The sequence below is a fragment of the Bradyrhizobium sp. cf659 genome, from assembly GCF_900113725.1.
GTDB lineage: Bacteria > Pseudomonadota > Alphaproteobacteria > Rhizobiales > Xanthobacteraceae > Bradyrhizobium.
Genome location: NZ_FOQJ01000003.1, coordinates 115,202 through 342,043, shown reverse-complemented (window position 1 = coordinate 342,043; position 226,842 = coordinate 115,202). Strand labels below are relative to the sequence as shown.

Below are 226,842 nucleotides of genomic sequence, written 5' to 3'. Positions count from 1 at the left end.
ATCCGGCCTCGTCGATCCTGGCCGAGGTCAGGACGCTCGCCACCGCCTGCCGCAGAGCATCGCGGAACAGGGGATGATCATCGGCAATGACGAGATGGGTCGAGGGAGCGTTCATCGTTCTCTTGCTGTCGTTCGCGCCGGGCCGGCGAGTCGATGCCGCGGCTGGTCAATTCTTCCCTGCCCGGCCGTGGCATGCAAGTGCGCATTATCCCTTTGCTGCAAAGGGGTTAATCCCAGAGCCGTCGCGGCTGCGCACCGGCGCCCGATACCGCACCGTCAGGCGCGCGTCAGTGTGCAAGGCCGAAAGTCGTATTGGGGCGGGTTTCACGCCGATGTTACCTTGGATCCAAGACCTGGGTTGGTCCGGCATGACCGGGCATCCGGGGCGTGAGGAAACGCATTTTTTCGGGGAGCGACTCAACATGTCGACAATGGCCGTGTCTCAATCTGGTGCGGGAGGTATGACGAAGGACGAACGGTTCGTCATTCTCGCCTCCTCGCTGGGTACCGTGTTCGAGTGGTACGATTTTTACCTTTACGGCTCGCTGGCCAGCATCATCGGCGCGCAGTTCTTCTCGGCCTACCCGCCGGCAACCCGCGATATCTTCGCGCTGCTGGCGTTCGCCGCGGGCTTCCTGGTGCGCCCGTTCGGCGCAATCGTGTTCGGCCGCATCGGCGACATCGTCGGCCGGAAGTACACCTTCCTCGTCACCATCCTGATCATGGGTCTGTCGACCTTCATCGTCGGCCTGCTGCCGAATGCGGCAACGATCGGCATCGCGGCCCCGATCATCCTGATCGCGCTGCGCCTCGCCCAGGGCCTCGCGCTCGGCGGTGAGTATGGCGGTGCAGCGACCTATGTCGCGGAGCATGCCCCCAACGGCAGGCGCGGCTACTACACCTCCTTCATCCAGACCACGGCTACGCTCGGCCTGTTCCTGTCGCTGCTGGTGATCCTGTTCACCCGCACCGCGACCGGCGAAGCCGATTTCGCGGCCTGGGGCTGGCGCATCCCGTTCCTGGTCTCGGTGCTGCTGCTCGGCGTCTCGGTCTGGATCCGGCTTCGCCTCAACGAATCGCCGATCTTCCAGAAGATGAAGGACGAGGGCAAGAGCTCGAAGGCGCCGCTGACGGAGGCCTTCGCCAACTGGCAGAATGGCAAGCTCGTGCTGCTCGCGCTGCTCGGCGGCACGATGGGCCAGGGCGTGGTCTGGTACACGGGCCAATTCTACGCGCTGTTCTTCCTGCAATCGATCCTCAAGGTCGACGGCTATACCGCCAACCTCTTGATCGCCTGGTCGCTGCTGCTCGGCACCGGCTTCTTCATCGTGTTCGGCGTGCTCTCCGACAAGATTGGCCGCAAGCCGATCATCCTCGGCGGCTGCCTGATCGCGGCACTGACCTTCTTCCCGATCTTCAAGATGATCACCAGCAACGCCAACCCGGCGCTGGAGAAGGCGATCGAGCAGGCCAAGGTCGAGGTGGTGGCCGATCCCGCGGGCTGCGGCGACCTGTTCAACCCGGTCGGCACCCGCGTCTTCACGGCGCCGTGCGACACCGCCCGCGCCTTCCTGTCACAGTCGTCGGTCAAGTACTCGACGACCAGCGGCCCCGCCGGCTCCGGCGTCAAGGTCGTCGTCAACGGCAAGGACGTAGCCTACGCCAACGCCAAGGACAGCAACGCGGCGGTGCTCGCTGCGGTGCAGGCGGCCGGCTATCCGAAGGCGGGTGACGCCGGCATCGTGAAGATGTCGAATCCGTTCGACATCTTCCGCCCGCAGGTCGCGGCAATCATTGGCCTCCTGTTCATCCTGGTGATCTTCGTCACCATGGTCTACGGGCCGATCGCGGCGATGCTGGTCGAACTGTTCCCGACCAAGATCCGCTACACCTCGATGTCGCTGCCCTACCACATCGGCAACGGCTGGTTCGGCGGACTGTTGCCGGCGACCGCATTCGCGATCGTGGCCTCGACGGGCGATATCTATGCGGGTCTCTGGTATCCGATCGGGTTCGCGGTGATCACCGCCGTGGTCGGTTTCCTGTTCCTGCCCGAGACCAAGGACGTCGACATCAAGTCGAACTGATCGCAAGAAACGATCAACCAACACCAACCGGCCGCGGTCTCCGCGGCCGGTTTTGTTTTGGGGCGAGAGCTTCAGTTCTGATTGGAAACAGAACCGAAGCTCTCGATTCTTGTTTTGACGCGTCTTCTTTTGCGCGAACCGGTATCCACTTCGCTCGAAAACGCTCTATTGATTGCTGCCGATGAATTGCAGCACCACCTCGCGCCGGTGCGGGCGGGCGCGATGCTCGATCAGATAGATCGCCTGCCAGGTGCCAAGCGCGAGCCTGCCGTTCAGGACCGGGACCTGAAGCGAGGTCTGCGTCAGCATCGTCTTGATATGCCCGGGCATGTCGTCGGGCCCCTCGGTGTCGTGGGTCCAGCCGGCATTCTCCGGCGCGAGCCTGGATAGCGCGGTGGTGAGATCGACAAGCACGGAGGGATCGGCGTTTTCCTGGATCGTCAGGGAAGCCGAAGTGTGACGGATGAACAGCGTCAGCGCGCCGTCGCGCGCGCGGGCCTCGGCGATGAACGCCGCTGCTTCGCGGGTAAGGTCCGTGAAGCCGCGCCCCTGCGTCTGCACGGTCAGCAGCGACGATACGACGACGGTGGCCTGCACGGTCGATGGTGCTGAGCGCGTCAGCGATCTGGCGGATGTCATCAAAGCTCTCGATGTGTCGTCCTGGCGAAAGCCAGGACCCATTACCCCAAATGCTCATGATGGCGAAAGGTGGCGACGCGCATCGAGAAAAACAGAGAGGCCTCGGCGTATGGGTCCTGGCCTTCGCCAGGACGACACCAAGAGGTCCCCTCTCAAATCTTCCCCGACACGTCCTTCTGCACGCGGTTGGCCATGTCGATCAGCCGACGCCAGGCCTTTTCCAGAAACGACATCACACGATCCAGGTCCTGGTCGCTCGGCAGCGGGATCTCGATCTTGCGCTCGCCCTCGGCGACCTTCGGATCCGCTTTCTTGAGCGGGTCGGATTTCGGCAGCGCCTCGTCGATCTTGCCCGACACGGTCGGTCCCGCCGCGATCTGTCCCTTCAGCTTCTCGACTTCGGCCTGGAGCCTGCCGATCTCGACGTCGAGCGCGGTACGTTCGTCGGGCACCGCGTAGCAGGCCCAGCCGGCGCCGTTCTTGGTGCAGGTCGACACCGTGCCGGTGCGGGTGTCGAGCCGCAGCACACCCTCGGGGATCGGCGTCATGCTGTAGCGGCCGTTTTCGCTGTCGGGCGCCGATTGCGCGGCAACGAGACCGCCGCTGGTGGCCATCACCGCGGCCAGCGCCGCTGCAGCAAACCATGATGTTGTGGACGACGTCGCTGGTCTCATCGCACTCTCCGCCACGACGCGCGGGTGGCACATCCGCAATTCTACACCCCGGCGAGGCCATCCGCCGCCAAAAACACGCGCCCTGAATCAACGATCCCGGCGGCCCGTTTGATCCCGGCGGCACGGCGAAATGGCGGCCGCATCCACCGATCATGAGGAGAGCTGCTGCGGTGCGGCGTCACGCTGTGTGCAGCGCTGCCGTGCGGGCCGATATCATCAAATAAATCAGATACATAACGGAAAGCGACGCAATCGTGACTTGGCTTGACTTGATTATGGGCCATCAGTATGGTCCGCGCGGCTTTTGAGGGTGGCGGGCGTAATTTCCATTCAGCCGCGGTGTTTCGGGTCTTCGTTGCATGACACAGGGCACGGGACACGGGGAGAATGGAGATCGCGATAGATCGCCCGAGGAAGCTGCGCTTTCCGAACGGCTCGGAAATCTTGATCAGCGGTTGTCCGAGTTTCGCGACCGCCACGTCAAGACCGAGCAACCCGCAGGTGACGGCGAAGACAGAGCGGCCAGAGCTTCGGCGATGGCGCTTGGTTTCCGGCTATCCTCCGAGTTGGTCGCCGGTGTCGTTGTCGGAGCGGGGATTGGCTGGGGGTTCGACCGCTTGCTGTCGACGTCGCCTTTCGGATTTATCGTGTTCCTGCTGCTCGGCTTCGTGGCCGGCGTGGTGAATGTGGTGAGAACGGCAGGCGCGGGTCAGAACAGGCGCGGTGGTTCTTAAGCGATCCGCACAGGAGAGGAATGATCGTACCGGCCTCGCCGGTACGGGCCGGCCCGGCCGGCAGACCGAGACCCGCCGGCATTGCCCGGCAGACCAAGAGATGCCGCGCTGATGAAAATCGATCCGATCCACCAGTTCAACATCGAGCCTCTCTTCACGATCGGCCATATCGGCAATCACACGATCGCCTTCACCAATTCGTCGCTCTACATGCTGGTGGCAGTGGCGATCATCTCGCTCCTGATGCTTGCCAGCGGCACGCAGCTGGTTCCCGGGCGCCTCCAGTCGGTCGCCGAAATCTCCTACGAGTTCGTCGCCTCGACCATCCGTTCGACGGCCGGCTCGGAAGGCATGAAGTTCTTCCCGCTGATCTTCTCGCTGTTCATGTTCATCTGCGTCTCGAACCTGATCGGCATCATTCCCTACACCTTCACGGTGTCGAGCCATCTGATCGTGACGGCAGCCCTGGCGCTCCTGGTCTTCTTCACCGTCCTGATCTACGGCGTTGCCAAGAACGGCCTGAAATTCTTCTCGATCTTCGTGCCCCACGGTGTCCCCGGCTACATCCTGCCGCTGGTGATGTTCATCGAGATCCTGTCGTTCTTCCTGCGGCCGGTCTCCCACAGCGTCCGTCTGTTCGCAAACATGCTGGCCGGCCACATCGCGCTGAAGGTGTTCGCGGGCTTCGTCGCCATGCTCGGCTTCTCGCTCGGCGCCCTCGGCTGGGTCGGCGGCGTGCTGCCGCTGGCGCTCACGGTTGCGCTGTACGCTCTCGAGATTCTGGTCGCGTTCCTCCAGGCCTACGTGTTCGCGATCCTGACCTGCATCTACCTCAACGACGCCATTCATCCGGGACACTGAACGGTCCGGGGAATTTCCACCCAAAACCCAATCTTTCTTCCAAGGAGTCTAAAATGGATCCGGCAGCAGCAAAACTTATCGGCGCGGGCATCGCGTGCATCGGCATGGGCGGTGCGGGCGTCGGCGTCGGCGTGATCTTCGGCAACTACCTCGCCGCGGCCGTTCGCAACCCGTCGGCCGCTCAGGGCCAGTTCGGCAACCTGATCTTCGGCTTTGCCGTGACCGAAGCGCTCGGCATTTTCTCGCTGCTGATCGCACTGCTGCTGCTGTTCGTTCCGCTCTGAGGACGACGTTTCGCGCCGCTTCAACCGAAGCGGCGCGCATGACAGCAACAGGAGAACTCCATGGCTGAGAGTCATGGCGGGGCGAAAAGTCCGGCGGCGGGCGCCCACACCGGGGCCGAAGGTGGTCACGGTGGCGGCTTTCCGCCGTTCGAGAGCAGCACTTATGCTTCGCAGCTGGTGTCGCTCGCGATCTTCTTCGTCGTGCTTTACGTGATCGTGTCCAAGCTCGCTTTGCCGCGCGTCGGCGGTGCGATCGAGGCCCGTCAGAACAAGATCGAAGGCGATCTCGCCGAAGCGCAGAAGCTGAAGGACCAGTCCGACGCGGCGCTGAAGGCCTATGAAAGCGAGCTCGCTTCGGCGCGCACGCGAGCGCAGGCGATCGGCAACGAATCCCGCGACAAGGCAAATGCGCAGGCGGACGCCGAGCGCAAGGCGCTGGAAGAGCAACTGGCGGCCAAGCTCGCCGAGGCGGAAAAGACCATCGCCTCGACGCGTGCGAGCGCCATGAGCAACGTCCGCGGCATCGCGGCCGACGCGGCAGGCCAGATCGTACAGCAGCTCACCGGCGTGGTTCCGGATGCGGCGTCGGTCAACGCTGCCGTTGATGCGTCCTTGAAGGGTTAGTCGATATGTTCTTCGATCCTGAAACCTGGGTCGCCATCGCCTTCGTGATCCTGATGGTCGTGTTCGGCTATCTCGGGGTCTTCAAGAAGGCGATGGTTGCGCTCGATCATCGCGCCGACCGCATCAAGGCCGAGCTCGACGACGCGACGCGTCTCAAGCAGGAAGCCGCCAAGGTGCTGGCCGACTACAAGGCGCGCACCGCCTCGGCCGAGCGCGAGGCCGCCGACATCATCGCCAACGCCAAGGTCGAAGCCGAGCGCATCGCGACCGAGGCCAAGGCAAAGGTGGAAGACTTCGTCGCCCGCAGGACCAAGACCGCGGAGAGCAAGATCGCGCTCGCCGAGGCCCAGGCGCTGGCCGATGTCCGCGCCGCAGCCGCGGAAGCCGCCGTCCAGGCCGCCTCCACGATCCTGTCGCAGTCGGTCAAGGGCCAGGTCGCCGACGACCTGCTCGCCAAGAGCATCAGCGAGGTTCGGCAGAAGCTGAACTGAGGGCTTTGCTCTCATCAATCAAAAAGCCGGCGCGATGAGCGCCGGCTTTTTTGTTTGTCGGGCGCTGTACCCGCAAATTGGATGTCATCACCCGCGAAGGCGGGTGATCCAGTATTCCAGAGACAGCAATGGGGTACGGAGAAGCCGCGCCGTACTGGATGCCCCGCCGGAGCCTGTCATCGGGCTCGCCGAAGGCGAGACCCGTTGGCGGGGCATGACAGCTAAGTTGGCGGCCACCTACTTCTTCTTCCCGCGCGCCTTCGGCTCGGGCGAGAGCGCCTGCGGGTCGAAGCCGACATAGAAGATGTAGGAATCGGCGGTCGCCGTTGACGGGACCGGATAGGACAGATCCTCGGCGACGAAGGTGAAGGGCACGCTGCCGCCTTCCGACATCCCGACCGTGGTCCGGTAGGCCTTCGAGGCGATCACCTTCTCGCCGACGCCGCCCTGCACCACGGCGATGCGCAAGGGCACATCGACCGAGGCAGGCGCACCGGCGGGACCGGCGATGACGCGGCCCTGGATGCCGATCCGGGCCGTGATGTCGCCGCCGTTGCGGACGCATTCACGCGCCATCTTGGTGATGGTGGCCTGGAAGCGGACCTCATTGCCGACGGCCGGCTTGCCGGTGGCACCGACCGCATAGGTCGAGGCTCCGGCACGCACCGTGACCTGCGGGCAATCGAGATCGTCGTCGGCCGCAGGCTGGCCTGGCGCAGGCGCCGGCTTGGGCTGGGCCGGATCCTCGTCGGACTTGCCGCCGAACAGGCTCTTGAAGCGGTCGCTGAACGACTGGGCCGCCACCGGCGAGGCGGACGCGAACGCAACCGACAACGCCAGCGCGATCGCTGTCCCCCGCCGCAACGCATTTCGCGCTGACCGAAGCTCGTGCACCATCAACGCCCATACTCCATGACAACAACCCGGCCGATCGCCAGCCTTCCCCGCCGCGTTATATCGCCAAAATCGGCGAACCCAAGGCAAGCAAATAAGGCAGGACACCGGAGACTTTGGCTGTACGAACCGACTGGCTCAGCCGCGGAAATCCTCGTGCAGCAGGCCGAACAGCAAATGGTCCTGCCAGACCCCGTTGATGCAGAGATAGCGGCGCGCCAAACCCTCCCGGGAGAAGCCGCACTTCTCCAGCACCCGGATCGACGGTGCATTGGTGGGGATGCAGGCGGCCTCGACCCGGTGCAGGTTGAGCTCGCCGAACAGCGTCGGCAGCAGCACCCGCAGCGCAGCCGTCATGTAGCCGCGATGGGCATGGGGCTGGCCGACCCAATAGCCGATGGTGCCGGCCTGGACGATGCCGCGCCGGACATTGGCGAGCGTGATGCCGCCGACCATGGCGCCGTCGAGTTCACGGAAGATCAAAAAGGGGTAGGAGCGGTCCGCGGCGATATCCTCGGAATAGCGACGCAGGCGGCGGCGAAAGCCGGAGCGCGTCAGGTCGTCCGACGGCCAGATCGGCTCCCAGGGCGTGAGATAGTCGCGGCTGGACTCGCGCAAGTGAGCCCACTGCAGGAAATCCGACATCTGCGGTGAGCGCAGCAAAAGCCCGTTGCCGCGCGGCGCGAGGGCGGCGGGTCCACTGGATGGCAGGCGAAAGAGGGCCATGGTGATGCTTCCCGGGGCGGGTCAGCCCGTGCGCGGCTCCTAATGCAGCCGCGCCTTGGCACGTGCCCGGGTCAATCCTTCCGCAAAAGATACCGCCGTGTCCAGACCCCTGCCACTGCCTAATGCGACAACCGCAGGCCGGCTGCGCGAAAGCAGTGCACGCGCCGCATCCCGGGTCGATTCGACGCTGACGGCGTCGATCCGGGCCACCAGCTCCTGCACCGTCTGCGGCCGGCCATAGGCCAGCACGTGGCGGGCGAGCTGCTCGGCACGGGACGAGCAGCTCTCCAGCGCCATCAGGAGGCCCGCCTTCATCTGCGCCTTGGCCCGCGCAATCTCGGCCTCGGTCAGGGTCTCCACCGAATCATTCATGATGTCGACCACGACCTCCATCATCTCCGGCGCGTCGGCCGGATCGGTACCGGTGTACAGGCCGAAGAAGCCGGTATCAGTATAGGGCGCGTGGAAACTGTAGATCGAGTAGCAGAGGCCGCGCTTCTCGCGCACCTCCTGGAACAGCCGCGACGACATTCCGCCGCCGAGGATGTTGGTGAAGACCTGGAGCGAGAACAGCGACAGATCGTTCTGCGGCACGCCCTCCAGCGCCAGCGTCAGATGCGCCTGCTCGAGCTCGCGATGCACGACCTTGGCGCCGCCCTTGCCGAACTGGGCGGTCTGCGGCTTCGGACCCGGCGTGCCCTCGAAACTCGCAAAGCGTTTCTCGGCCTCGGCGACCACCTGCTTGTGATCGACCGCGCCGGCGGCGGCCACCACCATGTCGGGCCCGCGATAATGGGTCGACAGATAGCCGCGCAGCATGTCGCGGTTGAAGGCGCGCAGCGTCTTGGCGGTGCCGAGCAGCGAGCGGCCCATCGGCTGATCGGGATAGCAGAGCTCGTTGAGATGCTCGAACACGACGTCGTCGGGCGTGTCCTGCGCGGCACCGATCTCCTGCACGATGACGTTCTTCTCGCGCTCCAGCTCGTCGGGCTCGAAGGCGGGATTGGCCAGGATGTCGGCGAGCACGTCGAGCGCCAGCGGCACGTCGGCCTTCAGCACCCGCGCATAATACGACGTGGTCTCGGTCGAGGTGCCGGCATTGAGGTCGCCGCCGACCGCCTCGATCTCCTCGACGATCTCGCGCGAGGAGCGCTTCGTCGTGCCCTTGAACGCCATGTGCTCCAGCAGATGCGAGATGCCGTGCTCGTTGGGCTTCTCGTCGCGTCCGCCGACGCCGGCCCAGACCCCGAGCGCCGCAGTCTCGAGATGGGGCATCTTGTCGGTGACGACGGTGAGGCCGGACGCAAGCTTGGAAATCTCGACGCTCATCCGGCAACTCCCTGTTTTGCGGCGCGGCTGACCGACAGCACGAACCGCTCGACCTCGCCCTGATCGTTCTTCATCACCTTCATGTGTTCGGATTTGGTCATGAGGCCGTCGAGCCAGGCCGGCAATTGCGGCCGCTGGCCGCAGGCCGCCTCGACCGCGTCGGGGAATTTGGCCGGATGCGCGGTGGAGAGCACGATGCTGGGCACCGTGGTGTCGGTGGTATCGCGGTCGGCGACTGCGAGCGCGACCGCAGTATGGGGATCGACCAGCTCGCCCGCCTCGCGCCAGGCGGCGCGGATCGCGGCCGCGGTTTCGGTCTCGTCGGCGCGCCCGGCGTCGAACTCCTCGCGGATCGCGGCCAGCGTCGCATCGGGCAGCACGAAGCGCCCCGACTGCTTCAGCGACTCCATGAAACGGCGCACACCGGCCGCATCGCGCCGGCCGGCTTCGAACAGCAGCCGCTCGAAATTCGAGGAGATCTGGATGTCCATCGACGGCGACGCCGTGGCGTGCACCTCGCGCACCTCGTAGATGCCGGTCTTCAGCGTACGGGCGAGGATGTCGTTGACGTTGGCGGCGATGCGCAGGGTGCGCACCGGCAGGCCCATGCGCTTGGCGACGTAGCCGGCAAAGATGTCGCCGAAATTGCCGGTCGGCACGACGAAGTCCACCGCGCGCGCCGGCGCGCCGACGGCGACGGCGGAGGTGAAGTAATAGACCACCTGCGCGATGATACGCGCCCAGTTGATGGAGTTGACGCCGGACAGCGAGGTCGCATCGCGGAAGCGATGGTTGTTGAACATCGCCTTCACGAGCGCCTGACAGTCGTCGAAATTGCCTTCGATGGCGAGCGCATGCACGTTGGCCGCGCCCGTCGTCGTCATCATCCGCCGCTGTACCTCGGAGATGCGGCCGTGCGGGAACAGCACGATGAGATCGACGTTCTCGAGCCCCGCGAAGGCTTCGACCGCAGCGCCGCCGGTGTCGCCGGAGGTCGCAACCACGATGGTGGTGCGCTGGCCGCGCTTGGCGAGCACATGGTCCATCAGCCGCGAGATCAGCTGCATCGCCACGTCCTTGAAGGCGAGCGTCGGACCGTGGAACAGCTCCAGCACGAACTGGTGCGGCGACATCTGGCGCAGCGGCACCACCGCGGGATGGCGGAAGGTGGCGTAGGCCTCGTTGGCCATGCGACCGAGCTCGGCGTCCGTGATCTCGCCGCCGGCGAAGGGACGGATCACGTCGACCGCGACCTCCCAATAGGGACGGCCGAAGAAGCCGGCGATCGTGTCAGCCGAGAGCTGCGGCCAGATGGCCGGCACGTACAGGCCGCCGTCGCGGGCAAGCCCGGTCAGCATCACGTCACAGAAGCCGAGTTCGGGGGCCTCGCCCCGGGTCGAGATATAACGAGTCAAACTGCCCTCCAAAGGCCGGCCGAGCCGGAGCTCGATCCGTAAGCCTTTGATTTCACGATGTTCCTGGTTAACAGCCAGAGGCTTTGGGCCACCATAAAGTGTTTTGCGGCATCGGGAAACCGCTTCCCGCCCGCACCCCTTCCAACGAAAAGGGCTGCGGCGATGCCGCAGCCCTCTCTTGGAAGGTCTGTCGTTGATATGTGCAGACCGATCTGGCTCGTCCGGGACGCCTGCCCGCTGAAACTGGTCGCGCAAGCTTTCGTTGCCTGTCACGGCATCGTCAAGGGCGAAAACGACGAACCCGGGAAGGATGTTCCTATTTTTCCCGACGCGTATGAGCGCTGCATGCTGTCCGCAAGCTGGCGTCGGGATCGGCTGTTGCCGTTTTTTTCCTGATCTCTTGATTGCGACAGGAACGAAGGCAGGCGCAGTCCATTGTGTCGGCGGACAGCGTCTGCCGTCGGCCACGCATTGCCCGGCCGGCGGTGGCGCCGATCCGTTGACCGAACCGCTGCATCCTGGAGCAGCCGGTTCGGTCGCTGGCGGGACGTCAGTTCATGCCGATTTCCACCGCGATCCGGATCAGGTCGGAATGGTTCTTGGCCCCCAATTTCTGCTTGAGCAGGGAGGTGGTGTTGGCGACCGTCTTGTAAGAGATCCCAAGCGCCTCGGCGACCTCGACGATCTTGTCGCCGCGCCCGAGCAGGCGGAGAATCTCGAGCTCCCGCGGCGTCATCTGCGAGGCCGGATTGGCCTTGATCGCGGCGCCGGAAAACGTCACGGCCTCCGCGAGCTGCGGCGAGATGAAATTGTCGCCCGCGACCACCTTGCGCACGGCTTTCAGCAGGATCCTGGGATCATCGCCCTTGGAGACATAGCCCTGCGCCCCCAGTTCGACCGCCCGTACCACGAAGGCCGGATCGTCGTTCATGCTGAACATGATGATCTTGGCGTCGGGATCGTCCTTGCGGATCCGCCGCATCAACTCGAAGCCGGAGACATCGGGCAGGCTGATGTCGATCACGGTGACGTCGGGCCGCTTGCTGATATAGGCGCGATGGCCGGATTTGGCGTCCGTCGCCTCGTCAATGCGGATCGAATGGTCGGATGCGAAAAGGGTGCGGCAACCCGACAGCACCACAGGATGGTCGTCGACGATCAGAACCCTGGTCGCCGGCTTGGCATTATCTTGCATAACGCGCTCTCTTGTTTTTCGACTCATAGACCCGCGGGAACAAATGGAAAGAGAGAAATCCGCCGGGACACGTTAGAATTGACCTAATGTGGCAACGGCTCTCCTTCAGAACGCAACTGTTTCTTCCGCTCGGCGTGAGCTTGCTCACTGCGCTGATCATGGGCGGCGTGCTGCTCCAGACCTTCGCGGCGGGCCAACTGGCCGATGAGAACGAGCCGGGGCGGCGCTCGATCCGGGCGATTGCCGTCGCGCTCAACAACACCCTGCGCGCCTCGGACAATCCGCGGCAGACGCTCGACGCCTTTGTCCATTCTTTGGACACCTCCTCCGATATCCAATTCCGTGCGGTACAAGCGGGTCCCGCATCCTCCCCGATGGACGGCCTGCGCAAGCCGCATGGCGTGCCGCAATGGTTCGTCGATCTGCTCGCCGTCCCGGACATGGACACGACATCTCCGGTGACGATCGACGGCAAGCATGTCGGCGATCTCGTCTTCCTGCCGGACCTGTCGGCCGATCTGTTCGAGAAATGGATCGGCTTCCTCGCGTTGACCAGCCTGGTCGTCGTGCTGATGGCGATCACCGGCACCATCGCCTATGTCTTCGCGGGATCGGCCCTGCGCCCGCTGCAATATCTCGGCGAAGGGCTCACGCGGATGCGGCGCGGCGACTACACCGTGCCGATCCCGGTCGGCGGACCGCCGGAAATCCGGCAAAGCTGCGAGGAGGCCAATGCGCTGGCTGCAACGCTCGCGCAATTGAGCCAGGACAATCGCGACCTGTTGCACCGCCTGGTCTCGCTACAGGACGACGAGCGGCGCGATCTCGCCCGCGAACTGCATGACGAGCTCGGCCCGCTGCTGTTCAGCATCCGCGCCGGCACGATCGCACTGATCGAGGCTTCGCCGCCGGTGGGACATCTTGGCAATTCGGCGCAGGAGGTGCTGCAATCGGTCGAGGCGCTTCAGCAGACCAACCGCCGCATCCTCGACCGGCTGCGGCCGCTCTATATCGAGGAATTGGGGCTGGAGGCCAGCGTGCAGACGCTGCTCCGGAACTTTCGCAAGCAGGCCCCGCATATCGGCCTGACCGACACGGTCGATCCTGATCTCAACGGGATCGACGGGCCGCTGGCCCAGACCGTCTATCGCGTAATCCAGGAGGCGCTGACCAACGTGCTGCGCCATGCCGCAGCACGCAATGCCCATGTGCAGGCGATCCTCGCCGGTGAGACGCTCGCCATCGAGATCTCCGACGACGGCGGGGGATTTCCCGAAGGCAACGTCTTCGGCCGGGGCTTGACCGGCATGCATGAGCGCGTGCGCGCGCTCAGCGGATCGCTGTCATTGCTGCGCGCGGATGAAAGAACCTATGTGCGTTGCCGTCTGCCCGTGAAGACGACGCGAGACGAGCCGGCACAAAGCTAGCGCGTTTTCGAGCGACGTGGATACCGGTTCGCGTCGGGAAGACGCGTCAAACGAGAATCCACAGCCCCGTTCCGATTCAGCCGGAACGGAAATGGCTCTAGCACGCGCAGCCGTGATGCGCGTTCTGTCGCGCCGGCGCGCACAGCGTGCTGTAGATCTTGCCTTGCGCACTGAAGCGAAACGAGGCGTGAATGCGCAGCGAGCCTGCGATGGAATATTCGAGATCGACGCCATCAGGCACGGGATGGATCTCCTCGAGACCGAAGCCGGCCGACGAGAATGCGCTGAGCCGCGGCCCCCAGTAGGTTTCGAGCTCGCCTCGGCCGCGATAACGCTGCGTGCCGTTGCACGTGCATTCGACCTGGGCGTCGTCGGCATAGAGGTCGAGCAGCGTCGCGAGGTCGCCCTTCCGGCAGGCATCCACCCAATCGACGACAATTCCCATCTGATCGAAATCGCTCACGCCGCAATCCTGTCTGCCGCGAAAATTTGCATGCGGCTTAGGACCACACTCGTGAATGTGCGCTGAATGGTAAACCCCGGGTGATACCGGGTTCCTTCGGGGAACCTACGGAAAATTCAGCCCGGCCGGCGTCCCCTCACCCAGACGCCGAATGCGATCAGCACCGCGCCCGCGAGCGCGAACCAGGTGATGGCGTATTGCAGGTGATCGTCCTTCAGATGCACGTCGAGCGGACCCGGACGCGGGATGCCATTCTCGGGCGCTGGCTGTTCCAGATCGATGTAGAACGGCGCAACCGCGCCCCAGCCGAGCGCGCGCGCGATCGCCGCATGATCGCGCACGAACCAGAGCCGCTTGTCGCGGTTCTCCGCCGGCGTCAGCCAGCCCGGCGGTTCGGGAAAGCGCAGATAGCCGGTGAGCGCGACCGGCTGCCCGGTCACGAGCTTCTTCACCGCGCGATCCTCGACGCTGCGATCCTGCATCGTGTTCTCGACGAAGCCGGCATCGATCACGACCATTTCGCCAGTCGGAAGCCGCGCCGGCAGGAAGGCCCAGGTGCCGGGACCGGAGGCGTCCTTGCGCACGGCCGAGCCGGACGAATAGACCATCGCATCGGGCGAGGCGGCGTAGGCTGCGGTGAAGCTGACACGGCGGAATTCGTCGCGCGCGGGATTCAGCGCAGCCCATTGCGCGGGCGGCGGCAGCGCAACGGGTGCCGCCGCCAGACGCTCGGTGAGTGCTGCGATCAGCTCGTGCTTGGCGGTCCGGCGCTGCAATTGCCAGACGCCGAGAGCGACGAAGGCGGCCGTCAGGAGAAGCGTGAACAGCGCAAAGCCGGCCACGCGGGGCTTGCGCGCAGTCTCGTTCATTTCGCGCGGTCGACCAGCCGGCCCGGAGCTGCCTTGTGGTGGAATTGCAGCGCGATCAGCAGCGACTTCATCGCGCGCAGCGGCAGCAGCGTGGTGGCGAGGATCAGCGGCAGCCACAGCACCGCATGCAGCCAGTATGGCGGCTGGTATTTGACCTCGACGATCAGCGCGCACGCGACGACGATCCCTCCGGCCAGCATGATGATGAAGATCGCCGGACCATCGCCGGCGTCGATGAAAGCGTAGTCGAGGCCGCAGCGGTCGCAGCTAGGTGCGAGCGTCAGGAAGCCCGCATAGAGCTTGCCCTTGCCGCAGCGCGGACATTTGCAGGCCAAGCCGCGCATCGCGCTTTGCAGGACGGTGGTTGCGGGCTCGGATGGACCGGTGGTGTCGTTCATGATGGCGGACCCTATCACAGTTTCCGCCGAAACCTCCGGCGGCCCAAAAGCGAAAGGGCGGCCGTACGGCCGCCCTTTCTGATCGATCCAAAGCTGCTCAGTGCGCGCCGTGGGCCATGGTCTCGGCGCCGTGTCCCCAGACATAGATGCAGAGGAACAGGAACAGCCAGACCACGTCGACGAAATGCCAGTACCAGGCGGCGAACTCGAAGCCGAGATGCTGCTTCGGCGTGAAGTGGCCGGCATAGGCGCGGATCAGGCAGACCAGCAGGAAGATGGTGCCGACCAGCACGTGGAAGCCGTGGAAACCGGTCGCCATGAAGAAGGTCGCGCCATAGACGTTGCCGGCGAAGGAGAACGCCGCGTGGCTGTACTCATAGGCCTGCACGCAGGTGAAGAGCGCGCCGAGCACGACGGTGAGGATCAGGCCGTATTTCAGGCCCTGGCGATCGTTCTCGAGCAGCGCATGGTGCGCCCAGGTCACCGTGGTGCCCGACGTGAGCAGGATCAGCGTGTTCAGGAGCGGCAGGTGCCAGGGATCGAAGGTCTCGATGCCGTGGGGCGGCCAGGTGCCGGGGACTGCGCAGGCGCCGGCCTGGGTGCCGAGGCCGCAGCCGAACACCGCATCGCGGGTGGCGTGGACAGCGTCGGCCGGGAACAGCGCCGCGTTGAAATAGGCCCAGAACCAGGCAACGAAGAACATCACCTCGGAGGCGATGAACAGGATCATGCCGTAGCGGTGATGGAGCTGCACGACGCGGGTGTGGTCGCCCTTGTACTGGGCTTCCTTGATCACGTCGCCCCACCAGCTCGCCATGGTGTAGAGCACGCCGACGGTGCCGACGCCGAACACGATCGGCGCGGCGGAGAACATGTGATGCATCCAGGCGATCGCGCCGACCGCCATGATGAAGGCCGAGAGCGAACCGACGGCCGGCCAGGGAGAGGGATCGACCAAGTGATAGTCGTGATGCTTGGTGTGCGCCGTTGCCATTTGCGGTCTCTCTCCTCAATCCCGTGCCTGTCCGGCACTTATCCCCTTGTTTCCAACCTCCCGAGCCCGAAGCCCGGCGGTCAGAGATTTCCCTTGCGTTTGTCGCTCTCGCCGGATGCGAGCGGCTTCACCACCGGATCCTTCACCGGGTAGAACGTGTAGGACAGCGTGATCGTGTTCAGCCCGTCGTTCTCGTGGTCGTCGGCGATCGACGGATCGACGTAGAACACGACCGGCATCTCGCGCTTCTCGCCGGGCGCCATGGTCTGCTCGGTGAAGCAGAAGCAGTTGATCTTCTGGAAGTAGGACCCGACCGTCAGCGGCGCGACGTTGTAGGCGGCCTGGCCGGCGGTGGTGCGCGCGGCCTGGTTGGTCACGGTGTAGAAGACGGTCGTGACCTGGCCGATATTGACCTCGATCTCACTCTGCTCCGGCTCGAACTTCCAGGGCAGGCCGGGCGCGACGTTGGAATCGAAGCGCACCGCGATCTTCCGCGCGATCGGGCCCGTGGCCGGCGCGGAGGTCGCGACCTGGGTCGTGCCGTTGAAGCCGGTGGCGCGGCAGAACCAGTTGTAGAACGGCACCGCCGCGTAGGAGGCGCCGACCATCAGCGCCACCACGCCGCCGCAGATCGAGGCGACCAGCACGTCACGACCGAGGCCTTTCCTGGCCGCCCGGCTCTGCTCCCGCGATATGGTCGGCTCGTGATCCATATTCCCTACATCGGCCGGACTAGAACTGCCGGTCCCTTGACCATGGTGACGGCGAAGAACAGCACCACGAGCACGCCGAGCGCGAGCGCGATCGCGATCGAGCGCTGACGACGGCTCTTCTTCTGCGCCGCGGTGAGGACGATTCCATCTGGCTCAGGTTTGTCCGCCATTCCCGCGATCATGCGCCCCCTGCCATCGGAGCAAGCGCCCGGAACACGACCTCTGCCAGCAGGGTCGCGAACAGCGCGAACAGATAAAGGATGGAGAAGGCAAACAGTTTTCGCGTGGCACGCAGCGACTGGCTGCGCTCGCGGCGCATATAGACGTTGATCGCGAGCACCAGCATGCCGGCGCCGAGGATCAGCGAGACGACGCCGTAGACGGCGTCGAAATAGCCGAGCGCCCAGGGCGCGGCGGCCACCGCGATCAGCACGACGGTGTAGAGCAGGATCTGGAGGCGCGTCGCATCGGGACCGGCGACGTTGGGCAGCATCGGAATGCCGGCGCGGGCGTAATCGTCCGAGCGGAACAGCGCCAGCGCCCAGAAATGCGGCGGGGTCCAGAAGAAGATGATGGCGAAGAGAAGCAGCGGCTCGACGTCGACCGTGCCTGTGACCGCGGCCCAGGCCACCACCGGTGGCAACGCGCCGGCGGCGCCGCCGATCACGATGTTCTGCGCGGTCCAGCGCTTCAGCCACATCGTGTAGATCACGACGTAGAAGAAGATGGTGAAGGCGAGCAGCGCACCCGCGATCCAGTTGACGAGGATGCCGAGCGTCATCACCGAGAAGAAGGCGAGCGTCATGCCGAATGTCATCGCCTCGGGACGGGTGATGCGGCCACGTGGAATCGGCCGGTTCGCCGTGCGCGACATCTTGGCGTCGATGTCGCCTTCGAGCGCCATGTTGAGCGCCCCGGAGGCGCCGGCGCCGACGGCGATGCAGAGCAGCGAGGTGATCGCCAGCACCGGGTGGAAATGCCCGGGCGCCATCGCCATTCCGACCAGCGCGGTGAAGATCACCAGCGACATCACCCGCGGCTTGAGCAGCGCAATGTAGTCGCCCACCTCCGCTTCGGAGATGCGGGGATTGAGGTCGACGGCGTTGTGGTCGAGGACGGACACTAAATCAACTCGCTTCGTTATGGAGCCGCGGCGCCCGACACGGGCGCCGCGGGCGATCGCTTACTGCACGCGGGGCAGCACTTCGAACTGATGGAAGGGCGGCGGCGAAGGCAGCGTCCACTCCAGCGTGGTCGCACCCGCACCCCACGGATTGTCGCCAGCCGGCACCTTTTTCGCGAAGGCGTCGATCACGCAGTAGAGGAAGATCAGCACGCCGAAGCCGGAGATGTAGGAGCCGACCGACGAGACCAGATTCCAGCCCGCGAACGCATCTGGATAGTCGACGTAGCGGCGCGGCATGCCCGACAGGCCGAGGAAGTGCTGCGGGAAGAACACCAGGTTGACGCCGATGAAGGTGACCCAGAAGTGCGCCTTGGCCAGCGTCTCGTTGTACATGTAGCCCGTCATCTTCGGGAACCAGTAGTACCAGCCAGCAAAGATCCCGAACACCGCACCGAGCGACAGCACGTAGTGGAAGTGGGCGACGACGTAGTAGGTCTCCTGGAGCACGCGATCGACGCCGGCATTCGCCAGCACGACGCCGGTGACGCCACCGACCGTGAACAGGAAGATGAAGCCGACCGCCCAGATCATCGGGGCGCGGAATTCGATCGAGCCGCCCCACATCGTGGCGATCCACGAGAAGATCTTCACGCCGGTGGGAACCGCGATCACCATCGTCGCCGCGACGAAATAGGCCTGCGTCGCCGAGGACATGCCGACCGTGTACATGTGATGCGCCCACACCACGAAGCCGATGCCGCCGATCGCGACCATGGCGTAGGCCATGCCGAGATAGCCGAACACGGGCTTGCGCGAGAAGGTGGAGACGATCTGGCTGATCATGCCGAAGGCGGGCAGGATCAGGATATACACTTCCGGGTGACCGAAGAACCAGAACAGATGCTGGAACAGCACGGGGTCGCCGCCGCCGTCGGGCGCGAAGAAAGTCGTGCCGAAATTGCGGTCGGTGAGCAGCATGGTGATTGCACCGGCGAGCACCGGGAGCGACAGCAGCAGCAGGAACACCGTCACCAGGATCGACCACACGAACAGCGGCATCTTGTGCAGGGTCATGCCCGGCGCGCGCATGTTGAAGATCGTGGTGATGAAGTTGATGGCGCCGAGGATCGACGAGGCGCCCGCCAGATGGAGCGACAGGATCGCGAAGTCGACGGCCGGGCCCGGATGGCCGGAGCTCGACAGCGGCACATACATGGTCCAGCCGGCGCCGACACCGTTGGCGCCCGGCTCGCCCTCGACGAAGGTCGACATCAGCAGCAGCCCGAAGGAGGCCGGCAGCAGCCAGAACGAGATGTTGTTCATGCGTGGGAACGCCATGTCGGGCGCGCCGATCATCAGCGGCACGAACCAGTTGCCGAAGCCGCCGATCATCGCCGGCATGACCATGAAGAAGATCATGATCAGGCCATGGGAGGTCACGAAGACGTTGTAGGTGTGCGTCTCGTGGAAGATCTGCACGCCCGGATACATCAGCTCGGCACGGATCGCGATCGACATCGCGGCACCGATCACGCCGGCGACGACCGCGAAGATCAGGTACATCGTGCCGATGTCCTTGTGGTTGGTCGAATAGACGTAGCGCCGCCATCCGGTCGGATGGGCGTGCTCGTCATGTCCGTGGTCTTGCGCGTGATCGCCGTGTGCCGCTGCGCTCGTTGCCATTTTCAAATCCTGCCTTGCGTCCCATGCGGACCTTATGCGGTCCCGCCCTTTATGTCGCTTTCAGTCCCCTCGAGCCTTCACCCGGCGCTTACTGCGTCGGGCCGGCCGCGGAGGCGTAGGTGCTCGTGCCGCCGCTCGCATACTTCTTCTTCGCCGCGTCGACCCAGGAGGCGAACTCCTTGTCTTCCACGACGCGAATCGCGATCGGCATGAAGGCGTGATCCTTGCCGCAGAGCTCCGAGCACTGGCCATAGAACATGCCGGTCTTGGTGGCCTTGAACCAGGTCTCGTTCAGCCGCCCCGGAATGGCGTCGATCTTGACGCCGAAAGCCGGCAGCGCGAAGGCGTGGATGACGTCTGCGCCGGTCACCTGGACACGAATCACCTTGTTGACGGGCACCACCATCTCGTTGTCGACGCCGAGCAGGCGGGGCTGCTTGTCCTGGGCCATCAGCGAGTCGAACTCGAACTTGCCGTTGTCAGGATAGGCGTAGGACCAGTACCACTGCTTGCCGGTCGCCTTGATGGTCAGGTCCGCCTTCGGCACGTCGAGCTCCAGGAACAGCAGGCGGAACGACGGCACCGAGATGCCGACCAGGATCAGCACCGGAATCAGCGTCCAGGCCACCTCGATCAGCGTGTTGTGGGTGGTCCGCGACGGCACCGGATTGGCCTTCGCGTTGAACTTGATGACCACGACCACCAGCAGCGCCAGAACGAACAGCGTAATCAGCGTGATGAGCACGAACAGGAAGTTGTGGAACCAGACGATATTGTCCATCACCGGCGAGCCGGACTGCTGGAGCGTCCACTCCCACGGTGCCGGCTGCCCAAGCTCGGCAAATGCCGCGCCGCCCGTCGCCAATGTCAGACCAGCTACGGCCAATCCCAGCAAATGCCGGCCTACTCGGCCCATCGACATCCTCATGCCGTTCGCGCTCCCCTTACGAAATCACCCCAAGTGCGTTCCCCTATTTTCGGGAAACGCTTATTCGATCCGTCCGTCTGACAAACCGCCACTCAAGAATACCTCTAAGAGGAATTGGGGCCAGATCGCTAGAACGCCGAAATCAAGCTTCTCAAACCATAATTCTTGATCTATCGCAATGCAGTCTTGAGCCCCATCTGTCAGCGATCACCCGCAAGATATTTCCTAGTAACATCAGACAAAAATACCGTTTCCCGGGATGCTGTGGCTTGACAGCGGAATTGCCCGTTGTAGGCACTGGCGAACGGCCGCACAGGAACCTGATTCGTGCCGGCGACGGCGGCCTCGGCGGCGCGGAATTTGCTTGGGAATTGCCTTCAAGACGCCGTCATTTCCGTATCAGTCCACCCGCGCAAGCGACCCAAGCGAGCAGAGGGACCGACCCCGATGGGGCTTTCGAGATGCATAGCAAGGCCGGATAACAGCCTCAACGCGCTGATCGGCCTTCTGGCCGCCGCCCTTCTGCTTGCTTTACCCAGCCTCGCCCATGCGCAGGGCGCGGTGCGCTCCGTCCATGGCGACTGGCAGATCCGCTGCGACACCCCGCCGGGCGCCCAGACCGAGCAATGCGCCCTGATCCAGAGCGTGGTGGCCGAAGACCGCTCCAATGCCGGCCTGACCGTGATCGTGCTCAAGACCGCCGACCAGAAGAGCCGCCTGATGCGCGTGGTCGCCCCCCTGGGCGTGCTGCTGCCCTCCGGCCTCGGGCTGAAGCTCGACAACCAGGACGTTGGCCGCGCCGGCTTCGTCCGCTGCCTGCCCAATGGCTGCGTCGCCGAGGTCGTCATGGACGACAAGCTGCTCGGCCAGCTCCGCACCGCCAAGACCGCCACCTTCATCATCTTCGAGACGCCGGAAGAAGGCATCGGCTTCCCGCTCAGCCTGAACGGGCTCGGCGACGGCTATGACAAGCTGCCGTAGGGCTTTCTCGAACAACCTGTCGTCATTCCCGTCATCCTAAGGCGCGAGTTTGGCAGCGCGACCGCGCTGCCGTGCGAGCCTCGAGGGATGAACGGCCGAGCGCCAGCCGGGCCGTCGCCCTTCGAGGGGCGCTGAAGAAGCGGCCACCTCAGGGTGACGGTGATGGATCGAGCTCATGGCTAGCACACCGCACTCCGCAGCCGCCCTGATCGCCCTAGAACAGCAGCGCCATCTGGATCACGTTCTCATACACGTCGTCGATCTTGACGGCGTTGCGCGACAATCCCTCGACGGCAAAGCCCACCCTTTTGTAGAGCGCAATCGCATTCAGATTGTTTTCGCGAACGGAGAGCTCGACACGCGTCATGCCTGCAGCCCGCGCGGCATCGAGCGTCGTCCGGATCAACCGCGTTCCGAGGCCCTGGCCGCGAAACGGCCGCAACAGCCCCATCCCGAGGATGCCTGCATGAGCGTAGATCGGGCGCGGATGCCGCCTGACGTCGCACCAGCCGGCGACTTCCCCGCCGGAAAGCGCAACGAATTGCGGATTCCCCTGGGCGATCATGTCGAGGACGAAGCTGCGCGTCGCCTCCAGCGGAGGCGCCTCGAGGAAGGCCAGATAGCGCCGTTCCCGCGCAACCGTATCAACCGCGCGATGGAAGCTTTCGATATGCGTTTCGGATATGGCAATGATTTCAATCATGTCGTTTCAGTAATGTGACGCCCCGCCCTCTCGCCGAACGGCCGCGAAGCCATTATCTTGCCTGACATCTTTCCGACAATGGGTGATCGATGACCAATCCCGCCACAACCTCCCTGCTCGACCGCGCCAATCTCGACCGCGACCAGGTTCGCCACGAGGTCGCGCGCGGGCTTGCCGGCGCCGACGACGGCGAGCTGTTCCTGGAGTACAGCCAGACCGAAGCGCTGATGTTCGACAATGGGCGGCTGAAGCAGGCGACCTACGACACCTCGCAGGGTTTTGGCCTGCGCGCGGTCAAGGACGACGCCGTCGGCTACGCCCACTCCTCCGACGTCTCGCTGCCGGCGCTGATTCGCGCCGCCGACGCGGTTGCCGCCGTGCGTGGCGGCTATTCGGGCAGCTTCGCCGCCCCGCCGGCGCATACCAACGTGCGGCTTTATAGTGACGACAACCCGCTCGATGCCCCGGGCTTCGAGACCAAGGTCAAGCTGCTCGCCGAGATCGACGCCTATCTGCGCGACAAGGATCCGCGGGTGCGGCAGGTCAGCGTCAGCCTGGGTGCGACCTGGCAGGTCGTCGAAATCCTGCGGCCCGACGGCGAGAGCTATCGCGACATCCGCCCGCTGGTGCGCGTCAACATCTCCGTCGTCGCCGGCCAGGGCGACCGCCAGGAGAGCGGCAGCAAGGGCTATGGCGGCCGCGCCGGTTACGCCGAATTCATCGAGAGCAAGAACTGGCGCGACGCCGCCGACGGCGCGCTGCGCGAGGCGCTGGTCAACCTGGAGTCCGTTCCCGCCCCTGCCGGCGAGATGGACGTCGTGCTCGGCGCAGGCTGGCCCGGCGTGATGCTGCATGAAGCGGTCGGCCACGGCCTCGAAGGCGACTTCAATCGCAAGAAGACCTCGGCGTTCGCCGGGCTGATGGGCCAGCAGGTCGCGGCCAAGGGCGTCACCGTGGTCGACGACGGCACCATTGCCTCGCGCCGCGGCTCGCTGTCGATCGACGACGAGGGCACGCCGACCAACCGCACCGTGCTGATCGAGGACGGCATCCTGGTCGGCTACATGCAGGACCGTCAGAACGCGCGGCTGATGAACATGAAGCCGACCGGCAACGGTCGCCGCCAGGGCTATGCCCATGTGCCGATGCCGCGCATGACCAACACCTACATGCTCGCGGGCGACCGCGATCCGGCCGAGATCCTGGCATCGGTGAAGAACGGCGTCTTCGCCGCGAATTTCGGCGGCGGCCAGGTCGACATCACCTCGGGCAAATACGTGTTCCAGTGCACCGAGGCCTACAAGATCGAGAATGGCAAGATCGGCGCCCCGCTGAAGGGCGCCATGCTGATCGGCAACGGGCCGACCGACCTGCATCGCATCCGCATGATCGGCAACGATCTCGCGCTCGATACCGGCATCGGCACCTGCGGCAAGAACGGCCAGGGCGTGCCGGTTGGCGTCGGCCAGCCGTCGCTTTTGATGGAACGCATTACGGTGGGTGGAACGGGCGCATGAGTGTTGAGAAGGTGACTGCGACGACCACCAAGCGGAAGAGCAGCGGCTGGGGCGGGCAGCTGGTGCAACTCGCCGGCATCGTCGTCGCCGTGTTCATCGCCAAGGGCGCGCTCGCCGAGCCGTTCTACGTGCCGTCGGGCTCGATGGAGCCGACGCTGTTGATCGGCGACGCCCTGCTCGCCTCGAAATTCCCCTATGGCTACGGCACCTCGTCGCTGCCGATCCAGATCAACCTGCCCGAAAGCGGCCGCGTGTTCGCGGAGACGCCGAAGCAGGGCGACGTCGTGGTGTTCCGCTGGCCCGGCGATCGCTCGCAGGCCTGGGTCAAGCGCGTCGTGGGTCTGCCCGGTGACCGCATCCAGATGCGGCAGGGCCAGCTCTTCATCAACGACCGGCCCGCCGAGCTCAAGCCCGACGGCGTCGGCGCCGCGGAGGACGACAATGGCGGCAGCGAGCCCGCCTACCGCTATGTCGAGACGCTGCCGAACGGCGTCTCGCACCTGATCTTCAAGATGCGCGACAACGGCCCGCTCGACAACACGCCTGAGGTGACGGTGCCGCGTGGGCATCTCTTCGTGCTCGGCGATAACCGCGACAACTCCGCCGACAGCCGCGTGCCGCTGCGCTCCGGCGGCGTCGGCATGCTGCCGATCGACAATCTGGTCGGACGTGCGGATGCCGTGCTCGGCTCCTGGGATCTCGGCATGCGCGGCCAGCCGGTGTGGACCTGGCTGTCCGGTTTCCGCCTGGCGCGGTTCTTCACCGCGGTGCATTGAGCGGAGGTCTCCTCACCTCACGATGAACCGTGATGAATTCCTTGCGCTCGCGCTGAGAAATCCGGTCAACGTTACGATCATCGACGCACTCGCCAGGCTTGCGTTGCCCGACGCATGGCTGGTGTCGGGATGCTTGGTGCAGACGGCATGGAACGCGCTCACCGGCCGCCCGCTCGATCACGGCATTTCCGATTACGACGTGTTCTATTTCGATGCCGATACCTCATGGGAGGCGGAGGATGCGATGATCCGGGACGTGCATGCGCGGCTCGGTCATCTCGGCGTCAAGGTCGAGACGCGCAACCAGGCGCGCGTGCATCTGTGGTATCCGGGCAAGCACGGCCTGCCCTACCCGCCCCTGACGTGCTCGACGGATGGCATCGACCGCTTCCTCACGCAGAACACGCAAGTCGGCGTCAGGCGCGCGGGCAACGGCTACGAGGTCTACGCACCACATGGCTTCGACGATGTCGCAGGGTTGATTGCGCGGCCCAATCCGGGCCCGAATTTTTCCGCGGCAAGTTACGCGGTGAAGGCCGCGCGATGGAAGGCGCTGTGGCCGGAGCTCACGGTGATCGCGGCGGAGTGAGATGTCTCTCCACGTCATGGCCGGGCTTGACCCGGCCGTCCACGCGCAGCCGCAATTGAGGAGCGACGTGGATGCCCGGGACAAGCCCGGGCATGACGACCATGTGTGCAACGATAGCTAAATCCTACCGCACCACGCCCGACGTGAACCCCGCCTTGCGGCGCGGCGGCTTGATTTCCTTTTTCAGGAAGCAGCGCGCCTCGCGGCCGGTGTAACCGGGGCGGGCATAGGTGAAGGCGCGGCACTTGTTGTCGGCGGTGCAAGCAGCCTTGCAGGCCTCCTCGCCTTCGCCGTCCTTGAGCTCGAAATTGCGCAAATCGCCACCGGGGCGGTCGATCGAGGTCTCCACGCCTTCGACGCGCGGCTCGATCACGCCGGCGCCGCGGACGCCGGAGATGCAGCAACTGCCCGGCACGCGCGCCGGCACCGTATTCTTGAGCCAGCACACCGCTGCGGCGCCATCGACGTCGGGATAGGAGAAGCTCCAGGAGCGGCAACGGCGGTCACGCTCGCACAGCAGCGCGCAATCCTCGGGGTCGCCCGATGTGACCGGCGTGCTGAAATAGTCGCCGCCGGGCCGGTCGAAGGCCGTCTGGGCGCGCGCAGGCCAGCTCGCAAACACGAGCGAAAGCAGCGCGGCGCATGCCACGACGCTTGCCGAGACCCTTGCCATGACGGACAGGCGGCCCTTCCCCATCGGAACAGCTTTCGAGTTATTGACGACGCTCAGGTTTTTTCAGCCGGTCATTTGATCGCCGCAAACCTGTATGGGCGATGAACGGCTCAAGTCCTGGTCGTCGGCCTGTTGGTCTAGAACGCGTACTCCGCGCAGCTAGAACGCGTATTCCGCGTAGGCCGGTTCCACGGAGCCCTTCCAGGGGCCGTTGAACTTCTCCAGCATTTCCTCGGCCGGCGTGCGGCCGGAATCGATAATGCGGTCGAGCGGCTCCAAATGCCGCGTCTCGTCGCGGCCGAGCTGGTCGATCCGGCCGCGCCGGCGCAGGCCGGCATGTGCCAGAACGAGGCATTCCTTGGCGATCTCGAACAGATAGCGGTCCTTGATCCGCGCCTTGAAGCCGAAGCGCGGCACGTCGTCGCGCAGGGCCTGGCGCTCATGCGCGGTCCAGTGCTTCACCATGTCCCAGGCGGCGTCGAGCGACACATCGTCATAGAGCAGCCCGACCCAGAATGCCGGCAGCGCCGGCAGACGGCCCCACGGTCCGCCGTCGGAGCCGCGCATCTCGAGATAGCGCTTCAGCCGCACTTCCGGGAAGATCGTCGAGAGATGGTTGGCCCAGTCCGACAATGTCGGCCGCTCGCCGGGAAGATTGTTGTTGCGGCCGTCGAAGAAGGCGCGGAACGAGGAGCCCGAAACGTCGATGTAATCTTCGCCGCGCTTGACGAAATACATGGGCACGTCGAGCGCGTAGTCGACATAGCGCTCGAAGCCCATGCCGTCCTCGAACGCCCAGGGCATCATGCCCGAGCGCGCATTGTCCGTGTCGCGCCAGATCTCGGAGCGGAAGGAAAGGAAGCCGTTCGGCTTGCCTTCGGTGAACGGCGAGTTCGCGAACAAGGCGGTCGCGACCGGCTGGAGCGCGAGCGACACGCGCAGCTTCTTGACCATGTCGGCTTCGGAGGAGAAGTCGAGATTGGTCTGCACCGTGCAGGTCCGGTACATCATGTCGAGGCCGTACTGGCCGACCTTCGGCATGTAGTTGGTCATGATCTTGTAGCGGCCCTTGGGCATCACCGGGATGTCGGCGCGCGACCAGGACGGCGTCATGCCGAGCCCGAGGAAGCCGATGCCGAGCGGCGTTGCGATCTCGCGCACCTGCGCCAGATGCGCCATCAGCTCGCTCTGGGTCTGGTGCACGTTCTCGACCGGCGCACCGGAAAGCTCGAACTGTCCGCCCGGTTCGAGCGAGATCGCGCCGCCGCCGGTGACGTCGTAGAGGCCGATGATGTTGCCCTTCTCCATGATCGGCTCCCAGCCGAGCAGGAGCTTCATGCCCTCGAGCAGCGCGCCGATGCCGCGTGCGCCTTCGTAAGGCACCGGGCGGTGCCCTTCGAGCGTGAACGGCGTCTTCTCGTGCTCGGTGCCCATGCGGAATTCGGACGGGTCCTTGCAGCCTTCCTCGAACCACGCAACGAGCTCGTCGCGCGACTGCAACGGCGTCATATCGATCTGGTCTCGCGCCATATCAAACTCTAATCAAAAGCGCTTCGACGGAATGCGCGGGGTGACGGGATGGTCCGCGAACCCCACCGGGCGCGCAGACGTGCTGGTTTGCCGCGCGATCATCGCGGCGGCGTGCTTTCGTTGACGTTGGCGGCGGGCGGCAGCTTCATCTCGCCGCACGAGCAGCCCAGCCGGTCAAGCAGGCCGCTGAGCTTGACGGCATCGGCATCGGACAGTTTCGAGCCGACATACTTCTCGATCGCAGCGGAATAGGCACTCCACATCCGCTTCTGCAACTCGCGGCCGGCTTCCGTGATCTCGACGAACTGTCCGCGCTTGTCGATCTTGCATTCGCGCCGCGAGGCGAGCCCCTCATCGACCAGACGGTCGATCAGGCGCGAGGTGGAGTATTGCGGGATCAGCATCTGTCGTTCGAGCTCGACCGGCCGCAACTCGCCGGAGGGCGCGCGGGACAGTTCGAGCAGCGCGTCATACCAGGCCAGCGGCGGGAACCCCGCCTTCTTCAGATCCTGCTCGACGCAGTCGAGCACGCGGCTCTGCACCCGCATCAGGCGGATCCAGGCGGCGGTTGCCTCGGTCGATGGTTTGCGTTTCATGGTCCCGCTCAAACTCGTCGCCCGTCTCTTACCCCACTCGATGCACCTGCATCAATCTTGACTATTGCATGCACCTGCATGTAGGCGTTCATTCGCCCAAGCCAAGCAACAAGAGGAGGAAATTCCATGAAACTCTATTACTCGCCCGGCGCCTGCTCCCTGTCCCCCCACATCGCACTCCTCGAAGCCGGCCTGCCCTACGAGCTGGTCAAGGTCGATATCCGGGCCAAAAAGCTCGAAAACGGTGAGGATTATCTGAAGCTGAACCCCAAGGGGCAGGTCCCTGCGCTGGGGCTCGACAGCGGTGAGATCGTGACCGAAGGGCCGGTGATTGTCCAGATGATCGCCGATCAGGCTTCTGCCAAGGCGCTGGCGCCGGCCCACGGCAGTGCCGAGCGCTACAAGCTGCTCGAATGGCTGAACTTCCTCACCTCGGAGGTGCACAAGAGCTTCGGTCCGATGTTCGCGCCGGCGCTGAACGACGAGGCCAAGGCCTTCTTCAAGGACCGCGTCATGGGCAAGCTGAAATACATCGACAGCCAGCTCGCCGGCCGCGACTACCTGATGGGCAAGCAGTTCACGGTTGCCGACGGCTATCTCTTCACGATGCTGACCTGGGCCGACCGGATGAAGTTCGACCTTTCCGCGATGCCCAACCTCACCGCCTACAAGACCCGCGTCGCGGCGCGGCCGCAGGTGCAGGAGGCGCTGAGGAAGGAAGGGCTTGCGCAGACGAAGTAAGCGCTCGCAAGACGCAAAAGCGAAAGGCCGGACCGACGATCCGGCCTTTCTTTATTTGCTGCCCGGCGGGCGCGGGAGCGAACCCATTTCGCCGGATCATCATACCTTAGTTAGACTTATGAACTACTGTTCGCCAAATGTAAGTAGTGCTGTCTTGTCAGCACTCGCAAAGCGGGCGAGCTTGGCGGAATTGTTGAAGATTATTTGGACTCTCATCGGAGTTGAACTTGACGATTGTCTTCGTCCTGATCGTCGCAAGTGCGCTGGTGGGAATAGCGACAGGTTACGTGTTCAAGATCTGGGCGCTGGTCGTGATCTCGCCGCTCATCGCAGTTTTCTCGGCGATAATTCTGCGCGCTTACGAATTCGGGATGATGGCGGGCGTGATCGTCATTGCCATCTGTCTTGCCGTCTGCCAGCTCGCCTATCTTGCGGCAGCCTATGTGCTGCACGCGCGCAACGTCTCATCGCATGACGAAATCGACGGCGAGCCAGGCGAGACACCCGAGCAGAAGATCCGCCGCCAGCACAAGTAACGCCAGAGCTGCCCAAAGCACCGGGCCCTTGCGGCGCAGGCGCGCCGGCTTCTGTTGCGGCCAGAGACGGCCATTCGGGGACGCAACAGCGTATTTCGCGGTGAGATCGCGGCCAAGCGCGGTCTTCCGCAGCACCAAAGAGTTCATCAAGGACACTTTCTTATTTCGTCTTCAACTTGCCGATGGATCGGCAAGCGTCCCAACCGGGTTCATGACCCTGACCCGGAGCAAGACTAGTGCCAGGGCCGAGCAAAAGAACGGCGCCGCTTTGACGCGCCTATGACAATTGCGCGACACCGCGGCAGCGGGACTCTGGCACGGTTCCTACGCGAATTCTGTGACCGGTTCCACAGATCGGGAACCTCCTGACGCAACCGTGATGACGTCGCCCCAAACAAAAAGGCCGGATCGATGATCCGGCCTTTTCTTCTCAAATGACCTTGGGTGATCAGGCCGCCGCCTTCTTCGGCGCGAAGCGGCCGTAGAAGGTCTCGCCCTTCGCCGCCATCTCCTCGAGCAGCTTCGGCGGCGTGAAGCGCGAGCCGTATTTCGCTTCCAGCTTGTGGCAGAGCTCGACGAACTTCTTCGTGCCCATGAAGTCGATGTAGGACAGCGTGCCGCCGGTGAACGGCGCGAAGCCGAAGCCGAGGATCGAGCCGACATCCGCCTCGCGCGGATCGGTGATGACGTGATCCTCCACCGTGCGCGCGGCTTCGACCGCCTGCACCACCAGGAAGCGCTGCTTCAGCTCCTCGACGTCGAGCGTGTCGGGGTCGAGCTGCTTCGGCTGCAAGGCCGAGAGGCCCGGCCACAGGCTCTTCTGACCCTTGCCCTTCTCGGGATAGTCGTAGAAGCCCTTGCTGTTCTTGCGGCCGAGACGGCCCTGCTTCTCGACCATCTCCACCATCAGCTTCTTCTGATCGGGGTTGATGGCGTTCGGGCCGAGATCGGCTTCCGTCGCCTTCATGATTTTGAGGCCGAGGTCGAGCGCGACTTCGTCCGACAGCGAGAGCGGGCCGACCGGCATGCCGGCCATCTTGGCGCAGTTCTCGATCATCGCCGGCGGCACGCCTTCCAGGAACATCTCGTTGCCTTCGGCGACGTAGCGGCCGACGCAGCGGTTGGCGAAGAAGCCGCGGCTGTCGTTGACCACGATCGGCGTCTTGCCGATCTGCCGGACGTAGTCGAGCGCGGTCGCGAGCGCGACGTCGCCGGTGTTCTTGCCCTTGATGATCTCGACCAGCATCATCTTCTCGACCGGCGAGAAGAAGTGGATGCCGACGAACTTGCCCTGGTCCTTGAAGCCCTCGGCCAGCGAGGTGATCGGCAGCGTCGAGGTGTTCGAGGCGAAGATCACGTCCGGCTTCAGATATTCCTGCGCCTTGGCGAAGGTCTCCGCCTTGACCTTGCGGTCCTCGAACACGGCCTCGATGACGAGGTCGACGTCCTTCAGCGCCGCATAGTCTGCGGTCGGCGTGATGCGCGCGAGCAGCGCTTCGGCATCCGTGGGCTTGGCGCGGCCCTTCTTGATCTGCTCCTCGATCACCTTCTGCGCATGCGCCTTGCCCTTGTCGGCGCTCTCCTGGTCGCGGTCGATCAGGATCACGTCGAGGCCGGCGCGGGCCGAGACGTAGCCGACGCTCGCGCCCATGAAGCCGGCGCCGATCACGGCGATCTTCTTCACCTTGGTTGCGGGCACGTCCTTCGGACGGCGCGCGCCCTTGTTGAGCTCCTGCATCGACAGGAACAGGCTGCGGATCATCGCCGCCGCTTCCTTCGAGCGAAGCACCGAGGTGAAGTAACGCGACTCCACGCGCAGCGCGGCGTCGATCGGCAACTGGAGGCCTTCATAGACGCAGCTCATGATCGCGCGCGCGGCCGGGTAATTGTCGTAGGTCTCGCGGCGGTAGATCGCGTTGCCGGCTGGGAACATCATCATGCCGGCCTTGGAGAACACCGGACCGCCGGGCAGCTTGAAGCCCTTCTCGTCCCAGGGCGCGACGGCCTTGCCGCCGCCCTTGATCCAGTCTTTCGCGGCCTTGATGAGATCGGCGGCCGGAACGATGGCGTGGATCAGATTCAGCGCCTTGGCCTTCTCGATCGTGACCGGATCGCCCTTGAGCAGAATGGTCATCGCGTCCTGCGGCGGGACCAGGCGCGGCACGCGCTGCGTGCCGCCGGCGCCGGGGAACAGGCCGACCTTGACCTCGGGCAGGCCGAGGCGCGTCTTGGGATTCTCGGCCGCCACGCGATAGTGACAGCACAGCGTGATCTCGAAGCCGCCACCGAGCGCGAGGCCGTTGATCGCGGCCGCCCACGGCTTGCCGGAGGTTTCGATCGAGCGCAGCACCAGCGAGAAGCGCCGGCTCTGGTCGAACAGCATCTGGTTCGCGGCGGTCTCGCCCTGTTCCTTGAAGACCTTGGCATAGGCCTGGTTCATGCCTTCCAGCATCGACAGATCGGCGCCGGCGCAGAACGCCTCCTTGGCCGAGGTGATGACGACGCCCTTCACCGCGGCGTCAGCCGTGGTCGCCTTGACGATCGCGTCGAGCTCATTGGTCGAGGTCTCGTCGAGCACGTTCATCGAACGGCCCGGGATGTCCCAGGTGACGAGCGCGATGCCGTCGGCGTCGGTTTCAACCTTGAAATTCTTGTAAGCCATGTTGGTGCTCCTCGATGCCGCAGCCAGTCTTTCGGCGCAGCGGTTGAAGTGTGATCTCGTAGGGTGGGCATAGGCGCTCTTGCGCCGTGCGCACCATCATTTGCTGAGACGTCAGTGGTGGGCACGCTTCGCTTTGCCCACCCTACGCAGCTACGTCGTTACACCCGCTCAATAATCGTCGCGGTGCCCATGCCGCCGCCGATGCACAGCGTCACCAGCGCGGTGGACTTGTTGGTGCGCTCGAGTTCGTCGAGCACGGTGCCGAGGATCATCGCGCCGGTCGCCCCGAGCGGATGGCCGAGCGCAATGGCGCCGCCGTTGACGTTGATCTTGGCATTGTCGATGTCGAACGCCTGAATGTAGCGCAGCACGACGGAGGCGAAGGCCTCGTTGAGCTCGAACAGGTCGATGTCCGACTTCTTCATGCCGGAGCGCGCGAACAGCTTTTCGGTGACGTCGACCGGACCGGTCAGCATCATCGCGGGCTCGGAGCCGATGTTCGCGAATGCGCGGATTTTTGCGCGCGGCTTCAGGCCGTATTTGCTGCTCGCCTCCTTGCTGCCGAGCAGCACGGCGCCGGCGCCGTCGACGATGCCCGACGAGTTGCCGGCGTGGTGCACGTAATTGACGCGCTCGATCTCCGGATGCGACTGCAGCGCGACGCCGTCGAAGCCGCCCATCTGCGCCATCATCGTGAACGACGGCTGGAGCTGCGCCAGCGACTGCATCGTCGTCGAGGGACGCATGTGCTCGTCCTTGGCGAGGATGGTGAGGCCGTTGATGTCCTTCACCGGCACGACCGACTTGTTGAAGCGGCCCTCGTCCCAGGCCTTGCCGGCACGCTGCTGGCTCTGCACGGCGTAAGCGTCGACGTCGTCGCGCGAGAAGCCGTACTTCGTCGCGATCAGATCGGCCGAGACGCCCTGCGGCATGAAATAGGCGGGCACCGCCATCGACGGATCCATCGGCCAGGCGCCGCCGGAGGCGCCGATGCCGACGCGGCTCATCGATTCGGCACCGCCGCCGATGACGAGCTCATGCTGGCCGCTCATCACCTGGGCAGCGGCAAAGTTCACGGCATCGAGGCCGGAGGCGCAGAAGCGGCTGATCTGCACGCCAGGGACGGCTTCGCCGAGTCCCGCCTTCAGCGCGGCGAAACGCGCGATGTCGGAGCCGGCCTCGCCGACGGGATCGACCACGCCGAGCACGACGTCGTCGACGCAATCTTCCGGCAGGTTGTTGCGGTCCTTCAGCGCCTTCAACGGCACCGAGGCGAGCGCGAGCGCGGTGACTTCGTGCAGCGCGCCGTCCGCCTTGCCGCGACCGCGCGGGGTTCGGACGTGGTCGTAGATATAGGCATCTGCCATGGGAGCCTCCTGATTGCAGCTATTGGTTACGACCGCGACGCGGCCGGGATTATGGGTGAAGCGAAAACGCTCAGAACGCTTCTGCCGGCAGTTCCATGATGGTGGCGCAGCCCGACTGGATGCGCGCGAGATTGGCCGCGGTCTCCGGCAACATCCGCTCCATGAAGAAGCGGCCGGTGACGAGCTTGGTCGAGAGATAGGGCGTCGCCCCGCTCTCGGCAATCTTGGCATTCGTCACCTTGGCCATCTTCGCCCACATGTAGCCGAGCGCGACGAAGCCGAAGAGATGCAGGTAATCGGTTGCGGCAGCACCCGCATTGTCCGGCTTCATCATCGCGTTCTGCATCAGCCAGGTGGTGGCCTGCTGGAGATGGCCGAGCGAAGCCGAGAGCGGGGTGATGAAGGGCTTTAGCGCCTCGTCGCCGCCGTTCTCCTTGGCGAAGGCCATGACCTCGCCGAAGAAGGCCATGATGGCGCGGCCGCCGTCGCGCGGCAGCTTGCGACCGACGAGGTCGAGCGCCTGGATGCCGTTGGCGCCCTCATAGATCATGGCGATGCGGGCATCGCGCACGAACTGCTCCATGCCCTGCTCGGCGATGTAGCCGTGACCGCCATACATCTGCTGCGCCTGCACCGCGTTGGCGAAGCCGTAATCGGTGAGGAAGCCCTTCAGCACCGGCGTCATCAGGCCCATGTGGTCGTCGGCGGCCTGGCGGTCCTTGGCATCCTCCGAGCGGTGGGCGACGTCGCTCTTCAGCGCGGTCCACATCACGAAGGCGCGCGCGGCCTCGTTGAAGGCGCGGATCGAGAGCAGCGTGCGGCGCACGTCGGGATGCACGATGATCGGATCGGCCGGCTTGTCCGGCGCCTTGGTGCCGGTCAGGGAACGGCCCTGGATGCGCTCGCGGGCATAGGCGACCGCGTTCTGATAGGCGACCTCGGACTGCGCGAGACCCTGCACGGCGACGCCGAGGCGGGCCTCGTTCATCATCACGAACATGCCCTGCATGCCCTTGTTCTCTTCGCCGATCAGCCAGCCGGTGGCGCTGTCGTAGTTCATCACGCAGGTGGAATTGCCGTGGATGCCCATCTTGTGCTCGATCGAGCCGCAGACCACGCCGTTGCGTGCCCCAACCGAACCGTCGGCGTTCACCAGGAATTTCGGCACCACGAACAGCGAAACGCCCTTGATGCCGGCCGGAGCGCCCTCGATGCGGGCGAGGACGAGGTGGATGATGTTGTCGGCGAGATCGTGCTCACCAGCGGAGATGAAGATCTTCGTGCCCGTGATCTTGAAGCTGCCGTCGGCCTGCCGCACCGCCTTGGTGCGGAGCATGCCGAGATCGGTGCCGCAATGCGGCTCGGTCAGGTTCATGGTGCCGGTCCATTCGCCCGCCACCATCTTCGGCACATAGGTCTTCTTCTGCTCGGGGCTGCCGTGCACGATCAGGGCTGCGGTCGCTCCCATGGTGAGGCCGCCATACATCGAGAACGCCATGTTGGCGGAGATCTGGAATTCGTTGACGGCCTGGGAGAGCGTCACCGGCAGGCCCTGCCCGCCGAACTCGGTCGGCGCCGACAGACCAAGCCAGCCACCCTCGGCGACCTGCTTGAACGCGTCCTTGAAACCCTTCGGCGTGGTGACGCTGCCGTCATCGGCGCGCTTGCAGCCTTCGAGATCACCGACGCGGTTGAGCGGCTGGAGCACCTCTTCGGCGAGCTTGGCGGCTTCGCCCAGGATCGCCTCGCGCACGTCGCTGGACGCATCGGAGAAGCCGGGCAGATTGTCGTAACGATCGATCTGGAAGACGTCGTTGAGCAGGAAATTCACGTCTTCGACGGGGGCTTTATAGATCGGCATGGTGGTCTCCCGGCATGGGCGTTGAAGTGGTGGAATTCGCTATGATTGGGCGGCAAGCTGCTCCGCCATCAGGCGGTGCAGCATGTTGATCGCCTTGAGCGGACGCACCATCACCTTGAAATGGGTGATGCGTCCCTCGGGATCGAAGCTGATGATGTCGACGCCGTTGATCTCGATGCCGTCGATGACATTCCTGAATTCGAGCACGGCGCCGCTCTCGCTTCGCCACTCGCCGACATAAGTGAAGCCGGGACCGCCGAGCACCTTTTCGGCGCTCGACAGATATTTGAAGGTGATGTCGCGGCCGCGCTGGGGCGAATGCACCACAGGGCTTTCGAAGACCGCATCGGGATGGAGCAGGTCCCAGAGCGCTTTGCGGTCATGGGACTTCATGTAGCCGTACCAGGAGTCGAGGCCGGTCATTCTCAGTTGCCTCCCTATAGGCCTGGGCAAAAAAACGCGAAAACAACCCCATGCACAGTAGCGAAGAGGTTGATTTTGCTGGATCTTCGGGGGCGGGTCTTGTGGCCCGCTCCGAAGCCGTCCCATATGCACATTGACGCATATGCGTAGGTGCGCATAAAGTCAAGCTGGTTGGTCAAGATCGAAGACGAAGGAGGCCAGTCATGGCACTGGGCGACGCAATCCTCGCATGCCTGACGGAACGTCCGATGACGGGTTACGAGCTCGCCAAGACGTTCGATTCCTCGATTGGCTTCTTCTGGAAGGCCGACCACCAGCAGATCTATCGCGAGCTCTCCAAGCTGCGCGACCGCGGCTACATCCAGGGCCGCGAAGTCGTGCAATCCGGCAAACCCAACAAGCTGGTTTATACGCTCACGCCCGAGGGTAGAACAGCGCTGCGGCACTGGGCCGCGCGCCCAAGCACGCCAGCCTCGACCAAGGACGATCTGCTGGTCCGGCTGCATGCGCTCGACAGCATCGACATCGAGCCGCTGCGGACCGATCTGATGGCCCGGCTGGAGCACCACCGCGACCGCCACGCCAACTATGAGCGGATTCTGAAGAAGCGTTTTCCGGACGGCACGGCGGAGGGCCGGCTCGATCTCGGCAACCTGCTCCTGCTTCGCCTCGGCGCCCGCCACGAGCAGATGGTGGCCGATTTCTGCGAAGAGGCACTCGCGGCGCTGTCGACGATGAGCGGCAAGAGCACGGTGGTGCCGCTGGAAGACGGCAAGCGCGAGGGGAAGGGCTGAGGACTGGCCCGACTCGAACTTTCGCCGTCTCCTCCGGCGTCATCGCCCGCGGAGGCGGGCGATCCAGTACGCCGCGGCGTCTCTCTTCCAGCCGCGCTGCCTCGGAATACTGGATGCCCCGCCTTCGCGGGGCATGACACCGGTTATTTGGCGACCGGATGAGCGCCACAACGACTCCCCCCGGTTCCCCCCGCCCAACTTTAAGACATCGGCAACGCATTCCTTAACCCGTTATTTACCGTAACAGGAAAAAGTCGGTTTTCGAGGCAGACGACCCGCGCCGAATTCGATTGTCTTGCAACCGGGACGCGTGGGGAGACTGGAGGCGCCGGGTGGGGCGCCGGAGTCGGAACCGGACAGAGTCATGAATTCGCGCGTATCGTGGAGTGTTGACGGCATCGATCCCTCCGTCCGGGAGCGGGCCGAAGCTGCTGCGCGCAGAGCCGGCATGTCACTCAACGATTGGCTGAACTCCACGCTCGGCGAAACTGCCCCGCCAAACTTTCGCGGACCTTACGAGCAGCGTCCGCAACACATGCCGAACCACGTGCCGAGTCCGGAGAGCCGCGAAGTCGCCGACATCCACCAGCGGCTCGACGCGATCACCCAGCAGATCGAACGGATTTCAAAGCCGACCCCGCGCCAGGACTCTTCACGACAAGAGGTCTCGCGCGAGCAGGGCGTCGCACGCCAGCTCAACGATGCGATCTCGCGGCTCGATGCGCGCCTGTCGCAAATCTCGAAGCCGCAGCAGCTTCAACCGCAAGCGCCTCAGGCGCCGCGGCCCGCACCCGCCGAGACGCGCCAGCGCCAGGCCGATGCGGTCGAGCGCGCGGCCGCACAGGTCTATCGCAGCTCGCCGCCTCTGAGCCCCGCCTCGTTCGACGTGGCTGTCGCCGAGATCACGGCGCGGCAGAGCGAGCTCGACGGCTTTACGCCCAGGCAGATGCCGCCGCGCGCCGCGCCGTCGATTGCACCAGCAGCCGCCCCTTACGCGCCTCCCATCGCGCCGATGGCGCCGCCCGCGCCTGCCTACGCTCCGCCGCCACCGCAGCCGGGGCCGGATTTCTCGTCGCTCGAGCGCCATCTGCTCAAGATCACCAGCCAGATCGAATCGCTCCAGCGCCCTGACAATACCGAGCAGGCGATCAACGCCTTCCGCAGCGAGCTTGCGGAGATCCGCCACGCCATCACCGAGGCGATGCCGCGCCGCGCGATCGAGTCGATCGAAAACGAAATCCGCTCGCTGCACCGTCGCATCGACGAGACCCGCTCGTCCGGCACCGACGGCCAGGTCCTGTCAGGCATCGAGCACGCGCTGTCCGACATCAAGCAGGTGCTGCGCACGCTGACGCCGGCCGAGCAGCTCACCGGCTATGACGAGGCGATCCGCAATCTCGGCGCCAAGCTCGATCTGATCCTGCGCGCCAATGACGATCCGTCCACGGTGCGCCAGCTCGAAGGCGCGATCTCGGCGCTGCGCGGCATCGTCTCCAACGTCGCCTCCAACGAAGCGCTGGCACGGCTTTCCGAGGACGTGCAGCTGCTGTCGTCCAAGGTCGACCAGATCACCCGCTCGTCCGGCCCCGGCGACAGCTTCGCCGTGCTCGAGCAGCGCATCGCGGCACTCACCGCCGCGCTGGAGACGCGCGAGCGGCCTCAGCCTGCCGAGAGCACCGAACATTTGGAAGCCGCGATCCGCGCGCTGTCGGATCGTTTCGACCGCATGCAGGTCGGCAACGATTCGGCCTCGACCTTTGCGCATCTCGAACAGCGCGTCTCCTATCTGCTGGAGCGGATCGAAGCCGCCTCCGATCCGCGCAACGGCAACTTGAGCCGCGTCGAGGACGGGCTGCACGACATCCTGCGCCACCTGGAGCGCCAGCAGGCGACCTATTCCGCGCTCGCCGAGAGCCGCAACTCCGCGCCGCCTGCCGATTCCGGTGTGGTCGATCTCGTCAAGCGCGAGCTCTCCGACATCCGCTTCAGCCAGGCCGAAACCAACCGCAGCACCCAGGACTCGCTCGAAGCCGTCCACAGCGCGCTCGGCCACGTCGTCGATCGCCTCTCGATGATCGAGGGCGATCTGCGCGCGGTGCGCACTGCGCCGCCGGCCCCTGCACCGCAGCCGATGCCGATGGCTGCGCCCATGGAGCCCGCGCCGATGGCGCGCGAATCTCGGCCGCAGCAACAGCAGCCGAAATACGATCCGAAGCCTGAGCTGCCGAATCCGGCCGCCATGCAACAACCGGCGCATTCTGCCTTCGTGGCCGCGCCGCGCGAATTCCACGCCGCCGCGGCACCTGCCGCTCCGCCGCCGGTCCCGATGGCGCCGACGGCACCGCCCGTTCCGCCGCGCGCGATCAGCGAAATCCTGGAGCCGCATACCGCGCCCGCGCGCGGTGCGCTCGCGCCGGAATTGCCGCCGGATCATCCGCTCGAGCCGGGCACACGGCCGGGTGGGCGCGTCGCCACACCGTCGGAGCGCATTGCCGCTTCCGAAAGCGCGATCAGCGGAATTCCCACTGCTCCGAAGGAGCCAGTGTCGTCGTCGAGCTTCATCGCGGCCGCGCGCCGCGCCGCCCAGGCCGCCGCCGCGCAACCGCCCGAGAAGCCGGCCCGTGGCGCCAAGGCCGCAATCGCCCGCGCCAAGGACAAGGGTCAGGAAGGCGCCTCGACCATCACCTCGAAGATCCGCTCGCTGCTGGTCGGCGCGAGCGTGGTCGTGATCGTGCTCGGCACCTTCAAGATGGCGATGAACCTGCTCGATGGCGGCAGCGCGCCGCCGGCGCCGCAGGCGATGGAGAATTCGGTGAGCGAGCCCGCGCCGCGAGCCCCGCCGCCCGTTGAGAACAAGCCGGCTGCGCCGGAACAGGTCACGCCGTCGATGACCTCGCCGACGCCGATCGGAAAGCAGTCGCAGAACAATGCCGCGCCGGTGTCGGTGACAAGCCCGAGCGGCACCGCCTCGGTCGAAATCCCCCAAACCCCGGCCGCTGCGCCAACCCCGCCTGTGGCGTCGAGCGACGTCACCGGCGCGCTGTCGGGCGCCAGCCGCGCGCGGCTCGGCCTCGTCCAGGTGCCGCCGAGCGAAAAGCTTCCTGATGGTATCGGCGGCCCGGCCTTGCGCACCGCCGCGATGAAGGGCGATGCGACCGCCGCCTACGAGATCGGCGTGCGCTTTGCCGAAGGCAAGGGCGTCGCTTCAAACTACGACGAAGCTGCGAAATGGTACGACCGCGCGGCGCAGGCCGGCGTGGTGCCCGCAACCTTCCGCCTCGGCACGCTCTACGAAAAGGGCCTCGGGGTGAAGAAGGACGCCGATATCGCCCGCCGCTACTACACGCAGGCCGCCGAGCGCGGCAACGCCAAGGCGATGCACAATCTCGCGGTGCTCGACGCCGACGGCGGCGGACGCGGTGCCAATTACAAGAGCGCGGCGCAGTGGTTCCGGAAAGCGGCCGACCGCGGCGTCGCCGACAGCCAGTTCAATCTCGGCATCCTCTATGCCCGCGGCATCGGCGTCGAGCAGAACCTCGCCGAATCCTACAAATGGTTCAGCCTGGCGGCCGCCCAGGGCGATGCAGACGCGACGGGCAAGCGCGACGACGTCGCCAAGCGCCTCGACCCGCAATCGCTCGCCGCCGCCAAGCTCGCGATCCAGACCTTCAGCGCCGAACCGCAGCCTGACGACGCCGCCAATGTCCCAGCCCCGAACGGCGGCTGGGACAGCGCACCGCAGGCGAACGCCAAGCCCGCGCCGAAGCCGGTCGCGACCAAGCGCTCGGCGTCCGCCGCGCACTGAGAGCGGTCACTCAGTCGTCTCTGACGACAAATCTCCCCATGTCGTCCTGGCGAAAGCCAGGACCCATTATCCCGACTGATTGTCATCGCGGCACGCTGTGGCCACAGCGTCCTTCGACAACGACTGCTTGTGGTCATGGGTCCTGGCTTTCGCCAGGACGACTTGGAGAGCCACGGCGCCTCGATCACCCTCCTCATGCCCATTCGCCGCGCCCAAGATTCCTGATCCCTCCGCCGGCGAATTCGGCTATTGAGGGACGCGGCAATCGTTCCGATCTTTCCGCGAGCATTCCGCGCTAGTCGATCCGTCTCGCCGGTGCGTGGTTCAATGCAGCTCTACCTTCCGATCGCCGATCTTCCGGTCAACGTCTTCCTGGTGCTGGCGATGGGCGCTGCGGTCGGCTTCGTCTCCGGCATGTTCGGGATCGGCGGCGGCTTCCTGATGACGCCGCTCCTGATCTTCATCGGCATCACGCCGGCGGTCGCGGTCGCCTCGGTCGCGAGCCACATCGCCGCCTCCTCCTTTTCCGGCGCGATCTCTTACTGGCGGCGGCGCGCGATCGATCCGGCGCTGGCGAGCGTGTTGCTCTGCGGCGGCGTAACCGGCACCGCGCTGGGGGTATGGACCTTCACGCAGCTTCGCGCGCTCGGCCAGCTCGACCTGATGATCGCGCTGTCCTACGTCGTGCTGCTCACCACCGTCGGCAGCCTGATGTTCTCGGAAGGCCTGCGCGCCCTGATGCGGACCCGGCGCGGCGCGGTGCCGCCGCGGCGCACGCACAACTGGATCCATGGCCTGCCGCTGAAGATGCGGTTCAAGCGCTCGAAGATCTATCTCTCGGTGATCCCCGTGGTGATCGTCGGCATCATGATCGGCTTCATCGGCGCCATCATGGGCATCGGCGGCGGCTTCATCCTGGTGCCGATCATGATCTACCTGCTGCGGGTGCCGACCTCGACGGTGATCGGGACCTCGATGGTCCTGACCGTGGTCACCATGCTGCTCGCGACCATGCTGCATGCGGTGACCAATCACCTCGTCGATGCCGTGCTGGCGCTGATCCTGATGGTCGGCGGCGTCACCGGCGCGCAGTTCGGCGCGCGTGCCGGCCAGAAGATCCGCGGCGAGCAGCTGCGGCTGCTGCTGGGCCTGTTGATCCTCTCGGTCGGCGTGCGCTTTGCGATCGAGCTGGTGATCCGGCCGGAGGATCTCTTCACCATCCGTGAGCTGGGGGTGAGCGGATGATGCGCGCGCTTCTCGCAGTCGTTCTCGTCCTGTCGCTCGGCAGCGCCGCGCGGGCCGAGCGGCTGATCGTGTCGGTCTCCAACCACCGCGTCACGGTGACGCCGAATTATTCCGGCGAGGAGCTGGTGCTGTTCGGCTCGGTCGAGAAGGACGCCACGACGCCCGCGGACCGCACGGCTTACGATCTCGTGGTCACCGTGATGGGCCCGCGCGCCGACATGGTGACACGGCGCAAGGAGCGCACTTTCGGCATCTGGATCAACACCGACTACCGGCAGTTCCTGCAGGTGCCGAGCTATCTGGCGCTGTTCGCCAACCGCCCGTTCGACGTCATCACCTCGCCCGACATCGCACGGCGGCAGCAGATCGGGCTGAACAACGTGCTGCTGACCCAACGAGTCAGCGGCGACTATGCCGACGTGGTGCCGAACGACGCATTCCGCTCCGCCTTCATCCGCCTGCGCACCCAGCGCGGCCTCTATCGCGAGGATGCGAGCGCCGTGACATTCCTGACACCGACGCTGTTCCGCACCGGCATTCCGCTGCCGGCGGAGGTGCCGATCGGCACCTACGAGGTCGAGATCAAGCTGTTTGCGAACGGCGCATTCATCGGCAAGACCGAGACCGCCTTCGAGATCGTCAAGGTCGGCTTCGAACAGTTCGTCGCGACGACCGCGCGACAGAACGGCCTGATCTACGGCCTCGCCACCGCGGCCATGGCGCTGATGACGGGATGGATGGCGTCGATCGTTTTCAGAAAGGATTGAGGCGGAGCCCTTCTCTCCGAGTCGTCCTGGCGAAAGCCAGGACCCATAACCACAGGGCGTTGTTGTTGGAGAACGCTCTGGCCACAGCCTGTCGCAACAATGACCAATCGGGGTAATGGGTCCTGGCTTTCGCCAGGACGACGTTGAGGTATTTTCGCACGCTACGACGCCGCCTTCGCCGGCCGCGTCACCAGATAGATGCCGAGTGCGACCGGGATGATGCCGAGCAGGTCGCGGGCCTCGACATGCTCGCCGAGCACGAGGAAGGCGAACAGCATGCCGAGCGGCGGCATCAGGAAATGATAGGCGCTGGCAGCAGTCGCACCGCACACTTTCAGGAGATGAAACCAGAGCCAGTAGGCGAGGATGGAGCCGCCGAGCACGAGGAAGGCGAAGGCGCCGATCAGGCTTGGGGTGAAATCGATCGCGTGAATATCGGCGAAGGTAAGCGCAACCGGCGTCAGCACGATGCCGGCGGCGAGGTTCTGCACGCCGTTGCCGATCCACAGGCTTCCCTTCGGCGCGAGCAGCTTGAAGAGGATCGTGCCGGCGACGATGGAGGCGAGCGAGGCCAGCGTGAAGACGATGCCGTGCAGCGAATCGGTGCCGACCGACAGGCGGTGCCAGACGATCGCCATCACGCCGATAACGCCGAGCAAGAGACCGCTCGCCTTGCGCCAGGTCATGCCTTCGCCAAGGAGCAATGCGGCGAGCGCCGCGGTGAACACCGGATTGGCCGACACGATCAGGCCGCCGAGCCCGGCGGAGACCGATTGCAGGCCGGTGTAGCCGAGCCCGAGATAGAGTGCGTTGTTGGCGATGCCGAGCACGGCGAAGATGGCCGCATCACGCCAGGACAATGACCAGTCGTCGCCGCGGATCAGTGTCGCACCGAGGATCAAGATGCCGGCGAGCGAGAAGCGCGCGGCGAGCAGGATCAGCGGCGGGCAATGGGTGACGCCGATCTTGCCGGCGACGAAGGCATAGCTCCAGAGCAGGCAGAACAGTCCGATAGCGAGCGGCAGCGTGTTGAAGCGGCTGCGGGGGACGGGAATCGAGGGGGCGAGCGACATGAGGGCATTCTCCTGAGCCCTCGATCTAGGGAGACCGCTTGTCATTTGGAAATTAAATGATTAACTATGGATCAGTGGATTTATGAATGGAGGCGCCCATGCTCGATCTCGAGCTTCTGCGCAGCTTCGTCTCGGTCGTCGAGGCCGGCGGCTTCACCCGCGCCGGCGAGCGCGTCCATCGCACGCAGTCGACCGTCAGCCAGCAGATCAAGCGGCTGGAGGAGGACGTCGGCCAGGTGCTCCTGCACCGCGACGGCAAGGACGTGCGCCCGACCGAGGCCGGCGAGCGGCTGCTGTCCTATGCGCGGCGGCTGCTCTCGCTTGCGGAGGAGGCGCGCGACGTGCTGAGCCAGCCCGACAGCGAAGGCGCGATCCGGCTCGGCATTCCCGAGGATTTTGCGGCCTATCGCCTGGCGAAATTGCTGGCGACGTTCTCGCGCTCACATCCCGGCCTGCGGCTCGACGTCCGCGCCGACCAGAGCAAGAACCTCGCCCGCGATCTCGAACGCGGCGAGCTTGATCTGGCGCTTTACAAGCGCGAGGCCGGCGAGAAGGGCGCGATCGCAGTGTGGCCGGAGCGGGTGCACTGGGTCACCAGCAAGAGCCATCCGATCGATGCGGGCGCGCCGTCGGTGCCGCTGATCGGCTTTCCGCTGGGCTGTCTCTATCGCGCCGGCGCCATCCACGCGCTGGAGAGCGCCGGCCGCACCTGGCACATGGCCTACACGTCATCGAGCCTCGCCGGCATCCAGGCCGCGGTCGCGGCCGGCATGGGGCTGAGCATCTTGTCCGAAATGTCGATCCAGGCCGATCATCGCGTGCTGACCGCAAAGGACGGCTTTGCGCCGATCAACAAGACCGAGGTGGCGCTGATGGCGTCGCCGGATGCGAGCCCGGCGACGCTGCGGCTCGCCGATCGGCTCGCGGAGTTCTGCGATAACGTGCAGGCGAAGGCGGCCTAGGTATCGCAACGGTGAAGGTGCGTAGGGTGGGTTAGCGCAGCGTAACCCACCATTGTCTATCTCCGCTGAAACAGAAGAGGTGGGTTACGCCAAGCGGTTTGCGCTTCGCACAATCCGCGAGGCTAACCCACCCTACGAACCGTGTCCTCAATAACACCGCGACGCGGCGATGGCGTGGACGCGGCGGTCGCCGAGGAGATGGGCGACAAAGCCGTTCTCCGGGAAGATCTTTGCAAACGCCGCATCGCGGATGCTGAGGCCGCCGGCATAGGCGCCGAAGGCGGGCATCACGGCGCGCATCCCGTCGCTGGCAAAGCAGCGACGCTCCATCGAACGGCCGCGCGCGGAGACGCGGGCCTTGGGATGGAGATGGCCGGCGATCTCGCCATGCGCGCCGGTCGGCTCGTGGCGGAAGGTGATCGGGCCGATCGCGACCTCGTCGGCGATGGTGCCGCCGAGATCGCGCGGCAGCATCGGATCGTGATTGCCGGAGATCCAGATCCAGTCGCGGCCAGATTGGAGTGCGGCGACGGCATCACGATCCTCCGCGGAGAGGCGCTCATGCGCGGTGCGATCGTGAAAACTGTCGCCGAGCGCGATGACGGTGTGCGGATCATGGCGGGAGATGACAGCAGCAAGCCGGCCGAGCGTCGCGATGGTATCGTAAGGCGGCAGCAGCACGCCGCGGGTCGCGAAGCTGGAGCCCTTTTCGAGATGCAGGTCGGAGACGACGAGCAGGCGCTGCTCTTTCCAGAACAGGGCGCCGGAGAGATCGGCGTGGAGCGCGATGCCGGCGACATCCAGCGTGCGCGTTGACGAAATCGATAGCGCCACTTGCTCCGTCATGGCCGAGCGTCGCCGTTCGAAGAACGGCGTCGCTTCCGCTCGCCTATGCCCGGCCATCCATGTTCCGATTTTTCCGTCATTCCGGGGCGCGCGCAAGCGCGAACCCGGAATCTCGAGATCCCGGGTTCGATGCTTCGCATCGCCCCGGGATGACGGCGCTGGTGACGTCCAAAGATCATTATTGCAGCAGTCTACGACATCGCCTCTTTGACGAGCTCGTCGGCCGCTTCCGCCAACAACTCGTCTGCAGCTTCGCCATAAACTGACTCGCGGCCGATTTCCAGCATCACGGGGACGGCGAGCGGGGAGACGTGATCGAGTTCCCGGTAGGTGATGCGGCCTTGGATGCGGGCCAGCATGCCGCCGAGACGGCGCAGGTCGAGCAGGCCGGTGGCGGCATCGGCGCGGGCGGCGCGCAGCAGGACGTGGTCGGCCTGGTGTTTTCGCAAGACGTCGTAGACGAGATCGGTCGAGAACAGCACCTGGCGGCGGCTCTTGTCCTCGCTGGTGAAGCGGCGCTCGATCAGGCCGGAGATCAGCGCGCAGTTGCGGAAGGTGCGCTTCATCAGCGCGGATTCGGCCAGCCACGCTTCGAGATCGTCCCCCAGCATGTCGGGGTTGAACAGCGCGTCGAGATCGAGCTCACCGTTGCGGATCATGAAGGAGGCATCGCCCAGCCCCCAGATCGCCACCGCATATTCATTGGCGACGAAGCCGAGCGGCCGGGCGCGGCCGCGTTCCAGCCGCCGCGTCAGCAGCATGCCGAGCGTCTGATGCGCCAGCCGCCCCTCGAAGGGATAGCAGATGAGGTAGTGCTTGTTGCCGCGCGGAAAGGTCTCGACCAGGAGTTCGCGGACACCCGGCACGCGCGAGACCTCCTTCTGGAGCGACAGCCAGTCGCGCACCTGCTCCGGAAGACCGTTCCACGCGCGCCTGTCGTCGAGCAGGCGGCGCACACGTTCGGCAAGATAGGTCGAAAGCGGAAACTTGCCGCCCATATAGGACGGCACCTTCGGATCCTTGTCGTTGGCGCGAGAGACGTAGACCTGATCTTCGGCCAGCGCCTCGTAGCGCACGACCTCGCCGCCGAACACGAAGGTGTCGCCGGCGGTCAGCCCCTCGATGAAATATTCCTCGATCTCGCCGAGCACGCGGCCGCCGCGCGCGATCGCGCCGGTCGAACCGCTGCCGGTGGAGCGGGAGCGCACCAGCCGCACCTTGAGCATCGGCTCCTCGACGATGGTGCCGACATTGAGACGATAGCTCTGCCGCACCTTTGGATTGGCGACACGCCAGCGCCCCTGCTTGTCCTGCTTGATGCGGGCGAAGCGCTCATAGGTCTTCAGCGCATAGCCGCCGGTCGCGACGAAATCGACGACGTCGTCGAAATCGCCGCGCGCGAGGCCCGCATAGGGCGCGGCGGTGCGTACCTCGTCATAGAGGTCATCGTTGAAGAATGGCTCGCCGCAGGCACGGCCGAGCACGTGCTGGGCCAGCACGTCGAGCGCTCCGGTGCGCAACGGCGGAGTGTCCTGCGCGTTCTCGGCGATGGCGTCGATGGCGGCGCGGCACTCCAGCACCTCGAAGCGGTTGGCCGGCACCAGCACCGCGCGCGAGGCTTCGTCGAGGCGATGGTTGGCGCGGCCGATGCGCTGCATCAGGCGCGAGGAGCCCTTGGGCGCGCCGATATTGACCACGAGATCGACATCGCCCCAGTCGACGCCGAGGTCGAGCGAGGAGGTGCAGACCACGCCGCGCAAGCGTCCCGCCGACATGGCGTCCTCGACCTTGCGGCGCTGGGCGACGTCGAGCGAGCCGTGATGCAGCGCGATCGCGAGCCCGTCATCGTTCATGCGCCAGAGATCCTGGAACAACATCTCGGCCTGGCTGCGGGTGTTGACGAAGACCAGCGTGGTCTTGTTCTGCTTGATCAGCTCGTAGACCTCGGCGAGTGCGTGACGCGCGCCGTGGCCGGCCCAGGGCAGCCGCTCTCTCGTATCGAGCATCTCGACCAGCGGCGGCGCGGCGCCGCCGGCGATGACGATGTCGGCGGCCACTTCCTTGCCATCCGGCTGCGGCACCAGGAAGCGCGCGAGCTGATCAGGCTCGGCCACGGTCGCCGATAATCCGATCGCGCGCATCTGCGGCGCGAGCCGCCACAGCCGCGCCAGCCCGAGTGACAGCAGATCGCCGCGCTTGGATGTCACCAGCGCGTGCAGCTCGTCCAGCACGATGCGCTTCAGGGAGGAGAACAGGAACGGCGCGTCGTCGGAGGAGAGCAATAACGCAAGCTGCTCGGGCGTCGTCAGCAAGATATCCGGCGGATAGCGCCGCTGCCGCTGACGCCGCGACACCGGCGTGTCGCCGGTGCGGGTCTCGACCTTGATCGGCAGACCCATCTCGGCGAGGGGACGTTCGAGATTGCGCGCGATGTCGACGGCAAGCGCCTTGAGCGGCGAGATGTAGAGGGTGTGGAGGCCGCCGGGACGCTGCACGGTGCGGCCGGTGGAGACGAGGCTTTGCCTGGCGGTGGCGTCTCGTTCAACCGCCTGCGTCGAAAGCTCCACCAGCGTCGGCAGAAATCCCGCCAGCGTCTTGCCCGCGCCGGTCGGCGCGATCAGCAGCGCGCTAGCGTCCTCGCGCGCCTTCTCCAGCAGCGCCAATTGATGCGCGCGCGGCGACCAGCCGCGCCCCGCGAACCATGCCTGGAAGCGGTCGGGCAGCAGCGCGGCCGGCTCGGCCGGGATTTTGAGGATGCGGGGCGGCACGGCATCACAGGTAAGCCGTGGGGGCGGGTTCGTCGAGGGGGTGGGAGACCTTCAAGAGTGGGGCACCGCCTTCCCCTCTCCCCTTGTGGGAGAGGGTGGATCGCCGCGCAGCGGCGAGACGGGTGAGGGGTCTCCATCCTCGCGAACAGTCTTGCGCGTGGATAGAACCCCTCATCCGGCGCTTCGCGCCACCTTCTCCCACAAGGGGAGAAGGGAAGAAAATCACTCCGACATCGGCTTGTCGGAGATGTCCCAATCCTTGCCGGTGAAGGTCGAGATGAAGAGCGTCTTCATCGGCGTGTAGTCCTCGGGCGTGTAGCTGTAGGTGACGCCGTCGAGGAAATAGGGCGAGTGGAAGCCCGCGAGCGTGGACGCCTGCTTCAGCACGTTGGCGCGGGTGAGCTCGTCACCGCAGCGGCGCAGGATCTCGCCCATGGTGACGGCCTGGCCGTAGCCGGCGAAGGCGATGGTGTTGTCGGGGTCGATGGCCGGCACGTACTTCTTGCGCAGCTCCTCGAACGCCATCACGTCGGGGTCCTTCTCCCATTTCGGCAGGCCGACTTCCTTGTTGTAGCGGATCGCGACGATGCCGGCGGCGTTCTCGAGGCCCGCGGCATTGAGGATCGAGCGGCCGGTCGAGCCGGCTGAGAGCAAGTGCAGCGGCTTCCAGCCGAGCTCGGCCACTTTCCGGATCGACTGCGACGACGCCTTGCCCGTGGAGATGTTGTAGAAGACGTCGGCGCCCGACTTGGAGAGGTTGATGAGCTGGGAATCGACGGTCGGCTCGGTGAGATCGTAGGTCTGCTCCATGATCACCTGCGCGGTGCCGCCGGCATCGGCCAGCACCTTCTTGAACGGACCGAGGAAGTCGCGGCCGAAATCGTCGTTCTGGTAGAGGATGCCGATCCTGGCGTTCGGCTTCACGCTGACGACATGCCGCGCCAGGATGCGCGCCTCGGTCGGATAGAGCGGCAGGCCCGCCATCGTCCATTTGAACTCTTTCGGATTGTTCCACTTCGACGCGCCGGTGTTGAGCAGCAGCTGCGGCACGCCCTTGGAGTTCAGGTATTTGTGCACGGCGGTCTGCGGCGCGGTGCCGAGCGAACCGTAGAGCGCCAGCACCTCTTCCTGCTCGACCAGGCGCCGCGTCGCCTCGACGCATTTCGGCGCGCTGTAGGCGTCGTCCATGGTGAGGAACTTGATCTTGCGTCCGTTGATGCCGCCCTTCTCGTTCAGCATCTGGAAATAGGCTTCGCCGACGCGTCCGAGCACGCCGTAGAGCGAGCCGGGGCCGGAATGCGGCACGGTCTGCCCGATCTTGATTTCGGTATCGCTGGCGCCCGCATCGTATTTCTTCTCCGCGGCCCAGACATACGGCGCGGGCAAGGTGGATGCGGCGATGGTGGCGAGCGCGGCGGCGCTGAAATCGCGCCGCGATGGATTCTTCGTCATTATTTGTTTCTCCCTGATGCGCGCATTGTGCTGGCTTCGGCCAGCGGCTCGCAAGTGGGAAGTCGCAGCTTTGCGACGCAATGACGCTCAAATCGCAGGGCGCTAGCGCCTAGACTCAAGTTTTCTCGGCGACGACGACGAGGCCGCGCACCGGCTCGTTGTTCTCGTTGCGCGGAGAGGCCGGCTCCAGTGTGAGGAGCTTCAGTCCGGCTTGCGCAAGGACGCCGCGCACATATTCCGCCGAATGGGCATAGCGCAGGCCTTCGCCGAGAACGATGCCGCTGCCGTCATGCGTCTCCAGCGTGAAGGCGAGCACGCCGCCCGATGCAAGCACGCGCCAGGCTTCGGTCAGCACCGGCGCGAGATCGGAGAGGTAGACGAACGCATCCGCGGCCACGACGAGGTTCGCGCTGGCATCACCCTTGCCGCGCAGGCCCTCGATCATGTCGGCGACCTCGAGCTCGGCGTAGAGACCAGTCGCGCGCGCCTCCTTGATCATGCCGGGCGACAGGTCGATGCCGATGAAATGATCGACCTGCTTGGCGAGGGCGGCGGCCGCAAGCCCGGTGCCGCAACCGAGATCGATGGTGCACTTGAAGAAAGCCGGCTTCTTCGCGGTGACGCGCGCGGCCAGCACCGCCTTGAAGATCAGCGCCGGGGCGCGATAGCCGAGATCGTTGATCAGCACGTGCTCGAACCGCGGCGCGTACTGGTCGAACAGGGCCTGCACATAGGCCTTGGGCATCTCCGTCATCTTCGCATCGCCGAGCCGTATCAGGTGCAGGCCGGCACCATGCTGATCCTCCGGATCGAACTCCCGCGATTTACGAAAGGCCGCGATGGCCTTGTCGCGCTCGCCGAGTTGCTGACGGATCTCGCCGAGCGTGAACCAGGCCGAGGCGAAATTCGGTGCGAGCTCGATCGCCTGCTCCAGGAGGTCGGCGGCCGCAGGCAGATCGCCCTTGAGCTGGAGATCGCGCGCGAACTCGAAACGGCGGTCGGCCATGAGATCGCCGGAAGAGTGGTAGAGGCGCAGGGGCATTGGACTCGGCTCGTCATTGCCGGGCTTGACTCGGCAATCCATCAAAATGGAACTCTTTAGGGAGATGGATGCGCGGGTCAAGCCCGCGCATGACCGGTGAATTCGGAGCTTCTGCCGCCTATATGCCCACCATGCGCCCGCAAGACATCCTGTTGCCAGCTGCTGCCGGCCTGTGCTGCAAGCCCGGCGGCTTCCACATCGATCCCGTGCGCCCGGTCGAGCGGGCCGTGATCACCCACGGCCATTCCGACCATGCCCGCGCCGGCCATGGCGCGGTGCTGGCGACGCAGGAAACGCTCGACATGATGCGGCTGCGCTATGGCGAGAATTTTGCCGGCTCGACGCAAGCGATCCGCTATGGCGAGGAGATCCGGCTCGGCGATGTCCGCGTCAAATTCCACCCGGCCGGCCACGTGCTGGGCTCGGCGCAGATCGCGGTGACATGCAAAGACACCTGCATCGTCGCCTCCGGCGACTACAAGGACGCGCGCGATCCGACCTGCACGCCGTTCGAGCTGGTCCCCTGCGACGTCTTCATCACCGAGGCGACGTTCGGCCTGCCGGTGTTTCGCCATGGCGATGCGGCCGATGAGGTGAAGAAGCTGCTCGCCTCGGTCGCGTTGTTTCCCGAGCGCGCGCATCTCGTCGGCGCCTATTCGCTCGGCAAGGCGCAGCGCGTGATCGCGCTGCTGCGGCAGGCCGGCTATGACGCACCGATCTATCTGCATGGCGCCATGGAGAAGATCACGCATTACTACCAGAGCCGCGGGATCGCGCTCGGCGAGCTCAGGCCGGTGATGGGCGTGAAGAAGGCGGCGCTTGCCGGCACCATCACGCTGGCGCCGCCGTCGGCGACATCCGATCTCTGGACGCGCCGTTTTCCCGATCCCGTCACCGCCTTTGCGTCAGGATGGATGCGCGTGCGCGCTCGCGCGCGGCAGCGCGGCGTCGAATTGCCGCTGGTGATTTCCGATCACGCCGACTGGGACGGCCTCACCGCCACGATCGCGGCGACCGGCGCCGGCGAGATCTGGGTCACACACGGCCAGGAAGACGCGCTGGTGCATTGGTGCAAGTCGCGGGGCCTGCGGGCGCAGCCGCTCGACCTGGTCGGCTATGGCGACGAGGAGGAGAGCGAGACGCCGCTTGCCGACGAGGCCGAAGCATGAACCGCTTCGCCGAACTTCTGGACCGTCTCGCCTACGAGCCCGGCCGCAACAACAAGCTGCGGCTGATCACCGGCTATTTCCGCGAGGTCGGCGATCCCGATCGCGGCTATGCGCTGGCCGCGCTCACCGGCGCGCTCAGCTTCAAGCACGCCAAGCCGGCGCTGATCCGCGACCTTATCGCGTCGCGCACCGATCCGGTGCTGTTTGGACTGTCGTACGACTATGTCGGCGATCTCTCCGAGACGGTGGCGTTGATGTGGCCGAAAGCGGCAATGGCCGCGCACAACAACCCGCCGCCGCCGACCCTCACCGAAGTCGTCACCACGCTGCGCACGCTCGGCAAGACCGAGCTGCCGAAGCAGCTCGAACGCTGGCTCGACGAGCTCGACGAGACCGGCCGCTGGGCGCTGCTCAAGCTCGTCACTGGCGCGCTTCGTATCGGCATTTCCGCGCGGCTGGCGAAGACCGCCGCGGCGGCGCTCGGCGACAAGGACCCGCATGAGGTCGAGCTGATCTGGCCGGGGCTCGCGCCACCCTATCTCGACCTGTTCGCCTGGCTGGAAGGCCGCAGCGAGAAGCCGGTCAATCGCGATCCCGCGCCGTTCCGCCCGGTGATGCTCGCGCATGCGATCGAGGACAGCGATTTCGCCGCACTCGACCCCGCCGACTACATCGCCGAATGGAAATGGGACGGCATCCGCGTGCAGGCGGTGGCAGGCCGCGACGACCGCGGCCACATCATGGCGCGACTCTATTCGCGCACCGGCGAGGACATCACGGGAAGCTTTCCGGATCTCGTGCCGTCGTTGCGCCTGCCGGGCGCAATCGACGGCGAGCTTCTGATCCTGCGCGAGGGCCGCGTACAGAGCTTCAACGTTCTCCAGCAGAGGCTCAACCGGAAGGTCGTCTCGCCAAAGCTGATCAAGGAATTTCCGATCCATCTGCGCGCCTACGATTTGCTCGGCGACGATGAGAACGACTTGCGTGAACTGCCGTTCGCGGAGCGGCGCGAGCGACTTGAGACCTTCATCAGGAAACTTGGCGATCCCCACATCGATCTGTCGCCCACCGTGCCCTTCGCAAGCTGGGAGGCGCTGACCGCCGCGCGCGCCGCCCCCGCAAGTGCCGGCGCCGGCGAGGATGCCGACGCCGTCGAGGGCGTGATGCTGAAGCGGCGCGATGCGCCTTATTTGCCGGGACGGCCGAAGGGACAATGGTGGAAGTGGAAGCGCGACCCGCACATCATCGATGCCGTGCTGATGTATGCGCAGCGCGGCCACGGCAAGCGCTCGTCCTATTATTCCGACTACACGTTTGGCGTCTGGACCGAAGGGGAGACCGGCGACGAGCTGGTGCCGGTCGGCAAGGCCTATTTCGGCTTCACCGACGAGGAGCTCTTGCAGATCGACCGCTTCGTCCGCCGCAACACCACCGAAAAGTTCGGCCCCGTGCGCCATGTCGTGCACGAGGGTGACAAGGGGCTGGTGCTGGAGGTCGCGTTCGAGGGCCTGCAGCGCTCGCCGCGACACAAATCCGGCGTCGCCATGCGCTTTCCCCGCATCAGCCGCCTACGCTGGGACAAGCCGCCGCGGGAGGCCGACCGGCTGGAAACGCTGGAAAAGATGTTGAAGGCGGAAGCAGCCGAAGTGGAGGCCTGAACCCGGCCAGCCCGCAGCTTGGGCTTGTCCGAATTAAAATCCCGTAAGCCGATTGACGCCCCGTTGCGGGTTCCCCATGTGCCTCGCGGTGCCGTATAATGGGGGTCGAATCCCCGAGGAGTTTCCAGATGGTCCAAGACGTCAGAGATTTGCCGGCCGGCCGCAGCGACGGGCTGAACCGCTTTCTCGGCGGCTCGCCGCTGGCGGTCGCGTTTCGTCTCGTCCTGCTCTCGATCCTGGTAGGCGTCGTGCTGGCGGCGATCGGCTTCGATCCCTGGAACATCATCCACAGCATTCGCCTCCTGTTCCAGCGGCTGTGGGATCTCGGCTTCGACACCATCAACTGGCTGTGGCGCTACTTCCTGCTCGGCGCGGTCATCGTGATCCCGATCTGGCTGCTGTCGCGCGTCTTCGGCGCGCCGCGCCGCTAGGTCCGGGTCAAGCTCAGGGGGCCCGCAGCCGATGCAACTCCGCTTTGTCGGCTGCGGCGACGCCTTCGGCTCGGGCGGCAGGCTCAACACCTGCTTCCACGTGGCGGGGCGCGAAGCCAACTTCCTGATCGATTGCGGCGCGTCGGCTCTGCCGGCGCTGAAGCGACTCGAGATCGACCGGAACGACATCGATCTGATCCTGATCACGCATTTCCACGGCGACCATTTTGCAGGCCTGCCGTTCTTCCTGCTCGACGCCCAGTTCTCGCGGCGGACGCGACCGCTGACGATCGCGGGCCCGCAAGGTATCGAGACGCGACTGCGTGAGGTGATGGAGGTTTTGTTCGAGCATTCCTCGAAGACCAGGCAGCGCTTCGAGCTCGCCGTCATCGAACTCGCGCCCGAGCAAGGGCGCAAGTTCGGCGCGGTGACGGTGACGCCCTACCCTGTCGTGCACGGCGAATCCGGTGGCCCGTTCCTGGCCTACCGCGTCGAGGCCGAGGGCCGCACGCTCGCCTACAGCGCCGACACCGAATGGACGGAGACGCTCATTCCGCTGGCGCATGGCGCGGACCTTTTCATCGCGGAAGCCTATATGTACGAGAAGGTGGTCAAGAACCATCTCAGCCTGAAGACCTTGGAACAGCATTTGCCGGCAATTGGCGCAAAACGCCTCGTCCTCACCCACATGAGCGACGACATGCTGTCGCGCCTCGTCGATATCGAGCATCTCGCCGCCGAAGACGGCATGGTGCTCGTGTTCTGACATGCACGCGCCCGTTCCCCTCAAGATCGGATCCCGCCAGGTCTTCGCCATCGCGGGGCCGGCGATGGTCGCGAACCTCACCACGCCGCTGATCGGCGTGGTCTCGACCACGGCGATCGGGCGGCTGGACGACGCCACGCTGCTCGGCGGCGTGGCGATGGCCTCCGTCATCTTCGACTGCCTGTTCTGGCTGTTCGGCTTCCTGCGCATGAGCACGCTCGCCTTCACCGCGCAGGCGCTGGGCGCCGGCGAGACGCGCGAGCTGACCGCTATCCTGATGCGCGGCTTCATCGTCGCGGGGCTGATCGGGGCGGCGCTGATCGTGCTGCAACTGCCGCTGGCGGCCGGGCTGTTCGACCTGATGGGCGGCAGCGAGGGCGTCACGCGCGCCGCCAAGACCTATTTCATGATCAGGATCTGGTCGTCGCCGCTGGCCTTCGCCAACTACGTCATCCTCGGCTGGCTGGTGGGACAGGCCCGCGCCAACCCGGCGCTGCTGCTTCAGATCGTCATCAACCTCATCAACATGGTGGCGACGATCCTGCTCGTGCTGGTCTACGACACCGGCATTGCCGGCGCTGCGATCGCCGCGCTGCTCTCGGAGACGGTCGGATTCGTGCTCGGCGTCATCGTCTGCCGCCGCCATGCGGACGGCGGCTTTGCCATTCCCCGCGCCACCTTGTTCGACCGGGCCAAGCTGATGCGGATGCTGGCGGTGAACTCCGACATCATGATCCGCACCGCGGCGCTGATCGCCGTGTTCCTGTTCTTCACCGCCAAGGGTGCGCGCGCCGGCGACGTCACGCTGGCCGCGAACTCCGTGCTCAACAATTTCCTGCTGGTCAGCGCCTTCTTCCTCGACGGCCTTGCCAACGCGGCCCAGCAGCTCTGCGGCCGCGCCTTTGGCGCGCGCGATGCAAGAGGTTTTTCGGATTCGACCCGGCTGGTGCTCGCGTGGGGGCTCGGCTTCGCGCTGGTGGTCGCGGTGCTGTTCGCATTGTTCGGAACGTCGTTGATCAATGTCATGACCGCGAGCGAAGACGTCCGGCGGGCCGCGCGCGACTTCCTGCCGTTCATCGTGCTGGCGCCGGTGCCCGGGGTGTTCGCGTTCGGCTTCGACGGCATCTATGTCGGCGCGACCTGGGCGCGCGAGATGCGCAATCTCATGCTGGCCTCGCTGGCGATCTTCCTCATCACCTGGTGGGCGCTGCAATCCCTCGGCAATACCGGGCTATGGTGCGCGCTGATCGCGTTCTATGTCGCCCGCGGCGGATTGCAGGGCGCACGTTATCCGGCGCTGTATGGGGCGACTTTCTCTTCTCCTTCTCCCCCGCTTGCGGGGTCGAGACGAGCAGAGCTCGCTCTGAGAAGGTCGGGATGAGGGGGAGTCTCGGCAGGGACGGTGAGAATTGGACTCGCGGAGAGTCCCCCTCACCCGGAATCCGCGCTTTCAGCGCGCATTCCGGCCTCTCCCCGCAAGCGGGGAGAGGCGAAGGGCAGTCCCTTTACATCCCCGGCCAGTCTTCCGCCGTCAGCGTCGCGGCATCCGCGCCGACGATGTCGGAGAGCGAATCCCGGCCCGTGCGCAGCAAGGTCGAGGTGAGGTCGCGCTTGATCTCCTCGACAAGGCCGAGGCCCTTGTAGACCAGCGACGAATAGAGCTGGATCAGGCTCGCGCCGGCGCGGATCTTCGTCAGCGCGGCGCCGCCCGAATCGACGCCGCCGACGCCGACCAGCGGGAACGCGCCCTCGACGCGCACATAGGTCTCCGCGACCATGCGCGTCGACAGGCGGAACAGCGGCCGGCCCGACAGGCCGCCCTGCTCCTTCGCCCGCATCTGCTCGCGCAGCGTGCTCGGCCGCGCGATCGTCGTGTTCGACACGATCATGCCGTCGACCCGGCGCGAGCGCGCCACCTGCACGACGTCATCGAGCTGGGCAAGGCTCAAATCCGGCGCGATCTTCAGCAGCACCGGCGTATCACCGGCCTTCTGGCGCACCCGCTCGCGCGCCTCGATCACCCTTGCGAGGAGGTCGTCGAGCAGCGCCCCTTCCTGCAGATTGCGCAGGCCCGGCGTGTTCGGCGAGGAGACGTTGATCGTGAAATAGCTCGCGACCGGCGCAAAGGCCTCGATCAGCTTGACGTAATCCGCAACGCGGTCCGGCGAATCCTTGTTGGCACCGACATTGACGCCGACGATGCCGCCGTGCTGCGCGCGCGCGGCGAGCCGGCGCAGCGCGACATCCGCGCCGTCATTGTTGAAGCCCATGCGGTTGATGACGGCCTCGTCGCGCTCGAGCCGGAACAGCCGCGGCCGCGGATTGCCGCTTTGCGGCTTCGGCGTCACCGAGCCGATCTCGACGAAGCCGAAGCCGAGGCGCAGCAGCGCATCCGGCACCTCCGCGCTCTTGTCGAAGCCCGCGGCCATGCCAATCGGATTGGGAAAGTTGAGCCCGAAGGCGCGCACCGCGAGCTTGGGATCGTCAGCGCGCGGCTTGCCCGGCGGCAGGAAGCGCAGGCCCTGGATCGCCAGGCGATGCGCATCCTCCGGATCGAGCCAGCGCAGCACCGGCAGCGAAAGAGCATCGAAGGCGCGGATCACGGGGCAAGCTCCGGCACGTCGTGGCCGCCGTCCGAGCGCATGTTGAGGCTCGCCACCGAGATGACCGCGCCGAAATCGAGCTCGCCATAGAGATGCGGAAACAGATCGTCATTGCGCGAGCGCTCCCAGCGCAATTCGCTGCCGAGCGCATCGCCGTCGACCTCGACCAGGAACAGCGCGCGCTGCCCGAAATAATGCTTGCGCAAGGTCTCGGGAACCTGGGCGGCCGTCGAAAAATGGATGAAACCGTCGCGCGCGTCGTCCGCGCTGCCGCGGTACACGCCCTGCCGTTCCGCCTCGCGCCAGGCCGAGGCCGGACAGATTTTGTAGATCTTGACCACCTGATGTGGAGCCCTGTTTGCCCTTTGAGTCAGCTCTTTGAGTCTCTTGGGGTTTTTCGTCTCTTGCGGGTCTCAAAACCCGGCGCGACCGTAAAGGCGGCCCCTTCCGAACTCAAGACTTAGAGCCTATTCCGTTGCGATGAAATCGGAACGGGGTCTAAATTCTTGTTTTGACGCGCTTTCTTGACGCGAAGGGGCATCCACCTTCGCTTGAAAACGCTTCCCCCGCCGCCTCTTGCGCGAAAATCGGAAAACCGGTTGATTTGAGGACAGTTTTCCTGAGTTGCGACGGGCTGGACCTTCCATGGTCAGGCAGGCCAAAGCGCAGAGGATACTGACTCACGACCAGATCTGGGTCGCGCTGGATCGGCTGGCGGCGCGCGCCGGGCTGTCTCCGTCCGGCCTCGCCAAGCGGGCCGGGCTCGACCCCACCACTTTCAACAGGTCCAAGCGCATCACCTCGGACGGCCGCGAGCGCTGGCCCTCGACCGAATCGATCGCGAAAGCGCTGACAGCGACCGGCGCCTCGATCGATATCTTTGCGAGGCTGATCGACGACGACGCAGGCGACAGCCGCTCGGTGCCGCTGCTCGGCTTCGCACAGGCCGGCGCGAGCGGCGCTTTCGACGAGGCCGGTCTTCCGTCCGGCAAGGGATGGACCGAGGTCGCGCTTCCCACCGCCGAGGACAGGCAGACATTTGCGCTGGAGATTGCCGGCGATGCGCTCGCCCCGACCTATCGCGACGGCGACATCATCCTGGTCTCGCCGGGCGCGCCGATCCGCAAGGGCGATCGCGTGGTGGTGAAGACCAAGGCGGGCGAGATGACGGTCGCAACCTTGAAGCGCCGCACGGCAAAGGCGCTGGAATTGCTGCCGCTCGATGCCTCGCAGGCCGAGCGCACGATGGCGGCGGGTGAGGTCGCGTGGGTCGCAAGGATCGTGTGGGCGAGCCAATGAATTCAACGCGCGACGGCCATTGCGACTCACCGCGCCTCTCGCCTAGGTTGCGCGCGCATCGCCGATCAAATTCATCTTGGGGGAAATATGATGAATCGCCGTCACGCATTGAAGGCCCTGGCGGGTCTTGCGCTTTGTCCGGTCTGCAAGCCGGCCTTCGCCGCCGAAGGCGTGCATTGGAGCTATGAAGGCGCGGGTGCTCCTGCCAAATGGGGCGATCTCGACGCGGCCAACAAGGCCTGCGCGGTCGGCCTGCAACAATCGCCGATCGACATCGAGGCGACGATCAAGTCGCAATTGCCGATGTTGAAGCTGAACTGGGGCAAGAGCGCCGACACCATCGTCAACAACGGGCACACGATCCAGCTCAACTTCGCCGAAGGCAGCACCTTGATGCTCGGCGACGTCAAATACAAGCTGCTCCAGGTGCACTTCCACCGGCCGAGCGAGCACATGATCGGCGGCAAGAATTTTCCGATGGAGGCGCATTTCGTCCATCGCAACGATGCCGGCGGGCTCGCCGTGGTCGGCGTGCTGATGGCCGAGGGCAAGCCGAACGCGGCCTTCGGCAAGATCGTCAAGACCATGCCGGCGGCGGAAGGCCCCGCGGTGAAGGCGGATGCGAGCATCGATCCCCACGCCATGCTGCCGCTGAAGCTCAGCTACTTCCGCTATCCCGGCTCGCTGACGACGCCGCCCTGCTCGGAAGTGGTCGAATGGCTGCTGCTGACCACCCCGATCCAGGTCGCGGCCGCCGACGTCGCCGCCTTCGCAAAGCTCTATCCGATGAACGCGCGCCCGGTGCAGAAGGACAACCGGCGCTACGTGCTGCGCTCGATCTGAGGCGCTGCGCTTCCGATGTCCGGCCTGGCCTCCACGACGACCTCGTAGTTGGCGGCCGTGGCATCGAAGCTCGTCAGCATGGCCTGCGCGTCGGGATCGACGATGGCTTTGCCCGGATCTGGCCCCGTGAAGGCGCGGATGCTGTCGAGATCCTGCCACAGCGTCAGCGCCAGCACTTCGGCGCCGCCCTCGACGTCGCGGCGAAGCAGCGAGGCGCCGGCGAAGCCGTCGATGGCCTGGAGGTGCGGCACCACCCGGGTTGCAAAGTGATGCTGATAAAGGGCGGCCTTGTCACGCGTGGCCGCCGCACGCCAGATGCGAGCGATCATCTTTCTCTCCGAAACTTGCAAGGTCGAGTCTCGGGGAACACCCCCGGCGTCGTATTGGCCGAAATTGCGGCAACGCTCCCATCCCGATTTTGCCTCTCGTCCAGGACCGCCCGTCGCGTCATGATGTGCGAGAGACGGAGCACACGGACCGACGATGGCGCGCCGGCACACTGGCAACCACACGAGCTATTGGCACAGCCGGCGGATTCCCGGCATGAGCCTGCTGCGCGCCGATTTCCGTCACCACGACTACGGTTCGCACACCCATGATGCCTATGTGATCGCGGTGACGGAGTCCGGCGGCGCCGAAATCCGCAACCGCAATGTCGTGCGAAAAGTCGGCGCCGCCACGCTGTTCGTCTCCAATCCGGACGAGCGGCAGTCGGCACGGATGGGCGATAGCGGACGATGGCGTTATCGCGCCTTCTATCTCGCGCGACCTGCAATCGGCGACCTCGCGCGGCGCTTCGGCACGGACACCCTGCCCCATCTCCAGGAGAGCATGCTCGACGACGGCGATCTGATCGGGCGCTTCGAGCGGTTGCACCGGGTGCTGGAAACCGAACAGGACGACCTTTTGGCCGATGAGCTCGTCGCCGATGCCTTCGGCCGTCTGTTCGAGCGCTACGGCGACGGACGCCGCGCCAAGATCCCTGCCGGCCGCGACGCCGTCGTGACGCGGTTGATCGCCCTGATGCGGGAGCACCATGCCGAACATCTGAGCCTGGACCAGCTTGCGGGCCTCGCAGGCCTCACCAGTTTCCAGCTGATCGGGCTGTTCAAGCGCACGGTTGGCCTCACCCCGCACGCCTATCTGGTTCACATCCGGCTCAACGCGGCCTGCCGTTTCCTGAGGCGTGGCCATTCGCTGGCCGACAGCGCGCTAGCGGCGGGATTCTGCGACCAGGCCGCCCTCAACAAGCATTTCAGGCGCTGCTACGGCATCACGCCCTTGCAGTTTGCGCAGGCCGCGCGGGCGGGCTGACGCCGCAATTTCAGCCAATACTGCCGGGGAACATGCGCCTTACTGCGATACTCCAGAGGTTCTGCGCGGCGGGCGCCGTGCCGATTCCTGGCCTGACCGAGACAACGAAATGACCACACCGGCGAAACCAAGACTCCCCGCTTTCGATCCGGAGGACGTCGGCGAGAGCAATTTCACCAGCTATCCGCAGCTGCACCGGGCCGCCAACCAGATGCGCTACAACCGCCGGCTCGGCGAGCATGCGGGGCTGAAGAATTTCGGCGTCAACCTGACCCGGATCATTCCGGGCGGGCAATCCTCGTACCGTCACGCGCATTCGCGCCAGGACGAGTTCGTCTTCGTGATCGAGGGCGAAGTGGTGCTCGAGACCAATTCCGGCGCGCAGGTGCTGACGACCGGAATGTGCGCCGGCTTCCCCGCGGGCAGCGGCGATGCGCACCGCTTCGTCAATCGCACCACGCGCGACGTCAGGCTGCTCGTGATCGGCGACCGCACGCCGGACGACGTGATCAGCTATCCCGACGTCGACATGCACGCCGTGCTCGGGCCGGATGGCGTCTACAAATTCACGACCAAGGCGGGCGAGCCGCTTTAGGGCTGCGCCGCTACACCTGCCTCACGCGCTCCGCGCCAGCGCGCCGTCGATCATGTTGACTGCGTTCTGCACGCCATACACCGCGACGAAGGAGCCGAAGCGCGGGCCCTTCTCCTGGCCGAGCAGCACCTGGTAGAGCATGTTGAACCAGTCGAGCGTCACGCCCGGACGGCCGTCCTTGCCCTTCTTGACCTGGTCGAGGAACGGATCGCGGCGGCCGATCTCGTAGACGACGTTCTGGATGTCCTCGGCCGACGCATCCTGCGGCAACTGCGACAGCGCATCGCGCAGATCCTGGAGTGCGGCGCGCTCGCCGTCGGTGGGGTCGCGGAACTGCTTCGTCGGGGCCACGAAGTCGCGGTAATAGTTGATGGCGTAGCCGACCATCGCATCGAGCTTGGGATGCGTCTGCGGGCTCACGCCGGGGCGATAGCGGCCGATGAAGCCCCACAGCGTCTCGGCATTCTCCGCGTTCGACGACGACACCAGCGTCAAGAGGAGCTGGAAGGTGACGGGCATGTCGCCCTTCGGCGGATTGCCGTTGTGGATGTGCCAGACCGGATTGCCGAGCTGCTGCTTGTCATCCTGCTTGGCGAAGCCGTCGATGAACTGCTGATAGTCGTCGACATTGCGCGGGATGACGTCGAAATACAGCCGCTTGGCCGCCTTCGGCTCGCGATACATGAACAGCGACAGCGATTCCGGCGAGGCGTAGCGCAGCCATTCGTCGATGGTGAGGCCGTTGCCCTTCGACTTCGAGATCTTCTGGCCCTTCTCGTCGAGGAAGAGCTCGTAGTTGAAGCCCTCGGGCGGCGTGGCGCCGAGCGCCCTGGCGATCGCGCCGGACAGCTTCACGGAATCGATCAGGTCCTTGCCCGCCATCTCATAGTCGACGCCGAGCGCGACCCAGCGCATCGCCCAGTCGGCCTTCCACTGGCACTTGACGTTGCCGCCGGTGACGGGCGTCTCGACCTCTTCGCCGCTGTCGGGATCGACATAGGTCACGGTGCCGGCCGCGACGTCGCGGCGGATCATCGGCACCTGGAGCACGATTCCGGAGGTCTTGCTGATGGGCAGGAACGGCGAATAGGTCGCGCGGCGGTCCGGCCCCAGCGTCGGCAGGATGATCGCCATCACCTTGTCGTAGGCGGCAAGCATCTTCAGCAGCGTCGCGTCGAAACGGCCGGACGTATAATAGTCGGTCGAGCTCGCGAACTCGTAGTCGAAGCTGAAATGATCGAGAAAGGCGCGCAGGCGCGCGTTGTTGTGGTGCCCGAACGACGGGTACTCGTTGGAGAACGGATCCGGCACGCGCGTCAGCGGCTTGCCGAGATGCGCAGCCAGCATCTCCTTGTTGGGGACGTTGTCGGGCACTTTCCGAAACCCGTCCATGTCGTCGGAGAAGGCGAGCAGGCGCGTCTTGATCTTGTCCTCGGTGAGCACGCGGAAGGCATGGCGCACCATCGAGGTGCGCGCGACCTCGCCGAACGTGCCGATATGCGGCAGGCCCGAGGGGCCATAGCCGGTCTCGAACAGCACCTCGTCCTTCGGGCTTTTCTTCAGCCGCGCGACAATGGCCTTCGCCTGCTCGAACGGCCAGGCGTTGGATTGTTCGGCGAGCGCACGCAGGTCGCTCGGGTTCGCGGCAAGATCGATAACGGACATCAGGGGCCTCCGGGCCGCGGAAAATAGCGATTTCCCGGCAGAATGCAATTTTGTGGGCGGTATTGCCTCTGGCACCGTCATTGCGAGCGAAGCGAAGCAATCCAGACTGTCACTGCGGAAACAGTCTGGATTGCTTCGTCGCAAGGGCTCCTCGCAATGACGGCGGAGGGAGCAGCGACGCAGCTAAAACGGGCTCACCGAAAAATACCGCAGCCACAGATCGGTGTAGCGGCCTTTTTCCCAGACGCGGAACAGGGCCCAGTTCAGGGCCTGGCGCAGCACGTCGTTGCCCTTGCGCACGGCGATGCCGATGCCCTCGCCGAAGAAGCGGCTCTCGACGAAGGGGCCGCCGGAGAAGGCGCAGCACTCGCCGGAATCCGTGCCGTTGATCCAGAAGGCGAGCGAGATGGCGTCGCCGAAGATGAAGTCGACCTCGCCCTTGCGAAGTGCGGCGCGCAGCGCGTCGTCGTTGGGATAGGGGTGCAGCTCGGCGTCGGTGAACATCGCCTTGAGATAGGCTTCATGCGCGGAGCCGCCGACCACGCCGACCTTCTTGCCCTCGAGATATTCCGGGCGGATCTCCGGCATCACCGCATCCTTGCGCGAGGCGAAGCGCGCCGGCACGCGGTAATAGGGATCGGAGAAGTCAACGCGGGCACGGAGCTGCGGGCTCACCGCCATCGAGGCGATGATGGCATCGCCCCGGTTCGAGGTGAGCGCGTCGACCAGCGTCTCGAAACGGCGCATCTGCACCGTGCAGGTGACCTTGATTTCCTCGCAGAGCGCGCGGGCGAGATCGACGTTGAAGCCGGCCGGGTTGCCATCGGCGCCGGTGTAGTTGAACGGCGGATAGTCGGTCTCGGTCAGGAAGCGGATCACGGTCAGGCGCGACAGGTCCGGCCGCTCCGGCCGCCGCCGCGGGTCCCAGAAGCCGGGCACGGCCTGGGGGGCCGCCTGGGGCGCGACCTGCGGGGTGGCCTGAGGCGCCGCCGGAGGCTGCTTGGCCGGGGCCTGCGCCTTCGCGCCGGGCAGGGCTGCAAACAGACAGGCGCCGACGGCCAGCCCTGTCAGCAAGCCACGGGCAGATTTGGACGATTTCGCCTGTTGCGATGGAGCCATCGGCCGGAAATGAACGAATTTCGTTGGGATCGGAGGGCCTTATAGACCATCCGCCCGGGAACGCGAGCGCCGATTGCAGTCGCGGTGAAGGTCAGGCGGTCGTCATGCCCGGACTTGCCGTCTTCGCTGAAGCTTCGCCGGCCCAACACCGGTAGCCCGGCGAAGCCTTGGCGGAGCCCGGGTCCCGGGCATCCACGCACTTTCGCGCCTGCCCTGAGAACTTGGATGGCCGGGTCGAGCCCCGCCATGACGATGTGGAAACAGCTGCGCCCCGAAAACGGCCTTCAGAGATACCGCTTCAGCTCGACCGCGGCCTCTTCCGGCGTCCGTTTCAGGTTGAACGGCGAGACGAAGCGGCCGTCGCGGTCCATCAGATAGATCAGCGCGGTGTGGTCCATCGTGTAGTCGCCGTCCTTGGTCGGGACCTTCTTGGCGTAGACCCGGTAGGAGGTGATCACCTTGGCGGTCTCGGCGGGATCGCCGCCGAGGCCCTGGAGATGCGGATCAAAGCTCGACAGATAGTCCTTCATCGCCGCCGGCGTGTCCCGCTCAGGGTCGACCGAGATGAAGATGGCGTTGACCTTGTCGGCGTCCTTGCCCATCGCGCGCAGCACTTCCGAGATCTCGAACAGCGAGGTCGGGCAGACGTCGGGGCAATGGGTGTAGCCGAAGAAGATCAGGGTCGGCTTGCCCTTCAGGCTCTTATCGGTGACGGCCTTGCCGTTCTGGTCGGTGAGCTGGAACGGGCCGCCGATCGCAGCCGGCTGCGCCACCTTGCCGACCCCGCCCATGGCCCAGAACATGATCAGCAGCCCGACGACAAGGCTTGCGGCGAAGGCGGTCGCGATCACCAGCGGGCGGGCGGCGGAGCTCATGGCGGAAGACTTCCTGTCGGAGGTCAGAAGCAGGCAATGAAGCCGGTCCTGATCATTTCGAAGAACACCTGGGTGCCGTAGTGGAACCACAGCGCCAGCGCACCGATCACGACCAGACCGCCGACACCGGTGCCAGCCAACAGCAGCACAGACGGCGTCTGGCCGGCAGTGGGCGAATTGTCCTGTAACGGATGGGCCGGGTGCACTGGTTGAGCCATGACAATGATCGGGGCGAAGGCCCCGGTTCCCGGGCTTCAGATAAGCTTTAGCCCGCCTGCGGGCAAGGCGCCGCAGGCGGGCTAAAGCAAACCCGTCGTGCCGAGGATGTCAGTGCAGGAGCTGGCCCCGAGCGGACTCGATCTGCTCCGATTGCGGGAGAGACCGGCGCGTCGGCTTGATCGCCGAGGCCTGTGCGTCCATGTAGCAGGGCTTATACATGGCCTGAAGCTGCTTGCCCCTCAGGAAAAGCATGTGCGGGGTCAGGCCGCCGCGCTGGTTGATCCAGCGCCTCACCTGCGAGGGGTACATCGCATAGAGCATCTGGGTTGCTTCGGAATTGGTGACGGCGCGGCCATTGGCGCCGAAATCCCAGGCGGCGTGGAAGCCCAGCGTCGCGCTCGAGGTCACGCAGATGCGGTCGTGCGGGATGGCGCCAAGGACGATGGTGCAGGCGGAGGCGCAAAGGCCGTCGATGATGACGGTTTCGCCGGATTGCCGCAGGTCCTGGTATTTGTCGACGTAGGTTCCGATCCGGCCGCCGCGGTCATCCGCGATCCGAACCACCGCGTGAGAAGCCCCCATGCAAGCGATCAGCACAACTGCCGCCAGCAACCCCGTCAGAAACTTCATTGTCCCCCGCCCCGGTCGAATTCGAATCTGCGTGTCAGGTGGTGATGCACGGCTAGCGTCCGTCGTAACCAAGGTTTTGTCTAGGCAGGCCGGCTCGCTCAAAACAAATTCAAATCCAGTGTTGCGTCCGCGCTGCACTTGGCCGGGCTCTATCCCAAAGCGGAACAAGTTAATGATGTCTTACGCGCCACACCCTTGATCTCAGTTACAACCGCTGGCTTCAATCCGGGCAACTACAGGGGGGAACTTATGGCTGAACAGACAGACGTCATCGTTGTCGGCGCCGGACTATCGGGCCTCGTGGCCGCAACCGAGATCGCCGATGCCGGCAAACGCGTGATCGTGGTCGACCAGGAAGGCGAACAATCGCTCGGTGGCCAGGCGTTCTGGTCGTTCGGCGGGCTGTTCCTGGTCGATTCGCCGGAGCAGCGCCGGCTCGGCATCAAAGATTCCTTCGAGCTTGCGATGCAGGACTGGCTCGGAACCGCCGGTTTCGACCGCGACGAGGATCACTGGCCGCGCAGATGGGCCGAGGCCTATGTGGCGTTCGCGGCCGGCGAGAAGCGCGACTGGCTGCGCGCGATGGGGCATCGCATCTTCCCCGTGGTCGGCTGGGCCGAGCGCGGCGGCTATGACGCGATGGGCCACGGCAATTCGGTGCCGCGCTTCCACGTCACCTGGGGAACCGGGCCCGGCATCGTCGAGCCGTTCGAGCGCCGCGCGCGCGAGGCGATGAAGAGCGGCCGCTTGACCTTCAAATTCCGCCACCGCGTCGACGCACTGTCCATCACCAATGGCACGGTGGATGGCGTCAGCGGCGCCGTTCTCGCGCCTGACGATGTCGAGCGCGGCAAGAGTTCCTCGCGCAATGTCATCGGGGAGTTTGCACTGAAGGCGCAGGCCGTGATCGTCGCCTCCGGCGGCATCGGCGGCAACCACGAGCTGGTGCGGCAGAACTGGCCCGAGCGGCTCGGCGGGCCGCCAAAATTCATGATCTCCGGCGTGCCCGAACATGTCGACGGCCGCATGATCGGCATCACGGAGAAATCAGGCGCGCGGCTGATCAACCGCGACCGCATGTGGCATTATGTCGAGGGCATCCAGAACTGGTCACCGATCTGGCCGCGCCACGGCATCCGCATCCTGCCGGGGCCCTCGTCCATGTGGTTCGACGCCACCGGCACGCGGCTGCCGGCGCCGCTGTTCCCCGGCTCCGATACGCTCGGCCAGCTCAAATACATCATGTCGACGGGCTACGATTATTCCTGGTTCATCCTGACCCAGAGCATCATCAAGAAGGAGTTCGCGCTGTCGGGCTCGGAGCAGAACCCTGACCTCACCGGCAAGAGCTGGCGCATGACGCTGCGCCGCGCCACCAACAAGGGTGCGCCGGCGCCGGTGGAAGCATTCAAAAGCCATGGTGTCGACTTCATCGTGCGCGACAAGATCGACGATCTCGTCGCGGCCATGAACAAGCTCGCCGGCAGCGACCTCCTCAGGCTCGAGCACATCAAGATGCAGATCGAGGCGCGCGACCGCGAGATCGCCAATCCCTACGTCAAGGATGCGCAGGTGATGAACATCCACAATGCGCGTCGCTATATCGGCGACAAGCTGATCCGCACCGCCTCCCCGCACCGCATCCTCGATCCCGCACACGGACCACTGATCGCGGTCAAGCTCAACATCCTCACCCGCAAGACGCTCGGCGGCTTCGAGACCGATCTCGACTCGCGCGTGTTCGGTAGCGAGAGCAGCGTCATTCCCGGCCTCTATGCGGTCGGCGAAGCCGCGGGCTTCGGCGGCGGCGGCGTGCACGGCTATCGCTCCCTCGAAGGCACTTTCCTCGGCGGCTGCCTGTTCTCGGGCCGCAATGCGGGCCGCGCGGCGGCGAAGGCGGTGGGCTAGATCGTGCGGAGGTGGATGCATATCGGAGCGTTTCTCGCGGGCCTCGCCGCCGTCCAGGCGGCGTCCGCCGACACCATCGACGTCAACGGCGTGATGCGGTCCTACACCATGCAACTGCCGGCCAAGCGACTCGTACCGCTGGTGGTCGTGCTGCATGGCAAGACCCAGCGCGGCGCCGACATGGTCGCGCGGACGGCGTGGCCCCAGGTCGCAAAGCGCGAAGGTTTTGCGGTGGTCTTTCCCGACGGGCTCAACCATGCCTGGGCCGATGCGAGGACGAAGGCGGGGCCCGCGCTCCGTGGCCCGCCCGAGGGCACCGACGACGTCGCCTTCATCGCGAAGCTCGTCGAGAAACTGGTGGCGAACGGCACGGCCGACCCCGGCCGCGTCTATGTCGCCGGCATCTCCAATGGCGGCGCCATGGCGATGACGCTTGCTTGCGCCCGCGCCGATCTGTTTACGGCAGGTGCGAGCGTGATCATGAACCTCACCGACGAGGCCGCGGTCACGTGCCATCCGTCGCGACCGCTGCCGATGCTGATCATGAACGGCACGGCCGACCCGCTGGTGCCCTACGAGGGCGGACGCGGATCGAGCTATTTTGCCGCAGACGGATTCTGGTCGACCGACGAGACGCTCGAATTCTGGCGCAAGCTCAACGGCTGTGAGACCGGTGACGCCAACGTAACTGAAATGCCCGACAGGGCCCCCGCAGACCAGTCCACGGTCACGCGGATCTCCTCGCGCTGCCCCAGGGGGCACGACGTCGTGCTCTATCGCGTCAACCATGGCGGCCATCGCATGCCCGGCTTCGCTCCGGATGCCCGCTTCCCCAAGGTCGCAACCAGCCTGCTCGGGCCACAGAACGGCGACATCGACGGCGCCGAGACGATCTGGGCGTTCTTCAGTCAGTTTCCCTAGGGAATGCGTGCAACGCCGGCGACGCATGCGTGCCTGGCAACGCATGCATACCCGGCAACGCATGCGTGCCGGGGGTGGCTGAGCGCGGGGTGCTGCGCTAGACAGGGCCGCCATTCCACCAGGAGATCCCAAATGAGCATTCAGCGTTTTGAAACCGGCCCGCGCATGAGCCAGGTCGTCGTGCACGGCAACACCGTCTATCTCGCCGGTGTCGTCGCCAACAAGGCCGCCGGCGAAAGCGTGACGAAGCAGACCCAGGACATCCTGGCGACGATCGACGGCCATCTCGCCAAGGCCGGCACCGACAAGTCGAAGCTGCTCTCGGCCACGATCTACATCACCGACATGAAGACGTTTGGCGAGATGAATGCGGTGTGGGACGCCTGGGTCTCCCCCGGCAACACCCCGGCACGCGCCACCGTCGAAGCCAAGCTGGCGGCGCCGCAATACACCGTCGAGATCATGGTCACGGCCGCGAAGTAGTCTTCGCGAACCAGTCGCATGCGGCTGAAGCGCGATGAGACCATCATCGCGCTTCATTCTTTTTTGCGCACGCCGATGACCTCGGAGGTAATCGATCAGCGCGCGCAAACCTTCGATAGTGACGAGCAGCCGAATACGGCGTCACCGAAGGAGCACCCCATGACCGACCACGTCACCATTGCCCGCCGCTACATCGAGCTCTGGAACGAGCGCACGACAAGCCGCCGGCGCGAACTGCTCAGCGAGAACTGGGCGGCGGATGCGAGCTATGTCGATTCGCTGATGAAGGGCGACGGCCAGGACGCCATCGACGCGCTGATCGCGGGCGTGCAACAGCGCTTCCCCGATTTCAAGTTCAAGCTAATCGGCGAGCCCACCGGCTACGGCGATCATCTACGCTTCAGCTGGGGCCTTGGCCCTGAAGGCGTCGACAGCCCGATCAAAGGCACCGATTTCGCCGTGCTGAAGGATGGCCGCATCAGGAGCATCACGGGATTCTTGGACCAGGTGCCCGCGGGGGCGTGAGGTGCGTTGCTCGTGGCTGTGCCCTCTCCCCTTGTGGGAGAGGGCATCTCCGCTCGTAGACACGGGCTCACTGAGGTGAGGGGTCTCTCTCCGCGCGTGAATCTTGCGAGTTGAGTTCGCGTAGAGAACCCCTCATCCGGCGCTTCGCGCCACCTTCTCCCACAAGGGGAGAAGGTGCAGCGAGTTCGCGACTTACGCAATCGCCAACCGGTACGCAGCCTTCGCATTCACCCCGAACGCCTTCTCGCGCACCTGCGCACCCAGCTTCGCCAGGCACGCCTCCAGCGCGCCCTTGACCTCGCCATAGCTGCCCGCAAGCAGGCACACCGGCCAGTCGGAGCCGAAGATCAGGCGATCCTCACCGAAGCAATTTGCGGCGTGCTGGACGAACGGAAGCAGCCGCTCCGCATCCCAATCATTCCACTTCGCTTCCGTCGCGAGCCCGGAGATCTTGCACCAGACATTGCCGCAGGCGGCGAGCGCTTTGATGCGATCAGCCCATTCGGCGCTTCCGCCAGAAGCGATCGGCGGCTTGGCGGCATGGTCGAGCACGAAGCGCGCGTTGGGAAAGGCCTGCGCGGTTGCGATCGCCGCCGGCAATTCGCGGGTGCGGACGAGGAAATCGTAAGTGAGATCGCGGGCGAACAATGCGGTGAGCCCGCGCTGGACGTCCTCGCGGAGCAGCCAATCGGGATCGGCCTCGTCGTGGACTTGGTGGCGGATTCCGACCAGCTTGTCGCCGCCCGGCGCGGCGCGCAGCCGGTCAAGCGTGTCACCAGGCGCGCCATCGGTCAGATCGACCCAGCCGACCACGCCGACGACAGACGGCGTTGCATGCGCGATGCGCAGAAATTCCTCGGTCTCCTCCAGCGCGGAGCGGCACTGCACCACGATGCTCGCGTCGATGCCATTCGCTTTCAACAGCGGCGCGAGATCGGCGGGGCCGAAGGCGCGGCGGATCGGCGCGAGTTCTGGCGCGTCCATCCAGGGATAGTCGGCACGCGCCGGATCCCAGAAATGCTGGTGGGCGTCGATGATCATGACTCACGCTCCACCCGGCAGCGGCGACCGCGCGTCGACGAGTTTCCGCGCACGCAGCTCCTGCCAGAAGGCCGGCGGCACCGGCGCCTGCGACATCGCGATGTTGTCGGCGACCTCGCCGGCATTGCGCGCGCCCAGCACGGCGACGGTCACGGCCGGATGGGCCATGCAGAACTGGAGCGCGGCAGCCTTCAGCTCGGTGCCGTGCTTGCGGCAAAGCTCGTCGAGCTCGAGCGCCCGCGCGACCAGCGCCGCGTCGGCATCCTCATAGTTGAACTTCGCGCCGGTGCCGGGGTTGGCCAGAATGCCGCTGTTGTAGATGCCGCCGAGCAGGATGCCGATGTTCCTGGCCTGACAGACAGGAAACAGCGCATCCAGCGCGCCCTGGTCGAGCAGCGTGTAGCGGCCGGCGAGCAGGAAGCAGTCCACCGGCACGGTTTCGGCAAAACGGACCAGCATCTCCGACTGGTTCATGCCGGCGCCGATCGCCTTGACCGTGCCCTCCGCGCGCAGGCGCTGGAGCGCGCGGAAGGCGCCGGCGATGGCGTCGTCATAGTGATCGTCGGGATCATGCACGAGCAGGACATCGACGCGGTCGAGCCCGAGGCGCAGCAGGCTCTCCTCGACCGAGCGCATCACCCCGTCATGAGAGAAGTCGAACACCGGCCGCTCGCGCTGACCGCTCTTGTAATGATCGTCCTCGGCGGCGGCGCCATCGGGTGCGCGCAGCAGGCGGCCGACCTTGGTCGAGATGACGTAGGAGTCGCGCGGCTGTTGCCGCAGGAATGCGCCGAGCCGCCGTTCGGCGAGGCCAAAGCCGTAGAGCGGCGCGGTGTCGTAGAAGCGGATGCCGGCCGACCAACCCCGTTCGAGCGTCGCTTGCGCATCGGTATCGCTGACGGGGGTGAACAATCCGCCGAGCGGGGCGGAGCCGAGGCCGATTGAGGTGACATCAAGGGGGCCGAGCCGCGACCGTTTCATTCCAGATTTCCTTCCGGCAGTCCAAATCATCTCTCCCGCTTGCGAAAACCGCAAGCGGGAGAGGCACGCAGGAGCGCGGGGCTGGTGGCGCTCCTACTTCAGCAGCTGCGCAACGTTGTCCTTGGTGACGAGATCGAGGCCGGTATAGATGATCTCCGGCACCTTCTCGCCCTTCTTGATCGCGAGCAGGGTGTCCATCGACTTCTCGCCCATTTCGAACGGGCGCTGGCCGGTGAGCGCGTTGGAGTAGCCGTCGCGCAGCAGCTCAAGCTGCATCTTCAGCGTATCGGCGACGACGAGCGTGAACTTGCCGGCGTCGATGTCCTTCCTGTTCTTGTTGACGAAGGCCTTGTAACCTTCGGGTGCAAACATCGGCCAGCCGCCGATCGGCACGATGGCGCCGAGATCCGGCGTCGCCGTGCGCAAATCGGCCATCTGCTGGATCGCGAGCGCGGGATCGTCGTTACAGAAGGTCGGAGAGCCCTGGACCTCGACCCACTTCGTTCCCTTGAGCGACTCACGGACGCCGTCGACACGCTCGGCAAGGTTCTTCGCGCCGGGACCGCCGGATATGATCGCATACTTGCCGCCTTCGGGCTTGAGCTGGGCCAATTGCTTGCCGAGCGCCAGACCGAAGTCCTTGTTGTTGGTGCCGATATAGGCGATGCGCTTGGAGCCCGGCGCGTCCGCATCGAAGGTGATGACGGGAATGCCGGCCGCCGTTGCTGCCTCGATCGACTTGGTCATGGCCGCGACGTCGGCAACCGAGATCGCGAGCCCATCCACCTTCTGCGTGACGAAGTCCTGGATGATCTGCGCCTGCGTCGCCGGCTCGTGTTCGACCGGTCCCTTGTAGATGCACTCAACGTTGCCGAGTTCCTTGGCTCGCTTCAGGCAGCCGTCGCGCGCCACGTCGAAGAACGGATTGTTCATCGCCTTGGGCACGATGGCGAACTTGTAGGTCTGGGCAAATGCCGGGGTCGCCATCATCGCGATGGTCACGCCGGCCAACAGAAGCTTCTTCATTACTTTCCCTCCACACTTTGGTGCCTATCCATTTGTGATGTGATGGTCCGGCAGGCGGATAGACGATCTTTCATTGTCCTTCCGGATTAACTCGTTAAGTCATGCGCGAGCGGATACGGTCGACCAGCACGGCAAGGATGATGATCACGCCCACCAGCGTCTGCTGCCAATAGGAGCTGACCTGCGCGAGCACGAGGCCGTTACGGATCACCTCGAGCAACACACAGCCGACGATGGCACCGAGCGGACCGCCGATGCCGCCGGCCAGATTGGCGCCGCCGATGACGGCGGCCGCGATCACGTTGAGCTCGTAGGAGGTGGCCATGTTGGCCGGCGCCGATCCGAGCCAGCCGGAGATGATGATGCCCTGGAGGCCTGCGGCGAGCGCGCAGATCACATAGACCTCGATCTTGACCCGCACGACAGGGATGCCGGTGAGTTCCGCCGCCTTCTCGTTGCCGCCGAGCGCGAAGACATGACGGCCGAAGGCGCTGTGGTGCAGGACCACGGCCATGACGAGAGCGAGGATCACGAGATAGATGAAGGGCGCAGGCACGCCAAGCACGTCACCCGAGGTGAGCGCATAGAAGTAATCGGCGTCCGGCCCGCCCGGAAAGCTGCCGCGGCCGTTGGAGACGACATAACCGAGGCCGCGCACAATCGAGAGCATGCCGAGCGTGGTGACGAAGGGCGACAGCCCGAGCACCGCGATGCAGAAGCCGTTGACGAGCCCGACGAGAAACGCCACCGCGAGGCCCGCGACGATCGAGACGACCAGGATCAGGCCCGGCAGGTTCGCTACCACGGTCTTGCCGTCGGCCGCGAGGTGCACGAACAGCGACGCGCCGGGCATGCCTGGCGTCGAAAGGCCCGACATGACCATCGATGTGATCATGGCGGAGAAGCACATCAGCGAGCCGACCGAGAGATCGATACCGCCGGTAATGATGACGAAGGTGACGCCCAGGGTGGCAATGGCGATAAAGGAAAAGTTCTTCGCCACGTTCTGCATATTGCCCTGGGTGAAGAAATAGGGGCTGGCAAAATGCATCACGACCATCAGCACCAGGAGCGCTAGCAGGACGTATCCGGTCTGGGAGGCGAAGATGCCACGCCGCCACCATTTGATCTTGCCGACATTCGAGAAGCTGACCGGGGATTCCAGGGGCATGGCCATCACGCCGCCTCCTTCGCGCCGGTGATGAGGGCAGTGACTTCCTCGGGGGACGTCGCCTGAATCGCCTTGTCGGCCCGCTTCTCGCCGCGACGCATGACGATCACGCGGTCGCACACCGCGAACACGTCGGGCATGCGGTGCGAGATCAGCATGACCGCGACGCCCTGCTCCTTCAGCCGGTGAATCAGGCTCAGCACCTGCTCGACCTGGCGCACCGAGATCGCGGCGGTCGGCTCGTCCATCATCACCAGCCGCGCATTGGAGAGCCGCGTCCGCGCGATCGCGACCGCCTGGCGCTGGCCGCCCGACATCTGCTTGACGAGGTCGTCGGGGCGCGTCTCCGAGCGCAATTCGCCGAACAATTCCAGCGCGCGCGCCGCCATCGCCTTGTGGTCGAGCAAGGCGAGCGGGCCAAACTTGCGCTTCAGCTCGCGGCCGAGAAACACGTTGGCGGCCGCGGTCAGATTGTCGGCCAGTGCAAGGTCCTGATAGACCACCTCGATGCCGACCGTGCGGGCATCGATCGGCCGATTGAAATGGACCGCGCTGCCGGCAAAGCGGATCTCACCATGGGTGGGGCGGAAATTGCCGGCGATGATCTTGACCAGCGTCGACTTGCCCGCACCGTTGTCGCCCATCAGGCCGACCACCTCGCCAGGGAAGACCTGCATGTCGACGTCATGAAGCGCGCGAATCGCGCCGAACTCCTTGCCGATGCCGGAGAGTTGGAGCACCGGCGTTGCTTCAGCACTTGTCATCAGCGGGCCTTCCTCAGACATAGCGGTTGACCAGGGATTCCAGATATTCCTGCCGTCCCGAGCGCGGCTGCGGGTCGAAGCCGGGACCGAGCGCACGATCGGCGAGATCGGCGAGCGAGCGCTGGCCGCCGAGAATGGCGCGGCCCTCGGGGCCCGCCCATCCTTCGTAGCGCTTTTCGAGCGGCGCGCTGAGGACGCCGGCATCGAGCATGTCGGCGGCGGCGAGGAAGGCGCGCGCGCAGGCATCCATCGAGCCGACATGGGCGTGGATCAGATCGTCGGGGTCGATCGACTGACGCCGGATCTTGGCGTCGAAATTGAGCCCGCCGAAGGTGAAGCCGCCGCGGTTCAGGATCTCGTGGAACACCAGCGCCAGTTCGCCCACGTTCATCGCGAACTGGTCGGTGTCCCAGCCGAGCAGATCGTCGCCGCGGTTGACGTCGAGCGAGCCGAACACACCGAGCGCCTCGGCGAGCGCGACCTCGTGATGGAAGGAATGGCCGGCGAGGATGGCGTGGTTCTGCTCGATGTTGAGCTTGACGTCCTTGAGGAGATCGTAGCGCGCGAGGAAGCCGTAACAGGTGGCGACGTCGAAATCATATTGATGCTTGGTCGGCTCCTTCGGCTTCGGCTCGATCAGGATCGGGCCCTTGAAGCCGATCTTGTGCTTGTGCTCGACGACGAGCGAGACGAAGCGGCCGAGCTGGTCGAGCTCGCGCTTGAGATCGGTGTTGAGCAGCGTCTCGTAGCCCTCGCGCCCGCCCCACAGCACATAGTTCTGGCCGCCGAGCCGGTGCGTCACCTCCAGCGCGGCGCGGACCTGGCCGGCGGCATAGGTGAAGATGTCAGGGTCCGGATTGGTCGCGGCGCCCGCCATGTAGCGGCGATGCGTGAACAGATTGGCGGTGCCCCAGAGCAGCCGGACTTTTGCCGAGGCCATCTTCGCTTCGAACAGATCGGCGATCGCGTTGAGGTTGGCGACGGACTCCGCGAGCGAGGCACCTTCCGGCGCCGCATCGACGTCGTGGAAGGTGAAGAAGGGCACGTCGAGCAGGCGGAACAGCTCGAAGGCGACATCGGCCTTGGCCCGTGCCTGCGCCATCGCGTCGGTGCCGCGATGCCAGGGCCGCAGGAACGTCTCGCCGCCGAAGGGATCGCCGCCCGGCCAGCAGAAGGAGTGCCAGTAGCAGACCGCAAAGCGCAGGTGATCCTCGAGCCGGCGGCCATGGACGAGGCGGTCCTTGTCGTACCAGCGGAAGGCGGGCGCTTGTCCAGCATCTTGGCCGGCGAAGGCGACAGGCGTGCTTGCCTCGAAGAATTTGGCTGACGCGTTCACTTAGGCAGACTCCTTCAACGCGGGATAAAGCGCGCGCCAGCGGCGATAGGCATCGTCATAGGCGGCGGTCACGGATGCGCGGGGCGCGAAACTCGCTAGTCGGCGCGGGCGCGTGCAAACTTCGGCGGGATCTTCACCGGTGGCGGCAAGGCGCCCGAGCCGCGCGGCACCGAGCGCGGCCCCCACCTCGCCTTCCTCGACGCGATGGACGGAAATGCCGAGCACGTCGGCGCAGATCTGGGCCCAGAGCGGCGAGCGCGAGCCGCCGCCGACGAGATCGACTTCCACGATCGGCCCGCTCGCCGCGCTCAGTGCCGCCAGATTGTCGCGCGCGGCGAAGGCGACGCCTTCGAGCACGGCCTGCACGATCTGGCCGCGCCCGGTCGCGCCGCGCAAACCGACGAGGGCGCCGCTGGCGGCGGCATCGTTGTGGGGCGTGCGCTCGCCGTCGAGATAGGGCAGGAATTTGATCGGGCTCGGCCCATCGACACGCTCGCCGAGCGGCGCCAGCAGCGCGGCGGCCGGCGTCTCCATCACGCCCGAGAGCCAGGCGAGCGAGGCCGCCGCCGACAGCATCACGCCCATCTGGTGCCAGAGCCCGGGCAGCGCGTGACAGAAGGCATGCACGGCTGAAGCCGGCGCCGGCGCAAAGCGATCGGTGACGCGGAACACCACACCTGAGGTTCCCAGCGACAGAAACGCATCTCCCGGTGCGATGGCGCCGAGCCCGATCGCGCTCGCCGCGCAGTCGCCGGCGCCGCCGGCGACCACGACGCCTTTCGCCATGCCCCAGCGCTGCGCCAGGTCCGGCGCGAGCACAGCACTGACTTCGCTGCCTTCGACGAGGCGCGGCATGTGGCGCAGATCGAGCCCGGTGGCCTGCAGCAGAGCCTCCGACCAGCGGCGCTGGCCGACGTCGAGCCACAGCGTGCCGGCGGCATCCGACATGTCCTCGACCATCTCGCCGGTGAGGCGATAGCGCACATAGGCCTTCGGCAGCAGCACTTTTGCAAGGCGCTCGAAGATGTCCGGTTCATGCCGCGCGACCCAGAGCAGCTTTGGCGCGGTGAAGCCGGGCATCGCGAGATTGCCGGCGATGGCGTGCAGTGACGGACAGCGCCGCTCCAGCTCGCCGCATTCGGCCTGCGAGCGGCCGTCATTCCAGAGGATCGCCGGGCGCAAGGGGCGGCCGTTCTCGCCCAGCAGCGTCGCACCGTGCATCTGGCCGGATAGTCCGATACCGGCTACCCGCGCGACCTCACGCGGATGGCGGGATGCGAGATCATCGACCGCGCCGGTCGCCGCATCGACCCAGGCGTCGGGATCCTGCTCGGACCACAGCGGCGCGGGATGCGACAGCGCAAGCTCGCGCGCCGCCGTCGCGAAAATCGCGCCGGCTTCGCTCACGAGCACCGCCTTCACACCGGACGTACCGATGTCCATTCCGAGATACACGCCATCCCTCCCATTCACCTGTCGCGGTGTGCGATCTTGCGTCGCCTTCCCCGCAAAGGGCCGTTTCGAAAATCGCCTGCCGCTAGGGCAGATTGTCCCGCATCACGATGTCGATCCTGATCTTCTCCTGTTCGCGCAAGATCGGCTCGCCGCGGGCGAGCGCGAGCAGCACGCGCACGGCGGCGCGCGCCTCATGTCCGGGGTTCTGCGAGATCGCGGCATCCATCACGCCCTGCAACAGCAGCCGGCGCGTCAACGCCGTGACGTCGTGCCCGACGAACGCCACCTGCTTGTCGCGGCCGGCGTCGCTCAACGCTTTGGCGACGCCTTGTGTGCCGGCGCCGACGTTATAAAGGCCGACAATGTCAGCATGCCTGCCTAACAGCCGGGCCAGCAGCTGCTCCGAACGCTCGTCCTCGTCGCGCCCTTCCAGCACCGGCAGCACGGTGAGACCAGGGAATTCCGACGCCATCACCTGGTTGAAGCCGAAAATGCGCTCGGCATGATCGCGCAGGCCTTGCGAGCCGGCGACGATGGCGACCTTGCCGGACCGCTGACCGACCAGCCGACCGACCAGCGCACCGGCGGTGCGCCCCGCGGCGATGTTGTCGATGCCGACATAATGGTGGCGCCGCGACGACGGCACGTCCGACACCAGCGTGACCACCTTGGTGCCGGCATCGACGAGATCGTTGATGGCGGCGCGGACGCCGGGATGATCCAGCGCCACCACGGCGACGCCGTCGTAATCGCCCGAGAGCGTCTCCAGCGAAGCCGCGAGCACGGAAGGATCGAACACGTCGGTTGCGACCATCTCGACAGCCAGGCGACGCGCCGAAAGCCAGGCCGACATCTCGCCGAGATAGGCCTCGATCTGCTGCATGAACGGGTTCGGCCCGGACGGCATCACGAAGGCAAAGCGGCGGGCGCGGCCGCGGGCGAGCTCTGCGGCGGCCACATGCGGCTGGAAGGAGTTGCGCTCGATGGCCTCTTTGACGCGCCGGACCGTGTCCGGCCGCACACCCGGGCGATTGTGCAGGACCCGGTCCACGGTCGCCAGGCTCACGCCCGCCTCGCGCGCGATGTCCTTCAGGGTCAGCGCGGTGGCGGTGAGCGTGTCTGAGTAGCTCTCTTGGGCCATGGCTGAAGGCTAGCAGATGTGTTTTGAGGTACGCAACTCATTTTGAGGGACGTGTCGGGATTTTCGAGCCCCGGTTGCACTGGGGCCCACCTGGCCGGCGGGCCTCAGCGGCCGCTCAGGTCCAGCGTCAGGAACAGGCTGTTGGGATCCTCGACATAGCCCTCGAACGGGCCGCAGAGGACGAAGCCGTGCGCCCGGTACAGCGCGTGGGCCGGCTTGAAATAGTCCCACGAGCCGGTCTCGAGGCTCAGCCGCGTCACGCCGCGCGCGCGGGCTTCAGTGATGATGTGGCGGAGCATCTGGCCGCCAAAGCCGCGCCGCCGCGTGGTCTGAAGCGTGTGCATCGACTTCACTTCGCCATGGGAGGCCGAAAGCGCCTTCAGCGCGCCGGTGGCGACCAGCGTCTCGCCGTCCCATCCGGTCCAGAACGCGACGTCGCTCGCGCGAAGGCCCGCCAGATCGAGCGCATGGGCGCTGCCCGGCGCGGTCTGCGCCCGCGCAGCCGTGACATGATGATCGAGCAGCGCAATCACGCGGGGATCGAAAGTGTCGCCGGTCCGAATCTGCATCGTCACGGCCTCACTCCGCTTGAAAGCCGCATCTGCATGAGGACCATATCGAGCCAGCGGCCGAACTTGCAGCCGACCTCCGGCATGCGGCCAACCTCGGCAAAGCCGAACGACGCGTGCAGCGCGATCGAGGCGGAATTCGAGGCCTCGATCGCGGCGACCATCGTGTGCTTGTTCAGCACTGTCGCACGCTCGATCAGCGCCACCATCAGGCCGCGGCCGATGCCCGCGCGATGATGCCGCTCGTCGACATAGACGGAATTCTCGACCGTGTGGCGATAGCCGGGCCAGGGGCGGAAATCGCCGAACGACGCGAAGCCGACCACGTCCCTGCCCTTCATGGCGACCAGAACGGGATAGCCGGCTTCCTGTCGCGCGCGGATCCACTCCCGCCGCGAATCGAGATCAACCGGGCCGTCGGTCCAGACCGCCGTGGTGTTGATTGCGGCATGGTTGTAGATGGCGAGGATATCCGCGGCATCCTCCAGCGTTGCGTCCCGCACGATCAGCGGCATCACATTTTCCCGTAAGAGGTGCCGCGCCGCGTGATGATGACGTAGCGCGCGTCCTGTCTGGCTTCGTTCTCGAAGGTCACCGCACGCATCACGTCGAAATCGAGACAATCACCCTCGCGCAGGCGCACCGTCTTGGCGTCGATGTGCACGGCGATCGTGCCCTCCAGCATCAGGAGCTGCTGGGTGAAGGCGTTGCGGCCCCAGGGGCTGTACGGCACCCGCGCGCCGGCCGGCAGGTCGACGACGATGATCTCGATGCCGCTCGCCGCGTCCGTCGGCGAGGCGTGCCGCCTTCGATAGCCGCTCTCGGGATCGCGCCAGTGCGGCTGGTCGGCAAGGCGCACCAGGCGCTCCGGCGGCTTTTCGGCCAGCGCGACCACGTCGCTGAGCGACACGTCGAGCGCGGCGCAGAGCTTGCCGAGCAGCGAAGCCGTCGCACTGCTCTGCGCCCGCTCCACCCGCCCGATCATGGCCCGGCTGACGCCGGAGCGCGCCGCCAGTTCGTTCAACGTCATGCCCGCCTGCGTCCTCAGGGTCTTCAAGCGACGACCGATCGCGCGATCGAGTTTCTGCTGGTCCATGGTCTTCATCCGAACATTGCCCGACACGAGGACCGCACCCATCAGGGCGAGAGGGAGCTTAGCGCGGACGGAGGCGAACGCCGCGAGCGGCAGTCTAATATATTAGAATCTTTGCAGAGCTCGCAGGGCCGATTAGGATGCGCCCCAACCACAAATGATCGGGAGGCGGCGAGATGGGCGAGCCGACGCAGCGGACGATCAAGGCCAACGGTATCAGCCTCAACATCGCCGAGCAGGGCAAGGGGCCAATGGTGCTGCTTTGCCACGGCTTTCCGGAAGGCTGGTACTCCTGGCGCCACCAGCTCGAGGCGTTGGCGGCGGCCGGCTACCACGCGGTGGCGCCCGACATGCGTGGCTACGGCAAGAGCGACCGGCCCGACGCGATCGACCAGTACACGATCCTCCACATGGTCGGCGATCTCGTCGGCGTGCTCGACGCCTTCGAGGCGAAGGACGCCGTCATCGTCGGGCATGACTGGGGCGCGACGATCGCCTGGCACACGGCGCGCCTGCGGCCCGATCGCTTCCGCGCCGCCGCCATCCTCAGCGTGCCCTATCGGCCGCGCGCTCCGGTGCGGCCGACGAGCGTCATGCCGCAGACCGCGGATGCGCAGTTCTATCAGCTGTACTTCCAGGAGCCGGGGGTCGCCGAAGCGGAGTTCGAACGGGATCCGCGCGCAACGCTCGGCGCCATGCTCTATGGCGGCTCCGGCGAAGGGGCGGCGGCGATCCGCGCCAATGCCGAGCGCGCCGGCAGGACCGTCGGCGTCGGCATGGTCTCGCGCAAGGACGGCATGTTGCCGAAAGTGCAGGTGCCGCTGCCATCATGGCTGAGCTCTGCCGACCTCGACTATTACGGCGCCGAGTTTGCCCGCAGCGGATTTCGCGGACCGCTCAACTACTACCGCAACATCGATCGCAACTGGGAGCTGATGGCGGCCTTCGAGGGTGTGAAGGTGACGGTGCCTTCACTCTTCATTGCCGGCGACCACGACATGGTCCTCGCCTTCCCCGGCACCGCCGAGCTCCTCGCCAACATGAAGCAGTTTGTGCCGCAACTGCGCGAGATCAGGATGCTGCCGGGCTGTGGACACTGGACGCAGCAGGAGCGGCCGGCGGAGGTGAACGCGGCGATCGTCGAGTTTCTACGAAGCCTGCCGAACTGAAGCCTGGAGCGGGCGAAGGGAATCGAACCCTCGTATGCAGCTTGGGAAACATTTATGGCTCCCTGTCAAGTCAATGCGTTACCGGGGTTTTGGCTCTTTTTTGGCTCCGCCTTTTTGCGGTTTTGCACGGGGAGCCATGAGGCACTATGGTGCGGTCCATTCATGGGGGCGTGAATGGATTGGCTTCAGTTTATTTCATCGATTGTGCAATCGATCGTTTCTTTGGCGTGGCCGGTGGCGTTTGTTGCTGCGGTTTGGTTGTTTCGCGAGAAGCTGACGGAATTGCTTCCGCAGCTACGCGCCAAGTACAAGGATGTCGAAATATCATTTAAGCTAGACCAGGCTGAGAAAGAGGCTGCTCAACTGCCGCCACCTCCCCCAGGGGCAGAGCCAAAGAAAGCATCCGCGGAAGAGTTGAATAAATTTGAGCAGCTTGTGGCTATTTCACCGCGCGCTGCAATTTTAGACCTGCGTAGTTCCATTGAAGAATCAATCCGCGCACTCGCGGATGCGCGATGGCCGGGAAAGCCATACCGCGGCATGTGGACTATGATCCGCGAACTTAAGAACGCCGATGCAATTGATTCCAATACGTTTGCATTAGTCGATGACTTGCGTGTGATCGGTAACGCCGCTGCGCACCCGAGCACAACTACATCGTTTACTGATGAAGATGCCTACCGGTTTCGTGGTCTGGCGGAGCAGATCATTCCACGATTACACCTCGCTCTTATGACCTCCTAGTCGACGTTTTTGTTGCGAGTCTCATACACCTAGCTTCCTATTCAATTCTGCAATCCGCTGTTCCGCGGTAGATCTTTCGCGGATAAGGCGATCTTTCTCGCGAACCGATGTAAGATATTTATTTATCGCCCACTTGACCGATTTTTCGCCAAATGCGGCGACTGCCTTATCGATCGCGATCATCTTGATAACTGACTGAAACAATTTCTTCTGCTCCAGCGCACGGGCCTCCAATTTCGTCTTACCAATTTCTGTCTTCTTCATAAGTTTGCGCTCGAACGTGGCCCCGCTAGTCAGTAGGGCCACACGCGAACGGACTAGCTAATATGCATTCATTCTCTCACGTGATTTGATGTGCGCAACGTCTCGATGGGGACAGAATTTTTGGCTCGTTTTGGCTCCAGAATCGGCCTCGCTTGACCGAGAAACCACAGTCAAATCAATGATCGCGGTATCCACATAAGCCTAGAAGTGCAGCGCAATTCAGTGACTTGCGAGTGCGAGAAACCCCTTGTTTCAAAGGGCTTTGGAGCGGGCGAAGGGAATCGAACCCTCGTATGCAGCTTGGGAAGCTGCCGTTCTACCATTGAACTACGCCCGCGGATGCGCTCCGCGCCCGTCCTGATTAGCCGAGACGGCGCGTCTCGCCAAGCGGTTTGGCGCACCTAGCCGGACGGTTGTTAACGTCCTGGCAAGATTCCAGGTGCGCCGGATTGTGGCGGTGTTATGATCTCGTGTCTGGGGAGAAGCGTGCACTGAGTGGGGCGTGTGCATGGTGGGGCGTGGCTACGCGATATTCGACACGGCAATCGGGCGCTGCGGCATCATCTGGAGCAGCACCGGCGTCGTGGCCGTGCAATTGCCGGAGGCGCGGGAGATCGACACCCGCCGCCGGATCTTCGCGGTCCATCCCGAGGCGCGCGAGCAGCAGCCTCCATTGAATGCCGAGCTTGCGATCGAGGGCATCGTGAGCCTGCTGCAGGGCAACGATCCCGACTTTTCCGATGTCAGCCTGGATGCCGGCGGCGTGCCCGGCTTCAACCGGCGGGTCTACGAGTACACCTGCACGATCCCGCGCGGGGAGACGCGCACTTATCACGAGATCGCCAAGGCGCTGGGGGCCTCCGGCGCGGCGCATTCGGTGGCGCAGGCGGTCGCGAAAAATCCCTACATGCTGATCGTGCCCTGCCACCGTGTGCTGGAGGCCGGCAATTACACCGACCGGCTCTCGCCCTATGGCGGGGTGATCTCCAAGCGGCGATTGCTGGCGCTCGAGGGCGCCCATCCGGTCGCCAGCAAGACGCTGTTCGAGGTGCTGCTGCCCGTTGCCCCACCGAGGCCCTCCACCTAGATAGGTGGCATGGATGCAACCACGCTTTTGACGACGCGCTCGATGACGGTCTCCGAGTTCCGCTGCGATGCAGGACCGGACGACAAGCCGTTCCCGGAGTGCCGCACCGGCCATTCCATCGCCTATGTGCGCTCCGGCAGTTTCGGCTGCCATTGCCGCGCCGGCTTCTTCGAGCTGGTGGCAGGCTCGATGCTGGTCGGCGCGCCCGGCGAGGAATACACGTGCACGCATGAGCATGTCAGCGGCGACGTCTGCCTGGGCTTCTTCCTGAGCGAGGACCTGGTCGATGCCCTCGGGGGACGGCGCGAGATCTGGAAGGTCGGCGCGACACCGCCGCTGCCAGAGCTGATGGTGCTGGGCGAGCTCGCCCAGACGGCGGCAGATGGCAACAGCGATTTGGGCCTCGACGAGATCGGCCAGATCCTCGCCGGCCGCTTCATTGACGTCGTCTCGGGCAAGGCGCGCAAGCTGGCCACGCCCACCGCACGCGACCGCCGCCGCGCAGTCGAAGCCGCGCTGTGGATCGACGCCAACTCGCATGCCGAGGTCGACCTCGAACAGGCCGCGCGGCAGGCGGGACTCAGCCCGTTCCATTTCCTGCGGCTGTTCTCGGCCGTGCTCGGCGTCACCCCGCATCAATATCTGGTGCGCTCGCGGCTGCGACACGCCGCGCGCCTGCTCACTGACGACGACATCGCAGTCACCGACGTCGCCTATGACGTCGGCTTCGGCGATCTCTCCAATTTCGTCCGCACCTTCCATCGCGCCGCCGGCGTGTCGCCGACGAAGTTCCGGCAGGCGTCGAAGGGCGAGCGCAGGATCTTCGGGGAACGCCTCGTCCTCAACTGAGACACGTCGGCCGCATCGCAGGTAACAGTCTGTTGACCAGACAGGCGCGACGCGCTGGCGCTTGCGGCACATCGCGCGGTATTACAACCAAAGGGCGATTCGGCGCCCCTTCAACGCGGCGAACCGGCAGATGAACAGTGCCTCGAGTGACGTGATTGCGGCCACGCTGATCGCGCTTGCCGTCGGCCTCGCCTTCATCGCGGGTTGTGCCGTCTATTACGGCCGCCAGATCAGCTTGCGCAGGATTCCGATGCAGTGGGACAGCGACGGTCGGCCGGCCTGGTTTGCACCACGCCTCATTGGGCTCTGGTTCAGCTTCGGCGTCACGGCGGCCCTTTCCGCGTTCCTGCTCGTCCTCGCCCTTCATGCCCCGCAAAAGCTCACAGCCCTGATCGTCGCAACGATCAGCGTGATTGGAGCGAACATGTGGGTTCAGGTCTATCATCTGAGACGGGTGATCCGGTGGCAGGAAGAGGCACCGGCGAACTAGCCGGGGCGGATGCGCAAGATTCTCCAAGAGCGGCCTGCCCTCAATTGACTAGGTTCGTCTCCGGCGTGCGCCACTCGCGGCGCGCTTTGCAATGGAGACGAACATGTACGACCACATCGGACTTCGCGTAGCCGATCTCGATGCCGCCACGCGCTTCTACACGGCGGTGCTGGCGCCGCTCGGTTACGTCCTGTGCTCGAGCGGCGACGGCTATGCCGGCTTCGGGCCGAAGGGCGAGCCGGCGCTGTGGCTGCACCTGAACAAGGGGCGGAAGGCCGACGGCGCGCATATCGCGTTTCGCGCCGGAAATCATGACGCGGTCAAGGCGTTCCACAGCGAGGGCCTGAAGAGCGGCGGCCGCGACAATGGCGGCGCCGGCCCGCGCAAGGATTACAGCCCGACCTATTACGCGGCGTTTCTGATCGATCCGGACGGCAACAATGTCGAGGCGGTTTGTACGTGAGCTTTAACCACTCGCTCCGTCATTGCGAGGAGCTCTTGCGACGAAGCAATCCAGACTGCTTCCGCGGAAAGATTTCTGGATTGCTTCGCTGCGCTCGCAATGACGGTGCTTATGGCAACGACCTATCGAAACCAAGGACACCTTCATGGCCTCCATCCACAACGACGTCCCCCTCAATGCCCCCGCCCGCGACGTCTGGGACGCGGTGCGCGATTTCGGCGCGCTGCACCGGCGGCTGGTGCCGGGCTTCGTCACGGCCTGCACGCTCGATGGCGATGCGCGTATCGTCACCTTCGCCAACGGCTCCGTTGCGCGCGAGGTGCTGGTCGATTGCAATGATGCGCGACAGCGTCTCGTCTATGCGATCGCCAACGAGCGGCTGAAGCACTACAGCGCCTCGGTGCAGGTGATCGCCGACGGCGACGGCAAGAGCCGTTTGCTCTGGACCATCGACATGCTGCCGAACGAGCTTGCGGCTTACGTCCAGGAGCAAACCAGGGAGGCCGTGATCGCCTTGCACAAGGCGTTTCCGCCCGCTGCAGCTTAACGGCGGCCCAGGCCCCGCAGCTCTGTGATTTTTCTCACAGAGCCCTCCTCTCCTCGACCGTAACCATGGCCGCGTGCGTCCGGTCGGCTCCACTCTCCCGGTGAAGCCACGCACGCGAGGAGCATGCCATGAGAGGTGCGGACAAGGTGATCTGTCAGGCAGCCGCCGTGCTGCTGCTGTTTTCGGTCGCGAGCTCGCCGGCGAAGGCGCAGCTCGCGGGCTTCGGTGGCGGCGGAGGTGCCGGCGGCGAGGACATGATGACCCAGATGGCGCCGATGCTGGAGATGATGAAGGCGAAGATGGGCAAGCGCCGCTTCGCCATGCTGATGCAGACCATGGGTCCGATGATGAGCCGCATGATGGAGAACGGCGGCGGCGGCTTCGGTGGCCTCGGCGGCGGCAATCTCGGCGGCGGCTTTGGTGCGCCCAATTATGGCGGCTACACGCCGATGGGCGGTGGCGGCTATATGCCGACGGGGCTCGGCGGCATGGGCGGCGGCGACATCATGGGCATGCTCGGCGGTTCCGGCGGCGGCGAGATGATGGCGATGATCCCGCAATTGATGCGGCTCGCCAATGCCGGCGGCGGTGGCGGCCATCGCCGCCACCGGCATCGCTAGATCGCGCAGCGTCGTTGCTGGCAATAGCAGCAACGAAGCAACCACCCTTCGGGGGGCTCGAAGGACGGTTGCGCCGAGGCAAGCCCTATGATGCGTCGCCGATATCAGATCCGATCGTCGATGAGGACGCCGGAAATCGACGGGTCGCTTGCATTCGTCTGATCCCTCGATTGCGCCGCGCTGTAGGTCGGATCCGTGAGCGAGTTCTTCAGTGACTGAAGAAATTGTTCAAGCAGGTCCGTCGCCGACTTGCCGCTCGACGAACTGTCCGTGGCGGTGGTCGAGGAAGATTCGCTCGCATCCGTCGTGCCGCTCGATCCCGTCGTGCTGGACGAGGTCGAATCCGTGAGCAGGCTCTTCAGAGAATCCAGGAATTGCTGAAGCATGTCCACAACCGAGTTGCCGCTTGACGAACTGTCCGTGGCGTTGGCGGGAGGAGGCCCGCCGGGCGCCGGTCCGCCTGGTCCTTCCGGTCCACCTGCCCCGCCCGGTCCCTGGGAGAACGCCGCCTTGAAAATACCCTGCAGCTCGGTGGCCTGCTGGTCGGTCAGCTTGCCGTCCGAAACTTCCTTCTGGATGAGATCGTCGATCTTGGACTTGATAGCGTCAGGCGACGATCCGCTGCCGCTGGACTGATCGCTCGCACTACCCGATTGCAAGGCGGAATCGATGTCGCTGAGCGCGGACGACAGCGCCGACTGATCGGACGAACTGATCGCGCCGGAACTGACTTCCGCTTGCAGTTCATCCTGCAGCCGCTGCAACGGCGATGGCCGGTGATGGTGGGAGGAGAGCGCCGAAATCGAGGTCATGGTGGCTTTCCGTGCTGATGGACTCGCGGCGAAGTTGTCGCCAGGAGCTGGCGCGGAGCCTTCGGCATGGCGCAGCTTCGGTTACCCGGCATTGCCAGGTAACCGATGGAAACATTCAGAAACAAAAATCCGGCGCGCGCCTTAATCGGCCGCGGCCGAAAGAGCCGGCTTGATTGCGGACTTGCTCACGCGCGGGCCCCAGCGGGTCACCACCACGCTGGAGCACGACAGCAGGCCCAGCACGACCATCGAGCTCGCGGCCAGCCAGAAGAAGCTCTGCGCGGTGGCCTCATGCGTCGACAGCCACCAGCCGGTCGCCGAGATGTAGGTCAGCCGCGCGGTCTGCGCCAGCACCGGGCCGATCACCTTGGCCGCGCCTTGCGAGGAGAAATACATCGTCGAGGCGAGCCCGATGAAGGCGTAGAACGGCGCCACCGTCGACAGATATTGGTGGCTGGTCGCGCGCACGGTCGCGCTGTCGGTGAAGATGTTCACCCAGAGATCGGGGAACAGCGCGACGAGACATGCCGGCGCACCGACGGCGACGAACGCGCTCGCACCCGCGATCCAGGCAATGCGCCGGGCACGCGCGATGCGGCCGGCGCCGACCGCCATGCCGACCATCGGCACCGAGGCGATGCCGAACGAGAAAGCGATCGAGGTCAGCAGGAATTCGAGCCGCGCACCGATGCCGTAGCCGGCGAGGATCGCGGTGCCGAACTTCGCCAGCATGTGGGTGAAGATCGAGATCGTCAGCACCGATTGCAGCGGCGAGAAGCAGGCGATGGCGCCGACCTTCAGGATGTCGAAAAACATCGCCCACTGGATGCGCAAGCCGCGCAGCTTCGGTGCGATCCGCGCGCGTCCTGAGAACAGGTACCAGCCCATGATGCAGATGTTGAAGGAATAGGCGATCAACGCGCCGGCCGCGACGCCGCGCATGCCGAACTGCGGCACCGGCCCGAGCCCGAGGCCGAGCGTGCCGCCGAGCAGGATCTGCCAGGCCGCGGAGTTGAGGATCAGGAACGAGGGCAGCTTCATGTTGCCGGTGCCGCGCAAGACGCCAGCCATGGTGTTGAGCAGCCAGGGCAGCACGGCGCCGCCGAAAAACACCTGCGTGTAGGCGATCGCATGCGTGAGCACATCGCCGCGGCCGCCGAGCATTTCGAGCACCCTGGGTCCGAAGATCAGCATGCCCAGCATGAAAACGAGACCGAAGCTGATGCCGATCAGCAGCGCATGCGCTGCGAGCGTGCCGGCGCGCTCGCGATCGCCGGCGCCAAGCGCCCGAGCAATGGCGGAGGCCACCGCGCCGCCCATGGCGCCGCCCGACATCGTCATGGTCAGGATCACTGTCGGAAACACCAGCGCCATCGCGGCCAGCGCCTCGACGCCGAGCCGGCCGATATAGGAGGTCTCAGCGATCACCGTACAGGTGCCGGCCGACAGCGCGATCACGTTCGGCCAGGCGAGGGAGAGCAGCGTGCGCAGGATCGGCCCGTCCACCAGCGCGCTCTTCACGGGACGCGGGGGCGGCGGCAGCGGGCGTTCTTGTTCATCGACCGGGATTTCGGCGATGTCGGACATGTCCTCTCCCGGGCACGAGCGCCATTTGCGGCGCGGCAATGACTAGGTGTGCCAATAAATTTCTTCGCGCATAAGGCGCGGCGAGAGGCTTGTTAGCACGGCGCGTAGCGATTCCTCCTGCGCCTGATGCAGGCGTGCCCTGCGGCAGCGCATTTCAGTGGGTGGAATTGCGGCTCTTCTCCCTCTCCCCGCACGCGGGGAGAGGCGAAGCGTGCGGCGACACCGTCGACTATTCGATTGTCCAGACCAGCGGCGGCCGCCCGCCTGCCGCCGGCCGTATATGCACGCCGATGTGCCGCCCGCACCCCGCAGCCAGCCCTTCGAACAATCCCTCCAGCACCTTGGCGCAGGCGCCGTGATAATCAGCGACGTCGTCCATCAGCTTCCAGCTCTGCTGTCGGATTTCGAAGGTGCCTTCCGACTGCGCCGTCTCGGCGGCATCATCCTGCGCGGCGAACAACGCGTCCAGGAACGATGCGAATTCCCTCGCGCCGCCGCGGCTCATCGCGAGCGCCGCCGCGACTTCGTCGAAATACTGCATCCCGATCAGCCTGCCGGTGAGATGCAGCAGATAGCCGGCGTCCTCCGGGCCGAACAGCTGCACCATCACGGGCGCGGCGGTGCGGACATATTCCATCGCGTAGTTGCGGTAGGCTTTTTCCAGCCGCGGTTTCGGCCAGCTCGCGACCGGCAGCGCCGGCGCGGTCTTCGCGTCGAACAGCGGCGCTTCGAGGTGCCGCGCGAACACCAGTCGCTGGTCGAGCTCGAGCGGATGGTCGTATTGATGGTAATAGCCTTCGAGCCCATCCTGGCCGTCGACGCTCTGCTTGGTGCAGACGAAGCCGAGGCGCAGATCCCCGAGCGCGACGCCATTGTTGGCGTGCCAGCCGCGCAGCATCGCGCGAGAGACCTCGCCCGGCACGCCGCAGATCGCGGTGCCCTTCCAGATCCAGCGCGGCGGCGGATAGCGGATCCAGGCCTTAACGTCGCTCTCATACATGTATTCGACATGTACGCCGCCGATCCAGTTGGAGAGATAGTGATATTGAGCAGCCGCGACCGCCGGCGGCAGATGGCTGAGGCCGAGCTTCTCAAGCCCCGGCAGGAAGCGCTCCTGCTGCTGGCGACGGAACACGCGGAAGACGAACTCCGCGGCATCCGCCGTGCCGCGCCGCGTGACCACGGTCAGGATGAGGCCGGTGAAGTAGGCGTGATACAGATCGGCGACCGCGCGCCAGCGCTTCCATTGGGCTTCCTGCGCGGAGTCGGCTGCGGCGGTCATGTTCACTCCCGGCTTGTTGTTTTGCGGGAGTGTGTCATCGCGGATGGGGCGGCGCAACACGCCACAAGCTCGGCGTCATCGCCCGCGAAGGCAGGCGATCCAGTATTGACGGCGGGGGATGTGGCTACACCCGAAAATGTTTCGAGAGCTTCAAGCCCTGCGCCTGGTAATTCGAGCCGATGCGCTGGCCGTACATCGCGTCGGGGCGGGCCAGCATCTTCTCGTAGACGAGACGGCCGACGATCTGGCCGTGCTCGAGGATGAACGGCACCTCGCGCGAGCGCACCTCTAACACGGCGCGCGATCCCAGCCCGCCGGCGCCGGCATAGCCGAAGCCGGGATCGAAGAAGCCGGCATAGTGCACGCGGAATTCGCCGACCAGGGGATCGAACGGCACCATCTCAGCGGCAAAGTCGGGCGGCACCTGCACGGCCTCTTTCGAGGCGAGGATGTAGAACTCGCCGGGATCGAGGATCAGGCTGCCGTCGGGACGGGCCGAGATCGGCTCCCAGAAGTCTTCGACCGCGTAACCGGAGCGGCGATCGACATCGACCACGCCGGTGTGGCGCTTGGCGCGGTAGCCGACGAAGCCGCTTCCCTTCTCGCCGGAGAGATCGACGGAGACGGCAACGCCGCCGGACAGATCGGCATCGTCGATATCGACGAGGCGCTCGGACGCATGCAGCGCATCGAGCTCGTCGGCATTGAGGATGGCGTCACCGGTGCGGAAGCGCACCTGCGACAGGCGCGAGCCCTCGCGCACCAGCACCGGAAACGTCTTCGGGCTGATCTCGGCATAGAGCGGACCGTGATAGCCGGCGCCGATCATGTCGAAGCGGCGGGTGCCGTCGGCGATCACGCGGGTGAAGACGTCGAGCCGGCCCGTCGAGCTCTTCGGGTTCGCGGCCGCGACGATCTCCGGCGGCAGCGCGAGACTTTCCAGCAGCGGCACGATGTAGACGCAGTTGGTCTCCAGCACCGCGCCGTCGGCGAGGCTGAACTCGTGCAGCTTCAACTCGTCGATACGCTCGGCCACCGTGGCGCCGGGACCGGGCAGGAAGCTGGCACGGACGCGATAGGCGATGTCGCCGAGGCGCAAATCGAGGCTCGCCGGCTGGATCTGGCTTTCGACGAAATCGTAGGCGGGCAGGATGAGGCCGCCCTCCGCCATCGCCGCGATCATGCGGTCGGGCAGGATGCCATTGGCGTCGGCGGCAATCGTGAAACTCAACCGGGGGTCCTCGTCAGGGGTCAAACGCAGCCGGACATGTGGGAAATACTAGCCTTTTACGGCTATCCGATGGACGCCTTGACGGAAAGGCCATTGCGGAATATGAGCATCACTTATCCCGTGGTGATTTGAGCCGGCCGGCTTGCAGCCACGTTAAATAAGTCGCTAAACAGGCCGGGGACCTCTGTGATCCCGGCCCGTGGATATATCCAGGCCGGTTTTTTTGTGACCGTTTTCGACGAGACGGTCATGTCGGAGGTACCTATGTCGAAGTCGCCTGCTGCTTACCGTCCCGAAACCCGCCTGGTCCATTCCGGCACCCTGCGCTCGCAATTTGGCGAGACGTCGGAGGCGCTGTTTCTGACCCAGGGCTACGTCTACAACAGCGCCGAGGAGTGCGAGGCGCGGTTCAAGGGCGAGGATCCCGGCTTCATCTATTCGCGTTATTCGAACCCGACCATCGCGATGTTCGAGCGCCGCATGATCGAGCTCGAGGGCGCCGAGGCGGCGCGTTCGGCCGCGACCGGCATGGCCGCGGTGACGACCGCGATCCTGGCGCCGCTGAAGGCCGGCGACCACGTGGTTGCCTCCCGCGCGCTGTTCGGCTCGTGCCTCTACGTCATCCAGGACCTGTTGCCGCGCTACGGCATCGAGACCACGCTGGTCGACGGCCTCGATCTCGACCAGTGGCAGCGGGCGTTGCGACCGAACACCAAGACGTTCTTCCTGGAGAGCCCGACCAATCCGACGCTCGACGTGCTCGACATCCCCGGGATCGCCGAGATCGCGCACAAGGGCGGGGCGCGGCTCGTCGTCGACAACGTGTTCGCGACCCCGATCTGGCAGAGCCCGCTCGCGTTAGGGGCCGACGTCGTGGTCTATTCCGCGACCAAGCACATCGACGGCCAGGGCCGCTGCCTCGGCGGCATCATCCTGTCCTCGGAAGCCTTCATCGCCGAGCACCTCCACAATTTCATGCGCCAGACCGGGCCGTCGATCTCGCCGTTCAACGCCTGGGTTCTGCTCAAGGGCCTGGAGACGCTGGCCGTGCGCGTGCGCGCGCAGACCGACACCGCGGCCCGCATCGCCGAGGTGCTGGCGAGCCATCCCAAGATCTCGCGGCTGATCTATCCCGGCCGCGCCGATCATCCGCAGGCAGCGCTGGTGAAGAAGCAGATGCGCGGCGGCTCGACGCTGGTCGGCTTCGAGGTCAAGGGCGGCAAGGCGGCCGCGTTCCGCGTGCTCAACGAGCTCAAGCTTGCGAAGATCTCGAACAATCTCGGCGACGCCAAGAGCCTGGTCACGCATCCGGCCACCACGACGCATCAGCGCCTGAAGCCGGAAGACCGCGCCGCGCTCGGCATCAGCGAGGGCTTCATCCGCTTCTCCGCGGGGCTCGAGCATGCGGACGATCTGATCGAGGATCTGACGGCGGCGCTGGAGAAGGCGTGAGAGGAGCCATGCACTCGCACTCGTAGGGTGGGTTAGCCCTGCAGATGCGCGAAGCGCATCTGCTCGGCGTAACCCACCAACTTCGTTCCGCAATCGTTGATGCATGGTGGGTTACGGCTTCGCCTAACCCACCCTACGGCACCGAGCCTACATCGGCCGGTACGCCCGCACATCCCCGGGCACGTTGACTCCGAGCCTGATCTGGCCGACGGAGCGGATGATGTCGTCGCCGAGGAGCTGGGCGAAGCAGGCGTAGCCCCAATCGTTCATGTGCAGGCCGTCGGCGATGACGAAGCTCTCGACCGGGATCGATTGGTTCTCGTGCCAGTCGCGCATCACCTCGAAGCGCGGGAAGATGCCGACGTGACGGAGCTCGGCGACCTTGCCGAGCAGCTTCACCATCTTGCCGGCGCTCTCCTTGCGCTGGTTGACGGCCGGCGAATATTGCGGATCGACCAGCACGATATCGGCGCCGCCGGCGGCCTGGATGCGGGAGATGCCGTCCTCGACCATCTTGGCGGTGTCGCCGGGATCGAGATTGCGCAGCACGGCGTTGGTGCCGACCTGCCAGATCACCATATCCGGATGCACGTCGATCACCTCCTTCTGGAGGCGCTTCATCATCTCGGGCGCGTCCTCGCCGCCGACGCCGGCATTGATGACGGTGATGTCGGCGGTCGGATATTGCCGGCGCAGCTGCGCGGCGAGACGGTTCGGATAGTTGAAATCGGGCGAGCTCGCGCCATAGCCGGCGGTCGACGACGAGCCGAATGCGACGATCACGACAGGCTTGCCGGCGACGAGCTTGTTCGCGACATGTGGCAGCGAACCCATCGCCTTCGAGCCGCCCTTCGGCGGCAGGCAGGGGACGCGGTTGAAGACGTCGCCGGCAGATTTGGCGACCTGCTTCACCTTGTCGATGGCGCGCGCGGTGAGGCCGCGCTGTTCGGGGGACGTCGCGGCGACGGTGGTCTGGGAGGGCGAAGCGGAAGCAGGATTATTCGACTGCGCGGGCGTCGCCTGCGCGGCCTGCGCCTGCGCGCGCGACTGCGAAACGGGCGTCAGCACCAGAAGCGCCGCCGCGGGCGCAGCCAGCCATGCTGTCAGGCGAAAAGGGCGGAGAGAACTCATTAACGCTAGACCTCAATTTTGCTGCTGGGTCGGCCCCAGATGAGCAGCTTCGATCACGAACTGTGCCAACGCCCGGCCAAGGCAATCATGGACCTGTTTCGCCAGCTCAGGCCCGCGGGACGGACTGAACAGGTCGAACTGACCCTGATCGTTCCACTGCCGCATGATCGCGAAACGGTCGAACAGCGGGATGTCGTGCTCCTGTGCCACCACTCGCATGTTGTCGAGATAGGGCGGCACCGAGATCATGGTTTCGGTACGCGGGCTGTATTGCAAGTTCATCAACACGACGTCAGCCCCTGCATTTTGCAATGCGGAAACCCCTTCGGTCACCGCGCCGCGAAAATCGTCGGGATCGATTGCTCGGATAGCATCCACGGTCCCGGTCTGCCAGATGACCAAAGTAGGCCTTTTTGCTTCCATCAGCTTAACGAAGCTGGCGGCCGCCTCCTCTGCCGTCTTCTTGCTCTGTATTTCTACGGAGACGTGCACAGGTTCCGACGGCGGCAGCTTGTCCTTCAAAATGGCCTGCATGCGCGCCGGATAGGAAGCGTCCTCGGAGGCCGGAATCGTGGTCGAGCGGCTGCCGATGACCAGTATTTCGAGCGGTTTGCCGGCCTTGATGGCATCGGCGACCTTGGGAAGCTGGCTTTCGCTGGTGAGCAGATAGGACGGCAATTCGCAGGCTGCGGGTGCGGCCGGAGCGGCCGACGTAGCATCGTCCGCGCGCGCCGAAGGCGCGGCGAGGCCACCACATAGCAGGATCAGGCTCAGGAGAACCTTCGCCTTCATCAGCCCCCTCCCGCCATATCGGCGTTGCCGACGGCGTTTTTGGTTTTCGCACCGCTCTTGTCAGCTACGCGCTTGTACCACGAAATCACCCAGGCGACGCCCCACATGATCAGGATTCCGGAGAGACTAATCACCGCATGCATGACGGCGCCGCCGGAGACCTCGGCCAGGATGAAATGACCGGCGAAGGCCAGGAAGACGCCGAGGCAGAAGATCTCCAGGGAATGCTGGCCGCACAGGATCAGCGGCCGCAGCCAGGGCGATTTCAGCCCCGGCCAGTCCCGCGGCAGGAAGCGCACGGTGAGCGCGGCCAGCGCCAGGAAATGCGTGAAGCGCAACACGTCGAGATCGGTCTTGTCGATCGGATACATCCACTGCTCGAGCCGCTTCGGCATCAGATGCGAGAGCTGCGGCAGGTACCAGGTCAGCGTCACGTAGAACGCCGCCGCGAGATAGGCGATCGCGATCCACATCGTCACCGGTGAAGCCAGAATACGCGACATGCGCCGCGCACCTCCGAGCGCACACCATGCACCGAAGACGAAAAGCAATTGCCAGGCCAGCGGATTGAACGCCCAGAAGCCGTTCGGATAGGCGGAGAAGTAGAGGTCGTATTCCCAGGTGACCGCGTAGAGCACGACCGAGAGGCCGAGCGTGACATCGGGCTTCCACTTCATCGACCACAGGATCAAGGGCAGCGCCAGCATCAGCACGATGTAGAGCGGCAGCACGTCCATGTTGACGGGACGGAAGCGCAGCAGCAGCGCCTGCACGATGGTGACGTCGGGCTGCTTGAGAAAGTCCATGATGCCCATCTCTTCGGTGTAGAGCGGGTTCTCGAAGCTGGTCGCGACGTAGGAGATCTCGGCGAGGAAGATCGTGAACAGGAAGACGTGGGCGACATAGATCTGCCAGACCCGGCGCAGGATGCGCGCGGTGGCGATGACGACGCCGCTCTCCAGCATCGCGCGGCCGTAGACGAAGGCGGCGGTGTAGCCGGAGATGAAGATGAAGATCTCGGTGGCGTCGCTGAAGCCGTAATTGCGGATCGTGAACCAGGTCAGCAGGCTCGTCGGCAGATGGTCGATGAAGATCAGCCACAGCGCGAGGCCGCGGAACAGGTCGAGCCGGAGCTCGCGCTCGCCGATGGCGGGCAGCGAGATGGCCGGCGCGGCCGCACGCGGCTTTGCGTCCACAGGCTTTGCTCCCGCGATCGTCGATCCCGTCACTTGGTCGGCAATGGTCATCGGGGCCAAAAAACCCTCGCGCAAATCGCGACGTTAAAAAAGGAGTGTACCGGTCCGGCCGTCGTCTCGCAAAGCGGCCAGATCACATAAGGGTGTCTTCCCTGGGGGTGTACTTCTCCGCGAATTCTGGCGGTTCGATGTCGCGAAAGCCGCCTGCGGCGTTTGGTTCCCGGCCGGGTTTTCGCTATGATGGCAGCCATGTACCGCGCCGTGACCCGCCAGATCGAAGTGACCGTCGAGCCGAACTTTGTTCCGGAACAGTCGTCGGCCGACCGCTCCCGCTATTTCTGGTCCTACACCATCGTCATCACCAATTCCGGCGAGGAGACCGTGCAGCTCAAGACGCGGCACTGGATCATCACCGACGCCACCGGCCGGCAGCAGGAGGTGAAGGGCGAGGGCGTGGTCGGGGAGCAGCCGACCCTGGCCCCCGGCGAGCGCTTCGAATACACCTCCGGCGTGCCGCTCTCGACCGCCTCTGGCTTCATGACCGGCCGCTACCTCATGGTCAGCGAGAGCGGCGAACGCTTCGAGATCGACGTGCCGACGTTTTCGCTGGATAGCCCGGACAACAAGCGGGTGTTGAATTAGGGGCGGTGCCGTAGGGTGGGTTAGCCGCAGGCGTAACCCACCACTTCTCTCTGCACACGGAAACCAAAGAGGTGGGTTACGCCGGGCAGATGCGCTTCGCGCATCTGCAGGGCTAACCCACCCTACGATGTCCGAGTTCCTGGCGCGCAGCTTCCCCCAATCCCGTCATTGCGAGCGCAGCGAAGCAATCCAGAATCTTTCCGCGGTGGCAGTCTGGATTGCTTCGCTACGCTCGCAATGACGGAGTATGAGGTGTGGGCTGGTTCTCCAGATGGCACTGTCATTCCCCGCGAAGGCGGGGAATCCAGTACGCCGCAGCCTCTCGGCTCCATCACAACCGCCTCTGGAATACTGGATCGCCCGCCTTCGCGGGCGATGACAGCGAGTGTGTAGTCGCAGACACGCCTTCGCAGCCTCGCGGCGGATTTCGCCCGAGTTTTGCTTCGTCGCTCCACCCTCTGAAGCCAAGAGGGCGCAGGGAAGGCCGGGTGCCGGCTGGCACCCGCGGTCTGCTGCGCGAGGTGGTGCGCAGAAGAAACCGCACACCCTGCGCAGTGGTTGGACGGCTTATGCCGTGCTCTCCCGGGAGCCGAGTTCCTTCTGGCCTCCCTCGCCTTCGCGGAATTCACCGGCACCGCGCCGGTTGACGCGACTGCCGCCTCCGCAAGAGCTTGACCGTAGCAACGACGGCCAGGACCACACGGTTTTGCCGTACGCACGGCTCGCCATTTCGCTGCGGTTTTTCTAGCCCTGTCGACGGAGCCGGAAACCTGCTGGCGAGACGAACCTGACAGCGCCGCTCGTCTGGCACGAGGTCTTGGGCTCACGGAGAGCAATCCGCCCTGCCCGCAACTCTCGCGTCCGACGCTGCCGCGTCCACCGCAAGCCCGGCTCGCGACAGTGACGACACAAGATCGCCCCTCAAGGATGAGCCGGGATCGGCGATACATACGACAAATCCGAATTTCGGTAAAGCGGAATATTTTCGCGCAGGCCGATTGACAGCGGACGACACAGGCACGCCCTCGCCAGTTCCGTCATCCCCGCGCAACGGCGAAGCCGTTGTCGCTGGAGGTGCGAGACAGGGACGCAACGCGTCCCATGGGGAGCCTCGGAGGATGAACGGCCCCGATGCAGCCGGGCCGTCGCCCTTCGAGGCTCGCCGAAGAGGCGAGCGCCTCAGGGTGACGGTGACGGAGCGGTGCGCGTTGCTTCCACATCGTCATTGCGAGCGCAGCGAAGCAATCCAGAGTCTTTCTGCGGATACAGTTCTGGATTGCTTCGCTGCGCTCGCAATGAGAGAGGATAGGTAGGAGTCTACGCGTCCTCCACGCCCGCCTCATCCGGCGTGAAATCGTACACCGACGAGCAGAACTCGCAGGTGACGACGACCTTGTCGTCCTTGACCATCGCGGCGCGATCGTCCGGCGAAAAGCTCTTCAGCATCGAGGCGACCGCGTCGCGCGAGCAGGAGCATTGCGCCTTCAGGACCAGCGGATTGAACACGCGCACGCCACGTTCGTGGAAGAGGCGGTAGAGCAGCCGCTCGCCGGACAGCTCCGGATCGATCAGCTCGACGTCCTCGACGGTCTCGATCAGCGAGCGTGCCTCGACCCAGGCGTCGTCTTCAGCGACGCTGTGCATTTCGGCGCCTTCGGGCGCATCGCCGGGATGCAGGTCCGCCTGCCGCGCGCGCTCCGGCGCCTTCGGCAGGAACTGCATCAGCATGCCGCCGGCACGCCAGCGATGCTTGCCGCCGTCGTTCGAGCGCCACTCCTCGCCGACCGCAAGACGCACGCGCGTCGGGATCTGCTCGGAGCGCAGGAAATATTCGTGGGCGGCGTCTTCGAGGCTGCCGCCGTCGAGCGCGACCAGCCCCTGGTAGCGGCTCATGTCGGGGCCCTGGTCGATGGTCATGGCGAGATGGCCGCGGCCGAGCAGCGTGCCGGAATCCCTGATCTCACCGAGGCGCGCGGCGTCGAAGCGGGCATAGGCGCGCAGGCGATCCGGCGCCATGTAGTCGACGACCAGGAACGACACCGGACCATCGGTCTGGGCCTGGAGGATGAAGCGGCCCTCGAATTTCAGCGCCGTTCCGAGCAGCGTGGTCAGCACGATGGCCTCGCCGAGCAGCTTGCCCACGGCAGCGGGATAATCGTGCTTGGTCAGGACATCGTCGAGCGCCGGACCGAGCCGCACCAGCCGGCCGCGCACGTCGAGCGCGTCGACCTCGTACGGCAGCACGGCGTCGTCGATCGGAACTGCCGATGGTGCGCGAACCGGGCCTTCAGGCCCGGTTTTCATGTCAGGGGATTGGGAAACCATGGCCGTCTATCTGGGGTCCGTGGGTGGGAAATGGAAGGGGGGCTGCGGCTGCATCCGGCATGCAGAATGGACGTATGCAGGCACGGCAAACTCAGTGTCGTCCTGGCGAAAGCCAGGACCCATAACCCCAAGCAGGAATTGTCGCGCGAGATGACAATTGCCGATCTTCGCCAAACAAAAGCCGGTGGTAATGGGTCCTGGCTTTCGCCAGGACGACAGTTGCATGTGAGGCGCCCGCCGGGCAGCGCCGCCTCACTTCACCGCGTCGAAGCACCAGGCCAGAATGCCCTTCTGCGCGTGCAGGCGGTTTTCGGCCTCGTCGAACACGACCGATTGCGGGCCGTCGATCACCTCGTCGGTGACTTCCTCGCCGCGATGGGCGGGCAGGCAGTGCATGAACAGCGCGTCGGGCTTGGCCAGCGACATCAGCTTGGCATTGACCTGGTACGGCTTGAGCACGTTGTGGCGGTGCTCGCCTTCCTTGTCGCCCATCGACACCCAGGTGTCGGTGACGACGCAATCGGCGCCGCGCACGGCGGCTTCCGGATCGGTGCCGAGCATGATCGGCGCGCCTGACGTCTTGATCCAGTCGCGCATCGCCTTCTTCGGCGCCAGCTCCGGAGGCGTTGCGACGTTGAGCTGAAACTTGAAGCGCTCGGCGGCATGCGCCCAGGACGCCAGCACGTTGTTGTCGTCGCCGGTCCAGGCCACCGTCCGGCCCTCGATCGGGCCACGGTGCTCCTGGTAGGTCAGGAGGTCGGCCATCACCTGGCAGGGATGCGAGCGCCGGGTCAGACCGTTGATGACGGGCACGGTCGCGTTGGCCGCAAGCTCCAGCAGCGCGTCGTGGTTGAGGATGCGGATCATGATGGCGTCGACATAGCGCGACAGCACCCGCGCGGTGTCGGCGATGGTCTCGCCGCGGCCGAGCTGCATCTCGGCGCCGGTGAGCATGATGGGCTCGCCGCCGAGCTGGCGCATGGCGACGTCGAACGAGACGCGCGTACGCGTGGAGGGACGTTCGAAGATCATCGCCAGTGTTTTGCCTTCGAGCGGCCTCACCGGCTGATGCGCCTTCTGCTTCGCCTTCATGGCGGAGGAGGCGTCGAGCATGCTCTTGAGCTCCGACAGCGGGAGCTCGTTGATGTCGAGGAAGTGCTTCGGCGACTTGCTCATCAGCTTGCCGCCCGCTTGGTCTGACTGGACGAGATCGCGGCGCAGGCGCGTTCGAGCCGCCCGACGCTGTCCTCGATCTCGGCTTCGGTGACGATCAGGGGCGGCAGGAAACGCACGACATTGTCGCCGGCGCCGACCGTGAGCAGCTTCTGGTCGCGCAGCGCCGCGACGAGATCGCCTGATGGCACCACGGCCTTGATGCCGATCAGGAGTCCCTCGCCGCGCACCTCGCTGACGATGTCGGGATGACGGTCGATCACGGAAGCAAGCTTCTGCTTGAGCAGCAGCGACATCTTCTGCACGTGGTCGAAGAAGCCGGGCTTGAGCATGACGTCGAGCACGGCGTTCGCAGCCGAGATCGCCAGCGGATTGCCGCCGAAGGTCGAGCCGTGCGAGCCGGGCCCCATGCCGGCCGCCGCCTCCGCGGTCGCCAGCACCGCGCCGATCGGAAAGCCGCCGCCGAGCGCCTTGGCCAGCGACATCACGTCAGGCGTGACGCCGGTGCGCCTGTGCGCGAAGAGATCGCCGCTGCGGCCCATGCCGGTCTGCACCTCGTCGAAGGCGAGCAGCAAGCCCTTCTCATCGCAGAGCTGGCGCAGCGCCTTGAGAAAACCTGACGTCGCCGATCGCACACCGCCCTCGCCCTGGATCGGCTCGATCAGGATGCCGGCGGTCTGCGGACCGATTGCCTTCTTGACGGCCTCGATGTCGCCATGCGGCACCTGATCGAAGCCATCCATCGGCGGACCAAAACCTTCGAGATATTTTGCAGATCCCGTTGCGGCCAGCGTCGCCAGCGTGCGGCCGTGGAAGGCGCCTTCGAAGGTGATGATGCGGTAGCGTTCCGGATGCCCCTTGGAGAAGTGGTGATGGCGGACCAGCTTGATCACCCCCTCCAGCGCTTCGGCGCCGGAATTGCAGAAGAACACGAAGTCCGCGAAGCTCTCATTGCACAGGCGCACGGCGAGCTTCTCGCCGTCCGGGCTCTGGAACAGGTTCGACATGTGCCAGAGTTTTGTCGCCTGCTCCTGCAACGCCTTGACCAGCGCGGGATGGGCGTGGCCGAGCGCGTTCACCGCGACGCCGGAAGTAAAATCGAGATAGCGATCGCCATTGGTCGCGATCAGCCAGCAGCCCTCTCCGCGCTCGAAACCGAGGTCGGCCCTGGCGAAAACGGGGAGCAAATGCGGTGCTGCGCTGTTAGTCATGACGGTCACTTGATGTTGCGGACGGTGTGAGCGTGCATTGCGCAACGCACCATTGACCGGCCCGGAAAACGAAACGTGCCGCCTTTTAAGGGCGGCACGCGCCACTATCTTAGGCCTGGTGAACCGGGTGTCAATGCCGCCCGAAAGCCTCGCGAAACGCTGAATCCGTAGTCTTGCGGTGCCGAATTTGCGGGATTTTGGCCACGGAACATGTGGAAGCGAGTCGGCGGACTCTTGCGCGTGAGTCACGCCATATTGTAGCGTTTGGCTTGTCAGATACGACATCTCGTGCAGCAGTTCTGATCCTCTAAGTCCTCATGTACCGGCGTAAACGTTCGGGCGCATCTGGTGCGCCCGGCGAGCCTTAAGGGATTCTGACGGCACGGGTTTTTTCGAGGCTTAGGCATTCGCCGCGAGGCGCCAGGATGGCAGCCGCACGGCGAGGGAAAGGGTGCAATGACGGTTTTGACCTGGTCCGACGATCGCGTCGAGCAGTTGAAAAAGCTCTGGGAGGCCGGATTGTCGGCCAGCCAGATCGCAGCCGAGCTCGGGAACGTGACCCGCAATGCCGTGATCGGCAAGGTGCACAGGCTCGGCCTGTCCGGCCGCGCCAAGAGCCCCTCATCGGCGGCTCCGCGGCCGCGCAAGGCGCGCCCCGCGCAGCACATGATGCGGGTCAGCCGCCCCATTGCGCGCGGCAACACCGCGCTGGCGCAGGCCTTCGAGGTCGAGGTGGAGGCCGAGCCGGTCACCTACGACAACGTGGTGCCGATGAGCCAGCGGCTGTCGCTGCTGGAGCTGAACGAGGCGACCTGCCACTGGCCGGTCGGCGATCCCTCGAGCCCGGATTTCTTCTTCTGCGGCGGCAGGGCGCTGTCGGGCCTGCCCTACTGCGCCCAGCACTCGCGCGTGGCGTATCAGCCGGCCGCGGATCGCCGGCGCGCTCCGGCCAAGCCCTCGCGGTGAGTTCGCGGATCTAGCTGATTGCAAAGACGGCGCCGTCACGCGATGACGGCTCGACATACTCCGATGTCGTCCCGGCCGAGTGCGCAATTGCGCACGGGGGGCCGGGACCCATAACCACCAGCAGGTGTGGTTACAGGGGCTCGGAGTTACCCTTCTCGCACAAACAATTGCGCCTTGGGGTTATGGGTCCCGACCTTCGCCGGGACGACACCGATATCGTGGCGACAGCTCGCCAGACCAACTCGCCCTGACTTACGTCTGCTCCGCCTTCGCAAAACGATCATCCAGCGCGTAGCCGGCGCCGCGGACGGTGCGGATGGGATCCTGCTCGCGGCCGAGATTGAGCAGCTTGCGCAGGCGGCCGATATGGACGTCGACGGTGCGCTCGTCGATGTAGATGTCGCGGCCCCAGACGCTGTCGAGCAGCTGCTCCCGCGAGAACACGCGGCCGGGATGCTCCAGGAAGAACTCCAGCAGGCGATATTCGGTCGGGCCGAGGTCGATCGGCCGGCCCGAGCGCGCCACGCGGCGCTTGTCGCGATCGAGCTCGATGTCGCCATAGGCGAGCACGGTGGCGAGCCGCTCGGGGCTGGCGCGCCGCAAGAGGCCCTTCACGCGCGCCAGCAGCTCCGGCACCGAGAACGGCTTGACGATGTAGTCGTCCGCGCCGGTCGCAAGGCCCCGCACCCGCTCGCTCTCCTCGCCGCGCGCGGTGAGCATGATGATCGGCAGCTGCTTGGTCTCGGGCCGGGTCCGCAGCCGCCGGCACAGCTCGATGCCCGACAGTCCCGGCAGCATCCAGTCGAGCACGATCAGATCGGGGATGTGTTCCTTGAGGCGGGTGTCGGCGTCGTCGCCGCGCATCACCGTCTCGACGTCATAGCCGTCGCCTTCGAGGTTGTAGCGGAGAAGCTCGGTGAGAGCTTCCTCGTCCTCAACCACCATAATGCGTGCGCCCATGGTGTCGTCGCTCCTTGCGTCTTCAGGTATTCGGGACCGTCGTGGCGAAGGTCGTCATGTCGCCCTTCGGCCGCTTGTCGGTGATCGCCTGGCCCTCGATCATGTAGAACACGGTCTCGGCGATGTTGGTGGCGTGGTCGCCGATCCGCTCGATGTTCTTGGCGCAGAACATCAGGTGGATGCAGAACGAGATGTTGCGCGGATCCTCCATCATGTAGGTGAGGAGCTCGCGGAACAGCGAGGTGCAGATGGCGTCGACTTCCTCGTCGCCCTTCCACACCGCCATCGCCGCCGGCAGATCGTGCGCGGCATAGGCGTCCAGCACCGACTTGACCTGCTGCTGCACGAGGTCGGTCATGTGCTCGAGGCCGCGGAACAGCTTGAGCGGATGGAAATCCGTCTCCAGCGCGGCGACACGCTTGCCCATGTTCTTGGCGAGGTCGCCGATGCGCTCGAGATCGGTCGCAACGCGCATGGCGCCGACGATCTCGCGCAGATCGACCGCCATCGGCTGGCGGCGGGCGATGGTGAGCACGGCGCGCTCCTCGATGCGCTTCTGGAGCGCGTCGAGCTCGGTGTCGGTGGCGACCACGCGCTGGCCGAGCGCGACGTCGCGGCGGATCAGCGCATCGACGGAATCGACGATCATGCGCTCGGCGATCCCGCCCATCTCGGCGACGAGCCGGGTGAGCTCCTGGAGGTCGGTGTCGAAGGCCTTTGCGGTATGTTCAGAACCCATGTTCCGTCTCCTCAGCCGAACCGGCCGGTGATGTAATCCTGCGTGCGCCGGTCGCTCGGCGACGTGAAGATCTTGCTGGTGTCGTCGAACTCGATCAGCTCGCCGAGATACATAAAGGCGGTCTTGTCGGAGACGCGCGCCGCCTGCTGCATGTTGTGGGTGACGATCGCGATCGTGTAGTTCTCGGACAGTTCCTGGATCAGCTCCTCGACCTTGGCGGTCGAGATCGGGTCGAGCGCCGAGCAGGGCTCGTCGAACAGGATCACCTCGGGCCGCACCGCGACGGTGCGGGCGATGCAGAGGCGCTGCTGCTGGCCGCCGGAGAGCGACAGGCCGGAGGCGTTGAGCTTGTCCTTGACCTCGTTCCACAGCGCGCCGCCGCGCAGCGCCTTCTCGACGCGGCCGTCCATCTCGGACTTCGAGATCTTCTCGTAGAGGCGGATGCCGAAGGCGATGTTCTCGTAGATCGTCATCGGGAACGGCGTCGGCTTCTGGAACACCATGCCGACGCGGGCGCGCAGCAGATTGAGGTCGAGCCTGGGGTCGAGGATGTTGGTCTGGTCGAGCATGAGCTGGCCGGTGGCGCGCTGGCCCGGATAGAGGTCGTACATCCGGTTGAAGATGCGCAGCAGGGTCGACTTGCCGCAGCCGGACGGGCCGATGAACGCGGTGACGCGGTTGGTGCCGAGCGTCAGGTTGATGTTCTTCAGCGCGTGGTGCTCGCCGTAATAGAAGTTGAGGTTGCGCACCGTCACCTTGGCCGGCGCTTCCGGCAGCAGCGGCGCCTGGGGCAGTCCGCCGGATGCGCTCATCGATACGGAAAGATCACTCATTTTGCGGTCCTCTCGGCGCCAAGGATGCGCGCGCCAATATTCAGGGCAAGAACGGTCAGGGTGATGAGCAGCGCTCCGCTCCAGGCCAGCTGCTTCCAGTAGGCGTAGGGGCTCTGCACGAAGTTGTTGATGGTCACCGGCAGGTTGGCCATCGTCTTGTTCAGGCTCAGGCTGAAGAACTGGTTCGACAGCGCGGTGAAGAGCAGCGGCGCAGTCTCGCCGGCGACGCGGGCGGTTGCGAGCAGCACGCCGGTGATGAGGCCGGAGCGGGCGGCGCGATAGGCGATCCGCTTGATCACCAGCGAGCGCGGCAGGCCGAGGGCGGACGCCGCCTCACGCAGCGCGTTCGGCACCAGCAGCAGCATGTCCTCGGTCGTGCGCAGCACCACCGGGATGACGATGACGGCGAGCGCGAGGCTGCCTGCGATCGCCGAGAAGCCGCGCATCGGCACCACCACCGCGCCGTAGATGAACAGGCCGATGATGATCGAGGGCGCCGAGAGCAGGATGTCGTTGATGAAGCGGATCACCGACGTCAGCTTGTCGTTGCGGCCGTATTCGGCGAGATAGGTGCCGGCGAACAGGCCGAGCGGCGCACCGATGCCGACGCCGATCACGGTCATGATCAGCGAGCCGACGATGGCGTTGAGCAGGCCGCCCTCGGTCGAGCCGGGCGGCGGCGTGTTCTCGGTGAAGAGCTGGAGATTGAGCCCGGCCACGCCGTTGTAGAGCAGCGTGATCAGGATCAGCGCGAGCCAGGTGACGCCGAAGGCGGCGGCGGCGATGCAGAGGCCGCGGATGACGAAGTCCTTGCGGCGGCGGCGTGAATAGATCGGGTTCATGGCCTTAGTTCCCCGCCTTCTTTTCCAGCCGCATCAGCATCATCCGGGCGGCGGCGAGCACGAAGAACGTCAGCACGAACAGCAGGAGGCCGAGCAGGATCAGGCCGGACTGATGCAGGCCGTCGCTCTCGGCGAACTCGGAGGCGATCGCCGCCGAGATCGTGGTGCCCGGGGCGAAGATCGAGGAGGAGATGCGGAACGAGTTGCCGATGATGAACGTCACCGCCATGGTTTCGCCGAGCGCGCGGCCCAGCGCCAGCATGACGCCGCCGATGATGCCGACACGGGTATAGGGGATCACCACGCTGCGCACGACTTCCCAGGTGGTGCAGCCGACGCCGTAGGCGGCCTCCTTCAGCACCGGCGGCACCGTCTTGAACACGTCGACCGAGATCGAGGTGATGAAGGGCAGCACCATGATGGCGAGGATCAGCGCGGCGTTGAACAGGCTGAGATAGGACGGGGGACCGGCGAAGATCGCGCCCAGCACGGGAACGCCGTCGAAGATCTTGATCATGAACGGCTGGAAGGTGTTGGCCAGGAACGGGCCCAGCACGAAGAAGCCCCACATGCCGTAGATGATCGAGGGAATGCCGGCGAGTAGCTCGACCGCCATGCCGATCGGACGGCGCAGCCATTGCGGACAGAGCTCGGTGAGGAAGATCGCAATGCCGAGCCCGACGGGAATGGCGATCAGCATCGCGATGAAGGAGGTGACGAGCGTGCCGTACATCGGCCCGAGCGCGCCGAGCACGGGCGGATCCGCCGACGGCGCCCAGCGCTGCGTCCACAGGAAGGAGACGCCGTACTCCTTCATCGCCGGGAAAGCGCCGACGATGAGCGAAACGATGATGCCGCCGAGGATCAGCAGCACCGAGATCGCGGAGAGCCGCGTGATCCAGTAGAAGGTGACGTCGCCGAGCTTGAACGCGCTCAAGGCCTTGGCGCGATCATACGGTCCGGCGTCGTCGATTACATCGCTCTGAACGGCCATCTCTGCCACGCCGATCCCCTGTGCCCGTTATATAACGCTTGCTGTCGGTCTTGTTGTTGGTCTTGCGCTCCGGATGCGGCGCAGTGCCGATCCGGAGCGGAGGTCTTTTGAGATCCCGGCGCGCTGTCCGGGACAGCAGCGCTTAGCTCTTGATCTCGGCAGCCCAGGTCTTCTCGATCAGGGTCACGACACCCTCGGGCATCGGGATGTAGTCGAGCTCTTCAGCCGCCTTGCCGCCGCTCTTGAAGGCCCAGCGGAAGAACTTGATGGCTTCCTGCGAGGCCGCCTTGTCGGTGGCATCCTTGTGCATGAGGATGAAGGTCGCCGCCGTGATCGGCCAGGACTTGTCGCCGGGCTGGTCGGTCAGGATGACGTAGTAGCCGGGCGCCTTGGCCCAGTCGGCGTTGGAGGCGGCCGCCTGGAAGGCTTCGACGGTCGGCTGCACCGGCTTGCCGGCCTTGTTGACGAGACCGGCGTAGGTCAGCTTGTTCTGCTTGGCATAGGCGTATTCGACGTAGCCGATCGAGTTCTTGGTCTGGCCGATGTTGCCGGACACACCCTCGTTGCCCTTGGCGCCGACGCCGACCGGCCACTCGACGGCGGTGCCCTCGCCGACCTTGCTCTTCCAGTCCGCGCTGGCCTTGGAGAGGTAGTTGGTGAAGTTGAAGGTGGTGCCCGAACCGTCCGAGCGGCGGACCACGGTGATCGCCTCCGACGGCAGCTTCAGGTTCGGATTGAGCTTCTTGATCGCGGCATCGTCCCACTTGGTGATCTTGCCGAGATAGATGCTGGCGAGAGTCTCGCCGTCGAACACCATCTCGCCCGGCTTCACGCCCTCGATGTTGACGACCGGAACGATGGCACCCATCACCATCGGCCACTGGACGAGGCCGTCCTTCTCGAGCTGCTCGGCCTTGAGCGGCGCGTCGCTGGCGCCGAAGGTCACAGTCTTGGCCTGGATCTGCTTGATGCCGCCGCCGGAACCGATCGACTGGTAGTTCAGGCCATTGCCGGTCTCCTTCTTGTAGGCGTCAGCCCACTTGGAATAGATCGGGAACGGGAACGTCGCGCCTGCGCCGGTGATGTCGGCAGCAAAGGCTGCCGTCGTCGATGCGGCGACCAAGCCGGCAGCGACGATCGTTTTGAGGAAATTCATGCTGGTCTCCATACAGGGGAGCGAAGCGCCATCCGCGCCCGATCGCGCTCCCCGTGCCGCCCCTTTAGGAGCGGTCGGCTGTGCTTTTACGAAGGTTTCGTGACAGTCGGATGACAACCTCAAGCAATTGAAATCGCTTGAGTTTCAGGTTGCCGCCGGGGGCCTGGCCTGGGGAAAACAGGCGGTGAAAGTGGCGCCCTGTTTGGGCACGCTTTCGATCAAAAGCCGGCCGCGATGCCGGTTAAGAATATGTTTCACCAGCGATAATCCGAGCCCGGTCCCGCCCTGCAAGCGGCTGTCGCCGACGTCGACCCGGTAGAACCGCTCGGTCAGCCGCGGCAGGTGCTCGGGCGCGATGCCGGGGCCGAAATCCCGGACCATGACCCGGATTTCCTGAGTTCCATCAGTGGCGGCGCCCGAGGTCAGCGACACGATGACGCGTCCGCCCGAGGCGCCGTATTTGAGCGCGTTCTCGATCAGGTTCTCGAACAGGCGGAGCAGCTCCTCGCGGTCGCCCGCGATCATCACCGGCGGCTCCGGCAGATGGATCTCGACCTCGACCTGGCGCTCGTGCGCCAGCGGCTCGAGCCCGTCGGCGACCTGGCGGATGATCGGCAGCAGGTCGACCAGGGTGTCGGGCCGCACATGGGCCGACAGCTCGACCCGCGACAGCGAGAGCAGATCGTCGATCAGGCGCGCCATGCGGGTGGCCTGGTTGTGCATGATGCCGAGGAAGCGCTCGCGCGCCTTGGGGTCGTCCTTGGCCTGGCCCTGGAGCGTGTCGATGAAGCCGGACAGCGCGGCGAGCGGCGTGCGCAGCTCGTGGCTGGCATTGGCGACGAAGTCGGCGCGCATCTCCTCGACCCGGCGCAGCGGCGTCTGGTCGTGGAAGGTCATCAGCATGCATTTGTCGGCGCCGCCGAAGCTGGTCGGCACCGGCACCGGCGTGATGATCAGCTCCATCCAGCGATCGACCGGGACATGGTCGAGATAGGTCGCGCGCCGCGGCTCGGTGGTCGCGATCGACTCGCGCAGCGCCGTGATGATCTCCGGCGAGCGCAGCGCGAACTGGGCGAGCTCGTTCCTGCGCAGCGCCGGCGCGAGCTGGGCCGCGGCCGCGTTGAGATGGATGACGCGGCCGGCACGGTCGAGCAGCACCGCCGGGTCCGGCATGCCGGCGACGACCGCGGCCACCGCAGCGCTCTCGACCGGGTTGGTGCGCCTGACATCGTCGCGCGAGGCGGCGGTGTCGTGCAATCGCCAGGGGATCAGCGCCGCCGCGGCGATGCAGAGGAACACGGCAATGGCGTGCAACGCCGACATTTCGCCGAGCGAGACCACGACCGACAACGCCAGCGCCGCGGCGATCAGGATGATCGTCGAGTGCCGCAGCCGGTCGGACCAGGGCTGCGCGGTGGGAGAAGAGGGGGCGTCGATCGCCATCGGGCGGGCTTCTCCTAAGGGCTTGTCCTGACGGCCTTGTCCTGACGGCTTGGCCGATCAGGCGCCGCTGTCGCTGCGCTCTCTCACATAGGCGGCTTCACGTGCCGGGCCGGGGTCGAGCTTGAGCGCCGCCTGCTGCAAACGCTTCGATCGGGCGCCGATTATAACTTCGCGAAACGTCAGCAAGATTACAGATATGACGAAGGGGGACAGATAATAGAGGACGCGGAACAGCAGCATGCCGCCGAGGAGTTCCTCCCGGTCCATCTGCCAAAGGCCGACCAGCATGGCGGCGTCGAACACCCCGAGGCCCCCGGGCGAGTGGCTGGCAAAACCGAGCAGGGTCGCCGAGACGAAGATCACCGCGACCACGACGAAGCCGAGATTGGGCTCGTCCGGGACCAGCACGTACATCGCGAGCGCGCAGAAGCCGAGATCGATGATGCCGATCGCGATCTGGAGCAGCGTCAGCGGTCCGCCCGGCAGCACCACGGTCCAGGGCCCGCGACCGACCACACGCGGCTGGGTCCAGACCCAGACCACATAGCCGACCAGTCCCACGATGATCATCAGCGCCAGCGTCCGGTTCAGCCAGGGCGGAAGCTGGTCGATCGAGGCCGCCGCCTCCGGATGGTAGGAGATGCCGAGGCCCAGCACGGCGGCGTTGCCGAGCCAGAAGGTCAGGCCGGCGAGGAAGCAGATCTTTGCGACGTCGATCGCGTTCAGCCCATAGGCCGAATAGATGCGGTAGCGCACCGCGCCGCCGGTGAAGACGCTGGCGCCGACATTGTGGCCGATCGAATAGCTGGTGAAGGCGGCGAGCGCATTGATGCGGTAAGGCACATGGGTGTGGCCGATCGCGCGCACGGCGAACAGGTCGTAGAAGGTCAGGGTGAAATAGCCCGCGGCGACGAACAGCGCCGCCATCGCAATCTGGCTCGGCTCGGTGCTCTTGATCGCCTCGATCACCTCGTTGAAGTCGATGCCGCGCAGCATGTGGTAGAGCACATAGCAAGCGATGCCGATGACCGCGACGCTGATCACAACTCCAAGCTTATGCAGGATTTGCTTCTGGCGCAGCAACGTCATCGCCCTGCGTATGGCTTCCAGCATCTAGACCTCGAACAACACTTCAGCGGCCAGGACGGCCGGCGAACAGGCGGACGACGCACAGGCACTCAACGAACCCTCGCCGCCGGCTCCGGCATCGCGCATGCCCCCTGCCCCTCCACTAGCGCGTTTTGGGGCGGAGTGGAATTCAGCAATTCGAACAAAAACTCGTGCCTTCAATGTTTTAGGCAGGTTGCGGGCTCCTGATGCACGGTTTGGCGCTTTCGGCGGCAAGGCTGACGCGAATCTCCATGGCAATCCTGCGCAGGCGCCATGAAGTTTTGATGATTTCGGCCGCACAATGTTCCGTCACGCCTTAAGCCGACGTCAATCTATGGGCCGCGCCCGCCTGTTGAAAGAGGGCGAGGGGGTCGTTCTGGACGGATTTTCCGATGCACCGAACGGGTGCAGCGCAGCGGCAGCTTAAGGGGCGGTCAGATAGCCGCGCTGATAGGCGCTGGCCTGGTCGTCGAAAATCGCCATGGCCGTCGTCATCCGGCGGAAGCCGAGACGCTCATAAAAGCCCTCTTTGCCAGGCACCGCGTAGAGGATGATTTTGCGATGTCCGCGGCATCGCGCCAGCAGCCGCGCGATGATCTCGCGGCCGAGGCCTTGCCCCTGACAGTCCGGGTGCACCGCGACATCACAGAGATAGGCGCAGTCGCGGCCGTCCGCCAGCGCTCGGCCGGCGCCAACCAGCCGGCCTTGGTCATAAGCGAAGGCACAGAACATGCTGTTGCCGAACACCAGCGCGAGATCGGCTGGTGTCTTGTTGCCGAGCGGAGCGATGCGGTAGAGCGCGGAAAGCTCGTTCCAGTCGATTGCCGCCAGACCTTCGTTCCAGACAACCGACATCGGCGTGCCTCCCCGGATCAATGCCGCGCCGCGGTAACGGCCGCGACGATCTCGTCGGTGCCGGGAAAATGGCCCTTGCTGCGGCTGGCGACAACCTTGTCGCTGAGCTTGACCTGAAAGATGCCGCCCTTGCCGGCCACGAGATCCGCCTCCAGCGCCAGTTGCCGGCGCAGCGCCGCAGCAACTTCCTTCGCACGCTTCTCGTAGCCGCAGGGACGGCAATAGATGATCGTCACATCCGACATCTCATCCCTCCTCACGCGGCGAGCTGCGGACGCACCGCTTCGATGCCGGCGATCCAGCCGGCCACCGATCGGCCGATTGCGTCAGCGTGGTCCTCCTGCAGATAATGCAATCCCGCGCCAAGCCGGATCAACGCGCAACGCGTCAGCGAGGCCGCAAACCGCTCGGCAAATTCCGGCGAGACGAGCGCGCCCGGTTCGCCGGTGAACAGGAGTTTCGGATAGGAAGATGCGGCCAGCGCCGCATGGGCGGATTGGAGCGCCTCATAAACATCGGCAGGCTCGCCCGCGATCGGCAGCTCGCGGGGAAACGCAAGAACGGGGCGACGGCTCTCAGGCGTCGGGAACGGCGTACGATAGGGCGCCATCTCTTCGTCGCTGAGCTTGCGGACGATTCCGCCGGGCAGAATGCGCTCGACGAACGCATTCGCCTCGAGGATCATGGCCTCACCCTCGCCCGGCGTCCTGAACTTGCGAAAGACCGCTCTCGCCGCCTCGGCATGGTCTTGCTCCTCCGCGACCTCGGTATGGTGGAAATCCTGCCAGGTCGGCATCGGGCGGATGAATTCCATGAAGGCTAATCCGCGTACGAAATCCGGCCGGCGCGCGGCGAGATGAAATGCGAGCGCGGTGCCCCAGTCCTGCGCGACGAGATAGGCCGATGTGATGCCGCGCTGTTCGATGAACGCATCGAGATAGCGGACATGGTCGAAGAAGCGGTAGGCGATGTCGGGCTTACCGGATTGGCCGAGGCCTATGAGATCGGGCGCAATGCAATTCGCGACCGGTGACACCAACGGCAGGATGTTGCGCCAGATGTGCGACGAGGTTGGGTTGCCGTGCAGAAACAGCGCGACCGGCGCATCCTGCGCACCCGTCTCGCGATAGGCCATGCTGCTTCCCAGCACGGGCGCGTTGCGAATCTCGATCTCGATTGGCTTGCTCATGTCAGCTCCCTGAACACGGTTTGAAATGCGATGGTCTTGAAACGTTCGAGCGCTTTCGGATTGCGATCGACCTTCATCCGCAGGATCGCACCCTGCCAGGACGCGAGCAGGAAATCGGCAAGCTCCTCGGGCTCGAAATCGGATGCGATCTCGCCGCGCGCCTGAGCGTCGGCGATGCAGGCCGCGAACGGCACGCGCCATTCGGCAAAAATCTCGGTCAGGCGCGTGCGCAGCATTTCGCTGCTGCCGGTCGCCTCCAGGCTGAGATCGCCGATCAGACAGCCACGACCGTAACCGTCGGCCTCGAGCCGGCCGGTGATGATGTCGAGATAACGCTTGAGGCGCGCGCGCGGTGTCAGCGAGGTGTCCTCAAGCGCTTCTGCGACCAGCCCCCTGGTGACGTCGAAGTAGCGGTCGAGCACCTCCGAAGCGAACGCTTCCTTGGAGCGGAAATGGTTGGTGAAGGACCCCTGCGGCGCGCCCGCCGCAGCGGTGACGTCGCGCACGCTGGTGCCATGATAGCCGGTCCGGAACATGACCTTGAGGCCGGCGTCGAGGATCGCGTCTTTGAGTGAGGGCTTTGGCATGGCCGAATAATACGTACGTACGTATTAAAATCAAGCATGCTTTCTGCATTGGGTAATTTGCTTGCCGATCAAGCTGTTATCGCAATGTCAGATGAGGGCGGACCCCGAGACTCAAGCCGCCGGCTGGCTCCGCGAGACCACCCGGTCGCGCAGCCAGGCGCCGATGGTGCAGCCGACCAGGTAGCAGGCGAACATGATGAGGCCGAGGTCGAGCCAGTAGCCGAAGCGGCCGGGGACTACATGCGCAAGCGAGGCCGCGACCAGCGCGACGGCGAGCGCGGCGAGCCAGCGCGCGGTGACCTTCGAGGTGCCGTTGCCGCGCTGGACCACCGAGATCCAGCCCATGCAGAAACCCAGCACCAGCGATCCGATCAGCCAGCCCAGATGGAACGAGAGGAGATAGGGCATCGTCACCTCACCAGAAATTCGATGCGGCGGTTCTGCGCCTTGCCGTCGTCGGTGTCGTTGCCGGCGACCGGCTGCGTGCTGCCGTGGCCAACCGCGGTGAAGCGGCTGGCGGGAAGGCCGGCCTTGACCAGATAGTCGATCACCGCCTGCGCGCGCTTCTCCGAGAGGGCCTGGTTGAACGCGTCCTCACCGTCGGCATCAGTGTGCCCGGCGACCTCGATATTGGTGGTGGGGCAGCGCAGCCCGGTCTCGATGAGATGATCGAGAATGCCGGCGGAATCCGGATCGATGTCGGCGCGCTTCGTTGCAAAGCGGATCTTGCCCTTGGTCAGAAGCTCGGAGAACAATTGCTGGCAGACGGTGCCGTCGACCGGGCCCGGCGCAGGCTTCACCGTGATTTCCGGCTTGTACTGCCAGTTTTTCGGGAAGTCCTTGCCGAGGCCGGCGCGGATGTCGTTGGCGGCGCCTTCATAGAGCGCATCGCCCGACAGCTTCACCTCGCGATCGGACACCACGAGCGTGCCGGTCGACAGCCGCGACAGCGCTCCGAGCGCTGCGACCACGGCGGGGTTGAAGGCGCCGGGCGCGCCGAGGCTGGCCTTGAGATTGTCGACGACCTTCTCGTTGAAGAACTTTCGCGACGCGCTGGTTGCGATCGCCGCATGGACATTGTTGTCGGGAACATAGCCGGTCAGCGTCACGGTCGCGGCAACCGGGTCCTTGTAGGCCTGGAAGATGTAGGGCGGCGCCTTGATGTCGTTGGCGGCGATCGAGAACCCTTCCGGCAAATTCTTCAGCGCAGCCGCGATCGCCTCGCGTCCGCCGAGCTCGCGCGCCATTCCGGACAGATTGACCTGGGTGTCGGAGATCGTGATCTTGCCGTCCTTGAGCTTGCCGATCTGGTCGAGCAAAAGCATCGCGGCGGCCTCGAAACGCGGTGGCGCGCCACGCGCCAGCCCCATCTGATCGGCCACCTCGACGCCGCCGACCTCCTTGCGCGCCGCCTCCGTCAGCCGGGCCTTCATCGACGGCAAGGGCGCGGAGCCCGACAGCGTCACCCGCACCACGTCGCGTTCGGCGTTCCAGACGAAGGGCTTTGCCTCGGCAACGAGGCGGGTCCGGTCATCGACCAGGCGCACGCCCGGGACGATCTCCACCGCCATCACGGCGTCGCGGCGCCCTTCCTCGGAAAAGGCGTCCGCGGCCAGGCTGACGTCGCGGCCGTCCACCGCGATCCGGGTCTTGTCCAGAACGGTATCCTTGAGCGCCGCCGAGCTGCGGGCGGACAGGTCCGCCTCGACCGGTAAGGTGTTATTCCAGGCCGCAAATCCCCACATGACGGCCAGGGGGATCAGCCCTGGCCACCATTTGCTGGCCCACCTGAAAAGCTTCTGCATTCGACGACCCGAACTCTGGAACCGGAGACAAAACAAACCCTTGGCAGGCTGTCAAACCGGAAATGGCGGCCCTCGCAAGGCCTTTGCGTGGACAATTGGAATAACTTTTTCTTCAAGGGTTCTTCCGTAAGTTGAAAGTGGAAGGCCAGAGTCCGCCAGCGGGTCATGAAACAACTTCGTAACAACGTCATCCGCGCCGGGCTGGGAGCACTCTATTTCAGCGGAGCGCACCACCTGTTGCGCCCGCTCCTGTCGGGCGTTGGCGCCATTTTCATGCTGCACCACGTGCGGCCGGCTCGCGAGGCCGCGTTCCAGCCGAACCGGCATCTGGAGGTCACCCCGGATTTCCTGCGCGCGACGCTGTGCCATCTGCGCTCGCGCGAGATCGATATCGTCAGCATGGACGAGCTGCATGAGCGGCTGGTGCAGGGCCGGTTCACCCGCCGCTTCGCCGCCTTCACCCTCGACGACGGCTATCGCGATAATCTGGACCATGCGCTGCCGGTGCTGCGCGAATTTGACGCGCCTTTGGCGGTCTATGTCGCCAGCGATTTCGCCGAGGGCACGGGGCGGCTGTGGTGGACGGCGCTGGAAGCCGTGATCGCCGGGACCGAGCAGATCGACGTAAGAATCGGCAATTCCGCGCTCCGGCTCGACGCGACGACGCCTGCCGCGAAACAGGCGGCGTTCGACCGCCTGCACGACTGGCTGCGCGCGCTGCCGGGCGAGCATGATCTTTCGCGCGAGATCGCGGCGCTCTGCACCAGACATGGCGTCGACATGGAAGCGCTGTGCCGCACCCTCTGCCTGTCCTGGGACGGGGTGAAGCAGCTGGCCGCGGATCCGCTGGTCACGATCGGTGCGCACTCCATCAGCCATTGCAATCTCGCCAGGCAGAGCGAGGAGATCGCCGCGCAGGAGATGGCGGTGAGCCGCACGCGGATCGAGCAGGCCCTGGAGCGTCCCGTGCTGCACTTCGCCTATCCCTATGGCGACCGCGAGGCGGCCGGCGAGCGCGAATTCGCACTGGCCGCATCGGCCGGCTTCAAGACCGCGGTGACGACGCGGCCGGGCATGCTGTTCGCCGAGAACGCCGGCCACATGACCGCGCTGCCGCGCGTCTCGCTCAACGGCAACTACCAGGACACGCGGATCCTGCCGGTGCTGACCTCGGGCGCCGCGACCGCGATGTGGAACGGCTTCCGCCGGATTGCGGCGGCGTAGCTCCCCGCTTGGTGTCGTCCCGGCGAAGGCCGGGACCCATACCGCGTGATTTTTCGATTGCGATCGGTATCAATCCCGAACGACCAGCCTTCGCCAAACGTCTCCCTGTGGTTATGGGTCCCGGCCTCCGCCGGGACGACACCGAGTTGGTTGAACGGCTGACGCACCACACTCCCACCGTTTCTTGACTCCCCTCTCCTCCCCGCCCAAAACGTCACAAACCAAGGGAGGCACCATGTTCAACGATCTGTTCTCGCTCAAAGGCCGCATCGCACTCGTGACCGGCGGCTCGCGCGGCATCGGCAAGATGATCGCGGCGGGCTTCCTCGCGCAAGGCGCGGCGAAGGTCTACATCACCGCGCGCAAGGCCGGGCCGTGCGAGGCGACGGCGAAGGAGCTGTCAGGCCAATATGACGGCGAGTGCATCGCGCTGCCGATCGACATCTCGACCGTCGAAGGCTGCGACAAGCTCGCCGGCGAAATCATCAAGCTGGAGCCGAAGCTCGACATCCTCGTCAACAATGCCGGTGCGGCCTGGGGCGCGGAGTTCGACGAATTCCCCGAAAGCGGCTGGGACAAGGTGATGGACCTCAACGTCAAGTCGCTGTTCTTCCTGACCAAGGCGCTGGCGAAACCGCTGCGCGCGGCTGCAAGCGCAGAACGTCCGGCCAAGGTCATCAACATCGCTTCGGTCGACGGCATCTTCGTCAATCCGAGCGAGACCTATTCCTACGCCGCCAGCAAGGCCGCCGTGATCCATCTGACGCGGCGCATGGCGACGAAGCTGATCAAGGACAGCATCAACGTCACCGCGATCGCGCCCGGCGCGTTCAAGTCCGACATGAACCGGGCCGCGCGCGACCACGCGGACGACGTTGCCAAGCGCATTCCGGCGCGGCGGATCGGAACCGACGAGGACATGGCAGGAGTCGCGATCTATCTCGCCTCGCGTGCGGGTGATTACGTGGTCGGCAACACCATCGCCGTCGATGGCGGCGTGGTCTATGCCAATGCCGGGCTGGAGATCGCGGGGTAGGCGCGCTTCGGCGGCGCGCACCAGTCACATTCCGGCGTCGTCCCGGCGAAGGCCGGGACCCATACCGCGGAATCTATCGATTGCGGTTGGTATGAGTACCGGACGACGAGCCTTCGTCAAACTACTCCCTGTGGTTATGGGTCCCGGCCTTCGCCGGGACGACACCGGAGTTGTGGCGCGGCCGTCGCGTCTCGCGAGCAGCCGCTACGACTCGATCTTCACGTATTCGAAATCGCCGGGCTTGTTGTCGATGCCGACCTTCGGCGGCGAGATCCAGGAGGCGAATTTGCCGGTCTCGGTGACGGGCTGCATCAGCGAGGTGATGAAATCGCCGTCGGCCGTCGAAGGCAGCCATTCGTCCTTGCGCTTCGCCCAGGTGGCATCGTCGATCAAAATGCCGTCGGGCGTCGCATGGACGTCCTTGAACTCGCCGATGTGGCGATGGAAGGCGACGTTGGGCAGGGCCAGCTTGAAGTCGTAGCCCGCGGTCGAAATCACCTTGTTCCAGCGCAGCATGCCCTTGACGCAATCCTGGCTGTAATCGTCGCGCAGGCGCATGTTGAGCGCGGTCAGCGCCGGCTCGTCGACCAGCTTGATCTCGCCGTTGATGAACTTGAGTACCGGATAGGTGGCGTTCTTGAGCTGGTGATCGTCCTCGATCTGGGTCTCGTGATAGCGGCCCTTGATGCCGGCGTTGAAGGCGTTGGCCGCATTGGTCGAGACCTCCGAGCCGAACAGGTCGAGCGACAGCGTATAGTGCAGGTTCAGCTTCTTCTGGATGGTCGGCAGGTCGATCACACCGAGCGCGCGGACCTTGGCGATGTCGGTGGGATCGGTGATGCCGGCTTCGCGCATGGCATCGCAGGTGCGCTGCACGACACGGGTGATGCCGGTCTCGCCGACGAACATGTGGTGCGCTTCTTCCGTGAGCATGAAGCGGCAGGTGCGCGACAAGGGATCGAAGCCCGACTGCGCGAGGCTGTGCAGCTGCATCTTGCCGTCACGGTCGGTGAAGTAGGTGAACATGAAGAAGGACAGCCAGTCCGGCGTCGCCTCGTTGAAGGCGCCGAGCATGCGCGGCGCGTCCGCATCGCCGGAGCGGCGGCGCAGCAGATCGTCGGCTTCCTCGCGGCCGTCGCGGCCGAAATATTTTTGCAGCAGGTAGACCATCGCCCAGAGGTGGCGGCCTTCCTCGACATTGACCTGGAACAGGTTGCGCATGTCGTAGAGCGAGGGCGCAGTCTTGCCGAGATGGCGCTGCTGCTCCACCGAGGCCGGCTCGGTGTCGCCCTGGATCACGATCAGGCGGCGCAGCATGGCGCGATGCTCGCCCGGCACTTCCTGCCAGGCCGGCTCGCCATAGTGCTCGCCGAAGGGAACGACGCGGTTCTCTTCCTGCGGCGCGAGCAGGATGCCCCAGCGATATTCGGGCATGCGGACATAGTCGAACTTGGCCCAGCCGCGCGGATCGACGGAGTAAGCGGTGCGCAAATACACCAGCGACTCCTGGAAACCTTCCGGCCCCATGTCGCTCCACCAGTCCATATAACCGGGATGCCAGCCTTCCAGCGCCTTCAGCACCTGGCGGTCTTCGGCGAGATTGACGTTGTTGGGAATCTTGGTCGAGTAGTCGACGTTCATGATGTTCATGTTCATGGCCGTGCTCCTTGGTCTGTTCCGTGTCCCGGCCGCTGCGCAGCGCAAAGCGGTGCGCTGCAGAGCCGGGACCTATTGTCTGGTCCGTCTGGATCCCGGTTCAGCATCGCATCACTTCGTGCTGCGCCGCGCCCGGGACACGAAAGTCGTTACACCCGCGTCATATCGAATTTCGGCTTCTGCCCGCTGCCGTAGCGGCGCAGCGCGCCTTCCTCGCCGACCGCGTTCGGGCGCTGGAAGATCCAGTTCTGCCAGGCGGTGAGGCGCGCGAAGATCTTTGATTCCATCGTCTCGGGGCCGACGAAGCGCAGGCTGGCTTCCATGCCGGTGAGGCTGTCGGGCGAGAAGCTGGCGCGCTCCTCCAGAAACACGCGGACCTCGTCATCCCAGTCGATGTCGTCGAGCGCGAAGGTTACGAGGCCGAGCTCCTCCGCCTCCTCGGCGTCCAGGCTGGTGCCGACGGTGGCTTCCGCGCGCTCCAGATCGGACGGGTCGGCCTGGAAGCGCGACTGAAGCCGCGTCAGGCCATGGCTCATCGGATACGGGCCAAAGTTCATCGCGGACAGTTCGATCGACGGCGGCGGCCGGTTGTCGCCCTGACGCGTGCCGATCAGCATGTAGGAGCGGTCGGCGGCGAAGACGAGCTCGGCGAGCGTGCCGGCAAAGCAGGAGCCGGGCTCGACCAGCGTCACCAGCGTGCGCGAGGTGACGTCGATACGCTTGAGCACGCGCTTCCAGTAATGCCTGATCTCGTTGACCAGCCAGTGCGCCTTGTTGGCTTCGAGGAAGGCGTCGGCTGCGAGCACATGGGCGCGGTCGCCATGGCTCTTGAACACCAGCATGGCGATCTCGAGCTCGTTGATGCGCAGATGCAGGATCGCATCGTCGAGCTCGCGCGCGACCTGGAGCGGCCAGAACGAAGCGCCCTGCGCCATCATGCCGTCGATGTCGGCTGGCGGCGCGGCCTCCGGCGCCTTGATCGAGATGGTGGCGATGCGGGCGGCACGATCGATGTCGACGGTGACGAAGCCGTAGCGCAGGCTGGTCTCGTCGACGATGCGCCTGAGCGGCGTCAGCGCAATGCCCTTGCCGCTGCCGCCGCGCCTGGAGGAAGCTGCGAATTCCTTGACGCGCTCGGCAATCTTGCCTTCCAGCTTGGAGTTCGGCGCGATCTCGTCGACGAGACGCCACTGCACGGCGCGCTTGCCTTTCACGCCTTCCTCGATGGTGCAGAAGAAGTCGGCATGGTCGCGGCGCACCTTGCGCTTGTCGACGACGCGGGTGAGGCCGCCGGTGCCCGGCAGCACCGCGAGCAGCGGCACTTCGGGCAGCGCCACCGAAGAAGCACCGTCGTCGGCGAGGATGATGTGGTCGGTCGCAAGCGCCAGCTCATAGCCGCCGCCGGCGGCCGAGCCGTTCACCACGGTGATGAAGCGCTGGCCGGAATTCTCGGACGAATCCTCCATGCCGTTGCGGGTCTCGTTGGTGAACTTGCAGAAGTTGACCTTGTGGGCGTGGGTCGAGCCCGCGAGCATGCGGATGTTGGCGCCGGCGCAGAACACGCGGTTCTTCGCCGAGCGCATCACCACCACCTTCACCTCGGGATGCTCGAAGCGCAGCCGCTGGATCGCATCGGCAAGCTCGATGTCGACGCCGAGGTCGTAGGAATTGAGCTTGAGCAGATAGCCCTCGAACAGGCCGCCATTCTCGTCGACGTCCATGGTCAGCGTGGCGACATCGCCATCGACCGCAAGCTTCCAGTGCTTGTAGCGGGACGGTTCGGTCTGGAAATCGATGAATGTCGCGCCGCCTGCGAGGCGCCGATCTTCCCCGGCCATGGGCCACCCTTGAGTTCGTCTTGGTTTAACCGTTAGATGCACAATAGTGCACATTCTGGAGTGAGTCTAGCCCATAACGGCCAAGACATGCACTTTGTTTCATGCCGACGCCTAGGACCGCACAATGGCGCCGAGTGCGATCCAGTCGGCCTTGGAGAGCTGGGGACGGCCGATCTTGGCCTGGAGCAAGGCCGTCAGCGCCGCAATGGAGAAGCTCTCGACAAAGCCGTCGCCGGCCGCAGCCGTCTTGCGCGCGTTCAGCGCGCGCAGCTCCGCCAACGCCTCGCCGAACAGCCGTGCCGCCGAATGCGACCTTTGCATACGCAGCCGCAAATTCGCATTGGCGATGTGGATGCAGGCGCGCAGCAGAATGCGCTCGCGGCCGCCCTGGGGCGCCGCGGCCCACACCGCCTCCAGCACCTCCTGCGCTTCCCAGAAATAGCCGCGGTCGTTGAGCGCGAGCCCGTAGCGCAGCGCCGGATGGCGCGCCGGCACATGGCCGCGAAAGGCCGAGGGCACCAGCGCCTTGGCCATGTCGAGCGTTTCGTAGTCGGCATCCAGCCCGGCGGCCTCGCCCGGCACATAGGCCCATCGCGGCCACGGCAATTGGCCGCTCGCATTCGGCGGCGCACTCATGACAGGTGCGCCTCCGCAACATCATGCGGCGCGTCCCTGAAGTCCCTGATCCTCGCGCAGGGTCGCCTTTGCAAATGGCTCAATCGCGTCAAGCGTCGCTCCCGGCGCTTCACGATGCGGGGAATGGCCCGCGTCTGAAATAATTTTTAGATCTACCGGACAATAACACTCTTCCTGCGCGATCTCGACCTGGCGCAGAGTCCCATATTGATCGTCCACACCTTGCAGGACCATGACAGGCACGCGGACATAGGCGAGATATTCCGAGATGTCCCAGTCGCGGAACTTCGGATCGAGCCAGGCGCCGTTCCAGCCGTAGAAGGCGTTGTCGACGTCCTTGTGCCAGCGCGCGAGCTTGGTCTTGAGATCGGTGGTCTCGAAGGCGGTCTTGATCGCGGCGATGGATTTGACCGAGATGTCCTCGACGATGAAATGCGGCGCGATCAGCACGAGGCCGTTCAGGCGATGATCCTGATGCGCGCCGGCATAGATCGTCGCGATCGAGGCGCCGTCGGAATGGCCGAGCAGGAGGCCACGCTTGAAGCCGATCGCATCGAGCAGTTTCGGCAGCACATCCAGCGCCTCGCGCTGCATGTAATCGAGCGGCCGCGGCAGCGCGACCGGGCTCGACTGCCCGTAGCCCGCACGCGAATAGACGAAGATGCCGGCACCGGTCGCCTCTCGTAGCTTTTCCGGAAAGTCGCCCCAGAGGCCGACCGAGCCGAGGCCCTCGTGCAGCATGACGATGGTCGGTGCGTCCGCTGATTGCGGCGCCAGCCATTTGTATTCGAGGCTGGCGTTGCCGATGCGGAGGAAGCCGGTGGGGGTGAGGTTGGTCATGCTGTCGGTTCCATTCATTCCGTCATTCCGGACAACTCGCAAAGCGAGTTGATCCGGAATCCCGAGATTGCAGTCCGCGGATCGAGATTCCGGGTTCGCGCTTCGCGCGCCCCGGAATGACGAAGCCAATCAATTCGCGCCGTCGCGCAGCTTGAACCGCTGGATCTTGCCCGTCGCGGTCTTCGGCAGCGAGTCCACCACGTCGATCCAGCGCGGATATTTCCACGGGCCGATCTTCTGCTTGACGTGCTCCTTCAACATCTCCTGCAAGTCCGTCGTCTTCACGCCCGGACGCAGCACGACGAAGGCCTTCGGCTTCAGAAGGCCTTCCGGATCGGCCTCGGGCACGACGGCGGCTTCCAGCACCGCCGGATGCGTGATCAGCGCGCTCTCGACCTCGAACGGCGAGACCCAGATGCCGGAGACCTTGAACATGTCGTCGGCACGGCCGCAGAAGGTGTAGCGGCCCTCGGCATCCCGGACATATTTGTCGCCGGTGCGGGTCCACGGGCCCTCGAAGGTGCGGCGGCTCTTGTGACGCTGGTTCCAGTAGCCTTCGCCGGCGGAGGGCGCGTCGACCAGGAGCTCGCCGACCTCGCCGTCAGCCACCTCCTGCCCGGCCTCGTTGACCAGCCGCACCGCGTAGCCCGGCACCGGCTTGCCGGAGGAGCCGTATTTGATGTCGCCGGGCGCGTTCGACAGGAAGATGTGCAGCAGCTCGGTCGAGCCGACGCCATCGAGAATGTCGACGCCGAAGCGCGCCTTCCAGCTGTTGCCGACGGATTCCGGCAGCGCCTCGCCGGCCGAGGTGCAGATGCGCAGCGATTTTCCGCCACGCGCGCTCTTCATCGTCTCGTCGTTGAGCATGGCCGCGAACAAGGTCGGCACGCCGTAGAAGATCGACGGGTTGTAGCGGTTCATCAGGTCGAACATACGTGCCGGCGTCGGACGCTCGCTGTTCAGCACGACGGTGGCGCCGACCGACATCGGGAAGGTCAGCGCATTGCCGAGACCATAGGCGAAGAACAGCTTTGCCGCGGAGAGGCAGACGTCGCTCTCGCGAATGCCGAGCACCTGCTTTGCGTAGGTGTCGGCGGTGGCCTGCAAGTTCGAATGCAGATGGCGCACGCCCTTGGGCATGCCGGTCGAGCCCGACGAATAGAGCCAGAATGCGGGCTCGTCCGGATGCGTCGCGGCGGTGGTGAACTGATCGCTCTCGCCCGCGAGCTCCTCGGCGAGTTGCTTGTGGCCGTTCTGCTTGGCACCGGAGACCACGACATGCTCGAGATCGGGCATGCGGCCGACGACGTCCTTGATGACGGGATAGAGCGCTTCGGAGACGAACAGCACGCGGGCACGGCAGTCGGCGAGGATGTAGGCGTATTGATCCGCGGTCAGCAGCGTGTTGAGCGGCACCGGCACGATGCCGGCGCGGATCGCGCCCAGGAACACGATCGGGAAATCGACCGTATCGAGCATGATCATCGCCACGCGCTCCTCGCGGCGGACGCCGAGACGGCGCAGCATGTTGGCGGCGCGGCGGCTTTCGCGCTGGAGCTCGCCATAGGTGAGCCGCGAGACGGTGTCGTCGAAGGCGAGCTTGTTGCCACGCCCCTCCTCGACGTTACGGTCGAGCAGCCAGGTCACCGCGTTATAGGATCCCTCGCTCACGGACTTCTCCCCCGAATTTAGAATTATAATTCATAGAAAGACACCGCGGCGGCTTGCTGTCAATGCTAGCAGGCATTATGTTTCATTAAAATGCGCCGCAGGACATCCGCTAAAGAAGGCTCATGACCGACAGTCCCGACGCCGAATCCCGATTTCTCGAACAGCTCGGCCAACGCGTGCGCACCATGCGCGCACTGCGCGGCATGTCGCGCAAAGTGCTCGCCAAGGTATCAGGAATCTCGGAGCGCTACATCGCCCAGCTCGAAAGCGGCAAGGGCAATGTCTCGATTGTTCTGCTGCGCCGCGTCTCCGACGCGATGGGCGCGCATCTCGAAGATCTGCTGCCCAGCGCCGATCCGACGCCGGACTGGCAGATGTTTCGCGATCTCCTGCGCAAGGCGACGCCTGCGCAGATCGCGCAGGCCAAGGATTTGCTCGCCGGCGGCAGCGCATCGGCGCCGCGCCGCGCGCCGTTCTGCGGCATCGCGCTGATCGGCCTGCGCGGCGCCGGCAAGTCCACGCTCGGCAAGATCCTGGCGAAGAAGATCGGCTGGAGCTTTGTCGAGCTCAACAAGGAGGTCGAGCAGCAGAACGGCCTCTCGGTCGCCGAGATCATCGCGCTGTACGGCCAGGAAGGCTTTCGCCGCATGGAGCAGGCGGCGCTGCAACAGCTGCTCGCACGCAACGAGCTGATGGTGCTGGCGACCGGCGGCGGCATCGTCTCGGAGCCCCTGACCTTCGACCAGATCCTGTCGTCGTTCTACACGATCTGGCTGAAGGCCGAGCCCGAGGAGCACATGGCCCGCGTCCGCCGCCAGGGCGACCTGCGTCCGATGGCGGATGATCGTTCCGCCATGACGGAGTTGCGCAACATTTTGCGCAGCCGCGAGCCATTGTATGCGCGTGCGACGGCGGTGGTGGATACCGCCGGACTCAGCGTGGATACCGCCGCCGCGCGCCTGATCGACGCGGTGCGCCCGGTGCTGCAGAACGAAGCGCGCAGCTTCGGGCTGCGCAGCGTGGCGCTGTAACCCCCGCCGTCGTCCCGGCGAAGGCCGGGACCCATACCGCGTGATCTATCAGTCGCGATCGATAGAAGTACCGAACGGCGAGTCTTCGCCAAACCCCTCCCTGTGGTTATAGGTCCCGGATCTGCGCGCGCTTGAGGCGCGCTTGTCCGGGACGACAGCGAGGATTTTGCGCGACTTCCGACAACACTATATCAACGCTCCACAGTGAATCTCTGGACAAGACATGACCGATAGCGACGTCGCAATTTCCATGTTCGAGCGGATCGGCGGCAGTGCCACGATCGACCGGCTGGTCGAGCGCTTCTATGAGCGGATGGATACGCTGCCGGAGGCGCGCACCATTCGCGTGATGCACGCAGCCGATCTCGGCCTGATCAAGGACGTGCTGAAGCGCTATCTCACCGAATGGACCGGCGGACCAAGACTTTATTCGGTCGAGAAAGGCCATCCGCGGTTGCGCCAGCGGCATATCGGCTTTGCCATCGGCGACGCCGAACGCGATGCGTGGCTCACCTGCATGCGCGGCGCGCTGGAGGAGACAATCGCGGACGCTGCCGCGCGGCAGGACCTCGACAAGGCGCTGTCCGGTCTCGCCGACTGGATGCGCAACCGCTAGGCACCGACGGGCAAGGCGGGGCGCGCCATGCACTTGGAGGGGCGCCATTGCGGCGCTATGCTGCGCGCGATGGACGCTGCCGCAAACCCCGATGTCATCCGTCGGCCCGCCTCACCACGCCTTGCGCGGCTGGTCTCCGGCATCTCGTTCTATCGCGAGCGCGGCGTCGGGTTGGCCGGCTTCCGGCACGCGGCGCCGCTTGCGCTGCCTCTTCTCGTGAATTTGGGGACGCCCTTCCGCATTGCACTTGGGCGTGGACCGGATGTTGCCGACGCTCGGCCGAGTTTCGCGGCTGGTCTCTTTCCCGGACCGGTCCTCATCGAATCCGATGGCTGCGCCGAATGCGTTCAGGTCGATTTCACCCCGCTCGGAGCGTATCGCTTCTTCGGAGGAGCGGTGCCGGATCTGACCGCGCGCATGGTGGGCCTGGACGACATTCTGGGACGGGATGGCGAGAATCTCCGCGCCAGGGTTGCCGAGGCGGTCGGATGGCAGCGACGATTTGAGATCGTGGAAGACTTCGTGCTTCGTCGCGCTGTGCATGAGCCCTCGCCGGCGATCGCCTTCGCCCTCGATACGCTCTGGCGACGGGCCGGCGCAGTCCGGATCACCCAGCTTGCCTCCGACATTGGCTGGAGCCGCAAGCATCTCACGCGCCGCTTCCACAACGAGATCGGCGTGCCGCCGAAGACAATGGCCCAGATGCTGCGCTTTCATCGGGCCTGCTCGCTGGCCCGCACGGACGGGACAGGCGGCTGGGCGGCCGTCGCGGCTGACGCCGGCTATGCCGACCAGGCGCATCTTGCCCGCGACTTCCGAATATTCAGCGGCGAGACGCCGACCGGATGGGCCGCGCGGCTCGATTTTGCGGATCCACGCCTGATGCGGGACGGCGGCGGATAGCGCCTGGTCCCATTTGTTCAAGCCCGGCTGGCGCGATCCGAACTAGGCTTGGCATTGCAAAAGACCTGAAGAATCCAAAGACCTGGAGAGTTTCATGAACCAGCAGAATGGCTATGAAGCGCCGCGCCTGTACCACACCATGCGCTGCAAGGACGCGGAGGCGATGATCGCTTGGCTGAAAAACGTCCTCGGTTTCGCCGAACGCGTGGTCTATCGCAAAGACGGTACGGTCGTTCACGCCGAATTGGCATTTGGATCGTCGATCCTCATGCTCGGTGCGCATCGCGATGATGCGTACGCAAAGCGGGTCGGCGACATCGACGGCCGCCGGACGGATGCCATTTATCTGGCTGTCGACGATCCCGACGCACTCTATGCGAGGGTGAAGGCGTCCGATGCGACGATCGAAATGGAACCCTACAACACCGATTATGGCAGCCGCGATTTCGCGGCGCGCGATCCCGAGGGCGGCCTCCGGAGCTTTGGAACCTACTGGCCCAAGGTGGGCGAAAATCCGCTGCCGGGATAGGTCAGACGGTTGCTTCAGATGCCGCTCGGCGGGCGCGACAAGCTCGACCGAGCCCGCAAACGCGATACGGCTGCGAACCCGTCCTGCTCTTTAGACCGACCAATAGTTCGGATGCGGGTAGGGCCGCGAGCGGTCGCCCCAGTCGAACTCGTCGCCATCGATTTCGCAGGGGCCGCTGCTCAATTGCTCCGACGACAGTTCGACCTGGAAGGCCTGACGGCCGCGATCGTATTTCAGCGCGCTCCACTGCACCGGATAATGGTGATGAGTACCGAGCAGCCCGCCGGTCTTGATCACGGCATAGGTGACCATTCCGCTGACCTTGTCGAGCATCAGTCGCTCGATCGTGCCGAGCTTCGTGCCGTCGCGCCCGTAGACGGCGACGTGCTCCACGCGATCACTGGGAACCATGGTATGTTGCATGGCATCCTCCCTCGTCTTGGGTGGAGCGCATTATAGTCGCGTAGCCCGGATGAGCGAAGCGACATCCGGGGTCTGCGACACTTTCCCGGGTATCGCGGAGCCTGTCATCGGGCGGCGCTTCGCGCCGACCCGTTGGCTCACCCGGGCTACGCGCTACAGCAACCGCGAACGCACCGCTTCGGCCCCCTCGCGCAGCAGCGGCAGGAAGCGGTCGATCAGCTCCTGCGCCGGCACGCGGTCGACATGGGCGCCCATGTTGATGGCTGCGACGATCACGTCGTCATAGCGGCGGACGGGGACGGAGATCGAGCGGAAATGCGGCTCGGCCTCGCGGTCGACCAGCGAGTAGCCCTGCGCGCGGTCGGCTGCGATGCGCGTGAGCAGCGCCCTGGGATCGGTCACCGTCTGCGGCGTCAGCGCCTCACGCTTCATCGCCTTCAGGCGCCTGGCAAGTTCGGCATCGTCGCGCTGGCCGAGCATGGCACGGCCGACCGAGGTGCAGAAGGCCGGCAGGCGGTAGCCGATTTCTAATCCGCCCGAAAACATCCGCGCCGGACTGCTGCGCGCGACGAACACGACGTCGTCGCCGTCGAGCACCGCGAGCGAGGAAATTTCGTTTGCCGCCGTCGCGACGCGATCGAGCACCGGTTGCAGGACCGTGACGAGCTGATTGGAACGCAGATAAGACGCCGCCAGCGTCAGCACGTGCGGCGTCAGCGAGAACAGCTTGCCGTCACCGGCAACGAAGCCGCCACGCTGGAGCGTGAACAGCATGCGCCGGGCGGTGGCTCGCGGAAGATCGGCGGCGCGGGCGAGATCGCTCAAGGTCATGGGGCCTACCGTCGTTCCGAAGCACTGAAGCAGGCGCAGGCCGCGATCGAGGCTTTCGACGAAATCCGTCGCGCGCTCGTCGCTCTCGCTCCGCTTCAGCTTGGGCATGGCGCCGGGACTTTCCTGCAAAATAGTGCTTGCTGCCGATCCAAGGCATGTCATAATTCGCCCATTCGTTCAATAGGCGAACACACGCTTTGGATAGTTTCGGTTAGGTAGCCTCGATCTCTCGCTCCCTCGCCCCGCTCGCGGGGAGAGGCGAAGGGAAACGTGCTCCGCTGATCGACAACGATCCTCATCAAGAAGGACGCGACCGCCATGATGAGCCAGGGGCAGAACGACCTGATCACCCGCACCGGGCCGAAGGACCCCTGCGGGAAGCTGATGCGGAGCTACTGGCAGCCGGCGGCACTGGTCGACGAGCTGGAAGGTGCGCGGCCGATCCGCCCGGTCAAACTGCTCGGCGAAAACCTCGTGCTGTTCCGCGACGAGCGAGGGCGCTACGGCCTGATCGATCGTCACTGCGCGCATCGCGGCGCCGACCTCGCCTTCGGACGGCTGGAGCATGGCGGCCTGCGCTGCGCCTTCCATGGCTGGCTGTTCGACGCCGCCGGCCAGTGCATCGAGACCCCGGCCGAGCCGAAGGATTCGAAGCTCTGCCAGAACATCCGCCAGCGCTCTTATCCCGTGGTGGAGAAGAGCGGCATCCTCTGGGCCTGGCTCGGCGAGGGTGAGCCGCCGGCATTTCCGGAGATCGACTGCTTCATCGCGCCCGGCACGCATACGTTTGCGTTCAAGGGCCACATGGCCTGCAACTGGCTGCAGGCGCTCGAGGTCGGCATCGATCCCGCGCACGCGTCCTACCTGCACCGCTTCTTCGAGGACGAGGACACCTCCACCGCCTACGGCAAGCAGTTCCGCGGCGCATCCGCCGGCAGCGACCTGCCGATGACGAAGATCCTGCGCGAATACGACCGTCCGATCATCAATGTCGAGCACACCGAATACGGCCTGCGGCTGATCGCGCTGCGCGAGATCGACGAGGAGCGCACCCATGTGCGCGTCACCAACCAGCTCTTCCCGCACGGCTTCGTCATCCCCATGAGCACGGAGATGACGATCACGCAGTGGCACGTGCCGGTCGACGACGAGAACTGCTACTGGTACGCGATCTTCACCAGCTATACGAATCCTGTCGACAAGACGAAGATGCGCGACCAGCGGCTCGAGCTCTATGAGCTGCCCGACTACAAATCGCGCAAGAACAGCAGCAACGATTACGGTTTCGATCCGCACGAGCAGCAGACGGCGACCTATACCGGCATGGGCAACGACATCAACGTCCACGACCAGTGGGCGGTGGAGTCGATGGGCGCGATCCAGGACCGCACCAAGGAGCATCTCGGCCAGAGCGACAAGGCGATCGTGCAATACCGCCGCCTGCTGCGGCAGGAGATCGAGAAGGTCGGCGGCGGCGAGAGGCCGATGTTGTTTTTGGACGAGGCCAACGCGCGCAGCATCCAGGGACCGGCGACCATGGACGGCATCGGGCCGACGCGGGGCTGGGAGACCTACTGGATGGAGGTCGACGTCAAGCGCCGCCGCGGCGCGCCCTGGACCGCGCCGGTGCCGAAGGAGATCGCGGATAACGTGCATCGGCTGACGGCGGCGGAGTGATGATGCCTTTCGCCACCGGCAGCTGTCATGCCCCGCGAAGGCGGGGCATCCAGTACGCCGCGGCCCCTCGTGGATACGTTCCCGTCTCTGGAATACTGGATCGTCCGCCTTCGCGGACGATGACAGCGTGGACTATGCTCGTACCGAGTATCAAGGAGAGATAGCAGTGACCTTCGTCGCGCGTCATGCGCTGTGGTCGGATGAGCAGAGGGACGCGGCGACGCGCATGCGGCGCATCGTCGAGGAGAGAAACCTCGAAGTCATCCGCCTCGCCTTCCCCGACCAGCACGGCATCCTGCGCGGCAAGACCATCATCGCCGCCGAGGCGATCGCCTCGCTGGAGAGCGGCTGCTCCATCACCACCACCATGCTGGCGAAAGACACCTCGCACCGCACGGTGTTTCCGGTGTTCACCGCTGGCGGCGGCTTCGGCATGAAGGAGATGGAGGGTGCGGCCGACGTGCTGATGGTCGCCGATCCCACCACGTTCCGCGTGCTGCCATGGGCGCCGACGACCGGCTGGGTGCTGTGCGACCTCTATTTCAATGACGGCCGCCCGGTGCCGTTCGCCACGCGCGGGCTGTATCGCAAGGTGCTCGATGATCTCGCTGGCCGTGGCCACGATTTCGTCGCCGGGCTCGAGGTCGAATTCCACATCTTCAAGCTCGACGATCCGCATATGCGTGCGGAGGACGCCGGCCAGCCCGGGACGCCGCCATCGGTGAGCCTGCTCAGCCACGGCTACCAGTATCTCACCGAGCAGCGCTTCGATCAGATGGAGCCGGTGCTGGAGATCCTGCGCCGCGACGTCGTCGCGCTCGGGCTGCCCTTGCGCTCAGTCGAGGTCGAGTTCGGGCCAAGCCAGTGCGAATTCACCTTCGCGCCGAGGACGGGGCTGGAGCCCGCCGACAACATGGTGCTGTTCCGCTCCGCGGTGAAGCAGATCGCCCGCCGCCACGGCTATCACGCCACCTTCATGTGCCGACCGAAACTGCCGAACCTGTTCGCGAGCGGCTGGCATCTGCACCAGTCGATCGTCTCGCGCACGAGCGGCGAGAACCAGTTCATGGCCAAGGAAACGGTCACGACAGGCGGCGAGCCGCTCAGTGCGTTCGGCCGCGCCTACCTTGCCGGCCTGCTCGACCACGCCCGCGCGTCCACCGTGTTCACCACCCCGACCATCAACGGCTACAAGCGCTACCGTTCCTATTCGCTGGCCCCTGACCGCGCGATCTGGGGCCGCGACAATCGCGGCGTGATGATCCGCGTGCTCGGGGCTGCCGGCGATGCCGCCACGCGCCTTGAGAACCGCATCGGCGAGCCCGCCGCCAATCCCTATCTCTACATGGCCTCGCAGATTCTTTCGGGCCTCGACGGCGTCGACCGCAAGCTCGATCCGGGCCCGTCGGCCGACACGCCCTACGAGACCAAGGCGCCGCTGCTGCCGAAGTCACTGCGCGATGCGGTCGCGGCGCTGAAGGACGATCCGTTCTTCCGCGAGAAGCTGGGCGCCGAGTTCGTCGACTACTACACCCACATCAAGAACGCCGAGATCGATCGCTTCCTGTCCGAAGTGACCGACTGGGAGCATCGGGAATATTTCGAGATGTTCTGACCCCCCGACGGGCGGGCTTGCGGAGCGCCATAGCTCACGCCTCACGCCCCCGTGAGGCGACTTCGTCCCGCCTGTTCCGACGACATCTCACCCCCATCCGACGAAGCCATTTTCCTCCCCCTCGAAAACCGCCGGAAAGACACGGGGTCTAGAGTTCTCCTCAATGATCAACAATGGAGTTCGGTCATGTGGGGTCAATTGTTCAGTCTGATCTATCGCTGGTCCTGCCGGGCGACCCTGATCGAAATCGGCACGCACCACCTGTCGCATTAGTCGCTTGCGAGCGCGAATTGGGTAAGACGGGTTGACCAGATTACGGGGGTTTCCATGCGCAAGCTGATCCTGATCGCGGCACTGTCGCTGCTCGCAACCGAGGCTTATGCCGGCGGTCCGCGGAGCCTGAGCCTGGCGGCAACCAATTCGAACCAGCAGGCGACAGAGCAGCCGGCCGCGACTGCCGCGCCGCAGACGACGCCGGGCCCGGCGGCAGCGCAGGCACCGAATATGCAGACGGTGACGACTGCCCCGACGTCAACGCCGCCAGCCGCAACCGCTGCTACGACGCCGCCGACGGCAGCCGTGCCGGTCGCGACCGCCCCGGTTGCCACAACACCCGCCCGGTCCACTGCCGCACCGGTGGTCGCCACGACCGAAACAGCGAAGCCAAAGCGCCGCCAACCGTCCACCGAGGCCCGCGTGATCCGCGAGCTGCACCGGCATGGGATTTATTGGTGATTGGTTCGCACTCAGGCGTCGTCCTGGCGAAAGTTAGGACCCATTACCCCAAGGAGGGGTTTGGCGAAGACTGGCGGTTCGGAACTGATACCGCATGAAATAGATGGACCTCGCGGTATGGGTCCTGGCCTTCGCCAGGACGACATCGAGAGATCGGCGGGAGCGCTCCGCCCCTCACCTCGCCGAGCCCGCTAAATCCCCAGATACTTGTGCTGCAGATCCGGCTCGGCCATCAGTTCGTGCGACGTGCCGCTCCACACCGTCTTGCCGCGCTCGATGATGAAGTGGCGGTCGCAGATGCGGGCGAGGTGGTCGACGTTCTTGTCGACGACCAGGATCGACTGTCCCCGGCTCTTGAGCAGCGACAGGCAGTTCCAGATTTCTTCGCGGATCAATGGCGCGAGGCCCTCGGTCGCTTCGTCCAGAATGAGGAGTTTCGGGTTGGTCATCAGCGCGCGGCCGATCGCCAGCATCTGCTGCTCGCCGCCGGAGAGCTGGTTGCCCATGTTGGAGGCGCGTTCGGCAAGGCGCGGGAACATCACGTAGATCGAAGCCAGCGTCCAGGGATTGCTGCTGCTGAAGCGGTCGGCGGCGGCCGCGACGAGATTTTCGCGCACGGTGAGGTTCGGGAAGATCTGGCGCCCCTCGGGCACCAGGCCGACGCCGAGTTTTGCAATTCTGTACGACGGCAGCTGCCTGACTTCAGCACCTGCGAAACGGATCGCGCCGGCGCGCGCCGGCGTCAGGCCCATGATGGAGCGGATGGTGGTGGTCTTGCCCATGCCGTTGCGGCCCATCAGCGAGACCATCTCGCCCGGCTTGATCGACAGCGACAGGCCGAACAGCACTTGGCTGAGGCCGTAGCAGGTCTCGATGCCGTCGACGTCGAGCAGCGTGTCAGCCATGGTGCGTCACCACATGCTGGTCGCCGAGATAGGCGCGCTTGACGTCCTCGTTCTGGCGGATCGCGGCCGGTTCGCCCGAGGCGATGACGCGGCCATAGACCAGCACCGAGATGCGGTCGGCCAGCGCGAACACCGCCGGCATGTCGTGCTCGACCAGTACGATCGAGACTTCTTTCCGCAACTCCTGGAGCAACTTGACCATGCGCTGGGATTCGGTGACGCCGAGGCCGGCCATGGGCTCGTCGAGCAGGAGCAATTTCGGCTTGCTGGCCAGCGCGACCGCAAGCTCCAGCTCGCGGCGCTCGCCATGGCTGAGCCTCGACACCACGACGTCGGCGCGGTGCAAGAGGCCGACGCGGTCGAGCGCGGCATGGGCGGCATCGCGGAGGCCCTTTTCCTTGCGCGCATCGGCAAAGAAGCGGAACGAGGTGCCGGCATGGGCCTGCGCCGCCAGCGCGACATTGTCGGCGGCGGTGAAGTCGAGCAGCAGCGAGGTGATCTGGAACGACCGCGCCAGCCCCAGCGCGCAGCGGCGATAGGCCGGCAGGTACGTAATGTCGCGACCGCCGAGCGAGACGCTGCCGGAATGCGGCTCGAGATGCCCGGTGAGCTGGCTGATCAGCGTGGTCTTGCCGGCGCCGTTCGGGCCGATGATGGCGTGCAGCTCACCGGCCGCGACGTCGAGCGAGACGTTGTCCGTCGCGATGATGCCGCCGAAGCGGCGCACCAGCTTCTCGACGCGGAGCAAGGGTTCAGCCACGGCCAGCCCTCCCGAGCACGCCCATGATGCCGCCGCGCCCGAACAGCACGATCAGCAGCAGCAGCGGTCCCATGATCAGCGCCCAATATTCGGTGATCTGCGACAGGAACTCTTCCAGCAGCAGATACACCACCGCGCCCATCACCGGGCCGAACAGCGTGCCCATGCCGCCCAGGATCACCATCACCATGAGATCGCCGGACCGCGTCCAGTACATCACGGCCGGGCTGATGAAGTCAGTGTTGTTGGCGAGCAACGCGCCGGCAAGTCCGCACATCATGCCTGAGATGACGAAGCAGACCAGCTGATAGCGCTTGGCAGGAAAGCCGATCGCCTGCATGCGCTGCTCGTTGGAGCGCAGGCCCTGCACCACGAGGCCGAAGCGCGAATTGACGATGCGCCAGATCAGGATGAGCACGGCGAACAGGCAGGCGAGGCAGAGATAGTAGAACTGCGTGCGGTTGCCGAGATTGACCAGGCCGGAGAAGTCGCTGCGCTTGTAGACGGTGAGGCCGTCATCGCCGCCGTACCGCGCCAGCCCCGAGGCGACGTAATAGGCCATCTGCGCAAAGGCCAGCGTGATCATGATGAAATAGACGCCGCGGGTGCGCAAGCTGAGCGCGCCGATCACCAGCGCGTAAGTCGCGGAGGCCGCAAGCGCGACCGGAAACTGGATGAAGCCGGAGCCGACGCCTTCCTGCGCGAGCATGCCGACGGCGTAGCCGCCGATGCCGAGATAGGCGGCGTGGCCAAAGCTCATCATGCCGCCAAACCCCATGATGAGGTTGAGGCTCGCGGCGGCCAGCGCCAGGATGACGATGCGGGTGAACAGCGTCAGGATGAAGACGTTGCCGGAGAGTTGCGAATAGAGCGGCAGCAGCACGAGGCCCGCCAGCATCAGGGCCGTGACGGCCTTGCTCACAGTGAAAGCCTTCATCGACGATTGGCCGGAAACAGCCCCTCCGGCCGCACCACCAGCACGATCGCCATCACCAGGTAGATCAGCATGGAGGACAGCGCGGGCGCGGCGGTGGAGGCAGCGGCGCCGCTCAGCACCTGCCGCAGCAGGTTGGGCAGGAAGGCGCGGCCGAGCGTGTCGATCATGCCGACGAAGATCGCGGCCAGGAACGCGCCGCGGATCGAGCCGATGCCGCCGATCACGATGATGACGAAGGCGAGGATCAGGATGTTCTCGCCCATGCCGATCTGCACGGTGAGGATCGGCGCCTGCATCAGGCCGGCAAGGCCGGCGAGCGCCGCACCGAGCCCGAACACCAGCGTGTAGAGCAGCTTGATGTTGATGCCGAGCGCGCCGATCATCTCGCGGTTGGAGGCACCGGCCCGGATCAGCATGCCGATGCGGGTGCGCATCACGCCGAGATAGAGCAGCAGCGCGACCAGCAGCGCCACCACGATGATGGCGAGGCGATAGGCGGGATAGTGAATGCCGGGCAGGATCGGCACCGGAACGGTGAGCCAGGCCGGCAGCGGCAGCGCGAGGCCCGCCGGGCCCCAGATCAGCCGCACGGCTTCATTGAAGAACAGGATCAGGCCGAACGTCGCGAGCACGTGGTCGAGATGGTCGCGGCCGTAGAGATGCCGCAGCGCCGTCATCTCGAGCACGATACCGAGCACGAGCGTTGCACCGAGCGCCATCAGCGCACCGAGCAGGAAGCTGCCGGTCCAGGCCGCGAAGGTCGCGGCGAAATAGGCGCCCATCATGTAGAGCGAGCCGTGCGCGAGGTTGACGAGATCCATGATCCCGAACACCAGCGTCAGGCCGGCGGCGAGCAGGAACAGCAGCAGGCCGAACTGCAATCCGTTCAAAAACTGTTCGACGACGAGCAGCATCAAAACTCTTTCAGGCGCACGCAGCGTCGCGCCGATGTTCGAACACAGTCGCCATCAGTGAAAGAGCTCCCCCTGCCTCTTCAAGGCCGAAAAATGGGTAATGGCAGTATCGTGCCGAGGCAAGAGCGATTTGACACCAAACATGCACTTTGTTGCATCCCGGCACCTACGGCCGAAACCTGTCCCGCGATGCAAGAAGGCTGCCGCGCAGCATGGGGCAACCTGCCGCACCCAAACGATCACCCTCCCCGCGGCAAGGCAATCGCATCTGACCTGAGAGCTTGAGCACTAACGCATCCACGGCGTCATGGCCGGGCTTGTCCCGGCCATCCACGTCTTGCCGAGCCGCACGAAGAACGTGGATGCCCGGGCCTTCGCCTCGCCGAAGCGGCTTCGGCCGCGCAGGCGGGACAAGCCCGGGCATGACGACCTCTTGCAAACCTCAAAAGTAATCACCCTCCCCCAGGTAGGCCGGGGAGAGGGTGAGGACGTCGTCGGAATGAAGGAAGTGAAGAAGGAGGCGTCTAGTGCGACGTCATCTGGTGGGGAAGATCGTCCGGTTCGAGCACGCTGTTTGCCGTCGAGGCCTCCAGTGCTGCCATCCGGAACAGATAGGCCAGCGTCGTCAGTCCGGAGTCGTCCGCCATCTGCGCCAGTTCGAGCGCCATGTCGGACATGTAGCCGAGATTCTCGTCCTTGATTTGCGCCATGATCTGGCTGTCCCGCATCATGTTCGACATTTCAGGCGCTCTTTCGTTGCGCGGCAGCGAGGCCGCAGAGGTTGGCACGGGCGACGGCGTCCAGACGCGGGCCGTCCTGTTGCACGATCGAAGCCATGCCGATGCGATCATGCAGGGCATCGAGCGTCTGGCGACGAATGTCGATGGTGGCCGCCATGGTCCAGGCGTTCTCGACCAGAGCCGGCAGGCCGAGCGGCGTCACGACGAAGCCGGCCTCGTGGAAGCGCGGCAACCACCAGGTTTCCATGATCGCGCTGACCTGCGCGATTCCCTGGCCGAGGCAGAACTCCTGCACCGCCGCCATCAGTTGCAGGTTGAGAGCGCCGTCGCGGCGATCGCGGACGACGAAGTAGCGCGACCATTCCCAGATCAGCGGATCCGAGGGGCAGCCGCGCACCGCCGCCAGGTGCGGGAAGACCTCGCTCATCATCGAGGGCTTGGTCGTGGGGTAGAGCCGGTGACCGCCGACGATGCGCCGGCCCTCCAGCGCAAGCAGATAGACGGTATCCTGGTCGTCATAGGAATCGATCTCGCGGCCATCCGGCCTGCGCAGCGCCTCCCAATGGCGCTCCTCGACAAAGATCTCATGGCGCAGCCGGAAGTGCTGCTCGATTACGTCTTCGTATAAGTGGCGATTGACCGCAGAAATTGCGTGAATCATGAAAACCCCCATTCAGCCTCAATAGGGGGCACCCTCTGCGAAAAGACGCAGGTTCGATATTGGGAAATTTCCCAGTACGTCGCTCAGGGATTGATGATCTTGTGGCGAATCGCCAGCGCAACCGCATGCGTACGGTTGACAGCACCGAGCTTGCGCGCAGCGGTTGCAAGATGCTCTTCGGCGGTGCGCTGCGTGATGTGCAGGATCTCGCCGATTTCCCAGGCCGACTTGCCCTGCGAGGCCCAGGAGATCACCTCGCGCTCGCGCGGAGTGAGACGCGTCGACGGATACGGCGTCGGCTCGAGCAGACGGCGGATGTGGTCGAAGCCATACATCGCCATCAGGTGCAGGGCCGGCTTGCTGCGGGGGTTGAGGTCCAGATGGACGCCGCCGAGCGACACCGCGGCTTCATAGCCGGTGAGCCCGTGGATCGGCACGATGAAGCCGCGCGACATGCGAAAATCGCCGGCGCGGTTCATCACCTCGGCCGCGTTCGGCTCGAGCTCGGCATCATAGGGCGCCTCCGACCACTCGAACGGATTGACCGATTGCCGGCACAGCCGCACCACGGGATCGAAGCGGTCGTAATTGTTCTGGGTGTAGAGATTGAACCATCCCGCCGGCCAGCGCTTGGCGAGCACCATCTGCGCAAATCGCTGATCGGGATTCGGCAATCCCGTCACGATGATGGTTTCGAAGCCGAAACGGCCGAAGGCCGCTTCAAGCGCGTTCATGGCGTCCGGTACCTTGCGATAGGTATCCAGGCCTTCGATGAAGTCGAGCGCTTCCCGGCCATAATCGACGGCGGACATCGATGCGTTTCCTGACCCTCACCGTCCGCTATAGCACGTATTTGGGGGCTGCCTCAATTCGCTGCTTCCGTAGTTCTCCGGTATCCACCTGCTCCGAAGCTTTAATCTACTTGTGGAAGAAGTGACGTCAAGTTACACCTGTGGCGTACAAAGCGGGAAACCCACGATGGACGACGAGAACATCGCCCTCAACAGCGTGCTCGGCCTGGAATTGAACCGCGTGTTTTTCGCCGTCCGTGAAACGGCGAACAAGCAGAAGATCATCGAGTTCGCGCGCGAGGTGCTGCAAAGCGAGCGCGCCGAGTTCGCGGACCGCGTCTCGCCCGAAGGGCCGGCGAGCTAGAACGCAAGTTGCGGCAGACGCGAGAGCTGCTCGCGCGGATGCGACATCTTTCCATTTGAACGCGCAGATTTTAGTCGAAACACTCTCACCGCGAAATTAGTCCTCCATCATCGTCAACGAATGAGCTGCGCTCTCGCCCTCCCTTGGAGGGGGAGGGTGAAGCACCGCTGGCTGCGCTGCCATGGTCCGCCATTTGCCGCTGGATGACATCTCGGCTCTCGTGAGATGATTGCCGCACGATCCTCTTTCGGAAGCCCGGGACATGATGACGCTGCGCCAGGTTGAAGTGATCCGTGCCGTGATGGTGACGGGCACCATTGGCGGTGCGGCGAAGCTGCTCAACGTCTCGGCGCCGGGGATCAGCCGCCTCGTCAAATACACCGAGCGCTCGCTCGGCATCCGCTTCTTCCAGCGCCAGAACGGACGCTATTTCCCGACGCCGGAGGCCGAGACCATCTTTGAGCAGATCAACAGCGTCTACAAGAAGGTCGACGACCTCTCCGAGATCATCTCCAAGATCGGCCGCGGCGGCCTGTCGGAACTGCGCATCGGCTCGGTGCCGAGCATCTCGCAGGTGATGGTGCCGCGCGCGATCGAGCGTGTGCGCCGGCGCTATCCTGATCTCGGCATCGACATCAACATCCTCAAGCTCGAGGAAGCGATCGACTACCTCATGCTCGGCCGCGGCGAGTGCGTGGCGATGAGCTACCGGCTCGAACATTCCGGGCTCGACTTCATGCCGCTCGCCTCGGGCGAGCTTTATTGCATCGTGCCGCCCGGCCACGAGCTGGCGGGCCGCAAGCAGGTCTCGGCCGCCGAGATCACCCGCTACCCGCTGATCGGCATCGATCCGAACGATCCCTACGGCCGGATCATGGCCGAGATCTTTGCGCGCCACCGGCTCGACTACAACATCACCATCCGCGCGCGCTTCGGCACCACGGTCTGCGCGCTGGTGAAGGCGGGGCTCGGGATCGCCATCATCGACCAGTTCACGGTGGCCCATGGCGGCTATCCCGGCATCGAGCTCTTGAAGATCACCGAGCCGACGCGGTTCGACACCTACATCGCGGTGAAGCGCGGCGCGCCGCTGTCGCTCCATGTCGAGTACTTCATCGAATCCCTGCGCGCCGAGATGCGCGCGGTCGAGCCGTCCCGCGGCAACGGCAAGGCCGCCACGGGGCGCGGACGGAAGAAATAACATTATGTTAGGTTTGCCGGATAAATGGGTAATTGTGTTAGGCGGGGGAAAGGCTAACGTCGCACTTGGAATTGCGCAGGTTTCCCCGCTAATGGCCGGGACCGAACGCTCCCAGCGAGACGATAGCGAACCATGTCGAAGCGCGGATACGCCGCCAGCAAAAAGCTCCTCACCGGCCTGATCGGCGCGCCGATCGCGCATTCCGCTTCCCCTGCCATGCATGAACGCGCCGCCGAGGCGCTCGGCCTGCGCGGTCATTACCAGCTCATCGAAGTGGCCGGCGCCGACGCGACCGGGCTCAGCCTGATGCTCGAAGGCGTGCGGCGGCTCGGCTTTGCCGGCGTCAACGTCACCTTTCCCTACAAGGAGGCCGTTGTCCCGCTGCTCGACGCGCTGGCGCCGGCTGCGGCGAGCATGGCAGCGGTCAACACCGTCGTCGTCAAGGACGGCCGGCTGATCGGCCACAACACCGACACGACGGGCTTTGCGCGCGCGGTCGCACCGCTGCTGGCGCCCTCCGGAAATGCGGTGGCCGTGATCGGCACCGGCGGCGTCGGCAAGGCAATCGCCTTTGCGCTGGCGAGCCTGAAGGTGACTGACCTCCGAATCTTCGACAGCGAGCCGGCGCGCGCCGAAAAGCTCGCCGCGCTGCTGGCCAAGCATGGTGGGGCGCGGGTGGCCACGAGCGTCGAAGACGCGCTTCGTGGCGCAACCGGCCTCGTCAACGGCACGCCGGTGGGCATGCTGCCGAACCGGGACACCCCGGTCCCCGCCTCGCTGCTGCGCGAAAACCTGTGGGTCGCTGACGCCGTCTATTCGCCGCTGATCACGCCGCTGCTGGCCGCGGCCCAGGCCAAGGGCGCGCGGATCATGACCGGGCGGGAGCTAGCGATCTACCAGGCGGCCGATGCGTTCGAACTATTTACCGGCCTTGCCCCATCGACCGAAGTCATGGGAGAGGCATTCGACGAGGTGATGGCGGCACGAAGCTCAGCCTATCACGCAGCGTAAACGAAGCGGCCGGACACAAGGCCGCGGACAACATCAGAGGAAACGGGAGGAGAGACCATGAAATCGGCTATTCTGGCAGGCGCCCTGCTTGCCTTCGCGACTGCAACCAGCGTCCACGCACAGGCGATCAAGCTCGCCGACGTCGCCGAGCTGTCAGGCGGCGGCGCCACCGTCGGCACCAACTGGAAGAACGGTATCGACCTCGCGATCGAGGAGATCAACGCCAAGGGCGGCGTGCTCGGCCGCAAGCTCGAGGTCACCCATGCCGACTCGCAGTCCAACCCGGGCGTTGCCCGCGCACAGGTGCAGAAGGCGCTCGACGCCGAGCCCTATGTGCTGCTCGGACCCGGCTATTCCGGCTCGGTGAAGGTCACCGCGCCGCTCGCGGCCGAAGCCGGCATCGCACAGATCATGGGCGGCGAAGCCGCCGAGCTGACGCAAGCCGGAAACAAGTTCCTGTTCCGCACCTCGTTCGGCCAGCAATCCTCGATGCCGAAGGTCGCAAAATACATCCACGACGAGATGAAGGCGAAGTCGGTCGCGGTGGTCTGGGTCAACAACGACTTCGGCCGCGGCGGACGCGACGTCGTCGTGAAGGAGCTCGACCGGCTCGGCTCCAAGGTCGTCGCCGACCTCTCGACCGAGGCGGGCCAGGCCGACTTCGCCGCCGACGTCGGCAAGATCAAGTCCGCCAATCCCGATGCCGTGTTCGTCTATCTCAACGAGGAAGAGAGCGCGCGCATCCTGAAAGAGCTGAAGCGCCAGGGCGTCACCGCGCCGCTGATGGGCGAGACCACGCTGATCGGCCAGAAGGTGATCGAGCTTGCCGGCGACGCCGCCAACGGCGCGCGCGGCCATGTCGGCCTCACCACGGATGCGCCGGTCGATTTGATCAAGGCGTTCCGCGAGAAGTTTTCCAAGAAGTACAATTACGTGCCCGACCACAACGGCCTGAAGGGCTACCTCGCCGTCTACATGGTGAAGGCCACCACCGAAAAGATGGGCAAGGTCGACCCGAAGAAGTTTGCCGACACGCTGCACGGCCTCACCATCAAGGCCGCGGACGAGCCGGGTATCCTGATGGACGTCACCTTCAGCGAGACCGGCGACATCGATCGCCAGAGCTTTCTGGTCGAAGTGGTCGAAGGCAAGCAGGTCGTGAAGCAGGTGCTGCCGAAGGTGAAGTGAGCCGTCTTCGCCTCTCCCCGCGCCTGTCCCGCCGCAGCTTTAGCGACGGCGGATGCGGGGAGAAATCTCTCTTCTCCCTCTCCCCGCTCTTCGCGGGGAGAGGGAGACGGCAGAGCGGAGCGAGGGACACGAGAGGGGAAAATGTCCAATCTGTTCGATCTTCTGGTCGCGGGACTTGCCACCGGCGCCATCTATGCACTGGTCGCGGTCGGCTTCACGCTGCTGTGGCAGACGTCGCAGACCATCAATTTCGCGCAAGGCGAGTTCGTGATGCTGCCGGCGTTCCTGATGCTGGCAGCGATGCATGCCGGCGCGCCGTTCTGGCTCGCGATCATCCTCGGCATTTTGCTCTCGATGATCCTGCTCGGCCTCGCCTTCAAGATGCTGCTGGTCGACCCGATGATGCGCCATGGCGTGCTGCCGCTGGCGATCGCGACCATGGCGCTGGCGATCGGCATCAAGGAATCGGTGAAGCAGTTCTTCAGCGCGGAGGCCTCGCCCTTCCCCTCGATCGTGCCGACCGGCGATATCTCCATCCTCGGCCACGCCGTCTCGCTGCAAAGCATCGGCGTCCTCGTCGTCGCCATTGTTGCGGTCTTCGGCCTGACCTCGCTCCTCAACCGCACCTCGCTCGGCCACCAGATGCAGGCGGCGGCGCAGAACCCGACCGTGGCGCGCATCATCGGCGTGCCGGTGGAGCGCATGATCCTGCTGACCTTCCTGATCAACGCGTTCCTGGTCGCGCTGGCCTCGCTGCTGATCACGCCGATCTATCTGGCAAAATTCTCCTCCGGCGAGGTGCTGGGCCAGGCCGCCTTCATCGCGGCGATCGTCGGCGGCTTCAACCAGGTGCGCGGCGCGATCGCCGGCGGCCTCCTGATCGGCGTGCTCGACAATCTCGCGGCCAGCTACGTCTCGACGCAATATCGCGCGGCGGTGCCGCTGATCTTCCTGATCGTCGTCATCCTGTTCCGGCCGCAAGGACTGCTCGGCCGCGCCGAGGAGCGCACGGTATGATCGGATTTGGCAAACCCCTGAAGATCGCGCTCGGCCTCATCGTCATCGCCGGCCTGATCATCGTCCCCATGAACTTCAACCGCTACGGCCTGTTCATCCTGAGCCAGTGGGCGGTGATGACCATCGCCGCGATGGGCCTCAACCTCACGCTCGGCTATGCCGGCCAGGTGTCGTTGGCCCAGGGCGCCTTCGTCGGCATCGGCGCCTATGCGGCGGCGATCATGACCACGCATGGCTGGCCGCTGCCGGCCGCGATCGTGGTCGCGGTTCTCTTGAGCTTCGGCGTCGGCTGGGTGCTCGGCTATCCCGCGCTGCGCGTGCAGCACCATTACCTCGCCTTCGTCACGCTCGCCTTCTCCACCCTCGCCTTCCTCGTGTTCCGCAACGAGAGCTGGCTGACGGGGGGCATCTACGGCATCTCCAACATCCCGCGCCCGCACATCTTTGGCATCGCGACCAACAAGCCGCTGCCTTTCTACTATGTCTGCCTCGGCTCGCTCGCGATCGTCTCGATTGCGGTGTGGTGGCTGATCCGCTCGCCCTGGGGCCGCGCCTTCATGGCACTGCGCGAAAACCCGCTGCGCGCGCAATCGCTCGGCATCGACACGCGGCGCTACACGCTGATGGCATTCGCGATCGGCTCGGCGCTCGGCGGCGTCGCCGGCGCGCTCTATGCGCCGCTGACGCAATATATCGATCCCGTGCCGTTCAACCTGTCGCTCTCGCTCGATCTCCTGATGATGGTGATCGTCGGCGGCGCCGGCTTCTATTTCGGTCCCTTCCTGGGGGCGATGATCGCCGTGCTGCTGCCGGAATGGCTGCGCTTCACGGAAGGGTATTACCTGATGCTCTATGCGATCGCGGTGATGCTGCTGCTGATCTGGTCGCCGACCGGCATTCTGGGAATCCTCGACCGCTATCTCGCCGAGCGCCGCACCAAGGCCGCCTCCGCGCTGCGCGCCGTCGCGAAATCCCGGCTGGAGACGGTGCAATGAGTGCGGTCCTCGAAGTCACCAACATCAAGAAGAATTTTGGCGGCATCAGCGCCGTCGCCGACGTCAGCTTCGACGTCCGCGAGGGCGAGATCCTCGGCCTGATCGGGCCGAACGGCTGCGGCAAGTCCACCCTGTTCAACTGCATCCTCGGCCAGCTCACGCCGACCGGCGGCGAGGTCAAGCTCGACGGCAAGGTGGTCACGGGCCTGCGTCCCTCCGAACTCAACAAGCTCGGGGTCAGCCGCACCTTCCAGCTGTTGCAGGTGTTTCCAAAACTGTCGGTGCGCGAGAACCTGATCCTCGCCGGCCAGGAGCACCAGGGCAACATGGCCTCGCGCCTGGTCGGCCGCTCCGATGCCGGGCTGACGGAGACCGCCAACCAGATGATCGGCTTCTTCAAGCTCGATCATCTCGCGGCTGAACCTGCCGGCGGCCTGTCCTACGGCCAGCAGAAGCTGCTCGATGCCGCCATGGCCTTCATGGGCGGCCCGCGCCTGGTGCTGCTCGACGAGCCCGCCGGCGGCGTCAACCCGTCGATGCTGGCGGACCTGAAGGACCGGCTGGTGGCGATCAACCGCGAGAAGAACGCCACCTTCGTCGTGATCGAGCACAACATGGAGTTCGTGATGTCGCTGTGCTCGCGCGTGATGGTGATGGCGGAAGGCAAGGTGCTGGCGATGGGACGGCCGGACGAGGTCCGCAAGAACCCGGCCGTGATCGAAGCTTATCTGGGACATTGAGGGCACGAGCCATGAGCGACCCGATCCTCTCGGTTCACAATCTCGTCGGCGGCTACGGCAAGATGACGATCTTGAACGGCACGACGTTTTCCGTTCCGCAGGCCACCATCACCACCATCATCGGCCCCAACGGCGCCGGCAAATCGACCGTGTTCAAGGCGATCTTCGGCCTGCTCAAGCTGCGCGAGGGCAAGATCAGTTTTGCTGGTCGCGACATCACGAACTTGAGCCAGCGCGCGCTGCTCAATGCCGGCATCTGCTACGTGCCGCAGGGCCGCAACATCTTCCCCGAGCTGTCGGTGCGCCACAACATCGAACTCGGCGGCGTCGCCGCCGGCAAGGGTCTCGACCTGCCCAGGCGGATCGAGGCGGCCCTCGACCTGTTTCCGGCGCTGCGCCGCAAGTCGGCACAGCAGGCCTCCACGCTCTCCGGCGGCGAGCAGAAGCAGCTCGAGATCGCCCGCTCGCTGCTGCTCGAGCCAAAGCTGGTGCTGATCGACGAGCCCTCGATCGGCCTGTCGCCGCTGATGGTGCAGCAGACCTTCGACATCCTCAAGAGCCTGCGCGACCGCGGCGTCACCATCCTGATGATCGAGCAGAACGCGCGCTCGGCGCTGGAGATCTCCGATATCGGCATCGTGCTCGAACTCGGCCAGACCCGCATGGTCGACGGCGCGAAGCGCATCCTGAACGATCCGCGCATCGGCCAGCTTTTCCTCGGCGGCGCCATGGAGGAGACCGCAGCATGAGCGCGCGAATGCGCATCGCCGTTGCCGGCGCCGGCCTGATCGGCCGCCGTCATGTCGAATTGATCGCGGCATCGCCGGACTGCGAGCTCTCAGGCATCGCCGACCCCTCGCCTGCCGCGAAGGAATATGCGCAAGCGCGCAATACGCCCTGGTATGCCGACCACCGCGCATTGCTGGAGCAGGAAAAGCCCGACGGCCTCATCATCGCCTCACCCAACACGCTGCACCTGCCGATGGCGCTGGATTGCGCGGCGGCGGGCGTGCCTGCGCTGATCGAGAAGCCGGTGACGGACACGGTTGCCACCGCGCAGCGTCTCTGCGCCGCCGCCAAGCGAACCGGCGTTCCGATGCTGGTCGGCCACCATCGCCGGCACAATCCGATCATCAAGGCCGCGCGCGAGGCCGTCGCAACCGGCCGGCTCGGCCAGCTCACCGCCGTGGTCGGGCTGTGGCTGCTCAGGAAGCCCGACGATTATTTCGAGGTGGCCTGGCGGCGAGAGCAGGGCGGCGGGCCGCTGCTCATCAACCTCATCCATGACATCGACAACCTCCGCTTCATCTGCGGCGAGATCGCCGAGGTGCAGGCGCTGACCTCGAACAGGGCCCGCGGCTTCGCCGTCGAGGACACCGCGGCGTTGCTGCTGCGCTTCGCGGGTGGCGCGCTGGGGACGGTGACCGTGTCGGATGCGACGCCGGCGCCATGGAGCTGGGAACTGACATCGGGCGAGAACGCCGCTTATCCCAAACAGGACCAGCCCTGCTACATCTTCTCCGGCACCGCGGGATCACTGTCGGTACCAAACATGGAGCTGTGGTCCTATGCGCAGCAGCCCGGCTGGTACGCGCCGCTGTCGCGCGAGACCGTTGCACCGGCCGCCTTCGATCCGCTGGTCGAGCAGCTCCGGCATTTCTGCGCGGTCATTGCAGGCCGCGAACAGCCGCTGATCTCAGCCGAAGACGCGATGGGAACGCTCGCCGTCGTCGAAGCCGTCAGCGAGGCCGCGCGCACGGGCCAGACAATCTCACCGGGGCGGATCATGGAGCAGGCAGCATGAACAAGCGCTCGATCGCCACCGTCTCTCTCTCAGGCGCCCTCGACGAAAAGCTCCGCGCCATCGCAGCCGCCGGCTTCGACGCGGTCGAGATTTTCGAGAACGACCTGCTGTCGTTCGGCGCAGGCCCGCGCGACATCGCAAAGCTCTGCCGCGACCTCGATCTGGAAATCTGCGCGTTCCAGCCGTTCCGCGATTTCGAGGGCATGCCGGAGCCGCAGCGCGCGCGCAACTTTGCCCGCGCCGAACGCAAGTTCGATTTGATGCAGGAGCTCGGCACCGACCTGCTGCTGATCTGCTCCAACGTCTCCCCCAGCTCGCTCGGCGGCATCGACCGCGCCGCGGATGATTTTCGCGAGCTCGGCGATCGCGCGGCCAAGCGGGGCTTGCGCGTCGGCTACGAGGCGCTGGCGTGGGGCCGGCACGTCAACGACTACCGCGACGCCTGGGAGATCGTGCGGCGCGCCGATCACGCCGCGATCGGCGTCATCCTCGACAGTTTTCATGCGCTCGCCCCGGGCTTTCCAGTCCGCGCGATGGCCTCGATCCCCGGCGACAAGATTTTTCTGGTGCAGCTTGCCGATGCGCCGAAGCTCGAGCTCGACATTTTGTCGTGGAGCCGGCACTTCCGCTCGTTCCCCGGCCAGGGCGACCTGCCGGTCGGCGAATTCATGGCGGCGATCGCGGCGACCGGATATGCCGGGCCGCTGTCGCTGGAGATCTTCAACGACCAGTTCCGCGCCGGCTCGGCCGCGCAGACCGCCATCGACGGCCTCCGTTCGCTGATCCTGCTCGAGGACCAGCTTGCACCGGATTGGCCGAAGCTCGTCAGCGAGCCGCTGGCACCGAAAGCCAGGAGCCACGGCACCGGCTTCATCGAATTCGCCGTCAACGAGACCAAGGCGAGCGACCTCGCGCGCCTGTTCGGACAGCTCGGCTTCCGCAAGACCGGCAAGCATCGCAGCAAGGCGGTGGAGCGCTGGTCGCAGGGCAAGGTCGAGCTCGTGATCAATTGCGAGACCGACGGCTTTGCGCATTCGCACTACGTCACGCACGGCCCCGGCGTCTGCGCCATCGCGCTCGATGTCGACAATGCCGGCCTTGCCATGCAGCGCGCCGAGACGCTGAAGGCGCGCACCTTCTACCAGCCGGTCGGGCCGGGCGAGCTCGAGATCCCCGCGATCCACGGCGTCGGCGGCAGCCTTCTTTATTTCCTCGATCAGGCCGGCAAGAACTGGGACACCGATTTCGAACCGGTTGCGAGCGAGGCGCGTGCGGACGCGCTGCTCGCCGTCGACCACATCGCGCAGTCGATGCCCTATGACGAGATGCTGTCCTGGCTGCTGTTCTACACCGGCATCCTCGACCTCAGGCGGCTGCCGCAGATGGAGATCGCCGATCCCAGAGGCCTCGTGCAGAGCCAGGCCATCATCAACGGCGACCAGAGCCTGCGTTTCGTGCTCAACGGCTCCTCCGCCAACCGCACCCTGCCGGCCCGCTTCATCTCGGAGTTCTTCGGCTCGGGCGTGCAGCACGTCGCGTTTGCGTGCCGGGACATCTTTGCAGCGGTCGCCGCGATGCGCGCCCGAGGCGCGGACTTTCTGGATATTCCCGACAATTATTACGACGACATCGAAGCCAAATACGACCTCGCGCCCGACCTGATGGCGCAGCTGCGTGCCAACCACATCCTCTACGACCGCGAGGGCGACGGCGAGTTCTTCCAGGTCTACACCCACATCTTCGACGAGCGCTTCTTCTTCGAGATCGTCGAGCGAAGGAACTATCAGGGGTTTGGCGCGGCCAATGCCGGGATCAGGCTTGCGGCGCAATCGCGCGAAGTGCGGCCCGCGAGCATGCCGCGGGTGTAGGCCTTCGCCTCTCCCCGCCTGCGGGGAGAGGCCGGAATTCAAGCACAGCTTGAATTCCGGGTGAGGGGGAGTCTCCGCGAGTCTCATGACAATCAGGAGCAACGGCCGCTCAACACGTCATTGCGAGCGCAGCGAAGCAAACCAGAATCCTTCCGCGGAAAGACTCTGGATGCTTCGCTGCGCTCGCAATGACGAGGAGAGTGCGCGGGAATACGGTAACGGGATCGTCCGTGGCGAGAGCCCCTCACCCCAACCCTCTCCCCGCAAGCGGGGAGAGGGGGAAGGCAGACCTCACTTCATCTGGCACTTCTGATGGAAGCGATCCTGGTCGTTCTCGACGATGGTCGCGACCGTCTTCAGCGCGAGCTGGCCGTCGGCATCCTTGACCACGTCCTGGAGATAGAAGCTCTGCACGGGGATGTGGTTGTTGCCGTATTTGAACGCACCGCGCAGCGACTTGAAGTTGGCCTTCTCCATCTCGGCCTTCATCGCGTCCTTCTTGCTGGTGTCGCCCTTCACCGCGACCACCGCGCTGTTGATGAGCTGGGCGGCGTCATAGGATTGCGCGCCGTAGAAGCTCGGCCGCAGGCCGGTATACTTCTTGCGGTAATCAGCGACGTAGCGCTTGTTTTCCTCGTTCGGCAGGTCGTTCACCCATTGCTGCGCGCCGGGAACGCCGAGCGCGTTGTCCTTCTGGAGCGGCAGCGACAATTCGTCGATGGTGAAGGCGGTGTAGAGCGGGATCTGCTGCTTCAGGCCGGCCTGGGTATACTGGTTGAGGAACTGCACGCCCGCCGCACCCGGATAGAACACGAAGATGGCGTCCGCCTTGGAGTTACGCGCCTTGGAGAGCTCGGCGGAGAAGTCGAGCTGGCTCGGCCACACCGTATACTCCTCGCCGATCACCTGGCCCTTGAACGTGCTCTTCACGCCGGCCAGCATGTCCTTGCCCGCCGCATAGTTCGGCCCGATCAGGAAGACGCTCTTGATGCCCTTCTGGTTCATGTAGAGGCCCATCGCCTGCGGCGTCTGGTCGTTCTGCCAGGAGGTCGAGAACACGTAAGGCGAGCAGAGCTCGCCGGCGAGCTGCGACGGGCCGGCATTGGCCGAGATCAGGAAGGTCTGCGAGTCGACCGCGGTCTTCAGCGAAGCCAGCAGCACGTTCGACCAGATGTAACCGACGATGAAATCGACCTTGTCGGACTGCACCAGCTTCTCGGTCTTCTGCTTGCCCACGTCGGGCTTCTGCCCGTCGTCCTCGTAGATCACCTCGACCGGCTTGCCGTCCATCTTGCGGCCGAGATGATCCAGCGCCAGCTCGAACGAGTTGCGCATGTCGTTGCCGATCACGGCGGTCGGGCCGCTGAAGGTCGAGACGAAACCGATCTTGATGGTGTCGCCGGCGAATGCCGGGCTTGCCAGCACCAGCGCTGCTGCGCCCGCCAGCCAGAATGCCGTCCTCATAACCACTCCCCTCCTTATTATTGATCCCGGAAACGGGGTGATTGCCGCCCCGGGCCTGTCTCTATTGAACGCAAAATCTGTCGAGCCGCCAATGGCTCAGCGCCCGTCCCTGCACCATATTTCGCGCTCATCGGCGATGGCAAGAAATATAATTCTACTCACTTCGGCCACGGCCTGGTCCAAGGCTGCGGCACTTTTTCGCGGACCTCGATATACGCCGCCTATTCCCCAATTGATGACGGCTATTGGACCGCGGGCCACTTTCCGCACTTAAATGAAGCAGAGAAGCAGCGAGAGTCGAGGGCGCATCATGACCACCACACCCCATCGCGTCGTCATCGTCGGCGCCGGCTTCGGCGGGCTGGAGGCGACCTACCGGCTCGCGGGCGCCCCGGTCGACATCACGCTGATCGACCGCCGCAACCATCATCTGTTCCAGCCGCTGCTCTACCAGGTCGCCACCGCCTCGCTTGCCACCAGCGAGATCGCCTGGCCGGTGCGGCATCTCATGCGCGACCGGCGCGAGGTGACGACGTTGTTCGCGACCGTAAGCGGCGTCGATGCGACAAGGCGCTGCGTGTTGATCGACGACGGCAGCGAGGTGCCCTACGACACGCTGGTGCTCGCAACCGGCGCGCGTCACGCCTATTTCGGCCATGACGAGTGGGAGCAGTTCGCGCCGGGCCTGAAGACGCTGGAGGACGGGACCACGCTGCGCCGTCACATCCTGGTGGCATTCGAGCGCGCCGAACGCGAGACCGATCCGGCGCGGCGCGCAGCGCGGCTCACCTTCGTCATCGTCGGCGCCGGCCCGACCGGCGTCGAGCTCGCCGGCACCATCGCGGAGATGGCGCACCACACCCTGCCGGGCGACTTTCGCAACATCGATACGACCAAGGCGCGCGTCGTGCTGATCGAGGCCGGGCCGCGCGTGCTCGCCGGCTTCGCCGACGACCTCTCGGCTTACGCGCAGGCCTCGCTGGAGAAGATCGGCGTCGAGGTCGTGCTGGGACAGCCCGTCACCGAGATCAATCGTGAGGGCGTGGTGTTCGGCGGCAAGCTGCTCGAGGCAAAGACAAGAATCTGGGCCGCGGGCGTGCGCGCTTCGCCAGCCGCCGAATGGCTCGGCGCGCCGGCCGATCGCGCCGGACGCGTACAGGTCGAAGACGACCTGACGATTCCAGGTCATCCCGAAATCTTTGCGATCGGTGATACCGTCAGCATCAACGCCTGGGAGGGCAAGCCGGTCCCCGGCATCGCCCCGGCCGCCAAGCAGCAGGGAAAGCATGTCGCCGAGACCATCAAGGCGCGGCTACGCGGCGCTGCGACGGGCCCATTCCGCTACAAGCACGCCGGCAGCCTCGCGCAGATCGGCAAACGCCTTGCCGTGATCGACTTCGGCCGCATCAAGCTGCGCGGCACGATCGCGTGGTGGATCTGGGGCATCGCCCACATCTACTTCCTCATCGGCCTCCGCCACCGCCTCAGCGTCGCCCTCAGCTGGCTCTGGATCTACGCGCGCGACCAGCGCGCCGCGCGGCTGATCACGCAGGGCAGCAGCAAGGTGGTGGGGTGACGGCTCGCTTCCTTCTCCCCTTGTGGGAGAAGGTGGCGCGAAGCGCCGGATGAGGGGTTCTCTCCACTCGCTATACCATTCGTGAGGAGAGAGACCCCTCACCCGGCTTCGCTTCGCGAAGCCACCCTCTCCCACAGGGGGAGAGGGTGCAGCGCTCGCGGCAGCTACCTCACCAGCTCGCACCCGCCTTCCGCCAACGGCCGAAACGCCTGCTCCGCCGGGATCGTCGAGACCAGCTTGTAATAATCGTACGGGTACTTCGACTCCTCCGGCTTCTTCACCTCGAACAGGTACATGGGATGCACGACGCGGCCGTCCTGGCGGATGACGGTGTCGCCGAACAGCTTGTCCTTGCCCCTGAACTTCTTCATCTCGGGCACCGCGTCCTTGGCGTTGTCACTGCCGGTCGCCGCGACGGCGTTGAGATAGGCGAGCGTGGAGGCATAGACGCCGGCCTGGTTGCCGCTCGGCATCTTGCCGTTCATCCCCGGCCGCGCACCGAAGCGCTTGGCAAACGCGCGGGTATCGTCGTTCATGTCCCAGTAGAAGGCCTCCATGAGCTGCAAGCCCTGCGCGACCTTGATGCCCATGCCGTGGACGTCGTTGATGAAGAGCAGGAAGGCGACGAGCTTCTGCCCGCTTTGCTGGATGCCGAACTCCGCGGCCTGTTTCACCGCGTTGATGGTGTCGCCGCCGGCATTGGCAAGGCCGATCACCTGCGCCTTCGAGTTCTGCGCCTGCAACAGGAAGGAGGCAAAGTCCGACGTGCCGAGCGGGTGCTTCGAGGAGCCGATCACCTTGCCGCCATGCGCCTCGATATATTTCTGCGCTTCGGCCTCGATGCCCTTGCCGAGCGCGAAATCGACCGTGAGGAAGTACCAGTCCTTGCCGCCGCGCGACACCATCGCGGCCGCCGTGGTGTTGCCGGTCGCCCAGGTGTCGTTGACCCACTGGATGGTGTTGGGCGAGCAGGCCTTGCCGGTGAGATCCGAGCTCGCCGTGGACGACGCCAGGAAGGTCATGCGGCTGTCGCGGAGCAGCGTGTTGATGGAGAGGCCGACCGCAGAATTCGGCACGTCGACGACGGCGTCGACGCCTTCGACATCGAGCCATTTGCGCGCGATGGCGTTGCCGACATCGGCCTTGTTCTGGTGGTCGGCATAGACGATCTCGACCTTGATGCCTTTGCCGCCGCCGTTGAAATCCTCGGCCGCCATGCGCGCGGCCTCGACCGAGCCCATGCCGTTGGTGTCCTGGAAGATGCCGGAGATGTCATTGAGCACGCCGATACGCACGACGTTGTCGGAGATTTCGGCGCTTGCCACGCTGCTCACGAGGCTTGCGGCCAGCGCGAGCGTCCATTTCAGGTGTTTCATTATTCCCTCCCCTTTGCGTGTCGCGCCGGTCGTCGCCGGCACGTTCTGGAATTCAGACCTGTCGTTCCGGCAGTCTCAGCACCAGTCCGTCGAGCGCGGGCGTGATCATGATCTGGCAGGACAGCCGGCTGTTCGGCAGCCGCTCGGCGGCGGTGCCGTCGAGCAGCGCGTCTTCGTCATCAGCGATCGCGGGCAGGCGCGCGAGCCAGGCTTCGTCGACATAGACGTGACAGGTCGCGCACATGGCATTGCCGCCGCACTCGGCCAGGATGCCGTCGAGACCATGGCGGGTCGCGGCCTGCATGGCGCTTTCGCCGCCTGAGGTCTCGACGCGGTCGGACTTGCCGTCGGCATGGATGAAGGTAATGGCGGGCATCGAGGCTCCTCGTCAGGCCGGGGTGATGGTGACGGGCAGGCTGTCGAGCCCGCGCAGCGTGTTGTTGAAGCGGCGTTTCGGCTCGCCCGTGATCTCGATCTTCGCGATGCGCCGCGCCAGCGCCGTCAGCATCACCTCGCCCTCGAGGCGCGCGACGAGCTGGCCGACGCACATGTGGATGCCGGAGCCGAAGCCGACATGGCCGGAGGAGCGGCGGGTGATGTCGTAGCTGTCGGGCTTGTCCCAGCGGCGCGGATCGCGATTGGCGGCAGCGAGGAACATCAGCACCTTCTCACCTTCGCCGATGCTCGCACCTGACAGTTCGACCTCACGCGTGGTGGTGCGGAAAAAGGTCTGCACCGGGCTTTCGAAACGAACCGCTTCCTCGAAGGCGCTGCGCGCGAGCGTGAGGTCGCCGCGCAGGCGCTGCCATTGATCCGGAAAGCGCGCGAGGCAATAGACGGCCGCGCCGATGCCGTTGACGGTGGTGTCGAGGCCGGCCGAGAGCAGCGAGCGCACCAGCAGCGGCGCTTCGGTGGCGGTGATCGCGCCCTCGTCGACCTGGGCATGAATGCAGGCGCCGAACCCGCCGGGCGCGAGGTTCTCGCGCTGGCATTGCTCGGCGACATAGGCCTGGTGGGGCGTCGACCGCGCGATCGCCTCCTGGCGCAGCTGGTTGGGCGGCCCGAACGCGTTGAATACGACGCTCGCATAGGGAATCAGATGCTCGCGTCCTTCGGATTTCAGCCCGAGCGCATCCGGGAAGATCGACAGCGGATAGGCCTCGGCGAGGTCGGTGATCGCATCGAAGCTGCGCCTTTCGATCAGCGCGTCCACCCGTTCCTCCGCCGCCGCGGCAAAGCGGTCGCGCACCTGCTTCATCACGGTCGGCGACAGCACCTTCGACAGCACGGCGCGGGTGCGGGTATGCGCCGGCGGATCGGCCTCGAGGATCAGGCTCGGCGGCCGCCACGGCGTCTCCTTCTTGAAATCAGAGAGGCCGACGCCACGGCTGGAGCAGAACGTCGTGGGATCGTTCAGCACGGCATGGACCTCGGCATAGCGCGCCACGCCATAGACGTTCCACTTGTCGAGATAGACCACCGGGCCCGCCTCCCGCAGCAGCTCGTGCGTGGGATAGGGGTCGGCAAAAAAATTCATGTCGAAGGGATCGACGTCGAGATGCGGGACGCCGGTGACAGGGGAGCCAGATGCGCTCATTGAAGTCCTCCCTCATTTTGATCTTGTGAAAGGGCCGCGCTTGCCCTTAGGTCTTCGGGCACCTCGCGAGTCAAAAACCCGATATGCCGCCGTCTTCGACCAGAGCCCGCCAAAAGCCCGCGCCCGCCGAGACCGGGCCGACGCTCGATCTCGACCGTTACGTCCCGGCCTTCATCACCTTCATCGCCAACAAGCTCTCGAACAGCGCGACCGCGTTCTACCAGCGAGAGTTCGGCGTCAACGTCACGGAATGGCGGATCATGTCGCTGCTGGCGATCGAGCCCGGCATTCCCGCCTCGCGGATCTGCCACGTCATCGGTTTTGACAAGGGCCCGGTGAGCCGGACGCTGGCCGGCCTCGAGAAGCGCGGGCTGGTGTCGATCCGCACCGACCCGAATGACGGCCGCACCCATTCGATCGCGCTCACGGCGAGAGGCCGCGCCACCCATGACAAGGTCATCGTCGCGGCGTTCGAGCGCGAACGGCGCCTGCTGTCCTGCCTCAGCAAGGACGAGCGCGAGGTGCTGATCGATCTGCTCCGCCGGCTGCACGAGAATCTCGGCGCGGTGACGGACAGCAGCACCACCTGACGCACCGCGCGTGAAGCGCGCCGTATCGCCGCTTTCAGGCATGCGCGGGCATTTGCCCGCGGCACCAGTCCTGCCGAGCATTGTTTCCTCCGAGATCGGACGCGGCGGTTCCTCCACCGTCATCCTTGTCTGGAACGGTTCGCATAAATTAGTTGCTTAGGCAACAAAAGAATCAGGAAGGATATTGCGGCAGGCTGGCTGGCCTATTGGGCGAGCTGTCTCACACCCAGTTCGTCATTCCGGGGCGCGCGTAGCGCGAACCCGGAATCCATCGTGCAACAGCCCCTGCGGTGAAATAGATTCCGGGTTCGCGCCAAGAGGCGCGCCCCGGAATGACCGCGAGACGAGCTGCCCTGCCCTATTATGCTGCTGCGTCATCGTCTCGATGAGACGCCGCATCGGGGTCAACTCACCCGACGCACCCGACCCACTCGACCGCCGCATCATCATTCAACCGCGCCACCGCCTCGGCACGGCGCGTCAGCACGGCGCGCTGGTTGATGTAGCCCTTGTCGGTGATCTCGCCGCCGTCCACCGATGGCGGCTCAGCGAGCAGCAGCGCACGCGTGGCGTGGCCGGAGGAATTGGCACCCTGCTGCTTCAGCTTCGCGAGGCCCTGTGCGATCGCGGCCCTGACCTTGTCATCTGCCAGCACATCATTCACATCAGCCGTCTCCGGCAGACCGGCATGTGTGCGGCACGCCGCGATGTTCGGGAACACCAGGAAGCGCACCTCGTCGCCGCCGTGACCGGCGACGACGATATCCTGCGCGAACGGCGCCAGCGCGGCGATGCCGGCGAGGCGCAGCGTGCCGACGCTGACCCAGGTGCCGGAATTGAGCTTGAAGTCTTCCGCGACGCGGCCGTCGAAGAACAGGCCGCGTTCCGGCCGCTCGCTATCAGCAAGCTTCACCGCGTCCCCGATGAGATAGAAGCCCTCCTCGTCGAACGCCTGCCTGGTCAGCTCGGGCGCCTTCCAGTAACCCGGCGTGACGTTGGGGCCGCGCACGCGCACCTCCAGCTTGTCGCCGGAGGTGACGAGCTTCAGCTCGGTGCCGGGTATCGGCACGCCGATATTGCCGGATCGTTCGGCGAGGAAATGGCAGTCGGTCGCCAACGGCGAGGTTTCCGTCGAGCCCCAGGCCGAGACCATCGGCAGCGGGCGGCCGACCGTCTGGATGGACAGTTGTTCGAGCGCGTCCCAGAGATTCTGCGGCAACGCGGCGCCGGCATAGAAGGCGAACTTCACCTCGCTGAAGAAGCGGCGGCGCAACGCTTCGTCGCCGCGCAGTGCTGCGATCAGCATGTCGAAGCCACGCGGCACATTGAAATAGACCGTCGGCATCACGCTCTTCAAGTTCGCGAGTGACGTCGCAAAGAGACCGGGCGCAGGCTTGCCGCCGTCGATATAGAGCGAGCCGCCGTTGCGCAGCACGAGGTTGAAATTGTGGTTGGCGCCGAAGGTGTGGCTCCAGGGCAGCCAGTCGAGAATGACGAGATCGCTGTCAGCCTGTTCGAGGAAGGTCCAGGTCTGCGCCTTGGCCTGCTGGCTGGAGGTCAGCATGCGCTGGGTGTTGATGACGGCTTTCGGCGTGCCGGTCGAGCCGGAGGTGAAGAGGAATTTTGCGATCGTGTCCGGCGTCACCGCGGCAAAGGCTTTCGTGACGTCGGCAATTTCGGGCGTTGCCGCAACGGTGCTGAAGGCGAGTGCGTCGGCGTCATCGCCGTTGCCGCTGATGATCTGCGCGCGGTGCAGCGGCTTGATCGCGGCCAGCGCCGCCGCGAACGGCTTCGTCGCGGCGACGTAGATCGCGCCCGGCTCGAGCAGCGCGATCATGCTCTTGAGCTTGTCGAAATCCCTGGACATCAGCGAATAGGCCGGCGAGATCGCGGCGGAGGGCACGCCGACATGCTGCGCGGCCAGCGCGAGCAGCGCATGGTCGATGCTGTTGTCGGAGAGGATCACGAGCGGGCGTTCGGCGCCGAGGCCTTGCGCCAGGATCCAGGACGCCGCGCCACGCACCTGGCGCAATGCCTGCGCATAGGTGACGGTGGTCCATGGCGCTTCGACATTGCCGCGCTCGGCAAGGAAGATCGCATCGGGCGTCTGCAGCGCCCATTGCTCCAGCCAGTCGCCGATGCAGCGCGCGCTGTCGCGCAACGGTTCGGGCGAGCGCAGCACGATGCTGCCGTCGGCGCGATGCTCGGCGATCGTCTTCGGCGCTGCGAACAGACTTGACGCGTCACCGCGTAAGGCGGCTGTCATGTGTTTCCTCCTCCGCCCGGATCGGGATCGGTCGCAGCCTCGTTCCGGACTGCTTTGGCCATAATGTTGGGCACGACAATTGTTGTCGTCAACAACAATCTTTCGCTCGAGCCATCGAGACGCTAGGCTCCCTTCTCCCTCTCCCCGCTTGCGGGGAGAGGGTCGGGGTGAGGGGGAGTCTCTGCGAGGACGGTAACAGTTGGACTCGCGGAGAGCCCCCCTCACCCGGATCGCATCTTGCGATGCGATCCGGCCTCTCCCCGCAAGCGGGGAGAGGCGAAAGGGATGCGGCGATGTTTACGGAGACGATGCGTGGATAGAGCAATCCATCGAGAGACAGGCAGCCTGCCACGCAAACGCGCCGGCAACGGCGCGGCGCGGCGGAACGACGCCGACCAGATCGGGCTCGACGCGCTGGTCGGACACGCCGGCTATGCGGTGCGGCGCTTCCAGATCTGGATCTTTCAGGACTTCATCAAGACGCTCGGCGGGGTCGACATCCGGCCGACGCAATATTCGGTACTGACGGTGATCGGCGCCAATCCGGGCCTGTCGCAGATGGCAGTGGCCAATCGCCTCGGCATCGAGCGCGCTCGGCTGGTGCATCTGCTCGACAGCCTCGAACAGCGCAAATACGTGAAACGGATCAAGTCGAAGGCGGACCGGCGCTCGCACGCCCTGCATCTCACCGCGCAGGGCGAGACCGCGCTGGCGAAGTTCAAGCGGCTCGCTGCCGAGCACGAGCGGCATGTCGAGGCGAAGATCGGCAAGGAGAACCGGGAGCGGCTGCTCCAGATCCTCGCCGGCTTCACCTGATCCAGCCTGCCCAAAATTTGCGCAAGCGCCCGGAACAAGGCGCTGGCGCGACGGGCCGCCCGGCCGCCGAAATATCCCCCAAGCTACTGATCTCCCGATAGTATCCAAAGCATCCGCGCTGCCCGGATTCTGTACACAATGGCACATCGCTTGCTTCAATCCGGGTGAGGACCTGTTGCCGGAGTTTTGTCGCCATGAGGGCTGAAAATGGGGGCTGAGCAGCCTGAAACGATCGCCGCGATTGTGGCCGCGCATCGCGCGGGCACGCTCACGCCGGCACAGACGATCGCGCGCAGCTACCAGCGCATCCGCGACCACAACGATCCCGCCGTCTTCATCAGCCTGCGCGACGAGAAGGACGCGATCGCGGAGGCTGAAAAGCTTGCCGCGCGCGCGGATGCCGCCAGCCTGCCGCTCTACGGCGTCCCGGTCGCAGTGAAGGACAATATCGACGCGCTGGGATTTCCGACCACGGCGGCCTGCCCGGCCTTCTCCTACACCCCGCCGCACGACTCGACCGCGGTGGAGCGGCTGCGCGCCGCCGGTGCCATCATCATCGGCAAGACCAATCTCGACCAGTTCGCAACCGGCCTCGTCGGCGTGCGCTCGCCCTACGGCATTCCCAAGAATTCGATTCGCGAGGATCTGATTCCCGGCGGGTCGAGCTCGGGATCGGCCACCGCCGTCGGGGCCGGGCTGGTGCCGCTCACGCTCGGCACCGACACGGCCGGCAGCGGGCGCGTGCCGGCGATGCTGAACAACATCGTCGGGCTGAAGCCGAGCCTCGGCATGATCTCGACGGCGGGACTCGTGCCGGCCTGCCGCACGCTCGACTGCATCTCGGTCTTCGCCTTGACGGTGGACGATGCCGCGCTCGCGCTGTCGGTGATGGCGGGACCGGACCAGGCCGATCCGTTCTCGCGCGACCGGCCGCTTGGGGCGATCACGCCGTTTCCGGCAACCTTGCGCCTCGGCGTGCCGCGCAACGGGCAGCTGATCTTCTTCGGCGACAGGAAGGCGGAAGCAGCTTACGGCGAGGCGCTGAAGCGCTGGACCGCGCTCGGCGCAACGCTGGTCGAATTCGACCTCGAGCCGTTCTACGAGACGGCGCGGCTGCTCTATGAAGGTCCCTGGGTCGCCGAGCGCTATCTCGTGATCAAGAATCTGCTCGCCTCCGCACCCGATACGATCCATCCGGTGACGCGCGAGATCACCGCCGCCGGCGCGCGGCTGACGGCGGCAGACACCTTCTCCGCGCTCTATCGCCTGCAGGGCCTGCGCAGGATCGCCGAGCGCACCTTTGCCAATATCGACGCGCTGGTGCTGCCGACGGCGCCGACGGCGTATACGACCGCGCAGGTGCTCGCCAACCCGATCGAGCTCAACAGCCGGCTCGGCACCTACACCAATTTCGTCAATCTCCTCGACCTCTGCGGCCTCGCCGTGCCGGCATCGATGCGCGCCGACGGCATCCCGTTCGGCATCACGCTGCTGGCGCCCGCAGGACGCGATGCGCTGCTTGCGAGCATCGGCCGCGTGTTCCATGCGGATACCAAGCTGACCGTTGGTGCCAAGGGCGTGGCGCAACCTGCGCTCACCCCGCCTGCTGCAGGCGGCATCGACGAGATTCCGATCGCCGTCGTCGGCGCGCATCTGTCCGGCATGGCGCTGAACGGCGAGTTGAAGGCGCTGAACGGAAAGCTGATCGAGGCGACCAGGACAGCGGCGGACTACAAACTCTATGCGCTTCAGACCACGCCGCCGAAGCCGGGCATGCTGCGCGTGGAAGCAGGCAAGGGTTCTGCGATTGAACTCGAGATCTGGTCGCTGTCGTCGTCCGCATTCGGCAAGTTCGTCAACGCGATTCCGGCGCCGATGGCGATCGGCACTGTTCGCTTGGCGGATGGCCGCAGCGTGAAGGGGTTTCTCGTCGAGCCGGAGGTGCTGGGCGAGGCGCGCGACATCACGGCCTATGGCGGCTGGCGGAAGTTTATGGCGGAGGCCGCGACGGCGTGAATTCTACACCGTCGTCGTCCCGGACAAGCGCAGCGAAGCGGAGCGCCGATCCGGGACCCATACCCACAGGAAGTCGTTATGCGATGACTCGGAGTGGGCACTTTGCCTCACACTACTCCCTGTGGTTATGGGTCCCCGCCTTCGCGGGGACGACAGCGAGTGTGTAGCGGCAGAAACAACTACACCGACACCGCGTAGATCTCGTACTCCCCGCGCACCAGCTCGATATGCGCGCGCATGGCGGCGGCGGCGCCCTGCTTGTCGCCGCGCATGATGGCGACGACGACGCGGTCGTGCTCGGCCTGCGATTTGGCGAGACGGCCGAGGTTGCGGAACTGGGCACGGCGGAACGGCTGCACGCGCACGCGCGTCGCCAGCGTGATCTCGGCGATGTAGCCGTTCTGCGAGCCCGCATAGATCGCGTTGTGGAAGCGCTCGTTGACCTCGTGAAAACGATCGGGATTGCCGGTGTAGCTGAGGACACGCAGCTCTTCGTGGATGGCCTCCAGGCCGTGGCGCTCGGCGGCGGACATGCGCTCGGCGGCAAGGCCGGCGCACAGCGCCTCGAGCTCCGCCATCGCCTCGAACATGCTCTTCAGCCGTTCGATCGACGGCTGCGCCACCACCGCACCGCGATGAGGGCGTGCCTCGACGAGGCCGCTCGCCACCAGCTGGCGCAGCGCCTCGCGCACCGGCGTGCGCGAGACGTTGAAACGCCGCGCGATGTCGGTCTCGTCCAGCGGCGCGCCGGGAGCCAGTGCTCCGCGCACGATCTCGTCGGCAAGCTGAAGACGCAGCTCCTCGGCGCGGGTGACCTTCTGCACCGACGGCAGTGCCCGGTCGACGCGCGGCACCACCGGCTCGGCCGGCAGTGTTCCCTGCGGAAAGTCGTCAAGCGTCATACGATCAGGTCTCTTTCGACTCGTCGATGATGCTGACATGAGCGGCGACGACGCGCCAGCCCTCCGGGAAGCGAATCCAGGTCTGCATCTGCCGGCCGACCTTGCCGGGCGCCGTGTCGCGATAGAACAGGGTAGAGGCGACGGCCGCGTCGCGGCCATAGCTGCTGATGACGGTTTTCGCGGTGCGACGGTTGAGGCCGACCGGCGAGCGGCCGGCGCGGAAGCCGGAGATCGCCTCATAGCCATAGAGGTTCTCGCCGATGCCGTAGCGCAGCGTGCGGGGATCGTTGCGGAACAGCTCGCCGAGCACGGCGACATCGTTGGTGACGAGGGCCTGCTCATAGCGATCGAACGCGGCTTTCACTTCCGCGATCACGTCGGGGAGGTCGATCTCCATCTCAGAATCCTCTCGGGGCAGGCGCGGATACGACGCCCATCCGTTCCAATGCGTATGCGACGCGCAGCGCGATGTCCTCGCGCCAGGGCGCGGCGATGATCTGCACGCCGATCGGCAGCGGCTCGAGCGGAACCGGCACGGCAACGACGGGTAGCCCGATGAAGGAGATCGGCTGGGTGTGGATGCCGATATTGGCGCGCACCGGCAGCTCGACGCCGTCGAGATTGAAATTCACCTGCCCCAGCTTCGGCGCGGTACAGGGCGTTGCCGGTGCGAGCAGCACGTCGACCGACTTGAAGATCTCGGAAAACTGCGCGCGATACCAGCGGCGGAATTTCTGCGTGCGGTCCACCAGCGGCGCCGGCACCATGGCGCCCGCGATCAGCCGGTCGCGCACGGCTGGATCGAAATCGTTCGGACGCTTGCGCAGGCGATCGAGATGCAGCGAGGCGCCTTCGGTGGTGGAGATGACGTAAGCCGCCGCCCGCGCACGCGCGGCTTCGGGCACATCGACGATTTGCGTCGTGCCCAGCGCCCTGGCGACGCGGCTCACGGCTTCGACAGCTTCCGGAAACACGTTCTTCTGGAAGTAACCGCCGGCGATCGCGATGCGCAGGTCCGAAACCGGATTGGCGAGCAGCGGCACCGTCGGCTCCAGACCGCGTGTGGTGCAGGCGGCATCGTCGGCATCGGGCCCCTGCATCGCGTCGTAAGCGAGCGCGAGATCGGTGACGGAGCGCGCGAACGGACCGAGATGATCGAAGCTCGCGACGAACGGAAACGACCGCGCGCGCGACAGCCGGCCATAGGTCGGCTTCAAGCCAAAAATGCCGCAGAACGAGGACGGCACGCGGATGGAGCCGTTGGTGTCCGAGCCCAGCGCGATCGGCACCAGCGCGCCGCCGACGGCGCTCCCCGAACCACCGGACGAGCCGCCGCTCATCCGCGTCGTGTCGTGCGGATTGCGCGAGGGACCGTCATGGACGTTCTCGCCGGTGAAGTCGTAGGCGTATTCGCCCATGTTGAGCGCGCCGACCAGAACCGCGCCGGCTGCTTCCAAGCGCTCGATCAAGGTGGCGTCGCGCTTGGCGGGTGCGAGGTCGCGGTTGATCTTCGAGCCCGCGCGCGTGGAGAGGCCCGCGACGTCGAACAGGTTCTTCACCGCGAAGGGCACGCCGGCGAGCGGGCCGACCTCCTTGCCGGCGGCAATGTCGGCATCGATTGCACGCGCCTTGGCGCGGGCGCGCTCGGCAGTGACGTCGGTGAAGGAGTTGAGGATGGTGTCGTGCTGCTTGATGCGCGCGAGCGCGGCTTCTGTGGCAGCGAGGGCGGACATCTTGCCGCCCGCCACCGCTTTCGCGATATCGGCAGCACTCGTCTCTGGCTTGGTGGTCATGGCGACGTCAGACGGTGAAGATCGGCGCCGGCTCGGTCTCGTCCGGCAGCGCGAATTCGTCAACTAGTCGGCCGAGCCGCAGCGAGACCTCGAGATTGGCGCGAACCGCCGGCCTCCAGGCGTCCTCGACCGGCAGCGCCAGCGCTTTCGATACGGCGTCGATATAGTCGTCCAGCGGCTCGGCCATTACGCTCCCAAACAATCAGTGCACCGGCAACGGCGGATGCGGGATCGCCGTCAGCAGCTCCTTGGTGTAGTCGTCCTGCGGATCGCTCAAAACCTGCTCGGAAGAGCCTTCCTCGACGATTCGACCCGTCCGCATCACAATGACACGATCGCACAACAAGCGCACTACGTTCAAATCATGCGAGACGAACAGATAGCTCATACCTAGCCGCGCCTTGAGGTCCTGGAGCAGGTTGAGGACCACGGCCTGGACCGAGACGTCGAGCGCCGCGGTCGGCTCGTCGAGAATGACGAGTTTAGGATGCAGGGCAATGGCACGGGCGATGCCGACGCGGGCCTTCTGGCCCCCGGACAATTGGTGCGGGAAGCGGTCGAGCAGGTTGTGCGGCAGGCCGACCATGGTCGCCAGCTCCTCGCAGCGGGCGCGGAGCGCGTCACGGCCCCTGACGTCGCCGAGCTGCATGATCGGGTCGGCGATGGCGCGCGCGGCGGTGAAGCGCGGGTTCAGGCTATCGGTCGGGTCCTGGAACACCATCTGGATGCGGCTGCGCTGGGGCAGCCGGGCAAACGAGGCGGGCGCGATGCCGCCGATGTCCTCGCCGTCGAACTGGATCAGGCCGGAGGTCTGGTCCAGGAGGCGCATCACCATCATCGAGGTGGTCGATTTGCCGCAGCCGGATTCGCCGACGAGGCCGACGCTCTCGCCATGGCCGATCGAGAAGCTGATGCCGTCGACGGCGCGGAACACATCGGGCTCCGGCGCCGGCTTGCGGCCGAACAGTTTTCCGAGCACGGCGGTCGCGCCCTGGCGGGGATACTCCTTGACCAGCTTATCGATGAGGAGAAGGGGCCGCTCGCTCTTCTCCCCCGCCCCGCTTGCGGGGAGAGGGTCGGGGTGAGGGGGGCTCTCCGCGAGCACGGTGCTGGGAGAGTCCCCCTCACCCGCCGCGCTTTGCGCGTCGGCCTCTCCCCGCACGCGGGGAGAGGCGAAGGATGCCCCCTCCTCCTCCGGCAGCAGATCCCGCAACGACACGCCGAGCCGCGGCGTCGCGCGCATCAGCTTCTTGGTGTAGGGATGCTGCGGATTGGCGAAGATGTCGGCGGCGTTCGCGGTCTCGACCACCCGGCCCTTCTCCATCACCACGACGCGGTCGCAATAGGCCGCCGCGAGACCGAGATCGTGGGTGATCAGGATGGTCGACATCGCGCGGCGCTTGGTCAGCTCGACGATCAGATCCATCACCGCCTTCTGCGTGGTGACGTCGAGACCGGTGGTGGGCTCGTCCGCGATCAGCAGTTGCGGATTGCAGGCCAGCGCAAGCGCGATCACGACGCGCTGGCACATGCCGCCGGACAATTCGAACGGATAGGCGTGGTAGCGCTCACGCGGACGGGCGATCTTGACCTGCTCCAGCGCCTCGATCGCCTTCTCGCCGTGATCGGCAACCTGGGCCTGCTGCACATGGGTGCGCAGCACGTCCTCGATCTGGTCGCCGACCTTGCGGATCGGGTTCAGTGCCGCGCGCGGGTTCTGGAAGATCATCGAGACTTCGCGGCCGCGCAGATCGCGCATCTGGTCTTCCGATGCCGCCTTGACGTCGATACCCGAGAACATCACCGAGCCCTCGGCGATCTTGCCGGCGCGGTCGAGGATGCGCATCACCGCGTAGGAGGTCACCGACTTGCCGGAGCCGGACTCGCCGACGATGGCGAGCGTCTCGCCCTTGGCGACGGAGATGTTGACGTGCTGCACCGCTTTCACGATGCCGCGGCGGGTGGTGAATTCGACCGTGAGGTCCTGGACGTCGAGCAGGGGCTGGGCGGTCATGAGGGCCTCCCGATCAAAAATGGCGAAAACAACCCCATGCACAGTAGAAGGGGTTTGGAATCATTGGGGAATTTTCGACGTGAATTTGTGCGTGAGGCGGGCAAACCTCTCTCACCCCCTCTCCCCGTTCTTACGGGGAGAGGGTTGGGGTGAGGGGCCTCTATCCGCGCGAACAGTTGATAGAGGAGTTCGCGGAGGCCCCCCCTCACCCGGTCCGCTGACGCGGCCCGGCCTCTCCCCGCACGCGGGGAGAGGCGAAGAACCGCGGGGCTCGGTCTGAGATCAACCATCACGTCCTCCGCTGCGGGTCGACGATGTCGCGCAGGCCGTCGCCGAGGAGGTTGAAGCAGAACACCGCGATCATCAGAGCAAGGCCCGGAAACAGCGCGATCCACCATTCGCCTGACACCATGAAGCCGGCGCCTTCCGCGACCATGATGCCCCATTCGGCGGTCGGTGGGCGGACGCCGAGGCCGATGAAGGACAGGCCGGCGGCGTTGAGGATGGCGTAGCCCATGGTCAGCGACATCTGCACGATCATGATCGGCATGATATTTGGCAAAATGTGCACCAAGAGGATGCGGAATTCGCCGTTGCCGGACAGGCGCGCGGCCTGCACGAAGCCGGCGTTACGGCGGACGTTCGCCTCCGCACGCGCAACGCGCGCATAAAGCGGGAAGTTCACGATGGCGGTGGCCAGGATGATGTTCTGCACGGTGTTGCCGAGCGCTGCGACGATGCCCATCGCGAGCACGAACAGCGGGAAGGCCATGATGGTGTCGGCGATGCGGCCGACGATGCGATCGGTCCAGCCGCCGAAATAGCCCGCCGCAATGCCGGCGAGGCCGCCCATCAGAAACACCAGCACGACCGAGGCGATCGCGATGAAGGTATCGAGCCGCGTCGCCACGACGACGCGGCTGAAGATGTCGCGGCCGAGCTGATCGGTCCCGAACCAGTGCGCGGCCGAGGGCGGCTTCAGCGACGCGGCAGTATCGGAGGCGAGCGGATCATACGGCACCACATAGGGACCGAAGATCGCGGCGGCGAGGATCAAGATCAGCAGCGCGAAGGCAAAGCCCGTGACCTTGTTCTCGCCGAGAACGTAGCGGGTCTGTTCGAGGATCGCGACGAGTCCCGAGGTGCGCGCGGGACCGACAGGTTCAACAGCAGGCGCAACGGTGCTCATGGTTTAGCCCTCCAACCTGACGCGCGGATCGATTACCCCGTAGAGAATGTCGATCACGAGATTGAGCAGCACGTACATGACTGCCATGGTCAGCACGAAACCCTGCACCGGCGCGAAGTCCGACGAGATCAGCGCTTCCACCGCGTAGGAGCCGATGCCGGGCCAGGCGAACACTTTTTCCACCAGCACGTTCGCGCCCAGCAGGAACGAGAACACCATGCTGAGCGTGGTGATCACAGGCAGCATCGCGTTGCGGAAGGCGTAGGTGACGATCACGGTGGCCGGCGACAGGCCGCTGGCGCGTGCGGTGCGGACGAATTCGGAGGCGAGCACCGCGAGCATCGAGGCGCGGGTCATGCGCGCGATCGGCGCCAGCGAGAAGATTGCGAGCGTCGTCGCCGGCAAGATGAGCTGACTCAGCGCCGAGCGGAACGCCTCGAAGTCGCGCGCGATCAGCGTGTCGATCAGATAGAAGCCGGTCACCGTCGGCGGCGCGCTGTAGAACACGTCGAGGCGGCCGAGCGGCGCCGGCGACCAGCCGAGCCGGAAATAGAAGACGTAGACGAGAACGAGGCCGGTGAAGAACACCGGCAGCGAGACGCCTGCCGTGGTCGTGACCCGACAGAGGTGATCGACCCATGATCCCGGCCGCGTTGCCGCCAGCACGCCGAGCGGAATGGCGATGACGACCGAGACGATGAGGCCGAGCAGCGTCAGTTCGGCCGACGCCGGCAGGCGATTGCGGATCTCGGCCGCGACCGGCTGGCCTGTAGTGAGCGAGTTGCCGAAATCGCCATGGGCAAGGTCGTTGGTGTAGCGGAAGAACTGCTCGATCAGCGGCCGGTCGAGGCCGAGCTTCTTGCGGATCTGCTCGACGGCCTCCTTCGTCGCGGCCGGACCGGCGAAATACGCGGCGGGATCGCCCGGCAGCGCGCGCGTCAGCAGGAAGGTGACGATGACGACGCCGATGAGCGAGGGGATCGCGAACATCAGGCGCTTGCCGATCATGGTCAGCATGGAAGCGCTCTCCTTCTGCCTTGCAATTGGGAGCAGACTCGCACGGCTTGCGCCGCTGCGTTCCCTCCCCCCTTTCGAGTCAGGGAGGGGGGTGGCTCCGGGAGAGGTCGGAGTTCGGGGCTACCCCTCACCCTGCCCCTCTCCCACAAGGGGAGAGGGAATGAGAGATACGTGCCCACCTCACGTAAGCGAGTCACCCAGAGGGACGCGGACGTGTTGCTCGCGCCGACCATGACGCATCACCCCTTCGCCATCGCGCGATAATCGAGGCGGCGGTGGAACCAGTATTGGTAACCGCTGATGTTCTTCTGCATCGCGACGTTGACGAAGGGCTGGTACAGCGGGATACGCGGGACGTCGGCGTAGGCGAGGTCGACAAAGCCCTTCACGTCGGTGTCGTAGGTCGCGGTGTCGCCGCTTGCGGCCGCAACGCGCGCGCCGTCGATCAGCTTGTCCATCGCCGCCGACTTGTAGCTCATGGTGTTGAAGACGGAATTGTTGCCGTGATAGCACCAGTAGAAGAAGTATTCGGGGTAATCGAGCCAGCCCGAGAACACGTTGGTGAAGAGCGGCATCTCCTTCTTGTTCAATTCGGTGCGCCAATTGGCGCCGGGCACCTTGTTGATGGTGGTCTTGATGCCGAGCTGCGCGAGTGATTCCTGCACCAGCACGCAGAGCGGCTCGTTGACGCCGGCGAAGTTGAGGTCGAACGAGATCGTGGTCTCGAAGCCGTTGGCGTAGCCGGCTTCGGCGAGAAGCGCCTTCGCCTTCTCCATGTCGGTGTTGTATTTGTGCTGCTGCGGCCAAGCGACTTCGGTCGGCTTGTCCTTGGCGGCGCCGAACATCGGATTGCCGAGGCCGAACAGCACCGCGTCCATGATCTTCTGGTAGGGCAGCGCATAGGCGATAGCCTGCCGCACCTTGACGTTGTCGAACGGCGGCTTGGTCACGTTCATGCCGATATACTGGATGCCGTTGGAGAACGGCAGCGACACCACGTTGAGCTTGCCGCTCGCCTTCATCTCCTGGAAATCCTTGAACGGCAGCTCGTAGGAGATGTCGGCGTCGCCGCGTTCCAGCAGCGCACGGCGGTTGCCGGCCTGCGGCACCATGCGCCAGATCACGCGCTTGATCTTCGGCAGCGGGCCGCCGACCCATTCCTCGTTGCGCTCCATGATGACTTCGGTGCCGGCGGTCCACTTCGTCACCTTGTAGGCGCCGGAGCCCGCGGTCTGCTGCTTGGTGAATTCGAGACCCCAGGGGTCCTTCTCGCTGGCGTTCTTCTTCACCAGCTCGGAGTTGACGATGCAGGGCACGATGACGGCGAGGTCGGGAATCGTCAGCTTGTCCTTCTTGGCGAAGTCGACCCGCACCGTGGTGTCGTCGACCACCACGAACTGCTCGGGTTTTGTGAGCGAGCCCGCGCTCATCTGGAAGGTCGGGAAGCCGCCAACGCTGACGGCGCGGTCGAGCGACCACTTCACGTCCTTGGCGGTGACGGGCGCGCCGTCGTGGAATTTGGCGTTCTTCTTCAGCTTGAAGGTGACCGACATGTCGTCGATCTTCATGTCCTCGGCGAGCTCGCCCTTGAACTTGTCGCGGTCGTAATAGGGCACGCCGCCGGGACCGCTCTTCATCTCGTGGCTGATCAGCCGGTCGTAGCAATTCCAGGATACCTCATAGCCGGGCACGTTGGTGCCGACGCCGTGGATGTCGAGATTGTTGGGGCCGCCTTCGGAGACGATCAGCAGCGTCTCCGAACGCGCATCGGCCTTGGCCGAGGAGATCACCGACGGCATGGCCGGAAGCGCCGCGCCAGCGGCCAATCCGGAAACGGACTTGAGGAAATCGCGGCGCTTCATGAAATCGCTCCAACACAAAAGTTTCTGGTTGGAACTGGATTCGCAAGGTTCGTGCCAGAGCTTAACGGGAGCTTACGATCGCGCTAAGCAGCTGACATAATTTCGGAAATAGGCATCTTGAACGGATGAGACCTTCGCGTCCACGCACTGAAATTGCATACAAAGATAGTTATTTGCACACAAAATAGACTGTCATTGACGCCGGCTTATTTGGTGAGCGCGTGCTCTCCGCCGTCGTCCTGGCGAAAGCCAGGACCCATTACCCCAAAGGGTGGTTTGGCGAAGACTCGGGGTTACCAGCCAGCACAGCAACTGCTCCCTGGGGTAATGGGTCCTGGATCAGCGCTCCGCTTCGCTGCGCTTGTCCAGGACGACGAGGGAGGGTGGAGCGGGAGCCCTCACTCCGCCCAGATCAGCTCCTGCAGCTCGACGAGATCGTTCGCCTTGTCCTGCCAGCCCTCGATGCAGATGTGGCTGTTGAGATCGCTGGCCTGGTGCAGCAGCATCAGGGCCATCAGGCGCCGCTTGAGCGCATGGTCCGGCTTCGCATAGCCGAAGCCTTCGAGCAGGCTGCGCACGCGGCCGGGCCGGCCCGCCGCCATGAAGGCGCTGGGGCCGAGCAGGTCGTAGTCGCGCCATCCCGCCCGCACGTCGCCGAAATCGAACAGGCCGGCGAGCGACCATTGCCCGTCATCGCAGGCGAGCAGAAAGTTCTCCGGAATGTATTCGCCGGTCAGGATCACCGGCGGCGCGTCCATCGGAATGAGGCGGGCCGCATCGCGCAGGAGATCGTCGAGGCCTCCAAGGAATTTGGGCGCAAGGCCGAGACGCTGGTGCCTGGCGCGGCACCCCTGCATCTGGGCGCGCATGAACTCGTCCCAGCGCGGCTCGATTGCTGCGAGAGGACCAAGAGGCGCGCGCTGCACGGACGCGATGGTCTCGCCGATCCGGCGCAGCAGGCGCTCCTTCTGGTCTTCCGGCAGCGACGGCCACACCTCCGAGCCGAGCGTGCCGGCAAGGCGCGTGATGACGAGATAGGGCCAGCCGTCGCGCGCGCCTTCTGCGACGATCTCGGGAATCGGCACCTGAAGCCGGCCTGCGAGCTGCGTCAGCGAATCGCGCTCGGAGATGAATTGCGCACGCAGCAGCGGCGGAAAAATCTTCAGGATCAGGCGCGCACCGAGGCCGACCACGAGATTGGTGCCGGTTACAAACACCTGCGGCGAACTGACGTCGAGACCGTGGCTGCGCGCGATGTCGAGCGCGATCGGCAGCCATCGCGGCCGGTCGGCGCGCAAGGCGCGGTAAGCCTCGAGGCTCGTCGACGCGGACATGCCCCAGGTGCCCGCGGAATCCGGCGGCAGCGTCTCTTCCATCACAGTGCCAACCGGGCCCTATTCCAAGACATCCTTGACGCTGTTCTTGATGGTCGAGGGGACCGCATGCTCGGGGACTTCGATGGTCTGCGCACCGCGCGTGATCCGGTAACTGAACGCGTCGGCCTGGCCCGGATGCGCGGGAGCGATCTTCTTCGGATCGGCGAACAGCTGCTCCACCGTCTTCTGATCGGCGGGCGACAGATCCGACAACGCCACTTCACCGCGACTCTTGAGGTGAGGGCCGCCGAAGCCGGCGAACCCTCCGACGCGCTCGATCTTCAGGCGATCCACGCTTTCTTCCTTTCGTAACGCGCTTTTCGTGACGCGCTGTACCCGGCCTACAGCCCAACCTTCTTCCATCCGCTATCGACGGCGCCGAAGACTGCGGCATCGCCAGGATACAACGTGTGGGCACCCTGCCGGGTCCGCGCCGCGAAGGCCTTCATCGTCATGTTCGGCATCGGCCCGAAACCGGTGAGCGAATGGTACCACACCTGCCCGATCTTGGCCCAACTGTATCCGCCAAGCGTCGCGCAGGCCGTGTAGAAGGCCAGGTTCGGCGGCCCGCTCGCGTAATGCGGGTCCATGCCGGGCGTCACTTGCGAATATTTGGTCGGCTGCGGCGCCAGGCAGTGCTTGGCGGCGGGATCGGCCATGTCGCGCAGGCAGGTGAACCCCTTTTTCTTGGCCCCCGGCCCCATGATGTCGCGCCCGATCAGCCAGTCGGCCTTCTTGACATCCTGCTTGGCCTCCCACTGCCGGAACATCGAGCCGAAACAGTCCGAGATGCTCTCGTTCAGGCCGCCGGCATCGCCGCTATAGGCGAGCTGGAGGCTGTGCTGGGTGACGCCATGGGTCAGCTCGTGGCCGATGACGTCGTTGCCCCGGGTGAAGTCGACGAAGATGCTGCCGTCGCCGTCGCCATAGATCATCTGCGACCCGTTCCACATCGCGTTGTTGTACTTCTCGCCGAAATGAACCGACGACATCATGGTCATGCCGTGATCGTCGATCGAATTCCGGTTGAAGACCTGCTGGTAGAACTTGGCCACCTTGGTGGTCTGGTTGAAGGTGCGCTTGACGGAGCCGTCCGAGGACGTCTTCGGCTTCGGCACGGGCGTCCCCGGCAGCGTCTGCGTGTGCTTGCAGTCGTAGACCGTGACGGACGGCGCCGCCGCCAGCGTGACCAGACCTGCGGCGCGCGCCGCGACGACGTTGGTCAATTTCGCCGTCTGTGTCCGCAATTCGCGCAGTTCATGACTGACCTGGACGGTGTCGACGAGCTGCTTGCGAAGCACGGCGGACAGCTTCTTGTCCTGGGAAAGCTTGGTCAGAACGTCGTTCGGGATGATGCAACATGAGCAAGGCATCGATGATCTCCATCACAACTTTTCCGAAAAAATGATAGGTAAAACAACCTCAAGATTATCGCTGCGCGCCCGCGGCACAAGTGATGTGGCTCACACGGGCGTCACTGTTTCGAGAACGTGGACCTGCGGCCCGTTGCGCCGGGGGGTCCGCGCTCCGCTTCAAATTGTGTGATGTCCGGTCGCGTTTGCGGGCGAAGCGAAGTGCGCGCGCGGCGCGGCGACCAGCGCCGCTGCTATCGCTCCGGGCTGGCGCGCTCGAACTGGCGAAGCAGCTTGTTGCCGCGCTCGACCGCGGAATCGAGCGCTCCCTGCGCGCTCTTCTGGCCGGCAAAGGCCTGCTCCAGCTCGTCCTCGATCGCGCCGCGGATCAGCACGAAGGAGCCGAGCCGGATGCCCTTCGAATTCTCCGTCGGCGGATGCAGCGTGATCTCCTCGAACGAGATCGCCGAGCCCGGATTGCGCTCGTAGAAGCCTTGCGCGCGCGTCAACTCGAAGGCGGCGCGGGTGATCGGCAGATAGCCGGTGTTCTGGTGCCAGGCGGCCTGCACGCCGGGCTGCGACAGATAGGCGAAGAACCGCGCCACGCCCTTGTATTCCGCGCGCGGCCGGTCGCGCAGCACCCACAGCGTGGCGCCGCCGATGATCGAGTTCTGCGGCGCGTCCTTCACCTCGGGCCAGTACGGCATCATGCCGTAGCCGATCTCGAATTTGGAATTCGCCTTGATGTCGGCGCGCGTCGCCGAGGAGCCGATGAAGATGCCGCATTCGCCGTTCTGGAAGCGCGGCTCGGCCGACTGGCCGCGGCCGCCATAGTCGAACAGCTTCGACTTCTGCCATTCAGCCAGCTGGGCGACGTGCTTGACGACGAGCGGATTGTTGATGGTCAGCTCGGCATCGAGCCCGGCAAAACCGTTGGTGCGGGTCGCGAGCGGCAGATTGTGGAAGGCCGAGAAATTCTCGATGTGGATCCAGGACGGCCAGGACGTGGTGAAGCCGCACGAAGCGCCGCGGTCGCGCAGGCGCTTTGCGATCGCGCCAAGCTCCGGCCACGTCCTCGGCGGCGTCTCCGGATCGAGGCCCGCGTCACGGAACATGGTCTTGTTGTAGTAGAGGATCGGCGTCGACGAATTGAACGGGAACGACAGCAGATTGCCGGCCGCATCGGTGTAGTAGCCGGAGACGGCGGGAAGGTAGTCGTTGAGCGAGAACGGCTCGCCCTGGTCCCGCATCAGGCTGAACACCGGATAGATCGCGCCCTTGGCCGCGGTCATGGTCGCGGTGGCGACCTCGTTGACCTGGACGATCGCAGGCTGGCTGCGCGAGCGGAAGGCGAAGATCGCGGCCGTCACCGTCTCGGTGTAGTTGCCCTTGTAAGCCGGCACGATCCGGTAATCGGACTGCGAGGCGTTGAAGTCGGCGGCGAGCTTTTCCAATTGCCGGCCGAGCTCGCCCGACATGGCGTGCCACCACGCGATGTCGGTGGCGGCGTTTGCCTGCGCGGTGAACGTGAAGGCCGCGGCGGCGACAACGACCTGCAAACAGCGCAATGCTGAAATCACGATGGCCCTTTCCATGTCGCGCGGCAAAAGGCGACCATACCTTGCTTACGGCGCGGCATTTCCAGTTTCAACCGGGAATGAGGGCCGGCCGCGCCGCACAATCACCCCGCGGGGCCGGGCGGGATGGCCTTCCCTTAACCATCTGCTAGATTGCATTGAACCTTTTGGTCTTGCCATAGACTCCACCACTGAGGGGTTGAGTGTGCCAGTGTTGAACCGTGCCGAACTCTCACGGACCGGGGTGGGTTTTGTCGCGCTTTTGATCGCCATCTGCGCGACGAGCGCCGGCGCGCGCGAATTTCGCGCCGCCGACACCCAGACCGAGAATTACCCGACCGTCCAGGCGTTGCGCTACATGGGCGCGCTGATCGCCGAGCGCACCGGCGGCCGGCACGAGATCAAGGTGTTCCACTCCCGCCAGCTCGGTGAGGAAAAGGAGACCATCGAGCAGACCCGTGCCGGCGCGATCGACCTCAACCGGACCAACGTGGCGCTGATCGGCAATTTCGTTCCGGCGATGAACGTGCTCGCCATGCCGTTCCTGTTCCGGTCCATCGAGCACATGCAGAAGGTGCTGGACGGGCCGATCGGCAGCGAGATCCTTGGCAGCTTCGAGCCCTACGGTTTCGTCGGGCTCGCCTTCTACGATTCCGGGGCGCGGTCGATCTACAACGGCGCCCGCCCGGTGACGAACATCGCCGACCTCCGGGGCCTGCGGATCCGGGTGCAGCAGTCGGAGTTGATGAGCGAGATGATTCGCTCACTCGGCGCCGAGCCGGTCGAGATGCCCTATGGGCAGGTGCTCGCCGGGCTTGCCAATCATCTGATCGACGGCGCCGAAAACAACTGGCCATCTTTCGTGACGACGGACCATTACAGACATGCCGGCTACCTCGCACTTACCGAGCACACGATGAGCCCCGAAGTGCTGGTGATCTCGCTCAAGGCCTGGCGCAGCCTCTCGGCGGACGACCAGACCATCTTCAGGGAGGCCGCGCAGCGCTCCAGCCGCTTCATGCGCGAGAAGTGGCGCGACCTCGAGGAGCAGTCGCAGCGCAAGGCCGAAGAAGCGGGCGTCCGTATCGTCAGGGATATCGACCGCAAGCCGTTCGAGGACGCGATGGCGGCGATCTACGCCAAGGCCGGGCGCGATCCCGCCGCGGCCGCCCTGATCGAACGCATTCGCAAGGTGGAGTGAGCCCTCTTGGCCGCGCTTGGACACAGCGAGCACGCAGACAGGCCGCCCGGCCCGCTCGGGCGGCTGCGCACGCGCCTGGTCGGCGTGCTCCGCGCGGTGCCGATCCGCTGGCGCATCCTGTCGATCGCGGCGCTGAACTCCGCCGTGGTGGTGGTGCTGGTGGTGCTGATCTGGAACGGATCGCAGGTGCTGGGCTCGGCCTGGGACGACGTCCGCCAGGTGCGCGAATCCGACCGGATCCTGGCGCTGCTCGAAAGCGAGACCGGGCGCCTGCACAATCTGATCCACCGCTACATCAACCAGCCGAGCCCGGACCTGTTCGCCGAGATCCTGCTGCTGCGCGAGGCGGTGCTGGGCACCCTGACCAACCGCGCCGCCAAGGACCCGATGCTGTCAGGCTCGGTCGAGGAGCTGGAGCGCACCACCGACCGCTTCCTCAACGGCTTCGGCGAGCTGCGCAGCGTCCAGGCCACCATCGCCAAGACCTACGAGGACCAGGTGCAGGGCCCGGCCAGGGACATGGCGGGCCTTTACTCCATCATCGAAGGCGCCACCGGCCATCGCGACGCGCTGATCTGGCCCTCGCTCGGCAAGTCGCGCGAGGCCTTCACCGCGATGCTGGTCGCGGCCAATTCCTACTATCTGTCGCTGTCGTCAGGCGCGGCCGACGACGCGCGCCGCAACACCGAGACGATCGAGAAGACCATCCCCGTGATGATCGACCTCGCCGACAACGACCTCCAGCGCATGGCGCTGCAAAAGCTTGCGGCCCGCACCATGGCGCTGCGCGAGGGTTTTGCAAAACTCTCCGAGCAGCTCACGAGCCGCACCGAGCTGCTGCGCAACACCATCGACGCCAGCCAGGCCGAGGCGATCGGCGCCATCGACGACCTCTCCACCAAGATGCGCCAGCGCGAGCAGAAGGCGCAGGAGACCTTCGACCGTACGCTGGCGGATATTTCACGGCGCGTGCTGTCGATCGCGGTGATCTTCCTCGGCATCATCCTCACCGTCGGCGTGCTGATCGCATTGTCGATCCGCCTGCCGCTCCAGCAGATCATGACGGCGATGCGCGCAATCACGCTCGGCGACCTCGGCCGCGAGGTGCAGGGCACGCGCGCGCGAGACGAGGTCGGAGCCATGGCGCGCGCGGTCGAGGTGTTTCGCGAGAACGCGATCGCCAAGCGCGAGACCGAGGACGAGCTGCGTGCCTCCAAGGAAAAGGCCGAGAGCGCGCTGCTCGAGCTCAACACCGCGCAGCAGAATCTGATCGACGCCGAGCGGCTCGCAGCGCTGGGCGGCCTCGTCGCCGGCGTCGCGCACGAGGTCAACAACCCGATCGGCATCAGCCTCACCGTCGCATCCAGCTTTGCCCGGCGCAGCGATATCTTCGAGGCCCAGCTCAAGGGCGAGGGCGGCCTGCGCCGCTCGCAGCTGGAGGAGTTCGTGCAGGCCTCGCGCGATGCCTCCCAGCAGCTCGTCGCCAATCTCCAGCGCGCCGGCGAGCTGATCCAGTCGTTCAAGCAGGTCGCGGTGGACCGCTCCCATGCCGAGCGGCGGCAATTCTCACTCAGCGAAGCCACCGACCAGATCATCGCCAGCCTGCGCCCGGTGCTGAAGCGCTCGCCGATCACGCTCCAGGTCGACGTGCCCGAGGGGCTGCTGCTCGACGGCTATCCCGGCTCCTACGGCCAGATCCTGACCAATCTCTTCCTCAACGCCGCCAACCACGCCTTCGCCGACGGGCGCGCCGGCACGATCACGATCTCGGCGCGGCCGCGTGGGGCCGACGACATCGAGATCATCTTCACCGATGACGGGGCCGGCATGACCCCGGACGTGCAGCGCCAGGCCTTTGACCCATTCTTTACCACCCGGCGCAATGAAGGTGGTACGGGACTTGGCCTCCATATCGTCTATAACCTCGTCACCCAGCAGCTCGGCGGGCGGATGATGCTGGAATCCAAGCTGGGACAAGGCACCACTTTTCGCATTATCATGCCCCGGGTCGCCAAGGGCGGCGCGCAAAGCACAGAGACTGACGGGACTTCTCAATGGCCGAACAGGACGATGTCCTCCACCTGATCGATGACACCGGTACCGCGTCGGAGGATACGGACGCCCGGAAATGGAAGATCGCCGTCATCGACGACGATCCGGCCGTGCATGACGGCACCCGCTTCGCGCTGTCCGATTACAGCCTCAACGGCCAGGGCCTGGAGATCCTCTCCGCCTATTCCGCGGCCGAAGGTCGCAAGCTGATGGCCGCGCACAGCGACATCGCCGCGGTGCTGCTCGACGTCATCATGGAGACCGACGTCGCCGGCCTCGAGCTGGTCGAGTTCATCCGCAACGAGATCAAGAACGAGACCGTGCGCATCATCCTGCGCACCGGCCAGCCCGGCCAGGCGCCCGAGCGGCGCGTGATCGTGCAGTACGACATCAACGACTACAAGGCCAAGACCGAGCTCACCGCCGACAAGCTGTTCACCTCGCTGACCGCGGCGCTGCGCTCCTATCAGCAGCTCGAGCGCATGGTGCAGACGCGCCGCGGGCTCGAGATCATCATCGACGCGGCCTCGACGCTGTACGACTTCAAGTCGATGCAGCGCCTCGCCGAGGGCGTACTGACCCAGCTCGCCTCGCTGCTCAATGTCGATTGCGCCGGTATACTGGTCCTGCGCGACAATGGCGGCGTCGACCCCGAGCTCTCGGTGCTCGCCGGCAGCGGCTGCTACAGCCGCTTCATCGGCACCACGACGTCGAAGGCGCTCGACCCCGATCTGCGCGCGATGGTCGAGGCCGCCTTCCAGCGCCGCAAGAACGAATTCGCCGACCACCGCAGCGTGATCTATTTGCGCACCGGAAGCGGCCGCGAGGTGGTGGTGCTGCTCCAGGCCGAGCGCGAGCTGTCCGAGACCGACCGCTCGCTGGTCGAGATCTTCTCCAGCCGGCTCTCGATCGCCTTCGACAACGTCATCCTCTATCAGCAACTCCAGGACGCCAACACGCAGCTGGAAGACCGCGTCGCCCAGCGTACCCGCGCCCTGATGCAGGCCAACCGCCGCCTCTCGGCGCAATGGCTGCGGCTGCAGCGCGCCAACGGCTTCAAGAACGAGATTCTGGGCACCGTCGCGCACGATCTGAAGAATCCGCTCGGCGTCATCCTCGGCCGCACCGAGATGCTGAAGGAGCTGATCTCGACCGGCGCTTCGTCCAGCGGCGTGGTCGCCCAAGTCGATCACATCCGCGACGCCACCAAGCGCCTGACCACGATGGTCGACCATCTGATCTCGGACGCGATGGCCGATGCCTTCGACATCACCATCCGCCGCGAGCCGGTCGACGTCGCGGCCCTGGTCAAGGAGGTCGCCGACGCCAACCAGCCGCTCGCCGTCAACAAGCAGCAGGCGATCAGCCTCGCCGCGCCGTCCAACATCGTCACCATGTGCGACACCGACCGCATCCGCGAGGCAATCGACAATCTCATCAGCAACGCCATCAAATACTCACCGATCGGCGGCAAGATCAGCGTGGCCGTCATCCACGAGGGCAGCGACACCATCGTCCGCGTCAGCGACGAGGGCGCCGGCCTGTCGCCGGAGGATCTCGGCCGCCTGTTCGGCCGGTTCCAGCGGCTGTCGGCAAAACCGACCGCCGGCGAGAGCTCGACGGGGCTTGGGCTTTCCATCGTCAAGCGTATTATCGACATGCATGGCGGCGAGGTGACCGCCGACAGCGAGGGCCCCGGCAAGGGCTCGACCTTCACCATCACCCTTCCTGCGACCGAACTGCCGTGATCTCAAGACCATGACCCAAAGCCAGCACATCATGATCGTCGACGACGAGGCCCCGGCCCGGGAGATGGTCGGCGATTACCTCAAGATGCACGGCTTCACCGTGACGCTGTGCGACGGCGGCAAGTCGTTGCGCGCCGCGATCGACGGCGGCATGCCCGATCTCGTCGTGCTCGACCTCAACATGCCCGAGGAAGACGGGCTGTCGATCATCCGCGACCTCAAGAGCCGCATCAACGTGCCCGTGATCATGCTGACGGCGACCGCGAGCCCGATCGACCGCGTCGTCGGCCTCGAGCTCGGCGCCGACGACTATGTCGCCAAGCCCTGCGAGCTCAGAGAATTGATGGCGCGCATCCGCTCGGTGCTGCGCCGAAGCGCGCCGGCCAAGGCCGCGGCGCCGGAAGCTGCGGCGGCGAAATCGGACAAGGACCAGCTCGTCCGCTTCGGCACCAAATGGCTCGACCTCGAAGCCCAGGCCTTGCGCGACGACGAGGGCAACGAGCATCCGCTGACCGCATCCGAGTTCGGGCTGCTCAAGGTGTTCGCAGCCAATCCGAAGCGCGTGCTGTCGCGCGAGCGTCTGCTCGAACTCGCCAATGCGCGCGACGCCGAGGCGTTCGACCGCGCAGTTGATCTCCGCATCATGCGCATCCGCCGCAAGATCGAGCCCGACCCGACAAAACCCGCCGTGATCCGCACCATCCGCGGCGGCGGCTATCTGTTCTCGCCGGCTGGCGAGAAGGCGTAGCTTTCAGCTGTCCTCCTGGCGAAAGCCAGGACCCATTACCCCAAGCGCTGGTTGCGGCACGAGGCTGGTAACCCCGAGTTTTCGCCTAACATCTGCCTGGGGTAATGGGTCCTGGATCGGCGCTCGCTTTGCTCGCTGGTCCAGGACGACATGCGTGGTTTGCGGCGGCATCGAACGCAACAGCCGGAAATACGTTCCCGGCGCCCCCGTCCGTCTCCAACTCTCCACCCCCGTATTTCCCGTACATTGAAATTACACGCTTTTTTGCCCCGAATGTTTCATCGCGCCCTGTCCGACGAAACAATTTGACGGCGCACGAAACCATTTTCCGCTTTTCGTGCAGACGTCCCGAAACGTTGGCTCATTAACACTTTGGTCCAAGGAAACGCCGCTCGGTTGCGGCGCTACGGGGAGCCAAGTCTATGCGGAACGTCATCGCCATCAACGCCCAGGCCAGCCAGAGCATCATCGCCGCTCAGGCGACTTCGGACGATATGCTTCTGGAGAGCATTGCCGACGGCAACCGGACGTCGATGCACATCCTCTATTGCCGGCACAATGTGCGGGTCTACCGTTTCATCCTGCGTATCGTGCGTGATGCCACCACGGCGGAAGATCTGGTCAGCCAGGTGTTCCTGGACGTGTGGCGGACCGCCGGTCAGTTCCAGGGCCGCTCGCAGGTCTCGACCTGGCTGCTGTCGATAGCCCGCTTCAAGGCGCTGACCGCGATGCGCCAGCGCCGCTTCGAGGACATCGACCAGGAAGACGTGCGCCAGATTCCCGACGATTGCGATACGCCGGAGACCTCGCTCGACCGCAGCGACACCAGCGCCATCCTGCGCGCCTGCGTGCAGAAACTGTCGCCCGCGCATCGCGAGATCATCACCCTCGTCTACTACCATGAGAAGTCGGTGGAGGAGGTCGGTCAGATCATCGGCATCCCCCAGAGCACGGTGAAGACGCGGATGTTCTACGCCCGCAAGCAACTGGCCGATTTGCTTAAGGGCTGCGGCGTCGACCGCTTCGCCGCCTGAAAGTTCATGATTTCAAAGGGATAGGACCGGTTTATCGGCCCTATCCCCGGACACGGAAGTGTTACCGCGGACGAAACAATTGAAACAAAGCACAACATCAGGCGGAAAAACTTCCCTCCTATAAAGCTCTCATACGATTTTGCTTAAACCTCCCAAGACCTCCAACGACCCGGACGGGATGCCCCCCTCCGGGTCGTTTTGTATTTGGGCTTGGGAGCGCCACGGCACCCATTTCTGTGGCTGCACCTGAGTGAGGCAGGCATCACTCCCTCATTCCCTCCCCCTTGCGGGGGAGGGGCAGGGAGGGGGGTGCCACACGGGGACTCCTTCGATTCGTGCGTGCGGCACGCTCGGAGGCGGATAGACCGTTTGCTGGGCTACCCCCCTCCCCGGCCCTCCCCCGCAAAGGGGGGGAGGGAGCACACCGACATCGGGGCCGGCAGCGTTGCCCGTCACGAAGGCGTGACGCCACGTAACGACGGACGCATTCATCCCGAACAGCTCTCGTGACCCCCTTCACGAGTGCCCCATGTTCGACCTGATCTTCGCCGTCCTTGCCGGCATCCTCACCATCGCCGCGCCGTGCACGCTGCCGATGCTGCCGATCCTGCTCGGCGCCTCGATCGGGCGCGCAGGACATTTGCGTCCTGCGATGATCGCGCTCGGCTTCGTCATGTCGTTCTCCGCGACCGCGCTGCTGCTCGGCGCGATCACGCGCCTGTTCGATTTCGATCCGAACGTGCTGCGCGAGGCGGCGTCCATCCTGCTGCTCGGCTTCGGCCTCTTGATGTTGTGGCCGGCGCCGTTCGAATGGCTATCGATCCGGCTCAATGGCTGGCTCGATCTCGGCGCTTCCAGCGCCGTGCAACGCGAGGGCGCGCTCGGCGGGCTCATTCTCGGCACCACGCTGGGCCTGGTCTGGACGCCCTGCGCAGGGCCTGTGCTCGGCTCGATCCTGACGCTGGTGGCGACGTCGAAGAATCTTGCGTGGGCCGGCACGCTGCTGGTCGCCTACGCGATCGGCGCGGCGATCCCGATGCTCGCGATCGCCTATGGCGGACAGGCCGCGACCACGCGCGTGCGCAGCCTCGCGCGCATCTCGCCGCGCCTGCAGCAGGGTTTTGGCGTCGTCGTGATCGGCTTCGCGCTCGCCGCCTATTTCCAATACGACACGCTGATCGTGGCGTGGCTCACCGGATTCTATCCCACCGGCCAGATCGGCCTGTGATCGCTTCGCATCTCAACGGAGGACGCTTCCATGACCTTGAAACTGCTTGCCGTATCCGCCGCCCTGATCGGCATGGCCGTATCAGGCGCCGTCATCCCAGGCATCTGCGACGAGGCCGCGCGCGCCACGCCTGTCGTCACCGCCGCCGCAAGCCAGCAGACCGCGCCCGACTTCACCGGCATCACCAACTGGTTCAACTCGAAGCCGCTCAGCATCGCCGATCTCCGCGGCAAGGTCGTGCTGGTCGACTTCTGGACCTATGGCTGCGTCAACTGCGTCAACACGCTGCCGCACGTCACCGACCTCTATGCAAAATACAAGGACAAGGGCCTGGTCGTGGTCGGCGTGCACACGCCGGAATTCCCGTTCGAGCGCTCGGCCACCAATGTGCAGGCCGCCCTGAAGCGTCACGGCATCACCTATCCGGTGGCGCAGGACAACGATTCGAAGACCTGGAACGCCTACAGCAACCAGTATTGGCCGGCGCAGTACATCATCGACCAGACCGGCAAGATCGTGTTCCAGCACGCAGGCGAAGGCCGCTACGACGAGATCGACCGCACCGTCGGCCGATTGCTCAACGCCAGCAGCTGATGCGGCACGGATATCGCGCGGCTGGTTTCGCCTGACGGCCTTGTTGCTTGACTCCACGGACCCGTCCGTGGAGGTTCGCAACCGACGCAATCAGCCGCCCGCAATGGACGACGCGACCACCAATAGCGACATTCGCCTTCGTGAAGGCTCCTCGATCGCGCAGCGGCTGGTCGTGGCCGGCTCTGCGGCGGCCGTTGCGCTCTGCTTCACGCCCGGCCTGTTCACGCACGACACCCTGGAAGTGATCATCTCCGTGATCGCGCTGCTGCTGGGAGCGGCGTTCATCGGCGGCGTCATGCTGGCGCCGGCGGTGGTGTGGATCATCACGCCGGACGAGATCCTGATCGGGCAACAGCGCCCCTTCGGAAAACTCCGCACGCGGATCGTCGCGAAAGACGACATCACGGGATTGCAGGTTCTGGGCAACAAGGCTGCCAAAGCCCGCTTCCAGCTCGCGTTCACGCTGGCCTCGGGGGAACGCCTGACGTCGCCACCGATCTCCGATGTCACGCATGTTCGCGACACCGTGGCCCGGATCGCCACACAATTCGACGTTCCCGACGTCGAGGCGCCAAGCAATCCGCTCGATGCCAGCAATCCCGAGATGCGCCTCGGCGAGCCCCTCGAGCCGTTTTCGGCAAGGGACATCCGGATCGTTGCACTGATCGCCGTTGCACTGTCTGCCGTTCCCTACGCCTACAAGCTCTGGCGCGCGCTGTCGCCCAGCCACGTCGATATCCTGCTGCTGCCGATCGGCGCGATCGCCGCGTTCGCCGTCTACCGATACGCCAACCTCGTGACCGGTGCCTTCTGGGTCGTCCGGCAAGCGGATATCCGCGTCGAGCGCCTGTGGGGCGACGGCAGCTTGCGCGCCGACCATATCGAGGGGCGCGACGTGAAGGCGATCACCGTCGAGCGTCGCGGCCGGTCCGAGGACGAGCATTGCATCGTGGTGATCCGGCTGCACTCCGGACGGAGGTTTCGCAGCCCCCGCATCGGCTCGCGGCTCGAGGCGCGCGCCGTGGGAGCCGAGATCGTGCGGCGGCTCGGGATCGCGCGGGAGAACAACAAGATTTAGAGCACGCTACGTCCACATCGTCATGGCCGGACTTGTCCCGGCCATCCACGCCTCGCCCGCTGCACCAAGAACGTGGATGCCCGGGCATAGGCGAGCGGAAGCGACGCCGTCCTTCAGACGGCTATGCCCGGGCATGACGGCCATTTGTGAATACTTGGATTCGACAGGCCCCACCCGGCAAGGGATGCCGCTGTCACTGCTTTTCGCGCCATCCCCTGTTTGTGGCATTGCCGTGGGTCCGTCAAAAAAGCAAAGCATTCTCGTGACATACCAGCCGGGCGCGCCATCAACTTGCCATGAACATGCCCCTGAGATTTGATGGCTTTGAATGATTTGCGCTGTGGCAGCGGGGAGAGCTTGAAATGACGGATTTTCGTCGCCTGACCGGGATATTTGCGGCTGCGATCGGCCTCGCCCTGTCCATGCCCCAGGCCTTCGCCCAGCAGCCCGATCGCGGTGACGAGCCGGGCCTGATCGCCGACGACGGCTACCAGCTCGATCCGGAATGGCAGAAGCAGGTGGTCTATTTCCGCACCACCGAATCGCCGGGCACCATCATCATCTCGACCGCCGAGCGTCACCTTTACCTGGTGCAGCCGGGCGGGCGCGCGATCCGCTACGGCATCGGTGTCGGCCGCGACGGCTTCCAGTGGCAGGGGCTGGTGAACATCACCAACAAGAAGGAGTGGCCGGACTGGACGCCGCCGCCGGAGATGATCCAGCGCCAGCCCTATCTGCCGCGCTTCATGGCCGGCGGCCCCGGCAATCCGCTCGGCGCCCGCGCCATGTATCTCGGCACCACCGTCTACCGCATCCATGGCACCAACCGTCCTGACACGATCGGCACCAAGGTGTCCTCGGGCTGCTTCCGTCTCGTCAACAATGACGTCGCCGATCTCTACGATCGCGTCCCTGTCGGCACCAAGGTGGTCATCCGGCAGAAGCCCGAACTCTAGGCTTATCGTTTGGGCATGATCTTTCCGGAAAACCGCTTCGCATTTTGCGCTAACGCGGCCCTCCGGGTCCGGATCATTCTCTCCTTCCTCGCCTAAATTCCTTTCCCCGATTATTTCGAGAGAGAGACATCATGCGCACTTTTCGAGGCGGCCTGCTGATCGGACTCGCGGTCGCCGTGCTGGTCGGCGTGCTCGCCGTCATCTACGAGTTCTACGACACCCGCACCCTGAAGCGCACGGTTCGCCGCGGCGAGGTGCTGTGCGGCGTCAACAAGGGCCTGCCGGGCTTCTCGATCCCCGACGACAAGGGCAACTGGACCGGCTTCGACGTGGATTTCTGCCGCGCGGTGGCGGCGGCGATCTTCAACGATCCGGCCAAGGCCAAGTTCGTTCCGCTCGACGCCAGCGAGCGCTTCAAGGAATTGCAGAGCCGGAAGGTCGACATCCTCTCGCGCAACTCGACCTGGAGCATGGCGCGTGAGCTCGACTACGACCTCTATTTCCCGGCGGTCGCCTACTACGACGGCGCGGGCTTCATGCTGCCGCGCGCCCGCAACAAGGAGACGTCGCTGGACCTGACCGGCAGCAAGGTCTGCGTGCAGTCGGGAACCACCACGGCGCTCAACGTCTCCGACTACTTCCGTGCCAACAACATGAAGTACGAAGAGGTGAAGTTCGACAAGCTGGACGACGTGGTGAAGGCCTACGACACCGGCAAGTGCGACACGCTCTCCGCCGACGTCTCCCAGCTCTATGCACTCAGGCTGAACCTCGGCAAGCCCGGCGACCACATGATCCTGCCGGACATGATCTCCAAGGAGCCGCTCGCGCCCGTGGTGCGCCAGCGCGACGACGACTGGATGATGATCGTGAAGTGGACGCTCTACGCGATGATCAACGCCGAAGAGCTCGGCGTCTCCTCGGAGAACATCGACGAGGCCCTGAAGTCGAAGAAGCCGGAAGTGATGCGGCTGGTCGGCACCGAAGGCAATTACGGCGAGCAGCTCGGCCTCACCAAGGACTGGGTCGTCCGCATCATCCGCAACGTCGGCAATTACGGCGAGATGTACGAGCGCAATATCGGCGAGAAGTCGAAGCTGAAGATCCCGCGCGGCATGAACCAGCTGTGGAATGCCGGCGGGGTGCAGTACGCGCCGCCGATGCGGTAACGGCGGGTTCTCCGCCGTCATTGCGAGTTTGGGTCAAGCTCGCACCACACTCTCGATCGTCATGCCCGGGCTTGTCCCGGGCATCCACGTTTTTGGAGCACGTCAAGAACGTGGATGGCCGGGACAAGCCCGGCCATGACGGCGTCACTGCCGTAGCCCGGATGAGCGAAGCGACATGCGGGTCAGCGCGCGCGGCATTCCCGGATGTCGCTTCGCTCATCCGGGCTACGCGCTGGATTGCTTCGTCGCAAGAGCTCCTCGCAATGACGAGATTGGGGCAGACGCTGTCCACACTCTCAAATGTCATCGCCCGGCTCGATGTTTAGCCCGGACAGATCACTGACGGGTGTTCGGAGACATAGCTGACACATCAACATTGGCTGGATTGGTCCGATTCGGGAGGCCGTCCATGCCCTGGGGTGAGGTGTCAGTAATGAATCAGCGCCACGAGTTCGTACGGCTGGCTTTGCAGGAAGGCGCCAATCGGCGCGAGCTCTGCCGGCGGTTCAACATCAGTGCTGACGTCGGCTATAAATGGCTGCGGCGCTGGCAGGCTGGCGATCGAGAGCTGGCCGACCGCTCCCGGTGCCCACATGCGATGCCCAAGCGCAGTGAGCCTGCGATCGAGACGCAGGTGCTGGCGGTGCGGGACAAGCATCCGGCCTGGGGAGCTCGCAAGATCGCCCACTGCCTGAAGCGGGACGGCCAGACGGTGCCCGTACCATCCACGGTGCACCGGATCCTGTGCCGGAACGGCCGGGTCACATCGAGCGAGAATGCGCCGCCCAACCCGGGACACCGCTTCGAGAAGGAAGCTCCCAATCTGCTTTGGCAGATGGACTTCAAGGGCCACCTGCCGCTTGCCAACGGGACGCGGTGCCATCCGCTGACAATCGTCGACGATCACTCGCGCTATGTCCTGTGCCTGAAGGCCTGCGCCGACGAGCAGCGTCTGACCGTGCAGGATCACCTGACGGCGACGTTCCGTTGCTATGGCCTGCCGGAGGCCTTCTACACCGATAACGGCTCACCTTGGGGCGATACGTCAGGCGTTCGTTGGACCGGACTGAAGGTATGGCTGCTCAAGCTTGGCGTCAGGGTCGTGCACGCCAGGCCATGCCACCCGCAGGCCCGCGGCAAGAACGAGCGCTTCCACCGCACCCTGAAGGCCGAGGTCTTCGCCATGCGTCGCTTCCGCACCCTTGCGGAAGTCCAGCATGCCTTCGATGCCTGGCGGCCGGTCTACAATCTCGAGCGGCCTCACCAGGGCCTCGATATGCACGTTCCCGCCGAGCGCTTCCGGCCGAGCGCCCGTGCCATGCCGGCCCGCGTCCCGAACGTCGAATACGACAGCGGCGAGGTCGTGCGCAGGGTCTCGTCGACAAGACCCTACATCTCCTTCAAGGGGCGCTTCTGGAAAGTTCCCCAAGCCTTCGCGCGCGAACGCCTCGCCATCCGACCTTTGGATCGTGATGGCCATTACGGCATCTTCTTCGCAAGCTGGCAGGTCGCATCAATCGACTTGACCTGCGGCCAACCTGTCAGTGATGTGTCCGAACAGGTGTCAGCCATGTCTCCGGACTAAACACTCGACCGGGCGATCCAGTATTCCGAGACGTCAATCGCATGCGGAGGAGCCGCGGCGTACTGGATCGCCCGCCTTCGCGGGCGATGACACCGAGTGTAACGCGACGCCGCGCCTCAATACCCCCGCGCCCGCGCCAGCTGCTCGGTGTGGTAATTCGCATCCCCGAACAATTCCTCGCACACCCGCGCGCGCTTCATGAAGAAGCCGATGTCGAACTGGTCGGTCATGCCCATGCCGCCATGCATCTGCACGCCTTCCTGTACCGCGCGTGTGGCGGTGGTGCCGGCGCGCGCCTTGGCCACTGCGACGCTTGATGCGGCCTTGGCAACGTCCGCATCCAGCGCCTGGAGCGCCTTCATCACCGCGGCGCGGGTGATCTCGATGTCGACATAGAGCTCGGCGGCGCGGTGCTGGAGCGCCTGGAATTCGCCGATCAGCTTGCCGAACTGCTTGCGGCTCTTCAGGTACTCGACGGTGCGGCCGAACACCTCGTCGCTCAGGCCCACCATTTCGGAGGCGACCGCGCCGCGGCCGATATCGAGCACGCCGTCGAGCAGGCCGGCGGCCTGATCGACCTCGCCGAGCACGCTGTCGGCGTTGACCTCGACATTGGCAAGCTCGATCCGCGCCGCGTTGTGCGCATCGACCATGATGGTGCGCTCGATCGCGACGCCCTTGGCTTTGGGGTTGACCAGGAACAGCGTCAGGCCGTCACGCTCGCCGGCCGAGCCCGCGGTGCGCGCGGCGACGATGAGGAGATCGGCGACGTGGCCGTCGACGACCAGTGCCTTGGCGCCGGAGAGCTTGAAGCCGTTGCCGGCGCGCACGGCCTGGAGGCTGGTCTGAAGCGGGCGATGCTTGGCGCCCTCGTCGATCGCGAGCGTCGCCAGCAGCGAGCCGTTCGAAATCTTCGGCAAGAACTCCGACTTCTGCGCGGCATTGCCGCCGCGGTTCAGCGCCGAGGCCGCGACCACGCTGGTGGCGAGGAAGGGCGAGGGCATCAAGGTGCGGCCGATCTCCTCCATCACGATCCCGGCCTCGACGAAGCCAAGACCAGAGCCGCCGAACTCTTCCGGCACCAGCAGGCCGGCAAAGCCCATCTCGGCGAAGGAATGCCAGAACTCCTTGGAGAAGCCGGTGGGATCCTTGCTATCGCGCAAGTGACGCAGATGCGACACCGGCGCCTTGTCGCTGATCAGCCCGCGCGCAGAGTCGCGGAGCATCGATTGTTCTTCGGTGAGGACGAGGGGCATGGTGTTGTTTCCGGTTCGAAATCCAGTCTTGGTTCGTCATTCCGGGATGGCCCGAAGGGCCAGGCCCGGAATCCATCAGGCCGCATCTACGCGGTGAAATGGATTCCGGGTTCGCGACTTCGTCGCGCCCCGGAATGACGGGTGGTGAGGGACGCCTCACGCCCCCGGCAGATCGAGGATGCGCTTGGCGACGATGCCGAGCATTACCTCCGTCGTGCCGCCTTCGATCGAGTTGGCCTTGGTGCGCAGCCAGGCGCGCGGACGGGCGCCCTGCTTGGAGCGCTCGCTCTCCCATTCCAGCGCATCGACGCCGCCGGCCGACATCAGGATCTCGTAGCGGCGCTTGTTGAGCTCGGTGCCGTAATATTTCATCGCGGAGGAGAACGCCGGATGCGCCTGCCCCGCCTTGGCGAGATCGACCGCGCGCTCGGCGCAGGCGGCGAGCGCGGCTTCGTCGACGTCGAAGCTGGCGATCCGGCCGCGCAGCATCGCATCGTCGAGGCGACCTTGCGCATCGGTGCCGACCGAGTCAGCCGCGATCTGGCCGAGCGGGCGGCCGACGCCGCGCTCACCCATGCCCGAGATCATCGCGCGCTCGTGCTGGAGCAGATATTTCGCGACGTCCCAGCCGCGGTTGACGGTGCCGACCACATGCGATTTCGGCACGCGGACGCCGTCGAAGAAGGTCTCGCAGAACGGCGAATAACCGGAGATCAGGAGGATCGGCTTGGTCGTCACGCCCTTCGAGGTCATGTCGAACAGGATGAAGCTGATGCCGTCGTGCTTCTTCGCCGCGGGATCGGTGCGGACGAGGCAGAAGATCCAGTCGGCGTAATTGGCGTAGGACGTCCAGATCTTCTGGCCGGTGATGACGAAATCGTCACCGTCGCTCTCGGCGCGGGTCTGGAGCGAAGCAAGGTCGGAGCCGGCGTTCGGCTCGGAATAGCCCTGGCACCAGCGGATCAGGCCCGCCGCAATGTTCGGCAGATGCTCCTGCTTCTGCGCGTCGTTGCCGTATTTGAGCAGCGCCGGCCCGAGCATCCAGATGCCGAAGCTCGACAGCGGCGGCCGCGCGCCGATTCTTCCCATCTCCGCGCGCAACACTTTGTGCTCGGCCGCGGTCAATCCGCCGCCGCCATATTCCTTCGGCCAATCCGGCACGGTCCAGCCCTTGTCGCGCATGCGCTCGAACCAGATGCGCTGCGGCTCGGACGAGAATTTTGCGTTGCGGCCGCCCCAGAACACGTCGGCGTCCGAGGCCGCGGGCTTGCGCATCTCCGGCGGACAATTGGCTTCCAGCCAGGCGCGCGTTTGCTTGCGGAATTCTTCGAGATCGGCGGTTTCAGAATCGCTCATGGTCGTTTCCATCAATCAAAATCGACTTGTTGCCACGGACTCTGGGCCATCGCCTCGTGGAATTCAACCACTTCCGCAGGCGCATTCGGCTATAGTCGCCGCCACGGCGGTGCTTGAAAACAAAGAGGAAAAGCGAATGCGCCTGAAACTCCTTTCGCCTGGCGAAATGAACGAGAGCCAGCGTCAGACCTATGACGAGTCGATCGCCGGCAAGCGCGGCAAGCCGCCGGCGCCGATGATGGCCTGGCTGAGCAGCCCGGAGATGGCCCGTCACGCCACGCGGCTCGGCGAGGTCCTGCGCTTCGACACGATATTCCCCGCCAAGCTTTCGGAGATCGCGATCCTGGTGACGGCGCGGCACTGGAGCGCGCATTACGAATGGTACGCGCATAAGCGGCTCGCGCTCGCCGGCGGCATGGACCCGAAAATCATCGACGCGATCCGCGACCGCCGCACGCCAGAGTTCGACGATCCCAAGGCTAGGGCGATCTACGACGTCGCGAAGTCGCTGCATGAGGGGCATGGCGTCGAGAAGGGCCTCTATGACGACGCGGTGAAGCTGCTCGGCGAGCGCGGCGTGGTCGAGGTGATCGGGCTGTGCGGCTACTACACGCTGGTGTCGATGACGCTGAACACGTTCGAGTTCGAGCTGCCCGAGGGCGAGGTGTCGGAGCTGGCTTAGTTTCCTATTCGGAAACGATGGGTTTCGGGATAGGCCCGTAGCGCTGTCCCAAAGCCCGGCTTATTTGGAGATCACCAACGGAGCATTCCCATGTCGCAGAACCAAGCCGTCGATGCCGGCACCCGGATCGGCCACGTCCACCTCAAGGTCGCCGACCTCGATCGCGCGCTCGGCTTCTATTGCGGCGTGCTCGGCTTCGAGCTGATGCAGCGCATGGGCCCCGGTGCGGCCTTCATCTCGGCCGGCGGCTATCATCACCACATCGGGCTCAACACCTGGGAAAGCAAGGGCGGCTCGCCGCCTCCGCCCGGCACGACCGGGCTCTTTCACACCGCGATCCTCTATCCGACGCGGCCGGCGCTGGCGGATGCGCTGCACCGGGTGCTCTCCGCCGGCATCGCGCTGGATGGGGCCAGCGACCACGGCGTCAGCGAGGCGCTTTACCTGCGCGATCCCGACCAGAACGGCGTCGAGCTGTATTGGGACCGGCCCAGGGAGCAATGGCCGTTCGGGCCGGATGGCAAGCTTGCGATGATTACGAAGCGGCTGGATGTGGAGGCGCTGCTGAAGCAGCGGGAGGGGTAGGCTCCGCTCTCTCCCCACGTCATTGCGAGCGCAGCGAAGCAATCCAGACTGTCACCGCGGAGGTAGTCTGGATTGCTTCGTCGCAAGGGCTCCTCGCAATGACGGAGTGTGTTGAGGCGCCGTCGCGCCTCTATGCCGTCTTCGCGTGGGGCCTCCCGCGCACCATGATCAGCGCGGCCGCCACCATCTCCAGCGCGATGCAGAGATAGAACGGCATCGCGTAGCCGCCGGAGAAATCGCGCAGGAAGCCGACGACGCCGGGACCGAACGCATAGGTCACCTGGTTGATCGCGGTGTTGAGGCTGATCAGCACGCCGAACGAGGCGGAATCGAACTCCTGCTGCACGATCAGCGAGGGCAGCGTGATGAGGTTGCCGACCGAGAAGCCGAACACCGCGCAGGCCGCGATCAGCACATAGTCGTTGTGCAGGTTGATGACGACGAGAAGCGCCGCCGCCTGGCTCAGGAACGACAGCGCCGAGGCAAGGCGCTGGTTGAGCCGGTCGATCACCGTCGAGAACAACACGCGGCCGACCACCGCCATTGCCGTCAGCACCGCAACCGCCACGGCGGCGCGCTCGCGGCCGATCACGGGATCGAGGAACGAGATCAGGTGCACGATGAAGCCGACCTGCGCGAACAACACCAGCGCAAACGCGATCGTCACCGTGAGGAAGCCGACGTCGCGCAGCGCGTGCGCGCGGATCTGCGCCGACGATTGCGGCATCGCCTTCGCCGCCGCGTGCCAGCCATGGAGGTCGGGCGGGCGGCCGACGGCGAGCAGGATCACCGGCACGAGCAGCACCAGCATGGCGCCTGATGTGGCGTACATCGCGCTGGCAAAGCCGACATGGCTGATCATGGTCACCAGCAGCGGCACGCCGACGATGCCGCCGAAGCTGGCACCGTTGAGCGCGAGGCTGATCGCCATGCCGCGCCTGTGGTCGAACCACAGGCTGATCGTGTTGGTGATCATGGCGAGACTGGTGCCGGCCCAGCCGAAGGCAAGCACGGCGTTGGCGAGATAAAGCTGCCAGGGCTCACGCACCGCGCCGATCGCGACCGCCGCGGCGGCCATCGCCAGCGTGCCCGCGATCAGGCAGAGGCGCGGGCCGTATGTCCTGACGGCCTCACCGACGAAGACGACGAGCAGTGCGCCGAACAGATAGAAGAACGTCGTGCCTGAGGAGATCAGCGAGGCCGGCCAGCCCCGCGCACGCTGGAGCTCGGCGACATAAACGCTCTGGCCGTAGAAGCCGAGCCCCCAGCCGAAGGTCGCGAGCAGGAAGCACACCGCGACGATGCGCCAACCTTCATAGCGGAGCGAGGATTCGTCGCGCGTGGCGTGTCGAGGGTTGTCGAGCATTGCCGCTTACTCCGTCATGCCCGGGCTCGTCCCGGGCATCCACGTTCTTTGATCCGCACTCAAGACGTGGATGACCGGGACAAGCCCGGCCATGACGACATCTAAATAGCCCTCACCGAAAATCACTTCGATCGTGATCGAAGTATCGAGACTGCTGACAGCCTCCCGCCATCAGACCGCATCCGGGAACTCGCCCATGGCGGCGTCCAGCCGCGCCTTGCGGCGGCGCGCCCAGGAGACCAGCGAGAGCACGGCAAGCCCCAGCACGACCGGCGGGAACACCACCATGTTCACCGCGGACCAGCCGTAATTGGCGAGCAACTGCCCTGACGAGAACGAGCCGATCGCCATCATCCCGAACACCAGGAAGTCGTTGAAGGCCTGCACCTTGTTGCGCTCCTGCGGCCGGTGCGTCTCCAGCACCAGAGCGGACGCGCCGATGAAGGAGAAATTCCAGCCGACACCGAGCACGATCAGCGTGGCCCAGAAGTGCATCGCGGTGAGGCCGGAGAGACCGATGGTGGCCGCGCAGGCCTCGAGCAGCAGGCCGGCGCCTACGATCTTCGGCGCGCCGAAGCGCGCGATCAGCGCCCCCGTGAAGAAGCTCGGGCCATACATGGCGACGATGTGCCATTGAATGCCGAAATTGGAATCGCTGACGCTGAGGCCGCAGAGCTTCATGGCGAGCGGCGCCGAGGTCATCACCAGATTCATCATGGGATAGGAGATGACGCCGCACAGCGCCGCCGCAACGAAGCGCGGCTGGGTCACGATCGTGAGCAGAGGCCGGCCGCCATGCAGATCGGCCGGCGCGGGCTTCGGCATGTCGACGCCGGCGACGATGCCCATGGCGATCAGCGCCACCGCGGCCTGCACCAGGAAGCTGAAGGCGAACAGATAGGGCTGCCAGACGTCCATGGTCCATTGCACGAGCTGCGGACCGAGCACGCCGGCGAACACGCCGCCGGCCATCACCCAGGACACAGCCTTGGGCCGGTAGCCCGCGCTGGCACCATCGGCGGCGGCGAAGCGATAGGACTGCGCCACCGCGCCATAGAGACCGCCGAGGAAGGTCGCAACACAAAACAGCGCGAACGAGCCGTGCAGGATGGCGAACGAGCCGAGCAGGCCGGTGAGCGCGCCCAACCCGGTGCCGATGACGAAGGCGGCGCGGCGTCCGAAGCGGCGCGAGATCGCGCCGGTCGGCAGCGTGCCGGCGGCAAGGCCCACCACATACATCGAGATCGGCACGGTCGCGAACGACATGTCGGGCGCGAGCGTGGCGCCGACGATCGCGCCGGTGGCGAAGATGACAGCCGAGTTGGCGCCGGTCAGCGCCTGCGCGGCAGCAAGGCGCACCACATTGGCACGCACGCGGGCGTCGGCGGCGATCTCATTGGCTGAAGTCACGTCTAGCATCGGCATTTCCGCCCCAAGGGGCCTTCAAGGAGCCTCGTTGATTCCCGGCACTATGGAGCGGCGCGGGAGGGCGGGCAACCGGCGCAAACGGGCGCAGGCCATGCCTCTGACGCAATCGGACGGATGATAGCGGAGCCTGCTCTTGACGGCTTGCGCTCGATCAAATCCTATCCGCCGCGATCTCCAGGAGTTTCACTCATGTCCGTCGACGACAGGCCCACGCTCAGCGCTCCCGACGACGATCCCTGGCTGTGGCTGGAGGAGATCGAAGGCCAGCAGGCGCTCGATTTCGTGGAGCGGCAGAACAGCCTGACGCTCGACGCGTTTGGCGGAGCGGTCTTCGCGCGCGATCGCGATATCCTCGCTGCGATCTACGACCGGAAGGACAACATCCCCTATGTCAGCCGGCGCGGCACCGACCTGCACAATCTCTGGAAGGACGCCACCAACCCGCGCGGCCTATGGCGGCGAACCACGCTGGCGGAGTTTCGAAAAGCGAGCCCGGCGTGGGAGACCATGCTGGATATCGACCAGCTCGCGGCAAAGGAGGGCGAGGACTGGCTGCTGAGCTCGATCGTCACGATGCCGGGAAGCTCGCGCGCGATTCTGAGCCTGTCGCGCGGCGGCAGCGACGCCGTCACCTTGCGGGAATTCGACCTCGAGACGAAGAGCTTCGTGGCGGACGGCTTCACGCTGCCGGAAGCCAAGGGCGGCGTTGACTGGCTCGATCAGGACACGCTGCTGCTGTCGAGCGCCCATGGCGAGGGCATGGCCACGAGCTCGGGCTATGCGCGGACGGTGCGGCTTTGGCGTCGCGGCCAATCGGTCGAACAAGCGGCGGTGCTCTTCGAGACCTCGGCGAACGATATGGCGGTGTACTGCCATGTCGACCACATGACGGCAAACCCAAGAAGAATATGGTTCGGTCGTCTGCTGGATTTCTTCAACCTCAGCGTCTCGATCGGAGACCGGACCGGCCCCGTCTCGAAGATAGAACTTCCCACCAACATAGAGCTGCAAGCGCATGGCGACTGGCTCGCGATCAAGCCGCGCGAGGATTGGTCCGTGGCCGGACAGATGCACAAGGCGGACACCGTGCTCGGCATCTCGCTCTCGGACTTTCTGGCAGGCCGCCGCGAATTCACGGTGCTGTTCGAGCCGGCGCCTCGCCGGGCCGTACAGGGCTTCTTCTGGGCAGCGGGAAAGCTGGTGCTGTCGATCCTCGACGAGCTCAAGCCGCAATTCGAGATCTGCACGCCGTCCGCCGCGGGCTGGAGCCGCGCCGCACTCGGCGGCCTTCCGCAGATCGGCGTCGTCGACATCTGGCCGCTCGACCGTCATCCCTCCGAGAGCAATGGCGACCTGCTCGCCAACGTGCAGGATCCGCTCACGCCGCCCTCGCTGCTGTTGATCGAACGCGGCGTCGCAAGCCCGACCGTGCTGAAGCAGGCGCCGAAGACGTTCACCGCCGACGGCCTCGTGGTGACCCAGCACGAGGCGATCTCGATCGACGGCGAGCGCATTCCCTATGTGCAGACCGGTCCCGCCAAAGAGACCGGCGATGCGCCGGTCTATATGAGCGCCTATGGCGGCTTCGCCCATGCGGTGAAGCCGTACTACAATTCGTCGCTCGGCAAGCTGTGGCTGGAGCGCGGCGGCACGACGGTGCAGGCGAATTTGCGCGGCGGCGGCGAATTCGGCACGCGCTGGCACGATGCCGGCCGGCTCGCCGGCAAGAAGCTGTCGCATGACGATTTCGCCGCGGTTGCCGCCGATCTCGTCCGCCGCGGCGTGACGACGGCGAAGCGCATCGCGGCACAGGGCGGCTCGAACGGCGGCATCCTCATCACCAACATGCTGGTGCGATACCCCGAACGCTTCGGCGCGCTGTTCTGCACCATCCCGCTGATCGACATGCGCCGCTACACCAAGCTGCTCGCGGGCGCGAGCTGGATCGCGGAATATGGCGATCCCGACAAGCCCGAGGAGTGGGAGTGGCTCAAGACCTACTCCGCCTATCACACCGCAAAACCCGGCCAGCTTTATCCGCCGATCCTGATCGCCACCACGCGGCGCGACGACCGCGTCCATCCCGGCCACGCCCGCAAGATGGCGGCGAAGCTCCAGGCGATGGGCTATGAGGCCTGGTTCTACGAGCCGGCGGCGGGCGGCCACGGCTACGGCAAGGACAACAAGGAGCGCGCCGGCTTCGAGGTGCTGGGCTTCCGGTTCTTGAAGGAGAAGATCGGCTGGCGGGACGGCGAGGCGTGACGCGTTTGAGGCGCCGAAGATCGTCATGGCCGGGCATAGCCGTCCGAAGGACGGCGGCGCTTCCGCTCGCCTATGTCCCGGCCATCCACGTCTAGCCCCGCGGTACGAAGAACGCGGATGCCCGGGCCTTCGCCGCGCCGAAGCGGCTTCGGCCGCGCAGGCGGGACAAGCCCGGGCATGACGACCTTCTAGCGCGCAAACACCAGCGTGAGATTGTTCGCCGGCATCTCGATCGTATCGATCAGACCAAGGCCTGCGCCTTTCGCCAGCGTCTCGACATCGCCGATGTCGCGCACGCCCCAGTCGGGATTGCCTTCGCGCAACGACGTGTCGAACACCGCGTTGCTGAGCGCGGTGTGCTTGCCGTCGCGCTTGAACGGGCCGTACAGGAACAGCTTGCCGTCCGCGCGCAGATAGCGGCCGGCGCCGGCGAACAGGCCTTCGGCCACGGTCCACGGCGCGATGTGGATGACATTGGCGCAGAACACGGCCGCGAGGTCGGTCGGCCCCTGCCCGCTTCGCATCTCCGGACACCAGCCGGGATCGGAGAGGTCGATCCGCAACGGCGAGCGGATGTTTGGCAGGCCCGAATGGACGCGCCAGGCCTCGATGCTCTTCACGTGCCGCTGGTTGAGGTCGCTCGGCCACCAGACGAGATCGGGCGTATGGCGGGCGAAATGGACCACGTGCTGGCCGGTTCCGCTGCCGACCTCGACCACGTTTCCGGAACACCCGGCAAGATGCTTTTCCAGGGCCGCCCAGAGCGCCTCGTGATTGCGATGGAATGCCGGCGCATCGAGCCGCCCGTCGGGCTCGACCCGTCCGCCGTCCTTGCCAAATTCGACGACATATTCAGCCAAGTGAGGTCCCCTTGAAAAAACGAGAACACGATGAAAACGGATGAGCGCCCAAACGCCCTCGAACCAGCCGGCCGCACCCACGAGCCAATCGGCCGAACAAATAATCTCATTAGTTGCAATGCGGAAGATATTAACTCCATTTTGCCGCGTGCATAGTCTTGATTGTCAGGCGATGCCCTTTGTGCTTTGGAACGCTTCTGTTTCCGCGATCGAAACCATAGACATAACGCCTCGGAATGACGCCTTGACCGCCTTTTCCCGGACGCCTGCCCTGTTCTTCCTGCTGGCCTTCGCCGCCGGCCTCGCCAGCCCGGCGCAGGCGCAATCCGCCGTGGCAGAGGGCCGGAGGCTCGCCTTCGACCGCGGCAAGGGCAATTGTCTGACCTGCCACGTCATCAAGGGCGGCGACCTGCCGGGAACGATCGGCCCGGAGCTGAAGGACCTCAAGGCGAGATTCCCCGATCGCAACGAGCTGGTCGCGATCATCTTCGACGAGACCAAGCGCAATCCGCAGACCATGATGCCGCCGTTCGGCCGGAACCGGATTTTGACCGACCAGGAGATCAGCGCGATCGTTGATTTCCTGCAAACCCTGTGACTTCCGGCACGCCAGGAGAGCTTAGATGACCACGACCACCGGCCCTCATCCGACGCGGCGCCTGATCCTTCAGGGCGCAGGCTCCGTCGCGCTGCTCGGCCTCGGCAACCTGCCGTTCGGCGCCACGTCCGCAGTCGCGGCGGCCAACGACAAATATCCGGAAGAGGCGTTCAAGCTGAAGAACGAGGCGGACGCGATCAAGGCGCTCTACGGCAAGACCGCCGAGCCTTCCGACAAGGTCAAGCTGGATGCGCCGGAGATCGCCGAGAATGGCGGCGTCGTGCCGATCTCGGTGACGACGACGCTCGACAAGGTCACGTCGATCTCGTTCTTCGTGGCCGAGAACCCGAACGCGCTGGCAGCGTCATACAGGATTCCCGATGGCACGCTGCCGAGCGTCGCCAATCGCCTGAAGATGGCCAAGACCACCAACGTGACTGCGATCGTGGAAGCCGACGGCAAGCTCTACAGCGCGACCAAGGAAGTGAAAGTCACTGTCGGCGGCTGCGGCGGCTAGGAGAAATCGAAATGGCATCCAGCATTCGCGTACGCGCCACCACCAACGGCGACATCACCGAGGTGCAGGCGCTGATCCAGCACCCCATGGACACCGGCCTGGTCAAGGATTCCAAGGGCGAACTGATCCCGGCGCACTTCATCCAGCAGCTGAGGTTCGAATATAACGGCAAGGACGTCTTCGTCGCCGATTGGGGCACCGCGGTCTCGAAGGACCCCTATGTGAAGTTCAGCTTCAAGGGCGCCAAGAAGGGCGACGACCTCAAGATCTCCTGGACCGACAACAAGGGTGGGTCGGATACGACCACCGCGAAGATCGCGTGATGAAGACCCGCTCCGCCCTCCTGCTTGGCTCGTTGAGCGCCGCGCTTGTCGCGTTCGCCCTCACCTCTCCACGCGTGGTCGCGGCCGACAAGGTCGATCCCGTTGCCGATGCGAAAGCGTTCCAGAACTTCTTCTTCCAGAAATTTCCCGATGTGAAGCACGAGGATTTCGTCAACGGTCCTTATTCCATGAACGAGGACATGAAGCGGCAATGGCAGGAGAAGGAGGAATTCCCGCCTTACGAGTTCGCGCTCGACGCCGGCAAGGAAATGTTCGCCACCCCGTTCAAGAACGGCAAGACCTATGCCGACTGCTTTCCGAATGGCGGCATCGGCATTCGCCAGAACTATCCTTACTTCGACACGAAGGAAGGCAAGGTCGTCACGCTGGAGCTCGCGCTCAACCGCTGCCGCGAGGCCAATGGCGAAGCGCCCTATTCCTACGTCAAGGACGAGATGGCCTCGCTGACCGCCTATATGGCCTTCACCTCGCGCGGCAAGCCGATGGACATCAAGATCCCCGACGATCCCCGCGCGCTCGCCGCGTTCGAGAACGGCAAGCGCTATTTCTACACCAGGCGCGGCCAGATGAATTTCTCCTGCGCGAGCTGCCACGTGCAGAGCCCGGGCGAACGCATCCGTGCCGAGATCCTGGCGCCGGCGCTCGGCATTTTGAACGCGATGCCGATCTACCGCTCCGAATGGAGCGGCATGGGCACGACCAGCCGCCGCTTCGTCACCTGCAACAGCCAGACCCGGGCGGTTCCGCTGGAGCCGCAGGCGGATGAATATCGCGACGTCGAATATTTCCTCTCCTACGTCGCCAATGGCCTGCCGATATCGGGACCGGGAGCGCGGCCATGAAGCGGTCATTTCCTCTCGCCATGCTGCTCGCTCTTAGCCTCGCGCCAGCCGCGCGGGCGGCAAATGAGGCGGATTACAAGGCGGCCTATGCCGCCGCCGAAGCCGCCTCCAAGGAGGCAGCCGGCATGCGCAATCAGTGGACCGTGACCGTCTCGACGCTGGCGGCGGCGAAGAAGGCGGCCGATGGCGGCGATTTCGACCGCGCCATGGCCGCGGCCAAGGAGGCCGAGGCGCTGGCGAAGGCGTCGATCTTCCAGGCCACGTCCGAAAAAGACGCCTGGAAGGCGATGGAAATCCGCTAGACTGGACCTCAGATGAACTGCCGATGAGGCGCGAAGGATTCTGGATGGCGATCCGCCGCCGTGATTTCCTGAAGAGTGCAGGCGTTGCCGCAGCATCGCTCAGCCTGCCGCGGCTTGCGCGCGGCACTGAAGCGGCGAGCATCTACGACATCGAGCGTTTCGGCCGTGCGCGGATCCTGCACATCACCGATACGCACGCGCAGCTCAACCCGGTGTATTTCCGCGAGCCGAGCGTCAATATCGGCATCGGGGAGATGGCGGGGCGACCACCGCATCTGGTCGGGCGGGCCTTCCTGGAGCGCTTCAACATCCGGCCCGACAGCGCCGATGCCTATGCCTTCACCTGCTTCGAGTTCGAGAAATCCGCGGGCCGCTTCGGCAAGCTCGGCGGCTTTGCCCATCTGAAGACGCTCGTCGACCGCTTGCGCGGCGACGTCGGCGAAAGCCACTCGCTGCTCGTCGATGGCGGCGACCTCTGGCAGGGCACGGGGCTTGCCAACGTCATGCAGGGCCGCGACATGGTCGAGGTCGCCAATCTGCTCGGCATCGAGGCGATGACCGGGCATTGGGAATTCACCTATGGCGAGCAGGCGCTGCGCGACAATCTCGAGCGCTTCAAGGGCGATTTCCTGGCGCAGAACGTATTCCTGACCGAGGAAGCCGCGTTCAACGATGCCCGCGCCTTCGACAAGGCAACAGGGCGCGTCTTCAAGCCCTCCGTGATCAAGGAGCTCGGCGGTTATCGCGTCGCGATCGTCGGCCAGGCCTTCCCTTACGTGCCGATCGCGCATCCAAAACGGTTCACGCCGGACTGGACCTTTGGCATCCGCGAGGAAGAACTTCAGAAGCATGTCGATGCCTTGCGCAACGCCGAGAAGGTCGATGCCGTCATCCTGCTGTCGCACAACGGCATGGACGTTGACCTCAAGCTCGCAAGCCGCGTCACCGGCATCGACGTCATCCTCGGCGGCCACACCCACGACGCCGTGCCGCAGCCGATTCCCGTGAAGAACGCCAGCGGCACGACGCTCGTCACCAATGCCGGCTCCAACGGGAAATTCCTGGGCGTGCTCGATCTCGCGCTCGACAAGGGCAAGGTCAGCGACGTCAAATATCATCTGCTGCCGGTCTATTCCGAGCTGCTGAAGCCCGATCCTGCGATGGCGGAGCTGATCGGCCGGGTTCGTGCGCCGCACGTCGCCGACTGGTCGGAGAAGATCGCAACGCCCGACCGGCTGCTCTATCGCCGTGGCAATTTCTCCGGACCCGTCGATGAGCTGATCTGCTCGGCGCTGCGCACCGAGCTCGATGCCGAGATCGCATTGTCGCCGGGCTTCCGCTGGGGCGTCACCGCGCTGTCCGGCCAGGCGCTGACCATGGAGGATGTGCTCGCGGAAACCGCGATCAGCTATCCCGAGACCTATGTGCAGGAGATGACCGGCGCGCAGATCAAGGACGTGCTCGAAGACATCTGCGACAATCTCTTCAACGCCGATCCCTACTACCAGCAGGGCGGCGACATGGTGCGCGCCGGCGGCCTCAGCTACACCTGCACGCCGGCGGGCGCGATCGGCGGCCGCATCTCGGAGCTGAAGCTCAACGACGGCAAGGCGATCAGCGCCAGCCACCGCTACAAGGTCGCGGGCTGGGCCTCGGTCAACGGCCAGCAGGGCGCGCCGGTGTGGGACGTGGTGGCCAGATATCTGCGCTCGGGCCGGATGCTTCAGGAGCGGCTCGGCTCCGGCGTCACGCTGAAGGGCGTCGAGGACAATCCGGGGATTGCAGGACAGGGATGACGCGCTTGCAAATGCTTCGCGCGCTGCTGCTGGCGCTGCTCGCCTGGACCGCGATGCCACCGGCGTCTGCACAGCAGGTGCCGCTCCAGGACAAGCCGTTCGCCGAGCACAAGATCGTGCTCCAGCTCTCCGACGGCGATGCCAGGAAGCAGGCGCTGGTGCTGAGCGTCGCCAACAATCTGCTGAAGGCCTACGACCCCGACAAGGTCGCGATCGAGGTGGTGGCGTTCGGCCCCGGCATCGATCTGCTGCTGCCGGGCAGCGAACGCCGCAAGCAGGTCGAGAGCCTGATCGCGCAAGGCGTGCGCTTCGACATCTGCCTCAACACCGTCGACACGATCGAGCGGGAGACGGGCAAGCGGCCCGAATTCATCCCCGCCGCCACCCCGGTGCAGGTCGGGGTCGGGCAGATCCTGTTCCTGGCGGAGAATGGGTACACGGTGGTGCGGCCGTAAGGCGCTCGCAACACCCTCCCCATTGTCCCGGACAAGCGAGACAACGAAACCTGAGTTCGCGGCACGCTCGCCGTCATTCCCCGCGCAGGCGGGGAATCCAGTACGCCGCGGCTTCTCCGTACCCCTCGCCGTCTCGGAGTACTGGATCGCCCGCCTTCGCGGGCGATGACAGGGGTATGTGGCGGGGCAGCCGAGGCCCACTACCCCGCAATACGAATCTTCTAAATTTTCTCATACTCACAGTGGATTACTTCTCTTTTAGACCCGAACCGTAGTAGAATTTGCAATCAGCTCCACGCCGGGGTCTTGCCATGATCTTCCGCCAGCTCTTCGACAGTGTTTCGGGCACCTACAGTTACGTCCTTGCCAGCCGCCCCGGCGGCGAGGCGCTGATCCTCGATCCCGTGCTGGAGAAGGTCGATCGTTACTGCCAGTTGCTGCGCGAGCTCGACCTCAAGCTGGTCAAGGCGGTCGACACCCACCTTCATGCCGACCACGTCACCGGGCTCGGCGAGCTGCGCGACCGCACCCATTGCATGACCGTGATGGGCGACCAGACCAAGGCCGACGTGGTGGCGATGCGGGTCGCCGACGGCGACAAGGTGACGATCGAGGGCCTGTCGCTCGACGTGATGTACACGCCCGGCCACACCGACGATTCCTATTCCTACCTGATGGGCGACCGCGTCTTCACCGGCGACACGCTGCTGATCCGCGGCACCGGCCGCACCGATTTCCAGAACGGCTCCTCGCGCGCGCAGTACGATTCGATCTTCAACCGCCTGCTCAAGCTGCCGGACGAGACGATGGTGTTCCCGGCGCATGACTACAAGGGCGACACCGTCTCCACCATCGGCGAGGAGAAGCGCTACAATCCGCGGCTCCAGGTGCGCTCGGTCGACGAGTATATCGAGCTGATGGCGAACCTGAAGCTGCCCAATCCGAAGATGATGGACGTGGCGGTGCCCGCCAACATGCGCGTCGGCCTGCATCAGGAGGAGCTGGAGAAGGAGGGCCGCGCGCTGAGCGCCAGCGAGGCGATCCGCGTCCTCGGCCGGCCCGACATCCTGCTGGTCGATCTGCGCGAGACCAACGAGCGCGCCAAACACGGCATGCTCGAAGGCGCGCTGCACACGCCCTATCCGTCCGTCGAGGAGAGCCTGAAGCCCGGCGGCATGCTGCGCGAGGTCGCGGCCGCCACCGGCCGCCGCGTCGTGTTCTTCTGCGCCTTCGGCGAACGCTCGGCGATGGCCGTCGCGGCTGCGAAGGACGCAGGCCTCGCCAATACCGCCCATATCGCCGGCGGCATCGATGCCTGGAAGAAGGCGGGCGGACCGGTGGTGCACTGACGGCCCGGCGCGCCATTCTTGAGATAAGTCAGGCGCCACCTACATATTGCGACTAGGATCGGATGCAGCATCACCATCCGGGAACAGCCATGGCCAAGACCGCCAACACGACCGCCAAGCCGAGCGAGCCGCCCAAGACTGCCAGCGAGAAGCTGGCGGACGACAAGGCGAAGAAGCCGCCACCGCGCGATCCCGACGACGACGATTACGAAGACGGCGACATCGCAACACCGAAGCGTGACCGGTACGGTCCCGATGACGAGCCGTTGTGAGGGGCTCAGCTCTGACCACGCTCTCAACTGTCGTCCTGGCGAAAGCCAGGACCCATACCGCGTGATCTCTCGATTGTGACCGGTCGCAGTACCGGACGACGATCCTCCGCCAAACCCCTCCCCGGGGTAATGGGTCCTGGCTTTCGCCAGGACGACGATGTGGGGGCACTGCGCCCGCCTTTATCGTGAGGCCTCTCACCACCCCGCACTACCTGCCATGCGCCTGCGTTCATGGACAAATAACGGCTGTCCCCGATAGTTTGCGCTCCCCCAGGGAGTGAAACCACCGCAATGGTCGACGTTCTCGCCGCACCGCAGCAAGGCAAGGCGGACAGTGCGCTGCGCACGCTGACGGGAATCTCGATCGCGCATTGGGTCAGCCATTTCCATCTGCTGGTCCTGCCGATGCTGTTCCCGTTCCTGAAGGACCGGCTCGGCGTCGGCTATGTCGAGCTCGGCTTTGCGCTGACCACCCTTGCCGTCGTATCGGGCCTGACGCAGGCGCCGACCGGCTATCTCGTCGACCATTTTGGCGCGCGCAGGATCTTGCTGATCGGACTCACGCTCGGCGGCCTCGCGCTGATCCTGCTCGGCCTGCATTTGAGCTACGCCTCGCTGATCGCCTGCGCCGTGCTGCTCGGGCTCGCCAACAGCGTCTATCACCCCGCCGACTACGCGATCCTGGCCGAGCACATGGACGAAGCGCGGATGGGCCGCGCCTTCTCGATCCACACCTTTGCCGGCTATCTCGGCGGCGCCGTGACGCCGGCGATCGTCGCCGCGCTGGTGACCGTATCCGGTGGCGTCGGCGCATTGATCGCGTCGGGCGCGATCGCCATTCTGGTGGCGCTGCTGCTGGTCGCCATGGGCATCCCCGAGGCCGGCGCACACAAGAAAAAGCCGGGCAACGAAAACGCGCCGAAGCAGGCCGTGATCACGCCGGCGCTGGTCACGCTGACCGCGCTGTTCATGCTGCTCAGCCTGTCGGTCGCCGGCATCAACAATTTCGGCGTGGTGGCGCTGATGAGCGGCTACGGCGCCTCTTATTCGATCGCCAACGTCGCACTGACCGCGTTCCTCGCGGCCAGCGCCGCGGGCGTGCTCGCAGGCGGCTTCCTCGCCGACCATACCGAGCGTCACGGCTATGTCGCCGCCGCCTGCTTTGCCGCGAACGCGGCGATCGTGCTCCTGATCGCACTGGTGACGCTGCCCGGCTGGGCTTTGACCGCGACGATGACGGCGGCGGGCTTTCTCTCCGGCGTGATCGCGCCCTCGCGGGACATGCTGGTGCGCAATGCGGCTCCTGCCGGCGCGGCCGGCCGCGCCTTCGGCATCGTCTCCACCGGCTTCAATCTTGGCGGCATCGTCAGCCCGCTGCTGTTCGGCTGGATCATGGACCAGAGCGCGCCGCACTGGGTGTTCGGCGCCTCCGTGATCTTCATGGTGGCGACCGTGGTGCTGTCGCCGTTCACGGAGCGGAAGCCTGCCAAGGCGTAGCTACAAATTCAGTCGTCGTCCCTGCGAACGCAGGGACCCATAACCACAGGGAGCGGTTGACGCGCGAAGTTGGTAACTCCGAGTCTTCGCAAAACTGCTCCCTGTGTTTATGGGTCCCGGATCTGCGCTTCGCTTGTCCGGGACGACGGCCGAGAGAACTGCGCGCAACAAAAACAAAACGGGAAGAAACCTCATGACCAATCCTGATCTCGTGATCCGCGGCGGCACGGTCGCGGATGGCAACGGCGGTGAGCTGTTCGAGGCCGATGTCGCCATCACCGGCGGCAGGATCAGCGAGGTCGGGAAGGTCTCCGGCACAGGCAAAGAAGAAATCGACGCGCGCGGCAAGCTGGTGACGCCGGGCTTCGTCGACGTCCACACCCATTATGACGGGCAGGTCACCTGGAGCCAGGACATCACGCCGTCGTCCCAGAACGGCGTCACCACCGCGATCATGGGCAATTGCGGCGTCGGCTTTGCGCCGTGCAAGCCTGCCGACCACACCCGCCTGATCCAGCTGATGGAAGGCGTCGAGGACATTCCCGAGCCGGTGCTGAGCGCCGGCATTCCCTGGGCCTGGGAGAGCTTTCCCGACTACATGAACTGGCTGTCCAGGCGCGATTTCGACATCGATGTCGGCGCGCAATTGCCGCATGCGGCGCTGCGCGTCTATGTGATGGGCGAGCGCGGCGCGCGCCGCGATCCCTCAACCGCGGAGGACAATGCGGCGATGGCCAAGCTCGCGGGCGAGGCGGTGCGCTCCGGCGCGCTCGGCTTCTCGACCTCGCGCACGCTCAACCACCGCACCTCGACCGGCGACTTCACGCCGACCCTGAAGGCCGGCGAGGACGAGCTCACCGCGATCGCAGGCGCGATGCATGCTGAGGGCCGCAGCGTGCTGCAATTCGTGCTCGACCTTTCCACCATCCACGAAGACCTGCCGATGATGCTGCGGGTGGCTGATGCCACGAAGTGCCCGATCTCGTTCTCGATCACGCAGAACGACAAGGCGCCGCAGCGCTGGCGCCAGACGCTGGACGAGATCAATGCCGCGGCCAAGCGCGGCCTCTCCATCACCGCGCAGATCGCGGCGCGCCCGGTCGGCCTGCTGCTCGGCCTCGAGCTGTCGCGCAATCCGTTCCAGACCCATCCGAGCTACGGACGAATCGCGCATCTGCCGCTGAAGGAGCGGCTGGCGCGGCTGCATCAGAGCGAGGTCCGCCAGGCGATCCTGAGCGAGACGGCGACCGCGACCGACGATCCGCTGTTCTTCCGGCCCAACTACGACAAGATGTTCCTGCTCGGCGATCCCCCCGATTACGAGCAGCCGCCGGAGAACGCGCTCGGCCCGCAGGCGCGCAAGCAGGGACGGCGGCCCGAGGAGCTCGCCTACGACGCGATGCTGTCGGACGAAGGCCGCGGCATGCTCTACGTGCCGTTCCTCAACTATGCCGACGGCAATCTCGATGCGACGCGCGAGATGCTGATCGATCCGCAATCGGTGCCGGGCCTGTCCGACGGCGGCGCGCATTGCGGCATCATCTGCGATGCGAGCTTCCCGACCTATCTGCTGACGCACTGGACGCGCGACCGCAAGCGCGGCGAGAAGCTGACGATCCCGTTCGTGGTCGCGGCGCAGTCGCGCAAGACCGCGCTCTCGGTCGGCCTCACCGATCGCGGATTGATCGCGCCCGGATATAAAGCTGATATCAACGTGATCGACTATGACCGCCTGCATCTGCATCCACCGAAGGTGCATTACGATCTGCCGGTCGGCGGGCGGCGACTGTTGCAGGACGTCGACGGCTATGAGGCGACCATCGTGTCGGGCGTGGTGACGCGGCGGCACGGCGAGGCGACGGGGCGCCGGCCGGGGAAGCTGATCCGGGGCGCGCAGGGGGTGGTGTAGTAGCGCAGACTGCGTGTGAGACGCGAAGCCGGCGCCTCACTCTCACTGTCGTCCCGGCCTAGTTGCGCAATTGCGCACGGGGGCCGGGACCCATAACCACGAAAGGAAGTTGGAGCGCAGAACTCCCACTCCGAGTCTTCGTCAAACTCCCTGGGGGTATGGGTCCCGGCCTTCGCCGGGACGACGGCTGCGTTTGTGGTTTGCTTTTAGGCCAAATCTTACGTCGGCGACACTGCACCCTTCAGCGCCGCTGCCTTCGGGGCGGCACCGCGCGTCAGCCTGGCCTTTTCCGTGTTCGGCCAGAGCAGGAGCAGGCCGAGCAGGCCGGAGCCGACCATGATCACGGCGTTGATGGTGAAGCCGGTCATGTAGCCGTCGAGCATGCTGCCGGCGCGCTGGATCACGGTGCCCATCACGGCGGGCGCGATGATGCCCGAGAGCGTGTAGAGCGCGCCGTAGATTGCCAGGATCGCGCCGCGCTGCGACGACGGCGTGAATTCGCCGAGCATGGGCGGACAGACGACGTAGATCGCGCCGCACAGGCCCGTTCCGACCACGAGCGAGGCGAGCTGGAGGCCGGCGCCCTGGACATGCGGCATCGCCGCCAGGATCAGGCCGCCGACGATCAACGGGACCGAGCCGAGCACGCCGCGAGCGACGCGCGTGGTCGAGCCACGGGCCATCATCAGTTGCGAGATCCAGCCCGTCAGGATCACGATGGTGGCGCCGAACACCCAGGGCAGGGTCGAAATCCAGCCGGCCTGGCTCTGCGAGAAGCCGAGGCCCTTGATGATGAACGGCGTGAACCAGGTCAGCCCGAGCGACAATGCCCAATAAGCCCCGAAGGTCGCCGCGACGCAGCCGACGAAGGTGCGCGAGGTGAGAAGCTGAAGATAGGGAATTTTCGTCTCGGTGACGGCAAGGGTCTGCGTGTCCTCCAGCGGCCCCTCCTTGCCGAGCGCGAGCCAGGCACAGACCCAGATCAGGCCGACGACGCCGAGCGCGCCGAAGGCGTAGTGCCAGGAGTGATTGACGATGACCCAGTTCAGCGCCGGCACCGCCAGGATGACGCCGAAGGCCGAGCCCTGCGACAGGATCGCAGTCGGCAGCGTGCGCTTCTCGTCGGGGAACCATTTGTAGATGGCGTGCGCGGCAACCGAGAAGGCCGGGCCTTCACCGGCGCCCAGCACGATGCGGCAGACCAGCAGCGTGGTGAAGGAGACGGTGCCGACCATCGGAAACTGCGCCAGCGCCCAGACCACCGCGAGCGACAGCAGCACCCAGCGCGTCGGCACCTTGTTGACGATGAAGCCGACCACGATGGCCGAGATCGAGAACAGGAAGAAGAATGAGGAGCCGAGCAGGCCGAATTGCTCCGGAGTGAGCTTGAGGTCCGCCATGATCGGCACGCCGGCGAGGCCGACGACGATCTTGTCGGCAAAGTTGACCAGCATGAACAGAAACAGCAGAAAGGTGACCGTCCAGGCGCCCTTTGGCGTTTCCCCGGATGTCGTCGTCTTGCCCGCCACCATGGGCGTTCCCTGAGCGCTCATCGTTCTCCCCGTGTCTTTTTGGCACTTTTTTGATTTGGCCGTTGTTGGAGCTAACAACGGCTTCGACGGCAACGCAACCCCGGCATTTCCGCAGCAGGTGTGCTACGCAGCATTTCCGTTAATTCCGTCCGGCGCCATTCATCGTGCTGAGCATCCGAAATCTCTCCAAGACGTTCTCCTCGGCCGCCGAACCGGTCCACGTGCTGCGCGGCGTCGACCTCGACCTCAAGGCCGGCGAACGCGTCGCGCTGACCGGCGAATCCGGCAGCGGCAAGAGCACGCTGCTGCACCTGATCGCCGGGCTCGACGCCGCCGACGGCGGCTCGATCCGGATGGCGGACATCGAGGTCACCACGCTGTCGGACGCGGGGCGCGCGAGCTTGCGGCGCGACCGGATCGGCCTCGTGTTCCAACAGTACAACCTGATCCCGAGCCTGTCGGTCGCGGACAATCTCGCTTTCCAGGCGCGGATCGCCGGCCGGCATGACGCGGCCTGGTCCAGGGAGCTGATCGAACGGCTCGGGCTCGGCACCCTCCTGACGCGCTATCCCGAGCAATTGTCCGGCGGCCAGCAGCAGCGGGTCGCGATCGGCCGGGCGCTGGCGACAAAACCCTCGCTGCTGCTCGCGGACGAGCCGACCGGCAATCTGGATGAAGCGACCGCCGAGGACGTGCTGGCGCTGACGCGCGACCTCGTCACGCGCACCGGCTGCGGCTTCCTGATGGTGACGCACAGCCTGCATCTGGCCGCTACGCTCGACCGCCATCTCACCCTGCATGCGGGGCGGATCACATGAAGCGCGCGCTGTGGGTCCTCGCGGTGCTCCTGAGCCATTGGCGGCGGCACAGGATGCAGTTCGCGACGCTTCTGATCGGGCTGATCGCCGCAACCGCGCTGTGGAGCGGCGTGCAGGCGATCAACCAGCAGGCCCGCAACGCCTATGACCGCGCCGCCGCGACGTTCGGCGGCGTACGCACGGCGATGCTGGTCGCGCCTGATACCGCGACCTTTTCGCAAGACCTGTTCGTCAGGCTCCGCCGCGCGGGCTGGCCGGTCTCGCCGGTGCTGGAAGGCCGCGTCCAGATCAACGGACGCTCGGTGCGGCTGCTCGGCATCGAGCCGGTCACGCTGCCGGTGGATGTCGGCAACGCGCCGCGCCTTGGTGCCTCGGATCTGAGCAGCTTCGTCGCGCCGCCCGGCCGGACGCTGGTGGCGAAGGAGACGCTGAGCGATTTGCAGGAGCAGGAAGGCGCGGCGCCGCCGATCAGCAGCGGCGCAAAGCTGCCGCCGCTGCACGTGCAGCCGCAGCTCGTGCCCGACGTGCTGGTGGTCGATATCGGCGTGGCGCAGAAGCTCCTGAACAAGCCGGACCAGGTGTCTCGCCTCCTGATCGGCAAGCCGAAGGGCAAGCCCGCGCCGCTGGCGAGCGTCGTCGGTGACCGGCTGCAACGGATCGAGCCGAATGCGGAGACGGAGCTGGAGCGCCTCACCGACAGTTTTCATCTCAACCTCACCGCCTTCGGCCTGTTGTCGTTCTTCGTCGGCCTGTTCATCGTCAACTCGGCCGTCGGGCTCGCCTTCGAGCAGCGGCTGCCGATGCTGCGCACGTTGCGGGCCTGCGGCGCCTCGGCGCGGCTGGTCAATACGGTGCTGGTGATCGAGCTGGTGGCGCTGGCGCTGGTCGCCGGACTAATCGGGCTCGTCTGCGGCTATTTCATCGCGGCTGCGCTGTTGCCCGACGTCGCGGCGTCGCTGCGCGGGCTCTATGGCGCGCAGATCCCGGGGCAGCTCACGCTGCGGCCCGAATGGTGGCTCGCCGGCATCGGCATCAGCGTTGCCGGCGCGCTCGTTGCGGCGGCGACCAGCCTGATCAAGGCGATCCGGATGCCGGTGCTGGCCACCGCGCAGCCATACGCCTGGCAGCAGAGGCAGCGCCGCTGGCTGATCCTGCAAAGCGTTGCGGCGTGCACGGTGTTCGCGGTGGCGCTGCTGCTGCTTCACTATGGCGAGTCGCTGATCGCAGGCTTCGGCGTGCTGGCGGCGTTGATGCTGGGCGCGGCGCTGATCCTGCCGGCTTTCCTCGACATCATCCTGCGCGCGGGCCAGCGCGGCGCGCGAGGGCCGCTCGCGCTGTGGTTCTGGGCCGACAGCCGGCAGCAGCTCTCCGGGCTGTCGCTCGCGCTGATGGCGCTGCTGCTCGCCCTCGCCGTCAATGTCGGCGTCTCCACCATGGTGGAAACGTTCAGCCGTACCTTCATCGGCTGGCTCAACGGACGGCTCGTGGCCGACGTCTACATCAGCGCCTCCGACAATGCGCAAGGTGTCGCGATCCGCAACTGGCTGAAGGAGCGCAGCGAAGTCCAGGCGATCCTGTCGGGCGGCCGCGCCGAGACGCAAGTTCAGGGCCAGCCGGTGGAGCTGTTCGGCCTTCCCGATCACACGCTCTATCGCGAGCGCTGGCCGCTGCTGGAGACTGCGCCGCGCGCCTGGACCCGGCTCGTGCCGGGCAATGCCGCCTTCATCAGCGAGCAGTTGAGCCGGCGGCTGAACGTTCGCGTCGGCGACGTCGTCGAGGTGCCGGCGCCGGGCGGGACCTGGGAGCTCGATATCGTCGGCATCTATGCCGATTACGGCAATCCCAAGGGACAGCTCGCCGTGAACGTCGCGGCGCTGATCCGGCAATTTCCGCAGACGCCGCAGACGCGGATCGGGCTCATTGTCCCACGAGACAAGATTCCGGGCCTGATCACGGCCTTGCAGAAGCAGTTTGCGCTCGACGACCGCAGCGTTGCCGACCAGGCGACGGTGAAGGCGGAGTCGATTCGCATCTTCAACCGCACCTTTGCGGTGACATCGGCGCTGAATGCCTTCACGCTCGGTGTCGCCGGCATCGCGCTGCTGACCAGCCTTTTGACGCTGGCCAACTCCCGCCTGCCGCAGCTTGCGCCGCTGTGGGCGATGGGCATCACGCGGCCACGCCTCGCCGCGATCGAATTGACCAAGACGCTGTCGGTGGCGCTGTTCACATCACTATTGGCCGTGCCGCTCGGGCTGCTCGTGGCGTGGTGCCTGATCGCGATCGTCAACGTGAAGGCGTTCGGCTGGCGGCTGCCGTTCCATGTGTTTCCGCTGCAACTCGTCGAGCTGGTCGCGGTCGCGCTGGTCGCCTCGCTGCTTGCCGCAGCGCTGCCGGTCGCGCGGCTGGCCCGGATGCAGCCGGCGAACCTCGTCAAGGTGTTTGCCAATGAGCGCTGACAAAATCTCGCGGCGCGCGTTTGCCGGCGGCATTGCCGCGCTCGCTCTTGCGCGCCACGCCGGCGCGCAGGGCTATGCCGGGCTCGGCGAGACCGCCGACGGTTTTGCCAAGGTGACGCCGGGGAAGATGTTCGCCTTCCCCGCCGATCACGGGCCGCATCCGGAGTTTCGCATCGAGTGGTGGTATCTCACGGCAAACCTCGTCGACAGCCGGGGCGCACCTTGCGGCCTGCAATGGACGCTGTTCCGCCAGGCGGCACAGCCGGGACCGCAGGGGGAAGGCTGGGCCAATCAGCAAATCTGGATGGCGCATGCCGCGGTGACGCGCGCCGACACCCATCGCTTCAACGAGCTGTTTTCGCGCGGCGGGATCGGGCAGGCCGGCGTCACGGCACAGCCGTTCGCGGCGTGGATCGACGATTGGGAGATGAAGGGTCTCGAGCGCACCGACGATCGCACTTTGGCGCCGCTGACGCTGAAGGCGTCCGGCACCGATTTCAGCTATGCGCTCACATTGGAGGCCGATCGTGCGGTCGCATTGCAGGGCGATGGCGGCTTCAGCCGCAAGTCGGAGCGCGGCCAGGCCTCCTACTATTACAGCCAGCCGTTCTACCGCGCGCGCGGCACGCTCGCCATCGACGACAAGCCGGTCGATGTGTCGGGGCAGGCCTGGATGGACCGCGAGTGGAGCAGCCAGCCGCTCGACGCCGACCAGACCGGCTGGGATTGGCTGTCGCTGCATCTTGCGTCCGGCGACAAGCTGATGCTGTACCGGCTGCGGCAGAAGGACGGCAAGGACTATCCGTTCGGCAACTGGATCACCGCCACCGGCAGCACACAGATGATCGCGGGCAACGACATCCAGATGATGCCGAAGGCAACAATGGAGGTTGCGGGGCGCAAGCTGCCGGTGGAGTGGCAGATCGCGATCCCCTCACGCTCGTTCTCGATTTCCTGCAAGCCGCTCAATCCAAAGGCCTGGATGGGGACCGGCTTCTCCTATTGGGAAGGGCCGATCAGCTTTGCCGGCACGCATGACGGTGTTGGCTATCTCGAGCTGACCGGGTATTGAACCGCGACATCCTCGAAGGGACCAGCGATGTATCACCTCACCGCCCTCGTCACGCTGCTGGCGATTGCATTCTATTTCGCCACCTGCATCAACGTCGCGCGGTCGCGCGACAAGACCGGCGTGAAGGCCCCGGCGATGTCGGGCCACCCGGATTTCGAGCGCGCCTTCCGCATCCAGATGAACACGCTGGAATGGATGCCGATTGTCCTGCCCTCGCTGTGGCTGTTCGCGATCTACATCAGCGATCCCATCGCAGCGGCGATCGGCGCGGTCTGGATCGTCGGCCGCATCGTCTACTTCATCGGCTATTCGAAGGCGGCCGCAAAGCGCAGCGCGGGCTTTGCGATCCAGGGCATCGCTGCCGCTGCGCTGTGGGCGGGGGCGATCGGGGCGGTGGTGCTGCGGATGGTGTGAGCCGCGAACTGCGGCCACACCCTCGGTGTCGTCCTGGCGAAGGCCAGGACCCATAACCACAGGACGTGGTTATGGGCACGATCATGGCCACAGCTTGTTTCAACAATTGCGAGCCGGGGTAATGGGTCCTGGCTTTCGCCAGGACGACATCGCGCTTTTAGAACTGCCCTCGCCTCACTTCGTCAGCGGGCAGCCGCTGTCCTTGGCGGTGAAGAACGCCTTGTCGCCGGGGACGGTGGCGAGCAGCTTGTAATAGTCCCAGGGCTTCTTCGATTCCGACGGCTTCTTGACCTCGAACAGATACATGTCGTGGACCATGCGGCCGTTCTCGAGCACCTTGCCTTTAGCGAAATCGTCGTCGACCGGCAGCTCCTTCAGCTTCTTGGCGACGGCATCCGGATCCTTGGTGCCGGCGGCCTTGACCGCCTTGAGATAGCTCAGCGTAGCGGAGTACGTGCCGGCGTGGATCATGCTCGGCATCCGCCCGGTGCGCTTGAGGAAGCGTTCGCCGAGATTGCGGGTGCGATCGTTGAGATCCCAGTAATAGCCCTCGGTCAGCACCAGGCCCTGCGCGGCCTGCAGGCCGAGGCCGTTCACCTCGGCGAGCGTCATCAGGAGGCCCGCGAGCTTCTGGCCGCTGGCGACGATGCCGAACTCCGACGCCTGCTTGATCGAGTTGGTGGTGTCGAGGCCGGCATTGGCAAGGCCCACGATCTTCGCCTTCGAGCTTTGCGCCTGAAGCAGGAAGGAGGAGAAGTCCGACGAATTGAGGGGCACTCGGACCTGGCCGACCACCTTGCCGCCATTGGCGGTGACGATCTCGCTGGTGTCCTTTTCCAGCGCGTAGCCGAAGGCGTAGTCCGCGGTCAGGAAGAACCAGGTGTCGCCGCCGGCCTTGGTCAGCGCACCACCGGTGCCGACGCCGAGCGCGCGGGTGTCATAGGCCCAGTGGAAGCCGTAGGGCTGGCAGGCATCGCCGGTAAGACGCGAGGTCGCGGCACCGACGACGATGTCGATCTTCTTCTTTTCCTTGGAGAGCTCGTGGATCGCGAGCGCGACCGAGGAGGTCGTCAGCTCCGTGATCATGTCGACGTTCTCGACGTCGTACCAGCGCCGTGCGATCGAAGTCGCGAGATCAGGCTTGTTCTGGTGGTCGGCGGTGACGAGCTCGATCTTCTGGCCGAGCACCTCGCCGCCAAAGTCCTCGATCGCCATCCTGGCGGCTTCGACCGACCATTTGCCGCCGTAGTCGGCATAGACGCCGGACTGGTCGTTGAGGATGCCGATCTTGACGCCTTGCGCGGACGCCGGCGCCGCCAGCAGCAGGGCCGAGGCTGCGACGGCGGCCAAAAGGGCTGATTTCATGTGTTAGCTCCAAGCAGTGTTCTGTTTTGAAATCGCGCGGATACTAGTGAAGAACCCCGGCCCTGCCCATCCATTGCGTGTTGATCGTTAGTATGACGGGCACATCATAAAAAGCCGTCGTCCTGGACAAGCGCAGCGAAGCGGAGCGCAGATCCAGGACCCATTACCCCAGGGAGCAGTTTGGCGAAGACCGGTCGTCACAACCTGCTCGCGCCGCAACTTCTCCCTGGGGTAATGGGTCCTGGCTTTCGCCAGGACGACACCGGAGAAACATCATGTCGTAGTGGCCGACTTCTTGTCGCGCCGTCCCTCCGCCAGGTTCCGCACCACCACATAGAAGATCGGCGTGAACAGAAGTCCGAACAGGGTGACGCCGATCATGCCGAAGAACACGGCGACGCCGACGGCCTGGCGCATCTCCGAGCCGGAGCCGCTCGAGATCACCAGCGGCAGCACGCCGAGGATGAAGGCGAAGGACGTCATCAGGATCGGCCGCAGGCGCAGGCGGCAGGCTTCGATCACGGCCTCGAGCCGCGGCTTGCCTTCGTTCTCGATGTCGCGTGCGAACTCGACGATCAGGATCGCGTTCTTCGCCGCCAGTCCCACCAGCACGACGAAGCCGATCTGGGTGAGGATGTTGACGTCCTGGCCCATGATGCGCACGCCGATGGTGGCGGCGAGCAGGCACATCGGCACGATCAGGATCACCGCGAACGGCAGGGTCCAGCTGCCATATTGCGCGGCGAGCACGAGATAGACGAACAGCACGCAGATCGGGAACACGAGCAGACCGGCATTGCCGCCGGTGACCTGCTGATAGGAGAGGTCAGTCCATTCGAAGGTGAAGCCGCTCGGCAGAGTGTTGTCCGCGAGGTGCTTGATGGTGTTGAGCGCGGTGGTCGAGCTGGTGCCCGGCGCCGGCTCGCCCTGGAGCTCGGACGCAGCATAGAGATTGTAGCGTGCGACGCGATCGGGGCCGGAGACGTCCTTGAACTCGACGACGCTGCCGAGCATCACCATGTCGCCCGAGGCGTTGCGCGTGCGCAGCCGCGAGAGATCGGTGGGTTCCTTGCGGAACGGGAAGTCCGCCTGCGCGGTGACGTGATAGGTGCGGCCGAACAGGTTGAAGTCGTTGACATAGGTCGATCCGAAATAGGTCTGGATCGTGTCGTTGATGTTGGCGATGGGCACGCCGAGCTTCTGCGCCTTGGTGCGATCGATGTCGACGAACAGCTGCGGCGTGTTGGCCGTGAACGGCGAGAAAACCGAAGTGAGGGTCGGCGCCTTGCGCGCAGCGGCGACCAGCTCGTCGGTCGCGGCTGCGAGCATTTCGGGCCCGCGGCCCTGCCGGTCCTGGATGCGGATGGTGAAGCCGCCGCCGGTGCCGATGCCGGGCACGGCCGGCGGCGGAATCACGATGATGAACGCGCCCTGGATCGCCAACAGCCGCTTGCGCAGCTCGGCGGTGATGGCGTTCGCCGAGAGCCCTTTCTTCAGGCGCACCTCGGGCTCGTCGAACACCGGAAACAGTGCCGCCGCATTGCCGGCCTGCGTGCGCGTCGCACCCGAGAAGCCGGCAAAGGCCGCGACGCGGACGACGCCCGGCGTGTCCAGCGAAATCCGCTCGATCTCGCGCACGACCTCCGTGGTGCGCGTCAGCGAGGCCGCCCCCGGCAATTGCACGGAGATGATGACGTAGCCGCGGTCCTGCGCCGGAATGAAGCCCTGCGGCGTGGTCACGATCAGCCAGCCGGCGCTGCCGATAAGCACGACATAGACCAGGATCATCACCACCGAATGCCGGATCACGAAATTGGCAAGGCCGGCATAGCCATGCGCAAGACGATCGAACGTGCGGTTGAAGACGCCGGTGAAGGCGTTCCAGCCGCGCGCGATGACGTTCCAGCTCGCCGGCGGCCGTTTCTCCTCGTGCGGCGTCAGGATCTGCGAGGCCAGTGCCGGCGAAAGGGTCAACGAGCAGAAGCAGGAGATCGCGGTCGCAACCGCAATGGTGACGGCGAATTGCTGGAAGAATTGCCCGGAAATGCCGCCCAGAAATGCGGTCGGCACGAACACCGCGCACAGCACCAGCGCGATCGAGACCAGCGCGCCGCCGACCTCTTCCATGGTCTTCAGCGCGGCGTCGCGCCGGCTCAGGCCGTGCTCGAGATGCCGCTCCACATTCTCCACCACCACGATGGCGTCGTCGACCACGATGCCGACGGCGAGCACGAGGCCGAACAGCGTGAGATTGTTGATGGAGAAGCCCAGCGCCGCCATCACCGCGAAGGTGCCGACCAGCGACACCGGGATCGCGATGATCGGAATGATCGCGGGTCGCCACCCCTGCAGGAACACCAGCACCACGATGACCACGAGCAGCATCGCCTCGTAGATGGTCTTGATCAGCTCATGGACGGACTGCGCGATGAATTCGGTCGGATTGTAGCCGATATTGTAGTCGAGGCCTTTCGGAAAGCTCTCCTTGAGCTTCGTCATCGTGTCGGAGATGTTCTTGGCCGTCGCGAGCGCGTTCGATCCCGGCCGTTGCGTCACCAGCATCGCGACCGCCGACTTGCGCAACAGGAAGCTGTTGGTGGAATACGCCAGCGCCCCGAGCTCGATGCGGGCGACGTCGCGCAGGCGCACCGTGCGGCCGTCCGAGCCGGCCTTGATCAGGATGTCCTCGAACTGCTTCTGGTCCTTCAGGCGCCCGGTGAAAACGAGGTTGGGCTGGAAGGCACGATCGGCGATCGGCGGCTCGGCGATCTGGCCGCCCGCGATCTGCACGTTCTGGGCACGGATTGCCGCCAGCACCTCGGTCGAGGTCAGGCCGAGATTGGCTATCCGGTCCGGGTCGAGCCACAGCCGCATCGAATAGTCGCGTGCGCCGAAGATCTGGATGTCGCCGACGCCGTCGATCCGCAGCAGCTGGTCACGGACCTGGAGCAGTGCGTAGTTGGAGATGTAGAGCTGGTCGAAGCTGTCGTCGGGCGACAGCATGAACACGACCATCAGGATGTCGGGCGAGTTCTTGCGGGTGACGACGCCGTTGCGCTGCACCTCGTCCGGCAATTGCGGCTGCGCGATCGCGACGCGGTTCTGCACCAGCACCTGCGCCTTGTCGAGGTCAGTGCCGAGCTTGAAGGTGACGGTGATCGTCAGCTGTCCGTTCGAGGTCGCCTGGCTGTAGAGATACAGCATGTCCTCGACGCCGTTGATCTGCTGCTCGATGGGAGCTGCGACCGTGTCGGACACGGTCTGCGCGGAGGCGCCGGGATATTGCGTGGTGACGACGACCGTCGGCGGCACCACTTGCGGATATTCGGAGACCGGCAGCGTGGTGTAGGCCAGCGCACCGACGATCAGGAGCACGATCGACAGCACCATCGCCAGGATGGGCTGGTTGATGGAGAGACGGCCAAGGTTCATGACTTGTCACCGGGCTTGCCACCAGCCGGCGCCGGCGCGGCAGACGGCGTCACCTTGGCGCCGACGCGGGCCCGCTGGATCCCGTTGACGATGATGCGGTCGTCCGCCTTCAACCCTTCGCGGATCACCCGCAGGCCGTCGTCGATCGGCCCAAGCACCACCGGGCGCGCTTCGACGGTGTCATCAGGCTTGACCACAAACACGATCTTGCGAGACTGGTCGGTCGCAACAGCGACATCCGGGATCAGCAGCGCCTCATAGGGCGCGCTGCCGATCAGACGGACGCGGCCGAACTGGCCGGGCAGGATCGACAGATCGGTGTTCTTGATCACGGCGCGGCTGCGCAGGGTCCCGGTGGAGACATCGAGGCGGTTGTCGAGGAAGTTGATTGTGCCCTCATGCGAGGGCTTGGTCTCGCCGGCCAGCGTCACCTGCACCGGGTTGGCCGTATCGCGCGAGCTCGGGCGCCGGCCCTCGAACCACAGCTTGCTGTATTTGATGAACGTCGTCTCATCCATGTCGAAATAGACGTAGATCGGATCGAGCGCGACGATCGAGGTGAGCAGCGTCGAGGTGCCGGTATCGCTGCCCTGCACGAGATTGCCGGGGCTGACGAGATGGCGGCTGACGCGGCCCGTGAGGGGCGCGGTCACATGGGTGAATTCGATGTTGAGCTTGGCAGCCTTGAGCGCGCCCGCGGCCTGCACTTCCGCCGCGTGAGCCGCCTGCAAGGCCTGGCGGCGCTGGTCGACGACCTGCTCGGAGACGGCGCTGGTCTGCACCAGGTTGAGGCCGCGGTCGAGCTCGCGCTTGGCAAGCTCCACCTTGGCGCGCGCATCGGAGAGTTGGCCGTCCGCCTGCTCCGCCACCGCCTCGAACGGACGCGGGTCGATGACATAGAGCAGATCGCCCTGGTGCACGATGGCGCCGTCCTGGAATTCGACGGAGTTGACGAAGCCGCCGACGCGGGGGCGCACCTGCACCTCCTCCACCGCCTCGAAGCGGCCGGTGAATTCGTCCCAATCGGTGACGGTGCGCTTGACCGGCTGGGCGACCGTCACCGGCGGAGGCGGCGGGGCAGAGGCTTGCGGGGCCGGCTGTCCGCAACCGGTGAGCGCAAACGCCGCGGCGAGAAGGCCGGCGATGGCGTAAGGCCGCGGCCGAACGAAATCGTGCGTTTTGACAAATTGCTCGCTTCCATCCGGTCCGCTCATCCCAGGTCCTCGCATAAAAGCCGCAGAAAAAGCAGGGTGCGCGCCTACCCGCGGGGGACACAAGATGGGTTTCAATGATGAAATCTTCAAGACGGCAGCGCACACAACGCTCGGCAAGATGCTCTAGCCGGATGACGGGTTGACAGGGAGAGCCCCCTCACCCCAACCCTCTCCCCGCTTGCGGGGAGAGGCCGGATCGCATCGCAAGATGCGATCCGGGTGAGGGGGAGTCTCGGCGAGTCCGACTGTCACCTCCGTTGCGGAGAGCCCCCCTCACCCCAACCCTCTCCCCGCAAACGGGGAGAGGGAGAAGAGAAGCTAGCGTCTTCGCACATGACGGATGCCGGCCTCTCGGCTAGGATTATCTCTACAAAAACAAGACCAATTGTCCGGGAGGACAGGCGTGCACCAGGGACGTGTCGTTTACGGCGCGATCGAGGAGGTCGTATTCGGCCATCCTGCGGCAGGCGCCATCGTCGCGCAGATGGATCGGCTGGGGACGCGCCGTGCCTTCCTGATGGTCTCCGGCACGCTGAACCGACAGACCGACGAAATCGAGAAGATCACAGAGGCGCTGGGCGCGCGCTGCGCCGGCCTGTTCGACGCCATGCCGGCGCACACGCCGCGCGAGGCGGTCGTTGCCGCCGCCAATGCGGCCCGCGAGGCGGGCGCCGATCTGATCGTCACCGTCGGCGGCGGCTCGATCACCGACGGCGCCAAGGCGGTGCAGCTCTGCCTTGCCAACGACATCGACGATATCGACGGCATCGAGCGCATCCGCGTGCACAAGGGCGTCGCGCCGGAGATGAACGCGCCGGCCGTGCGCCAGATCAGCGTGCCGACGACCATTGCCGGCGGCGAGTTCAGCTCGATCGCGGGCGTGACCGACCGCAGCACGCATGTGAAGCAGATGCTGCGGCATCCGCTCACCGTGCCGCGCGCGACCATCCTCGATCCCGCCATCACCGTGCACACGCCGGAATGGCTGTTCCTGTCCACCGGCATCCGCGCCGTGGACCATTGCGTCGAGGCGATCTGCTCGCGCGAGACGCACCCTTATGCCGATGCGCAATCGGTCAAGGGCCTTGCCATGCTCGCCGACGCGCTGCCGCGGGTGAAGGCCGATCCTGCCGACCTCGACGCGCGGATGGATGCGCAGATCGGCACCTGGCTGTCGATGGGCGCGCTTGCGGCCGGCGTGCCGATGGGTGCGAGCCACGGCATCGGCTACGTGCTGGGGGCGGCCTTCGACGTGCCGCACGGCTACACTTCCTGCATCATGCTGCCGGCGGTGATGCGCTGGAACGCGCGCGACAATGCCGAGCGCCAGATGATCGTCGCCGCCGCCATGGGCTTTCCCGGCCACAATGCCGCCGATGTGCTCGATGCCTTCATCCGCTCGCTCGGCATGCCGCGCAGCCTTGCGGAGGTGCGCGTGTCGCCGGAGCATTTCGACGCCATCGCCGAACAGGCGATGCGCACGCCCTGGGTGCCGCGCAACCCGCGCAAGATCGACGGCCCCGCGCAGTTGCGCGAAATCCTGCTTCTCGCCGCATAACCTCAAGCCGGAGGATCGATGTACACTGGTCACCATGCCCGCCTGCGTCCGCTCCAGCCCGCCTTCATCATGGCCGCGACCGGCGAGACCGTCACCTATCGCGAGTTGGAGGCGCGCAGCAACCGCCTGGCGCATCTGTTCCGCAAGCACGGCTTGAAGCGGCTCGACCATTATTCGATCTTCATGGAGAACAATTCCCGCTATCTCGAGGCCTGCGACGCCGGCGAGCGGTCCGGGCTGTACTACACCTGCATCAACTCCTTCCTGACGCCGGGCGAGCTCGCCTATCTCCTCGTCAACAGCCAGTCCAAGATCCTGATCACCTCCGTGGCGAAGCTCGACATCGCGCGCGAGGCGATCAAGGCCTGCCCTGATATCAAGCTCTGTATCGTCGCCGACGGCCCCGGCGAGAGCGACCGCATCGTCGGCCTTGCCGAGGTGACCGCCGATCTGCCGAAGACGCCGATCGCGGATGAATGGCTCGGCACCGCGATGCTCTACTCGTCGGGCACGACGGGACGACCCAAGGGCATCCTGCGGCCGCTGCCGGAGGAGCCGCCGAAGCACAATCTGCCGCTGTTCGATTTCCTGACGAAGCTCTGGCACTACCGCGAGGGCATGGTCTATCTGTCGCCGGCGCCGCTCTATCATTCCGCGCCGCAGGCCGCCGTGAACCTCACGATCCGCATGGGCGGCACCGTCATCATCATGGAGACGTTCGATCCCGAGCGCTATCTCCAGCTCGTCGAGCGGTGGGGCATCACGCACACCCAGCTGGTGCCGACGATGTTCTCGCGCATGCTGAAGCTGCCGGAGGAGGTGCGAAAGCGCCACGACCTGTCCTCGCTCGAAATCGCGATCCATGCTGCGGCGCCCTGCCCGGCCCTCGTCAAGGACGACGTCATCAAATGGTGGGGGCCGATCATCCACGAATATTACGGCGCGACCGAGGGCCTCGGCTTCACCGCCTGCGACAGCCCGGCCAGGTGTGGTTCAAGACCGCCTCGCCCTTCGAATATTTCAACGATCCGGAGAAGACCAGGGAGGCGCGCTCCGCCGACGGCAGCATGAGCACGGTCGGCGACGTCGGCTATGTCGATGCCGATCGCTTCCTCTACCTCACCGACCGCGCCACCTTCATGATCATCTCGGGCGGCGTGAACATCTATCCGCAGGAATGCGAAAATCTGCTGATCACCCATCCGAAGGTCGCCGATGCCGCCGTGTTCGGCGTGCCCAATCCCGATCTCGGCGAAGAGGTGAAGGCGGTGGTGCAGCCGATGCCGGGCGTGGCGCCGGGCGAGGCGCTTGCCGAGGAGCTGATCGCCTTCTGCGGGGCGTCGCTGTCGCGGCAGAAGGTGCCGCGCTCGGTCGATTTCGAGAAGGAACTGCCGCGCCTGCCGACGGGCAAGCTGTACAAGCGGTTGCTGCGCGACCGGTACTGGGGGAACAAGACGTCGCGGATTGTGTGAGGCGCTTCACGTTGCGTGCAGCGCCGAGATTCGCGCGAGCGCGCTCCGCCAAACTCGGCGTCGTCCTGGCGAAAGCCAGGACCCATTACCCCAGGGAGAAGTTGCGGCGCGACCTGATAACCGCGAGTCATCGCCAAACCCAATCCTGTGGTAATGGGTCCTGGATCAGCGCTCGCTTCGCTCCCTTGTCCAGGACGACGCCGGGGAGGAACATCTCTCACATTATGAGACAAGGACCCCTGCGGCCTTCCGTCATCCGAATTGTCGAGAGCGCCGCCACCCTTGCCGGTTGCCTCGCTGCGCGGGCGTCGCTATCGTCGCTTCAAACAGGCCGCAAAAGGCTGTTGTCCAGGGAGGACGAGGATGCGGAGCGTGCGGACGCTCGCCGCGACGGCGGCGCTATCTTTGCTGGCGTTTTCGACCATCGCATCGGCCGGCGGGCCCAAACAGGGCGGAATTCTGCGGATGTATCACCGCGACAGCCCCGGCAACGCCTCGATCCATGAAGGCGCGACCTACTCGCTCAACGTTCCCTTCATGCCCGTGTTCAGCAACCTCGTCATCTACAAGCAGGACGTGGCGCAGAACAGCATGGATACCATCGTGCCGGAGCTCGCGGAGAGCTGGGCCTGGGTGAACGACAACAAGACCCTGACCTTCAAGCTGCGTCAGGGCATCAAATGGCACGACGGCAAGCCGTTCACCTCGGCGGACGTGAAGTGCACCTTCGACATGCTGATGGGCAAGTCGCAGCAGAAGTTCCGGCAGAATCCCCGAAAATCCTGGTACGACCAGGTCAACGACATTTCGACCAACGGCGATCTCGAGGTCTCGTTCAACCTGAAGCGGCCGCAGCCGTCACTGCTGGCGCTGCTCGCCTCGGGCTATACGCCCGTGTACCCGTGTCACGTCTCGCCCGGTGACATGCGCACGCATCCGATCGGAACCGGCCCGTTCAAATTCGTCGAGTTCAAGGCCAATGAATCGATCAAGCTGACCCGCAATCCCGACTATTGGCGCGAGGGCCGGCCCTATCTCGACGGCATCGAGTTCACCATCATCCCGAACCGCTCGACGGCGATTCTCGCTTTCGTAGCCGGCAAGTTCGACATGACATTCCCGACGCACATCACCATCCCGCTGCTGAAGGATGTGAAATCCCAGGCAGCTAATGCCGTTTGCAAGGTCGAGCCTACCAATGTCTCGACCAACATCGTCGTCAATTCGACCGCGCCGCCGTTCGACAATATCGACATCCGCCGCGCCATGGCGATGGCGCTCGACCGCAAGGCCTTCGTCTCGATCATGTTCGAGGGCCAGGGCGATGTCGGCGGCACCATGCTGCCGCCGCCGAACGGGCTATGGGGCATGCCGAAGGAGATGCTCGAGAGCATTCCGGGCTATGGCCCCGACGTGAACGCCAACCGCGAGGAGGCGCGCAAGCTGATGCAGAAGGCGGGCTACGGTCCGGACAAGCATCTCGCGGTCAAGGTCTCGACCCGCAACCTTGCCGAATATCGCGATCCCGCGGTGATCCTGATCGACCAGCTCAAGAGCATCTATATCGACGGCGAGCTCGACGTCGTCGAAACGGCCAACTGGTTCCCGAAAGTCGCGCGCAAGGACTACATGCTCGGCCTCAACCTGACCGGCAACGCGGTCGACGATCCCGACCAGTCGTTCTACGAGAACTATTCCTGCGGTTCCGAGCGGAACTACACCAACTATTGCAACAAGGACATCGAAAAGCTGTTCGACGTGCAGTCGCAGGAAACCGACATCGCCAAACGCAAGAAGCTGGTGTGGGACATCGACAAGAAGTTGCAGGAGGACGTCGCGCGCCCGATCATCTTCCACGCGCGCGCGGGCACCTGCTGGCAGCCCTATGTCAAGGGCGTGACCGTGATGTCGAACAGCTCCTATAATGGGTACCGGTACGAAGACGTTTGGATGGACAAGTAGCGCGCTAACGGTTCGACGGGAGGGCGCGGGATGTTTGCCTATCTGGTGCGGCGCCTGTTTCTGATGCTCGTGACCCTGTTCGGGATCTCGGTCGTCATCTTCTTCCTGCTGCGCATCGTGCCCGGCAACATCGTCGACATCCTGTTTGCCGCGGCCGGCTACGTCGATCCCGCCGACAAGGCCAACCTGGAGAAGGAGCTCGGCATCGACCAGCCGCTGGTGGTGCAATATTGGCACTGGATCAGCGGCTTCCTGCGCGGCGATTTTGGCTACTCCTATGTCTCCGAGAAGCCGGCGCTTCAGGAGATCCTGCCGCGGATCCCGATCACGGCGCGGCTCGCCGGCCTGGCGCTGCTGTTTTCGGCGTCCATCGGCATTCCCCTGGGCGTCATCAGCGCGGTGAAGCAGGGAACGCGGCTCGACTACGCGCTGCGGGTCGTGAGTCTTTCCGGCCTGTCGCTGCCGTCATTCTGGCTGGGGCTGCTGGTCCTCACGGCGTCGGTGGCGATGTTCGGCCAGATGCCGCTCTTCAATCCGAACCCCCAGAGTTTTGGCGAGGCGGTCGCAACCTATTGCATCCCGGCAATGGTGGTCGGGTTCCGCAGTTCGGCACTGACCATGCGCATCACCCGCTCCTCGATGCTGGAGGTGCTGCGCCAGGATTACATCCGCACCGCGCGCGCCAAGGGCGCATCCGAGGCCGCGGTGAACTACCAGCATGCGCTGAAGAACGCGATCCTGCCCGTCATCACCGTAATCGGAATCGAGGCGGCGTTCCTGATCGGCGGGCTGATCGTCACCGAGACCGTGTTCAACATCCCCGGCGTCGCACGCTTCCTGGTCGAGGCGATCCGCTGGCGCGATTATCCGATCGTGCAGAACCTCGTGATGCTGATCGCCGTCGTGGTGGTGAGCGCGAATTTCATCGTCGACATGCTGTATGCGGTGTTCGACCCGCGTATCCGGTACACGGACTGACGAAATGAGTTCAACTTTCACCGCGTTTGCGCCTCCTTTCACCTCTCCCCGCTTGCGGGGAGAGGTCGAATCTGCGCAACGCGCAAATTCGGGTGAGGGGGAGCTTCCGCGAACTCAGCTCTCACCTCCCCCGTGGAGAGCCCCCCTCACCCCAACCCTCTCCCCGCAGGCGGGGAGAGGGGGAAGATAGAGCTTGCATGGCCACTGTCGACTATGATCTCGAACTCAGACGCGCCGGCGTGCATGCGACCGGGGGCTGGCGGCGCGTGCTGTTTCTGGCGCAGCGGCACGTGCTGGGCGCTGCGGGCCTCGTCATCATGACGGCGTTCGTCCTCACGGCGATCTTCGCCGATTTCATCGCACGCTATGATCCGCTGACGATCGACTCCGCCCGTGCGCTGGCCCGCCCGAGCCTGGCGCACTGGATGGGCACGGATTCCTTCGGCCGCGACGTCTTCAGCCGCATCATCCATGGTGCACGCATCTCGCTTGCCGTCGGCATCGGCTCGACCGCGCTCGGCGGCACGATCGGCGTCATCGTCGGACTGACGTCCGGTTATCTCTCCGGCTGGGTCGATCTGGTGTTCCAGCGTGTCTCTGACGTCCTCCAGGCGCTTCCATTGCTGGTCCTGGCACTGATCATGACCGCCGCACTTGGTCCGTCCTTGCCGAACGTCATCATCGCCATCGCCATTCCGCTGATCCCGACCGTGTCGCGCGTCATTCGCGCCAACACGCTGGCGCTGCGCGAACTGCCCTTTATCGAATCCGCCAAGTCGATCGGCATGAGCGAGGTGCGCATCGCGCTCCGCCATGTGCTGCCGAACACGCTGGCGCCGCTGATCGTGCTTGCCACCGCGCAGCTCGGCTCGACCATTCTCACCGAGGCCTCGCTCTCCTTCCTCGGCCTCGGCATCCCCGAGCCCTATCCGTCCTGGGGCCGTATGCTGTCGGAATCCGCGGCCGAATATGCCCGCACCGCGCCGTGGCTGGTGATCTTCCCGGGCATCGCCATCAGCCTCGCCGTGTTCGGCGCCAACCTGTTCGGCGACGCGCTGCGCGACATTCTCGATCCGAGGCAGCGCAGTTGATGGCTGACAAATCCGATCTCGTGCTCGAAGTGAAGAACCTGAAGACGGTGTTCTTCACGAACTCCGGTCTCTTCAAGGCCGTCGACGACGTCTCTTTCACGGTAAAGCGCGGTGAGACGCTGGCGATCGTCGGCGAGTCCGGCTGCGGCAAGAGCGTCACTGCGCTGTCGCTGATGCGGCTGGTGCCCGATCCTCCCGGCCGCATCGTCGGCGGCGCCGTCACGCTCGAAGGCACCGACCTGCTGGCGCTGAATGAAGCACAGATGCGCGCTGTCAGGGGTAACCGCATCTCCATGATCTTCCAGGAGCCGATGACGTCGCTCAATCCCGTCATGCGGATCGGCGACCAGATCGTCGAAGCCGTGCGGCTGCACCGGGTGATGTCGGCCAAAGAAGCCTGGAACATCGCAGTCGAGATGCTGCGGCTGGTACGGATTCCGGAACCGGCACGGCGCGCGCGGGAATATCCGCACCAATTGTCCGGCGGCATGCGCCAGCGCGCGATGATCGCGATGGCGCTGGCCTGCCGGCCCGCGCTGCTGATCGCGGACGAGCCGACCACCGCGCTGGATGTCACCATCCAGGCGCAGATCCTGGCGCTGATCCTCGACCTCCAGAAGGAGCTCGGCACCGGGCTCGTGCTCATCACGCATGATCTCGGCGTCGTCGCGCAGACCGCGCAGCGCGTGATCGTGATGTATGCGGGCCGGAAGGTCGAGGAAGCCAGCGTCGAGGCGTTGTTCGCCGATCCCAGACACCCCTATACGCGCGGGCTGATGGCCTCGATTCCGTCGGTGCCGGCGTTCGGCGCCGCGACGCAGGCGCGGCTCAACGAAATTCCCGGCACCGTCCCATCGCTGGTGCGGCTGCCGGCCGGCTGCGCTTTCGCGCCGCGCTGCAAGCTCGCGGTGAAGCGCTGCCAGGACGAATATCCGCCGCTCATGGATTGGGGCGGCGGCCATCTCGCCGCCTGCTGGCGCGCGGCTGACGTCGCGGAGGTCGCATGACCGAAGCGCTGCTCGAGATCACCGACCTCAAGAAGCATTACCCGGTGCGCGCCGGCGTGTTGCGCCGGCAGGTCGGCACCGTGCACGCGGTGGACGGCGTCTCGTTCACGGTTGGTGTCGGCGAAACACTGGGGCTGGTCGGCGAATCCGGCTGCGGCAAGTCGACGGTGGCGCGCAGCGTGCTGCGGCTGGTCGAACCGACCTCCGGACAGATCCGTCTCGAGGGCGAGGACATCACGCATCTTTCCAAGGCGGCGCTGCGCCCGCACCGCCGCTCGATGCAGATCGTGTTCCAGGACCCGTTCGCCTCGCTCAATCCGCGCATGACCGCGGGCGACATCGTCGGCGAACCGCTGGCCGTGCATGGCCTTGCGACCGGCAAGGCGCTGGAGACGCGAGTCTCGAAGCTGTTCGAGCAGGTGGGCCTGCGGCCCGACCAGATGCGCAATTTCCCGCATCAATTCTCCGGCGGCCAGCGCCAGCGCATCTGCATCGCACGGGCGCTGGCGCTGGGGCCGCGCCTGATCGTCTGCGACGAGCCGGTCTCCGCGCTCGACGTCTCGATCCAGGCGCAGGTGATCAATCTGCTGATCGATCTCCAGCGCCAGCACGGCTTCTCCTACCTCTTCATCGCGCACGACCTCGCCGTGGTCGCCCATATCAGCCACCGCGTCGCCGTGATGTATCTCGGCCGCATTGTCGAGATCGCCGGCAAGGACGAGCTGTTCAAGAATCCGCGACATCCCTACACGCAGGCCCTGCTCGCCTCCGTGCCGGTTGCCAACCCGCTCGCGAAGAAGCTCGCGCCGCTGGTCGATGGCGACGTGCCGAGCCCGGTCAATCCGCCATCAGGCTGCGCGTTCCACACCCGCTGCCGCTTTGCGATGGAGCGGTGCAAGATTGAGCGGCCGACGCTGATGGACGCGGGCGCCGGACATCAGGTGGCGTGTTTGCTCAATGAGGGGACGGGGCGAGCCCCATAACGTCGTCCTGGCGAAAGCCAGGACCCATTACCCGAGGGAGAAGTTACGGCGCGAGCTGGTAACCCCG

Annotated in this window: 216 protein-coding genes, 1 tRNA gene, 1 pseudogene and 1 riboswitch (1 of these 219 running past the window's edge); of the genes and pseudogenes, 102 read left to right on the top strand and 116 right to left on the bottom strand. The window is 65.3% G+C overall.

The annotated features are described in order from the left end of the window. Window positions 1-115, bottom strand: partial view of a response regulator gene (locus BM118_RS15690; protein ID WP_092186455.1) — the 5' portion only. It extends 557 nt beyond the left edge of the window; only the first 115 of its 672 coding nucleotides appear in the window; it begins with the start codon at window positions 113-115; the stop codon falls past the left edge of the window. A 346-nt stretch (window positions 116-461) separates the two neighbouring features. Between BM118_RS15690 and BM118_RS15685 the strand changes: the two genes are divergently transcribed. Beyond that, a complete protein-coding gene (locus tag BM118_RS15685; RefSeq protein ID WP_177234351.1) occupies window positions 462-2,087 on the top strand; it encodes an MFS transporter in 1,626 nt (541 codons plus the stop codon). 165 nt (window positions 2,088-2,252) lie between these two features. On the opposite strand, the gene BM118_RS15680 is transcribed toward BM118_RS15685, so the two are convergent. The 3 genes from BM118_RS15680 to BM118_RS41425 all read right to left on the bottom strand — a co-directional run bounded on the left by BM118_RS15680 (window position 2,253) and on the right by BM118_RS41425 (window position 3,684). After that, a complete protein-coding gene (locus BM118_RS15680) occupies window positions 2,253-2,726 on the bottom strand; it encodes a secondary thiamine-phosphate synthase enzyme YjbQ (RefSeq protein WP_092186453.1) in 474 nt (157 codons plus the stop codon). 152 nt (window positions 2,727-2,878) lie between these two features. Further along, window positions 2,879-3,400, bottom strand: coding sequence for a hypothetical protein (locus BM118_RS15675; RefSeq protein WP_177234350.1), 522 nt, complete (start codon window positions 3,398-3,400; stop codon window positions 2,879-2,881). A 41-nt stretch (window positions 3,401-3,441) separates the two neighbouring features. Continuing rightward, on the bottom strand, window positions 3,442-3,684 hold the full coding sequence (locus BM118_RS41425) for a hypothetical protein (protein WP_177234349.1): 243 nt from the start codon (window positions 3,682-3,684) through the stop codon (window positions 3,442-3,444). Window positions 3,685-3,759: 75 nt separating this feature from the next. On the opposite strand from BM118_RS41425, the gene BM118_RS15670 reads away from it, so the two are divergent. The 5 genes from BM118_RS15670 (at window position 3,760) to BM118_RS15650 (ending at window position 6,394) form a co-directional block, all read left to right on the top strand. Continuing rightward, window positions 3,760-4,134 (top strand): AtpZ/AtpI family protein, encoded by a 375-nt coding sequence (locus BM118_RS15670; protein WP_092186451.1) that lies wholly within the window; start codon window positions 3,760-3,762, stop codon window positions 4,132-4,134. A 111-nt stretch (window positions 4,135-4,245) separates the two neighbouring features. Further along, the gene (locus BM118_RS15665; RefSeq protein ID WP_092186450.1) at window positions 4,246-4,995 is read left to right on the top strand and encodes a F0F1 ATP synthase subunit A; all 750 of its coding nucleotides are present in this window, start codon (window positions 4,246-4,248) and stop codon (window positions 4,993-4,995) included. Between the two features lie 53 nt (window positions 4,996-5,048). Beyond that, on the top strand, window positions 5,049-5,279 hold the full coding sequence (locus BM118_RS15660) for a F0F1 ATP synthase subunit C (protein WP_007599451.1): 231 nt from the start codon (window positions 5,049-5,051) through the stop codon (window positions 5,277-5,279). A gap of 60 nt (window positions 5,280-5,339) precedes the next feature. Then, window positions 5,340-5,903 (top strand): F0F1 ATP synthase subunit B, encoded by a 564-nt coding sequence (locus BM118_RS15655; RefSeq protein ID WP_092186449.1) that lies wholly within the window; start codon window positions 5,340-5,342, stop codon window positions 5,901-5,903. Window positions 5,904-5,908: 5 nt separating this feature from the next. Then, window positions 5,909-6,394: a F0F1 ATP synthase subunit B family protein gene (locus tag BM118_RS15650; protein ID WP_092186448.1), complete on the top strand. Its 486-nt coding sequence runs from the start codon at window positions 5,909-5,911 to the stop codon at window positions 6,392-6,394. A gap of 237 nt (window positions 6,395-6,631) precedes the next feature. Here the strand turns inward: BM118_RS15650 and BM118_RS15645 are convergent, their stop codons facing one another. The 4 genes from BM118_RS15645 to thrC form a co-directional block, all read right to left on the bottom strand. Continuing rightward, entirely contained in the window at window positions 6,632-7,291 is a 660-nt protein-coding gene (locus BM118_RS15645; RefSeq protein ID WP_092186447.1) for a hypothetical protein, read from the bottom strand. A gap of 135 nt (window positions 7,292-7,426) precedes the next feature. Next, entirely contained in the window at window positions 7,427-8,014 is a 588-nt protein-coding gene (locus BM118_RS15640) for a GNAT family N-acetyltransferase (protein WP_092186446.1), read from the bottom strand. 39 nt (window positions 8,015-8,053) lie between these two features. Next, the gene (locus BM118_RS15635) at window positions 8,054-9,343 is read right to left on the bottom strand and encodes a M16 family metallopeptidase (protein WP_092186445.1); all 1,290 of its coding nucleotides are present in this window, start codon (window positions 9,341-9,343) and stop codon (window positions 8,054-8,056) included. After that, complete coding sequence (thrC, locus tag BM118_RS15630) at window positions 9,340-10,758, bottom strand: threonine synthase (protein ID WP_177234348.1); 1,419 nt, start codon at window positions 10,756-10,758, stop codon at window positions 9,340-9,342. The genes BM118_RS15635 and thrC overlap by 4 nt, the downstream gene beginning before the upstream one ends. 57 nt (window positions 10,759-10,815) lie before the next feature. On the opposite strand from thrC, the gene BM118_RS40455 reads away from it, so the two are divergent. Next, entirely contained in the window at window positions 10,816-11,154 is a 339-nt protein-coding gene (locus BM118_RS40455) for a hypothetical protein (RefSeq protein ID WP_143099472.1), read from the top strand. A 154-nt stretch (window positions 11,155-11,308) separates the two neighbouring features. On the opposite strand, the gene BM118_RS15620 is transcribed toward BM118_RS40455, so the two are convergent. Further along, window positions 11,309-11,953, bottom strand: coding sequence for a response regulator transcription factor (locus BM118_RS15620; protein ID WP_092186442.1), 645 nt, complete (start codon window positions 11,951-11,953; stop codon window positions 11,309-11,311). Window positions 11,954-12,039: 86 nt separating this feature from the next. Between BM118_RS15620 and BM118_RS15615 the strand changes: the two genes are divergently transcribed. Beyond that, a complete protein-coding gene (locus BM118_RS15615) occupies window positions 12,040-13,380 on the top strand; it encodes a histidine kinase (protein ID WP_092186441.1) in 1,341 nt (446 codons plus the stop codon). A 97-nt stretch (window positions 13,381-13,477) separates the two neighbouring features. Here the strand turns inward: BM118_RS15615 and BM118_RS15610 are convergent, their stop codons facing one another. The 9 genes from BM118_RS15610 to coxB form a co-directional block, all read right to left on the bottom strand. After that, window positions 13,478-13,843: a nuclear transport factor 2 family protein gene (locus BM118_RS15610; RefSeq protein ID WP_092186440.1), complete on the bottom strand. Its 366-nt coding sequence runs from the start codon at window positions 13,841-13,843 to the stop codon at window positions 13,478-13,480. Window positions 13,844-13,959: 116 nt separating this feature from the next. Next, window positions 13,960-14,712 (bottom strand): SURF1 family protein, encoded by a 753-nt coding sequence (locus tag BM118_RS15605; RefSeq protein ID WP_092186439.1) that lies wholly within the window; start codon window positions 14,710-14,712, stop codon window positions 13,960-13,962. Next, entirely contained in the window at window positions 14,709-15,110 is a 402-nt protein-coding gene (locus tag BM118_RS15600) for a DUF983 domain-containing protein (protein ID WP_092186438.1), read from the bottom strand. The genes BM118_RS15605 and BM118_RS15600 overlap by 4 nt, the downstream gene beginning before the upstream one ends. A gap of 97 nt (window positions 15,111-15,207) precedes the next feature. Next, window positions 15,208-16,104 carry a cytochrome c oxidase subunit 3 gene (locus BM118_RS15595; protein ID WP_092186437.1) on the bottom strand — a complete coding sequence of 299 codons (897 nt, stop codon included), beginning with the start codon at window positions 16,102-16,104 and terminating at the stop codon, window positions 15,208-15,210. 80 nt (window positions 16,105-16,184) lie between these two features. After that, window positions 16,185-16,817, bottom strand: a complete 633-nt coding sequence (locus tag BM118_RS15590; protein WP_092186436.1) for a cytochrome c oxidase assembly protein — start codon at window positions 16,815-16,817, stop codon at window positions 16,185-16,187. Between the two features lie 5 nt (window positions 16,818-16,822). After that, the gene (locus BM118_RS15585) at window positions 16,823-16,999 is read right to left on the bottom strand and encodes a CoxF protein (protein WP_092186435.1); all 177 of its coding nucleotides are present in this window, start codon (window positions 16,997-16,999) and stop codon (window positions 16,823-16,825) included. After that, complete coding sequence (locus BM118_RS15580) at window positions 16,996-17,940, bottom strand: heme o synthase (protein WP_092186434.1); 945 nt, start codon at window positions 17,938-17,940, stop codon at window positions 16,996-16,998. The genes BM118_RS15585 and BM118_RS15580 overlap by 4 nt, the downstream gene beginning before the upstream one ends. A 60-nt stretch (window positions 17,941-18,000) precedes the next feature. Beyond that, window positions 18,001-19,626, bottom strand: a complete 1,626-nt coding sequence (gene ctaD, locus BM118_RS15575) for a cytochrome c oxidase subunit I (protein ID WP_092186433.1) — start codon at window positions 19,624-19,626, stop codon at window positions 18,001-18,003. Between the two features lie 88 nt (window positions 19,627-19,714). Next, a complete protein-coding gene (gene coxB / locus BM118_RS15570; RefSeq protein WP_092186432.1) occupies window positions 19,715-20,554 on the bottom strand; it encodes a cytochrome c oxidase subunit II in 840 nt (279 codons plus the stop codon). A gap of 447 nt (window positions 20,555-21,001) precedes the next feature. On the opposite strand from coxB, the gene BM118_RS15565 reads away from it, so the two are divergent. Next, complete coding sequence (locus tag BM118_RS15565) at window positions 21,002-21,535, top strand: invasion associated locus B family protein (RefSeq protein ID WP_244550158.1); 534 nt, start codon at window positions 21,002-21,004, stop codon at window positions 21,533-21,535. A gap of 214 nt (window positions 21,536-21,749) precedes the next feature. On the opposite strand, the gene BM118_RS15560 is transcribed toward BM118_RS15565, so the two are convergent. Further along, window positions 21,750-22,238 carry a GNAT family N-acetyltransferase gene (locus tag BM118_RS15560; protein ID WP_092186430.1) on the bottom strand — a complete coding sequence of 163 codons (489 nt, stop codon included), beginning with the start codon at window positions 22,236-22,238 and terminating at the stop codon, window positions 21,750-21,752. Between the two features lie 89 nt (window positions 22,239-22,327). On the opposite strand from BM118_RS15560, the gene tldD reads away from it, so the two are divergent. From tldD to BM118_RS15545, 3 genes are read left to right on the top strand one after another with little or no spacing between them, the layout of a single operon-like run. Continuing rightward, window positions 22,328-23,755, top strand: a complete 1,428-nt coding sequence (gene tldD, locus BM118_RS15555) for a metalloprotease TldD (protein WP_092186429.1) — start codon at window positions 22,328-22,330, stop codon at window positions 23,753-23,755. Then, window positions 23,752-24,531 carry a signal peptidase I gene (gene lepB / locus BM118_RS15550; RefSeq protein ID WP_092186428.1) on the top strand — a complete coding sequence of 260 codons (780 nt, stop codon included), beginning with the start codon at window positions 23,752-23,754 and terminating at the stop codon, window positions 24,529-24,531. The genes tldD and lepB overlap by 4 nt, the downstream gene beginning before the upstream one ends. A gap of 22 nt (window positions 24,532-24,553) precedes the next feature. Continuing rightward, window positions 24,554-25,120, top strand: coding sequence for a nucleotidyltransferase family protein (locus BM118_RS15545; RefSeq protein WP_092186427.1), 567 nt, complete (start codon window positions 24,554-24,556; stop codon window positions 25,118-25,120). A gap of 124 nt (window positions 25,121-25,244) precedes the next feature. On the opposite strand, the gene BM118_RS15540 is transcribed toward BM118_RS15545, so the two are convergent. The 3 genes from BM118_RS15540 to BM118_RS15530 form a co-directional block, all read right to left on the bottom strand. Next, complete coding sequence (locus tag BM118_RS15540; protein WP_092186426.1) at window positions 25,245-25,817, bottom strand: PAN domain-containing protein; 573 nt, start codon at window positions 25,815-25,817, stop codon at window positions 25,245-25,247. Between the two features lie 135 nt (window positions 25,818-25,952). Next, on the bottom strand, window positions 25,953-27,323 hold the full coding sequence (locus BM118_RS15535; protein ID WP_092186425.1) for a glutamate--cysteine ligase: 1,371 nt from the start codon (window positions 27,321-27,323) through the stop codon (window positions 25,953-25,955). 98 nt (window positions 27,324-27,421) lie between these two features. Next, window positions 27,422-27,919 (bottom strand): MarR family winged helix-turn-helix transcriptional regulator, encoded by a 498-nt coding sequence (locus BM118_RS15530; RefSeq protein WP_092186424.1) that lies wholly within the window; start codon window positions 27,917-27,919, stop codon window positions 27,422-27,424. A 126-nt stretch (window positions 27,920-28,045) separates the two neighbouring features. Here BM118_RS15530 and gstA point away from each other — a divergent pair, with 126 nt between their 5' ends. Together gstA and BM118_RS15520 are read left to right on the top strand one after the other, a co-directional pair. Continuing rightward, window positions 28,046-28,660 carry a glutathione transferase GstA gene (gstA, locus tag BM118_RS15525; protein WP_092186423.1) on the top strand — a complete coding sequence of 205 codons (615 nt, stop codon included), beginning with the start codon at window positions 28,046-28,048 and terminating at the stop codon, window positions 28,658-28,660. Window positions 28,661-28,887: 227 nt separating this feature from the next. After that, a complete protein-coding gene (locus BM118_RS15520; RefSeq protein ID WP_177234347.1) occupies window positions 28,888-29,196 on the top strand; it encodes a hypothetical protein in 309 nt (102 codons plus the stop codon). A 448-nt stretch (window positions 29,197-29,644) separates the two neighbouring features. On the opposite strand, the gene BM118_RS15510 is transcribed toward BM118_RS15520, so the two are convergent. From BM118_RS15510 to BM118_RS15495, 4 genes are all read right to left on the bottom strand, one after another. After that, window positions 29,645-31,858, bottom strand: a complete 2,214-nt coding sequence (locus tag BM118_RS15510) for an FAD-dependent oxidoreductase (RefSeq protein ID WP_092186421.1) — start codon at window positions 31,856-31,858, stop codon at window positions 29,645-29,647. A 158-nt stretch (window positions 31,859-32,016) separates the two neighbouring features. After that, window positions 32,017-33,225, bottom strand: coding sequence for an acetyl-CoA C-acetyltransferase (locus tag BM118_RS15505; protein ID WP_092186420.1), 1,209 nt, complete (start codon window positions 33,223-33,225; stop codon window positions 32,017-32,019). A gap of 70 nt (window positions 33,226-33,295) precedes the next feature. After that, entirely contained in the window at window positions 33,296-35,086 is a 1,791-nt protein-coding gene (locus BM118_RS15500; RefSeq protein WP_011083977.1) for an acyl-CoA dehydrogenase C-terminal domain-containing protein, read from the bottom strand. 39 nt (window positions 35,087-35,125) lie between these two features. Next, window positions 35,126-35,509, bottom strand: coding sequence for a nuclear transport factor 2 family protein (locus tag BM118_RS15495; protein ID WP_092186419.1), 384 nt, complete (start codon window positions 35,507-35,509; stop codon window positions 35,126-35,128). 203 nt (window positions 35,510-35,712) lie between these two features. On the opposite strand from BM118_RS15495, the gene BM118_RS15490 reads away from it, so the two are divergent. The 4 genes from BM118_RS15490 (at window position 35,713) to BM118_RS15475 (ending at window position 42,120) form a co-directional block, all read left to right on the top strand. Next, window positions 35,713-36,303 carry a PadR family transcriptional regulator gene (locus BM118_RS15490; RefSeq protein ID WP_092186418.1) on the top strand — a complete coding sequence of 197 codons (591 nt, stop codon included), beginning with the start codon at window positions 35,713-35,715 and terminating at the stop codon, window positions 36,301-36,303. A gap of 364 nt (window positions 36,304-36,667) precedes the next feature. After that, window positions 36,668-40,108: a tetratricopeptide repeat protein gene (locus BM118_RS15485; protein ID WP_177234346.1), complete on the top strand. Its 3,441-nt coding sequence runs from the start codon at window positions 36,668-36,670 to the stop codon at window positions 40,106-40,108. A 327-nt stretch (window positions 40,109-40,435) separates the two neighbouring features. Then, window positions 40,436-41,353 (top strand): sulfite exporter TauE/SafE family protein, encoded by a 918-nt coding sequence (locus tag BM118_RS15480; protein ID WP_092186416.1) that lies wholly within the window; start codon window positions 40,436-40,438, stop codon window positions 41,351-41,353. Beyond that, entirely contained in the window at window positions 41,350-42,120 is a 771-nt protein-coding gene (locus BM118_RS15475; protein WP_092186415.1) for a TIGR02186 family protein, read from the top strand. The genes BM118_RS15480 and BM118_RS15475 overlap by 4 nt, the downstream gene beginning before the upstream one ends. Before the next feature lie 161 nt (window positions 42,121-42,281). On the opposite strand, the gene BM118_RS15470 is transcribed toward BM118_RS15475, so the two are convergent. After that, a complete protein-coding gene (locus tag BM118_RS15470) occupies window positions 42,282-43,193 on the bottom strand; it encodes a DMT family transporter (protein WP_092186414.1) in 912 nt (303 codons plus the stop codon). 98 nt (window positions 43,194-43,291) lie between these two features. Here BM118_RS15470 and BM118_RS15465 point away from each other — a divergent pair, with 98 nt between their 5' ends. Next, window positions 43,292-44,155, top strand: a complete 864-nt coding sequence (locus tag BM118_RS15465; RefSeq protein WP_092187018.1) for a LysR family transcriptional regulator — start codon at window positions 43,292-43,294, stop codon at window positions 44,153-44,155. A 147-nt stretch (window positions 44,156-44,302) separates the two neighbouring features. Here BM118_RS15465 and pdeM read toward each other — a convergent pair whose 3' ends face one another. The 4 genes from pdeM to BM118_RS15445 form a co-directional block, all read right to left on the bottom strand. Beyond that, window positions 44,303-45,001, bottom strand: coding sequence for a ligase-associated DNA damage response endonuclease PdeM (gene pdeM, locus BM118_RS15460; protein WP_092186413.1), 699 nt, complete (start codon window positions 44,999-45,001; stop codon window positions 44,303-44,305). A gap of 191 nt (window positions 45,002-45,192) precedes the next feature. Next, window positions 45,193-47,769 (bottom strand): ligase-associated DNA damage response DEXH box helicase, encoded by a 2,577-nt coding sequence (locus tag BM118_RS15455; RefSeq protein ID WP_092186412.1) that lies wholly within the window; start codon window positions 47,767-47,769, stop codon window positions 45,193-45,195. A 222-nt stretch (window positions 47,770-47,991) separates the two neighbouring features. Next, a complete protein-coding gene (locus BM118_RS15450; RefSeq protein WP_092186411.1) occupies window positions 47,992-49,221 on the bottom strand; it encodes an ABC transporter substrate-binding protein in 1,230 nt (409 codons plus the stop codon). A gap of 115 nt (window positions 49,222-49,336) precedes the next feature. Continuing rightward, window positions 49,337-50,263 (bottom strand): class I SAM-dependent DNA methyltransferase, encoded by a 927-nt coding sequence (locus BM118_RS15445; RefSeq protein WP_092186410.1) that lies wholly within the window; start codon window positions 50,261-50,263, stop codon window positions 49,337-49,339. Window positions 50,264-50,394: 131 nt separating this feature from the next. Here BM118_RS15445 and BM118_RS15440 point away from each other — a divergent pair, with 131 nt between their 5' ends. The 5 genes from BM118_RS15440 to BM118_RS15420 all read left to right on the top strand — a co-directional run bounded on the left by BM118_RS15440 (window position 50,395) and on the right by BM118_RS15420 (window position 55,668). Then, window positions 50,395-51,432, top strand: coding sequence for a ligase-associated DNA damage response exonuclease (locus BM118_RS15440; RefSeq protein WP_092187017.1), 1,038 nt, complete (start codon window positions 50,395-50,397; stop codon window positions 51,430-51,432). Continuing rightward, window positions 51,429-53,090 carry an ATP-dependent DNA ligase gene (locus BM118_RS15435; RefSeq protein ID WP_092186409.1) on the top strand — a complete coding sequence of 554 codons (1,662 nt, stop codon included), beginning with the start codon at window positions 51,429-51,431 and terminating at the stop codon, window positions 53,088-53,090. The genes BM118_RS15440 and BM118_RS15435 overlap by 4 nt, the downstream gene beginning before the upstream one ends. Window positions 53,091-53,218: 128 nt before the next feature. Beyond that, window positions 53,219-53,521, top strand: a complete 303-nt coding sequence (locus tag BM118_RS15430) for a DUF6460 domain-containing protein (protein ID WP_027542359.1) — start codon at window positions 53,219-53,221, stop codon at window positions 53,519-53,521. Window positions 53,522-53,552: 31 nt separating this feature from the next. Continuing rightward, window positions 53,553-54,287, top strand: a complete 735-nt coding sequence (locus BM118_RS15425) for an MBL fold metallo-hydrolase (protein ID WP_092186408.1) — start codon at window positions 53,553-53,555, stop codon at window positions 54,285-54,287. 1 nt (window position 54,288) lies between these two features. Then, window positions 54,289-55,668, top strand: coding sequence for an MATE family efflux transporter (locus BM118_RS15420; RefSeq protein WP_092186407.1), 1,380 nt, complete (start codon window positions 54,289-54,291; stop codon window positions 55,666-55,668). A 124-nt stretch (window positions 55,669-55,792) separates the two neighbouring features. Here BM118_RS15420 and BM118_RS15415 read toward each other — a convergent pair whose 3' ends face one another. Together BM118_RS15415 and BM118_RS15410 are read right to left on the bottom strand one after the other, a co-directional pair. Continuing rightward, complete coding sequence (locus BM118_RS15415) at window positions 55,793-56,890, bottom strand: quinone-dependent dihydroorotate dehydrogenase (RefSeq protein WP_092186406.1); 1,098 nt, start codon at window positions 56,888-56,890, stop codon at window positions 55,793-55,795. Then, the gene (locus BM118_RS15410) at window positions 56,887-57,231 is read right to left on the bottom strand and encodes a DUF952 domain-containing protein (RefSeq protein ID WP_092186405.1); all 345 of its coding nucleotides are present in this window, start codon (window positions 57,229-57,231) and stop codon (window positions 56,887-56,889) included. Before BM118_RS15410 ends, BM118_RS15415 begins: the two co-directional genes overlap by 4 nt. Window positions 57,232-57,535: 304 nt before the next feature. Here BM118_RS15410 and BM118_RS15405 point away from each other — a divergent pair, with 304 nt between their 5' ends. Next, window positions 57,536-58,189, top strand: coding sequence for a S24 family peptidase (locus BM118_RS15405; protein ID WP_092186404.1), 654 nt, complete (start codon window positions 57,536-57,538; stop codon window positions 58,187-58,189). Window positions 58,190-58,279: 90 nt separating this feature from the next. Next, complete coding sequence (locus BM118_RS15400; RefSeq protein ID WP_092187016.1) at window positions 58,280-59,032, top strand: carbonic anhydrase; 753 nt, start codon at window positions 58,280-58,282, stop codon at window positions 59,030-59,032. Here BM118_RS15400 and BM118_RS15395 read toward each other — a convergent pair. Next, window positions 59,011-59,361, bottom strand: a complete 351-nt coding sequence (locus BM118_RS15395) for an antibiotic biosynthesis monooxygenase family protein (RefSeq protein ID WP_177234345.1) — start codon at window positions 59,359-59,361, stop codon at window positions 59,011-59,013. The genes BM118_RS15400 and BM118_RS15395 overlap by 22 nt on opposite strands. A gap of 214 nt (window positions 59,362-59,575) precedes the next feature. Here BM118_RS15395 and BM118_RS15390 point away from each other — a divergent pair, with 214 nt between their 5' ends. Further along, on the top strand, window positions 59,576-60,346 hold the full coding sequence (locus BM118_RS15390) for an AraC family transcriptional regulator (RefSeq protein ID WP_177234344.1): 771 nt from the start codon (window positions 59,576-59,578) through the stop codon (window positions 60,344-60,346). A gap of 109 nt (window positions 60,347-60,455) precedes the next feature. Continuing rightward, a complete protein-coding gene (locus tag BM118_RS15385) occupies window positions 60,456-60,941 on the top strand; it encodes a cupin domain-containing protein (protein WP_092186402.1) in 486 nt (161 codons plus the stop codon). A gap of 21 nt (window positions 60,942-60,962) precedes the next feature. Here the strand turns inward: BM118_RS15385 and BM118_RS15380 are convergent, their stop codons facing one another. From BM118_RS15380 to BM118_RS15360, 5 genes are all read right to left on the bottom strand, one after another. After that, complete coding sequence (locus BM118_RS15380; protein ID WP_092187015.1) at window positions 60,963-62,606, bottom strand: lysine--tRNA ligase; 1,644 nt, start codon at window positions 62,604-62,606, stop codon at window positions 60,963-60,965. 183 nt (window positions 62,607-62,789) lie between these two features. Next, entirely contained in the window at window positions 62,790-63,725 is a 936-nt protein-coding gene (locus BM118_RS15375; protein WP_092186401.1) for a transporter substrate-binding domain-containing protein, read from the bottom strand. A 284-nt stretch (window positions 63,726-64,009) separates the two neighbouring features. Then, on the bottom strand, window positions 64,010-64,600 hold the full coding sequence (locus BM118_RS15370) for an SCO family protein (RefSeq protein ID WP_092186400.1): 591 nt from the start codon (window positions 64,598-64,600) through the stop codon (window positions 64,010-64,012). 23 nt (window positions 64,601-64,623) lie between these two features. Next, a complete protein-coding gene (locus BM118_RS15365; RefSeq protein WP_092186399.1) occupies window positions 64,624-64,818 on the bottom strand; it encodes a hypothetical protein in 195 nt (64 codons plus the stop codon). Between the two features lie 109 nt (window positions 64,819-64,927). Then, window positions 64,928-65,449, bottom strand: a complete 522-nt coding sequence (locus BM118_RS15360; protein ID WP_177234343.1) for a hypothetical protein — start codon at window positions 65,447-65,449, stop codon at window positions 64,928-64,930. Window positions 65,450-65,698: 249 nt separating this feature from the next. Here BM118_RS15360 and BM118_RS15355 point away from each other — a divergent pair, with 249 nt between their 5' ends. From BM118_RS15355 to BM118_RS15340, 4 genes are all read left to right on the top strand, one after another. Next, entirely contained in the window at window positions 65,699-67,357 is a 1,659-nt protein-coding gene (locus BM118_RS15355) for an FAD-binding dehydrogenase (protein ID WP_092186398.1), read from the top strand. Window positions 67,358-67,372: 15 nt separating this feature from the next. Beyond that, entirely contained in the window at window positions 67,373-68,278 is a 906-nt protein-coding gene (locus tag BM118_RS15350; RefSeq protein WP_244550157.1) for a CE1 family esterase, read from the top strand. Window positions 68,279-68,410: 132 nt separating this feature from the next. Further along, window positions 68,411-68,761: a RidA family protein gene (locus tag BM118_RS15345; RefSeq protein ID WP_027575148.1), complete on the top strand. Its 351-nt coding sequence runs from the start codon at window positions 68,411-68,413 to the stop codon at window positions 68,759-68,761. Between the two features lie 159 nt (window positions 68,762-68,920). After that, entirely contained in the window at window positions 68,921-69,286 is a 366-nt protein-coding gene (locus tag BM118_RS15340) for a nuclear transport factor 2 family protein (RefSeq protein ID WP_092187013.1), read from the top strand. Window positions 69,287-69,478: 192 nt separating this feature from the next. Here BM118_RS15340 and BM118_RS15335 read toward each other — a convergent pair whose 3' ends face one another. The 11 genes from BM118_RS15335 to BM118_RS15285 all read right to left on the bottom strand — a co-directional run bounded on the left by BM118_RS15335 (window position 69,479) and on the right by BM118_RS15285 (window position 79,866). After that, window positions 69,479-70,327 carry an amidohydrolase family protein gene (locus BM118_RS15335; RefSeq protein ID WP_092186396.1) on the bottom strand — a complete coding sequence of 283 codons (849 nt, stop codon included), beginning with the start codon at window positions 70,325-70,327 and terminating at the stop codon, window positions 69,479-69,481. A gap of 3 nt (window positions 70,328-70,330) precedes the next feature. After that, window positions 70,331-71,308, bottom strand: coding sequence for an aldo/keto reductase (locus BM118_RS15330; protein WP_092186395.1), 978 nt, complete (start codon window positions 71,306-71,308; stop codon window positions 70,331-70,333). A gap of 93 nt (window positions 71,309-71,401) precedes the next feature. Further along, entirely contained in the window at window positions 71,402-72,334 is a 933-nt protein-coding gene (locus tag BM118_RS15325) for a sugar-binding protein (RefSeq protein ID WP_092186394.1), read from the bottom strand. Window positions 72,335-72,428: 94 nt separating this feature from the next. Next, on the bottom strand, window positions 72,429-73,511 hold the full coding sequence (locus BM118_RS15320) for an ABC transporter permease (RefSeq protein WP_177234342.1): 1,083 nt from the start codon (window positions 73,509-73,511) through the stop codon (window positions 72,429-72,431). Then, window positions 73,511-74,269, bottom strand: a complete 759-nt coding sequence (locus BM118_RS15315; RefSeq protein ID WP_092187012.1) for an ATP-binding cassette domain-containing protein — start codon at window positions 74,267-74,269, stop codon at window positions 73,511-73,513. The genes BM118_RS15320 and BM118_RS15315 overlap by 1 nt, the downstream gene beginning before the upstream one ends. A gap of 13 nt (window positions 74,270-74,282) precedes the next feature. Then, entirely contained in the window at window positions 74,283-75,605 is a 1,323-nt protein-coding gene (gene xylA, locus BM118_RS15310; RefSeq protein WP_092186392.1) for a xylose isomerase, read from the bottom strand. Then, entirely contained in the window at window positions 75,606-77,060 is a 1,455-nt protein-coding gene (gene xylB / locus BM118_RS15305; protein ID WP_092186391.1) for a xylulokinase, read from the bottom strand. It lies immediately after the preceding gene. An 82-nt stretch (window positions 77,061-77,142) separates the two neighbouring features. Then, entirely contained in the window at window positions 77,143-78,201 is a 1,059-nt protein-coding gene (locus tag BM118_RS15300) for a LacI family DNA-binding transcriptional regulator (protein ID WP_092186390.1), read from the bottom strand. Between the two features lie 104 nt (window positions 78,202-78,305). Continuing rightward, on the bottom strand, window positions 78,306-78,770 hold the full coding sequence (locus tag BM118_RS15295) for a GNAT family N-acetyltransferase (RefSeq protein WP_177234438.1): 465 nt from the start codon (window positions 78,768-78,770) through the stop codon (window positions 78,306-78,308). Between the two features lie 2 nt (window positions 78,771-78,772). Continuing rightward, window positions 78,773-79,285: a GNAT family N-acetyltransferase gene (locus tag BM118_RS15290; RefSeq protein ID WP_177234341.1), complete on the bottom strand. Its 513-nt coding sequence runs from the start codon at window positions 79,283-79,285 to the stop codon at window positions 78,773-78,775. Beyond that, on the bottom strand, window positions 79,285-79,866 hold the full coding sequence (locus BM118_RS15285) for a helix-turn-helix domain-containing protein (protein ID WP_177234340.1): 582 nt from the start codon (window positions 79,864-79,866) through the stop codon (window positions 79,285-79,287). Before BM118_RS15285 ends, BM118_RS15290 begins: the two co-directional genes overlap by 1 nt. Window positions 79,867-80,039: 173 nt before the next feature. Between BM118_RS15285 and BM118_RS15280 the strand changes: the two genes are divergently transcribed. Both BM118_RS15280 and BM118_RS15275 read left to right on the top strand, forming a co-directional pair. After that, window positions 80,040-81,032 carry an alpha/beta fold hydrolase gene (locus tag BM118_RS15280; protein WP_092186386.1) on the top strand — a complete coding sequence of 331 codons (993 nt, stop codon included), beginning with the start codon at window positions 80,040-80,042 and terminating at the stop codon, window positions 81,030-81,032. Window positions 81,033-81,206: 174 nt separating this feature from the next. Continuing rightward, window positions 81,207-81,776: a DUF4145 domain-containing protein gene (locus BM118_RS15275; RefSeq protein ID WP_092186385.1), complete on the top strand. Its 570-nt coding sequence runs from the start codon at window positions 81,207-81,209 to the stop codon at window positions 81,774-81,776. A 21-nt stretch (window positions 81,777-81,797) separates the two neighbouring features. Here the strand turns inward: BM118_RS15275 and BM118_RS15270 are convergent, their stop codons facing one another. Both BM118_RS15270 and BM118_RS15265 read right to left on the bottom strand, forming a co-directional pair. Then, entirely contained in the window at window positions 81,798-82,040 is a 243-nt protein-coding gene (locus tag BM118_RS15270) for a hypothetical protein (RefSeq protein ID WP_143099471.1), read from the bottom strand. A gap of 263 nt (window positions 82,041-82,303) precedes the next feature. Then, window positions 82,304-82,377 (bottom strand) — tRNA-Gly (locus BM118_RS15265). A 171-nt stretch (window positions 82,378-82,548) separates the two neighbouring features. On the opposite strand from BM118_RS15265, the gene BM118_RS15260 reads away from it, so the two are divergent. The 6 genes from BM118_RS15260 to BM118_RS15235 all read left to right on the top strand — a co-directional run bounded on the left by BM118_RS15260 (window position 82,549) and on the right by BM118_RS15235 (window position 86,096). Continuing rightward, the gene (locus BM118_RS15260) at window positions 82,549-83,127 is read left to right on the top strand and encodes a methylated-DNA--[protein]-cysteine S-methyltransferase (protein WP_092186383.1); all 579 of its coding nucleotides are present in this window, start codon (window positions 82,549-82,551) and stop codon (window positions 83,125-83,127) included. Between the two features lie 9 nt (window positions 83,128-83,136). Beyond that, window positions 83,137-83,976: a helix-turn-helix transcriptional regulator gene (locus tag BM118_RS15255; protein ID WP_092186382.1), complete on the top strand. Its 840-nt coding sequence runs from the start codon at window positions 83,137-83,139 to the stop codon at window positions 83,974-83,976. A gap of 61 nt (window positions 83,977-84,037) precedes the next feature. Beyond that, entirely contained in the window at window positions 84,038-84,466 is a 429-nt protein-coding gene (locus BM118_RS15250; RefSeq protein ID WP_143099470.1) for a hypothetical protein, read from the top strand. A gap of 103 nt (window positions 84,467-84,569) precedes the next feature. Continuing rightward, a complete protein-coding gene (locus BM118_RS15245; protein ID WP_097661728.1) occupies window positions 84,570-84,929 on the top strand; it encodes a VOC family protein in 360 nt (119 codons plus the stop codon). 145 nt (window positions 84,930-85,074) lie between these two features. Next, complete coding sequence (locus BM118_RS15240) at window positions 85,075-85,476, top strand: SRPBCC family protein (RefSeq protein ID WP_092186379.1); 402 nt, start codon at window positions 85,075-85,077, stop codon at window positions 85,474-85,476. Window positions 85,477-85,604: 128 nt separating this feature from the next. Further along, a complete protein-coding gene (locus BM118_RS15235; protein ID WP_092186378.1) occupies window positions 85,605-86,096 on the top strand; it encodes a hypothetical protein in 492 nt (163 codons plus the stop codon). Between the two features lie 104 nt (window positions 86,097-86,200). On the opposite strand, the gene BM118_RS15230 is transcribed toward BM118_RS15235, so the two are convergent. The 4 genes from BM118_RS15230 to BM118_RS15215 all read right to left on the bottom strand — a co-directional run bounded on the left by BM118_RS15230 (window position 86,201) and on the right by BM118_RS15215 (window position 91,008). Further along, window positions 86,201-86,908 (bottom strand): hypothetical protein, encoded by a 708-nt coding sequence (locus BM118_RS15230; protein ID WP_092186377.1) that lies wholly within the window; start codon window positions 86,906-86,908, stop codon window positions 86,201-86,203. A gap of 141 nt (window positions 86,909-87,049) precedes the next feature. Further along, a complete protein-coding gene (locus tag BM118_RS15225; RefSeq protein WP_092186376.1) occupies window positions 87,050-88,495 on the bottom strand; it encodes an MATE family efflux transporter in 1,446 nt (481 codons plus the stop codon). Window positions 88,496-88,724: 229 nt separating this feature from the next. Continuing rightward, window positions 88,725-89,777, bottom strand: coding sequence for a hypothetical protein (locus BM118_RS15220; protein WP_092187011.1), 1,053 nt, complete (start codon window positions 89,775-89,777; stop codon window positions 88,725-88,727). Window positions 89,778-89,901: 124 nt separating this feature from the next. Continuing rightward, complete coding sequence (locus BM118_RS15215) at window positions 89,902-91,008, bottom strand: 2'-deoxycytidine 5'-triphosphate deaminase (protein WP_177234339.1); 1,107 nt, start codon at window positions 91,006-91,008, stop codon at window positions 89,902-89,904. Between the two features lie 110 nt (window positions 91,009-91,118). Then, window positions 91,119-91,198, top strand: a riboswitch (SAM riboswitch). A gap of 74 nt (window positions 91,199-91,272) precedes the next feature. Here BM118_RS15215 and BM118_RS15210 point away from each other — a divergent pair. Beyond that, window positions 91,273-92,460 carry an O-succinylhomoserine sulfhydrylase gene (locus tag BM118_RS15210; RefSeq protein ID WP_143099494.1) on the top strand — a complete coding sequence of 396 codons (1,188 nt, stop codon included), beginning with the start codon at window positions 91,273-91,275 and terminating at the stop codon, window positions 92,458-92,460. A gap of 147 nt (window positions 92,461-92,607) precedes the next feature. Here BM118_RS15210 and BM118_RS15205 read toward each other — a convergent pair whose 3' ends face one another. Genes BM118_RS15205 through BM118_RS15195 form a run of 3 tightly spaced genes read right to left on the bottom strand, consistent with a single transcriptional unit; the run spans window position 92,608 to window position 95,630 of the window. Then, on the bottom strand, window positions 92,608-93,591 hold the full coding sequence (locus BM118_RS15205; protein ID WP_092186374.1) for an SGNH/GDSL hydrolase family protein: 984 nt from the start codon (window positions 93,589-93,591) through the stop codon (window positions 92,608-92,610). Window positions 93,592-93,603: 12 nt separating this feature from the next. Beyond that, entirely contained in the window at window positions 93,604-94,383 is a 780-nt protein-coding gene (locus BM118_RS15200; protein WP_092186373.1) for an SGNH/GDSL hydrolase family protein, read from the bottom strand. Then, a complete protein-coding gene (locus tag BM118_RS15195) occupies window positions 94,383-95,630 on the bottom strand; it encodes an OpgC domain-containing protein (RefSeq protein ID WP_092186372.1) in 1,248 nt (415 codons plus the stop codon). The genes BM118_RS15200 and BM118_RS15195 overlap by 1 nt, the downstream gene beginning before the upstream one ends. A 198-nt stretch (window positions 95,631-95,828) precedes the next feature. On the opposite strand from BM118_RS15195, the gene apaG reads away from it, so the two are divergent. Then, window positions 95,829-96,221 carry a Co2+/Mg2+ efflux protein ApaG gene (gene apaG / locus BM118_RS15190; protein ID WP_177234437.1) on the top strand — a complete coding sequence of 131 codons (393 nt, stop codon included), beginning with the start codon at window positions 95,829-95,831 and terminating at the stop codon, window positions 96,219-96,221. 1,317 nt (window positions 96,222-97,538) lie between these two features. Here apaG and BM118_RS15180 read toward each other — a convergent pair. From BM118_RS15180 to BM118_RS15170, 3 genes are all read right to left on the bottom strand, one after another. Continuing rightward, entirely contained in the window at window positions 97,539-98,546 is a 1,008-nt protein-coding gene (locus BM118_RS15180; protein WP_092186370.1) for an Hsp33 family molecular chaperone, read from the bottom strand. 252 nt (window positions 98,547-98,798) lie between these two features. Beyond that, entirely contained in the window at window positions 98,799-99,722 is a 924-nt protein-coding gene (gene argF / locus BM118_RS15175) for an ornithine carbamoyltransferase (protein WP_027542314.1), read from the bottom strand. Further along, a complete protein-coding gene (locus BM118_RS15170) occupies window positions 99,722-100,930 on the bottom strand; it encodes an aspartate aminotransferase family protein (protein WP_177234338.1) in 1,209 nt (402 codons plus the stop codon). The genes argF and BM118_RS15170 overlap by 1 nt, the downstream gene beginning before the upstream one ends. A gap of 456 nt (window positions 100,931-101,386) precedes the next feature. Between BM118_RS15170 and BM118_RS15165 the strand changes: the two genes are divergently transcribed. Next, entirely contained in the window at window positions 101,387-101,896 is a 510-nt protein-coding gene (locus BM118_RS15165) for a GcrA family cell cycle regulator (RefSeq protein ID WP_011083916.1), read from the top strand. A 252-nt stretch (window positions 101,897-102,148) separates the two neighbouring features. Here BM118_RS15165 and phoB read toward each other — a convergent pair whose 3' ends face one another. From phoB to BM118_RS15095, 14 genes are all read right to left on the bottom strand, one after another. Next, window positions 102,149-102,856, bottom strand: a complete 708-nt coding sequence (phoB, locus tag BM118_RS15160; RefSeq protein WP_008143479.1) for a phosphate regulon transcriptional regulator PhoB — start codon at window positions 102,854-102,856, stop codon at window positions 102,149-102,151. 22 nt (window positions 102,857-102,878) lie between these two features. Next, on the bottom strand, window positions 102,879-103,595 hold the full coding sequence (gene phoU, locus BM118_RS15155) for a phosphate signaling complex protein PhoU (protein ID WP_011083915.1): 717 nt from the start codon (window positions 103,593-103,595) through the stop codon (window positions 102,879-102,881). A gap of 11 nt (window positions 103,596-103,606) precedes the next feature. After that, on the bottom strand, window positions 103,607-104,428 hold the full coding sequence (gene pstB / locus BM118_RS15150; protein ID WP_092186368.1) for a phosphate ABC transporter ATP-binding protein PstB: 822 nt from the start codon (window positions 104,426-104,428) through the stop codon (window positions 103,607-103,609). Next, complete coding sequence (gene pstA / locus BM118_RS15145) at window positions 104,425-105,270, bottom strand: phosphate ABC transporter permease PstA (RefSeq protein ID WP_092186367.1); 846 nt, start codon at window positions 105,268-105,270, stop codon at window positions 104,425-104,427. Before pstA ends, pstB begins: the two co-directional genes overlap by 4 nt. Before the next feature lie 4 nt (window positions 105,271-105,274). Further along, window positions 105,275-106,264, bottom strand: coding sequence for a phosphate ABC transporter permease subunit PstC (gene pstC / locus BM118_RS15140; protein ID WP_177234436.1), 990 nt, complete (start codon window positions 106,262-106,264; stop codon window positions 105,275-105,277). A gap of 142 nt (window positions 106,265-106,406) precedes the next feature. Beyond that, the gene (pstS, locus tag BM118_RS15135; RefSeq protein WP_092187009.1) at window positions 106,407-107,420 is read right to left on the bottom strand and encodes a phosphate ABC transporter substrate-binding protein PstS; all 1,014 of its coding nucleotides are present in this window, start codon (window positions 107,418-107,420) and stop codon (window positions 106,407-106,409) included. Between the two features lie 144 nt (window positions 107,421-107,564). Continuing rightward, window positions 107,565-108,863 (bottom strand): ATP-binding protein, encoded by a 1,299-nt coding sequence (locus BM118_RS15130; protein WP_092186365.1) that lies wholly within the window; start codon window positions 108,861-108,863, stop codon window positions 107,565-107,567. A 57-nt stretch (window positions 108,864-108,920) separates the two neighbouring features. After that, window positions 108,921-109,976, bottom strand: coding sequence for a lysylphosphatidylglycerol synthase domain-containing protein (locus BM118_RS15125; RefSeq protein ID WP_092186364.1), 1,056 nt, complete (start codon window positions 109,974-109,976; stop codon window positions 108,921-108,923). Between the two features lie 420 nt (window positions 109,977-110,396). After that, the gene (locus BM118_RS15120; protein WP_092186363.1) at window positions 110,397-110,828 is read right to left on the bottom strand and encodes a GNAT family N-acetyltransferase; all 432 of its coding nucleotides are present in this window, start codon (window positions 110,826-110,828) and stop codon (window positions 110,397-110,399) included. Window positions 110,829-110,845: 17 nt separating this feature from the next. Next, window positions 110,846-111,073 carry an Rdx family protein gene (locus BM118_RS15115; RefSeq protein WP_092186362.1) on the bottom strand — a complete coding sequence of 76 codons (228 nt, stop codon included), beginning with the start codon at window positions 111,071-111,073 and terminating at the stop codon, window positions 110,846-110,848. 11 nt (window positions 111,074-111,084) lie between these two features. After that, window positions 111,085-112,017: a haloalkane dehalogenase gene (locus BM118_RS15110; protein WP_092186361.1), complete on the bottom strand. Its 933-nt coding sequence runs from the start codon at window positions 112,015-112,017 to the stop codon at window positions 111,085-111,087. After that, window positions 112,014-112,604, bottom strand: coding sequence for a TetR/AcrR family transcriptional regulator (locus BM118_RS15105; protein WP_092186360.1), 591 nt, complete (start codon window positions 112,602-112,604; stop codon window positions 112,014-112,016). Before BM118_RS15105 ends, BM118_RS15110 begins: the two co-directional genes overlap by 4 nt. A 111-nt stretch (window positions 112,605-112,715) precedes the next feature. Next, the gene (locus BM118_RS15100; RefSeq protein ID WP_177234337.1) at window positions 112,716-113,012 is read right to left on the bottom strand and encodes a hypothetical protein; all 297 of its coding nucleotides are present in this window, start codon (window positions 113,010-113,012) and stop codon (window positions 112,716-112,718) included. 2 nt (window positions 113,013-113,014) lie between these two features. Continuing rightward, window positions 113,015-114,409: an OmpA family protein gene (locus tag BM118_RS15095; protein ID WP_092186358.1), complete on the bottom strand. Its 1,395-nt coding sequence runs from the start codon at window positions 114,407-114,409 to the stop codon at window positions 113,015-113,017. A gap of 165 nt (window positions 114,410-114,574) precedes the next feature. Between BM118_RS15095 and BM118_RS15090 the strand changes: the two genes are divergently transcribed. Together BM118_RS15090 and BM118_RS15085 are read left to right on the top strand one after the other, a co-directional pair. Then, window positions 114,575-115,633: a polysaccharide deacetylase family protein gene (locus BM118_RS15090; RefSeq protein ID WP_092186357.1), complete on the top strand. Its 1,059-nt coding sequence runs from the start codon at window positions 114,575-114,577 to the stop codon at window positions 115,631-115,633. Between the two features lie 235 nt (window positions 115,634-115,868). Then, a complete protein-coding gene (locus BM118_RS15085; RefSeq protein ID WP_092186356.1) occupies window positions 115,869-116,669 on the top strand; it encodes an SDR family oxidoreductase in 801 nt (266 codons plus the stop codon). Window positions 116,670-116,873: 204 nt separating this feature from the next. Here BM118_RS15085 and boxB read toward each other — a convergent pair whose 3' ends face one another. The 5 genes from boxB to BM118_RS15060 all read right to left on the bottom strand — a co-directional run bounded on the left by boxB (window position 116,874) and on the right by BM118_RS15060 (window position 123,310). Then, window positions 116,874-118,325 (bottom strand): benzoyl-CoA 2,3-epoxidase subunit BoxB, encoded by a 1,452-nt coding sequence (boxB, locus tag BM118_RS15080; RefSeq protein ID WP_092186355.1) that lies wholly within the window; start codon window positions 118,323-118,325, stop codon window positions 116,874-116,876. A 149-nt stretch (window positions 118,326-118,474) separates the two neighbouring features. Beyond that, complete coding sequence (boxC, locus tag BM118_RS15075) at window positions 118,475-120,163, bottom strand: 2,3-epoxybenzoyl-CoA dihydrolase (protein WP_092186354.1); 1,689 nt, start codon at window positions 120,161-120,163, stop codon at window positions 118,475-118,477. Between the two features lie 111 nt (window positions 120,164-120,274). Further along, window positions 120,275-120,799, bottom strand: coding sequence for a DUF309 domain-containing protein (locus BM118_RS15070; protein WP_092186353.1), 525 nt, complete (start codon window positions 120,797-120,799; stop codon window positions 120,275-120,277). Between the two features lie 21 nt (window positions 120,800-120,820). After that, window positions 120,821-121,639: an alpha/beta fold hydrolase gene (locus BM118_RS15065; protein ID WP_177234336.1), complete on the bottom strand. Its 819-nt coding sequence runs from the start codon at window positions 121,637-121,639 to the stop codon at window positions 120,821-120,823. A gap of 129 nt (window positions 121,640-121,768) precedes the next feature. Then, window positions 121,769-123,310 carry a benzoate-CoA ligase family protein gene (locus BM118_RS15060; protein WP_092186351.1) on the bottom strand — a complete coding sequence of 514 codons (1,542 nt, stop codon included), beginning with the start codon at window positions 123,308-123,310 and terminating at the stop codon, window positions 121,769-121,771. A 122-nt stretch (window positions 123,311-123,432) separates the two neighbouring features. Between BM118_RS15060 and BM118_RS15055 the strand changes: the two genes are divergently transcribed. The 4 genes from BM118_RS15055 to BM118_RS15040 all read left to right on the top strand — a co-directional run bounded on the left by BM118_RS15055 (window position 123,433) and on the right by BM118_RS15040 (window position 126,389). After that, on the top strand, window positions 123,433-124,341 hold the full coding sequence (locus BM118_RS15055) for a helix-turn-helix transcriptional regulator (protein ID WP_092186350.1): 909 nt from the start codon (window positions 123,433-123,435) through the stop codon (window positions 124,339-124,341). 223 nt (window positions 124,342-124,564) lie between these two features. Continuing rightward, window positions 124,565-124,957 carry a group II truncated hemoglobin gene (locus BM118_RS15050; protein ID WP_092186349.1) on the top strand — a complete coding sequence of 131 codons (393 nt, stop codon included), beginning with the start codon at window positions 124,565-124,567 and terminating at the stop codon, window positions 124,955-124,957. A 57-nt stretch (window positions 124,958-125,014) separates the two neighbouring features. Further along, a complete protein-coding gene (locus BM118_RS15045; RefSeq protein WP_092186348.1) occupies window positions 125,015-125,860 on the top strand; it encodes a helix-turn-helix domain-containing protein in 846 nt (281 codons plus the stop codon). Between the two features lie 94 nt (window positions 125,861-125,954). Next, the gene (locus BM118_RS15040; RefSeq protein ID WP_092186347.1) at window positions 125,955-126,389 is read left to right on the top strand and encodes a VOC family protein; all 435 of its coding nucleotides are present in this window, start codon (window positions 125,955-125,957) and stop codon (window positions 126,387-126,389) included. Between the two features lie 90 nt (window positions 126,390-126,479). Here BM118_RS15040 and BM118_RS15035 read toward each other — a convergent pair whose 3' ends face one another. Both BM118_RS15035 and BM118_RS15030 read right to left on the bottom strand, forming a co-directional pair. Continuing rightward, entirely contained in the window at window positions 126,480-126,812 is a 333-nt protein-coding gene (locus BM118_RS15035) for a PRC-barrel domain-containing protein (RefSeq protein WP_092186346.1), read from the bottom strand. A 153-nt stretch (window positions 126,813-126,965) separates the two neighbouring features. Next, window positions 126,966-127,751 carry an IclR family transcriptional regulator domain-containing protein gene (locus BM118_RS15030; protein ID WP_092186345.1) on the bottom strand — a complete coding sequence of 262 codons (786 nt, stop codon included), beginning with the start codon at window positions 127,749-127,751 and terminating at the stop codon, window positions 126,966-126,968. A 210-nt stretch (window positions 127,752-127,961) separates the two neighbouring features. Here BM118_RS15030 and BM118_RS15025 point away from each other — a divergent pair, with 210 nt between their 5' ends. The 3 genes from BM118_RS15025 to BM118_RS15015 all read left to right on the top strand — a co-directional run bounded on the left by BM118_RS15025 (window position 127,962) and on the right by BM118_RS15015 (window position 131,670). After that, a complete protein-coding gene (locus tag BM118_RS15025; RefSeq protein ID WP_092186344.1) occupies window positions 127,962-129,320 on the top strand; it encodes an aromatic ring-hydroxylating dioxygenase subunit alpha in 1,359 nt (452 codons plus the stop codon). A gap of 166 nt (window positions 129,321-129,486) precedes the next feature. Further along, on the top strand, window positions 129,487-130,935 hold the full coding sequence (locus BM118_RS15020; RefSeq protein WP_092186343.1) for a glutamine synthetase family protein: 1,449 nt from the start codon (window positions 129,487-129,489) through the stop codon (window positions 130,933-130,935). 327 nt (window positions 130,936-131,262) lie between these two features. Next, window positions 131,263-131,670 carry a hypothetical protein gene (locus BM118_RS15015; protein WP_092186342.1) on the top strand — a complete coding sequence of 136 codons (408 nt, stop codon included), beginning with the start codon at window positions 131,263-131,265 and terminating at the stop codon, window positions 131,668-131,670. 191 nt (window positions 131,671-131,861) lie between these two features. Here the strand turns inward: BM118_RS15015 and BM118_RS15010 are convergent, their stop codons facing one another. From BM118_RS15010 to BM118_RS14975, 7 genes are all read right to left on the bottom strand, one after another. After that, the gene (locus tag BM118_RS15010; protein ID WP_025575580.1) at window positions 131,862-132,575 is read right to left on the bottom strand and encodes an ABC transporter ATP-binding protein; all 714 of its coding nucleotides are present in this window, start codon (window positions 132,573-132,575) and stop codon (window positions 131,862-131,864) included. After that, the gene (locus BM118_RS15005; protein ID WP_092186341.1) at window positions 132,568-133,335 is read right to left on the bottom strand and encodes an ABC transporter ATP-binding protein; all 768 of its coding nucleotides are present in this window, start codon (window positions 133,333-133,335) and stop codon (window positions 132,568-132,570) included. The genes BM118_RS15010 and BM118_RS15005 overlap by 8 nt, the downstream gene beginning before the upstream one ends. After that, window positions 133,328-134,272: a branched-chain amino acid ABC transporter permease gene (locus BM118_RS15000; protein ID WP_092186340.1), complete on the bottom strand. Its 945-nt coding sequence runs from the start codon at window positions 134,270-134,272 to the stop codon at window positions 133,328-133,330. Before BM118_RS15000 ends, BM118_RS15005 begins: the two co-directional genes overlap by 8 nt. Further along, complete coding sequence (locus BM118_RS14995) at window positions 134,269-135,186, bottom strand: branched-chain amino acid ABC transporter permease (protein WP_011083884.1); 918 nt, start codon at window positions 135,184-135,186, stop codon at window positions 134,269-134,271. Before BM118_RS14995 ends, BM118_RS15000 begins: the two co-directional genes overlap by 4 nt. 524 nt (window positions 135,187-135,710) lie before the next feature. Further along, on the bottom strand, window positions 135,711-135,926 hold the full coding sequence (locus BM118_RS14985; RefSeq protein WP_092186338.1) for a hypothetical protein: 216 nt from the start codon (window positions 135,924-135,926) through the stop codon (window positions 135,711-135,713). 1 nt (window position 135,927) lies between these two features. After that, entirely contained in the window at window positions 135,928-136,587 is a 660-nt protein-coding gene (locus BM118_RS14980) for an acyl-homoserine-lactone synthase (protein ID WP_177234335.1), read from the bottom strand. Window positions 136,588-136,670: 83 nt separating this feature from the next. Then, a complete protein-coding gene (locus tag BM118_RS14975) occupies window positions 136,671-137,399 on the bottom strand; it encodes a helix-turn-helix transcriptional regulator (protein ID WP_092186336.1) in 729 nt (242 codons plus the stop codon). Window positions 137,400-137,565: 166 nt separating this feature from the next. Here BM118_RS14975 and BM118_RS14970 point away from each other — a divergent pair, with 166 nt between their 5' ends. The 10 genes from BM118_RS14970 to BM118_RS14925 all read left to right on the top strand — a co-directional run bounded on the left by BM118_RS14970 (window position 137,566) and on the right by BM118_RS14925 (window position 147,566). Further along, on the top strand, window positions 137,566-137,742 hold the full coding sequence (locus tag BM118_RS14970; RefSeq protein ID WP_177234334.1) for a hypothetical protein: 177 nt from the start codon (window positions 137,566-137,568) through the stop codon (window positions 137,740-137,742). Between the two features lie 262 nt (window positions 137,743-138,004). Beyond that, window positions 138,005-138,943 (top strand): LysR family transcriptional regulator, encoded by a 939-nt coding sequence (locus BM118_RS14965; RefSeq protein WP_092186334.1) that lies wholly within the window; start codon window positions 138,005-138,007, stop codon window positions 138,941-138,943. 132 nt (window positions 138,944-139,075) lie between these two features. After that, window positions 139,076-139,954: a shikimate dehydrogenase gene (locus BM118_RS14960; RefSeq protein WP_092186333.1), complete on the top strand. Its 879-nt coding sequence runs from the start codon at window positions 139,076-139,078 to the stop codon at window positions 139,952-139,954. Window positions 139,955-140,011: 57 nt separating this feature from the next. Then, a complete protein-coding gene (locus BM118_RS14955; protein ID WP_092186332.1) occupies window positions 140,012-141,142 on the top strand; it encodes an ABC transporter substrate-binding protein in 1,131 nt (376 codons plus the stop codon). A gap of 141 nt (window positions 141,143-141,283) precedes the next feature. Continuing rightward, the gene (locus BM118_RS14950) at window positions 141,284-142,159 is read left to right on the top strand and encodes a branched-chain amino acid ABC transporter permease (RefSeq protein WP_092186331.1); all 876 of its coding nucleotides are present in this window, start codon (window positions 141,284-141,286) and stop codon (window positions 142,157-142,159) included. Further along, on the top strand, window positions 142,156-143,154 hold the full coding sequence (locus BM118_RS14945; protein ID WP_092186330.1) for a branched-chain amino acid ABC transporter permease: 999 nt from the start codon (window positions 142,156-142,158) through the stop codon (window positions 143,152-143,154). The genes BM118_RS14950 and BM118_RS14945 overlap by 4 nt, the downstream gene beginning before the upstream one ends. Continuing rightward, the gene (locus tag BM118_RS14940; RefSeq protein ID WP_092186329.1) at window positions 143,151-143,894 is read left to right on the top strand and encodes an ABC transporter ATP-binding protein; all 744 of its coding nucleotides are present in this window, start codon (window positions 143,151-143,153) and stop codon (window positions 143,892-143,894) included. Before BM118_RS14945 ends, BM118_RS14940 begins: the two co-directional genes overlap by 4 nt. An 11-nt stretch (window positions 143,895-143,905) precedes the next feature. Continuing rightward, window positions 143,906-144,643 (top strand): ABC transporter ATP-binding protein, encoded by a 738-nt coding sequence (locus tag BM118_RS14935; protein ID WP_092186328.1) that lies wholly within the window; start codon window positions 143,906-143,908, stop codon window positions 144,641-144,643. Further along, window positions 144,640-145,698: a Gfo/Idh/MocA family protein gene (locus BM118_RS14930; protein WP_092186327.1), complete on the top strand. Its 1,059-nt coding sequence runs from the start codon at window positions 144,640-144,642 to the stop codon at window positions 145,696-145,698. The genes BM118_RS14935 and BM118_RS14930 overlap by 4 nt, the downstream gene beginning before the upstream one ends. Continuing rightward, the gene (locus BM118_RS14925; RefSeq protein ID WP_092186326.1) at window positions 145,695-147,566 is read left to right on the top strand and encodes a bifunctional sugar phosphate isomerase/epimerase/4-hydroxyphenylpyruvate dioxygenase family protein; all 1,872 of its coding nucleotides are present in this window, start codon (window positions 145,695-145,697) and stop codon (window positions 147,564-147,566) included. The genes BM118_RS14930 and BM118_RS14925 overlap by 4 nt, the downstream gene beginning before the upstream one ends. Before the next feature lie 291 nt (window positions 147,567-147,857). Here the strand turns inward: BM118_RS14925 and BM118_RS14920 are convergent, their stop codons facing one another. Further along, a complete protein-coding gene (locus BM118_RS14920) occupies window positions 147,858-149,030 on the bottom strand; it encodes an ABC transporter substrate-binding protein (protein WP_092186325.1) in 1,173 nt (390 codons plus the stop codon). 310 nt (window positions 149,031-149,340) lie between these two features. Here BM118_RS14920 and BM118_RS14915 point away from each other — a divergent pair, with 310 nt between their 5' ends. Beyond that, window positions 149,341-150,606 (top strand): NAD(P)/FAD-dependent oxidoreductase, encoded by a 1,266-nt coding sequence (locus BM118_RS14915; protein WP_167771067.1) that lies wholly within the window; start codon window positions 149,341-149,343, stop codon window positions 150,604-150,606. A gap of 164 nt (window positions 150,607-150,770) precedes the next feature. On the opposite strand, the gene BM118_RS14910 is transcribed toward BM118_RS14915, so the two are convergent. Genes BM118_RS14910 through BM118_RS14900 form a run of 3 tightly spaced genes read right to left on the bottom strand, consistent with a single transcriptional unit; the run spans window position 150,771 to window position 153,579 of the window. Then, complete coding sequence (locus tag BM118_RS14910; RefSeq protein WP_092186323.1) at window positions 150,771-151,982, bottom strand: ABC transporter substrate-binding protein; 1,212 nt, start codon at window positions 151,980-151,982, stop codon at window positions 150,771-150,773. Window positions 151,983-152,034: 52 nt separating this feature from the next. Beyond that, the gene (locus BM118_RS14905; protein WP_092186322.1) at window positions 152,035-152,358 is read right to left on the bottom strand and encodes a 2Fe-2S iron-sulfur cluster-binding protein; all 324 of its coding nucleotides are present in this window, start codon (window positions 152,356-152,358) and stop codon (window positions 152,035-152,037) included. A 12-nt stretch (window positions 152,359-152,370) separates the two neighbouring features. Then, window positions 152,371-153,579, bottom strand: coding sequence for a cytochrome P450 (locus BM118_RS14900; RefSeq protein ID WP_092186321.1), 1,209 nt, complete (start codon window positions 153,577-153,579; stop codon window positions 152,371-152,373). An 83-nt stretch (window positions 153,580-153,662) separates the two neighbouring features. Here BM118_RS14900 and BM118_RS14895 point away from each other — a divergent pair, with 83 nt between their 5' ends. Continuing rightward, on the top strand, window positions 153,663-154,169 hold the full coding sequence (locus BM118_RS14895) for a MarR family winged helix-turn-helix transcriptional regulator (protein ID WP_092186320.1): 507 nt from the start codon (window positions 153,663-153,665) through the stop codon (window positions 154,167-154,169). Between the two features lie 409 nt (window positions 154,170-154,578). Here the strand turns inward: BM118_RS14895 and BM118_RS14890 are convergent, their stop codons facing one another. After that, on the bottom strand, window positions 154,579-156,435 hold the full coding sequence (locus tag BM118_RS14890) for a feruloyl-CoA synthase (RefSeq protein WP_092186319.1): 1,857 nt from the start codon (window positions 156,433-156,435) through the stop codon (window positions 154,579-154,581). Between the two features lie 312 nt (window positions 156,436-156,747). Between BM118_RS14890 and BM118_RS14885 the strand changes: the two genes are divergently transcribed. Further along, the gene (locus tag BM118_RS14885) at window positions 156,748-157,251 is read left to right on the top strand and encodes a MarR family winged helix-turn-helix transcriptional regulator (protein WP_092186318.1); all 504 of its coding nucleotides are present in this window, start codon (window positions 156,748-156,750) and stop codon (window positions 157,249-157,251) included. Between the two features lie 207 nt (window positions 157,252-157,458). Then, complete coding sequence (gene atzF, locus BM118_RS14880; RefSeq protein WP_092186317.1) at window positions 157,459-159,267, top strand: allophanate hydrolase; 1,809 nt, start codon at window positions 157,459-157,461, stop codon at window positions 159,265-159,267. 179 nt (window positions 159,268-159,446) lie between these two features. On the opposite strand, the gene BM118_RS14875 is transcribed toward atzF, so the two are convergent. The 12 genes from BM118_RS14875 to ugpB form a co-directional block, all read right to left on the bottom strand. Next, the gene (locus BM118_RS14875; RefSeq protein ID WP_177234333.1) at window positions 159,447-160,169 is read right to left on the bottom strand and encodes a GntR family transcriptional regulator; all 723 of its coding nucleotides are present in this window, start codon (window positions 160,167-160,169) and stop codon (window positions 159,447-159,449) included. A gap of 4 nt (window positions 160,170-160,173) precedes the next feature. Next, window positions 160,174-160,566, bottom strand: coding sequence for an oxalurate catabolism protein HpxZ (hpxZ, locus tag BM118_RS14870; protein WP_092186315.1), 393 nt, complete (start codon window positions 160,564-160,566; stop codon window positions 160,174-160,176). Window position 160,567: 1 nt separating this feature from the next. Further along, window positions 160,568-161,962, bottom strand: a complete 1,395-nt coding sequence (locus BM118_RS14865; RefSeq protein WP_092186314.1) for an AtzE family amidohydrolase — start codon at window positions 161,960-161,962, stop codon at window positions 160,568-160,570. A gap of 7 nt (window positions 161,963-161,969) precedes the next feature. Next, window positions 161,970-162,149, bottom strand: coding sequence for a DUF4089 domain-containing protein (locus BM118_RS14860; protein WP_092186313.1), 180 nt, complete (start codon window positions 162,147-162,149; stop codon window positions 161,970-161,972). A gap of 15 nt (window positions 162,150-162,164) precedes the next feature. Next, entirely contained in the window at window positions 162,165-163,976 is a 1,812-nt protein-coding gene (locus BM118_RS14855; RefSeq protein WP_092186312.1) for a dipeptide ABC transporter ATP-binding protein, read from the bottom strand. 289 nt (window positions 163,977-164,265) lie between these two features. Continuing rightward, the gene (locus BM118_RS14850; RefSeq protein WP_092186311.1) at window positions 164,266-165,165 is read right to left on the bottom strand and encodes an ABC transporter permease; all 900 of its coding nucleotides are present in this window, start codon (window positions 165,163-165,165) and stop codon (window positions 164,266-164,268) included. A 3-nt stretch (window positions 165,166-165,168) separates the two neighbouring features. Next, window positions 165,169-166,182 carry an ABC transporter permease gene (locus BM118_RS14845; protein ID WP_063686310.1) on the bottom strand — a complete coding sequence of 338 codons (1,014 nt, stop codon included), beginning with the start codon at window positions 166,180-166,182 and terminating at the stop codon, window positions 165,169-165,171. Between the two features lie 239 nt (window positions 166,183-166,421). After that, entirely contained in the window at window positions 166,422-168,044 is a 1,623-nt protein-coding gene (locus BM118_RS14840) for an ABC transporter substrate-binding protein (RefSeq protein ID WP_092186310.1), read from the bottom strand. Between the two features lie 398 nt (window positions 168,045-168,442). Then, window positions 168,443-169,378 (bottom strand): aminoglycoside phosphotransferase family protein, encoded by a 936-nt coding sequence (locus tag BM118_RS14835; RefSeq protein ID WP_177234433.1) that lies wholly within the window; start codon window positions 169,376-169,378, stop codon window positions 168,443-168,445. Between the two features lie 60 nt (window positions 169,379-169,438). Continuing rightward, on the bottom strand, window positions 169,439-169,714 hold the full coding sequence (locus BM118_RS14830; RefSeq protein WP_092186308.1) for a protealysin inhibitor emfourin: 276 nt from the start codon (window positions 169,712-169,714) through the stop codon (window positions 169,439-169,441). A 47-nt stretch (window positions 169,715-169,761) separates the two neighbouring features. Further along, window positions 169,762-170,793 carry a M4 family metallopeptidase gene (locus tag BM118_RS14825; protein ID WP_092186307.1) on the bottom strand — a complete coding sequence of 344 codons (1,032 nt, stop codon included), beginning with the start codon at window positions 170,791-170,793 and terminating at the stop codon, window positions 169,762-169,764. A 233-nt stretch (window positions 170,794-171,026) separates the two neighbouring features. Next, window positions 171,027-172,367 carry a sn-glycerol-3-phosphate ABC transporter substrate-binding protein UgpB gene (ugpB, locus tag BM118_RS14820; protein ID WP_092187008.1) on the bottom strand — a complete coding sequence of 447 codons (1,341 nt, stop codon included), beginning with the start codon at window positions 172,365-172,367 and terminating at the stop codon, window positions 171,027-171,029. A gap of 187 nt (window positions 172,368-172,554) precedes the next feature. On the opposite strand from ugpB, the gene BM118_RS14815 reads away from it, so the two are divergent. From BM118_RS14815 to BM118_RS14765, 11 genes are all read left to right on the top strand, one after another. Next, window positions 172,555-173,550 (top strand): TRAP transporter substrate-binding protein, encoded by a 996-nt coding sequence (locus BM118_RS14815; RefSeq protein WP_092186306.1) that lies wholly within the window; start codon window positions 172,555-172,557, stop codon window positions 173,548-173,550. Between the two features lie 6 nt (window positions 173,551-173,556). Further along, complete coding sequence (locus tag BM118_RS14810; protein WP_177234332.1) at window positions 173,557-175,635, top strand: sensor histidine kinase; 2,079 nt, start codon at window positions 173,557-173,559, stop codon at window positions 175,633-175,635. Beyond that, window positions 175,605-177,350 (top strand): ATP-binding response regulator, encoded by a 1,746-nt coding sequence (locus BM118_RS14805; RefSeq protein ID WP_092186305.1) that lies wholly within the window; start codon window positions 175,605-175,607, stop codon window positions 177,348-177,350. The genes BM118_RS14810 and BM118_RS14805 overlap by 31 nt, the downstream gene beginning before the upstream one ends. A 10-nt stretch (window positions 177,351-177,360) precedes the next feature. Continuing rightward, window positions 177,361-178,098 (top strand): response regulator, encoded by a 738-nt coding sequence (locus BM118_RS14800; protein WP_092186304.1) that lies wholly within the window; start codon window positions 177,361-177,363, stop codon window positions 178,096-178,098. Window positions 178,099-178,520: 422 nt separating this feature from the next. After that, window positions 178,521-179,132, top strand: coding sequence for a sigma-70 family RNA polymerase sigma factor (locus tag BM118_RS14795; protein WP_027542255.1), 612 nt, complete (start codon window positions 178,521-178,523; stop codon window positions 179,130-179,132). Between the two features lie 529 nt (window positions 179,133-179,661). After that, window positions 179,662-180,360: a cytochrome c biogenesis CcdA family protein gene (locus BM118_RS14790; RefSeq protein ID WP_092186303.1), complete on the top strand. Its 699-nt coding sequence runs from the start codon at window positions 179,662-179,664 to the stop codon at window positions 180,358-180,360. A gap of 30 nt (window positions 180,361-180,390) precedes the next feature. Next, complete coding sequence (locus tag BM118_RS14785) at window positions 180,391-180,954, top strand: thioredoxin family protein (RefSeq protein WP_092186302.1); 564 nt, start codon at window positions 180,391-180,393, stop codon at window positions 180,952-180,954. Between the two features lie 103 nt (window positions 180,955-181,057). Continuing rightward, window positions 181,058-182,032 (top strand): hypothetical protein, encoded by a 975-nt coding sequence (locus BM118_RS14780; RefSeq protein WP_177234331.1) that lies wholly within the window; start codon window positions 181,058-181,060, stop codon window positions 182,030-182,032. Between the two features lie 362 nt (window positions 182,033-182,394). Further along, complete coding sequence (locus BM118_RS14775) at window positions 182,395-182,988, top strand: L,D-transpeptidase (RefSeq protein WP_092186300.1); 594 nt, start codon at window positions 182,395-182,397, stop codon at window positions 182,986-182,988. 131 nt (window positions 182,989-183,119) lie between these two features. Beyond that, window positions 183,120-184,157, top strand: a complete 1,038-nt coding sequence (locus BM118_RS14770; protein WP_092186299.1) for an amino acid ABC transporter substrate-binding protein — start codon at window positions 183,120-183,122, stop codon at window positions 184,155-184,157. Window positions 184,158-184,566: 409 nt separating this feature from the next. Next, on the top strand, window positions 184,567-185,742 hold the full coding sequence (locus tag BM118_RS14765; RefSeq protein ID WP_092186298.1) for an IS481 family transposase: 1,176 nt from the start codon (window positions 184,567-184,569) through the stop codon (window positions 185,740-185,742). A gap of 116 nt (window positions 185,743-185,858) precedes the next feature. On the opposite strand, the gene BM118_RS14760 is transcribed toward BM118_RS14765, so the two are convergent. Both BM118_RS14760 and BM118_RS14755 read right to left on the bottom strand, forming a co-directional pair. Then, complete coding sequence (locus BM118_RS14760) at window positions 185,859-186,998, bottom strand: acyl-CoA dehydrogenase family protein (RefSeq protein WP_092186297.1); 1,140 nt, start codon at window positions 186,996-186,998, stop codon at window positions 185,859-185,861. Between the two features lie 156 nt (window positions 186,999-187,154). Next, a complete protein-coding gene (locus BM118_RS14755; protein WP_177234330.1) occupies window positions 187,155-188,354 on the bottom strand; it encodes an acyl-CoA dehydrogenase family protein in 1,200 nt (399 codons plus the stop codon). Window positions 188,355-188,490: 136 nt separating this feature from the next. On the opposite strand from BM118_RS14755, the gene BM118_RS14750 reads away from it, so the two are divergent. Together BM118_RS14750 and BM118_RS14745 are read left to right on the top strand one after the other, a co-directional pair. Beyond that, complete coding sequence (locus BM118_RS14750; protein WP_092186295.1) at window positions 188,491-189,036, top strand: carboxymuconolactone decarboxylase family protein; 546 nt, start codon at window positions 188,491-188,493, stop codon at window positions 189,034-189,036. 90 nt (window positions 189,037-189,126) lie between these two features. Next, window positions 189,127-189,621: a VOC family protein gene (locus BM118_RS14745; RefSeq protein WP_092186294.1), complete on the top strand. Its 495-nt coding sequence runs from the start codon at window positions 189,127-189,129 to the stop codon at window positions 189,619-189,621. A gap of 130 nt (window positions 189,622-189,751) precedes the next feature. Here BM118_RS14745 and BM118_RS14740 read toward each other — a convergent pair whose 3' ends face one another. Then, window positions 189,752-190,987: an MFS transporter gene (locus BM118_RS14740; protein WP_092186293.1), complete on the bottom strand. Its 1,236-nt coding sequence runs from the start codon at window positions 190,985-190,987 to the stop codon at window positions 189,752-189,754. A 171-nt stretch (window positions 190,988-191,158) separates the two neighbouring features. Continuing rightward, a complete protein-coding gene (locus tag BM118_RS14735; protein WP_177234329.1) occupies window positions 191,159-192,406 on the bottom strand; it encodes an MFS transporter in 1,248 nt (415 codons plus the stop codon). A gap of 198 nt (window positions 192,407-192,604) precedes the next feature. Here BM118_RS14735 and BM118_RS14730 point away from each other — a divergent pair, with 198 nt between their 5' ends. Then, window positions 192,605-194,677, top strand: coding sequence for a prolyl oligopeptidase family serine peptidase (locus BM118_RS14730; RefSeq protein ID WP_177234328.1), 2,073 nt, complete (start codon window positions 192,605-192,607; stop codon window positions 194,675-194,677). 188 nt (window positions 194,678-194,865) lie between these two features. Here BM118_RS14730 and BM118_RS14725 read toward each other — a convergent pair whose 3' ends face one another. After that, a complete protein-coding gene (locus BM118_RS14725; protein ID WP_092186290.1) occupies window positions 194,866-195,537 on the bottom strand; it encodes a DUF938 domain-containing protein in 672 nt (223 codons plus the stop codon). Window positions 195,538-195,781: 244 nt separating this feature from the next. On the opposite strand from BM118_RS14725, the gene soxX reads away from it, so the two are divergent. The 11 genes from soxX to BM118_RS14670 all read left to right on the top strand — a co-directional run bounded on the left by soxX (window position 195,782) and on the right by BM118_RS14670 (window position 205,418). Next, complete coding sequence (gene soxX / locus BM118_RS14720; RefSeq protein ID WP_092186289.1) at window positions 195,782-196,135, top strand: sulfur oxidation c-type cytochrome SoxX; 354 nt, start codon at window positions 195,782-195,784, stop codon at window positions 196,133-196,135. Between the two features lie 25 nt (window positions 196,136-196,160). Beyond that, on the top strand, window positions 196,161-196,652 hold the full coding sequence (gene soxY / locus BM118_RS14715) for a thiosulfate oxidation carrier protein SoxY (RefSeq protein ID WP_092186288.1): 492 nt from the start codon (window positions 196,161-196,163) through the stop codon (window positions 196,650-196,652). An 11-nt stretch (window positions 196,653-196,663) separates the two neighbouring features. Further along, on the top strand, window positions 196,664-196,975 hold the full coding sequence (gene soxZ / locus BM118_RS14710; RefSeq protein WP_092186287.1) for a thiosulfate oxidation carrier complex protein SoxZ: 312 nt from the start codon (window positions 196,664-196,666) through the stop codon (window positions 196,973-196,975). Further along, window positions 196,975-197,838, top strand: a complete 864-nt coding sequence (gene soxA, locus BM118_RS14705; RefSeq protein ID WP_177234327.1) for a sulfur oxidation c-type cytochrome SoxA — start codon at window positions 196,975-196,977, stop codon at window positions 197,836-197,838. The genes soxZ and soxA overlap by 1 nt, the downstream gene beginning before the upstream one ends. Next, window positions 197,835-198,140, top strand: coding sequence for a hypothetical protein (locus BM118_RS14700; RefSeq protein ID WP_092186285.1), 306 nt, complete (start codon window positions 197,835-197,837; stop codon window positions 198,138-198,140). Before soxA ends, BM118_RS14700 begins: the two co-directional genes overlap by 4 nt. Window positions 198,141-198,184: 44 nt before the next feature. Then, complete coding sequence (gene soxB / locus BM118_RS14695) at window positions 198,185-199,936, top strand: thiosulfohydrolase SoxB (protein WP_177234432.1); 1,752 nt, start codon at window positions 198,185-198,187, stop codon at window positions 199,934-199,936. Beyond that, window positions 199,933-200,391 carry a DsrE family protein gene (locus BM118_RS14690; RefSeq protein ID WP_092186283.1) on the top strand — a complete coding sequence of 153 codons (459 nt, stop codon included), beginning with the start codon at window positions 199,933-199,935 and terminating at the stop codon, window positions 200,389-200,391. The genes soxB and BM118_RS14690 overlap by 4 nt, the downstream gene beginning before the upstream one ends. Window positions 200,392-200,702: 311 nt before the next feature. Beyond that, complete coding sequence (locus BM118_RS14685; RefSeq protein ID WP_092186282.1) at window positions 200,703-201,740, top strand: MBL fold metallo-hydrolase; 1,038 nt, start codon at window positions 200,703-200,705, stop codon at window positions 201,738-201,740. 89 nt (window positions 201,741-201,829) lie between these two features. After that, a complete protein-coding gene (locus BM118_RS14680; protein WP_177234326.1) occupies window positions 201,830-202,012 on the top strand; it encodes a hypothetical protein in 183 nt (60 codons plus the stop codon). Between the two features lie 291 nt (window positions 202,013-202,303). Further along, window positions 202,304-203,509, top strand: coding sequence for an MFS transporter (locus tag BM118_RS14675; protein ID WP_092186280.1), 1,206 nt, complete (start codon window positions 202,304-202,306; stop codon window positions 203,507-203,509). 193 nt (window positions 203,510-203,702) lie between these two features. Further along, window positions 203,703-205,418, top strand: a complete 1,716-nt coding sequence (locus tag BM118_RS14670) for an N-acyl-D-amino-acid deacylase family protein (protein ID WP_092186279.1) — start codon at window positions 203,703-203,705, stop codon at window positions 205,416-205,418. A gap of 218 nt (window positions 205,419-205,636) precedes the next feature. On the opposite strand, the gene BM118_RS14665 is transcribed toward BM118_RS14670, so the two are convergent. Beyond that, window positions 205,637-206,971, bottom strand: coding sequence for an MFS transporter (locus BM118_RS14665; protein ID WP_092186278.1), 1,335 nt, complete (start codon window positions 206,969-206,971; stop codon window positions 205,637-205,639). A 143-nt stretch (window positions 206,972-207,114) separates the two neighbouring features. Between BM118_RS14665 and BM118_RS14660 the strand changes: the two genes are divergently transcribed. Genes BM118_RS14660 through BM118_RS14645 form a run of 4 tightly spaced genes read left to right on the top strand, consistent with a single transcriptional unit; the run spans window position 207,115 to window position 211,713 of the window. Next, on the top strand, window positions 207,115-207,768 hold the full coding sequence (locus BM118_RS14660; protein WP_092186277.1) for an ABC transporter ATP-binding protein: 654 nt from the start codon (window positions 207,115-207,117) through the stop codon (window positions 207,766-207,768). Further along, window positions 207,765-210,227 carry an ABC transporter permease gene (locus BM118_RS14655; RefSeq protein ID WP_092186276.1) on the top strand — a complete coding sequence of 821 codons (2,463 nt, stop codon included), beginning with the start codon at window positions 207,765-207,767 and terminating at the stop codon, window positions 210,225-210,227. The genes BM118_RS14660 and BM118_RS14655 overlap by 4 nt, the downstream gene beginning before the upstream one ends. Then, a complete protein-coding gene (locus BM118_RS14650) occupies window positions 210,217-211,299 on the top strand; it encodes a lipocalin-like domain-containing protein (RefSeq protein WP_092186275.1) in 1,083 nt (360 codons plus the stop codon). The genes BM118_RS14655 and BM118_RS14650 overlap by 11 nt, the downstream gene beginning before the upstream one ends. Before the next feature lie 27 nt (window positions 211,300-211,326). Continuing rightward, window positions 211,327-211,713, top strand: a complete 387-nt coding sequence (locus BM118_RS14645; RefSeq protein ID WP_092186274.1) for an MAPEG family protein — start codon at window positions 211,327-211,329, stop codon at window positions 211,711-211,713. 174 nt (window positions 211,714-211,887) lie between these two features. On the opposite strand, the gene BM118_RS14640 is transcribed toward BM118_RS14645, so the two are convergent. The 3 genes from BM118_RS14640 to BM118_RS14630 all read right to left on the bottom strand — a co-directional run bounded on the left by BM118_RS14640 (window position 211,888) and on the right by BM118_RS14630 (window position 217,724). Continuing rightward, window positions 211,888-213,078, bottom strand: a complete 1,191-nt coding sequence (locus tag BM118_RS14640) for an ABC transporter substrate-binding protein (protein WP_092186273.1) — start codon at window positions 213,076-213,078, stop codon at window positions 211,888-211,890. A 273-nt stretch (window positions 213,079-213,351) separates the two neighbouring features. Beyond that, window positions 213,352-216,510, bottom strand: a complete 3,159-nt coding sequence (locus BM118_RS14635; protein ID WP_092186272.1) for an efflux RND transporter permease subunit — start codon at window positions 216,508-216,510, stop codon at window positions 213,352-213,354. Beyond that, window positions 216,507-217,724: an efflux RND transporter periplasmic adaptor subunit gene (locus BM118_RS14630; protein ID WP_177234325.1), complete on the bottom strand. Its 1,218-nt coding sequence runs from the start codon at window positions 217,722-217,724 to the stop codon at window positions 216,507-216,509. The genes BM118_RS14635 and BM118_RS14630 overlap by 4 nt, the downstream gene beginning before the upstream one ends. A gap of 403 nt (window positions 217,725-218,127) precedes the next feature. Between BM118_RS14630 and BM118_RS14625 the strand changes: the two genes are divergently transcribed. From BM118_RS14625 to BM118_RS14595, 7 genes and pseudogenes are all read left to right on the top strand, one after another. Next, a complete protein-coding gene (locus BM118_RS14625) occupies window positions 218,128-219,282 on the top strand; it encodes an iron-containing alcohol dehydrogenase (protein WP_177234324.1) in 1,155 nt (384 codons plus the stop codon). Between the two features lie 18 nt (window positions 219,283-219,300). Continuing rightward, window positions 219,301-220,754 (top strand): annotated as a pseudogene (locus BM118_RS14620) (AMP-binding protein). Between the two features lie 363 nt (window positions 220,755-221,117). Beyond that, window positions 221,118-222,716 (top strand): ABC transporter substrate-binding protein, encoded by a 1,599-nt coding sequence (locus BM118_RS14615; RefSeq protein WP_092186269.1) that lies wholly within the window; start codon window positions 221,118-221,120, stop codon window positions 222,714-222,716. A gap of 30 nt (window positions 222,717-222,746) precedes the next feature. Further along, entirely contained in the window at window positions 222,747-223,694 is a 948-nt protein-coding gene (locus BM118_RS14610) for an ABC transporter permease (RefSeq protein ID WP_092186268.1), read from the top strand. A gap of 197 nt (window positions 223,695-223,891) precedes the next feature. Next, window positions 223,892-224,785 carry an ABC transporter permease gene (locus BM118_RS14605; protein ID WP_177234323.1) on the top strand — a complete coding sequence of 298 codons (894 nt, stop codon included), beginning with the start codon at window positions 223,892-223,894 and terminating at the stop codon, window positions 224,783-224,785. Continuing rightward, entirely contained in the window at window positions 224,785-225,792 is a 1,008-nt protein-coding gene (locus BM118_RS14600; protein ID WP_092186266.1) for an ABC transporter ATP-binding protein, read from the top strand. The genes BM118_RS14605 and BM118_RS14600 overlap by 1 nt, the downstream gene beginning before the upstream one ends. Continuing rightward, on the top strand, window positions 225,789-226,775 hold the full coding sequence (locus BM118_RS14595; protein WP_092186265.1) for an ABC transporter ATP-binding protein: 987 nt from the start codon (window positions 225,789-225,791) through the stop codon (window positions 226,773-226,775). The genes BM118_RS14600 and BM118_RS14595 overlap by 4 nt, the downstream gene beginning before the upstream one ends. Window positions 226,776-226,842 lie beyond the last annotated feature (67 nt).

Coding starts and splice junctions, on each gene's coding strand:
- BM118_RS15685 (WP_177234351.1), top strand. CDS start 462: ATGACGAAGGACGAACGGTTCGTCATTCTCGCCTCCTCGCTGGGTACC.
- BM118_RS15680 (WP_092186453.1), bottom strand. CDS start 2,726: ATGACATCCGCCAGATCGCTGACGCGCTCAGCACCATCGACCGTGCAG.
- BM118_RS15675 (WP_177234350.1), bottom strand. CDS start 3,400: ATGAGACCAGCGACGTCGTCCACAACATCATGGTTTGCTGCAGCGGCG.
- BM118_RS41425 (WP_177234349.1), bottom strand. CDS start 3,684: ATGGCCCATAATCAAGTCAAGCCAAGTCACGATTGCGTCGCTTTCCGT.
- BM118_RS15670 (WP_092186451.1), top strand. CDS start 3,760: ATGACACAGGGCACGGGACACGGGGAGAATGGAGATCGCGATAGATCG.
- BM118_RS15665 (WP_092186450.1), top strand. CDS start 4,246: ATGAAAATCGATCCGATCCACCAGTTCAACATCGAGCCTCTCTTCACG.
- BM118_RS15660 (WP_007599451.1), top strand. CDS start 5,049: ATGGATCCGGCAGCAGCAAAACTTATCGGCGCGGGCATCGCGTGCATC.
- BM118_RS15655 (WP_092186449.1), top strand. CDS start 5,340: ATGGCTGAGAGTCATGGCGGGGCGAAAAGTCCGGCGGCGGGCGCCCAC.
- BM118_RS15650 (WP_092186448.1), top strand. CDS start 5,909: ATGTTCTTCGATCCTGAAACCTGGGTCGCCATCGCCTTCGTGATCCTG.
- BM118_RS15645 (WP_092186447.1), bottom strand. CDS start 7,291: ATGGTGCACGAGCTTCGGTCAGCGCGAAATGCGTTGCGGCGGGGGACA.
- BM118_RS15640 (WP_092186446.1), bottom strand. CDS start 8,014: ATGGCCCTCTTTCGCCTGCCATCCAGTGGACCCGCCGCCCTCGCGCCG.
- BM118_RS15635 (WP_092186445.1), bottom strand. CDS start 9,343: ATGAGCGTCGAGATTTCCAAGCTTGCGTCCGGCCTCACCGTCGTCACC.
- BM118_RS40455 (WP_143099472.1), top strand. CDS start 10,816: ATGTTCCTGGTTAACAGCCAGAGGCTTTGGGCCACCATAAAGTGTTTT.
- BM118_RS15620 (WP_092186442.1), bottom strand. CDS start 11,953: ATGCAAGATAATGCCAAGCCGGCGACCAGGGTTCTGATCGTCGACGAC.
- BM118_RS15615 (WP_092186441.1), top strand. CDS start 12,040: ATGTGGCAACGGCTCTCCTTCAGAACGCAACTGTTTCTTCCGCTCGGC.
- BM118_RS15605 (WP_092186439.1), bottom strand. CDS start 14,712: ATGAACGAGACTGCGCGCAAGCCCCGCGTGGCCGGCTTTGCGCTGTTC.
- BM118_RS15600 (WP_092186438.1), bottom strand. CDS start 15,110: ATGAACGACACCACCGGTCCATCCGAGCCCGCAACCACCGTCCTGCAA.
- BM118_RS15595 (WP_092186437.1), bottom strand. CDS start 16,104: ATGGCAACGGCGCACACCAAGCATCACGACTATCACTTGGTCGATCCC.
- BM118_RS15590 (WP_092186436.1), bottom strand. CDS start 16,817: ATGGATCACGAGCCGACCATATCGCGGGAGCAGAGCCGGGCGGCCAGG.
- BM118_RS15585 (WP_092186435.1), bottom strand. CDS start 16,999: ATGATCGCGGGAATGGCGGACAAACCTGAGCCAGATGGAATCGTCCTC.
- ctaD (WP_092186433.1), bottom strand. CDS start 19,626: ATGGCAACGAGCGCAGCGGCACACGGCGATCACGCGCAAGACCACGGA.
- coxB (WP_092186432.1), bottom strand. CDS start 20,554: ATGAGGATGTCGATGGGCCGAGTAGGCCGGCATTTGCTGGGATTGGCC.
- BM118_RS15565 (WP_244550158.1), top strand. CDS start 21,002: ATGGGGCTTTCGAGATGCATAGCAAGGCCGGATAACAGCCTCAACGCG.
- BM118_RS15560 (WP_092186430.1), bottom strand. CDS start 22,238: ATGATTGAAATCATTGCCATATCCGAAACGCATATCGAAAGCTTCCAT.
- tldD (WP_092186429.1), top strand. CDS start 22,328: ATGACCAATCCCGCCACAACCTCCCTGCTCGACCGCGCCAATCTCGAC.
- lepB (WP_092186428.1), top strand. CDS start 23,752: ATGAGTGTTGAGAAGGTGACTGCGACGACCACCAAGCGGAAGAGCAGC.
- BM118_RS15545 (WP_092186427.1), top strand. CDS start 24,554: ATGAACCGTGATGAATTCCTTGCGCTCGCGCTGAGAAATCCGGTCAAC.
- BM118_RS15540 (WP_092186426.1), bottom strand. CDS start 25,817: ATGGGGAAGGGCCGCCTGTCCGTCATGGCAAGGGTCTCGGCAAGCGTC.
- BM118_RS15535 (WP_092186425.1), bottom strand. CDS start 27,323: ATGGCGCGAGACCAGATCGATATGACGCCGTTGCAGTCGCGCGACGAG.
- BM118_RS15530 (WP_092186424.1), bottom strand. CDS start 27,919: ATGAAACGCAAACCATCGACCGAGGCAACCGCCGCCTGGATCCGCCTG.
- gstA (WP_092186423.1), top strand. CDS start 28,046: ATGAAACTCTATTACTCGCCCGGCGCCTGCTCCCTGTCCCCCCACATC.
- BM118_RS15510 (WP_092186421.1), bottom strand. CDS start 31,858: ATGGCTTACAAGAATTTCAAGGTTGAAACCGACGCCGACGGCATCGCG.
- BM118_RS15505 (WP_092186420.1), bottom strand. CDS start 33,225: ATGGCAGATGCCTATATCTACGACCACGTCCGAACCCCGCGCGGTCGC.
- BM118_RS15500 (WP_011083977.1), bottom strand. CDS start 35,086: ATGCCGATCTATAAAGCCCCCGTCGAAGACGTGAATTTCCTGCTCAAC.
- BM118_RS15495 (WP_092186419.1), bottom strand. CDS start 35,509: ATGACCGGCCTCGACTCCTGGTACGGCTACATGAAGTCCCATGACCGC.
- BM118_RS15490 (WP_092186418.1), top strand. CDS start 35,713: ATGGCACTGGGCGACGCAATCCTCGCATGCCTGACGGAACGTCCGATG.
- BM118_RS15485 (WP_177234346.1), top strand. CDS start 36,668: ATGAATTCGCGCGTATCGTGGAGTGTTGACGGCATCGATCCCTCCGTC.
- BM118_RS15480 (WP_092186416.1), top strand. CDS start 40,436: ATGCAGCTCTACCTTCCGATCGCCGATCTTCCGGTCAACGTCTTCCTG.
- BM118_RS15475 (WP_092186415.1), top strand. CDS start 41,350: ATGATGCGCGCGCTTCTCGCAGTCGTTCTCGTCCTGTCGCTCGGCAGC.
- BM118_RS15470 (WP_092186414.1), bottom strand. CDS start 43,193: ATGTCGCTCGCCCCCTCGATTCCCGTCCCCCGCAGCCGCTTCAACACG.
- BM118_RS15465 (WP_092187018.1), top strand. CDS start 43,292: ATGCTCGATCTCGAGCTTCTGCGCAGCTTCGTCTCGGTCGTCGAGGCC.
- pdeM (WP_092186413.1), bottom strand. CDS start 45,001: ATGACGGAGCAAGTGGCGCTATCGATTTCGTCAACGCGCACGCTGGAT.
- BM118_RS15450 (WP_092186411.1), bottom strand. CDS start 49,221: ATGACGAAGAATCCATCGCGGCGCGATTTCAGCGCCGCCGCGCTCGCC.
- BM118_RS15445 (WP_092186410.1), bottom strand. CDS start 50,263: ATGCCCCTGCGCCTCTACCACTCTTCCGGCGATCTCATGGCCGACCGC.
- BM118_RS15440 (WP_092187017.1), top strand. CDS start 50,395: ATGCGCCCGCAAGACATCCTGTTGCCAGCTGCTGCCGGCCTGTGCTGC.
- BM118_RS15435 (WP_092186409.1), top strand. CDS start 51,429: ATGAACCGCTTCGCCGAACTTCTGGACCGTCTCGCCTACGAGCCCGGC.
- BM118_RS15430 (WP_027542359.1), top strand. CDS start 53,219: ATGGTCCAAGACGTCAGAGATTTGCCGGCCGGCCGCAGCGACGGGCTG.
- BM118_RS15425 (WP_092186408.1), top strand. CDS start 53,553: ATGCAACTCCGCTTTGTCGGCTGCGGCGACGCCTTCGGCTCGGGCGGC.
- BM118_RS15420 (WP_092186407.1), top strand. CDS start 54,289: ATGCACGCGCCCGTTCCCCTCAAGATCGGATCCCGCCAGGTCTTCGCC.
- BM118_RS15405 (WP_092186404.1), top strand. CDS start 57,536: ATGGTCAGGCAGGCCAAAGCGCAGAGGATACTGACTCACGACCAGATC.
- BM118_RS15400 (WP_092187016.1), top strand. CDS start 58,280: ATGAATCGCCGTCACGCATTGAAGGCCCTGGCGGGTCTTGCGCTTTGT.
- BM118_RS15395 (WP_177234345.1), bottom strand. CDS start 59,361: ATGATCGCTCGCATCTGGCGTGCGGCGGCCACGCGTGACAAGGCCGCC.
- BM118_RS15390 (WP_177234344.1), top strand. CDS start 59,576: ATGAGCCTGCTGCGCGCCGATTTCCGTCACCACGACTACGGTTCGCAC.
- BM118_RS15385 (WP_092186402.1), top strand. CDS start 60,456: ATGACCACACCGGCGAAACCAAGACTCCCCGCTTTCGATCCGGAGGAC.
- BM118_RS15380 (WP_092187015.1), bottom strand. CDS start 62,606: ATGTCCGTTATCGATCTTGCCGCGAACCCGAGCGACCTGCGTGCGCTC.
- BM118_RS15375 (WP_092186401.1), bottom strand. CDS start 63,725: ATGGCTCCATCGCAACAGGCGAAATCGTCCAAATCTGCCCGTGGCTTG.
- BM118_RS15370 (WP_092186400.1), bottom strand. CDS start 64,600: ATGAGCTCCGCCGCCCGCCCGCTGGTGATCGCGACCGCCTTCGCCGCA.
- BM118_RS15365 (WP_092186399.1), bottom strand. CDS start 64,818: ATGGCTCAACCAGTGCACCCGGCCCATCCGTTACAGGACAATTCGCCC.
- BM118_RS15360 (WP_177234343.1), bottom strand. CDS start 65,449: ATGAAGTTTCTGACGGGGTTGCTGGCGGCAGTTGTGCTGATCGCTTGC.
- BM118_RS15355 (WP_092186398.1), top strand. CDS start 65,699: ATGGCTGAACAGACAGACGTCATCGTTGTCGGCGCCGGACTATCGGGC.
- BM118_RS15350 (WP_244550157.1), top strand. CDS start 67,373: ATGCATATCGGAGCGTTTCTCGCGGGCCTCGCCGCCGTCCAGGCGGCG.
- BM118_RS15345 (WP_027575148.1), top strand. CDS start 68,411: ATGAGCATTCAGCGTTTTGAAACCGGCCCGCGCATGAGCCAGGTCGTC.
- BM118_RS15340 (WP_092187013.1), top strand. CDS start 68,921: ATGACCGACCACGTCACCATTGCCCGCCGCTACATCGAGCTCTGGAAC.
- BM118_RS15335 (WP_092186396.1), bottom strand. CDS start 70,327: ATGATCATCGACGCCCACCAGCATTTCTGGGATCCGGCGCGTGCCGAC.
- BM118_RS15330 (WP_092186395.1), bottom strand. CDS start 71,308: ATGAAACGGTCGCGGCTCGGCCCCCTTGATGTCACCTCAATCGGCCTC.
- BM118_RS15325 (WP_092186394.1), bottom strand. CDS start 72,334: ATGAAGAAGCTTCTGTTGGCCGGCGTGACCATCGCGATGATGGCGACC.
- BM118_RS15320 (WP_177234342.1), bottom strand. CDS start 73,511: ATGGCCATGCCCCTGGAATCCCCGGTCAGCTTCTCGAATGTCGGCAAG.
- BM118_RS15315 (WP_092187012.1), bottom strand. CDS start 74,269: ATGACAAGTGCTGAAGCAACGCCGGTGCTCCAACTCTCCGGCATCGGC.
- BM118_RS15300 (WP_092186390.1), bottom strand. CDS start 78,201: ATGGCCCAAGAGAGCTACTCAGACACGCTCACCGCCACCGCGCTGACC.
- BM118_RS15295 (WP_177234438.1), bottom strand. CDS start 78,770: ATGCAGATTCGGACCGGCGACACTTTCGATCCCCGCGTGATTGCGCTG.
- BM118_RS15290 (WP_177234341.1), bottom strand. CDS start 79,285: ATGCCGCTGATCGTGCGGGACGCAACGCTGGAGGATGCCGCGGATATC.
- BM118_RS15285 (WP_177234340.1), bottom strand. CDS start 79,866: ATGGACCAGCAGAAACTCGATCGCGCGATCGGTCGTCGCTTGAAGACC.
- BM118_RS15280 (WP_092186386.1), top strand. CDS start 80,040: ATGGGCGAGCCGACGCAGCGGACGATCAAGGCCAACGGTATCAGCCTC.
- BM118_RS15275 (WP_092186385.1), top strand. CDS start 81,207: ATGGATTGGCTTCAGTTTATTTCATCGATTGTGCAATCGATCGTTTCT.
- BM118_RS15270 (WP_143099471.1), bottom strand. CDS start 82,040: ATGAAGAAGACAGAAATTGGTAAGACGAAATTGGAGGCCCGTGCGCTG.
- BM118_RS15260 (WP_092186383.1), top strand. CDS start 82,549: ATGGTGGGGCGTGGCTACGCGATATTCGACACGGCAATCGGGCGCTGC.
- BM118_RS15255 (WP_092186382.1), top strand. CDS start 83,137: ATGGATGCAACCACGCTTTTGACGACGCGCTCGATGACGGTCTCCGAG.
- BM118_RS15245 (WP_097661728.1), top strand. CDS start 84,570: ATGTACGACCACATCGGACTTCGCGTAGCCGATCTCGATGCCGCCACG.
- BM118_RS15240 (WP_092186379.1), top strand. CDS start 85,075: ATGGCCTCCATCCACAACGACGTCCCCCTCAATGCCCCCGCCCGCGAC.
- BM118_RS15235 (WP_092186378.1), top strand. CDS start 85,605: ATGAGAGGTGCGGACAAGGTGATCTGTCAGGCAGCCGCCGTGCTGCTG.
- BM118_RS15230 (WP_092186377.1), bottom strand. CDS start 86,908: ATGACCTCGATTTCGGCGCTCTCCTCCCACCATCACCGGCCATCGCCG.
- BM118_RS15225 (WP_092186376.1), bottom strand. CDS start 88,495: ATGTCCGACATCGCCGAAATCCCGGTCGATGAACAAGAACGCCCGCTG.
- BM118_RS15220 (WP_092187011.1), bottom strand. CDS start 89,777: ATGACCGCCGCAGCCGACTCCGCGCAGGAAGCCCAATGGAAGCGCTGG.
- BM118_RS15210 (WP_143099494.1), top strand. CDS start 91,273: ATGTCGAAGTCGCCTGCTGCTTACCGTCCCGAAACCCGCCTGGTCCAT.
- BM118_RS15205 (WP_092186374.1), bottom strand. CDS start 93,591: ATGAGTTCTCTCCGCCCTTTTCGCCTGACAGCATGGCTGGCTGCGCCC.
- BM118_RS15200 (WP_092186373.1), bottom strand. CDS start 94,383: ATGAAGGCGAAGGTTCTCCTGAGCCTGATCCTGCTATGTGGTGGCCTC.
- BM118_RS15195 (WP_092186372.1), bottom strand. CDS start 95,630: ATGACCATTGCCGACCAAGTGACGGGATCGACGATCGCGGGAGCAAAG.
- apaG (WP_177234437.1), top strand. CDS start 95,829: ATGTACCGCGCCGTGACCCGCCAGATCGAAGTGACCGTCGAGCCGAAC.
- BM118_RS15180 (WP_092186370.1), bottom strand. CDS start 98,546: ATGGTTTCCCAATCCCCTGACATGAAAACCGGGCCTGAAGGCCCGGTT.
- argF (WP_027542314.1), bottom strand. CDS start 99,722: ATGAGCAAGTCGCCGAAGCACTTCCTCGACATCAACGAGCTCCCGCTG.
- BM118_RS15170 (WP_177234338.1), bottom strand. CDS start 100,930: ATGACTAACAGCGCAGCACCGCATTTGCTCCCCGTTTTCGCCAGGGCC.
- BM118_RS15165 (WP_011083916.1), top strand. CDS start 101,387: ATGACGGTTTTGACCTGGTCCGACGATCGCGTCGAGCAGTTGAAAAAG.
- phoB (WP_008143479.1), bottom strand. CDS start 102,856: ATGGGCGCACGCATTATGGTGGTTGAGGACGAGGAAGCTCTCACCGAG.
- phoU (WP_011083915.1), bottom strand. CDS start 103,595: ATGGGTTCTGAACATACCGCAAAGGCCTTCGACACCGACCTCCAGGAG.
- pstB (WP_092186368.1), bottom strand. CDS start 104,428: ATGAGTGATCTTTCCGTATCGATGAGCGCATCCGGCGGACTGCCCCAG.
- pstA (WP_092186367.1), bottom strand. CDS start 105,270: ATGAACCCGATCTATTCACGCCGCCGCCGCAAGGACTTCGTCATCCGC.
- pstC (WP_177234436.1), bottom strand. CDS start 106,264: ATGGCCGTTCAGAGCGATGTAATCGACGACGCCGGACCGTATGATCGC.
- pstS (WP_092187009.1), bottom strand. CDS start 107,420: ATGAATTTCCTCAAAACGATCGTCGCTGCCGGCTTGGTCGCCGCATCG.
- BM118_RS15130 (WP_092186365.1), bottom strand. CDS start 108,863: ATGGCGATCGACGCCCCCTCTTCTCCCACCGCGCAGCCCTGGTCCGAC.
- BM118_RS15125 (WP_092186364.1), bottom strand. CDS start 109,976: ATGCTGGAAGCCATACGCAGGGCGATGACGTTGCTGCGCCAGAAGCAA.
- BM118_RS15120 (WP_092186363.1), bottom strand. CDS start 110,828: ATGTCGGTTGTCTGGAACGAAGGTCTGGCGGCAATCGACTGGAACGAG.
- BM118_RS15115 (WP_092186362.1), bottom strand. CDS start 111,073: ATGTCGGATGTGACGATCATCTATTGCCGTCCCTGCGGCTACGAGAAG.
- BM118_RS15110 (WP_092186361.1), bottom strand. CDS start 112,017: ATGAGCAAGCCAATCGAGATCGAGATTCGCAACGCGCCCGTGCTGGGA.
- BM118_RS15105 (WP_092186360.1), bottom strand. CDS start 112,604: ATGCCAAAGCCCTCACTCAAAGACGCGATCCTCGACGCCGGCCTCAAG.
- BM118_RS15100 (WP_177234337.1), bottom strand. CDS start 113,012: ATGCCCTATCTCCTCTCGTTCCATCTGGGCTGGCTGATCGGATCGCTG.
- BM118_RS15095 (WP_092186358.1), bottom strand. CDS start 114,409: ATGCAGAAGCTTTTCAGGTGGGCCAGCAAATGGTGGCCAGGGCTGATC.
- BM118_RS15090 (WP_092186357.1), top strand. CDS start 114,575: ATGAAACAACTTCGTAACAACGTCATCCGCGCCGGGCTGGGAGCACTC.
- BM118_RS15085 (WP_092186356.1), top strand. CDS start 115,869: ATGTTCAACGATCTGTTCTCGCTCAAAGGCCGCATCGCACTCGTGACC.
- boxB (WP_092186355.1), bottom strand. CDS start 118,325: ATGAACATGAACATCATGAACGTCGACTACTCGACCAAGATTCCCAAC.
- boxC (WP_092186354.1), bottom strand. CDS start 120,163: ATGGCCGGGGAAGATCGGCGCCTCGCAGGCGGCGCGACATTCATCGAT.
- BM118_RS15070 (WP_092186353.1), bottom strand. CDS start 120,799: ATGAGTGCGCCGCCGAATGCGAGCGGCCAATTGCCGTGGCCGCGATGG.
- BM118_RS15065 (WP_177234336.1), bottom strand. CDS start 121,639: ATGACCAACCTCACCCCCACCGGCTTCCTCCGCATCGGCAACGCCAGC.
- BM118_RS15055 (WP_092186350.1), top strand. CDS start 123,433: ATGACCGACAGTCCCGACGCCGAATCCCGATTTCTCGAACAGCTCGGC.
- BM118_RS15050 (WP_092186349.1), top strand. CDS start 124,565: ATGACCGATAGCGACGTCGCAATTTCCATGTTCGAGCGGATCGGCGGC.
- BM118_RS15045 (WP_092186348.1), top strand. CDS start 125,015: ATGCTGCGCGCGATGGACGCTGCCGCAAACCCCGATGTCATCCGTCGG.
- BM118_RS15040 (WP_092186347.1), top strand. CDS start 125,955: ATGAACCAGCAGAATGGCTATGAAGCGCCGCGCCTGTACCACACCATG.
- BM118_RS15035 (WP_092186346.1), bottom strand. CDS start 126,812: ATGCAACATACCATGGTTCCCAGTGATCGCGTGGAGCACGTCGCCGTC.
- BM118_RS15030 (WP_092186345.1), bottom strand. CDS start 127,751: ATGCCCAAGCTGAAGCGGAGCGAGAGCGACGAGCGCGCGACGGATTTC.
- BM118_RS15025 (WP_092186344.1), top strand. CDS start 127,962: ATGATGAGCCAGGGGCAGAACGACCTGATCACCCGCACCGGGCCGAAG.
- BM118_RS15015 (WP_092186342.1), top strand. CDS start 131,263: ATGCGCAAGCTGATCCTGATCGCGGCACTGTCGCTGCTCGCAACCGAG.
- BM118_RS15010 (WP_025575580.1), bottom strand. CDS start 132,575: ATGGCTGACACGCTGCTCGACGTCGACGGCATCGAGACCTGCTACGGC.
- BM118_RS15000 (WP_092186340.1), bottom strand. CDS start 134,272: ATGAAGGCTTTCACTGTGAGCAAGGCCGTCACGGCCCTGATGCTGGCG.
- BM118_RS14995 (WP_011083884.1), bottom strand. CDS start 135,186: ATGCTGCTCGTCGTCGAACAGTTTTTGAACGGATTGCAGTTCGGCCTG.
- BM118_RS14985 (WP_092186338.1), bottom strand. CDS start 135,926: ATGTCGAACATGATGCGGGACAGCCAGATCATGGCGCAAATCAAGGAC.
- BM118_RS14980 (WP_177234335.1), bottom strand. CDS start 136,587: ATGATTCACGCAATTTCTGCGGTCAATCGCCACTTATACGAAGACGTA.
- BM118_RS14975 (WP_092186336.1), bottom strand. CDS start 137,399: ATGTCCGCCGTCGATTATGGCCGGGAAGCGCTCGACTTCATCGAAGGC.
- BM118_RS14970 (WP_177234334.1), top strand. CDS start 137,566: ATGGACGACGAGAACATCGCCCTCAACAGCGTGCTCGGCCTGGAATTG.
- BM118_RS14965 (WP_092186334.1), top strand. CDS start 138,005: ATGATGACGCTGCGCCAGGTTGAAGTGATCCGTGCCGTGATGGTGACG.
- BM118_RS14960 (WP_092186333.1), top strand. CDS start 139,076: ATGTCGAAGCGCGGATACGCCGCCAGCAAAAAGCTCCTCACCGGCCTG.
- BM118_RS14955 (WP_092186332.1), top strand. CDS start 140,012: ATGAAATCGGCTATTCTGGCAGGCGCCCTGCTTGCCTTCGCGACTGCA.
- BM118_RS14950 (WP_092186331.1), top strand. CDS start 141,284: ATGTCCAATCTGTTCGATCTTCTGGTCGCGGGACTTGCCACCGGCGCC.
- BM118_RS14945 (WP_092186330.1), top strand. CDS start 142,156: ATGATCGGATTTGGCAAACCCCTGAAGATCGCGCTCGGCCTCATCGTC.
- BM118_RS14940 (WP_092186329.1), top strand. CDS start 143,151: ATGAGTGCGGTCCTCGAAGTCACCAACATCAAGAAGAATTTTGGCGGC.
- BM118_RS14935 (WP_092186328.1), top strand. CDS start 143,906: ATGAGCGACCCGATCCTCTCGGTTCACAATCTCGTCGGCGGCTACGGC.
- BM118_RS14930 (WP_092186327.1), top strand. CDS start 144,640: ATGAGCGCGCGAATGCGCATCGCCGTTGCCGGCGCCGGCCTGATCGGC.
- BM118_RS14925 (WP_092186326.1), top strand. CDS start 145,695: ATGAACAAGCGCTCGATCGCCACCGTCTCTCTCTCAGGCGCCCTCGAC.
- BM118_RS14920 (WP_092186325.1), bottom strand. CDS start 149,030: ATGAGGACGGCATTCTGGCTGGCGGGCGCAGCAGCGCTGGTGCTGGCA.
- BM118_RS14915 (WP_167771067.1), top strand. CDS start 149,341: ATGACCACCACACCCCATCGCGTCGTCATCGTCGGCGCCGGCTTCGGC.
- BM118_RS14910 (WP_092186323.1), bottom strand. CDS start 151,982: ATGAAACACCTGAAATGGACGCTCGCGCTGGCCGCAAGCCTCGTGAGC.
- BM118_RS14905 (WP_092186322.1), bottom strand. CDS start 152,358: ATGCCCGCCATTACCTTCATCCATGCCGACGGCAAGTCCGACCGCGTC.
- BM118_RS14900 (WP_092186321.1), bottom strand. CDS start 153,579: ATGAGCGCATCTGGCTCCCCTGTCACCGGCGTCCCGCATCTCGACGTC.
- BM118_RS14895 (WP_092186320.1), top strand. CDS start 153,663: ATGCCGCCGTCTTCGACCAGAGCCCGCCAAAAGCCCGCGCCCGCCGAG.
- BM118_RS14890 (WP_092186319.1), bottom strand. CDS start 156,435: ATGACAGCCGCCTTACGCGGTGACGCGTCAAGTCTGTTCGCAGCGCCG.
- atzF (WP_092186317.1), top strand. CDS start 157,459: ATGGGGGCTGAGCAGCCTGAAACGATCGCCGCGATTGTGGCCGCGCAT.
- BM118_RS14875 (WP_177234333.1), bottom strand. CDS start 160,169: ATGACGCTTGACGACTTTCCGCAGGGAACACTGCCGGCCGAGCCGGTG.
- hpxZ (WP_092186315.1), bottom strand. CDS start 160,566: ATGGAGATCGACCTCCCCGACGTGATCGCGGAAGTGAAAGCCGCGTTC.
- BM118_RS14865 (WP_092186314.1), bottom strand. CDS start 161,962: ATGACCACCAAGCCAGAGACGAGTGCTGCCGATATCGCGAAAGCGGTG.
- BM118_RS14860 (WP_092186313.1), bottom strand. CDS start 162,149: ATGGCCGAGCCGCTGGACGACTATATCGACGCCGTATCGAAAGCGCTG.
- BM118_RS14855 (WP_092186312.1), bottom strand. CDS start 163,976: ATGACCGCCCAGCCCCTGCTCGACGTCCAGGACCTCACGGTCGAATTC.
- BM118_RS14850 (WP_092186311.1), bottom strand. CDS start 165,165: ATGAGCACCGTTGCGCCTGCTGTTGAACCTGTCGGTCCCGCGCGCACC.
- BM118_RS14845 (WP_063686310.1), bottom strand. CDS start 166,182: ATGCTGACCATGATCGGCAAGCGCCTGATGTTCGCGATCCCCTCGCTC.
- BM118_RS14840 (WP_092186310.1), bottom strand. CDS start 168,044: ATGAAGCGCCGCGATTTCCTCAAGTCCGTTTCCGGATTGGCCGCTGGC.
- BM118_RS14835 (WP_177234433.1), bottom strand. CDS start 169,378: ATGTCCGCGTCGACGAGCCTCGAGGCTTACCGCGCCTTGCGCGCCGAC.
- BM118_RS14825 (WP_092186307.1), bottom strand. CDS start 170,793: ATGCCTTGCTCATGTTGCATCATCCCGAACGACGTTCTGACCAAGCTT.
- ugpB (WP_092187008.1), bottom strand. CDS start 172,367: ATGGAAAGGGCCATCGTGATTTCAGCATTGCGCTGTTTGCAGGTCGTT.
- BM118_RS14805 (WP_092186305.1), top strand. CDS start 175,605: ATGGCCGAACAGGACGATGTCCTCCACCTGATCGATGACACCGGTACC.
- BM118_RS14800 (WP_092186304.1), top strand. CDS start 177,361: ATGACCCAAAGCCAGCACATCATGATCGTCGACGACGAGGCCCCGGCC.
- BM118_RS14795 (WP_027542255.1), top strand. CDS start 178,521: ATGCGGAACGTCATCGCCATCAACGCCCAGGCCAGCCAGAGCATCATC.
- BM118_RS14790 (WP_092186303.1), top strand. CDS start 179,662: ATGTTCGACCTGATCTTCGCCGTCCTTGCCGGCATCCTCACCATCGCC.
- BM118_RS14785 (WP_092186302.1), top strand. CDS start 180,391: ATGACCTTGAAACTGCTTGCCGTATCCGCCGCCCTGATCGGCATGGCC.
- BM118_RS14780 (WP_177234331.1), top strand. CDS start 181,058: ATGGACGACGCGACCACCAATAGCGACATTCGCCTTCGTGAAGGCTCC.
- BM118_RS14775 (WP_092186300.1), top strand. CDS start 182,395: ATGACGGATTTTCGTCGCCTGACCGGGATATTTGCGGCTGCGATCGGC.
- BM118_RS14770 (WP_092186299.1), top strand. CDS start 183,120: ATGCGCACTTTTCGAGGCGGCCTGCTGATCGGACTCGCGGTCGCCGTG.
- BM118_RS14765 (WP_092186298.1), top strand. CDS start 184,567: ATGCCCTGGGGTGAGGTGTCAGTAATGAATCAGCGCCACGAGTTCGTA.
- BM118_RS14760 (WP_092186297.1), bottom strand. CDS start 186,998: ATGCCCCTCGTCCTCACCGAAGAACAATCGATGCTCCGCGACTCTGCG.
- BM118_RS14755 (WP_177234330.1), bottom strand. CDS start 188,354: ATGAGCGATTCTGAAACCGCCGATCTCGAAGAATTCCGCAAGCAAACG.
- BM118_RS14750 (WP_092186295.1), top strand. CDS start 188,491: ATGCGCCTGAAACTCCTTTCGCCTGGCGAAATGAACGAGAGCCAGCGT.
- BM118_RS14745 (WP_092186294.1), top strand. CDS start 189,127: ATGTCGCAGAACCAAGCCGTCGATGCCGGCACCCGGATCGGCCACGTC.
- BM118_RS14740 (WP_092186293.1), bottom strand. CDS start 190,987: ATGCTCGACAACCCTCGACACGCCACGCGCGACGAATCCTCGCTCCGC.
- BM118_RS14735 (WP_177234329.1), bottom strand. CDS start 192,406: ATGCTAGACGTGACTTCAGCCAATGAGATCGCCGCCGACGCCCGCGTG.
- BM118_RS14730 (WP_177234328.1), top strand. CDS start 192,605: ATGTCCGTCGACGACAGGCCCACGCTCAGCGCTCCCGACGACGATCCC.
- soxY (WP_092186288.1), top strand. CDS start 196,161: ATGACCACGACCACCGGCCCTCATCCGACGCGGCGCCTGATCCTTCAG.
- soxZ (WP_092186287.1), top strand. CDS start 196,664: ATGGCATCCAGCATTCGCGTACGCGCCACCACCAACGGCGACATCACC.
- soxA (WP_177234327.1), top strand. CDS start 196,975: ATGAAGACCCGCTCCGCCCTCCTGCTTGGCTCGTTGAGCGCCGCGCTT.
- BM118_RS14700 (WP_092186285.1), top strand. CDS start 197,835: ATGAAGCGGTCATTTCCTCTCGCCATGCTGCTCGCTCTTAGCCTCGCG.
- soxB (WP_177234432.1), top strand. CDS start 198,185: ATGGCGATCCGCCGCCGTGATTTCCTGAAGAGTGCAGGCGTTGCCGCA.
- BM118_RS14690 (WP_092186283.1), top strand. CDS start 199,933: ATGACGCGCTTGCAAATGCTTCGCGCGCTGCTGCTGGCGCTGCTCGCC.
- BM118_RS14685 (WP_092186282.1), top strand. CDS start 200,703: ATGATCTTCCGCCAGCTCTTCGACAGTGTTTCGGGCACCTACAGTTAC.
- BM118_RS14680 (WP_177234326.1), top strand. CDS start 201,830: ATGGCCAAGACCGCCAACACGACCGCCAAGCCGAGCGAGCCGCCCAAG.
- BM118_RS14675 (WP_092186280.1), top strand. CDS start 202,304: ATGGTCGACGTTCTCGCCGCACCGCAGCAAGGCAAGGCGGACAGTGCG.
- BM118_RS14670 (WP_092186279.1), top strand. CDS start 203,703: ATGACCAATCCTGATCTCGTGATCCGCGGCGGCACGGTCGCGGATGGC.
- BM118_RS14665 (WP_092186278.1), bottom strand. CDS start 206,971: ATGAGCGCTCAGGGAACGCCCATGGTGGCGGGCAAGACGACGACATCC.
- BM118_RS14655 (WP_092186276.1), top strand. CDS start 207,765: ATGAAGCGCGCGCTGTGGGTCCTCGCGGTGCTCCTGAGCCATTGGCGG.
- BM118_RS14650 (WP_092186275.1), top strand. CDS start 210,217: ATGAGCGCTGACAAAATCTCGCGGCGCGCGTTTGCCGGCGGCATTGCC.
- BM118_RS14645 (WP_092186274.1), top strand. CDS start 211,327: ATGTATCACCTCACCGCCCTCGTCACGCTGCTGGCGATTGCATTCTAT.
- BM118_RS14640 (WP_092186273.1), bottom strand. CDS start 213,078: ATGAAATCAGCCCTTTTGGCCGCCGTCGCAGCCTCGGCCCTGCTGCTG.
- BM118_RS14635 (WP_092186272.1), bottom strand. CDS start 216,510: ATGAACCTTGGCCGTCTCTCCATCAACCAGCCCATCCTGGCGATGGTG.
- BM118_RS14630 (WP_177234325.1), bottom strand. CDS start 217,724: ATGAGCGGACCGGATGGAAGCGAGCAATTTGTCAAAACGCACGATTTC.
- BM118_RS14615 (WP_092186269.1), top strand. CDS start 221,118: ATGCGGAGCGTGCGGACGCTCGCCGCGACGGCGGCGCTATCTTTGCTG.
- BM118_RS14610 (WP_092186268.1), top strand. CDS start 222,747: ATGTTTGCCTATCTGGTGCGGCGCCTGTTTCTGATGCTCGTGACCCTG.
- BM118_RS14605 (WP_177234323.1), top strand. CDS start 223,892: ATGGCCACTGTCGACTATGATCTCGAACTCAGACGCGCCGGCGTGCAT.
- BM118_RS14600 (WP_092186266.1), top strand. CDS start 224,785: ATGGCTGACAAATCCGATCTCGTGCTCGAAGTGAAGAACCTGAAGACG.
- BM118_RS14595 (WP_092186265.1), top strand. CDS start 225,789: ATGACCGAAGCGCTGCTCGAGATCACCGACCTCAAGAAGCATTACCCG.